Genomic DNA, 230,686 nt, shown 5'->3' with positions numbered 1-230,686 from the left:
ACAGTATAACTATTTAAAACAAAGTGTTATCAATCAATTGTCTTTTTCAAAAGAAAGGGGAACCCTTAATATATAAAGAGTTCCCCTTCATTTTATTCGATTATGAATTTCACATTCAACAGAGCCAATCAATAAGAAGAAGCAGCAGACGATTCAGCTGAGCTGTCTGTCCCGCCAGCGGTTGCGGAAGATTCAGACGATGTTCCGCTTGAATCAGCGGTTGAGTCCGGATACAAGTGATGGGTCAATTCATTTTGCACGTTTGCAAGGTTTTGCTGGTCAGGCTCAAAGTAGTAAACATCAGCGATCGTAAGATCTTTTCCTGTGATGTTTAATGTTTTTATATCATCACCAGCAAAGCCGCTGTAGATTTGCTGAAGCGCCAGAGCCTGTGTGATTTTGAAGTTTGTCTGAATGTTTTTGCTTGCTTTTTGGGCTATTTTATCAATTTTAGCGAGGTTTTGCGGTTTTGAGATTTGATCAAGAACGGCTTTTAAGATTTGCTTTTGTCTGTCGTTTCTCCCGAAGTCTCCCCGCTTATCCTGTTTTCTCATCCTTGCGTAGGCAAGAGCTTCCTCTCCATTTAGATGCATGTTCCCTTTTTTAAAATAGATTCTCTTGGATTTGGAGACATCGCTTTTTTCGCTGAAATCAAACGGGACGTCAATATCGATTCCGCCGATTTCATCGATGACATCTTTGAACCCGTCAAAATCGACTGTGGCATAGTAATCGATCGGGATTCCGAGGAAGTCCTCTACCGTCTCGATTGTTTCATCCTTGCCGCCTTTTGCATAGGCCGCATTTATTTTTGTTTTTGTGCCGGTTGTGTCACTGGCCAAATGCACCCTTGTGTCCCTCGGAATGCTCAGCATTTTCATCGACTTCTTTTTAGGATCGAGCGTCACGACAATCAGGGAATCCGTCCGTCCGTGCTCGCCGTTTGTCGAATAATCTTCAACACCCATAAAAAGAATCGAAAACGGCTTTTTTTGAATATTAACGACATCGTCCCTGAGCTTTGACTTCTCTCCGCGCTCAAGCTCATCATAAGTGCCGTCAGCAGCGGAAATCGTGTTAATAATTTTATATATGCCCACTCCGCCGACTACGAGAAGTGCGAGCAGCATAAGGACTATAAACCGTTTAATCAGCTTTCTCTTTTTATTCTTTTTTTTTCGCACTTTCACTTTAATACGCTCAGCCATATAATAATTCTCCTTTAATTGTTAAAAGCTTCTTCCAAATAAACTTGAATGCCTTCTCTATTCTCACTCTTGCCATTTGTTAATTCGGTTATCCATTCCGTAAATGCCTGTTTTTCACTTTCCTTCACATACGTTTCAAATTCGACATCGTCGGCATAATGAATGTCTTTTATTTGATAAGGGGACTCGCGAAGCTCGTTTTCAAGCTTGCCGAGCCATGTATAGTTCACTGTCGTGTGCATCACCCGCATCAGCTTTCGTTCGACAACGCCGACATGGTTCAGCCCCTCTGACACGGATTTTCCATAAGCCCGTATCAGCCCTCCAGCGCCGAGTTTAATACCGCCGAAATACCTCGTCACAACGGCGCACGTATCTTTAAGGTTGCGTTTCTTCAAAACTTCAAGCATCGGAACTCCAGCTGTCCCGCTCGGTTCTCCGTCATCATTCGCTTTTTGAATTTGATCATTTTCTCCTATGACGTAAGCCGAGCAATTATGCGTCGCATTCCAATGCTGCTTTTTTATGTGATTGATAAAGTTCTGTGCTTCTTCTTCAGTACTGACGCGGCTTAAGTGACATATAAACCGGGATTTTTCAATCACGATTTCATGGGTCCCTTCACCTGCAACAGTGAGATAACTTTGCAGCATGCCTGCTTACCTCCTGACAAGCCATGCGGCTGTTCTCCTAAAAATCGAACAGACTTAGAATTTTGGCGCGTATTTTGTTATGATTAAATAGAAATGGATCGGTAACCATAAAAAGACCAAAAAACCAGAATACGCATTCTTTCATTATAATTCGACACGAATTTCAGTTCAATGAAATTTATGATAAAAGTAAATGACAATGCTGTTACGGAGGGAAAATGGGTGAGTGTTTCCAAAATGGACTCCAAAGTTTTAGATTCAATCATTATGAAGATGTTAAAAACGGTTGATGGGAGCAAGGATGAGGTCTTTCAAATCGGAGAGCAGTCCCGTCAGCAATATGAAGGCTTGGTAGAAGAGCTGAAGCAGATTAAACAGCAGGTCAACGAAGTCATCGATCTTGGAGACAGGCTGGAAGTGCATGCCCGCCATGCGCGAAACCGCTTGTCTGAGGTCAGCAGAAACTTTCATAAATTCAGTGAAGAAGAGATTCGCGAAGCTTATGAAAAAGCCCACAAACTGCAGGTTGAACTGACGATGATCCAGCAGCGTGAAAAGCAGCTGAGAGAGAAGCGTGATGATCTGGAACGGCGCCTTTTGGGGCTTCAGGAAATCATCGAGCGTTCAGAAGGGCTTGTCAGCCAGATTACCGTCGTCTTAAACTATTTAAATCAGGATCTGCGCCAGGTTGGCGTTCTCCTAGAAGATGCGCAGGCCAAACAGGATTTCGGACTGCGGATCATCGAAGCCCAAGAGGAAGAAAGAAAAAGGGTCTCAAGGGAAATCCACGACGGCCCTGCGCAAATGCTGGCCAACGTCATGATGAGATCTGAGCTGATCGAACGCATCTTCAGAGACAAAGGAACAGAAGAAGGCTTTCAGGAAATTAGAAACCTCCGGCAAAACGTCAGAAATGCTCTTTATGAAGTCAGAAGAATCATTTATGATTTAAGACCGATGGCTTTAGATGATTTGGGATTGATACCGACGCTCAGAAAATACTTGAACACGATCGAAGATTATCATGGAAAAGCAAAGATCCATTTCCAATGTATCGGAGAATCCGAAGATAGAAGAATAGCACCGCGGTTTGAGGTTGCACTTTTCCGGCTTGCACAGGAAGCAGTGACAAACGCCTTAAAACACTCCGAATCAACTGAGATTCATGTTAAAGTAGAAGTGACAAAAGATTTTGTGACGTTGATTATCAAAGACAATGGAAACGGCTTTGACTTAAAAGAAGTTAAAGGCAAGAAGAACAAATCTTTCGGTCTGCTAGGTATGAAAGAAAGAGTCGATTTGCTCGAAGGTTCAATGACAATCGATTCGAAAATAGGTCTTGGGACATTTATTTTGATTAAAGTTCCGCTGTCTTTGTAAAGATAATTGTAAAATAGAGACAAAAGACATATTGACCATAAAAGCGGTGTGTTTAACAATGAGAATGGGGAGGCGTAGCTTGTGACTAAAGTAAATATTGTAATTATTGACGATCATCAGTTATTCCGTGAAGGTGTCAAACGGATTTTGGATTTCGAACCTACCTTTGAGGTAGTGGCCGAAGGAGACGACGGAGATGAAGCGGCTCGCATTGTCGAGCACTACCATCCTGATGTGGTAATCATGGATATTAATATGCCGAATGTAAACGGCGTAGAAGCGACAAAACAACTGGTCGACTTGTATCCGGAATCAAAGGTTATTATTTTATCTATCCATGACGATGAAAACTATGTTACACATGCATTAAAAACAGGAGCCCGCGGCTATCTGCTGAAAGAAATGGATGCCGACACGCTGATCGAAGCCGTGAAAGTTGTGGCTGAAGGCGGATCTTATCTGCATCCTAAGGTTACTCATAATCTTGTGAATGAATTCCGCCGTCTTGCAACAAGCGGTGTATCATCTCACGCTCAGCATGAAGTGTATCCGGAAATCCGGAGACCTCTTCACATTCTTACCAGAAGGGAATGCGAGGTTCTGCAGATGCTGGCGGACGGAAAAAGCAACCGCGGAATCGGCGAATCATTATTTATCAGTGAAAAAACGGTTAAAAACCATGTCAGCAACATCCTTCAAAAAATGAATGTAAACGACAGAACGCAGGCTGTCGTTGTAGCCATTAAAAATGGCTGGGTAGAAATGAGATAAAGGTGGACTTGCCATAAGGCAGGTCTTTTCTTTTAGCAGAAAATCAAACTTTATAATGAAAAAAGCTGCTTTTTCTTTTAGAATAGAAAAGAGTATCTTTCATAAGGAAGGTTTATTTCATGAAAACAGCAGTAGTAACAGACAGTACGGCATATATACCTAAAGACCTGCGTGAGCGCTACAATATTTATATGATACCTCTCAATGTGATCTTTGGAGAGACTTCATACAGGGAAGAAATCGATATGAGCTGGAAGGACTATTACAAAGAAGTAAAAGCTCACGAAAATCTCCCGACGACTTCCCAGCCCGCATACGGCGAGCTGATTTCTCTCTATGAAAAACTCGGGGAAACATATGATGCGGTCATCAGCATCCACCTTTCCAGCGGCATCAGCGGAACATTCAACAGCGCTGTATCAGCACGCGGTATGCTTGAAGGAATTAAAGTGTATCCGTTTGATTCAGAAATCAGCTGCATGGCTCAAGGTTTTTATGCGATCGAAGCGGCTGAGATGGCGGAAAAAGGAGCGGCTCCGGAAGAAATCATTCGCCACTTGGATCATATGAAAACCTCAATGAGGGCTTATTTTATGGTTGACGACCTTTCGCATTTGCAAAGGGGAGGACGCCTGAGCGGCGCCCAGGCTTTTGTCGGAAGCCTTTTAAAAGTAAAGCCGATTTTGCATTTTGAGAACAAGCTGATCGTTCCCTTCGAAAAAATCCGGACGAGAAAAAAAGCGATGAACCGTTTATTTGAGCTTTTTGGCGAAGATGCCGAAAAAGGAAAGCCGTTGAGAGCGGTTGTGATTCATGCCAACCGTGAAGAAGAAGCTGATCAAATAATCGAAGAATTGTCGCAGCAATACGCACATGTCGAATTTTATAAAAGCTATTTCGGGCCTGTGATCGGCACCCACCTTGGTGAAGGAGCAATGGGTATCGCCTGGTATACAGTATAAAAGCCAATCTCCGTTTTGCAAAACGGAGATTTTTTCTTTTTCTACGGTTTTTGAGGGAGATTTTTAGATTTTGACTGTTTTACAAGAAAACATGGATGATAGATACTGAATGGCAGATTGGAGGTGATTCACATCGAACATCCGGCATCCTATTCCTGTGAATTGCGGTCATGTTTGGAGCAGCGCCACCTTCTGAAAAGCGAACTTCCTTTTCCGGAACCTGTCATTGATTGGCATATCCAAGAAGGCCTGATAAAAACGGAGGAAGGCATTAAAAAAACGAAGAGAGGCTTTGTTTGCTTGAGGTGCGGCCAGCACGAGCGCTTCTGTTTCGCTCGATATCCTTGCTATAGGTGCAATAAATGCTGCGTGTACTGCCGAGCCTGTGTCATGATGGGCAGGGTGAGCGAGTGTACGTCTCTGTTGACTTGGCGTGGACATGGCAGACATGAATGGGCGCCTGTTTACACGGAGTGGAAAGGCGTACTTTCAGCCGGTCAGGAAAAAGCGGCAAAATCTATTATCGATGCTATACGCAGGAAAGAAGAGCTGTTGATCTGGGCGGTTTGCGGATCGGGAAAAACGGAACTTCTTTTTCAAGGGATCGAATTCGCGCTGAACAACGGTTTGAGAGTATGTATCGCCACTCCGAGAACAGACGTTGTGCTTGAGCTTGAACCGCGGTTTCGCCACGCCTTTCCCGGGATGGAAATCGCCGCTTTATACGGAGGAAGCCCAGACGTTGGAACTCTCTCGCCGCTTGTCATTTCAACTACCCACCAGCTGCTCCGCTATAAAGAAGCATTTGACGTGATCATCATAGATGAAGTGGATGCTTTTCCGTATTCTATTGATAATACGCTGCAATACGCTGTTAAAAAATCGGCAAAACGGCAAAGCGCACATATCTATTTAACCGCCACGCCTTCTAGAGATATGAAGAAAAGGGCTGAGAGCGGAAAGCTGCACACCGTCCGTATTCCCGCAAGATTCCACCGCAGCCCGCTGCCTGAACCTACATTGATTTGGTGCGGAAATTGGGAAAGGGGTTTGAAACGAAGAAAAGTTCCTTTACGCCTCAAAAAATGGCTTTTTAAGCACCAGGAACTGCAGCATCCGGTTTTTCTGTTTGTTCCCTCTATCCCTTTTCTTAAAACCGTGGTCAGTCTGCTGAAAAAGGAAACATTTCGCGCAGAAGGAGTCTATGCCGAAGACCCTGAGAGAAATGAAAAAGTGAACCGGTTTAGGAAAAGTAAGCTTGAGGTGCTCGTGACGACAACGATTTTGGAAAGAGGTGTAACCGTCAAAAAAGCACAGGTTGGAGTATTGGGGGCAGAGTCGGCTGTTTTTTCGGAAAGCGCTCTTGTCCAAATGGCCGGCAGAGCCGGCAGGCATCCTGAGCACACAGATGGAGACGTCTGTTTCTTTCATCACGGCAGGACAAAGTCGATGAATGCGGCACGACGTCATATTCAATATATGAATAAACTGTCTAAAAAGGAAATGTTGATTGACTAGTCTGATATTCATGGTAAAGTATACCTATGAATATAAAATGAGGAGCGGTGCCGGATGCTAGTCAATGCTAAAGAGGCTGTTTTGGAAGAGTTGTTTGATCAGTATATCGAACAGCTGCACATGAGCTGTAAGTGCAGCAGGTGCAGAGAGGATGTGCTCGCCTTGGCTTTAAATGCAGTAAAACCGCAATATGTAACAGATGAGTCGAAGCTGACTTACATAAAAGCAGAGCTCGTTGACAAACAAAAAAATACATCAATGCTCGTCACCTTGGCTGAAGCTGCCAGAAAGGTGAATGACAACCCGCTTTGCGAAAGCAATCGAAAAGGGAGGAAATGAACTGCATTGTTTAATTTGTGAAGCGCCTCTTTTACATTCTCTTTCATGGCGCGCTTTATTCTTTTTACGATCAGAAGAGAAAATATGCAGGGCATGTAAAGACAATTTTATCAGGATCGAAGGAAGAACGGTGTGCCCTAAGTGCGGGCGCCCCCAAGAGAGCGAAGAACTTTGCGGTGACTGCCTAAAATGGGAAGCTGATCCGTTAACCCGCTCTCTTTTGAGGCAAAACCGCTCTGTCTATATCTACAATACCTTCATGAAAGAAGTCCTTGCCCGTTTTAAGTTCAGAGGTGATGCTGAACTGGTCTTCGCTTTTGCTCCTTCATTTATCAATGCTTTCCACCAATATTACCGCCACACTCCAGCTGTTTTAGTTCCGATACCACTCAGTGAAGAACGTAAAGCGGAGCGGGGATTCAATCAGGCGGAGAGGCTTGCTTCCTTATTAAAAAAACCCGTTATGCATCCTTTGATCAGAATCGAAAATGAAAAACAATCCAAAAAAAGCAGAAAAGAACGGATCAAGCCCAAAACGGTTTTTAGAACCGAAAAGGGATCGGTAAAGAATCTGGATATCATATTGATCGACGACTTGTATACGACAGGGGCGACCCTTCATCATGGCGCTGATTGTCTGATGACATCCGGTGAGGCAAAATCTGTATCATCATTTACATTAATTCGAAGCTAAATCATTTTTTTTCCCTGCCGATATAAAAGATAGAATTTAAGGATAGGGGTCAAAATTTATGAGTCAATTGGCGAATTGTCCAAGATGTAATGCATTGTTTATGAAAAGCAGTTTTCAAACCGTTTGCGTTTCATGCTTGAAAGAAGAAGAACGTGCGTTTGAAACCGTTTATAAATTTCTGAAAAAACAGGAAAACCGACAGTCTACAATGTTTCAGATCGTAGAAAAAACAGGTGTCGAAGAAGAGTTAATATTGAAGTTCATCAGACAGAAACGCATTCAAATCTCCAATTTTCCGAATCTCGGCTATCCGTGCGAAAGGTGCGGCACACTTATTCGGGAGGGGCGTTATTGCCTGTCATGCGATCAAGATTTAGCATCGCAAATGAGTCAATTAGACCAGCTGGAGCAGCTTGAAAAAGAGAAGAGAAATAGTTCTAAAGGCACGTACTATACCTTTAATCCTAAAAATGACTGATTCCCTAAACTAACTTGAAGCTCAGACGATAAAATGAGTATGATCATAGATAACTATGGCGGAAAGTGAGAGGAATCCCATGAAGATCAACCAATATGGAACACAACCTGTTAATCCTTATCATAAATCATTTGAAAAACAAACAGCTTCTTCCCAGGCTGCAGCACAGCCGGAAGATAAAGTTGAGATTTCTGCGAAAGCAAAGGAGCTGCAAAAAGGCCCTGATTTAATGAAGGAGCGTCAGGAGAAAATTGCCCAGCTGAAAGCAGCCGTGGAGAATGGAACATACAAAGTGGACGGCAAAGGCATAGCTGAAAAAATGGTTAATTTTTATAAACAGCAATAAAAGGAGGAAGTCAGTTCAGTGAAACGGGTGATTGAAGAGCTGGAGCGCTTATGCGTGCTGCATGAACATCTGCTGTCTCTGTCGGAACAAAAAACGGAGGCGCTGAAGACGAACGAAATAAAGGCACTTTCAGAAATCGTGACGAAAGAACAAAAGTATGTGCAAGCCATTGAACAAACGGAGCAGTCCCGCATTGAAGCAACTAAAAGCTGTATCGGCAGCTCGGACGCGACCATCAGCGCATGTATCAGCAGAGCTGCGGGCGGCGAGAAAAAGGTGCTGGAACAGCTGTATGCCAAGCTCTCACAGCTCGTCATCCGTTTAAAGGATGTGAACGATTTGAATAAGCAGCTGACTTTTCAGTCGCTTCAATTTATCTCGCTTACATTTGATATGCTCCTTCCGAAAGAAAGCGGTTCGAATTATGGAAAAGAGCAGCAGTCAAATCAGACAGGCGGGACAAAACGGCTTTCTTTATTCGACTCAAAAGCTTAGAACGGAGTGAAAAAGATGACAAACCCAACTTTTTTAGGGCTGGAAATCGCCAAAAGAGGCTTGTCCGCGCAGCAATCAGCTCTGAGCGTGACAGCGAACAATATATCCAATGCCAATACCGAAGGGTATTCAAGACAGCGTGTCACATTTAAAGCGTCAACCCCTTATCCGTCCGTATCAAGAAACTCTGTCGGGCTTGCCGGCCAGATGGGTACAGGCGTTGAGGTCGGTTCGGTTGAACGGGTAAGAGACAGCTTTCTGGACTATCAATACCGGACGCAGAATACAAAGGCAGGCTATTACAATGCAAAAGTGGACGCTTTTAACCAAATGGAAGGGATTATGAATGAACTGAATGACACCGGATTAAACAAGGTTCTGAATTCATTCTGGAATTCCATTCAAGAATTGACGAACAACGCTCACGAGCCGAGCGCTGCTTCTGTCGTCGGACAAAAAGGGCAGGCGGTCGCCGAGACATTTAACACTCTGTATAAATCGCTGACAACCGTTCAATCAAATTTAGGCGACCAGATTGATCAAGATGTGATGACGATCAACTCGCTTTTGTCACAGCTGAACAGCTTGAACGAGCAAATTGCCAAAGTCGAGCCGAACGGCTATCTCCCGAATGATTTGTACGATAAACGTGATCAGCTCCTTGATGAACTGTCTTCAATGGTTAATATCAAAGTCAGCTATACGAAGACTGGCGGCAACCCACTTGCAACCGCTGAAGGCATTGCATCAATCGAAATCCTGGACGAAAACGGCCAGTCTCTGGGCAAGGTTCTTGACGGACCAAACTTCACGACTGAAACTGTCAAAGTAAATTACGACAACGATACAGGCCTTGTGACAGGTGTTTCCCTCGGCGGGACGGACATCGGCATCGATTCGTTTACTAGCAAAGGATCGCTGCTCGGTTTAATCGAGTCTTACGGATATATGTCAAATGGTAAAGAAAAAGGTTTGTATCCTGAAATGCTCGCAGATCTGGATACGCTGGCGCTTGCTTTTGCGAAAGAGTTTAATGCAGTCCATCAAAGCGGGTTTACTTCATCGGGAGAACCGGGAGGCATCTTTTTTGAATTTACCGGAGGAGAGGCTGAGCCTGCAAAGGGAGCCGCCGGCAAAATCAAAGTAACCGATGAGATCATGAATTCAAAAGGCGATAAAATCGCTGCATCGCTGAATGGTGAAGCGAGCGACAACTCCAACGCGACAAATCTCGCTAATGTCTTCACCAAGAAAATTCAAATCGGCGACAAAACGACGACCGTTTTAGACTATTATGCAGGTATTATCGGTGAAATGGGTGTAAAAGCTCAGGAAACAAACAGACTGGCCAAAAATACAGAAACGCTTGTAAACACTGCTGAGTTGAATAGGCAGTCTGTAAGCGCCGTATCATTAGACGAAGAAATGTCGAACATGATCCAATTCCAGCATGCTTATAACGCAGCTGCGAGAATGATAACGCTGCAGGACGAAGTCCTCGATAAAATTATTAACGGCATGGGTGTCGTGGGAAGGTAGGTAAAGATTCATGCGGGTAACCCAAGGGATGATCGCAAAAAACTCTTTGCGCTACATCAATTCAAGCTATGGAAAGCTGGATAAGCTTCAATCCCAGATTTCGTCAGGAAAAAAGATTTCAAAGGCGTCCGATGATCCCGTCGTCGCAATGAAAAGCCTGAAGTACAATACGCAATTGTCCCAGGTTAAACAATATCAAAGCAATGCCTCCCAAGCTTTTACATGGCTTGAAAACACGGAAACGAACATTACAGAAGGCATTGATATCATGGGGAAAATCAGGGAGCTGACCGTTAAGGCTCAAAACAGTACAAACGGCGAAGAAGAACTAAATGCGATCGGAGTCGAAATCGGCCAGCTGAAAGACCAGCTGATTCAGATCGCCAATACGCAGGTCAACGGCCGCTACCTCTTTAACGGTACGAACTCTGACGTCGCTCCGATCACAAAAAACGCCGACGGTACTTACACATACAATTTTGAAAACTATACAAGCAGCTCTGACGTCAACATCAATGTTTCGCCAAACGCAACCTTAAATGTAAACTCAAATCCGATTTCGGCTTTCGGCGGGCAGTCAGGCAGCGGACAAAATGTGTTTGAAATGATTGAGTCTCTCGAGAACGCCTTAAAAGCGGGAACAATGGAAGGGATGGAAAACGCCCTCTCAGACATTGACCAGTTTTCCAATCAGATGAGCAATGAGCGGTCTGATATTGGAGCGCGCTACAATCGGCTCGAATTGATCAATTCACGGCTGAGCGAACAGGAAGAGACGGCGACAAAAGTTTTGTCAGACAACGAAGATGTTGAGCTTGAAGAAATCATTACTGAATTTATTACACAGCAATCGGTTCACAGAGCTGCACTTGCCGTAAACGCGAAAATCGTTCAGCCGACACTGGTTGACTTTTTAAGATAAAAGCGACTCTATCCGAGTTGCTTTTTTTCAGCAAAAGGAGGATATCATAATGGAGATGCCGAGGCTGATCATGCAAAATATCCCGGGCCGCATCGGTTTAACAACAACGCCGCCGGATTTGAAAATGGAACAGCCGCGCGCCGACTTGAAAATCGAGCAGCCGCCGGCTGAACTGGAGATTACAACTACCCCTTCGAAGCTCACGATTGACCAGACTAAAGCATGGGAAGACTTAGAAAGAAAGCATATCTTTAAAAGGATTGAAGAAGGGGCGCAGCAAGGCTATCAGGATTGGCTTGCCGGAATGGCTCGGACCGCTGAAGAAGGGGACGAGATGATGCGGATTGAAATCGAAGGCAATCCGCTTGCAGACCAGGCGAGACGAATCAGCGAGCCTGAACCGATTCAAATCGGCGTTCATTTTACGCCGTCATTTGACAGGGTGAAGATCGCATATGAACCGGCTAAAGTGAACATTGAAGCGACGCCGCGCAAGCCTATCATCGAAGCAACGCCGAATAAACCGGTTGTTAACTATACGCCAGGCAGTGTGAAGGTTGACATGCTCCAATATCCGGAGGTAAAAATAGATGTGGAATACCCAAAACAAAAGTAATTTAGCAAAGGATCGTGAATGATGATCATCAAAACGAAGTATCACGGAGAAACACAAATTCAAGAAGATCAGACGATCATGTTTAAAAACGGCCTGCCCGGATTTACAGGCGAAAAGAAATTTGTCATTCTGCCGCTGTCCGAGGATTCGCCGTTTGTCGTCCTTCAGTCGGTGCAGTCGGAAGAGCTTGCATTCATTGTCGCCAGTCCGTTCGTCTTTTTCAAAGATTATGGCTTTGATCTTGATGAAACGACGGTTGAACTTCTTCAAATCGAATCTGCCGAAGACGTTGAAGTGATGTCGATTTTAACGATCGAAGAGCCGTTCGAGAAATCAACGGCCAATTTGATGGCGCCGATTGTCGTAAACCGCAGAAAAATGCTTGCCAAACAAGTGATTTTGCATGACTCTTCTTATCAGACTAAGCAGCCGATAGGAGGGGAAGCATGCTAGTTTTATCCCGCAAGCTCAATGAAGCGATTCAAATCGGAGACGATATCGAAGTGAAGATCATATCCGTTGACGGAGATCAGGTGAAAATCGGCATTGACGCGCCGAAGCATATCGAAATTCACCGCAAGGAAATCTATTTGGCGATCCAGGAAGAAAACAGCCGGGCCGCTTCCATCTCAAACGATTTGCTTGCGAAATTGTCCTCACAAAAAAAGTGAGGATTTTTTTATTTTTGCTATAAACAAATCAAAGGGAGTTCCGATATATAGTATGTAGCAGGAAGGACAGCCTGAATGCTCCAAAATATGCACATGGACGTGCAATCAAACACATTTCAAGGAGGAAATACACAATGAGAATCAACCACAACATTGCAGCGCTTAACACGCTGAACCGTCTGTCTTCAAACAACAGCGCAAGCCAAAAGAACATGGAGAAGCTTTCTTCAGGTCTTCGCATCAACCGTGCCGGAGATGACGCAGCAGGTCTTGCAATCTCTGAAAAAATGAGAGGACAAATCCGCGGATTAGAAATGGCTTCTAAAAACGCTCAAGACGGTATCTCTCTTATCCAAACAGCTGAAGGTGCATTGACTGAAACTCATGCGATCCTTCAACGTATGCGTGAACTTACTGTTCAAGCAGGAAACACAGGTACTCAAGATAAAGCAACAGATTTGCAGGCTATTCAAGATGAAATTTCTGCTTTGACAGAAGAAATTGACGGCATTTCTAATCGTACGGAGTTCAACGGCAAGAAATTGCTGGACGGCACTTTCAAAGATACTGGTGATCCAGCAACTACAAAAAGCCTAATCTTCCAAATTGGTGCAAACGCAACTCAACAAATTGGAGTAACTATTGAGGATATGGGTGCAGATGCTCTGGGAGTTAAAGATGCTACTGGAGCTATTGTAACTGGTCAATCAGTGAAGGATATTGATGTAACTAAATTTGCTGACACTGCCGCTAGCGCAGCTGGTGGTTTTGATGAACAATTAAAAATCGTTAACGATGCAATCAACCAAGTATCTACTCAACGTGCAAAACTTGGTGCAGTTCAAAACCGTTTAGAGCACACAATCAACAACCTTGGTGCTTCTTCAGAGAACTTGACAGCTGCTGAGTCTCGTATCCGTGACGTAGACATGGCGAAAGAAATGAGCGAGTTCACGAAGAACAACATTCTTTCTCAAGCTTCTCAAGCGATGCTTGCTCAAGCGAACCAACAGCCGCAAAACGTTCTTCAGTTGCTTCGTTAATTGCTTAAAAAAGATCTTGGCTTTTGCCAAGGTCTTTTTTTTATTGCAACATCAACTAAGATCCTTTTTTGTAAGGTTAGAAAAGAGACACTCAATCATCTTTAGAGTGTCTCAATATAGAATGTCTATTAATTAGAGAATTCGCTAATAATAAGTGTTCTTGTACCACTTAGTGCAGAATTCTTACCTTTTATGTAGTAGAGGTTAACTGGATCGGTATAAACTGTTTGAATTTCTTGTTGTAGCGAGTAATCTACACTGGAAGAGGCAACTAATTTATTTCTTCCATCTGGAGTAATTTCGTAAAGTGAACAAGTACCACCGCCTAAACGTGTTGCATTATAAAATCTGCACCGGAAATTACCCTCCCCAACGCCATGAAAAATATCAGCGCTTTGGCGAACTTCACCAGGGTATACAGCTACTCGAGCCAAAACTGCTGCCTTCGAAGACGAGTAAAAACTAAATGACAATACAAAGGCTAGTGCCAGCGACACAAATATTTTTTTCATGAACAAATCCCCTTTCTTGTAGATATTGTCAGTTCAATTATAACATTATAATAAATAACAAATTTGAATATTTATTGAAAGATATTTTCGTATCCAAAAGGATTTTATAATGGCTATAATAAGGAAGTTCTATCATGGTCTTACTCTTAAAATATACTGTGAGTGGCTAGTTTCTATCTACCTTGATTAATTTTTTTCCATAAAGATGTTTAATCTCATTCTCCCTTAGCCGATATAAGTTTTAGATCATAGCATAGGGGATGGTAAAAATTGTCGATCAATAGATTGTCATCTTTAGAACCCATTATTGATGCTTACAAAACGCAGATGATGAATAAACAGTCTGAAGCTGTAGAACGCCCGCAGCAGACGGACGCTGCAGAATTTACATTTGCTCAGCTTGAGAAAACCGTACAAGGCGCAAACAACCTTTTAGAGCCGTCGCAAGTCCACCTTCAGTTTGTGCTTCATGAAAAACTGGGAGAGTATTATGTGAAAGTCGTGGACAATCGGACAGAGGAAGTCGTCCGTGAGATCCCGCCAAAAGAGTGGCTCGATTTTTATGCGGCGATGGCGGAGTTCATGGGATTAATTGTCGATAAAACTACATAGAACAGGAGTGTTAGATGATATGGCGATCAGAATATCAGGTTTAGCTTCAGGGATGGATGTAGACGATATTGTCAGCAAATTAATGAAAACGGAGCGCGTCCCGCTCGATAAGCTCACACAAAAGAAACAGACTTTGGAATGGCAGCGTGACAGTTATCGTGAAATCAATACGAAAATCAAAGGCTTGCAGGAATCAATCAACCTTATGCTCCGTCCCAGCACGTACGGCGCGAAAAAGGTGATAAGCTCTAACGAGTCGGCTGTTACGGCAACAGGTACCACGAATGCGGCATCAGGCACGATTCAAATCAACAAGCTGGCAACCGCCGCCACCTATAAGACTTCTAGCCTTTCAGGGTATACAGGGAGCGATCAAACGTTAACTTTCCAAGTGACAGCTCCTGGAGAAACGACTGCAAAAAAAGTTGAAATCAGCGTCAGCAGCACGGATACGCTGGATGACATCGTTTCCAAAGTCAATAAATCAAATTTGGGCGTAACCGCTATGAAAGAAAAGATTTATAACGGTTCTGAATACGTAGAAACGATCGCTTTCACATCAAAAGCAACCGGCGCAGGGGGCAGCATCCAGGCAGCTGATGATGCGACGGCGAGCTTTATGTCCAATCAGCTCGGTTTTGCGCTTGACGCAGACAACAAGCTGACAGCTAGTCAGGCAGGTCAAAATGCCGAAGTTGTCATCAACGGATTGCAGATTGAGAAGACAACGAACAACTTTACCGTTAATAATGTGACATATCAGCTAAAGAATACGACAAACAGCCCCGTTTCGATAGATGTATCTACTGATGTGGACGGTATATACGAAAAGATTAAAGATTTTGTTACACAGTACAATGAACTGATCGATATGGCCAACGGCAAGCTCACGGAAAAGAAATACCGCGACTATACACCGCTGACAGAAGAACAGAAAAAAGATATGACGGAAAAGCAAATTGAGCTGTGGGAAGAAAAAGCGAAAAGCGGACTGTTAAGGGGTGACACGATTTTAAGCGGTGCCACCAACCAAATGCGTACTGATTTTTATTCAAATGTTTCTGTAAACGGTGAATCGCTGCAGCTTACTCAGTTTGGAATTACGACATCGAGCGTTTACAGTCAGCGCGGTCATTTAGAGATAAATGAAAAAAAACTGAAAGAAAAGATCGCAGAAGATCCCGACAGTGTGGCTAATCTCTTTATGGCGGGAACGAGCAGCACTGAAAACTATAATGAAAAAGGCATCATGAGACGCCTTCAGACAGTTTTGACCGATACGAAAAAGCAGATTGAGGATAAAGCCGGAAATTCAGCAATGACAAACAATCAATTTACAATCGGGAAAAACTTGAATACAGTTGAATCTGACATTTCGTCAATGAACGCCCGCCTGAAACAAGTCGAAAATCGCTATTACACAAAATTCACGGCGATGGAAAAAGCGATTCAAAAAGCGAACGAACAATCGACATACTTATTACAAATGCTTGGACAATAATATTGTGGAGGATCAAGAATGGCTTTAAACAACCCGTATGCAGCTTATCAGCAAAATTCAATCAACACGGCGACCCCTGGAGAATTGACGCTTATGCTATTTGATGGCTGCCTTAAATTTATGAAGCTGGCGAAACAGGCGATTGAACAAGAGGATATGGAAACGAAAAATACGAACCTTGTTAAAGCTCAAAAGATTATTCAGGAGCTCAATATCACTCTTGACCGGAAAGTCGAATTGGCCGCATCAATGGGGGCAATGTACGAGTATATCCACCGTCGCCTGGTTGAAGCCAACATTCGCAATGACAAAGATATCGTGACGGAAGTCGAAGGGTATGTTAAAGATTTACGCGATGCCTGGAAGCAAGCGCTTCAAATCGAACGGCAGGGCCGGTTCGGATCGGGCGGGCTGGCATAATGGAAAAGATTGAGCTGCTGTACAGCGAAACAAAACTTATGCTCGCTCAAATAAAAGACGCCCCGGAAAGTGATGAGCTGGTTCAGGCAATTGAAGCTTTTCTTGAAAAACGCGATGGCTTGATCAAGGAGATCAAGCCGCCTCTTTCTGAGACAGAAAAGCAGCAGCTGCGGCAAGTGACGGATATGGAGCCATTGCTCATGGCCGAACTAAAAAGGCTGCAGCAGGCTGTCAAACATGAGCTGCTTCAGGCGAAGCAGAAGCGAGCCATGCATCATTCCTATATCAATCCGTACGCCAACATGACGATTGACGGCACATATTATGACAAGCGCAAATAGGTGATCGCTTTGACAAGCACCGACGATTACATGCTCTTAACGACTTATTATCAGCTTTTGTTTACGATTGAAGAGGGGTTTTGCTATTTAATAGAGGCGAATCAAGATTTGGCGAAGACAGAAGGAGAGCGGATTTTTAACGATCTAATCTATGCTTTTTTTCAGTTGGATTCGTCGCACGCTGTATTGCTGTCGATTTTGGAGACAAGCTGTGCCAAATCTTCGATTCGTTTTTTTGACAGAGTCTTCCGTGAGTTTGACAGTCTGATTTATTACAATTATCCGTCTGCTGAATTTCAGCATGACTTAACCCATCATTTTTTACCGCTTTATCGGGAATGGATGAAAACGATCCACCAATGCATGAGACCTTACGTTATCCATTGACGGCATACACCTGACAGGTGTATGCCATATTTTTTTAAAAGCAAAAATGGCGTTCTGATTTTATTCGCATGTGAATATATTTAAGATTTAATAAAGGGGTTCAAATGACAGGAGACAATCTTCGTCAAAATTCACGGATTTTTCACATAATTTTTACGTTTATGCAGGAATTCAGCAGGGAAAAGACGAAATGTATTTACATATCCTTAATATAAAGGAGGCGTTCTTTTGATGGAGTACAACGTCAGAGGAGAAAACATTGAGGTAACACCAGCGTTAAGAGAACACGTCGAGAAGAAAATTGGAAAGCTTGAGCGTTATTTTGAAAATAACGTTGATGCGATTGTTCACGTCAACTTGAAATTCTACAACGATCAGGAATCTAAGGTGGAAGTGACAATTCCAATGACAGACCTCTCTCTCCGTGCGGAAGTTCACCACGAAGATATGTACAATGCAATCGATCTCGCAACGAACAAACTGGAACGTCAAATTCGCAAGCACAAAACAAAAGTGAACCGGAAATTCCGCGAAAAAGGTTCTCCGAAGTATGTTTTTGCCGAAGAAAACGGCATCGGAACGGCCGTGCAGGATGACACTGAGGATGAACAGCCGCAGGTTGTCCGTCAAAAGCGCTTTAATTTAAAACCGATGGATAATGAAGAAGCGATTTTACAAATGAATATGCTTGGACACAGCTTCTTTGTATTCACGAACGCCGAAACCAATCTGACCAATGTGGTCTACCGAAGAAACGACGGAAAATACGGTTTGATCGAACCGAACGAATAAATATATCAAGTCCCCTCCCGGATCTTCCGCAGAGGGGATTTTTTCCGTTTCCCCGCGGTAAATTGTTTGGAAATGACAAAAGGTATGATATGATATTGCATATATAAAAATTACTGTTTACTCATACTTAAACAAGGAAAATAAAGAGGAGCGTTATTCTATGCTTGGAATTTTAAATAAAGTGTTTGATCCGACAAAACGCACGCTCAGCCGTTATGAAAAGAAAGCGAACGAGATTGATGCGCTCAAGGCAGATATAGAGAGGCTTTCAGACGAAGCTTTGAAACAAAAGACAATCGAGTTCAAAGAGCGCCTTGAAAAAGGCGAAACAGTTGACGACCTTTTGACTGAAGCGTTTGCCGTTGTCAGGGAAGCTTCCCGGCGCGTGACAGGCATGTTCCCGTTTAAGGTTCAGCTGATGGGAGGCGTTGCCCTTCATGAAGGGAATATCGCCGAAATGAAAACGGGGGAAGGTAAAACGCTGACGTCCACAATGCCCGTTTATTTGAACGCTTTGTCAGGGAAAGGCGTTCACATCGTGACGGTCAACGAATACCTGGCGAGCCGCGATGCTGAAGAGATGGGAAAAATCTATGAATTTCTCGGGCTGACAGTCGGCTTAAACCTGAACAGCCTTTCAAAAGACGAGAAGCGTGAAGCCTATGCAGCCGATATTACGTACTCTACGAATAATGAGCTTGGCTTTGACTACTTGCGCGACAACATGGTGCTTTATAAAGAGCAGATGGTTCAGCGTCCGCTTCATTTTGCAGTCATCGATGAAGTCGACTCGATTTTGATCGATGAAGCAAGAACGCCGCTCATCATTTCTGGACAAGCGGCCAAATCCACAAAGCTGTACGTTCAGGCCAATGCGTTTGTCCGCACGTTAAAAGTGGATCAGGACTACACATACGATGTGAAAACAAAAGGCGTTCAGCTGACTGAAGAAGGGATGACAAAAGCCGAAAAGGCATTTGGCATCGAAAACTTGTTTGATGTCCGCCATGTTGCCTTAAACCATCATATTGCCCAGGCGCTTAAAGCCCATGCGGCGATGCATAAAGACGTCGATTACGTCGTCGAAGACGGCCAGGTCGTTATCGTCGACTCTTTCACAGGCCGTCTGATGAAAGGCCGCCGCTACAGCGACGGGCTCCACCAGGCCATTGAAGCGAAGGAAGGACTTGAGATCCAAAATGAGAGCATGACGCTCGCGACGATCACCTTCCAGAACTATTTCCGCATGTATGAAAAATTGGCAGGGATGACGGGTACGGCAAAAACGGAAGAAGAAGAATTCCGCAACATCTACAACATGCAGGTTGTAACGATTCCGACCAACAAGCCGATCGCCCGTGATGACCGCCCGGATTTAATTTACCGGACCATGGAAGGAAAATTTAAAGCTGTTGCAGAGGATGTCGCCCAGCGCTATATGGTCGGTCAGCCGGTTCTTGTCGGTACGGTTGCGGTTGAAACATCTGAATTGATTTCAAAGCTGCTTAAAAATAAAGGCATTCCGCATCAGGTGTTAAACGCGAAAAACCACGAGCGGGAAGCCCAGATTATCGAAGATGCCGGGCAAAAAGGCGCGGTCACCATCGCGACCAACATGGCGGGACGTGGTACGGACATCAAGCTTGGCGAAGGCGTAAAAGAGCTTGGCGGACTGGCCGTTATCGGTACAGAGCGCCATGAATCACGGCGGATTGACAACCAGCTGCGCGGACGTTCAGGCCGTCAGGGGGACCCTGGTATCACCCAATTTTATCTTTCCATGGAAGATGAATTAATGAAACGCTTCGGTGCAGAACGGACGATGGCGATGCTTGACCGCTTCGGAATGGACGATTCGACGCCGATTCAGAGCAAGATGGTTTCAAGAGCGGTCGAATCTTCACAGAAGCGTGTGGAAGGCAACAACTTTGATGCCCGTAAGCAGCTTCTGCAATACGATGACGTGCTCCGCCAGCAGCGTGAGGTCATCTATAAACAGCGCTTTGAGGTCATCGATTCCGACAACCTCCGCTCCATCGTCGAAAATATGATTAAAGCTTCACTTGAGAGGGCTGTTGCTTCATACACGCCAAAGGAAGATCTGCCTGAAGAGTGGAATCTTGAAGGCCTTGTCGAGCTTGTAAATGCGAATTTCCTTGATGAGGGCGGAGTGGAGAAAAGCGACATTTTCGGAAAAGAGCCTGAGGAGATTACAGAGCTCATTTATGACAGGATCAAGACGAAATACGATGAGAAAGAAGAGCGGTACGGCTCTGAACAAATGCGCGAATTTGAGAAAGTCATCGTTCTCCGCGAAGTGGATACGAAATGGATGGATCACATCGATGCGATGGATCAGCTGCGTCAAGGAATTCATCTGCGCGCTTACGCTCAGACAAACCCGCTTCGCGAGTATCAAATGGAAGGCTTTGCAATGTTTGAAAACATGATCGCGGCCATCGAAGATGATGTAGCCAAATTCGTCATGAAGGCTGAAATTGAAAACAACCTTGAGCGCGAAGAGGTCATTCAAGGACAGACGACAGCCCATCAGCCGAAAGAAGGCGATGAGGAAAAACAAGCGAAGAAAAAACCGGTCCGCAAAGCGGTGGATATCGGACGCAATGATCCTTGCTACTGCGGGAGCGGAAAAAAATATAAAAACTGCTGCGGAAGAACAGAATAAAAAGAGGTGCACGCCTCTTTTTATTTTGAACAGGCTGAAATCTATGATGAGGTGAAAGAATAATGGAATTGGCAGAAATCAGACAGGAACTTGAAAATATGGCTACTCGATTAGCGGACTTCAGGGGGTCTCTTTGACCTCGAAACAAAGGAAGCAAGAATCAGCGAATTAGACGAGCAGATGGCTGACCCTGACTTTTGGGGAGATCAGCAGAAAGCGCAGACGATCATTAATGAAGCGAATGCGTTAAAAGATTATGTCAACACGTATAACAAGTTGAGCGAATCTCATGAAGAACTGCAAATGACACACGATCTTTTAAAAGAAGATCCTGACCAAGACCTGCAAAATGAACTGGTCAGCGAGCTGAAAAGCTTAACAAAGCAATTTAACGAATTTGAGCTGCAGCTATTGTTAAGCGAGCCGTATGATAAAAACAATGCGATTCTTGAGCTTCACCCGGGAGCCGGCGGCACCGAATCACAGGATTGGGGTTCAATGCTTCTCAGAATGTACACCAGGTGGGCAGAGCGCCGAGGATTTAAGGTGGAAACCCTTGATTACCTCCCAGGGGATGAAGCAGGAATCAAGTCTGTCACTCTCCTGATCAAAGGACACAATGCCTACGGCTATTTAAAAGCCGAGAAAGGCGTACACAGGCTCGTCAGAATTTCTCCGTTCGACTCATCAGGGCGCAGGCACACGTCGTTTGTGTCTTGTGATGTCATGCCTGAATTCAACGAAGAAATCGACATTGAGATCCGTACGGAAGATATTAAAGTCGATACGTACAGGGCAAGCGGCGCCGGCGGGCAGCACGTCAATACGACAGACTCCGCCGTCAGGATCACCCACCTGCCGACAGGCGTCATCGTCACTTGCCAAACGGAGCGCTCACAAATTAAAAACCGCGAACGTGCCATGAAAATGCTGAAGTCGAAGCTGTATCAGCGCAGAATCGAAGAGCAGCAGGCACAGCTTGACGAAATTCGCGGCGAACAAAAAGAAATCGGCTGGGGAAGCCAGATCCGCTCATACGTTTTCCATCCGTATTCCCTAGTGAAGGATCATAGAACGAACACGGAAATGGGGAACGTGCAGGCGGTTATGGACGGAGACATTGACTCTTTCATCGACGCATATTTGCGTTCAAAGCTTTCCTAAATTGGAGAAAGACACATCCATATTGTGAGATGTGTCTTTTTTTTGCGGGTAAATCCGCCTGGATATGTTCAGCCTAAGCCGTAAGAAGCTTTGTCCCTCTGCCGCTTTATCCGATTAATACGTTATTTGGCTGTTATTTACTTACAATAAGCTAAATGCTATACTCTCGATTGGTAACGAATCGTGCGGAGGATGACAGATATGAATATGGATAAAACGAGACATCAATTGTTTGCGGTGTTGCGTGACTACGGCTATATCCTGTTTGGATCAGCTGTCGTCGCTATGACATTTAATATGTTTCTGCTTCCCAACCGGATTGCAGCCGGCGGAGTCAGCGGTATCAGCACCATTTTGCAATCATTCGGCTTTGAAGCTGCCTATGTGCAATGGGCATTTAATATTCCTTTATTTATTGCCGGGATTCTCATACTCGGAGGAAAATTCGGCATTAAAACGCTTGTTGGGTCTGTTTTTCTCCCCTTTATCGTATATATGACACGGGACATTGCTCCGGCGACAGAGAATCCGCTCTTAGCCGCCATTTTCGGCGGTGTCGGCATCGGAGTTGGTATCGGGATGGTCTTTCTCGGAAGGGGTTCTACAGGCGGGACTGCGCTGGCTGCGCAAATCATTCATAAGTACACCGGGCTTTCGCAAGGCAAATGTTTGGCGCTGATCGACGGAACGATCGTCCTGTCGGCGATGTTTGTTTTTAACATCGAACAGGGACTGTATGCTATGCTTGGTGTTTATATATCAAGCAAAACCATCGATGTTATTCAGGTCGGGCTGAACCGTTCCAAAATGGCGATGATCATTACCAACCGGGAAGAGGAAGTTCGACATGCGGTACTGAATAAAATTGACAGAGGGATTACGAAAATATCAGCGGTCGGAGGCTATACAGATGATGAGCGGCCCATTTTGATGTGCGTGGTCGGCCAGACCGAGTTCACAAAGCTGAAACAACTTGTGAAACACATTGATGAGTCTGCATTTGTCATTGCGATGGATGCTTCAGAGGTGCTTGGCGAGGGTTTTAAACGCGCGTAATCGAGGTTATAATAAAGGTTGACTTGTTAAAGGAGCTGACTTAAAAAAATGAAAATGAAGCTGTTTACTCTGTTTATGGCTGTTTCTTTTGTGCTGGCTGCCTGCGGGGGCAATAACAATGAAAGCAAAGAGAAAAACACAGGCGGGCAAGCAACTGCAACGGACGGGGAAGAGATTTACCAGCAAAACTGCACAGGCTGCCATGGTAAGGATTTGTCCGGCGGTTCCGCCCCGAGCTTGAAAGAAGTTGGCGGCAAGTATAAGGAAAGCGAAATTAAAGACATTGTAGTCAACGGCCGCGGCGGAATGCCTGGCAATCTTGTAGACGAAAAAGAAGCTGAAGCGGTCGCGAAGTGGCTTTCAGAGAAAAAATAAGAATGCCTTGCCGGTCAGGAGGCGAAGAGAACCTTCTTCACATTCGGGTGAAAAAGGTTCTTTTTTTGTTGAAAAGGCCTTTATGCCTATTAAAGAACGAAGAAAAACAAGTTCTTTTATCTCAGAAAAGACCCAAAGTACAAATTTTTTGTCTGATTTTGCGTTTTTCCTATAACTTATGTCGGCATTGAAACAAAACTGTAATATCATTTTGTCTAATCTTGACGTATAATGGGTGTTGTTGAAAAAGGGCTTGGATCAATACCATTTACCGTGAATTTAGCAGGACACAAAACGACATGTCCTTTCGAAGAGTATGACCGTATAAACATAGAAGATTAGGTGATTACATGATCGAAATAAAAGATGTATATAAGACTTATTCCAACGGGGTCTCGGCGCTGAACGGAATAAGCATCTCTATATATCCCGGGGAATTTGTTTATGTTGTAGGACCGAGCGGAGCAGGAAAATCAACCTTCATTAAAATGATTTACCGCGAAGAAAAGCCTTCCAAAGGGAAGATTGTCATAAACAATAAAAATTTGGCGCAGCTCAAAGAAAAAGAGATTCCTTTTATCAGAAGGAAAATCGGCGTTGTATTCCAGGACTTTAAACTGCTGCCAAAGCTGACGGTGTTTGAAAATGTTGCATTTGCTTTAGAGGTCATCGGGGAGCGTCCAGAGGTGATCAGAAAAAAAGTGCTTGAAGTGCTTGATCTTGTCCAGCTGAAGCACAAAGCAAGGCAATTCCCTGATCAGCTGTCCGGGGGAGAACAGCAACGGGTTTCAATTGCACGGTCAATCGTCAACGACCCTGATGTCGTGATCGCTGACGAGCCGACGGGAAACCTTGACCCTGAGACGTCTTGGGAAATCATGAAGACGCTCGAGGAGATCAACAACCGCGGAACAACAGTCGTTATGGCGACTCATAACAAAGAAATCGTAAACACCATGAAGAAACGGGTCATCGCAATCGAAGACGGGGTCATTGTGCGTGATGAAGCTAGAGGGGAGTATGGTTCTTATGATTAGAACTCTCGGACGGCATTTGCGCGAGAGCTTAAAATCTCTCGGGAGAAACGCGTGGATGACTTTCGCATCCATCAGTGCTGTAACAGTTACACTTATCTTGGTCGGCGTGTTCATGGTCATCATGCTGAACGTATACAATATGACATTAAAAGCCGAACAGGAAGTCGAAGTCAAAGTGCTTGTTGACTTGACGGCCAACCAGGACCAAAAAAATACATTGGAAAAAGAAATAAAAAAAATACCGGAAATCAGCAGTGTCAAATATTCATCTAAAGATGAAGAGCTGAAAAACCTGAAAGACAGCTTTGGGGAAGACGGGAAATTCTTTGCAATGTTCGAGCAGGAAAACCCGCTGAACGATGCATTTGTCGTAAAAACAAAAGACCCTCAAGACACACCGAAAGCTGCCAAGAAGCTTGAGAAGCTGACCAACGTCTATAAGGTGACATACGGGCAGGAGCAGGTAGACCGCCTGTTTAAAATCAGCGGTGTCACCAAAGTAATCGGGATTGCATTGGTTGTCGGCCTGCTGTTTACGGCGATGTTTTTAATCTCTAATACGATCAAAATCACGATTTTTGCAAGACGCAAAGAAATCGAGATTATGAAACTTGTAGGCGCGACAAACTGGTTCATTCGCTGGCCGTTCTTCATTGAAGGTCTGCTCTTAGGTGTATGCGGTTCTATCATTCCGATCGCTATTTTGCTCGGAACGTATCATCATGCCGTTCAGTGGATCGCTCCGAAAGTTCAGGGCACATTCATACAGCTCTTGCCGTACAATCCGTTCGTCTTCCAAATTTCAGCGATCCTTGTGCTGATCGGAGCCGTTATCGGTGTATGGGGAAGCTTGATGTCGATTCGCAAATTCTTAAAAGTTTAAACCGGCCCTCTCGCCGGTTGTATCATGTTTAAAGCTGGGATGCCTGCAAAGCGCCGGGCTCCCTTGATTCTGAAGGCAAGGAGGAACCAAGGTTGAAAAGAAAGCTTATGACGCTGGGGCTGACCGCTGTGCTCGGATCGTCGGCAGTGCTGATCCCCCTAAAAAGCAACCATGCTTTAGCTTATGAAGACTTGGAGAAAAAAAAGAGCGACGTTCAAAGCAAAAAATCTGAAAACGAGTCAAAACTCGAAAAAAAGAAACAGGAGCTTTCAAAGCTTGAATCAAAAGAAGCAGGCCTGAAAAGCGAGATCGAGAAAATCGACCGTCAGATGACGAACACGAATGAAAAGCTGGAAAAGAAAAACGAAGAAATCGACCAAACAAAGAAAAGCATTGAAGAGCTGAAAAAGCAAATCAAAAAGCTTAAAGAAAAGATTGAGAAACGCAATAAAATATTGAAAGACCGGGTTCGCTCCATGCAGGAAAACGGCGGTTCCGTTCAATACATAGATGTGCTTCTCGGCTCGAAAAGCTTTGGGGATTTCATCAGCCGTGCGGGTGCGGTTTCGACAATTGTCGAAGCTGATAAAGACCTGATGGAAGAGCAAAAGCGCGATCTTCAGCTTGTTGAGGAAAAGGAGACAAAGCTGAGCAAGGATCTTGAAAGCCTTGAAAAAGCGCTCAAAGACCTGGAAGATTTAAAAAAGACGCTCGACAAGCAGCAAAAAGAGAAAGCAAACGTCATGAAAAAAGTGAAGCAAGATAAAGATCATGCGCATGAAGAACTTGGTTCACTCGAAAATGAAGCAGAAATTTTAAAGCGTCAGGATGAAGCGATCAAAGCTGAAGAGGCGCATCGGAAAAAGCAGGAAGCTGAAGCGAGCCGCCGGGCTTCAAGCGGCCAATCGGAAGCCTCTTCTTCTAAACCGTCGGCACCAAGCAGCTCGGGCTTTATCCGTCCTGCTTCCGGCACATTTACTTCCGGGTTCGGAAATCGTTCGCTCGGGAATCACTTCGGCGTAGATATCGCCAAGCGCGGTTCAGGTGTTCCGATTCATGCGGCAGCCGCCGGAACGGTCTATAACGCCCATTACTCGTCCAGCTACGGCAATGTTGTGTTTATTACCCATAATATCAACGGGCAAACATATCAGACGGTCTACGCTCACATGTCTTCGATTAAAGTGCAGACAGGCCAGCGTGTTGAACAGGGACAAGTGATCGGAACGATGGGAAATACAGGCCAATCCTACGGGCAGCATCTTCACTTTGAAATTCATAAAGGCCTTTGGAACAACGCGAAATCCAATGCTGTTGACCCGGCCAATTATATACCGCTTTAAAAATGAAAGCCGATTCGTCCGGAAATGGACCGAATCGGCTTTTTGTTATTCAAATTGAGATGCTTCAAAATTTGTTCTTGTCAGAAAATAACACAAGGTATAGAATGAAAGTGACATCTGTCGACAGTCGACTATTTGAATAGGGGATGATCTAATGAAAGTATTCAACATTGCCAGCATACCCGGTGACGGAGTAGGAAAAGAAGTCGTACCTGCTGCACAGCGAGTTTTGAAAGCGGTTTCTGATGTTCACGGAGGACTCTCATTTCGGTTTACGGAGTTTCCATACAGCTGCGAGTATTATTTGGAACACGGGGAAATGATGCCCGATGACGGTATGGAGCAGCTGAAAGAGTTCGACAGCATCTTCCTTGGAGCGGTAGGAAACAGCAAGCTTGTCCCCGACCATATTTCCCTATGGGGGCTGCTCATTAAAATCCGCCGCGAATTTGAACAGGTCATCAATGTTAGACCTGCGAAATATTTGCAAGGAATCAAGTCTCCGCTGGCCAATCCAAAAGATTTCGATCTTCTTGTCGTCAGGGAAAACAGTGAAGGGGAATACAGCTCGATCGGAGGCAGAATCTTCAGAGATGAAGATGAAATCGCCATCCAAAATGCCGTTTTTTCAAGAAAAGGGGCGGAGAGGGCGATGCGCTTTGCATTTGAGTTGGCGGCTAAACGGAAAAAGCATGTCACAAGCGCAACAAAATCGAACGGAATCGTATATTCAATGCCTTTTTGGGATGAAGTCTTTGCGAACACGGCAAAAGACTACCCTGGCATTACCGCTGATTCGCAGCACATTGACGCGCTGTCGGCCTTTTTTGTAACGAAGCCGGAGAAGCTTGACGTCATTGTTGCCAGCAACTTATTCGGTGATATTTTGACCGATATCGGGGCGGCGATTATGGGGAGTATAGGCGTGGCGCCGGCCGCCAATATCAATGTAAACGGCAAATATCCGTCCATGTTTGAGCCTGTGCACGGCTCTGCCCCGGATATTATCGGCAAAGGAATTGCAAACCCGATCGGCCAAATTTGGACGGCTAAAATGATGCTTGATCATTTTGGAGAAGAAGAACTCGGTGCCAGATTGCTTGACGTGATCGAAGGCGTTCTAAAAAGCGGTTACTTGACGCCTGATATCGGCGGTTCAAGTACGACGGATGAAGTGACAGAAGAAATCATCAAGCGTGTGAAGACTATATAAGCAAAAGCTGCCGGCAATCCGGCAGTTTTTTTGCTGTGAATGGAAAATCGATTACATGATACGGGCGGTTTTTGCGCATAATACTTCAAGCAACAAAACATAGTGCAGGCAGAAGAGGAGGTATAGGATGAATCAGAAGATTGCACGGCTCATCATTGCGCTCAGCCTGTTATGCGGCTTGGTAACAGGCGCCGGTCCGATTCCGTTTCATGATGCCATTCCAAAAGCATCAGCGGCTGCCGCCAGAAACGAATTGGAGAAAATTGAGAAAGCATATGACCTGATTTCAAATGAATATGTAGAGCAGGTCGACAGGGAAAAGCTGTTGGAAGGAGCCATACAGGGCATGCTTTCAACATTGAATGACCCATACTCGGTTTATATGGATAAACAGACGGCAAAGCGGTTTTCAGATTCCCTTGATTCCTCTTTTGAAGGAATCGGCGCAGAAATCGGAATGGAAGACAGGAAAATCATTATCGTTTCTCCTTTTAAACAGTCTCCGGCAGAGAAAGCCGGGTTAAAGCCGAACGATGAAATCATCAGTATCGACGGCGATTCCATGGCCGGAATGGATTTGAATGACGCCGTATTAAAGATCAGGGGCAAAAAGGGATCGACGGTTACGCTGAAAGTTCATCGGCCCGGCATGAAAGATCAGCTGACATTTACAATTAAGCGCGATGAAATTCCGCTGGAAACGGTATTTGCTTCCATTAAAAAAATACAGGACAAACCTGTCGGCTATATCGCAATATCTTCCTTTTCCGAACATACGGCAAAAGATTTTACTGCTGAACTGAAAAAGCTTGAGAAAAAGGGAATAAAAGGGCTCGTTTTGGATGTAAGAGGCAATCCGGGCGGATACTTGCAAAGCGTTGAAGACATTTTAAAACATTTTGTGACAAAAGATCATCCATATATACAAATCGCCGAAAGAAACGGAAATAAAAAACAATACTTCTCAAAATTAAAAGAGAAAAAACCATATCCTGTGAGCGTGATTACGGACAAGGGCAGCGCTTCAGCGTCGGAAATTCTTGCAGGTGCATTAAAAGAAGCCGAGGGTTACGACGTGGTGGGCGATCCTTCCTTTGGAAAGGGAACCGTCCAGCAAGCGGTTCCGATGGGAGATGGAAGCAATATTAAGCTGACGCTGTATAAATGGCTGACGCCTAAAGGGAATTGGATCCATAAGCAGGGAATTCAGCCGACCGTTCCAGTCGCCCAGCCTGCATATTTCTCGGTGGGGCCTGTACAGCTGAAGGAGCCTCTCAAGCCGGATATGAACAACAATGAAATTAAGCGGGCACAGCACCTGCTGAAAGGACTCGGGTTTGTCCCCGGCCGGGAAGACGGCTATTACAGTGAAGGCACAAAAAAAGCCGTCATGGCGTTTCAGGCTGAAAACAAGCTGAAACAAACGGGCATCATTGACCAAAAAACGGCAAATACAATGAACCTGCGGATTGAAGAGAAAAAGATGAAAGAAAAGAACGATCTTCAGCTGCAAACCGCATTAAAAGTGCTGTTTAACAAAAAGTGAGGACACAGGATGTCCTCACTTTTTTTATTCTCAGAAAATAAATTCTCAATCTTTTTACCTAAAATTTTTGTTTTTTCATAAAAAAAACATTCATAATGAATAGAATTGACCCGATAACATAAGTGTATGGGAGACTTTATAAGGATGTAAAGATGCAGTAAAAATGTAACTTTTGCAAGTTGTATAACTAAGGAAAACTTTTTAAAATAGAACCAAAGCTTTTTCAAGAATTATAATGTGTGCATTTTTTTTGCGGAGAATGTTAGCGCGGTTTGCGTTCTTCGTCTCTGTTGGTGGAGTCGTCTGACGCTTGCGCTTTTCTTATATATAAATAATAAATGGGGGTACACGATTGAAAAGGGCAAGTATTGTGAGAGAGAAAAAATACTATGAATTAGTGGAGCAGTTAAAAGTTCGATCACAAGACGTTACGTTTTCCGCTACAAAGGCAGTAGGGTTGCTTATGCTGTTCAGCAGATACCTCGTAAACTACACTTCGGTCGAAAGTGTGGAGGATATCAATGAGGATTGCGCGGAACTTTATTTCAACTACTTGATGGACAACCACAAGCGGCTCGGCATCAATCTGACCGATATCAAGCGGTCAATGCAGCTGATAGGAGATATTCTAGATGTCGAAGTCAATCATTACCTGAAAGACTTTTCTTTGTCGAATGTGACGCTTTGGATGAGCCAGGAGAAATAAACCTCACGTTTACCATACCCAAGCATTTTATTATTTGTTAGAATAATAATAAAATGCACCAGCTTGTCTAAAGGTGCCAGCATTTGTCGTCACGAATGCGCTTAAAAAGCACCGGCGTTAAAGCATCATGACGAAAGTTTCTGCGGCTGACGGCTCAGGCATCCCGCCTGAACGGCCGCACGTCATTTCCTCGTGCCGACGCTTTAGACAAGCTGGGTTTCCCTAAAATATCCAACGTTAAAAAGCTGCCGTATTTAAGGCGGCCTGAAATGCTTGGCTGAGGCGGTGAACGTTCCCTTGTCAGTTGAAGAAAGCTTAATTGAACTTTTAAAAGGAGCAGGATTGTTTTTTCTGCACCCGCTCTTCTATTTTATGATGATCATGAGTCTTGCTTACGGCTATGCCCGGATCAAACGTGAAAGAAAGACGTTTCATACGCGTATTGAAGATATTTATGACGAGTTTAAGTTTACATATTCCAAAGGACTCTTGGCAGGACTCGTGCTGTCCATTGTTTCGTTCGGCTTAGGGCTGTATCTGCCGATGGGTATGCTGGTTTTAATAGCGGCGGTCAGCGTTGCCGCAGCTTTAACTTTCAGACAGAGTCTGCTGTCAGCGGCATATACGCTTGGCGTGAGCATCGTCGCCGGTTTATGTATCGAATACACCGGTTTCGGAGCGCTTGACGCATTACTTCCGCAGCTGTCCCTCGCGAATTGGCCGGCTGCTGCCGTCTTGCTCGGACTTCTGTTGGTAGCGGAAGGAGTGCTCGTCTACAAAACGGCACATATCAAAACTTCCCCTGCGATCGTTATGAGCAAAAGGGGGCTCCCGATCGGCCAGCAGGTTGCGGGCAGAACCTGGCTTTTGCCGTTGTTCATTCTCATTCCGGGACATGCGATCGAATCATCGGTTCCGTGGTGGCCCGTTCTGTCATTTAACGGAGGCTTTGAGCTCCTCTGGATTCCTTATTTCATCGGCTTCGGCCAAAGAGTTCAAGGATCGCTTCCGATTGAAAGCATTAAAATTACAGCGAAGCGCATCAGCGTGCTTGGTATTATCATTCTGCTGCTCGCGGCCGGAAGCGTATGGTGGACGCCGCTTGCCGCTCTTGCCGCCGGAGCGGCGATCGCAGGAAGGGCCTTTTTATCATGGAAACAGCGGATGAACGATAATTCCGCCCCTTTCCATTTTTCAAAGAGAGACCAGGGGCTCGTGGTGCTCGGCATTATTCCGAACACGCCGGCAGCCGATCTTGGTCTCAAGATCGGCGAAATCATCACGAAGGTTAACGGGATTTCAGTGAAAAATGCGGCGGACTTCTACGAAGCGCTTCAAAAGAACCGTGCTTTCTTCAAACTTGAAGTCGTCGGTTTAAACAATGAAATTCGTTTTGAACAAAGAGCTTCATATGAAGGAGAGCATCATGAGCTTGGCATCATCTTTGTAAAAGAAGAGGATGCGGCGATGAAGCACGCTGAGGCAGCCGCCTCACAAGAAACAGAATAATTGATGTTAATAAAGCGCCGCTTTTTCGGGCGCTTTTGCTTTTCCTTTTGGGGAATCTTTTTGGTTGTCTTTTACAAAACGTTCCGCTAGGATGATGGATAGAACCGATTGAAGGAGAATGATTGATGAAAAAGGCTTTTCTCGCCGGTGTTTTTGTTTGTTTGATAGCTGTATTGATTTCGGCTGCGGCCGGGGATTGGACGTTGATTTTCAAAGTTTCGGGATCCGCCGGACTAGGCGCAATTCTGCTGTCTGCTTTATGTTCCGGCGTATTTGTCAGCGGTGACCGGTTCAAGGGAAATCACGATTCGGAAACGAAGGAGCACAGGGAGTGGAACGGCAAACTGGCAAACGCACTCGCCGTTTTCGCCATGCCGAACCTCCTGGCAGCCGGAATCTCGTTCTTTTTCGCCTTTTAACGTCTGATTCGAATAACGCGGCATGATAATGGACAAAATGAATGAGTGTCCATGTTTGTCCGTTTCTTTGTTCTTTAATATAATCGAATAAGATCAAGAAACGTGAGGAGGGTTTTTGTGTTTACAAAAGCCGTTTTTGCACTGATATTTCCTTTCTTGCTTGTCTTGTTTTTTACAAGGGTGACCTATAACCATTACGTCGGGATTGCGCTGACCGCAGCGCTGTTGTTCGCTTCATATTTAAAAGGTTATACGGAAACCTTTTTTATTGTAGGACTTGATATCGTCTCGCTCGTGGCCGGTTCACTCTATGCGGCGAAAAAGGCGGGTGAAAAGAAGGAAGACTCATAGAAATCGTAAGAATGATTGCCGTAAAGCCCTGCTTTTGATGACAAAAAGGAGGGGTTTTTTGATAGATCAGGAAGGGTCGGCTTTTGTGGGAAAACACAGAAACCGAACTTTAGTTCGTATTTTTACTTCGGGTGTGTTAAAATAATAAGCAGGAAGATTTCGTAAAGAAACGGAGGCTTTTTTGTGAAAGACCGCTTTGAATTAGTCTCGAATTATCAGCCCCAGGGGGATCAGCCGAGAGCGATTGATCAGCTTGTCAAAGGAATCAATGAAGGCAGAAAGCATCAGACGCTTTTGGGGGCGACTGGTACAGGAAAGACGTTTACGATGTCAAACGTGATTAAAGAAGTCAACAAACCGACTCTCGTCATCGCCCACAACAAAACGCTCGCCGGACAGCTGTACAGCGAGTTTAAGGAATTTTTCCCAAACAACGCAGTTGAATATTTTGTCAGCTATTATGACTATTACCAGCCTGAAGCTTACGTGCCTCAGACTGATACATTTATCGAAAAAGATGCCAGCATTAACGATGAGATTGATAAATTAAGGCACTCTGCCACGTCTGCTCTTTTTGAACGCAAAGATGTCATCATTGTGGCGAGTGTTTCTTGTATTTACGGCTTGGGTTCCCCGGAGGAATACAGGGAACTGGTGCTCTCGCTCAGAGCGGAAATGGAAATCGAGCGAAATGAGCTGCTCAGAAAGCTCGTTGACATCCAATATGCGCGGAATGATATCGACTTTCAGCGCGGAACATTCAGGGTGCGCGGCGATGTCGTCGAGATTTTCCCGGCTTCAAGGGATGAGCACTGCATCCGGGTTGAATTTTTCGGGGACGAAATCGAACGAATCAGGGAAGTGGATGCCCTGACAGGCGAAATTTTAGGGGAGAGGGAACACGTCGCGATCTTCCCGGCTTCCCACTTCGTCACGCGGGAAGAAAAGATGAAGAAAGCGATCATAAACATTGAAGAGGAGCTGGAAGAGCGCCTTAAAGCGCTTCGTGAAGAAGGCAAGCTCCTTGAAGCCCAGCGTCTGGAACAGCGGACGAGATACGATTTGGAAATGATGCGCGAAATGGGCTTTTGCTCGGGCATCGAAAACTATTCAAGGCATTTGACGCTTCGTCCGGCAGGTTCGACTCCATATACGCTGCTCGATTACTTTCCGGACGATTTCCTGATGGTCATAGACGAGTCGCATGTCACCATGCCGCAGATCAGAGGAATGTACAACGGAGACCAGGCGAGGAAACAGGTTCTCGTCGATCACGGATTCAGGCTCCCTTCCGCTTTGGATAACCGTCCGCTCAGGTTTGAAGAGTTTGAAAAGCACATTCACAACATCGTGTATGTGTCGGCTACGCCGGGCCCTTATGAACTTGAGCATACGCCTGAAATGGTAGAGCAGATCATCCGGCCGACGGGGCTGCTTGATCCGATCATTGAGGTAAGGCCGATTGAAGGGCAGATCGATGATCTGATCGGCGAAATCCAGCAGAGAATCGAGCGGAATGAACGCGTCCTCGTCACTACGCTGACGAAAAAAATGTCCGAGGATTTGACGGATTATCTGAAAGAAATCGGAATCAAGGTCACGTACCTGCATTCCGAGATTAAAACGCTGGAGCGGATCGAGATCATCCGCGACCTTCGCCTCGGCAAGCATGACGTTCTCATCGGCATCAACCTGCTGAGGGAAGGACTCGATATTCCGGAGGTTTCACTTGTCGCCATCCTTGATGCAGACAAAGAAGGCTTTTTGCGGTCTGAGCGTTCGCTCATCCAAACAATCGGCCGCGCCGCCAGAAATGCCGAAGGCCGCGTGATCATGTATGCCGACAAAATCACCAACTCAATGGAAATCGCAATCAATGAAACGAAGCGCCGCCGCGAACAGCAGGAGGCCTATAATGATAAACACGGCATTACGCCGAAAACGATCAACAAAAAGATCAGGGACGTCATCCGGGCAACTCATGCTGCTGAAGAGCAGGAAGAATATCAAGCAAAAGAGGAGCCGAAGCTTTCGAAGATGACGAAGAAAGAGCGGGAAAAAGTGATCGCTCAAATGGAAAACGACATGAAGGAAGCCGCAAAAGCGCTTGACTTTGAACGTGCCGCTGAGCTTCGCGACTTGCTCCTAGAGTTAAAATCGGAAGGATGAATGGAGAATGGCAACGAAACGAATTGAGGTGAAAGGTGCAAGGGCCCACAACCTGAAAAATATCGATGTCTCTATTCCGAGGGACCAGCTTGTCGTGCTGACAGGTCTTTCGGGATCAGGGAAATCATCCCTTGCGTTCGATACGATATATGCAGAGGGGCAACGGCGCTATGTCGAGTCTCTCTCCGCGTATGCCCGCCAGTTTTTAGGACAGATGGACAAACCCGACGTCGATGCGATCGAAGGCCTGTCGCCGGCGATCAGCATCGATCAGAAAACGACGAGCCGGAACCCCCGGTCGACAGTCGGAACGGTGACGGAAATCTATGATTATCTCCGGCTGCTGTTTGCCAGAATCGGAAAGCCGGTCTGTCCGGTTCACGGGATTGAAATTACCTCGCAAACGATCGAACAGATGACGGACAGAATTTTGGAATATCCCGAGCGCACGAAGATCCAGGTGCTCGCGCCGATCGTCTCGGGAAGAAAAGGTTCGCACGTGAAGGTGCTCGACCAAATCAGAAAACAAGGCTATGTGAGAGTCCGGATCGACGGCGAAATGAACGACCTCTCAGAAGACATCGAGCTCGAAAAGAATAAAAAGCATTCGATTGAAGTTGTCGTCGACCGTATCGTTATAAAAGAAGGGGTAGCAGCCCGTCTCACAGACTCGCTCGAAACGGCGCTCCGCCTCGGTGAAGGCCGCGTGATCATCGATGTGATCGGACAGGAAGAGCTACTTTTCAGCGAACATCATGCCTGCCCGCACTGCGGTTTTTCAATCGGTGAACTGGAGCCGAGAATGTTCTCTTTCAACAGCCCGTTCGGCGCGTGTCCGAGCTGCGACGGCCTCGGGTCCAAGCTGGAAGTCGATGTAGAGCTCGTCATTCCAAACGATGAGCTGTCGCTAAAGGAGAATGCGATTGCACCTTGGGAACCGCAAAGCTCCCAGTATTATCCGAAGCTGCTTGAAGCGGTATGCAGCCATTATGGAATCGATATGGATGTTCCGGTCAGGGAGCTGCCGAAGCACCAGCTTGAAAAAATCCTTTACGGCAGCGGAGACGAGCAGATTTATTTCAGATATGAAAACGACTTCGGACAGGTCCGGGAAAACTACATTGAGTTCGAAGGCGTCATCCGCAATATCGAAAGGCGCTATAAAGAAACGAGCTCTGATTACGTTCGGGAACTGATGGAAAAATACATGGCCAATCAGCCGTGCCCTTCATGCAAAGGCTACCGTCTGAAAAAGGAATCCCTCGCCGTGCTGATAAACGGCCTTCATATCGGCAAAATAACCGAAATGTCGGTTTCTAACGCCCTTCAATTTTTCCGTGAACTTGAACTTTCGGAAAAAGACATGAAGATCGCTAACCTCATTTTGCGGGAGATTAAAGAGCGCCTTGGATTTTTGAACAATGTCGGGCTTGACTATTTGACGCTCAGCCGTGCCGCCGGCACTCTGTCGGGAGGAGAAGCGCAGCGGATCAGGCTTGCAACGCAAATCGGCTCAAGGCTGACCGGTGTCCTCTACATTCTTGATGAGCCGTCAATCGGTCTTCATCAGCGCGATAATGACCGCCTGATTGATACGCTCAAAAACATGAGGGATATCGGAAACACCTTGATCGTCGTCGAGCATGACGAGGACACGATGCTTGCCGCCGACTATTTAATTGATATCGGACCCGGCGCGGGCGTACACGGGGGAGAAGTGATCTCTGCCGGAACACCGGAAGAAGTGATGAACGATGATCAGTCGCTGACAGGGCAGTACCTCTCAGGGAAAAAATTCATTCCTCTTCCTGCCGAGAGAAGGAAGCCTGACAACCGTTTTATCGAGGTAAAAGGCGCAAAGGAAAACAACTTGAAAAATGTTTCCGTGAAGTTTCCGCTCGGCGTGTTCACAGCTGTCACCGGGGTATCGGGATCAGGGAAAAGCACGCTCGTCAATGAAATTCTCCACAAAACGCTGGCTCAGAAGCTGCATCGGGCGAAGGCAAAACCGGGAGAATACAAAGAAATAAAAGGAATCGAGCACCTCGATAAAGTGATCGACATCGACCAGTCTCCGATCGGCCGGACGCCGAGGTCAAACCCGGCCACATATACCGGCGTGTTCGATGACATCCGTGACGTGTTTGCCCAGACGAATGAAGCGAAAGTCAGAGGATACAAAAAAGGGCGCTTCAGCTTTAACGTCAAAGGCGGGCGCTGTGAAGCCTGCAAAGGCGACGGAATTATCAAAATCGAGATGCACTTCCTGCCCGATGTATACGTTCCTTGTGAGGTTTGCCACGGAAAGAGATACAACCGTGAAACGCTTCAGGTCACATACAAAGGTAAAAACATTTCTGACGTGCTTGAGATGACGGTCGAAAATGCCGTTCAATTTTTTGAGAACATCCCGAAAATCAAGCGCAAGCTGCAGACCCTCTATGATGTCGGGCTTGGCTATATTACGCTCGGACAGCCGGCTACAACGCTGTCCGGGGGAGAAGCGCAGCGGGTCAAATTGGCATCTGAACTTCATCGCCGTTCAACGGGAAGATCACTCTATATCTTGGACGAGCCGACGACAGGACTGCATGTCGATGATATCGCAAGGCTTTTGGCCGTTCTGCAGCGCCTGGTCGATAATGGAGATACCGTGCTTGTAATCGAACACAATCTCGATATTATAAAAGCAGCTGATTATTTGATCGATTTGGGCCCTGAAGGAGGAGACGGCGGGGGGACGATCGTGGCCTCCGGACCGCCCGAAGAAGTCATGAAAGTTGAAGGGTCATATACCGGCCATTATTTAAAACCGATCATTGAACGCGACAAAAACAGAATGAAAAAGCGGCTTCAGGAAAAAGAAGCTGTCAGACCGTAAATAACATGCTGCCGATCTCACGTCGGCGGCTTTTTCAATGGCCGAATGATCAGCGGCAAGCTTTGTTCAAAAGATTTTCATTGCTCTTTTATTCAATAGCTGTTATAACGTAAAAAACAAACCATAAAGGGGGATGGGGTGATGAAGATCGATCGGATTGATCATCTGGTCCTGACGGTCAAAGACCTTGAAGCGACATGCGAATTTTACAGCCGTGTGTTGGGGATGGATGCGGTCACTTTTAGAGAAGGAAGAAAAGCGCTGACATTCGGCAGGCAAAAAATAAACCTCCACGAGGCCGGAAAAGAATTTGAGCCGAAGGCACAGCACCCGGTGCCCGGCTCCCTGGACCTGTGTTTCATCACAAATACAGGCATTGATGATGTGATCCGTCATCTGGAAGGGCTGTCCATTCAGATTGAAGAAGGCCCCGCAGAGCGGACGGGCGCTGAAGGACCGATCGTTTCGGTGTATATCAGAGATCCCGACGGAAATCTGGTTGAAATATCAAACGAACTTCGTGAGAACGTTTAACGCTCAGTTCGGCTGATGTGTTTGGCCGCTTCAATCATACTGTTTAAAATGTGGGTGCTGCTGCTGTTCAGCAGAACCTTTAAATAGCGGATTTCGCTGGAAAGCGGAGGAGCGGAGTTGATCGCTTCCAATCGGTTCACGATCTCCTGATTCATCCTTTTTTGTTCCTGAATCAGACTAAGAAGCTGGGAGGCGGATGAGGTGTGTACTTCCGATTTCTGTTTCATAACGCTCGCTCCTTTTCTTTGGCTTTGCCACATATTTTAAAGGGTTATAAAAAAAGAATCTATTCATAAAATCTAAAAAAATCAATTCGCGAAGTTTGACGCACGCCGATCGAATGAAAATGAAACCTAAAGGCCAAGATACACGTAAACTGAGTATAAGGTCACTGTACATTAGACTCACAAGAACGCTTTACATCGATAAGGAGTGTTTTGCATGACGAGAAACAACGCACTGATTTCTGCAATTTGTTATTTTAGCGTTTTTTTTGCCCCGCTTATTTTGCCAATCGCTGCGTATTTTATAACAGATGATCAAGAAACGAAAAAGCATGCGATGCGTTCGCTTATTTCGCATATTATTCCGTTTATAAGCGTAGTCATATTGGCAGCAGGCGCGATCAGCGGTTCGCTTATCTTTAATGACGGCGGTTATTTGGCGGTCATTTTCATGGTCGGAGGTTTTGTTTTTTTCGGGATCATCAGCTTGATTATTGTGGTCTGGAACGTTGTTCAAGGGATTAAAATGCTGACTCAGGCCTAAAAGAAGGAGAACGGGGGAGCTTTTCATGAAGCATGAGAAAGAGCGAATTTTAAAATTGGTCGAGGAAGGAAAACTGTCTGCGAAAGAGGCGCTGATCCTGATCGAAAAACTTGAAGAAGACTACAGAGAAACGGAGAGCAAGGTGACAGCTCTGTCTGAAAATGTCATTGATGCGGAAGACTTCTACAGCGAAAAGAAAAAAGAACCGAAGCCTTCAATCGGTTCCAAACTGTTCGAATGGATTGATACCGCTGTAAAAAAAGTGAAAGAAGCAGACCTGGATTTGAATTTCGGGCACTCGTTCGAGGTTCAGCATATATTCCAGTTCAAAGACTCCGATTTTTCGACTCTGGATATTCAGCTTGCCAACGGCAGCGTCAACCTTGTACCATGGAACGATTCCGACATCAGAGTCGAATGCCAGGCAAAAGTGTACCGCGCCGAAAATCAGGATGAAGCAAGGCAGGCTTTTCTCCAGCATATCGACTGCGGTGTGGAAGGCGATAAGTTCACGATCCGCACGGAGAAAAAAACAATGAAGACCAACCTTACCGTCTATATACCGGACAAAGAGTACGGCAAAATCCGCTTTAAGCTGTTTAACGGCCCGGTCAGAGGGGAACATTTAAACGTAAAAGAGCTGTCCGCCAAAACGACGAACGGCGTGCTGTCGTTCTCTGCTCTCACGGCAGGAAAAGCTTCATTGGAAACTGCAAATGGGCAAATCAAACTCGCCGACCATACTTGTGGAGAGATTGAAGCGGAAACCATCAATGGATTGATCGATCTTAAAGGTTCATGCGATGCACTTGACCTGCAGAGCTTTAACGGTAATATTGCTGCAACAGTCAAAAATCCGCACTGCCGGACGGCATACGTGAAAACAACGACTGGAAGCGTAGAGCTGAATGTTCCCCGGGACTGCGCTGTGACAGCGGAGCTGAAAAGCAATCTCGGTTCTCTGTCTCATGATCTGTCAGATGCGGAAATTTTAAAAGAAAAAAACGAGACAATCCAGAAAGAAATGTATCTAAAAGCAAATCAAAATCATGATCATAGCATGACTGTTTTTTTGGAATCGAAGACAGGATCGATCCATTTAAACCATACACAGGAGTGATACAATGAAAAGGCTATTTCGATCCGAAACAGACAGAAAGATTGCCGGGGTCGTCGGGGGTCTTGCTGAGTATTTAAATATGGATGCGTCATTGCTGAGAATCATTACGGTTCTATTATTTATATTTTCGACCGGAGTTCCCGTTCTGCTGATTTATATTGTCTGGGTATTCCTAGTGCCGAATGAAGGGGACGTCGACAGATGATGAAATGGATCATAAACGTTCTTGTCAATGCCTTATTATTAATCGTTATTGCTGGTTACTTTGATTCGGTTCACGTCAGAAGCATCGGGGCAGCCATCACGGCAAGTTTGATTTTATCGATCTTAAATATGTTTGTGAAGCCGGTGCTGGTGATTTTGACGCTGCCTGTCACGGTGATTACGTTAGGTTTATTTTTGTTTATCATCAATGCGATTACTCTTTATATGACCGCATCCATTATGGGGGACAGTTTTGACCTGGACGGCTTTGGGACAGCCATTTTTGCGTCGATCGTCCTGTCGGTTTTCCACTTGCTCATTCAAAAAGCAATTATCGAACCGATGTCCAAAAAATAAGTTGAAGTCTGATGATTCATCAGGCTTCTTTTTTTTGCACGGATGTCTCTTTCATAAAAATGATCTGTAAAGGCAAAATACGAAAGGGAGGTAGACGATGAAAAAGTACAGAAATCGCCAAACCCTTTTGTTTCTGGCCGCAGTTTTACTTTTTGCCTTACAGATGCCGATATCGTCCGCGGCGGAAAAAGAGCACATTCAGCTTAGTTCACCGGCCATCAGGCATACTTCTGTTGAACAAGTAAAAAAAGGAGACGACTTGTATTTTTCCGCGGAGGCGGCCGCTGACACGGTCATTCTGTATTACAAGCAGCATGCCGAATTGCCGTATCGGGGGATTCCGATGGAAGTAGAGCCGGGCAAACAGAACGGCTATATTGCCAAGTTGGAAAGCGAATCCATAGCATCCGACAAAGTCCAGTATTACATTGAGGCTCAGGCCGGTCGTTCCTCTGTGAAGACGGATGTGTATACTGTCGCCCTGAAAGGCGTACGTACGGATACACAAAAGCTTCCGGAGCTGTTGATCACGGAAATGGCTGTCGACACGTCAAACACCGGTGCAAAGGACGGCTATGAATTTATTGAAGTTTATAACAATACCAATAAAGCTGTTCACCTGAACAATTACAAAATGAAATACAGGCATCCTGAAAAGGGCAAGGAATCAGACACCGTCTGGCCTTTTGAACGCGATGATGTGGCGATTCCTTCCGGTCAAACACACGTGTTTTGGGTGAAAAACCGCTCAAACGGACATTTGACGGAAGATGACTTCAATCAGCATTACGGTGTTCACCTTCGTGAAGGCAAAACGCTTTCTGTTCTCAAAGGGAGCGGCCTGGCGAATACGGCGCCGAGAGAGGTGATTATCTGCACAAACAGCGGGGAAGAGGTCGCATCTGCCCGTTATCAAAGCAAGCCGGATAAAACTGATGTCACTAAAAATAAAGCGCTTCTTTATCGATATCCGCTGGATGGAACGAAGCATATGAAAATGATATCGGCCGGGGAAGAAACACCGTCTCCTGGTTCGCTCCTGAAGGCGCAGGTTCCTTCACAGACGGTGACGGTCATGCCTGACAGAGAAAAGCCGGCGATCCATGATATGACGGATCATCAAGCGGTCAAACCGGGTGAAACGATTCAGCTCTTAGCTGACATGAAAGACAATCGGCAAGTGAAACAGGCGCAGTTTTTCTACCGTATGAATGATGATGAGCCGTTTACTGAAGTCCGTGTTGAAAAAAGCCGCAATGACGGTTTGTACCGCCACAATATCTATTTTGCCGAGCTCATTGGCAAAGAAAAAGTGGAATACTATATGCGGGCCGGCGATGGATCAAATGTTACGGCGACTGAAAAGAAAACGATACCGCTTGAACAGCGGATTTTAAAGGGGCTCAGGCTGAATGTAAGCGAAGGCGGAACCGTTTCCGGAAAAATGCTGTTGAAAGCCACAGCAGAAAAGCCGCCTTTTAAAACGACAATTCGGATTGACGGAATTGAACAAAAAAAAGGTGAATCAGCGCTTGAAAAAAAAGCCTACTTTGCATTCGATGTCAATCAAACAAATCTGTATTTTAAAAATGCTGTAACGATCGGCAGAAGGGTTCAAAAAGTTTTTGACGATTCGCGCCGCCGGTATACGACCATTACGGTTCCGGTTTCTCCGGAGGAATTTAAAAAAGGAAAGCCGTTTGCGATTAAAGTTCGTTCAGGCACGAAGTCAACCCCATTTGAACAATCTGCAGAAGAAAACAGGGATGATTTTGTCCTCAAGAATCCCCGTCTTATCTTAGCGGATGGGACCATCATTCGCGATGAGCAGTACGACGATCCGAAAGCTGAGCTTCCGGCCGGCGACGGTCCAGGGGCGCGCGAATGGTATGAATTCCGTTTTTCGATTCCGGAAGCCAAGTTTACATCGCTTGCCAGTCAATGGCATACACAGGCCTGGGATGAAGGGCCGCACATCGTTGAAGCGGAGAATGGCGAAGAAAGGCTCATCCGCAGGGTGACGGTTGATAATACAGGCCCTGAGATCAAAACGTCATTAAAAGACGGCAGGACGTATAAAGGATCGTTTGAGATCAATGCGGTCGCACACGATAAATGGAGCGGTGTGAAAAGCATAAAAGCCGTTCTTGACGGCAAAAAAATAGCGCTTCCCTATTTTATATCTTCTGCCGGCCTGGATGCGGGAAAGCACGAACTGAAAATAAAAGCGGAGGACAGCGCCGGCAACCTGTCAATCGTGAAAAAGGCATTTTATATTAAAGAGGAAAAGCCGGACAAGCCAGCCCAGGTCAAAAATGCCCCCGGCAGCACACAAGCTAAGCTGGCCGTTCGCGTCAAGGACCCGACCAAAGATAAGATGAAAGTGTCATTCCATCAAGGGTTTCAGTACACTGTAAAAGACGAAGAGCACGTTGACGTGTCAGCGAACGAAAGCGGGACGGAACCTCCGCAAAGCTTTGCGGTCAGAGGGGAAAAGGCGATGACAAAAGAAGAGCGCAGCGGCATGTCCGCACCTGACGGAAAAGGTTTTGAAACGTCATCAACAACAAAGTTTCCGTACCATCGCTTTGATGTCAAAGTGGATGAAAATACGGGGCCGAACGACAAGGTGGAAGTGCGGTGGCGAGGCAGTTCGCTTCCCGGCAGAAAAGTCTCCATGTTCGCTTGGAATTGGACGAGCAAGAGGTGGGAGACGCTGACATTCCATGTTGCAAAGGATGAAAAACCTTTCACCCTCAAAGGAAGCATAAAAGCTGCCGATTATATCCGTCAATCCAAGGCGAGCATCATCATTCAGGATCAAATTCAGCTTTCGCAAAATGACTATACATTTGTGTGGATGTCTGATACGCAATATTATTCGGAAAGCTATCCGCACATTTTTGAACGTCAGGTCAAGTGGATCGCCGAACAAAAGGATAAGCTGAACATTCAGTACGTCTTTCATACGGGGGATCTTGTGGATGAAGCGGATCAGCCGCTGCAATGGAAGCGCGCCGACCAGTTCATGAAAGTTCTCGACGACCATCAAGTTCCATACGGCGTGCTGGCGGGCAATCACGATGTCAGCCATAAAGACCGGTCTTATTTGAAATTCGGCAGGTATTTCGGGGAAAGACGTTTTAAACAAAAACCGCATTACGGCGGGTCTTATCAGAATAACAAAGGGCATTACGATCTCATCTCCAGCGGGGGAAACGACTATATCATGGTATCGATGGGGTGGGGAATCGGAAAAAAAGAACTGCAGTGGATAGATGATGTTCTGAAACGCCATCCCGATCGAAAAGCGATTTTGTCATTTCACGAGTTTTTGCTTGTCAGCGGAAGCAGAAGTCCAATCGGGGAGAAAATATTTGAACAGATCATCAAGCGGAATCCGAATGTGATCGCCGTGTTGAGCGGCCACTATCACAGCTCCAACTTAAAAGTCGACAGGCTTGATGATAACGGGGACGGCAAGACGGATCGCAAGGTGTATCAAATGCTTGCCGACTATCAGGGCGGTCCTGAAGGAGGCCAAGGTTATTTAAGAATTCTTCATGTAGATCCGAAGCATGACACGATCCATGTCAAAACGTATTCGCCATATCTTGAGGACTATAATTTTTATGATCCGCACCAATTCGGCCCGAAAGACGAGTTCAACATCAAAACGGATCTGAAACCACGGAAGAAAAAGGTTAAAACCGATTATTTTGAGCTGAATGTCTTTTCGAACAAGGAAATTGGGAAAGCAAAAACGGTGAAAAGCGGAAAGACGGCTTCAGTGACATGGAAGGATTTACAGCCGAACACAACCTATTTCTGGTACGCCGCAGCTTCTGACCATTACGGCGGCAAAAGCAGATCTCAGATGTGGAAATTGACGACAAAAGATGACGGCATGAGATCCTTTTTGATAGATCAAACCGCCGGGGTGGGCTCAGCTCTGTGGCAATTGTCGGGGAGCCCCCCGCCGGCCGGCATGAAGTTAAAGCAAGCGAAACTTGAGCCGTCAGGTATGAAAAATCCCCCAATTGCTGTAATCGGCTTTTGGCTGACTGCGGTATTCATTTGTGAACGTAAAAAGCATTTGTTTTCCTAAGGGGAGCAAATGCTTTTTAGTTTGTCACATCTTTTTTCAGACGGGTTGCCGTGTCGGCTTGTTTTTTTCTGTAAAGCGATAAAATGCTGACAGAAGCGATGACGGCAAGGGAGAGGACGGCGGCTGTGAAGTAGAGGTTAAAAAACCCCGTTCCCACACTTTCATGGATCGCTTCGCTTATAATGTCCTTGACTTTTGGATCGGGAATCTGGCTGAGTGATTCGTTCAGACGCGATACGTCCGACTCACCGCCTGTAAATTCTTTTATCGGCATTCCTGCATCATTCAGTTTTTGTTTGATATGTGTGCCGATATTTTCGTAGCCGGCCGTTATATATCCTGCATACAAAGCGGGCGCCAAGGTCATTCCCATCTGCCTGACGAGTGATAATGTGCCGAGCGCTGTCCCGTAATCCTGTTTTGCTGCCTCTGATACAAGCATATTTAACGGCGCGCCTAACAGAAAACCAAAACCGACCCCTGCGATAATGCTTGCCAAAACAAATTCCCACTTCTCTGTCACCCAGACGGATAAGAGTAAAAACCCGGCGAACGAAATGATTCCCGAGAGCCATGCCGCTTTTACCGGTCCTTTCCGATCGGCGAGCATTCCGCCGAGCCCTGCTCCTATTCCCGAAGCCAGCGCCAGAGGCGTCATCCAATACCCCGCTTTTTCAGGAGCGACATGCAAATATTGTTCCGCATATGCAGGAATGAAAATAACGGCTGCCAAGAGTCCGCCGGATAAAAATCCGATAAAAAGCGTCCATTGAAACACCTTGTTTTTTAATAAGCTGTAGGCAAGTATCGGGTCGCCGCCTTTCAGTTCTATGCGTTTTTCATAAAAGATGAGTCCTGCAAACAGCGCGCAGCCGATCAGAAGAAAACAGTAAACCTTTGGGTCGGACAGGACGGCAGACATGTGCTGTCCGTTTATATTCGTTATTCCGTACATCACAGCTAAAATCCCAAGAGACAACAGCACAGTTCCGGCCAGATCGAGCGGCTTCTGTGTTCCGCCTTTTGTTTCTTTCATCAATGGAACGCTGAGAATGATCAGCACTGCGGCAATCGGAAGGTTGATCAAAAACAGCCAGTGCCAGCTTCCGGTCATATCCAAAATAAAGCTGCCGATATTCGGACCGAGCACTGCCGCGATGCCGTTCATCGCACCTAAAAGCCCCAGTGCGGTTCCCTGTTTTTCTTTAGGCAGCGCAGTGAGAATATGCGAGCTTCCGATAATAAAGATTCCGCCGCCGCCAAGCGACTGAATCAGCCTTGCCAATAAAAACATCGGGAAGTTTTGGCTCAATGCAACCAGCAGCGAACCGGCGCCAAACAGCAAGACTTCGATGATAAACAGCTTTTTGCGTCCATACCGGTCAGACAGCTTTCCGACGATCGGGACGCTGACTGCCAAACCGAGCGTATAAAGTGTGATGCCCCAAGCTCCCCATGAGGGGGATACTTGAAAAGAATCGTTGATTGTCGTCAGTGCGGCTGAAATGATGCCATTGTCTAAAGCAGCCATAAACACGCCGATCGTAAATAATAATACGGCCCACTTTTGGTTCACACCATATATCCTCCTTTTTTATTAATTTAAAATGAATAATTCACTTTGAGTGAACTATTTTAATCATCCTTAAAAAAACACGTTTTGTCAAAAGGTATTTTTCAACAAAAAAAGCTGCGCCGTTTTCCGGGCAGCTTGTCTATTCATCGTCCTTTTAACGCTTTTTCAAGAATGGTAAGGCCTTCATTCACTTTGGTTTTTTCCTGTTCGTTCAGTTTCTGGAGCGCCTTTTTGAGCTTTTCGTGGCCCTTTTTGTAAAGGCTTCGAAAAATCCCCTTTGCATCTTCGGTTAGTTCAACAACAATCGTTCTCCGGTCTTGCTCGGAATGTGTTCTTTTGATGAAGTTCGCTTGTTCAAGGCGGCTCAGCAGTCCGGTCATATTTGAAAGGGAAGCGCCCATTTTTTCAGCGATTTCAGAGACTTTCAGTGTGCCGTGGTTGTTCAGAAGCATTAAAACCTTCATTTGCGGCATGCTGAGATCGAGCTTCATCCATTCGGAGACATCCCCCAGGCCGGCAGCGGTCAGTACTTTCATATAAAGAACCCATGTCTCTTTTTCTTCCGGGGTCAAAATGTCTTCGTTCAGCACGGTGGTATCATGGATATTGTATTTCAACGGTTCTTCACTTCCTTTTCGCGTTCCTCTTTACATACTACTGATTTTTCGCTTTGAAAGAAAGCCCGGGAAAAGAAGACTTCACCGAAGTGTCAAGGGGGGCCATTTTCAAAAAATGTTTTAGGTTCATTTTGAAAGTGATAGAATAAAGCTGAATGTCTAGTTCTTCATCTGAGAAGAGGAGGGTGCATCAATCGTGCCGAAAGTTCGAACAAAAGATGTGATGGATAAATTTAAGCTTGAGCTCATCAGCGGAGAAGAAGGGATCAACCGCCCGATTACGATGAGCGATTTATCAAGACCGGGCCTTGAAATGGCTGGTTATTTTACATACTATCCAAAAGAGAGGGTTCAGCTGCTTGGGAAGACCGAGATTACCTTTTTTGAAAAGCTTCCAGAGGAAGAAAAAAAGCAGCGGATGCTGTCGTTATGCACGGAAATTACACCGGCGATCATCCTTTCCCGTGATTTGCCGATTCCGCCTGAACTCATCGAGGCTTCCGAAGAAAACGGCGTGCCTGTGCTTCGATCCCCGTTAAAGACGACGCGCCTGACAAGCCGTCTGACGAATTTTCTTGAAAGCCAGCTGGCTCCGACAACTGCGATTCACGGCGTCCTCGTCGATGTTTACGGCGTCGGGGTGCTCATTATCGGAAAGAGCGGCGTTGGAAAAAGCGAAACGGCTTTGGAGCTTGTCAAAAGAGGCCATCGCCTTGTGGCGGATGACTGTGTTGAGATCAGACAGGAAGACCAGGATACATTGATCGGAAGCGCGCCTGAATTAATTGAGCATCTCCTGGAAATCAGAGGCCTTGGCATTATCAATGTCATGACGTTATTTGGCGCGGGGGCGGTCAGAAGCTTTAAGCGGATTACTCTTGTCATGAGTCTGGAGCTTTGGGAGCAAGGAAAGCAGTATGACCGCTTAGGGCTTGAAGAAGATACAATGAAAATTATTGATACAGACGTTCCGAAGCTGACAATTCCGGTTCGTCCGGGAAGAAATCTTGCCGTCATCATCGAAGTGGCCGCAATGAACTTCAGACTAAAGAGAATGGGTCTGAATGCCGCTGAGCAATTTACCCATAAGCTTGCGGATGTGATTGAAGATGGTGAGCTTGAAGAATAGGAGCTGACAATATGAATGAAACGATTGAACCTTTAAATCCGATTGCTTTTCACCTGGGGCCGATTGCTGTCCATTGGTACGGCATTATCATCGGCCTTGGCGCTTTGCTGGGCTTGTGGCTGGCGGTCAGGGAAGGCGAACGGAGGGGGCTGCATAAGGACACCTTTGTCGATTTGGTGCTTTTTGCGATCCCGATTGCGATTTTATGTGCAAGGGCATACTATGTCATTTTTCAATGGGGCTATTACAGTGAACACCCGGACCAGATTATTCAAATATGGAACGGCGGCCTTGCGATCCACGGCGGACTGATCGGCGCCGTACTGACGGGAATCATTTATGCGAAGGTCAAAGGGCTTTCGTTTTGGAAGCTGGCTGATATTGCTGCTCCAAGCATCCTGCTCGGTCAGGCGATCGGCCGCTGGGGAAACTTTATGAACCAGGAAGCGCACGGTGAGGCGGTGTCAAGAGCATTTTTAGAAAACCTCCACCTGCCTGATTTTATCATCAATCAAATGTACATCGACGGGCAGTACTACCAGCCTACCTTTTTGTATGAATCGCTGTGGAGCTTCACGGGAGTCGTCGTTCTGCTTCTTTTAAGAAAAGCGAATTTAAAGCGAGGCGAGCTGTTCTTAATCTATGTCATTTGGTATTCGATGGGACGCTACTATATCGAAGGCCTGAGAACGGACAGTCTGATGCTGACGGCGAACCTTCGCATCGCCCAGGTGATTTCAATCGTCCTGATCCTCAGTGCGGCTGCGCTGATAGCCTACAGACGTTTCAAAGGGCGAGAGATTAAACGGTATCAGGAGATGTAGCGATTTTACAAAGGGGAGACAGCAATGAAGGGAACTTTAAAAGCCGGTGCTGTGGCGGGACTGAAAACGACGTGGACACTCGGAAAAGTGATTTTTCCTGTCACGCTGATTGTCAGCCTGCTTCAGCACACACCGGTGATGGCCTGGTTGATCAAACTGATCACGCCGGCGATGGGAATTTTCGGGTTGTCAGGGGAAGCGGCGATACCGCTTGTGCTCGGCAACATGCTGAACTTGTATGCCGGAATTGCGGGGATTTTAACGCTTGATTTGACGGTTAAAGAAGTGTTTATTTTAGCGGTGATGCTGTCGTTTTGCCACAATTTGATTATCGAATCGACCGTTGCATCAAGGGTCGGAATTAAAATATGGCTTATTTTGCTTGTGCGCATCGGCCTCGCCGTTTTTTCGGCCTTTATCATTAACCTTGTCTGGCACGGCGGTCAGGATGCGGCCCAATACGGCTTGATCTCTGCGAAAAGCGCCGCTCCTTCCGGCTGGCTTGAAACTGCGCTTGAAGCCGTCACCAAGGCGGGTCTTGGCGTCCTTCAGCTTGCAGCCATCGTGATACCGCTGATGATCATCATTCAATATATGAGAGACCTTGGCTGGCTGCATACTTTTTCAAAGTGGTTTGCACCGCTGACGAGAATGCTCGGCATGAAAGAGAACACCTCAATGACGATGGTTGCCGGGCTGACGATCGGCCTTGCATATGGGGCCGGCGTTATGATCAAAGCGGTCGAAGAAGACGGCGTCAGCAAAAGAGATGTAACGCTCGCGTTTATTTTTCTCGTTGCCTGTCACGCGGTTGTGGAAGACACATTGGTATTTATCCCGCTCGGCATTCCGGTCTGGCCTCTTTTGTTGATCAGGCTTGTAACCGCGATTCTGCTGACGATCGCGATTTCGCGCATCTGGAGAAAGCCGGGTTATTCCGTTCGCAGAAAGGAAGCTTTGTATGAAAGTTAATACGGTTTTATTTGATTTGGATGGAACGCTAATCAATACAAATGAGCTGATCATCGCCTCATTTTTGCACACGCTCGACCATTATGCACCGGGACGCTATAAACGGGAGGATGTCCTTGCTTTCATCGGACCTTCCCTTTATGAAACGTTCTCAAGCATTCAAAAGGATAAGGCTGAAGAAATGATCACCATGTACCGGACATTTAATCATCAGATGCATAATGAACTGGTAACAGAGTATGAGACGGTTTACGAGACGCTGGAACGCCTCGCGGAAGAAGGGTATAAGCTCGGGATTGTCACGACAAAGCTGCGGGACACCGTTATCATGGGGCTTAAACTGACGGGGCTTGATGCCTTTTTCGAGACGGTTGTGACGCTGGATGACGTCAAGCGGCCGAAGCCAGATCCCGAGCCTGTTTTGCTCGCCCTTTCCAAGCTTGGCAGCCGTCCGGAAGAAGCCATCATGATCGGTGATAATTACCACGATATATTAGCAGGGAAGAACGCCGGAACGAAAACAGCAGGCGTTGCGTGGACGATTAAAGGAGAAGAAAGCCTGGCTAAACACGAGCCTGATTTTATGCTCCAGCAAATGAGCGATCTCCTTCGCATTCTTGAGGTGGAGAAAGCTTGAGAAAAACGAAGCGCTATCCGGTGTCCGGCTCCAATTCCTTATGGCACATCTATCAGACGGTTCCATTTTTTAAAGTGGTCAAAAACTTTATCGTCATTCAGGCAGCGCGCTATACGCCGTTTCTTGGGATGAAAAATTGGATGTACCGGACGTTTTTGCGGATGAAAATCGGAGAGAAATGCTCATTTGCTTTAATGGTCATGCCGGATATCATGTTTCCTGAAAAGATCTCCGTCGGGCGTAACACCGTGATCGGCTACAATACGACCATTTTGGCGCACGAGTATTTAATAAAAGAATATCGGCTCGGCGAGGTTGTCATCGGCGATGAAGTCATGATCGGAGCCAATACGACGATCCTTCCAGGCGTCGAAATCGGAGACGGCGCCGTCATTTCCGCCGGTACGCTCGTTCATAAAGATGTGCCTCCGGGCGCTTTTGTCGGCGGCAATCCGATGCGGCTGATCTATACAAAAGAAGAAATGGAAAAAAGGTTGGAGACCCCCGCTGAATAAAGAACGGGGGCCTTTATTTGCAATCAAAGTTAAAATTCATGATTGTTCCTTTCCGTAATATGCTTCACACCGATCCACTTCTTTCCGACTTTTGAGTACCTTGTATTTGTCATCGTAACGGAACTTGTACTGCTGTCGGTTCTGAAGATGGCCTCTTTCATGTTTGTAATCGTGCAGTTATCAATATTGACCACTGCCTTAAATGTCGAGCCTCCGAGCTGGCGAATGAATTTGCCTCCTTGATCCGCAGTGAAATTTTTCACGGTAAATGTACTCGCTTTATTAATCTGAAAGATTTTGTCCGCGGCAAGCCGGGCTGATCCTCCGTTAATCGTGACATTTCCTTCGCTTTTGACAGTCAGGGCATCTTCGCCGACATCTTCCCAAACAACATTGCTTATAGAAGCGTTACCATAAGTGTGAACACCGTCAGCAGCAGGAGCGCCAAGCACGACATTTTTGAGCGTTGCACCATTCTCCACTTTGAAAATCGGTTTTTGATCTTCGCGCTGGCTTCCGTCCCCCAGCTCCGGACCTGCAATCAACCGCTCGCCTTTCCCGTCATACGTTTGTCCTTTTTCGACTACGATCGTTTTGTGAACGACCTCGGCGGCCGAGGCTTTTTCGGGCAGAGCCTGTCCAAACCCGCAGACGAGCAAACCTGACAAAATAACCGTACCTGCTAATCTCTTCATCATTTTCATCCTCCTCATGAAATATTGTTCAAAACAGATTTGTCTCCCTTAGATGAAAGCAATTTCTAGACCTTTTGCAATAAGATGAGACACCTATTTCGGTACTATCATATATGCGAGCTTGCTGAAAAGTAAACAAATAATTTGAATATTATGAAAAAACAGTAAATTGAACACGTGCAATGAGGTTTTTTTCTGTATTTTGGATGTGATGAAAGGGTAAAGAGGCTTATTTTAATAGGGGTTGAAAGAACTAAAAAAGGCAGGGGTTAATCTGCCTTTTTAAGCGGCGATCACGATCGCCTGACTGCCCATTTGTGTCCATGATTTCTCAAAATTTTCTCTGTCTGTTTTTCTGTTTTTATATCCGTACGGATCATTCAAATAAACGTAATCCTCATCATAGCCTGTCACGGCAACACTGTGAACGCTGTACGTCACATCGATTTTACCTGACGGCGTATTCCATGTTTCCATATCGTTGACTGGACTGAAATGAACAGTGGTGATAACCCAAACCGGTCTTCCTTGATTCAGCTGTTCATATATTTTCTCCGGCTCACTTCCCGTCAAATCGACAGCTTTAGTACCTGCGTATGAATAGGCCAAATCGTAAATCGGGCCATGGTAGACACTCAGTCCGGGTCCGTTTTCCATATCTCCCACAAAGCCGTCGTTAGGATTTCCCTTTAAGCCGCTTTCATAGTGCAGAGGCACTCTTTTCACCTCATTGGCAAGCTCATTTTTTGTGACATGATATCCGCTGTAGTTTAAGATCATCGCCAGGCTGGCGACTTCGCAGCCGTTATAAAGCTTCGGCGAGTCCATTTGGTTGATCAGCGGGACGTCAAGCGGCTGATGCACTTCTTTATTGTCAGCAGCATTCTTATGGCTGCTGTGCAGCATTTCGGCTAACGGGCTTAACGCATCTTTAGAAAACAGTATAAGAACGGCGGTTATAAGAGCTGCTACGAAAAAAATTAAAAAAAGAGTTTTGAAAAATTTCATTCTGAGTCTCCTGTCTTCCCTTTGCTGGTTTGGTTAAGGCAAAGATTTGCAATTGTTTATATTATAACATCAAGATGTTCATTACATAAAAGTTATCATTTCCCATACGGTCCGGAGTCTATTTTAAGAGCGGCTGTTGATTTTGATTCTTTTATCTGTTAGCATATTATCATATTAGCGAACTAAAGGATTCGGAATTTTCCTTCAAACAGTTATGGGGGTGCAAGTGTAGATGTTTATGTTTGAAAAACCGCATGGCATGCGGGATACGCTGCCTGTGCTTTACGAAACAAAGAAAAAGGTGCGCTCTTCATTAACAGAGGTGATGGCTTTGTGGGGGTATCAGTTCATGGAGACACCGGCCCTTGAATTTTATGATACGGTCGGTGTGCAGTCGGCCATATTGGATCAGCAGTTGTTTAAACTCCTTGATCAGGAGGGGCAGACGCTCGTGTTAAGACCTGATATGACGGCCCCGATCGCAAGGGTGGCGGCCTCAAAGCTTCATAAAGATGATCACCCGCTTAGAGTGGGCTATGCTGCAAATGTGTTCAGGGCACAGGAACGTGAAGGCGGACGTGCCGCCGAATTTGAGCAAGTCGGCGTCGAACTGATCGGCGATGGATCTACAAGCGCTGACGCAGAAGTGATTGCACTCGTCATTTTTTCGCTTAAAAATGCCGGCCTGACTTCATTTAAAATCTCGATCGGCCATGTCGGAATTTCAGATGCTTTGTTTGTGGAAGTTTTAGGAAATGAAGAAAGGGCTCATGTCCTGCGGCGCTATTTATACGAAAAGAACTATGTCGGCTACCGGGAGCATGTAAAATCCCTCAATTTATCCTCAATTGATAAAAGCAGGCTGCTCGAGCTTTTGGAGCTGAGAGGCGGTATTGAAACGTGCGGCAAGGCGGCATCGATCATCGATTCTGAAAAAGGAAAACGCGCGGTTTCAGAACTGAAGACGCTTTGGGAGACACTCGGCGACTATGGTTGCACGGACGACATTAAACTTGATTTAGGCATGGTCAGCCATATGAGCTACTATACGGGTGTTTTGTTTGAAATCTATGCTGAAAACGTCGGCTTTCCGATCGGAAACGGCGGCAGATACGACCAGCTTCTCGGCCGCTTCGACTCACCCGCTCCGGCAACCGGTTTCGGCATCAGGACTGACAGGCTGCTAGAAGCATTGAAGCCGACTGAAGAGCAAGAAAAAATCGATGTCGTCATCTTCAGCACGGAACAGAGAAAAGAGGCGATCAAATTTGCCGAAGAAGAGCGAAGAAAGGGCAAAAAAGTCGTTATACAGGACTTAGCGGGAATCGGAGATATTGACCAAATGACAAAGTCTTTTCAAAACGTGACCTATTTTATCGGGGCCAGAAAGGAAGAGAAGCATGGGTAAGGAATTGACGATTGCGATGCCGAAAGGGCGGATATTTGAAGAAGCTGCCGATATGCTTCGAAAAGCAGGCTATCAGCTCCCTGAAGAATTCGATGATTCGAGAAAACTGATCATTCAGGTGCCTGAAGAGAACCTTCGCTTTATCCTCGCCAAGCCGATGGATGTCACAACATATGTCGAGCACGGGGTGGCCGATGTCGGAATCGCCGGCAAAGATGTGCTGCTGGAAGAAGAACGCGATGTCTACGAGGTTCTTGATTTAAACATCAGCAAATGCCGTCTTGCCGTAGCCGGCCTGCCAGAGACGGCGGCCGACAACGTTGCGCCCCGGGTTGCGACCAAGTATCCAAATGTCGCGTCAAGCTACTTCAGGGAGCAGGGAGAACAAGTGGAAATCATCAAGCTCAACGGTTCGATTGAACTCGCTCCCTTGATCGGGCTTGCCGGCCGAATCGTTGATATCGTATCAACAGGACAGACTTTAAGGGAGAACGGGCTGGTTGAAACCGAAAAAATTTGCGACATCACGTCACGTTTCATCGTAAATCCTGTCAGCTACCGAATGAAAGACGCAGTCATCGATGAAATGGCTTCAAAACTTTCTCTTATTGTGGAAGGGGAAAAAGTAAAATGAAGATCAAAACCATCAGCGGAAATACGTCGGTTTCCCTAAAGCGCACCATTGACGCCGGAACGGAAGAGCAAAGAAAAGCGGTCCGCGGCATTATCGATGAAGTGAAAAAGTACGGGAATTCAGCAGTTTCCGCATTCACAAAACAATTTGACGGAGCGGATGTGGCCGACTTTCGCGTTTCTGAAGAGGAAATCAAGGAAGCATACATCACGCTCAATGAACGTGATCTCGAGATTATTCGGGCGGCGATTTTTAACATTAAAGAATATCATGAGCGGCAGCTCGCATCATCATGGTTTTACCACCGCAAGGACGGAACGATGCTCGGCCAGAAAATCACGCCCCTGGATTCAGCGGGAGTGTACGTGCCCGGCGGAACGGCTGCTTACCCATCATCCGTTCTGATGAATGTTATTCCGGCGCTTGTTGCCGGTGTCGATCGCATCGCCCTTGCCTCACCTCCGGGAAAAGACGGCAAATTGTCGGCGGGAGTACTGGCGGCTGCGGCTGAGCTTGGCGTCACAGAGATTTACAAAATGGGCGGCGCTCAGGCGATTGCCGCATTGGCTTACGGAACAGAAACCATTTCCCCCGTCGATAAAATCACAGGACCTGGAAATATTTATGTCGCCTTGGCTAAACGGGAAGTATTCGGCCAGGTTGATATTGATATGATCGCGGGCCCAAGTGAAATCGCCATTCTCGCTGACAGTACGGCAAATCACCGGGAAATCGCTGCTGATCTACTTTCACAGGCTGAGCATGATGCGATGGCAGCGAGCATTCTTGTCACCGACTCAAAGCCGCTTGCCGAATCTGTTTTAAAAGAGGTTTACGAACAGCTCGAACATCTTCCAAGAAAAGAGATTACCCGGCAGTCGATTGACAACCACGGTTTGATCTATGTTACAAAGACGATGCATGAAGCTGTTTCCGTCATCAATGAGCTCGCTCCTGAACATTTGGAAATTTTAACAGCTCAGCCTGACGCCCTGCTCGGACAGATCAAACACGCGGGAGCCATTTTCCTGGGCCGCTACAGTTCAGAGCCGGTGGGAGATTATTTTGCGGGCCCTAATCATGTTCTGCCGACTAACGGCACAGCCAGATTTTCAAGCCCGCTAAATGTGAGCGACTTCCAAAAGCGCTCCAGCATCATTTCCTACAGCAGGGATGCATTCCGCGAGAATGCCGAGAGCATTGCGGCCTTTGCAAGATTGGAAGGACTTGAAGCCCATGCAAGAGCAATTGAATCCAGAAACCGGGAGGAAGACTGATGAGAAAAGCCGAACGGGCAAGAAAAACCAATGAAACTGATATTAAATTATCCTTTCATATTGACGGAGAAGGGAAAGCGGATATTCAAACGGATGTCCCGTTTATGACGCATATGCTCGATTTATTTACAAAACACGGGCAGTTTGACCTTTCAGTTGAAGCGAAAGGCGATGTTGAAATCGACGACCACCATACGACGGAAGATATCGGAATTTGTCTCGGACAGGCGCTTTTGGAAGCGCTCGGAGATAAACAAGGAATCAAACGCTACGGTTCGAGCATAGTGCCGATGGATGAAGCGCTCGCCCAGGTTGCGATTGATCTGAGCAACAGGCCGCACCTCGAGTTCAGAGCCGAATTCCCGAGCCAGAAAGTCGGAACCTTTGATACAGAGCTTGTCCATGAATTTTTGTGGAAGTTTGCGCTGGAAGCGCGAATGAATCTTCATGTCATCGTTCATTACGGTACGAATACTCACCACATGATCGAGGCGATTTTTAAAGCGCTGGGACGTGCGCTTGATGAAGCGACATTGATCGATCCGCGGGTTAAAGGAATTCCGTCAACGAAAGGAATGCTGTAAATGATCGGTGTCATAGATTACGGAATGGGAAACCTGTACAGCGTCTCTAAAGCGCTTGAACGGATCGATGCCCCTTATTTCGTCTCCGAGCATCCGGATGAACTTAAGAAAGCGGACAGCTATATCCTTCCGGGAGTCGGCGCTTTTCGGGATGCGATGGAGACTTTAAGCCAGACCGGCCTGAAAACATTTATTCAAGATGCCGTAAGTGAAGGAAAACCTCTTCTCGGCATATGCCTCGGTATGCAGCTGTTATTTGAAGAAAGCGAAGAACGCGGGGCGTCAAAAGGACTCGGCCTTTTGAAAGGAAAAATCGTTAAACTGAAAGACCGTGACCAAGCGGGAGATCGCTTAAAAGTGCCTCACATGGGCTGGAATCTTCTCACGGTCCACCGCGACTCTCCGCTTTTACCAAAGACGAAAGAAGGGTATGCGTATTTCGTTCATTCGTATTATGTCTGCGGAATCGAAGAGGAAGCTTTGCTTGCCAGCGCCGAATACGGTGTGCGTGTGCCTGCTGTCGTCGGTTTTGGCAATGTATACGGCGCCCAGTTTCATCCGGAAAAAAGCAGTGCGGTCGGCATGTCGATCTTAAAGCGTTTCAAGCAGCTTACACAAGAACAGAAGGTGAAAAAATGAGCGAGTTTACTGTATACCCTGCCATTGACATGAGAAAAGGCAAATGCGTCAGGCTCATCCAGGGAGATTATGAAAAAGAAACGATTTACGGTCATTCCCCTCTGGATATGGCCTCCCGGTTTGCTGAAGCGGGGGCAGACTGGATTCATCTTGTCGATTTGGACGGGGCAAGAGAAGGCAAAAAAGTGAACGACAGACACGTCATAAGCATTGCTGATGAACTCAACGTTAAAGTGCAGGTCGGCGGCGGCATCAGAACCGAAAAAGACGTATATGACTACTTGTCGCAAGGTGTTGAAAGGGTGATCTTAGGCAGCTCGGCCGTATCAAATCCCGAGTTTGTCAAAAACATGCTGAAAGCTTACGGCCGGCATATCGCAATCGGTCTTGACGCAAGAGACGGATTTGTTTCGACTGAAGGATGGCTTGAGACCTCCTCCGTTAGAGCGGAAGAGCTTGGCCTCGAGCTTGCGAATGAAGGTGCGGAAGTTTTTATCTTTACCGACATTGCGACTGACGGAATGCTGTCAGGACCGAATATCAGCAGTACAGTGGAGCTTGCCAGGGCAACCGGCAAACAAGTCATTGCCTCCGGCGGTGTCAGCTCTCTCGCCGATCTTGAGGCGCTCGCTTCCCGGACTGTGGAAGGCGTCTCTGGCGCCATTGTCGGAAAAGCGCTGTATACCAATCAATTTACCGTGGCTGAAGCGCTTGAAAGGGTGGCGGCAAAGTGATCACAAAACGAATTATCCCGTGTTTGGACGTAAAAGACGGCCGCGTTGTCAAAGGTGTGCAGTTTGTTGACTTGAAAGATGCCGGCGATCCCGTTGAGCTGGCTGAAGTATATGATCGTGAAGGCGCCGATGAGCTTGTTTTTCTCGATATCTCGGCATCCCACGAGGGGAGAAAAACGATGGTTGACGTCGTTGAAAGAGTGGCGGCCAAGCTGGCGATCCCATTTACCGTCGGCGGCGGCATCAATCGTTTGGATGATATGAAAACGATCCTGCGGGCCGGCGCCGACAAAGTTTCCGTTAATACGGCTGCCGTTCTCCGTCCGGAGCTGATAACGGAAGGCGCTGACTTTTTCGGTTCTCAATGCATTGTCGTCGCGATTGATGCAAAATTCGATCCGGAAGCTGATCAGTATTATGTTTATACACACGGCGGACGTAAAAAGACGGACCTTGAGGCCGTCTCATGGGCGAAGGAAGCCGTTCAGCGGGGAGCCGGTGAAATCCTGCTGACAAGCATGGATGCAGACGGAGAAAAGAACGGATTTGACTGCAGGCTCACAAAGCTTGTGTCAGAAGCTGTTTCAGTCCCCGTCATTGCATCCGGAGGCGCAGGTCATGCGGGCCACATGTATGATACATTTGCAGAAGGACGGGCGGACGCGGCTCTTGCCGCATCTATCTTTCATTACAAAGAAACATCTGTAAAAGAAGTAAAAGCTTATTTAAAAGAGCGCGGGGTGAATGTAAGATGATCAAGGCAGACGAGTTGACATTTAATGAAGCCGGCTTGATCCCGGCGATTGTCCAGGATGCAGCGAGCAAGGAAGTGCTGACACTTGCTTATATGAACAAAGAATCGTTTGAAAAAACGCTGGAAACGAAGGAGACATGGTTTTTCAGCAGATCGCGAGGAGAGCTCTGGCATAAGGGAGCGACGTCAGGAAACATTCAGCGTGTGATAGACATCAGGCTTGACTGTGATCAGGATGCGCTCATCGTGCTGGTCGAACCGGCGGGACCGGCCTGTCATACAGGAAGCTACAGCTGTTTTTCGCCCGGCGAACATATCAGACAGACTGATGGCGGCCGCTTTGACATCATCAATGAACTTGAAACGGTGATTGCTAAACGGCAGGCTGAAATGCCTGAAGGCGCATATACGACATATTTGTTCCGTGAAGGCGTTGACAAGATTTTGAAGAAGGTTGGCGAAGAAGCGGCGGAAGTCATTATCGCTGCAAAAAACCGGGATTCTGAAGAGCTGAGATGGGAAGCGGCTGACCTTCTTTACCATCTGCTCGTTTTGTTGAGGGAGCAGTCCCTGCCGCTTGATGATGTGCTTGGCGTCCTGAAAGAGCGCCATGAAGGCTCTGAATCATAAGCGCATTGCTTACACCCAAAAAGCTAACTGCCTTTTGGGTGTTTTCCCGTGTTTAATTTCATTACGATTTGCTCTCCGATCGGCCCCATTTTTCTTTCCCCTGTGTCTGCAAATCCGGCTTTCACATACAGGTGCTGGGCCGCGGTGTTTTTCACGTTCACAACCAGCACGATTTCATGACAATGGGTGAACTCCTTGGCGACAAATGCAGGAAGCTTGAGCATTCCTTCTTTTGCAAAACCTTTTCCCTGGTGCTTTCTGTCGATGGATAGCGCCGTTAACAGCATGGCGTCCGGGTTGTCCGAATAGTCTTTTACCCTCTCGGTCGCATGCAGGATAAAAAATCCGACGGGTTCGCCTTCGCTTAAAATTACGATTGGAAACTGACCGTCCGTCTGTTTTAAAACCTCTTTCGGCAACGCGGTAAATCGATGCTGTTCTTCAGGAAGCTCGAATTCGAGAAGCGCAGCTGAATGTTCTTCCGAGAAATGCTTCAATTGTATTGATCCGCTTTTTTTCACATGATGAACCCCCTTTCTATGATCATACAATGGGAACGTATATTCGTCACTATCTAGTGCTAAAAAAAGATTTTGCCCTGGTTAAAATAAAAAGCGTACTTCCGATATAAAACCTACCTTGAACCTTCTGAAAGCCCTATGCGCTCCAGTGCTCCAAACGTCAGGAATAAAATGGTGAAAAAACCATATGTGGAAAATGAAGAGAATTTTCTCGAAACTTGTTTTTGGCCTATTAAGCCTGCTGGAAACTATGTTATACTACTCACGGTATATAGTTTGAAATGGAGGGTATCTGTGGGAAAGTACACTTCTGAACACCATAAAGATTCGAGAATTGTCCAACTGTTCCAAGATGGGCAATATTTTTATCATAAAGGGCTCAAAGCATATAGAGAACGCAATTTATCCCGCGCAAGCAAGCTCATTCAGAGAGCGATTTTTCTTGAACCGGAAAACACGGGAATGCTGTCCCAACTTGCTGTTATTTACACTGAAATGGGATTTTACCAGCAATCAAATGAACTTTTGGACTTTATCCTGACGAACATCAACGAAAAAATGACTGAATGTTATTATTTTAAAGCCAACAACTATGCGCACCTCGGCCTTTTTCACGAAGCCTATAAAGCAGCGGAGACTTATTTAAAAGAAGACCCGGACGGCGAGTTCAGCGAGGAAAATGCGGAGCTACTTGATTTATTGGATATGGGAGAGGAAGATGAGGGCTATTCGCAGTTTGATCAGGACGACTTGATTCTGAAACAGGATCGGGCGAAATCACTGCTGGAAAATGGACAGCTTCAGGAATCGATCGTGATGCTTGAAGAAATCACTTCCGATTACCCCGAGTTTTGGTCAGCTTACAACAACCTTGCACTGGCATATTTTTATGCCGGAGACATTCAGAAAGCCAAAACGACGATTTTTTCGGTCTTGGAAAAAAGCCATGGAAACCTGCATGCGCTTTGCAATCTTCTTATTTTTTATCACTATGAACGACGGGACGATAAGGTCGAGGCGCTTTCCGAACAGCTTTCCAATGTTTATCCGATGCTGTTTGAGCAAAGGTATAAGCTCGGCGCCACGCTGTCCCTCGTCGGCAGATACGATCTCGGCTATAAATGGCTGAAATCACTCTACCGCATGGGATTTGAAGGGGATGAGACCTTTTATTACTGGCTCGCCTGCTCAGCTTACTACACCGGCCGCACTCAATTTGCCCGGTCTGTATGGAAAAAGATGCAGGAAGAGTATCCGGATGACGCCCGCATGGAGCCGTGGAAAGAACGGAAGGAAAAGAAACCTGTCCAGCGGCCGCTTGAGGAGCGCCTTGCCGCGTACTATATCAGCGGAAGAAAAGGGGAAAAAGCCCAGCTGAAAGCGGTGCTTGATTCACAGATGGCAAAAACGCCGTTTGAAGATCAGTTTGTCAGGCTTGTGCTTTACGGGGAAAGCAGTGCAGCCGTTGATTCAAAAGACGCACTTCTTGCTTACAGAACTGCGAAAGCGATTGAACAAGCGGATCAGTCAGCGATGGAACAGGAGGCCATGTGCTTTTGGATTTTTCATGTCATTCAGCAGATCAGGGCTTACGGCCTTCAGCTGAAAAATGCCGGCGGGCTTGCCGCGGCGATCTATTACATTTGGAAGACCGAGCATCAGGAGCGGCTGACAAAAGCTGAAACCGCAAAAATCTTCCATATCTCGCCCGGAACGCTTTCAAAGTATGAACGTACATTAAAAGAACATCTATAGAAACAGGTGTGAACTTCACTGTTCAGCCTGTTTTATTATGTGAGCAAAAAAATAGCGATTATTCATGATATTTTATAGGATATGGGTAAGGAAGATATAAGAAGGGAATCTTATTTAACAGAAATGGACTGCTTGACAGCATAAGATTCATGAAGGAGTGAACATTGTGTCAGAAGAAAAGATGTATGACGTCATTATTATCGGAGCAGGTCCTGCGGGAATGACGGCAGCCGTTTATACGTCAAGGGCGAACCTGTCGACTTTGATGGTTGAAAGAGGCGTTCCGGGCGGACAGATGGCCAATACGGAGGATGTCGAAAACTATCCGGGATTTGAAAGCATTCTGGGACCAGAGCTTTCAAATAAAATGTTTGAACATGCGAAAAAGTTCGGCGCTGAGTATGCGTATGGCGATATTAAAGAAGTCGTCGATGAAGGAGACTACAAGATCGTCAAAGCGGGATCAAAAGAATTTAAAGCGCGTGCGGTCATCATCACAGCAGGCGCCGAATATAAGAAGCTCGGCGTACCTGGCGAAAAAGAGCTTGGCGGCCGCGGTGTATCTTATTGTGCGGTTTGTGACGGCGCATTCTTTAAAAACAAAGAGCTCGTCGTTGTCGGAGGAGGGGACTCCGCTGTTGAAGAAGGCGTGTACTTAACCCGTTTCGCTTCGAAAGTCACGATCGTCCACCGCCGCGATAAGCTGAGAGCGCAAAGCATCCTACAGGCGCGCGCGTTTGACAACGAAAAAGTCGACTTTCTCTGGAACAAGACGGTCAAGGAAATTCATGAAAAAGACGGAAAGGTCGGTAAAGTAACGCTGGTCGATACGGTCACAGGCGAAGAAGAAGAGTTCCGGACTGACGGCGTCTTTATCTACATCGGCATGCTGCCGCTTTCAGAGCCGTTCAAAAACCTCGGCATTACAAATGAAGAGGGCTACATCGTGACAAATGAACAGATGGAAACAAAAGTTGAAGGTATTTTTGCAGCGGGCGATATCCGCGAGAAAACCCTTCGCCAAATCGTAACGGCAACAGGCGACGGAAGCATTGCCGCACAAAGCGTTCAGCACTATATCGAAGAGCTGAAAGAGAAAGAAAAGGCTGTAAAATAACGTATTTTTATCGTCATCATGATTTAACCGCCCTGTAACACCAGTGAAACAATTATTCGTTATGATGGGTATAGTAATTGACCCCCTTTTATAATGAATTTTATTGGCACGGATGATCTTATCCGTGTCCTTTTTTTGTTTTATTTTTCCACAAAGAGAAATTTTTACAAATTTCACAAGTTGTTCAAATTTCAATATTGAAACGTCTATTTTTGCTGTAAAATAGAATGAAAGAACGGTTTTCGCAAGCGCTTCCATTCGCTGAAAAAGCCGTTTCTTTAAGTTTTACCCGGGAAAAGCCTTAAAGCAGTCCGGAAAAAAGCGATTTTCGCGGCGGAACTGCATGTTCATTGTGAGCGGGGACAGGAAGCGGTATAATAGAAAAAAGAATTGAAGGAATAAAAGGATGGGTGACAGACTTTGCAAAGAGTGACGAATTGTGTGCTGACTTCAGGTGATAAAGTCCTGTTGCTGCAAAAGCCCAGACGAGGCTGGTGGGTAGCCCCCGGCGGCAAAATGGAAAGCGGGGAAACCGTCAGGGACGCCGTCATCAGGGAATACCGCGAAGAGACGGGCTTGTATGTGCTGAACCCGCAGCTGAAAGGGATATTCACCTTTATCATAAAAGAAAATGATCAGGTCGTATCTGAATGGATGATGTTCACATTCGTCGCCGATCATTATACAGGCAAACATGTAGAAGAATCGGAAGAAGGCATCATCGAGTGGCATCAGGCGGCAGACGTCTGGAGCCTGCCGATGGCGCCGGGAGACGTCCATATTCTGGATTTTATGCTGAAAGGCAAAGGACTGCTTCACGGCACCTTTACGTATACGCCTGACTTTGAATTGCTGTCCTATCGCCTCGACCCGCAAGGCGAATAAACATAAGAGGGGGAGAGAAGCATGAATGCGAATGGAGGCCATGATATACAGCTTGTGATCATAACCGGAATGTCAGGGGCAGGAAAAACAGTGGCGATTCAAAGCTTTGAGGATCTCGGTTTTTTCTGTGTCGATAATCTGCCGCCATCTTTGCTGCCGAAATTTTTGGAGCTGATGAAGGAATCAAGTTCAAAAATGAGCAAAGTTGCCCTTGTTATGGATTTGCGCGGCCGCGAGTTTTTTGACAGCCTGATTGAAGCGCTTGACGAGATTGGGGAAACATCCTGGATTACCCCGCGAATTTTATTTTTAGATGCCAAGGATTTGGTTCTCGTTTCAAGATATAAAGAGACAAGAAGGTCCCACCCCCTTGCGACAACTGGCCTGCCGCTTGAGGGTATCCGAACGGAACGGGAGCTTCTCGAAGAGTTGAAAGGCCGCTCTCAAATCATTTATGATACATCCGATATGAAACCGAGGGACTTGCGCGAAAAAATTGTCCAGCATTTTGCGGCAGATCATGGACATACCTTTACAGTGAATGTAATGTCATTCGGGTTTAAATACGGATTACCGATCGATGCGGATCTAGTGTTCGACGTAAGGTTTCTTCCGAATCCGTACTATATCGACAGCATGAGGCCGTTGACGGGAAAAGATCAGGAAGTATCTTCGTATGTGATGAAATGGAACGAAACACAAAAGTTTCTTGAAAAACTGACCGAGCTGCTGAGCTTTATGCTTCCGTCATATAAGCGCGAAGGTAAAAGCCAGCTAGTCATCGCGATTGGCTGCACAGGCGGACAGCATCGCTCGGTGACGCTTGCTGAATACCTTGCCGATTATTATAAAAAGGACTACTATACTCATGTTACTCACCGGGACATCGAGAAGAAAAGCAGAAAATAGCATGGCAGATCAGAAAAAAATCGCAATTTTTGGCGGAGGAACAGGCCTTTCGGTATTGCTCAGAGGATTGAAGCAACATCCGGTTGACATTACGGCGATTGTGACGGTCGCAGATGACGGCGGAAGCTCGGGGAGGCTGCGCGATGAGCTTAAAATTCCCCCTCCGGGGGACATCAGAAATGTGCTCGCTGCACTGTCTGATGTTGAACCGCTTGTTGAAGATCTGTTCCAGCACCGCTTCTCTAAAGGCGGCGATTTAATCGGCCATTCATTGGGAAATTTGATTTTGGCGGCGATGACGAATATAACCGGTGATTTCTTTCACGCCGTTACTGAAATGAGCAAAGTTTTAAATGTGAGGGGAAGGGTTCTGCCCGCGGCCAATACCAGTGTTGTCCTTCATGCGGAAATGGATGACGGACAGATCATATCAGGGGAATCGACGATACCGTCTTACGGTAAGCGGATTAAACGGGTGTTTTTAACACCTGAAAAAATCGAACCCGTTCCGGAAACGATTGATGTAATCCGCGGCGCCGACCTGATTCTTCTCGGCCCGGGAAGCCTGTATACGAGCATCTTGCCGAATCTTCTCGTTCCGAAGATAAGGGAAGAAATATTAAACGCCCCGGCAAAAAAAGTTTATATTTGCAATGTGATGACCCAGCCGGGAGAAACGCTGTACTACAGTGCAGCTGATCATGTAAAAGCGCTTAACCAGCATATGGGCGGTCCGTTTATCGATACGATCCTCGTCAACAATGAGGAAATCCCGGACGATATCCGGGAACGCTATGCGAAGGAGCAGGCACAGCCCGTCCAGTTTAACATTGATGATCTGTCTGCGATGGGGCTTGAGGTCATCAAAGATCAGATTGTGACATACGAGAATGGCGTGATCCGTCATGATACACATAAAGTCGCTTCGCTACTTGTTGATTTGTTAAAAGAATAGCAGGCCTGGGAATGGGGGTGTCCATAATATGTCATTTGCATCGGAAACGAAAAAAGAACTTACAAACCTTGAAGTAAAAGATTGCTGCGCGAAAGCAGAGCTCTCTGCCCTCATTCGGATGAACGGTTCATTGTCTTTCTCAAACCGAAAAGTGGTTCTCGACGTCCAGACCGAGAACGCGGCCATCGCCAGAAGAATTTACACATTGCTGAAGAAACAATACGATGTTTCCGTTGAACTGCTCGTTCGAAAGAAAATGAGACTGAAAAAAAACAATGTCTACATCGTACGCCTGATCGAAAATGCCAAGCTGATTCTTGAGGACCTGAAAATACTCGGAGACAACTTTGTCATTGCCAGAAACATCTCGGAAGACTTGGTCAAAAAACGTTGCTGCAAACGTTCTTATATGAGAGGGGCTTTTTTAGCCGGGGGTTCTGTCAATAATCCCGAGACATCTTCTTACCACCTCGAAATTTTTTCGCTGTATAAAGAGCATAATGATTCATTGTGCAGGCTCATGAATCAGTTTCATTTAAACAGCAAAACGCTTGAGCGGAAAAAAGGATACATCACGTATCTGAAGGAAGCTGAAAAAATTACCGAGTTTTTGAATGTGATCGGCGCGCATAATTCGCTGCTCCGCTTTGAAGACGTCCGGATCGTGCGCGATATGAGAAACTCGGTTAACCGGCTCGTCAATTGCGAGACAGCCAATCTAAACAAAACGATCGGCGCTTCTCTGCGGCAGGTGGAAAACATTAAGCTGATCGACGAAAGAATCGGGCTTGATGCGCTACCGGAAAAGCTGAGGGAAATCGCCCAGCTCCGCATCGATTATCAGGAAGTAACCTTAAAGGAACTCGGGGAAATGGTGTCGAGCGGAAAAATCAGCAAATCGGGCATCAATCACAGGCTTAGGAAACTGGATGAAATAGCTGAGCAGCTGCGTTCAGGACAATCTGTCTCTTTAAAATAGGGAATGGGGGAGATCGTATGGTTCAACAAAAAGTGGAAATTCTTTTGAAAACGGGGCTTCAAGCGCGCCCGGCGGCATTGTTTGTTCAAGAAGCCAACCGTTTTCAATCAGATATTTTTCTGGAAAAGGGAGATAAAAAAGTGAATGCCAAAAGCATCATGGGGCTGATGAGCCTAGCTGTCAGCTCCGGATCGGAAGTCACGCTGATCGCCGACGGTTCCGATGAGCAAGATGCTCTTGCTGCATTGACTGCATATGTTCAAGAGAAAAAAGCTAAACCTTTATGAGGTTTGGCTTTTTCTCATCGATTCAAAGCGGAAGGAGAATAACCGATGACGACGATGCTTGATTCGCTGTTTAAAAGGATTGGATACAAGCCCGGTCAGCAGGTGACATTTGCTGACTTGCCCGAATTTTTATCGCTGCTGGCTTTACAGTTTCCTTTTGAAAATAGCGCGGTTTTAAGAAACGAACGGATTTCGATGACGAAAACAGGGCTGACGGAAGCCTTGCTGAACAATAAAAGAGGCGGTTTATGCTATGATTTGAACGCTTTTCTTTACCATGTGCTGACAGAGCTCGGCTTTTCCGTACACATGGTTCGCGGGACGGTTTTTAATCCAAAAGAACAGGCGTGGGCGCTGACGGGAACGCATGTCGCCGTTATTCTGCGGGAAAGCGATGAAACCTATTTGCTTGATACTGGATTCGGCATCAACCTGCCGCTTGCCCCCGTTCCGTTCTCAGGTGAACCCATCACCTCAAAAACAGGAGCTTACCGTATCAGGAAAACAAAGACAGATAAAGGAGATTACCTTCTTGAAATGGATAAGGGAGAGGGGTGGCAGACCGGCTACGCATTTTCGCTGACGCCAATCGATGAAGCGACGCTTGCGTGCGTGCGGGATGCGATTTTCGATGAGGAAGCGTCTCCCTTTAATAAAAACCCGCTCGCTTCCAAGCTGACAAAGGACGGAAAGTTAATTTTGTCGAAGGATCACTTCACAAAGCAAACCGGAAGCGGTTTGACGAAAGAAGATGTGAACGCCGGAGATTTCCAGACCATTTTCGTTCAAGCATTTTTTGACTGAAGCACCACTGTGCATCAATTAAAATAAGCGGACGCCTGTCTGCAGCGCCCGCTCGTTTTCTGTTTTATCCTTCTGTTTTCAGCTGAAAGCCGTCCAGTGTTTCTTCGGCTTCGCGAAAAAGCTGCAAATATGCTTCGGCTTGATCGCCCAAGTAAATCCGGCTTTTTTCGATATTCTTCCACTCGATCAGCAAAGGCATGCCGACCCAGCCGGTCAGACAATCCCACAGCGCGTCAAGGTTTTCGCCATAGTAGTCCGGAAGCTCCAGCTGTTCTTTTAATGTTTGGTGAAGGTCTGATACGCTCGTGATCTTGTCTCCGTTTAAAGTGACTTGTTTCATATGATCATCTCATTCTCGTAAACGTTTTATAGTGGTCAGTTGTTTTATAAACCAGTCTGTCGTTGGAATAGACGATCCGGTCTGACCCCCGGAATCCCGATGTATAGTTGATGTCGGCTTCTCTCCATACGCGTCCGGCCGCATCTGGAAGCAATTTTTCTCTGTTTTGAAAGATATCGCCGCCGATGCTTTTTCCAGGCGCTACTTCTGCGAGATTGCCTTTTTGCGGGTCCCACCCTAATTTTGCCGCTTCGGCTTTTGTGATGAAGTTGTCAGGCAGCCTGCCGTATTTCACGATATAGTCGGCAACACCTTCAAACGTATTAATGACCTCATTTGACTGAACGGTGCTGCCTTTTTCTGCATGCGGCCCTTCAGCTGAGCTTGTAAAAAGGTTCCCCGCCAGAAAGCCGAGCGCGAGAACAATCCCAAGCGCAAGTGTGGATAATATTTTTTTCACGGATAAAGTCCTCCCCATCTTTAGACTTTATAGCATAAACATGAAGAATGTGCCTTCATGGGATTGAACAGCCGCATTTCCTCATTTCCATTCCGTCTGTAATCATATTGAATTGTACCTCAAAACATGCTCAGAAATCATTATAGTATTGTAAATTTTCCATGAAACCCGAGGACGGGAACGGATCGCCGCGGTTTCCTATTTGACTCCCGGAATGTTAGTCAAGATATGAAGAAAAAAACAACTGCTTTTCATCAGTTCTTTTCAATGGAAATGTGAAATAGGCGGTAAAGTTCCTTTGCACCCGCGGGCGTGACTGCAACGGCCCGTGTGCGCGGGCGCCGCTCGATCCAGCCCATGCGGATAAAAGCGTTGAGCAGTGCGGAGCCCAGGGCACCGGCAATGTGATGCCGCCTTTCACTCCAATCCAGGCATTTATGGCAAAAAGAGCGCCGTTTCTTTTTGACTTCCCCAACATCGATGCCAAGTTCCTTCAAAAATAATTCTCCTGCTTCAGTCACGGTAAAAGCCGTCTCTTCTTCTTTCAACACGCCCATCTCCACGAGCCGCTCCGCAAGTGTGACGCCGAGCGATCCAGCCAAGTGATCATAGCATGTCCGCGCTTTTCTGACCGCCCGATCTTCGGCTGACTGCCGGAAAGAGCGAATTTCAGCAGGGGGGGCTATGTTGAGCAGAGTTTCCAGCGATTGTGCAACCTTGCCATCTTTGAGCCGGTAATAGCGGTGCCGTCCTTGCTTCCGGCATGTCAGCATTTCGGCGTCAAGCAGTTTGGAAAGGTGAAAGCTTGCTGTCTGCTGTTTGATTCCCGCATATCCGGCCAGCTCGGTAGCTGTATAAAACCGGTCATCAAGCAATGCGGTTAAAATCGCGGCCCGCGACGGATCGGTGACAAGCTTGGCGACCTCGGCGATATTCGGATTCACGGTCATGACACTTCCTCCTAAAATGTAATCGATACTTCGATGTTAATTGAAATATTGGAGAATTACAATAAAAGCATAAAAGGAGGAGACCGATATGCATCTAAACAGCAAAATTATTCAGCCAAGCATTTTATACTACGGAACACCCGTCATTTTGCTCAGCACGCTGAACGAAGACGGTTCCACGAATCTCAGCCCGCTTTCCTCTTCTTGGGCGCTTGGGGATTCGATCGTACTCGGCGTCGGCACCGGCGGCAAAGCATTGGAGAATTTAGAGAGACAAGCCGGATGTGTCATCAATGTGCCGGATTCATCTTTATGGAGCAATGTAGAACGGCTCGCTTCCTATACCGGCAAACGATGCGTTCCGGAAGAAAAAAAGCGGCTCGGCTTTACATACCTTAAAGAAAAGTTTGCAGCCGGCGGATTTACGGCAGCAGATTCCCTGGCGGTGAAGCCTGACAGAGTCGCCGATTGTCCGCTTCAAATTGAAGCGGAAGCCGTCAATATCCGCATTCCGGAACATTCACCGTATTTTGCCGTCATTGAAACAAAAGTGCTTCATGTGCACGCACATGAAGCGATTATAAAAGGGGAACACCACATCGATCCTCAAAAATGGGGGCCTTTAATTTATCTTTTTAGACACTATTTTGGTTTAGGACGCGAGCTCGGCAAAACATTCCGGGCCTGAATGTAAGAATGTGCGTCATCTCAGTTCTTTGACTATATCTTTTGGCTGTCTGCCCTGAAGACCGTCAATCAGGTTTTGGACGGCGCTTTTCAGCATGTTGACGTGTGTGACAAGAGTGGATGATCCAATGTGGGGAACGAGGGTCACATTGGAAAGGCTTAGGAGCGGATTGTCTTTTTCAATCGGCTCCTTTTCAAATACATCAAGTCCGGCTCCTTTAATCCATCCTTCTTTCAGCGCTTGAATCAACGCGTGTTCGTCAACGGTTTTGCCGCGGGAGATGTTGATGAAAATGGATGACGGTTTCATTTTTTTGAATTCAGCTTCGCCGATAAGGCGGAATGTCTCGTCTGTGAGCGGTGTGATCAGAACAACAAAGTCCGAGCGTTCCAACAGCTCATGAAAGCCCGTATAAACCGCGCCGGTTTTTTTCTCTGTGTCGGGTTTGCGGCTGCGGCTGTAATAGAGCACTTCCATATCAAAACCCAAGGCCGCCCGTTTGGCGACTTGTTCTCCGATTCGTCCCATTCCGATGATGCCGAGCGTCCGGTGATGGACATCGCATCCGAACAAGCTTTCATCATCCTCTGATTTGGTCCATTTTCCATCGCGGACATAGCGGTCGAGCTCGGCGATTCGCCGCGCTGAGGAAAGGATCAGACCGAAAGCGAGGTCTGCGACTGTGCCGTCAAGAATGTATGGTGTGTGAGTGCCGATAACCGATTTTTCTTTCATTGCTTCAATGTCAAAGTTGTCATAGCCGACGGAGTTGTTGCTGACGATTTTTAACTTCGGCGCATTGCATAATAATTCACGGTTGATTTTTGTCCCTGAGGTCAAAAGACCGTCTGCTTCCTTGATTTTTTCGAGCAGGGTCGATCTGGGAATGCGCTCGCGCGAAGTCCAAATTTCATATGTGCAGTGTTCGGCGAGCATCTCTTCGATTTCTTTTGGGACCGGTTTTGTGACATATACAAACGGTTTCATCTGCATTCTCCTTCCGCGTATCATCTGCTTCTATTATAGAGGAAAAACGGCTTCTATAAAAATCAAAGTCTGTTCCGAATAAACGTAGGACTATCAGCTCAATTATTGTTGTTTAGAAAATCATAGAAACTTATTTCAGTTTTTTAATTTATTTTAATGCATTTTTATAACTATAAATCCAAATATTAGATGTTCTATTTTGCTTCCAGTTCTATTTTTATAGGTGAAGAACAGTGTAGATTTTATTATTTTAGAAAGATATAAAATTAGACTTTTTAAAATATTCAGTACATTTATAGTGAATTTTTTGATTCGAATCCAAATCGAAAAACCATGTGCTATAATTCGGCTGTAACAATATCAAGGTCATATGACTATGAAAAGGAGTGAGAGAGAAATGGCGATTTTAACTTCCATTTTGAAGCGAAATCAGTCTTTTGTAGAGGAAAAGGGGTACGAGTTTTATGAAACGACAAAATTTCCGGAGAAGAAACTTGTGATTTTGACATGTATGGACACGCGTTTATTAGAACTGCTCCATCATGCAATGGGGTTAAGAAATGGAGACGCAAAAATCATTAAGAATGCGGGGGCCGTTGTTTCTCACCCTTTTGGAAGCGTCATGCGCAGCATTCTTGTGGCTGTCTATGAGCTGCAGGCTGAAGAAGTCTGCGTGATCGGCCACCATGAGTGTGGTATGGCAAGCCTGAACGCTTCATCTATCCTTCAAAAGGCCAAACAGCGGGGGATTGATGATGGCTGTCTCGAACTCCTGCAGCATTCAGGCATCGACTTGGACACATGGATGACGGGCTTTGACAGGGTTGAAGACAGCGTCAGCCACAGCGTGAACATGGTTCGGAATCATCCGCTGATGCCTTCAGACGTTCCGGTGCACGGATTGGTGATTGATCCAAAGACCGGCCGTTTGGATGTTGTGGAAGATGGTTATTCACGTGAAGACGTTTTGCTTTCGGAAATGGGGAGGATAGATTGAATGTTACGTTTTTCAGGCAGATTTGAAGGATACAGCCTTAAACGGTTTCAAAAAGATATTGTAGCAGGAATGGTCGTTGGAGTCGTCGCAATTCCGCTTGGCATGGCTTTTGCCATAGCCTCGGGGGTGAAACCGGAACACGGTCTTTACACAGTGATTGTCGCCGGTATTTTGATTTCGCTTCTCGGCGGGTCGAAATACCAGATTGGCGGACCGACAGGCGCCTTTGTTCCGATCCTGTTCGCTATTGTGCTCCAATACGGATTTGAGAATCTGCTGATTGCCGGTTTTATGGCCGGAGTGATTCTCGTCATTTTAGGGCTGCTAAAACTCGGCAAGATTATCAAGTTTATTCCGCGGCCGGTGATCATCGGATTTACGGCCGGCATCGCAGTGATTATTTTCACCGGAGAAATCGCCAAGTTTTTAGGTTTGAGGAATGTTGAGAAGCATGAGAGTTTTTATATGAATATGCGAGAGGTTGTCATCAACCTGAACACGCTCAGCTTCTACAGCATTTTGACGGCTGTCGTATCGCTCTTCTTTGTGCTGTTTACGCCAAAGATTCTGCCGAAAGTGCCGGGAGCGCTTGCAGGCTTGCTTGTATCGACGGTCATGGCCACGATGCTGTTTCCTGAACAGGTGGTAACGATCGGCTCAGCTTACGGCGAAATTCCGCGCAGCTTGCCGAGCTTTCAATTTCCTGAATTGTCATTGGAAAAAATCATTTACCTGCTGCCTCCCGCTCTTGCGATTGCGATGCTCGGCGGAATCGAATCGCTGCTTTCCGCGATGGTGGCAGACAATATGAAGGGAACAAGGCATGACAGCAATAAAGAGCTTGTCGGCCAGGGGATTGCGAACATTGCCGCACCGCTGTTCGGCGGAATTCCGGCGACAGGCGCGATTGCCCGTACGGCAACCAATATTAAAACGGGTGCTGCTTCTCCGATTTCAGGGATCGTGCACGGCGTGTTTGTTTTATTGGTCCTGCTTTTGTTTGCGCCATACGCTTCCCTTATCCCGCTTGCAAGCATGTCGCCGATTTTAATGGTGGTCGCTTGGAATATGAGTGAGCGGAAAGAGTTTGTAAACATTTTGAAAATTAAGAATTCCGACTCTGCCGTGCTTGTCGTCACATTTCTTTTAACGGTTTGGCAGGACCTTGTATTTGGGGTGGCGGCCGGGATCCTGCTGGCGATTATCACCTTTATCGTCAGAATGAGCAAATCGTTCCGCATTAAAAAGGATGTGTCTGAATCGATCGTCCAGTCGGCTGCTGCAGCGGAAGAAAAGAAATTCCACCGCTCTGTCAGCATCTATTCTGTTGAAGGCCCGCTGTTTTTCGGCTCATCGAATTCATTGGAGGATTCAATTTTGGACAAAGGCCACCCGCCAAAACTCCTCATCCTGCTTATGAACAAAGTAGACTATATGGATTCTTCCGCAGAAGGCAGCTTGATGACGATCGTCAACCGTGTCCACCAGCAAAACGGCAAAGTGATGATTGTCGGGTTGCAGCAGCAGCCGCGTGAGCTTCTTCATAAAACAGGGCTGTTTCATAAAATCGGCAAAAAGCATTTTGTCGACAGGCCTGAACAAATATTTGACGTGACATAACTGAAGAAAACCGCCTGTTCCGGGCTGACCGAAGCAGGCGGTTGCTTTTATTCGGCGGCTTTTACATATGTGCCTTTTTTCATTGCGGCTATTGCCGTTTCTTTCATCAAAAGGACGTCTTTTGAAAGTGTGGAGGCGGGGACTTTTCTTCCGTTAACGGCGACTTTTGGATCGATCCATCTTACCTTTAAAGTTTGATGAAAAGTAAAATCGTCTTCGTCTCCTTGCTTAACGCTCTGGCTCGCTGTACTGAGCCTTTCAAGCGTTTCCCGGAAGCACGCTTTTTGCTTTAGCATCGCAAGCAGTTCCGTGTCGGTTTTGAAAAAATCGCGTCCCGTGATGATACGCATGTCAAGCGCCTTTTTCAGCATTTGGCTGAGTGTACAGAGCGCATATACATTGAGGGGATTCATAAAGGAGTCAATCACCTCTTGATAGTAAAGGCGGGTGAACCATTCGGCGTGCTCTGTCGAAGTGCAGCAGATTTCGCCTTCGACAACGGTCAGTCCGGTTTCTAAAAATCGTCCAATCTCTTCTTGGTCGCCAAACCCGTAGGCTAAAGAGTCGCGAAGCGTGTAATCGATGCGATCCGCACATAATGAAGGAGCCGGCTGCTCCAGCAGCGTCCATTTTTTTTCATCGTATAAGATATCTTCATCTTTGAATCCGTATGTATCCAGAATCCAGGGGATATCAGATTGCTTGACCCATTGCCGAAACATCTGTTCATGGTAATCTTCGTTTTCCATGTTAAATACATCATCAGCCACATGGGAAAATGCCGTATGGGAAACATCGTGAAGCAAACCTGCAATTTGTTCTTCAAGGCTTCCGCCAAGCCTGCGGATCAAAAGCATAACCCCGATGCTGTGTTCGCAGCGGCTGATGTTCCATGCGGGATTGACGAGAAAGCATGCTCCGCCTTGGTGAATCCCATTTAGACGCTGAACGGCTTTTGAATGAATGAGGTCTGTCAGCACAGGCTCCAAATCTGCCTCGCCGTAAAGGCGGTCATTGATCTTCATGATGCTCTCCTGCAAATCTTTTCGTCAGTTTGCGGCGGTGGGCATCCATCATGTCTTCCAATGAAACATCGTATATGCCGGCAAGCATAATCAAATTCCCCATCACATCGCCCATTTCTTCGATCAGTTCCTTTTTCAGTTCAGCAGCCGGCCGTTTGGCTTCATCAGGACGGTCTCTTCCGATTTCGTATGCCCTGACCGCTCTCGCCAGTTCACCGGCCTCTTCCATTAAAAATCCCATCCGGATGAAAGGTCCGTATTCGCTCCATCCTCTTTTCCGATAAAATGTCTTTGTCCATTGCTCCGCGTCTGTGATTGTCATAAGTCTACACTCCCATTTAGAAATTCAATTATATTATCGCACACGGAACAAACAATATATAGTACAATGTTAATTGCTTTTATCAATATATGGAGTTGGAGTGAGCGAAAGTGAAAACGGTATGCGTATATTCAGGATCAAATATGGGGACGGACCCGGCGTACAAGAAGAAAGCTGCAGAGCTTGGTGTTTATATTGCCGAGAAGGGGCTTCGCCTTGTTTATGGAGGATCGAGAATGGGATTGATGGGCGTGATTGCGGATACCGTATTGAAAAACGGCGGGGAAGTTGTCGGCGTTATGCCGAAAGGACTTTTTACAGGGGAAATCGTTCATCAGCAGCTGACAGAGCTGATCGAAGTGAGCGGCATGCATGAGCGCAAAGCGAAAATGAGTGAATTAGCTGACGGCTTTATCGCGATGCCCGGAGGCTTCGGTACGTTTGAAGAGCTGTTTGAAGTGCTTTGCTGGGCCCAGATCGGCATTCATCAAAAGCCGATCGGACTTTACAATGTGAACGGCTATTTTGACCCACTTCTTAAAATGCTCGAATACAGCGTTCAAGAGGGCTTTTCGAATGAATCGCACCTTCAGCTGATTCATGCTTCGGCGAGCCCCGCGGAATTGATCGGGAACATGAATGATTATCGCTACCCTGTCCTCGAGAAAAAGTGGAAGGATTTATAGAAACTCTTACATAATGAGCGGAGGTACGGTAACATAAAAAAGCTGCCGATGACTTCGGCAGCTTTTTTTGCTGTTTACTTCTGTGCGTCGATATTGCGTGTGAGCACTTTATCAATCAGGCCGTATTCTTTTGCTTCTTCAGCCGTTTTGAAGTTGTCACGGTCTGTATCGCGCTCGATCACTTCAAGCGGTTGTCCAGTGCGCTCTGCAAGAATTTTGTTCAGTTTGTCACGCAATGAAAGAATGCGCTTCGCGGCAATTTCGATTTCTGTTGCCTGACCTTGCGCTCCGCCAAGCGGCTGGTGGATCATGACTTCACTGTTTGGAAGAGCGTAGCGCTTCCCTTTCTCGCCGGCTGCGAGAAGGAACGCACCCATAGATGCCGCCATTCCCGTACAAATCGTAGAGACTTGCGGTTTAATGAACTGCATGGTGTCATAAATCGCCATGCCGGCTGTGATAGAGCCGCCAGGGCTGTTAATATAGATGCTGATATCTTTTTCTGGATCTTCGGCTTCAAGGAATAGAAGCTGAGATACGATGGAGTTCGCAACATTGTCATCGATTGCTGATCCCAGCATAATGATACGGTCTTTCAACAAGCGTGAGTAAATGTCATACGCTCTTTCCCCGCGGTTCGTCTGTTCAATGACTGTAGGTATTAAATTCATAATGCTCCTCCTTCACCTTAAAAGGTAAGTATGTAGTTTAATCATACATTTTTGGTCAATAAAGGTCAAACAAAAAGCCGCCTTCATTAAAAAGACATACTGGGGTTTATTTTTCCCATTTTAAAGGACATTCAAACAAAAGATCAACTTTACAGAGGAAAGTATAGAAAAATGGGGTCTAAGTCCATTGATCTTCAATTTAATTTATAGGAAAAAAGGAAGCCGGTTATATATGTGAACGCAGACAAGAGCGCCCAGAGCTCCAAATAAGAAGAAACCAAAGCTGATCGGGTTTCTCGGCGTTGTTGCCGCTCATAGATTTTATCTCGACGAGAGAACAGGCAACGCTGCAGCCATGCTGCTTCTCAACTGGATTAGATTTGGTCTTTTATTGACGGTATGATCTGCCTTGTGAAAACAACGGACGAATTAAATAAAGATCGAGTATAATCTAAACCTGCATTGTTTCGAGCAAGAGATTGTGATTGACTTTTTAAAGAACAGCCCTTATAATATAAATTGCTGACGTTAAAAAATTATATTGTGCGCTCGTAGCTCAGCTGGATAGAGCGGTGGTTTCCGGTACCACGTCTGCCGGGGGTTCGAATCCCTCCGAGCGCGTTTTCAAGACAAGGGTTTGGCATTAGCCGCCCTTGTTTTTTTGTGCACTTTTAGTCGTATTTGACTCCCCGGAAGCATATATCAATTGGGGTCACTCGCGATGACTAGACGAAGGGGCGGGGTTAAATGGACAAAAAACACAATTATTTTATACCGTCAGGACTGTTGATTGGATTAGGCATCGGGATAGTATTCGACCATCCGGCACCGGGGCTTTTGATCGGCCTCGGGGCGGGGATTTTGTTGTCTGCTGTTGTGCCGAAACGAAACGGAAAGTGAGCTGGAAGGCTCGCTTTTTTGCGCTTTTACAACAACGGGCGGCCGCTTGGCCGCCCGTTGTTGTTTAATCGTGGATTGAACGCATATGTTTGATCTTTAGATTTTCAAAGACGGCCGTTCCATTTTCGGTAAAGAGCGTGATACCCGTATCATTCAGGTCTGGAAATGCAAGGTTTGAGTGCGTCGTTTCGCCGTCATCAATAAACGCTTCGACAGTGTTTTGATCTACGATGATTGTGAAATGCACCCGCTTTTTTTCCGGATCAAACGGTGCTTTGCTTTCCAAATAGGTGCGGGTGCTGTCAGGCTGTCCTGTAAATCCTCTGTTCACAAAAGAATAACCGCCTTCAGCCGAAATTCCTACATCGATATGGCGTTTTCGATCCGCGGATTCTCTTAGCCTGAATCCCGCGTTTTTAAGATCGGCCCACGAGATATCCGCCTCAAGCTGATAGGTATTTGCCTTAATCTGAAGCGTTTTTGATCCGTTTACTTCGGTGCGCTCAAACTCATCTGTCGATTCGGTTAATTCATCCAATTGATCGATTGGATGAGAGGCAAGGCTGTATTGATTTCCGCCTTTATGTTTAAGCTGAATTTGCCGGACGATCGAATCGGTTCCGTTAAAGCCGTCTTTCCATGTCGGCGTCCGGTTTGCATAATCCCAGTTATTCATCCACGCCAAAGCATAGCGTTTCTCGTACGAATCGTCTGTTTCGCCGTCCTCAAATGTCACGCCCGCATACCAGTCAAAGCCGTGATCAAGCCACTGAGGTTCCGCTTCGTCCGCGGTAAATTCGTTGCCGTTGAAGCTGCCTGTCCAGTATGCATAAGTATTCGGCTTGCCGGCACCTTTTCCATTTGCGCTTGCTCCGAGAACCCATTTATATGTTCCGTCATCCGCCCGCATTTTGAATAGATCCGGACATTCGATGATGCCGATATTTTCTGTTTGAAAACTACTTGTATAACGCCATTCCTTCAGATTTTGTGATTCGTAAAAGCCGATTTTCGTTCCTTCAGCCAGCGCCATCACCCATTTATCATCCTCTTCATCCCAGATCACTTTCGGATCTCTGAAATCGACGGTGTCCGGATTAGGCAATACCGGCTCTTCACCGTAAGGTTTAAATGTTTTTCCACCATTTTGGCTGTACCATAAAAATTGTTCTTCCTTCCCGTCATTGGCCGAAGGCTGCGTCATTATCGCCACGATCGCCCCTTTGCCGAAGCCGGCTGTGTTTTGTGAGTCGACAACGACAGAACCGGACCAAGGATCGCCGTTTTTATTCGTATATTTCGGAATGGCAACCCCTTGATCCTGCCAGTGGACGAGATCATCTGACACCGCGTGGCGCCACTCTGTCCCATTGCCGTCCGGATAGTCCCGGTTATAGAGATAGTAGTAATGATATTTTCCATTGAAATAGACGGGCTTTTGAGGGTCGTTTTTCCACTTGTCAGGGGTTGTCAAATGGAAAGCCGCGCGATATTCCGGTGTTTCCGGGGATTCTCCCTTTTTTTCTGTTTCCCGGTCTGAAACCAATATCATGATGAAGATTCCAAGACAAACAGTTAAAATGCTAATCCGCTTATATACTGTCTTCTTCAAGAAAATTCCCCGCTTTATTCTAAGATGACACACGAAAGAAAATGCCGATGTTCACCGGCATTTTCTTTCGTTCGTTTTATTAGTTTACCGTTAATTGTCCCTGTTCAAGAATGCTGTTTTTGACAACGGATGTTTTTGATCCTTTGACTTTCAGCAAAAAGCTTGGTGCAAATGTGGCGTGATGCTCGTTTGAAATTCCTCTGTTTGTGATGTAGCTCGTGATGACGACTTTGTCGCCTTTTTTCTGCGGTACGGCAAAGTGTGAATAAGTAAATGTGATGTCATTGTAATCAAGGTCCATGTGCAAAACAAGTCCGGATTTGTTTAAAGGCTTGAATGGCCCGGTTAGTGAATCTGATACATAGCCGAGCATATAAATGTCTTTTGCACCAATGCCGTCAATTGTCATTTTTGATCCTCTTGAATCTGTGAACAGATACCATTTTCCGTTCATTTTGAAGAGGTTGGCCCGTTCGATTTCATCAGTCACCGTATTGGAGGCGATCAAAGGCTTCATGACTTTTTTCAGCGTATAATCTTTATTTAATTCGATGATTCCGAGTGCGCCGTTAGCCAATGAAGCGTTCTTTTTGTTCGCTCCTTGAAGCAGCTTGCTGCTTTCTCCTCTAAAGAACTGCTTGCTGCCTCCGTAGTAAGCTCTGTTGAATAGAGAGTCTTCTCCCTGATAGCCGGTTTTTGTTCCCGTATTGGCTTCAAATACGAGATATTTGCGGCCGTGATCTTCCACATAATGCGGGTCTCTCAGCGTATGGTTGTCGCCGGAGCTGTAGTTTCCTTCGTCAATAAATTGCTGAACGTTTTGGTACACTGAGCCGTCGGCGCCGTCAAAGACCGATTTATGATCTTCTACACCGTCAATTTTCAGTGTGTCCGAATCCGGCTGCGTGAAGTTGACCTGAGCCGTTGTCAGCGTCTGTTTGCCGTATTGCGTGCCGGAGAAAGCTGTGTAAAACAGTCGGACTTTTCCGTCTTTTGTCAGCGTGGCGGAACCTGACCACTCTTGTGTTTGATACTTAAGGTACGGATCGTCAGGAGTGAATTTGTCGCTGTCTTTAAACACTCTGCCGGCGTTTTTCCAGCTGTCGATGGAAGTTTCGCCTTTCTTTTGATAGAACAAGTAGATGGATGTGTCATCGACGTCTTTCGGGTCGCCCGCCAATGCGAAAACAAGATTGTAGCCGTGGTATGTAGCGACTGTTCCGTCGGCATTTTGCAGCGGCCAGCTGTCCCATACGTCTAAATCGATCAGTTCTCCATTTTTGTTATAACCTTTTGCTGAAGGGATGTTTTTGATGGTTTTCGGATCGAATTGAGGAACTTTAAATTGTTCGCTCTTTTGCTGTTCGGGAATTTTCAGCATGTCATGTCTTGTGATATGAGAAAATCCGTAACTCTTCTTGTAATCTTGCGTTTCTTTTGCAAAGGTTTGCGGCGCGCCTCCCGCAAGCAGAGCTGCTGCGACGGTTAAGGCTGACGCTTTTTTAGCGATGTTTTTGATGTTCATCAATATTTCCTCCCTTTTTCAATATGTAACAGATTGCTCCTGACAACATGAACGTTTCCAATCATCCCTCCTAACTGCGGCATTGTCCTGAAGAACAGAAAAAAGACCTAAAATGTGCAAGGTCATATAGGCAAAAGATAGACTTCGCCCTTCACACATTTTAGGTCTTGCCTGCTTAGACAGTAACAATCCCGACAATATTGAATTACCATCATTCTAATATACTCATCTCCGGGACTCAACTGGTCTAAGTTCCTCTTTTCTCATACATTTTTTTGCAAATGACATCAATTTTAAGCTAAAAGGCACCTTTTTTAATGAATCTATAGTCCGTATAAGGAGGAATCGTCAATCGTTGAAATCAATATACATCGGTATACTTTCCCAAAAGGCATCTGGAATTGCGAGCTTTCGTTGATCATGTCTTGACAGGGTTGTTTGAATATCGTCCTCTTTTCCGGCTTGAACTTTTTGAAGCCATTCCGGATCCATCAGAAGTCCCCGACCGATTCCGACGAGATCGGCACCTGTTTTCAGCGCTTGAACGGCATCTTCCGGTGTGTGTACTTTCCCGGCTCCGATCAGAGGAAGACGGTCCCTGACCGCTTCTTTGATCAGTTCCATCCGCGTGCGGGATTTGTCTGCACCACGGCGCGGCAAGGACCGGAAATCAATGAGAGAAACGTGCAGGTAATCCAATGCTTGTTCCCGCAGTGCATTGACGAAAGGCAACGTTTCAGCCATTGTGATTCCGGGCGTTTCCGGCTCTTCGGGCGAAAACTTGTAGCCGATGATAAAGGACGGCTTATGACAGCTTTCCGCTACGCGTCTGATTTCTTCTATAATCTGAAGCGGAAATCTCATCCGTTTCTCTAAAGTGCCGCCCCAGCTGTCATTGCGCCGGTTGTAATAAGGAGAGAAGAACTGATGGATGAGAAACCCGTTTGCGCCGTGAATTTCGACTCCGTCAAACCCGGCCTCTATCGCTCTTCGCGCCGCCTGGCCGAAAGAATGGATAAGGTCTTGAATGTCTTGCTCAGACAGTGCCCTTGGCACCGGTGCATTCGGTTGATTCGGAGCGACGGCGCTGGCACTGACCGTCTGCTCTATACCTTTGGCTCCAGGATGGAAGAGCTGCAGGATTGCTTTTGCTCCATGTTTCTTTAAAGTAGCTGCAAGCCGGGTTAGTCCCGGGATTTGATCATCGTTCTCAGCTCCGGGAATGCCGGGAAATCCGGTTCCGGGCTGTACGGTTGTCGCAGATGTGATGACCATCCCGACATCTGTCGCCCGCGCGGCATAATAGACGAGTTCGTCGTCAGAAATGAATCCTCCCGGCATAGAGGATGAATGCCCCATTGGCGGCATGATGATTCTATTTTTCAATTGGATGCCGTTTTTAAAAGTAAAAGGTGTGAATAAAGAATCGTATTGTTTTTTCATGTTTTTCCTCCTTTTGATATAACCATAGCAACCACCGTGAGGCTCCACAAGAACGCAATTTTTTTATATATGCTTTATAAAAATAAACCGTAAGATCGTTCTCTTGAATGCTCTGGTGTCCATATGGTAGGATCAAGTCAAAATTGGCGAATGAGGCAATGGAGGAATTGCTATGAATTCAGCTGTCGATCATAAAGAATGCTCTTCTTTAATACAGGGTGTATTGAAAATTTTCTCCGGTAAATGGTCATTTTTGGTTCTCGCCGAGCTCATTCAGGGCAAGCGGCGATTCAACGAGCTCAGAAGGAACTTGGGAAACGTCAACACTAAAGGATTAACTGACACATTAAGACATCTTGAAGAAAGCGGTATGATTTCCCGGAAGGTGTTCCCGACGGTTCCTGTTACTGTAGAATATGAATTAACAGAAAAAGGTAAAGAGTTCCACGGCATTTTTAAAGAGATGGCCGCGTGGGGGGAAAAATGGCTTCCGTAATGGAGCCTTTTTATTTTGCCTTCGTTTTGCGGTTCCAAATGTTTCTGCCTTTTGGTATAGTGATAATGTGTTTAAATTTGCAACAAAAGGTGATCGAATATGAAAGTGATGGCAATTGCTCCATATGAAGGATTAAAAGAGCTGATGATTCAAGTGGCAGGCGGCGAGGATTTTGAATTCGAGGCGGCTTCCGGAGATTTAGAGAAGGGTGTGGAGCTGGCGAAGCAAGCGGAAGCAAACGGGACTGATTTGATTATCAGCAGAGGTGGAACCGCTGAGCTGATCCAGCAAGAAGTTTCCATTCCGGTTGTGGATATCGAAGTGTCGGGATACGATATGCTGCGTGTGCTTACGCTTGCCAAGGGCTATCCCGGCAAAGCGGCAATTGTCGGATTTCCGATGATTGCCGACGGCGCGTCAGCAGTGTGCGAAATTTTGGATATCCGGATCGACGCCTGCACCGTATCAGACGAACGCGATGTTGAACCGGTGCTTCTTCAGCTCAAAGAACAGGGCTATCAGATCATTATCGGCGATGTGATCACAATTGAGAAAGCAGAGCAGCTCGGTTTAAACGGACTGCTTTTGACATCCGGAAAAGAAAGCATTGCCAAAGCTTTTGCATACGCTAAAAAACTGTATTCCTTTTTAGAGAGCATCAAGCAGAAGTACGCTGTGCCGTATCACATTTTACAAAAGGCCGAGACCGGTTATGCAGTATACAACAAGACATTGCGGCCGGTTTTTCAAAACGGCGTATTTGCCGAACAAATCGGCTTAATGGATCATCTGGAAGAGCTGATCGGGGAAGCGGAAAAGAAGGGAGTCATCCATTTTAGATTCCGAAAGCATGGGCGGACATGGAATATCACGGGACGCAGGTTTTTCGCATCAGACGAGGCATTGACCGTATTTACCGCGGAAAATGCAAAAGATGTTCACGTTTCTTCTTTGCCCGGAGCAGCGATTCTTTCTCCTTTGCGGATGAGTTATATGGAAACATCGAGGAACGAAACGATGCAGCAGGTGCTGAAAAAAGCGGAGTTGTTCGCGGCAAGGCGGGAACCCATATGGATCAACGGAGCGCCCGGCTCAGGGAAAGAGAGCTTGGCCGGGCTGATCCATATGAAGGGGGAGGACAAGCATGAGCCGTTTCGAAAAATCGATGCCGGTTTGCTGTCTGAAGCAGAATGGGAACAGGCGTGTGAAAGCGAAGAATTCTTTTCAGGGAGAGGAACGCTATACATCAAACAAGTCGATCGCATGCCGCCGTCCTCGCAACGGCTTTTACTCAGGCGGATCAGCGAACCGTATGACGGGCCGAGGCTGATCGTTTCTTCTTCCCGCAGGCGCGCCGGGGAATTTTTAAGCGATTTATATGATGCGCTTTGTCATTTGGAACTGGACGTTCCCCCTCTTTCCGAAAGAAAAGAGGATATTTTGCATCTGGCTTATCTGTTTATTGCGGAAAGCAATGAGGCATTCGGCAAACAAATCGTCGGCTTTCGAAGCGAAGCTGGTGTTCTGCTTGAAGAAGCGAAATGGCCGGGCAACCTCAGCCAATTGAGAAAAACGGTCCAAAACTGTGTCCTTGAAGCGCAGGGCGTTTATATCGAGAAGGCTGACGCCGAACGGGCCCTGAGCCGCTTGAACGAGGAAGAAAGAGAAGACATCGATTTATCCGGAACGCTCGAAGAGATCGAAAAAAGAATCATTCAAAAAATCTATGCCGAAGAAGGGAACAATCAAACAAGAACAGCGGAAAGGCTCGGCATCAACAGAACGACGCTTTGGAGAAAATTGAAATCGTCACATTGATAAGACACCGGCTAAACCGGTGTTTTATTTTTTTGTTTTAATATGCAACAATAAATAAAAAATAATTAGATAAATAACGTTGATTATTGAAACATTTATGTATATAATCATTTTTGAAAACGCTTTACAGGAAGGGGAGGCAATCATGGGATTCGTACCAAAGGGGATTTATCCCGCTATGCTGACACCGCTCACAGAAGATCAAAGCATTGATGAATCGGCGTTGAAACAGCTGACAAACCATTTGATCGATGCTCATGTACACGGGCTTTTTGCGTTGGGTACCAACGGGGAATTTCATATGTTCAACACCGGAGACAAGCTGAAAGTTGCAGAAATCATCATTCAAGAGACGGCAGGACGCGTTCCCGTCATGGTAGGGAGCGGAGGAAACAGCACAGAAGAAGCGATCTGGCTTTCTAAGAAAATGGAGAGGCTTGGCGCAGATGCGCTGTCGGTCATCACGCCATTCTTTATTCCACCGACACAGGAAGAAGCGGCGGTGCATTATAAAACAATTGCGGCATCCGTTTCACTTCCGATCCTTTTGTACAATATCCCTTCAAAAACAGGTTTCCATTTAGAACCAGAAACAGTGGCAGAGCTTGCGAAAGTGGATAATATCGTTGGAATTAAGGACAGCAGCGGAAACTTTGAAAACATACAGCAGTATATCGAGCTGACGAAAAATGAGGACTTTTCCGTTTTTGCAGGCACCGATTCGCTCATATTGAAAACGCTTCAAGCGGGAGGAGCGGGAGCAGTCGCAGCAACAGCAAATATGCTCCCTGATATCGTAACGTCGATTTACCACCATTGGTCAGAGGGTGAGACTGAAAAGGCGGAGGCTGCCCAGATGGAGCTTCAGCCGCTTCGCGATACATTTCGTTTAGGTACGATCCCGGCGGCACTGAAAAAAGCGGTTGGGCTTTATTCAATCCCTGTAGGCCCGCCGAAAGCGCCCATCCAAGAGCTGGCCGGTTCGGCGCTCTTGGAGGTCGAAAAAATGGTCGCTTACTATCAATCAAAATAGGGAGGTTTCAAGAATGCCAGCGAATTATCAATTTCGGACAGCCGATCATATCGTTGCGGGCGAACATTCCATCCGCAGGCTCAAAGATCATGTACGAACGATTGTACCGAATTCGGACAGGGCGCTGATTATTACCCAGCCGTCGATTGTCAAACTTGGCGCGATCGGAGAAGTACAGGCTCAGCTTACAGAGATTGGCATTCAGTCAGATGTTTGCACAGCCATATTGCCGGAACCGACCGCACAAAATATTGAAGACGTATTTAGAGGAATCCGTGATAAACGATACGACATTCTCATCGGAATCGGCGGAGGCAGCGTGCTGGACGGAACGAAAATATTGTCCGTGCTGCAAACGAATTCAAAAAAGGTCGAGGAGCTGCTCGGGACAGATTTGGTCGAAAAGCCGGGAATCCCGACCGTGCTGATTCCGAGTACCTCGGGGACAGGCGCAGAGGTGACGCCGAACGCGATCGTTACGCTTCCCGAAGAGGAATTGAAAGTCGGCATCGTCAGTCCGCTTCTTTTGCCGAAACTTGTCATTCTTGACCCGATCATCACCCTTGGATTGCCAAAATCAATTACGGCGGCTACCGGAATGGATGCATTCACCCATTCGCTTGAATCGTTCATTTCGACGAAAGCAAACCCGATCAGCGATATGTTCGCTTTAGAATCCATCAGATTGATTTCGGCAAGTATTGTGGAAGCGTATGAAAACGGTTCATCGATACAAGCGAGAGAAAACATGCTGCTCGGTTCGACGTATGGCGGAATGGCGCTGACGGCTGCCGGTACTGCTGCCGTTCATGCCCTCGCCTATCCGCTTGGGGGGAAATACCGAATTCCCCACGGTGTCGCCAATTCGATGCTCCTTCCGCATGTGATGGAGTTTAATATGGATGCTATTACAAAACGGCTGTCTCTTGCGGCAGAAACGATGGGAATCGCTGCATCTGATTTGACCGCCGAACAAGCGGCTGAGGCTGTTGTGCAGAAAATAAGAGAGTGGACGAAGCGGCTGAATATTCCTCAGGATTTAAAAGCGTTCGGCGTAACCGCAAGCGACGTGGACGATTTAGCCGACTCAGCTTCAAAAGTGACGCGCCTGCTTCATAACAATCCGAAACCGCTCAGTCTGGAAAATATAAAAGACATCTATCGAAAACTAATCAACTAAAGGATGAAGACATTTGAAAATTGCAATCATCGCGGATGATTTGACGGGAGCGAACGACTGCGGCGGTCAGCTTGTTCATTACGGGATGGATGTTTCCGTCAAACTCGACGCCGAATTCACCAGACGGGAAACGGAAGGCGTCGTTATTTTCAATACGGACAGCAGATCGCTGTCAGCCGCAGAGGCGAAGGCGACTGTGAAAAACATCAGTGAACACATCTCCCGGCAATCGTTTGATATCGTCTACAAAAAAATCGACAGCACGATGAGGGGAAATATCGGAGCCGAGCTTCAAGCGATGCACGAAGTGTTTCAGCCGGATTTTGTGCTGATCGCTCCCGGCTACCCTCAAAACGGACGTCAGGTTATCGGCGGCGTCCATTATGTGAACGGCGTAAAGCTTGAAGAAACCGAAGCGGCAAACGATCCGAAAACGCCTGTAGCCGAGTCGAATATTCAAAGATTAATAGAAAAGCAGACTCGAAATAAGAGCGGGCATTTATCATATGAAGACATCCGCCGTGGACACGGGCATGTTCGCAACAAGCTGGAACGCTTTCGGGCGGAAGGGATTTCATATGTGACGGCCGATTCGGTTCACGAATCCGATCTGCAGGATCTGGCGCTTATTTTGGAGAGTTTGCCGTATTCTATCATTTTATCCGGTTCGGCAGGCTTGATGAGCTGCCTGCCCAAAGCGTTCAATCTGAAAGAAAGGGAGCTCGGTCAAACCGTTCCGTTTTCCGACCAGCCGATCATGTTTGTCGTCGGAAGCATGAGTCGGAAGGGGAGGGAACAGCTTCACGAACTATTCGCCGGACGTGCGGCTGAAAAAATTGAAATGAGATCAGAGCGCGTGCTGTGCGGCGGAGCTGAGAAAAGAAACGAGTTCGAACGGCTGAAGGAGAGGGCGGCGGACGTCCGCCGCCGTTCGAAACACATCGTCCTCTGCACCTCGGACAATGCGGCAGAGACACAGAAGATTGGTGAAAGCCACGGACTCACCCCGGTTCAAACGAGCAATGCGGTGTCCGGTGCACTAGGCGAATTGGCGGGCGAGCTGATTCAAGCCTTTCATGTGAGACGTCTGTTTTTAACCGGAGGTGACACGGCATACCAAGTGCTGCATCAGCTTCGGATTCATGAGATACGATTGCTGGACGAAGTAGAGCCCGGCATTCCGCTGGGAGCAGCCGGTGAAGAATTGTACATTGTGACAAAGGCCGGAAATTTTGGCTCGCGTTCGGTGATGGCAAGTGCGGCAATCAAGCTACAAGGAGGATAAACAATGAAGAAACCGGTTATCGGCATTACAATGGGCGACGCGGCAGGCGTCGGTCCGGAAATTATCGTAAAAGCCCTCAAGTCCCGCGAAGTGTATGACATGTGCAGGCCGCTCGTCATCGGCGATATGAAAATGCTGAAAAAAGCCGCCTTCCAAATCGGATCAGAGGTTGTCATTAACAAGGTCGGGCATCCGGACGAGGGCGGTTTTGTACATGGAAAGATCGATTGCCTCGATATCGATCTGCTGCCTGAAAACCTGCCTGTCGGAAAGGTATTGGCTGAAGCTGGAAACGCCGCTTTCCATTTCGTGAAAAAAGCGGTTGAGCTCGCTAAAAAAGGCTGTATTCAAGCGATTTGCACAGCGCCTTTAAATAAGGAGGCGCTGCATAAAGGCGGACACCGATACCCGGGGCATACGGAAATTCTCGCTCATTTAACGAATACGACAGACTACAGCATGATGCTGGCTTCGCCAAAGCTGAAGGTGATTCACCTGACAACGCATCAAGGGCTGATCGAGGCGATTCAGTCGATTACGCCGGAGCGGACCTATAAAGTCATCCGTCTCGCACATGATACATTGACAAGAGCCGGATTCGAACAGCCGAAAATTGCTGTTTGCGGAATCAACCCCCATGCAGGGGAAAACGGCCTGTTTGGAAGCGGCGAGGAAGAACGGCAATTGCTTCCGGGGATTGAGCAGGCGGCAGCTGAGGGAATTGATGCCGGCGGCCCATACCCCGCAGACACGCTGTTTTACAAAGCTGTCAGAGGAGATGTTGACCTGGTCGTAGCCTGCTACCACGACCAGGGGCATATACCGGTCAAAGTCCTCGGGTTGGAAGAGGGCGTCAACATTACGGTCGGATTAAACGGCGGGATCATACGCACCTCTGTCGACCACGGAACCGCATTTGACATTGCGGGGCAGAACAAAGCCGATGAAAGAAGCATGCTCGCTGCTTTGCGGTCAGCCGCTGAGCTGGCGCCCAAATCGTAGAAAAATGAAAGAAGGTTGGTGCATCTTATGAAAGTCGTATGTACATCACCGTCATTTGCGAAATACTCAGACAATCCCGTCTTGTTTTTGAAGAAAAAAGGCATATCGCTGGAACGCCTTCCTGCAGATATAACCGAGGAGCAGTTCATAGAAGCAGCAGGCGGAGCGGATGCCGCGATCGTGGCGTTTAACCAGATTACGCCGTATGTCCTGGATCGTCTCCCTTCTTTAAAAATTGTCTGCAAACATGGCGTCGGTGTCGACAATATTGATCTGCACGCTGCGAAAGAGCGCAATGTCTGGGTGACGAATGCTCCCAACGCCAACAAGCATGCAGTCGCCGATTTTGTATTCGGCCTCATGCTATCGGCTGCAAGACAGATTCCTGCAGCCGACAGGGAGACAAAGCTGGGAAAATGGCCGAGGATTTTTGGATCTGACGTTTACGGCAAAACACTCGGCATCGTCGGACTTGGCATGATCGGAAAAGAAGTCGCCAAACGGGCGCAAGGCTTCAATATGACTGTTTTAGCCTATGATGTGTTTCCCGATCGTGCATTCGCAGCCGATCATCACATCCAATTTACGGAGCTTGATCACCTCTTGAAAGAAAGCGACTTTATCACCCTTCATATGCCGCTCACAGCCGAAACGGAAAACATGATCGGTGAAAAAGAATTAGCCGCTATGAAAGAAACATCTTATCTGATCAATGCTTCAAGGGGAGGCATCGTGTCTGAGTGTGCGTTATATGATGCCTTGGCGAACGGGAGCATCGCAGGGGCTGCGCTTGACGTGTATCAAACCGAACCGCTGAAGCAGCACCCTCTCTTTGAGCTGGACCGTTTTATCGCCATGCCGCATATCGCGGGGTACACCCGAGATGCCGTACAGAACCTTGGGATGATATGCGTCAAAAACATCGCTAGTGTACTGATCGACAAACAAAAACCGGAGTTTGTCGTCAACGGGTTGTGAATGTGTTTTCATTCATGCCCTGCATCATGATTTGAAAGCGTTTTCTACAAATAGGATGAGGTGGATAACATGTTGAATCACCCGATTCAAAAAAAGTCAAATGTACGCTGGGTTGTCGCGTTTATGATGTGGGCTGCGATTGCCATCAATTATATTGACCGGACAGTGCTCTCGGCTGCCGCTCCTTATATTACCGAGGAATTCAACTTGACAGCCGGCCAAATGGGAATCATCATGTCCGGTTTCTTCTGGTCGTACGCTTTGCTGCAGCTGCCTTCAGGCTGGGCGGCCGACAAGTATGGCCAGAAAAAAACGCTCGGTTTTGCGGTCGTCTGGTGGTCTGTTGCTACGGCGCTGACGGGTCTTGCGACAGGCTTCAAATCCCTGCTCGGGCTGCGGGTCGCACTGGGAGTCGGAGAGGCTGCTGCATATCCGAGCAATGCGGGGATCGCCGCCAAATGGTTTCCGAAAAAAGAAAGGGCGACAGTAGCCGGAATTTTTGACAGCGGGTCAAAGTTTGGCGGAGCTGTTGCCATGCCTTTGATCGCCTGGATGATAGCAGTTTTTGACTGGAAACTGACGTTTCTTTTGATCGGACTTGTCGGTATCGTGTGGGGAATTGTCTGGATGATTTTCTTTAAGGAGAATCCCGCAGATCATAAGCGCGTTAATGAGGCGGAACTGGCTCATATTCGGGAAGGGCAGGCTCACATGGAAGAAACGGGCGGCGGCCAGCCGCTGAAGTGGTATCAGCTATTCAAATATCGAAACATATGGGCGATGTGCATCGGATTTTTCATGATCAATTATAATTCTTACTTCTTTATCACATGGCTGCCGACATACCTTGTCAAAGAAAGGGGCATGGATTTAATCGAGATGGGGATTATGGCGTCTCTGCCGCTTTTGACTGCAATGGTCGTTGAAGTCGGAGCCGGGTGGATGTCCGACCGGATATATGCAAAGGGAAAACTGTCGCTGACAGCCGTCCGGAAACTGTTTTTAATTATCGGGCTTGCCATGGCTTCGTGCATCGGTTTTGCCGCTTTTGCAGATTCTGCTATCCTGGCTGTCATCCTTCTTTGTGTAGCGAAATCGGGAACGACTGTCGCCGCGTCCCAAGTCTGGGCGCTTCCGGGGGATGTGGCTCCGAAAAATATGACGTCGATGGTTGCCGGTATTCAAAATACAGTCTCTAATATGGGCGGAGTGGTCGGGCCCATCATTACCGGCTTCATCGTTGGCGCAACGGGTTCTTTCGTGCCGGCGCTCCTTTTTTCAGCTGCCTTGATCGTCATTGCCATTTTAAATTATTTATTCCTATTGGGAAAAGTGAAACAGATTCAAGTATAAGGAACAAGCCCGGCTCATAAGCCGGGCCTTTCAGCGTGTCGACAAACCCTCGCATTCGTTGTCAGGCCTGCGCGTCGGTGCTCACGAATTCCAACATTCGCTCCGCTCCGATGCTCGGTCTTCCTAGACTGCAAGGGTTTTCAATCACGCTGAAAGGATGACAAAATCCCAAAACAAAAAGTCGTTTTGGGATTTTGTCAACAATCTGCAAGCCCGGCTCATAAGCCGGGCTTTTCTCATTTAAAATGACTTCAGCACATGCTCCCTGTATTGTGTCGCACCTTCAGCAAGCTCGCTTTTTCCGGCCGTGCCCGCTTGATAGAAGACGTACGGCGGAAGGTATGTAGTACCGATGAAGTTGCTTGTCGCCTGAAAAGGGCGTAACAGTTCGCTGATCGTATAGTGATTTGACCCGCCGGCCTGATAGGCTTCTTCGGGAGCGCCCGCCGATACAGCGACCATGAATTCTTTGCCGTGAAGCGCTGTGCCGTTTGTTCCGTATGCCCAGCCGTAGAGAAAAACGTGGTCCAGCCATTTTTTTAAAAGTGGCGGCGAGCTGTACCAATAAAGCGGAAACTGGAAGACGATCCGATCGTGTTCTTCACAAAGTTTTTGTTCTTTTTCCACATCAATGGCCTCGTCAGGATATTCCTGATAAAGGTCGCGGAATGTAATGCCGGGTGCATCTTTCAATGTGTCTGCAAATGCTCTGTTCACAACTGACTGCTCCATATTCGGATGAAATGCGAGTACCAATACTTTCATGATTCCATCTCCTTCTTCCATTTTATTCATCTTAACGAACAGCCAGCTTGGATTCAACAAAAACGCTTCATCCCTATTCAAGGAATCGGGCCGTGACAAAGGTCTTGATATAAGCCGCAAGACACAGAATTTGCATGCCTTGGAGGAAGATGCGAAAGGTCAAAATCCGAGTTTCTTCATTTATATATAAACATAAGTAAAAAGTCTCTTAAAGACTGCCATGAAAAAATAAGGCAAACAGGTGAAAACGGAGCTATAGACATGGATCTTCATGATCGGGCGATATCTATTAATGCGATTATTCCGAATTTTAGGCAAGTTGAAATGGAAATGTGGATTTATATCCGGATGAATGTTTCAAGTCAAAAGCTCCCGTTATCTTCTGAAAAATTAAATATGAATGCAGGATGAATTAATGGTTTTTTGTTCTCATCAAAAACGCTTCTACTTCTTTGACGGTTAATCCCATTTCTTTGGCCTCCAACATAAGGGCTCTCCATTCGTCGATATTGGCTTGGGTCAGCTCCCTGTTTCGATAAAGCGTCCGTTCTTTCTTTTTCTGTTTGAGACGGTGTGTGAATTGAAACAGTTCTTCCTGGTTCATCCCCGCCTGCACGGCCTGTACAAGGTGGGTTCTCCACTCGTCTTCATGCTCGGTCCGGCGATAAAGGATCACTTCGGTATCAAACAATTCCTTTAATTCCACTTTCAGCGCACGGGAGATTTTTTTTAGGAATTCGACTGACGGATTTCTGTGAACGCCGCGTTCGATTTTGCTTAAATATGATTTTGATACGCCTGCTATATCAGCAAGCTGGTTAATGGAGTAGCCTTTTCTTTTTCTGTACATTCGGATGACTCTTCCGATCATACTGATTCCTCCTCTTCCCCTTGCCATTCATATAAAAACGCTTTCCTGTTCATTATAAGAAATAATTTGTTCTTTATAAAATTCAAAAATTTAAGATATCGACAGAAAATAAAAGAAAACGAACGGATTTGTTCTCTAAAAAGAACTATATAGCTAAATTCAGCATTTTTCAATTCAAATTTTTTCTTTTATAATCCAATCATTAACAAACGGCATTCCAGAGGAGGCAGTCAAGCATGAAAGAAAATATTGATTTTAGAGAACTGATTGCAATCTTGCGAAAAAGAACGGTTCTTATTCTCGTTTTGACAATAGGTGTAACATTGACGAACGGAATCATTCAGTTCTATGTGCTGACACCTGTCTATCAGGCATCGACGCAGATTTTGGTGCATCAAGTAGGAGAGAAAAAAGGGAGCGCCACGTACAGCGATATTCAAATCAACCTGCAATACACGCGGACATTCCAAGCGCTTCTGAAGAACCCGGTGATTTTGGAGCAAGTCAAGAGAGAGCTTGATTTACCTTACTCTGCCGGCCGGTTGGGTGAAAAAATCGCAACGAGCAGTGAAAGCGAATCAGAGATTATTAACATTACAGTTCAAGACGAAAATCAGAAACGGGCAGCCGATATAGCGAACACGCTAACAGCGGTGCTTAAAAAAGAGATTAAGCAAATCATGAACACCGATCGGATAACCGTCCTTTCAAAAGCCGACATCGTCGATTCGCCGACTCCTGTCAGACCGAATTACAAAATGAATATTTTGCTGGCATTCGGCGCCGCAATAATGACCGGAATCGCTTTGGCGTTCTTTTTGGATTTTATCGATGATACGGTTGCAAGGCCGTCTCAAGTTGAAAAGGAAGCGGGATTTATTTATTTGGGAAGTATTGAGCAAATGAAGCATACAAAAAGTCTGTTTCGCGGAGACCCCGATATGAATATCCGTGTGAAAGCAGGAAGGAGTGAGCCGCTTGGCTATTAGAAAAAAACGCTCTCGCAAATATCAATCGGCGCTTGTCGCATTGCATCAGCCTAATGCGCCGATCGTCGAACAATATCGGACGATCAGGACCAACATTGAGTTCTCATCCTTTGAGAAGCCGTTTAAATCATTGCTCATCACATCGGGCCTCCCGGGAGAGGGCAAATCATTCTCGGCTTCAAACTTGGCGGTCGTATTTTCGCAACAGGAAAAAAAGGTCCTTCTGATCGACGCGGATTTAAGAAAGCCGACGATTCACAAAATTTTTGAGCTCGATAATCATTCTGGCGTCACAAATGTATTGATGAAAAAAACGACGCTGGAAAATGTCGTGCAGCAAAGCCCGGCGGAAAATCTCCATGTGCTGACAAGCGGTCCGATTCCTCCGAATCCGTCCGAGTTGTTGTCGTCGCAGGCGATGGAGGATCTGCTTGCTGAAGCGTACAACCAGTACGATTTAGTCATCCTTGATTCACCGCCGCTATTGCCGGTCGCAGACGCGCAAATATTGGCGAACCAAGTGGATGGAAGCATCCTTGTCATCCTCAGCGGAAAAACAAAGCTTGATAACGCGATCAAGTCGCGGGACGCGCTGAATTCTTCAAAAAGCGAACTGCTCGGCGCCGTGTTGAACGGGCGGAAAGTGAAGAAGGCGCGTCAGTATAATTACGCAACCATGTAATCTTTTGAAGCGGCTGCGCCGCTTTAGGTGATGTCTCCTTGCCTTTACCGATGGAGGCACTCGGCTCTACCGTGGGCAGACTACCCGTCTGCCTTAGACGCAAGTCGTCGATGGCGGAGCGTGAGGACGGGTTAAATGCCCATTTTTATTTAATTGACGTGCTCGGTTTAAATTTGAAAATCGCCCGTATCTTTTTAGCTCATGGGATTTTGCCCTAAAAGATCCTATCAGCTAGAAAGATACATTAGGAGGTAGGAAATTGACATATCGGAGAAGGCTTTCCATTATTACCGCACTCGATTCGTACTTGGTTTTGCTGTCCATCTTTATCGGATATCAGCTGATTTCGCCATCATATGATTTATACCCTTCGGAAATGCTGCTGATGACTTCACTGATACTGCTTGGCGCTCAGCATTTATTCGCCCATTGCTTCCACCTTTACAAAAAAGTGTGGGAGTACGCAAGCATCGGTGAATTATATGTGCTGCTTAAATCGATTACCTTGTCCCATCTTGTGACGGCGATCCTCGAACTGTTTTTCTTTCAAAACGTTCCGGTTCGCCTTTTATGTTTAAGCTGGCTGTTCCAGCTGATCTTGATCGGCGGGTCGCGGATGATGTGGCGCATCATCAGGGAACAGGTGAACAAAGAAAGCAAAGGATCTTTAAAAGCGCTGATTATCGGAGCCGGCTCTGCCGGCAGTTTGATCGCAAAACAGCTTGTGCAAAAGCCGGAATTGAACATTAAGCCTGTCGCATTTATCGATGATGACAAAACGAAATACCGGCTTGAAATCATGGGTTTGCCCGTTTTAGGCGGAAAAGAGCAGATCATGCAGGCGGTTCGGCAGTGGAATATTGACCGGATCATCATCGCCATTCCATCTTTAAGCGTCACTCAGATGCAGGACATGTACAAGGCGTGTGCGCAAACGGGGATCAAAACGCAAATCATGCCGAAAATAGACGAAATTTTGCTCGGCAGACATCCTGTCGGCCAGCTTCGCGATGTCAAAGTGGAAGATTTGCTCGGAAGGGAGCCTGTCCAGCTTGATACAAGCGAAATCTCCAATACGGTCAAGGACCGCGTCGTTCTTGTGACGGGAGCCGGAGGTTCAATCGGCTCGGAAATCTGCCGGCAAATCAGCAAATTTAAACCGAAATCGATTGTTTTAGTCGGGCACGGAGAAAACAGCATTCATTCGATTCTGCTGGAACTGCAGGAGAAGTTCGGAAAGCATGTCGCCTATTATCCGGAAATCGCCGACATACAGGACAGAGAGAAAATGTTTTTGCTGATGGAACACTACAAACCGAATGTCATTTATCATGCAGCTGCACACAAGCATGTGCCGCTGATGGAAAAATGCCCGAAAGAAGCTGTCAAAAACAATATCCTCGGTACGAAAAACGTCGCTGAAGCCGCCGACGAAACCGGAGTGGAAACTTTTGTCCTGATCTCGTCAGACAAAGCGGTCAACCCTGCCAATATCATGGGGGCGACGAAGCGGTTCGCAGAAATGCTGATCATGAATCTCGGCAAAACGAGCAAAACCAAATTTGTCGCCGTCCGCTTCGGAAATGTTCTCGGCAGCAGGGGAAGCGTCATTCCAATTTTCAAAAAACAAATCGCTAGAGGCGGTCCGGTCACTGTCACACACCAGGACATGACGAGGTACTTTATGACGATTCCGGAAGCTTCAAGGCTGGTTATTCAGGCGGGGGCGCTTGCCAAAGGAAGACAGATTTTCGTGCTCGATATGGGCGAACCGGTCAAAATCGTCGATCTCGCCAAAAATCTCATCCAGCTCTCCGGCTATACGACAGACCAGATCAAAATTGAATTTACAGGCATCCGCCCGGGAGAAAAAATGTACGAAGAGCTGCTGAATCAAAATGAAGTGCTGGCAGAGCAGGTTTTTCCGAAGATTCATATCGGCAAGGCGGTCGACGTCGAGCTAACGGTGCTGAAGACATTCATGGAGGAATTTATGTATTTGTCAGACCGCGAGCTGAGAGAACGCTTGTTCCAAGCGATCGGCCAGCATGAGAAAAAGCTGGTGACAGCGCACTAGGGGGAAGAACATGACAAGAACGGTTTTGTTTTGCGCTACTGTGGATTACCATTTCAAGGCCTTCCACCTCCCATATTTAAAATGGTTTAAAGAGCAGGGGTGGAACGTTCATATCGCCGCAAAAGGAGATATGGCACTGCCTTATACAGACAAAAAATTTGATATCGACATCAGGCGTTCTCCTCTGAATGCAAGCAATATCGCAGCCTATCGGGAGCTGGCGCGCATCATTGACGAAAACCGGTACAGCATCATTCATTGCCATACGCCGATGGGAGGCGTGCTGGCAAGGCTTGCGGCCCGGAAACAGAGAAAAGAGGGAACGAAAGTGATCTATACCGCTCACGGTTTTCACTTTTGCCAAGGTGCACCTTTAAAGAATTGGCTGCTATACTATCCGATTGAAAAAGGGCTGTCCGCTTTGACCGATTGCCTAATCACGATCAATGAAGAAGATTTCGTCCTTGCAAAAGGCTTGCGCAAGGCGTTGCGAACAGAAAAAATTCATGGCATCGGCGTCGATACCGAGCGCTTTCATCCTGTCAGCGAAACAGAGAAAATGCTGCTCAGGAAAACATACGGTTTCAAAGAAGACGACTTTATTCTCATATATCCCGCGGAACTGAACGCGAATAAAAACCAGGCGCTGCTCATCGAAACGGCGGCTGCTTTAAAAGATAGAGCCCCAAACTTAAAGCTCGTGTTTGCAGGAAAAGGGCAGATGGAAGAAAAATACCGAAGTCTCGCTGAACAAAAAGGCGTTTCTTCGACCGTCACGTTTGCAGGTTTTCAAAAAAACATCCACGAATGGATTCAGCTTGCCGATGTGTCTGTCGCTTCAAGCATCAGGGAAGGGCTCGGCATGAACCTCCTGGAAGGAATGGCGGCAGGAAAGCCCGCCGTTGCAGCGGACAACCGCGGACACCGGGAAGTTATTCAAGAGGGCGTGAACGGATTTTTGATACCGCAGGGAGACGCCGGAACGTTCAGCGACCGAATTTTGCAGCTGTACCGTCTGCCTTCTTTGCGAAAAAAGATGGGGGACGCGGGGAGACGAACGGCCGCCGCTTTTTCCCAGCAGCGCACCGTCAAAGAAATGGCGGGCATTTACTCTTCCTTTATGGATCATGAAACAGTTGAAAGGAGGCTGAAAGGATGACAGGGGGTCAAAAGCCGAAAGTTTCTGTCATTATGGGAGTCTACAATTGTGAGGACACGATCGCAGAGAGCATCGAGTCGATTTTAAATCAAACCTATAAAAATTGGGAACTGATTATATGCGACGATGCATCAACAGATGGGACATATGCTGTTGCCAGGCGGTATGCCGATCATTACGCAGATAGGATCAAGCTGATTAAAAACGAGAAGAATCAGCGGCTGGCTGCTTCGCTAAACCACTGTCTCCGGTACGCCGGCGGGAAATATATCGCGCGCCAGGACGGAGATGACATCTCTTTGCCAAGGCGTTTTGAAAAACAGGTCGCGTTTCTTGAATCACAATCTCATTATCATGTCGTCGGCAGCGGAATGATGGCCTTCGACGAAAACGGGATCAGAGGCGTCAGAATGCTTCCTCCCTCTCCCGGGCCGAGAATCATGGCGAAAGGAACGCCGTTTTGCCATGCGACGATCATGATGAGAGCGGAAGTGTACGAGGCGCTGGACGGCTATCGGGTCGGCCGGAGAACAAGAAGGATGGAAGATATTGATTTGTGGCTCCGTTTTTTTGAAGCGGGCTACACGGGCTATAACCTTCAGGAAGCTTTATACAAAGTAAGGGAAGACGAATCGGCGTTTAAAAGGAGAAAGTTCAGCTACTCGATTGACAATGCGTTTATCGTCTTTGCCGCCTGCAGACGGCTGAAGCTGCCGCTCTCAGACTACATTTATATGATGAAACCCATCATCAGGGGGCTCATGCCTCCTTTTATCATGAACAAATACCATAAAAGAAGATTGATGAATGAAGGCGGAGGGGTCGTAAAACATGAGTGACGGAAGCGTGAGACCAGAACGGGTGCTTCACATCGTAAGCGGAATGAACCGCGGCGGAGCGGAGACGATGATTATGAATATATACCGCCATACAGACAGGCGGCATATTCAATTTGATTTTATTTCCCACCGGGAAGAAACGTGCGATTATGATCCGGAGATCATCACGCGCGGCGGCCGGGTGTTTTATGTACCAAGCATCGGGCGGTCGGGGCCTCTCGCCTACATCAAAAACATCAGAAGGATTTTGGTTGAGAAAGGGCCGTATGCCGCCGTGCACGCCCATACGGATTTTCAGACGGGGTTTGCCGCATTGGCGGCCAAGCTCGCCGGCGTTCCGGTGAGGGTCTGTCATTCCCACAACACGGCCTGGAAGCCTAACCCCCGGTTTTGGGATACATGGCAGCTCCTCGCATTCCGCCGTTTGATTTTCTCCAGTGCTACGGCTCTGTGCGCTTGCGGCAAAGATGCCGGGCGTTTTTTATTCGGCGGAAAAAAGATGGGCGAAAACGCGGTCCATCTTTTGCAAAACGGGATTGAACTTGACCGCTTCAAAGAAGCGAATGGCGTTTCAAAGACGGATGCAAAAAAGAGCTTCGGCATCAAGGAAGACGCATTGGTTATCGGACATGTCGGCCGTTTTTTTGAACAGAAAAACCACGCGTTTCTGCTCGGGCTTGCCGCTCATTTCAAGAAATCGGGCACGCCTTTTCAAGCGGTGTTCGCAGGTGATGGTCCGCTGCGCAGACAGATGGAAGAAAAAGCCGCCGCTCTCGGTGTAAAAGACGACATTCTGTTTCTCGGCGTCGTCGAAGATATCCCGGCTCTCATGCAGACGTTTGATGTATTTGCCATGCCGTCTTTGTTTGAAGGGCTCCCTCTCGTACTCGTCGAAGCGCAGGCGTCAGGGCTTCCTTGTATTGTATCAGACCATATTACAGAGGAAACCGATTTGGGACTCGGCCTGCTGACCCGTCTCAGCTTAAATGCCGGCTTTGAACGGTGGGCTGAGGATATCAGCCGTGCCGCTCAGGCGAAAAAGCCTGCATGGCCGGAGATTGAGAGAAGCCTGGCAGAGAGAGGCTATAATGCAAAAGCAAATTTGGCGAGACTGATGGACATCTATTCAATCTCCGCGGCAGAAGGACAGTGAGTGTATGTCTGTTTACATGTTGAATATGGGGATTGTTTTCATCTGGTCATGGTTTGCGAAAATGTACGGCAGGGAAGATCACAGGCTGCCGACGGGCTACCGTCCGAATGCGATCCTCACCGTCGTTCCGCTCGCGTCTTTGATTATCGTTGCCGGCTTAAGATACAAGGTCGGAACGGATTACCACACCTATATGCTGCTTTACGAATTAGCCGGAAAATACAACAACATTTGGGAGATCTTCGGTTTCGGAACAGATAAGTCGTCGACAGATCCCGGATTTACCGCACTCTTATGGATATTAAACCAGATTTCAGCCGATCCGGCGCTCATGTTTGCCGTCGTTGCCGCGATTACCTATATCTATATCGTCAAGACGCTATATGTGTATGGAAGGCCGTTTGAGTTGAGCATGTTTCTCTTTATCGGCATGTTTCACTATTACGCTTCGTTTAACGGTATTCGCCAATACATGGCGGCGGCCATTCTGTTTTGGGCGGTCCGGTATCTGATCGATGGGAAGCTGGTGCGCTATATGATCGTCGTGCTGATCTGTTCGCTTTTTCATTCTTCGGCTTTGATCATGATTCCTGTCTATTTCATCGTCAGAAGAAAAGCGTGGTCGCCTGTCCTCTGGTGCCTCATGCTCTTATTTTTGGCGGGAACTTTTCTGTATCAAAAATTTTTGTCCGTATTCCTTGTCGTGCTTGAAAACAGTCAATACGGACATTACGAAGAATGGCTGATGAAAAATACGAACGGCATGAACGCCATTAAAATCATCGTTCTTCTTCTCCCGCTCGTACTTGCATTCTGCTTCAGGGAGCAGCTCAGAAAACGCTGGCCCGAAGTCGATTATATCGTCAACCTTTGTCTGATCGGTTTCCTGTTCGGAATTTTGGCGACAAAGGATGTCATTTTTGCGAGGTTCAACATTTATTTCGGGCTCTATCAGCTGATTCTCGTTCCTTATTTTGTACGTATTTTCGAACCGAAATCGAACGCGCTTCTGTATGTTTTGATTTTGATCTGTTACTTCTTATACAGCTTTATGCTCATGCCGTTCGACTCGTCGGTATTGCCTTACAGAACGATTTTTGAACGTTGAATAGCGGAATAGGCCGTTTAGGTCTTGTGAAAATTTCGACAAAGGAGTCATCACATTGGAAAATCCAGCAGTTAGTCTACTGGTCGCTGTTTATAATACAGAAGCTTTTTTGCCGAATTGTTTGCAATCGCTGATCAGCCAGACCTTAAAAAATATCGAAATCATTATCGTTAATGACGGTTCAACAGACGGAAGCCAGAAGATCATTGATCATTACGCCCGAAAGGACGGACGCATCAAAACGATTCGGCAGGAGAATCAGGGCCTCGGCGCTGTCCGCAATAAAGGGATCGAAGCGGCGTCAGGCGAGTTCTTGGCATTCATCGACTCCGACGACTGGATTGAGCCGGACTATTGCCAATCTATGTATGAAAAAGCAAAGGATGAGGATGCCGACCTTGTCATCTGTGATTATGCCGTCGAAATTCAGGATACCGGAAAAACGGTCTGCCCGGACATCGGGAAAAACTATGAAGGAAAGCCGAAAGAGGCATTCATAAAAGCTTTATTAAAGGGTCAAGTAAGCGGCTTTTCCTGGAACAAGCTCTACAGGCGGAGCCTGATTGAGCAGCATAAGCTCGTTTTCCCGCTGCGCGACGAGCTGGAAAACATCGAAGATCAATACTTCAGCTTCAGATGCCTTCTATATGCGAATACGGCGGCGTTCGTGACTAAGCCGCTTTATCATTACAGGGTCCACCTGTCGTCCATCGTCCAAAAGTATCAGGCGGGGCTGTTTGAAGACGGGCTCGCTCTTTATGAAGCGAACCTTGACTGCCTGACAAAGCACGGAGAGCTTCCGGCTTTAAAGGAGGCGCTGCACGTCTTTATCGTCAACCACGGCTGCATCAGTATTTTAAATGAATGCAAGAGCCGAAACCAAAATCCTTCAATAGAAAAATATAAAAATATCCGCAGCATATGCGCCTGTCCGGAATTCAGGGGGAAAATTCCCGCGGTGGACATGTCGGCATTCGATTCGAAGAAGAAGCTTCTCCTTATGCTGATTCGCTTGCGGTTTATGCCGGCAGTGTATGGATTTGCGGCCATTTACCAGAAAATGATCGAGCACAGAATGAAGAAATAGGCGGTGAGGAAATGACCTTTCAGGAACTGAAGATCAATCTTGCAGAATGGCTTTTGCTCAAGGTGAAATATCCTTCTGAATATGTGATGGGAACGCCGGGTTTGAAGCGTTTTGATCAATACAAAGGCAAGAAAAAAATCATTCTGACTTTAATTCCGTCCCATGATAATTTGGGAGATCACGCGATTGCCCTGGCAAGCCGGACATTCATAGAAAACGAGTTTCCCGATTTTGAATTAATTGAAATCGGCATCAACGATATTTACAAACATGCAAAAGCCCTCATGCGCATCCGCCACCCCGAGGATATGGTGTTCATTATCGGCGGAGGAAACATGGGGGATTTGTACCGCAATGAGGAATGGACGAGGCGCTTTATTATCAAAACATTCAAGCATTATAAAATTGTCCAGCTCCCAGCCACCGCGCACTTTTCCGAGACGCCCCGCGGCAAAAAGGAGCTGAAAAGAGCGAAAAAAGTCTACAACTCCCATCGCCGGCTGTTTATGATGGCGCGCGATGATACAACCTATCAATTTATGAAACAGCATTTTTCAAAGCAAACGATTGTGAAGCAGCCTGATATGGTGCTTTATTTAAAGAAAGAACAGCAGTCTGAAAGAGACGGTGTGCTGGTTTGTTTAAGAGAGGATAAAGAAAGCTTTCTCAGACCGGAAGAGCGTGAAAAGCTGATGAAGGCTGTCGGCGACGAATACGGCGGCGTGCAAACTTTTACAACGACGATCGGCAGGAGGGTCAGCCGCATGTCCCGCGAGAAGGAGCTGAATCGGCTTTGGGATCAGCTGAGAGGTGCGGAGGTCGTTGTGACAGACAGGCTGCACGGCATGATTTTTTGTGCGATTACAGGGACGCCGTGCGTTGTGATCCGCTCTTTTGATCATAAGGTGCTTGAAGGCTTTCGCTGGCTGAAAAGCGTTCCTTCGATGAAGCTTGTGGAAAATCCCGATGCGGCAGAGGTTCTCGGCGCAATTGAAGAGCTGATTAAGACCGGTGATTCGTATCGTGCGACTCCATCAAGGGAGCATTATTTCACAGATTTAAGACAGAAAATTATGGGTGATGTCCAATGAAGCCATTCGTCAGTATCATTGTTCCGATGTACAATGTCGAAGATTATATAGAAGAATGCGTCGATTCGCTGCGCAGGCAGACGCTGAAAAATATTGAAATCATCCTTGTCGATGACGGCTCTCCCGACAGATCCGGGGAGATAGCGAGAAAGTACTGCAGCCTGGATGCCAGAGTGAAAGTGATTCATAAAAAAAACGGCGGGCTGAGCTCGGCGAGAAATGCCGGTCTTCAAGCCGCGACAGGAGATTATGTGGGATTTGTCGACGGTGATGATTTTGTATTGTCTGCCATGTTTGAAAACATGTACGCCGCTGCCAAAAAAGACGACCTTGATATCGTCATGTGCGGGTATCATAAACATTCCGATGCGGAAGACACCTATTTCCCGCCGCCGCTGCCGACCGATCGTCTCTTGTTGAGCTGGGATATTAAACGCGAGCTCAAAAAGGCGCACGAAACCCGCTTCATCTGGTATGTGTGGCGGAATTTGTACAGGCGCGACCTGCTAAAGAAAAACCAGTTGTACTTTTTTGAGGACATTCGTTTTGCAGAGGATTCGCCGTTCAATTTGTACGCCTTTTATGCAGCGAAACGGGTGAGAGCGATCGATGACGGCTACTACATGTACAGGTGCAATCCGGATAGCCTGACGGAGGTGCCGTTTAAACCGTACATGGACGAAAGCCTGAAAAGGCAGTACCGGGCGAAAAGGAGATTCTATGAGACGTTTCAGCTTTTGGATGAATGTGCGGACGATCTGGAAACGTACACATGCAAACATCAAATTCCGATGCTTTTAGCCAATGCCTGTGCGGAACCGAAGCCTTCAAAGCAGGTGAGGCGGCACATTAAAGACATTTTGTCTTACCGGATGGTGCAGTCGTGCGTCAAATCAACGTCTCTCCGCAACCGCAATCTTTTAATCGGCCAACGGCTCGTTTTATTGCTATGCAAGCTGAATATTCCGATCCTGCTCGAATTGTTTTTTAAACGAAATCTGCCCAGTAAGGGATGAGCCTTTTGAATAAGACATTTATTTTGAATCTCGGCGCCAATGTGGCGTCTTTTTTATTATCGGTGCTGTTTTCGATGTGGCTGACGCCTTATGTTATCAAGAACCTCGGTGTTGAGGCGTTTGGGTTTGTCCATCTCACGCAGAATATGATCAATTACTTTTCGATTATTACGGTTGCCTTGAGCGCGGTCGTTGTCCGGTTTTTTTCTGTTTCCGCCCACAGGGGGGCGCTTGATGAAGCGAGGGGCTATATGAATACCTACATCGTTTCATCACTGGTGCTTTCGGTCATCTTGTTTTTTCCGCTTGGCGGCACGGTGTTTTTTATCGATCAGATCATTCGCGTTCCCGCCGGTCTTTTGGGGGATGTGCAGATCGCGCTTTTGATCGGGAGCCTGCTGTTTTTATTGACCTTTGTGATGTCGGGATTTGCCGCCGGTCCGTTTTTTGCCAATAAAATCTATATTACAAGCACGATCCAGGCCGTCCAAATGCTGATTCGCGTCTTGAGCGTATTGTTGATTTTCGCGTGGTTTGCACCGAAGATCTGGCACATTCAGCTCGCCGCTCTTATCGCAACCGCTTCGGCGTGCATCCTGTCGATCTTTTTCTTTAAGAAATTGATCCCATGGTTTACGTTTCGTGTGAGGGATATGTCGTTTGCAAAGTGCAAAAAACTGCTTCAGGCGGGAGGATGGAGCTCCGTCAGCCAAGTCGGCGTCCTGCTGTTTCTGCAAATCGATTTAATGGTGGCGAATGTGATGCTGGGGGTTTCCGAATCCGGCATGTACGCCGCGATCATTCAGTTTCCGCTGTTATTGCGGACGCTTTCGGGAACGCTTGCGGCCGTATTTTCACCTACGATTACACTCTATTATTCAAAAGGCGACAAAGAAGGGCTCGTCCGCTATGCCAACCAGGCCGTCAGAATTAACGGCATTCTGCTCGCTTTGCCGGCTGCGCTTCTGGGCGGGCTTGCCGGCCCGTTTCTGTCGCTGTGGCTTGGCCCTTCATTCGAACATTTGAAATGGCTTTTACTGATACATGCGGGTTATTTGGTTGTTTCATTAAGCCCGGCGCCGCTTTTTTATATTTTTACCGCCTATAACAAGCTGAGAACACCGGCGCTGACCACGGTTGCCTTCGGCGTTGTCAATTTGCTGCTTGCCATCGTGCTGAGCGGACCGGCGGGACTCGGCCTTTACGGAATTGCGCTGGCCGGTGCGGCAGCTTTAATGCTGAAAAATGTCGTCTTCACTCCGATTTATGCGTCAAAGATTACGGGTGAAAGAAAAAGGGTTTTTTATAAAGGTATATACAGGCCGGTTGCCGGTGCTTCATTTACCTTGGCTGTCTGTTACGCTCTTCAATACTTATTTGCAATCGACAGCCTGCTGTCCCTGTTTGTCACGGCGCTTGCTGCGACGGGGACATACGGCCTGTTTGCCTATTTCGTCATGTTGACGAAAGCGGAACGGCATATTGTCACAACAAGGCTCCAAGCATTTCGATGCTCTTTATCCTTCCCGTTTCAAAAGGGATTTTTTAAATAAAAGAAAGGGGTGCGTTTTTCGTGCTAGCGAAACGGTTTTTCGATCTTTCATTGTCGGTTATTTTGCTGATCGCGCTCAGTCCGGCCATGATCCTGACAGCTTGCCTCATCAGATGGAAAATCGGCTCGCCTGTTTTATTTCGCCAAACCCGTCCGGGGCTGAATGGCGAGCCTTTTACATTATATAAATTCAGAACAATGACTGATGAAAGAGATGAAGCAGGCAATCTGCTAAGCGATGAAAAACGGCTGACAAAGACGGGGCGGCTGATCAGAAAAACGAGCCTCGACGAATTGCCGCAGCTGATCAACGTCATCAAAGGAGATCTCAGCCTCGTCGGGCCGCGGCCGCTTTTGATGGAGTATATTCCCCTCTATACGAAGCGGCAATGGAGACGGCATGAAGTCAAGCCGGGCATCACGGGCTGGGCGCAGATCAACGGGAGAAATAAAGTGACATGGGAGGAAAAGTTTGAACTTGATGTCTGGTATGTGGATCATCGTTCTTTTTTGCTTGATCTCAAAATCCTTTTGTTGACTGTCGTAAAAGTCTTGAAGTCGGAAGGCGTCAGCCAGGACCGCCATGTGACAGCAGAAAAATTTACGGGGAGAAGGAATGCCTGATGCAAAATGTGGTGATCATCGGAGCCGGCGGCCATGGGAAAGTCGTTCTGGATCTTGTAAAAGCACGGCCTGATACGGCGCTTGCCGGTATTCTCGATGACCGGTATGCGGAGCTTCATGTCGAGAACGGTCTGTATCGCGGGCCTTCAAGCGCAGCAGAAGAACTTGCGCGATTGCATCCGGACGTGAAGTTCGTCTTAGCTGTCGGTCAAAACGGCATCAGAAAGAAGCTGTATGAACGTCTCGGCCTTCCGCTTGACCGGTATGCGGTTTTGATTCATCCGTCCGCCGTGATCAGCGGTTCGGCCCGGATTCAAAACGGCGCCGTTGTCATGGCGTCGAGCGTTATCCAAGCGGATGCCCACATCGGCATCCACACGATTGTCAACACAGGTGTGATCGTCGAACATGACAACCGGATCGGCGATTACGTTCATCTTTCGCCGGGAACGGTGCTAACCGGCGGTGTGACAGTTATGGAAGGCGCTCATCTCGGAGCGGGAACGGCGGTCATTCCCGGAAAGACAATCGGCCGCTGGAGCGTGACGGGAGCGGGATCATCCGTCATTCACGACATTCCTGATGATTGTACCGCTGTCGGAGTCCCTGCAAGAAAAATTAAATATCACAGCAGGAAAAAGGGTGAAAAACATGAGTCAGAATAAGCGAATTTATTTATCCCCGCCGCACATGAGCGGAGACGAAGAGCGCTATGTAGCTGAAGCGTTTCGGACAAACTGGATCGCGCCGCTCGGTCCCCTTGTCGATACATTCGAAGAAAAGCTTGCCGCCTATGCGGGGACGTCCGGTGCCGCGGCAGTTAGCTCAGGAACAGCCGCAATCCACCTGGCGTTGAAATTGCTCGGCGTCGGCAAAGGCGATACGGTCTTCTGTTCTTCCTTTACGTTTGTAGCGAGCGCCAATCCGATTATATATGAGCAGGCTGAGCCGGTTTTCATCGATTCTGAACGGGATACATGGAACATGTCGCCCGAGGCGCTTGAACGGGCGCTCGACGAAGCGGAGCGGGCCAGAAATCTTCCGAAAGCCGTCATCGTCGTCAACTTGTATGGCCAAAGCGCGAAAATAGACGAGATTATCGCGATTTGCGATCGATTTGCCGTCCCTGTTATTGAAGATGCGGCCGAATCGCTAGGTTCTGTTTATAAGGGCAGAAAAAGCGGAACCTTCGGACGCTTCGGCATTTATTCGTTCAACGGCAACAAAATCATCACCACATCAGGTGGAGGAATGCTTGTCAGCGATGATGAAGACGCTTTGAAGAAGGCGCGCTTTTTAGCCACTCAGGCGCGCGAGCCCGCCATTCATTATCAGCACGAAAAAGCGGGCTACAATTACCGGATGAGCAATGTCCTGGCCGGAATCGGCATCGCTCAGCTCGCCGTCCTGGATGACAGGGTACACGCCAGACGGGCGATCTTCGAGCGCTATCAGGAGGCGCTCGCCGGTATCGAAGGTATAGAATTCATGCCTGAAGCCGGCATGTCAAACCGCTGGCTCACGACATTAACGTTTGATACAGCAAAGATTCAAACAACACCGGCGGACATCATTGAACAGCTCGCAAATGAAAACATTGAAGCCCGGCCGTTATGGAAGCCATTGCACAGACAGCCCCTTTTTAAAGGAGCGGCCTTTTATCAGCACGATGACCAAGGCTCTGTCTGCTGCGACTTATTTCAGCGCGGGCTCTGCCTGCCGTCAGGATCAAGTATGACGCGAAAAGAGCAGGACCGGGTGATTCAAATCGTGGCCGACCGGATTAAATATAAATGAGGTGCTAAACATGGCGATTACATATTCCATGGACAGCTTAAAGCATAAGCTGGCAGAAATTTTGGATGTCATCCCAAGACTTTCATCAGTCGTTTACTTGGACTACCCGCTCTACGGAAACGTCGGGGACTTATTGATCATGAAAGGAACGGAAGCTTTTTTTGAAGCATACGGCATCAAGGTGCGCGAAAGATGGAATGCAGAGAATTTTATTCCGGGCCGCCGCATTCCAAAGGACGCCATCATCGTTTGTCAGGGGGGCGGCAATTTCGGCGATTTGTACCCTCACTTTCAGCAGTTCAGGGAACGGGTTGTCGAACATTACCCGGACCACCGGATCGTCATTCTGCCGCAGTCGATTTATTATGAACATGAAGAAAATGCAAAAAAAACGCGCGGCATTTTGGCGGCTCACCCGGATCTGCACTTATTCACGCGGGAAAAGGCATCCTTCGAATTTGCTCTCAAGCATTTCGAAGGGGTGAAAAACATCAGAATGATGCCCGATATGGCTCACCAGCTCTGGCCGATCGCGGCACCTGCCGAAAAGCCTTCTGAGTCCGTTCTGCGGTTGATCAGAACCGACAAAGAAGCAAACAGCAGCCTGCAAAAAGCAGAGGAGCCGGATACGTACGATTGGAACGTTATCTTGTCAGAAGGCGACAAACGCGGAATCAAACGCTTGCAGACGATCAATGTCCTCAACAAAAAAGCCGGCAATCCGCTGCCGATCGCTTCTTATTGGAAACGCTATTCGGACAGCCTCGTCGACAAATCAATCCGTTTTTTCAACCGCTATGAATCCGTCGTTACTTCAAGGCTGCACGGCCACATCTTATCGTGTCTGCTCGGAAAAGAAAATGTCGTGATTGACAACTCCTACGGAAAAAACGCAAATTACTACAACACATGGATGAAGGATATCCCGAGTACAAAACTGATTCAAAACAATCCGGAAGAAGCAGAAAAACCGCCTGTTCACGTATGACAGGCGGTTTTTTTTGCTATGCTTCTTCGCGCTTTACTTTGTTGTAGGCTTCATCCAAATGCTGAATCCGTTTTAAGACGACCGCGTTTTTTGTCAGCTGGTCTTGGACAAGCGTTGACACGACTGAACGGTAGTAGCTGTTCATTGCGTGAATTTTATCCTCATTTGGATGCATTTCAATATGGGTTTTAAAATTTTCTATGAAATAGGGCACAGAGAAAAGTTCTGTCAATGGTAACACTCCTTTTTTAAGTCTATACGGTACGGAACCGATCGTGTAAACTAATAGTGGGAGGGGAGATATGATGAACTTGCATGTACAGCAGCAGCAAACGGCAAAACTTCACTTGACGCAAGGGCTTGCCCAAGCCATTCATATGCTTCAGTATTCGTCGGCCGAGCTGAACAGCCGGATTGACGAACTCTCATTGGAAAACCCCCTGATCGAACGAAAAGACCCCGATATTCCCCGATCATTTTACCATAAAACGAATCGTCATTTGCAAAATGAAGGAATGAGCCGCTCTGAGACGGCGCATTCCCGTGAAGATATCAAAAGCGTCTTGAAACAGCAGGCGCTCGATCTCCGGCTGTCAAACCGGGAAAAGCGGATTTTCAGCTACCTGGTCGAATCCCTTGATCGAAACGGATATGTGACAGAAGACATCGCCTTTATCGCTTCCGAGCTGGCTGTCACCAGAGAAGAAGTGGAAGAAGTCTTGGGCAAGCTGCAGACTCTTGATCCGGCAGGCATCGGAGCGCGGTCGCTTCAGGAATGCATCCTGATCCAATTAAATCGTCTGCCAAAGGAGACGGCAAAAGCGGAAAAAGTTATTTCCCTATACTTTGACCTGTTTGCCAAAAAAGGATGGAAAGAGCTGTCTGAGAGAGCGGGCCTTTCGCTCTCAGAGCTTCAGGACATACAAGATCTTGTTGCAGAGCTGTCGCCGCGTCCCGGATTGATGTATGGCACGGATGAAGGCAGAGTCTATATCGAGCCTGATGTCATCATTTCAGCCGAGGATGGAAAATTGGTGCTTGAGCTCAGCAGCCGTTCTTTTCCCGATATCCAGCTTAACGCGTTTTACGAGCCGTTTTTGCAGCGCCAGTCAAAAGACGAGGCGACCGTTTATATCTCTGATAAGTTCAAGCAGTGGAAATGGCTCGACAATGCCCTCAGGCAAAGACGGGAAACGATGCGGAGGGTGATGGCGGAAATTATGGTGCGTCAAAAAGATTATTTTTTAAAAGGGAAAGACGAACTGAAGCCGCTCACATTAAAAGAAGTCGCCGATGCCCTCGGGGTTCACGAATCAACAGTAAGCCGTGCAGTCAAAGGGAAAATCGTGCAGACGCCTTTTGAGCTGTGCGAGCTTAAACGGTTTTTTTCGGCGAAGGTAAAGGATGCCGCTGACGGACATACGTCAAGTCACACAGTCAAAGCGCATCTTCGTCGGCTGATCGATGAAGAAAATAAAATGAAACCGCTTTCAGACCAGAAGCTGGCCGACCTTTTAAACGAAAAGCACGGCATCGTCATATCGAGGCGGACCGTCGCCAAATACCGCGATCAGCTTAATATACTGCCTTCGTCTGTCAGAAAGAGATATCAATAAAGAAGCCGTCCGGCACGAACGCCGGCGGCTTTTTTACGGGATCATCCACGCAAACAGGTGATGCTGCAGGAACGTGATCATGCAAACCAGGAACAGAAGAAACAGGCTGTGTTTCAGTGTAAAGCGCAGCAAATCGGATTCCTTTCCTGCCAGTCCGACGGCTGCGCAGGCGACAGCAATCGACTGCGGAGAGATCATCTTTCCGGTGACGCCGCCCGAAGAGTTGGCCGCCACAGACAGCACCGGCTCCATTCCGACCGACTGTGCCGTCACTTTTTGCAGACTGCCGAACAGCAAATTGGCCGACGTATCTGAACCGGTTATAAAGACGCCGAGCCAGCCGAGAACGGGAGAAAAGAATGCGAACATTGAACCCGTCATCGCAAGGGACATGCCAAGTGTTGTGCTCATGCCCGAAGAGTTGGTGACATAGGCAAAACCGACAACGGAAGCGATCGTTAATATCGGCTTGCCGAGTTCTTTCAGCGATTCTGTAAACACGGCGCCCCATTCTTTCCAAGGCATGCCTGTGACAAACTTTGTCAGTACGGCGGCAATCAGGATCGCCGTTCCCGCCGATCCGGCGAGATCAAGTTTATAAAGAGCTTCAAGCGGTTTTCCGGAGCCATCGAGAATTTGATTGTGCAAAAAAGGCACACCGGGCGCGAACGTCAGCCTGCCGCCGATATCACTAATGAACAGCAGCAATGGATTTGACCCTTCGTAATGGCCTGTCAGCGCCTGTTTGACAGCTGGAATTCCCCAGATGGAGACCATTGCCGTGAGCAGCAAAAACGGTGTCCACGCCTTGAAAATCTGCCCAGCCGAGTATGAGGCCTTTTGATGTTCAAGCTGCTGCGCCTCCGCGGCAGCGGCCATTTCCTTTTCATGTGAAAATCTGAATATCGTTTTCGGTTTCCAAAATTTTAAGAATACAGCGAGCGCGATAAGCGATACGATGGCTGACAAAATATCCGGGAGCTCAGGCCCCAGAAAGTTTGAGCTTACATACTGTGTAACGGCAAAAGAGACACCCGACACGAGAATCGCCGGCAGCACTTCCCAAGCCCTTTTCAAGCCGCTCATGATGATAATCAAATAAAACGGAATAAATACAGATAAAAACGGGAGCTGGCGTCCGACCATTTTTGAAATGTCCATCGCAGGAATCCCCGTCGGCCCTTCAACCGCGATAATCGGAATGCCGATCGCTCCGAAAGCGACAGGCGCCGTGTTAGCGATCAGGCATATGCCCGCCGCGTACAACGGATTGAAGCCGAGGCCGACAAGCAATGCGGCCGAGATTGCGACAGGGGCGCCGAAGCCTGCCGCTCCTTCTAAAAACGCCCCGAATGAAAACGCTATCAAAAGTGCTTGCAAACGGCGGTCATCTGTGATCGATAATACCGAGCTCCTGATGATTTCAAATTGGCCGGTTTTGACTGTAAGCTTGTACAAAAAAACGGAAGTCACAATGATCCAGCCGATCGGAAGCAGCCCGTAAACCGCCCCTTGTGAAGCCGACATCACAGCCTGATGAGCGGGCATGCCGTATACGAAAACGGCCAGCGCGAGCGCAATCAGCAAAGTCGACACACCCGCTGTATGCCCTTTCATTCTTTTGATTGCCAGAGCCCAGAAAAAATACAAAATCGGTATAAGCGCTGCAAGCGAAGAGAGCAGCAAACTGTTCCCCAGCGGAGTATAATCTTGCGTCCATCCCATCTCCAATTCCCCCTTTGTTCAAAGTCTCACTCAGTCATCTGATGACATGATGATAAGACTGATCATTTAGCATTATATTTCTCAATGTCATAAATTACAATCTTTTTTTGCATGGAGCCGAAGTCTATATGTTCCGGACGGAAAGAACGGTATAATAAAAAATAGCGCATCATGCCCAGTCTGGTTACGAGGTGAAAAAAGTTGAAATACAAACAAATCAAGACGAAAAAAATATACGAAGAAGTCGCAGAAGCGCTTCTTGAATCGATTAAAAGCGGAGAGCTTGAGCCAGGTGATAAGCTTGACTCCGTTCAGGCGCTCGCCGAAAGCTTTCAGGTCAGCCGTTCGGCCGTCAGGGAAGCGCTGTCTGCGTTAAAAGCGATGGGGATGGTCGAAATGAAGCAGGGGGAAGGAACGTATGTGAAAAGGTTTGAGCCTGAGCAAATTTCCATCCCCCTTTCGGCTGCGCTTTTGATGAAAAAGAAAGACGTCGCTGAACTGCTCGAAGTCCGTAAGATTCTTGAAATCGGAGCTGTTTCAAGTGCGGCTCAAAAACGCACAGAAGAAGATCTCGGGCGCATGCAGGCCGCACTTGAGGATATGAAGCAGGCGGATGGGAACGGCGAACTTGGCGAAAAAGCCGACCTCGCGTTTCATCTTGCGCTTGCCGGCGCCTCGCAAAACGATCTGCTGAAAGGCTTGATGAATCATGTGTCATCACTCTTAATTGAGACGATGAGGGAGACGCGCAAAATTTGGCTGTTCTCGAAGAACACAACCGTTAAGCGCCTTTATGAGGAACACGATGCCATCTATCAGGCTGTGATGGAAAAAGACGGCCAAAAAGCAGAACAGGCGATGCACAATCATCTGACGAATGTGGAAAATGTGCTGGCCTCATATTTTGAAGAAACGAAACAGGCCGACGAGCCGGCCATATAAGCAGCGGCCCGAGTGAAAACGAAAAAGAAACCCCTTTCAAAAAATTTTACCAAGGTGTAAGATGGAGAAAGAGGGTTTTCTAACCAAGTCATCAGATGACCTGATTTATCGGGTTGGAGAGGGGATCAAGATGAAAGTATCACTGTTTATCACGTGTTTGGTTGACATGTTTCAGTCAAATGTCGGAAAAGCGACGGTTGAACTGCTTGAGCGGCTCGGATGTGAAGTGGATTTTCCCGAAGGGCAGATCTGCTGCGGCCAGCCTGCGTACAACAGCGGCTATGTCAAAGATTCCAAAAAAGCGATGAGACGGATGATTGAGACATTTGAATCAGCCGAATACGTCGTCAGCCCTTCAGGATCGTGCGCTTTTATGTTCAAGGAGTATCCGCACCTTTTCCGGGATGAGCCGGCCTGGGCGGAAAAAGCGCAGCGGCTGGCTGACAAAACGTATGAGCTGACCGATTTTATCGTCAACGTTTTGAAGGTTGAAGACGTTGGGGCGACACTTGAGAAAAAGGCGACTTATCATACGTCATGCCATATGACAAGGCTTTTGGGCGTCACAGACGCGCCGATGAAGCTGCTTCGGCATGTGAAGGGACTGGAGTTCACGCCGCTGCCGCGCAAACACGACTGCTGCGGATTCGGGGGGACTTTTTCGGTGAAGATGTCGCAAATATCCGAACAGATGGTCGATGAGAAAGTGGCGTGTGTCGAAGAAACCGCCGCAGATGTGTTAATCGGGGCGGACTGCGGCTGCTTGATGAATATCGGCGGACGGATCGGGAGAAAGAACAAGCCGATTGAAGTCATGCACATCGCAGAAGTGCTGAACAGCAGATAAACAGACATCCGGTCATTTCACAGATAGAGGGGGACATTCGTTATGGCAATGAAGATCGGAACGCAGAAATTTAAAGAGCGCGTATCAGACGGGCTCGAAAACGAGTTTATGAGGGGGGCTGTTTCAAGTGCGCAGGAGCGCTTGAGAGCGCGCCGTCTTGAGGCGGCGGAAGAGCTCGGGAACTGGGAAGAATGGCGGTCTCAGGCCGAGGAAATCAGGCAGCACGTGCTCGAAAACCTGGACTACTACCTAGAACAGCTCGCCGAAAATGTCGCCAAAAAAGGCGGGCACGTATTCTTTGCACAGACGGCTGAAGAAGCGACAGGCTATATCCGCGATGTCGTGAAAAAGAAAAACGGCAAAAAAATCGTGAAATCAAAATCAATGGTGACCGAAGAAATCAACATGAACGAGGCGCTTGAACGCGACGGCTGCGAAGTGGTCGAAACCGATTTGGGCGAATACATCCTCCAAATCGATGATCATGATCCGCCGTCACATATCGTCGCACCTGCTTTGCATAAAAACAAAGAGCAAATCCGCGACGTCTTCAAAGAGCGGATCGGCTACCGCAACACCGAAAAGCCGGAAGAGCTTGTCATGCATGCGCGCGCCGTGCTCAGAAAGAAATTTCTCGAGGCTGACATCGGCATTACGGGCTGCAATTTTGCGATTGCCGATACGGGGTCTGTCAGCCTTGTCACAAACGAGGGAAACGGACGTCTCGTCACGACCGTTCCGAAGACGCAGATTACCGTGATGGGGATGGAGCGGATCGTCCCTTCATTCGACGAGTTTGAGGTTCTCGTCGGCATGCTCACAAGAAGCGCGGTTGGACAGCGGCTGACAAGCTATATCACGGCGCTGACAGGGCCGCGGCTGCCCGGTGAAGCGGACGGACCCGAAGAGTTTCACCTCGTCATCATTGACAACGGGCGTTCGAACATTCTCGGAACGGAGTTTCAATCCGTCCTCCAATGCATCCGCTGTGCGGCCTGCATCAATGTTTGTCCCGTATACCGCCATGTCGGCGGGCATTCTTACGGTTCGATCTATTCAGGCCCGATCGGAGCCGTATTGTCGCCGCTGCTCGGCGGATATGACGATTATAAAGAACTGCCGTACGCCTCTTCGTTATGTGCGGCATGCTCTGAAGCATGTCCGGTAAAAATCCCGCTTCACGAACTGCTTCTGAAGCACCGGCAGCGCATCGTTGAAAAAGAAGGGCGCGCACCGATATCCGAGAAGCTCGCGATGAAAGCGTTCGGCTTGGGAACTTCTGCGCCATCTCTATATAAAATGGGCTCCAAATTGGCGCCGGCAGCCATGAAGCCGTTTAACGAAGACGGCAAAATAACGAAGGGACCGGGTCCGTTAAAACAGTGGACCCAGATTCGCGACTTCCCCGCGCCGAACAAGTCAAGGTTCCGCGACTGGTTTGAGGACAGACGGAAAGAGAAAGGGGAAGACAGATGACAAACGGAACAATCCAAAATAAAGACGGCTTTTTAAACCGGATTGCGGAAAGGCTCGGCCGCAACAGGCGTTCGGCAGGCGTCACCGTTCCCGATTATACGTATCAGCCGCAGCACCGGGTATATCAAGGCTATACACAGGATGAGCTTGTCGGCGTCTTAAAGGACCACTGCCGGAAGATTCATACGGAGCTGATTGAAACGGATGTCATCGGCTTGCATGATGCCTTGTATGAACAAGCATCACGATTTGGAGGCGGGCCTGTCATCATTCCGAAAGATGACCGTTTTAAAGAGTACGGACTGTCAGGCCTGTTAACAGACAAGTGGCCGAATGAGGGGACAAAAGTGTGGGAATGGAATGCAGCGGCCGGAGATGAAAATATCCAGCGGGCCGAACAGGCTAACATCGGCGTGACATTCAGCGAGATCACGCTTGCTGAATCCGGAACGGTCGTCCTCTTCAGTTCAAAAGACAAAGGACGATCTGTCAGCTTGCTGCCGACGACATATATTGCGATCGTCCCGAAAAGCACCATCGTCCCGCGGATGACACAGGCAAGCGCAATGATCAAACAAAAGGTTGCAGACGGCGACGTCATCCCGTCCTGCATCAACTATGTCACTGGACCGAGCAATTCAGCCGACATCGAAATGGACCTTGTAGTCGGTGTCCACGGCCCGGTAAAAGCGGCATATATTGTCGTGACTGACCGGTAATTAGACGATAACAAAAAGATTAGCCTCATGCAGAGCTAATCTTTTTTTATTTAGCGATATGACAATTCCGGCATATCCCGATTTTTCGCATCATTCCACTTTTTTGGCCGGTTATAAAATAGCGGAACTTGTTATATTAAAATGGTATTTTTATCAGTTTTCCGGCTCTGTATCCCCATTTCTGCCGCTGGTTCAAGCCACTTGCATCTCATTTATGATTCTCGGAAACACCCCTGTAAGAAATAGCCTATTAAAATTTAAGGTAATGTTAAGGATAAGATTATTTCCCGATAATGTTCACTCACTATAATGGAGAATAGTGAAGGAGTGACTCGTATGCGGGCGGTATGTCTGAATGAATTTATCAGTCTTTTTAAAAGCATCAAGTCGATTATTGTCATTATTATTATGTTTTGGGTGAGCTATAAGACTGCAGGATTGATCGAACAGGCGCCTGCGGACTTCGTGCGCGAATTGGATTTAGGAAGCGATGCAAACGCAATCGGAACGGCGGTTATTGTTTTTGCTCTCGGTTTCCTGTTTATCGCTGGACTTTCCCATGACATGATCAACCGCGAAGTCCATGCCCGGACGGTCAGATTTCTTGTGACGAAAACCTCGCGGATCAAGATCATTCTGGGAAAGTTTTTTGGCGTCTGGCTGTTTTGGTTTTTCTGCATGCTCGTTTCGTACACCTTGGTGATGATCGCCTCAAAAGAGTTTTTATGGATGAGTTATGCAGACAGCATGGCGTTTCTTACAGCTGCAATCTCTTTGAACCTTTTATTTTCCATCGTGATTTCAAGGCCCGCCATGTCCATGTTTTTCGGAATCGTGTTTGCGCTCGTCTTTCCCGCGGTCAGCTTATGGACTGTTTATTCAGAGAACGGCATGATCACCTGGTTTAAATATTTAACACCGTACTATTACTCCGTACTGGGCGGTTCTTTTGTTTTCATCAACTTTGTCTACGCGGCCATCGTTCTTTGCGGTGCGATCGTTTTGTTTAAAAGGAGAGATTTATAATGGATGTGGTGATCGAGGCAAAAGGGCTGATGAAAAGCTACGGGGCTAAAACCGTCGTCAATCATGTCGACCTCCAAGTCGAAAAAGGAGAGATTTACGGTTTCCTCGGCCGTAACGGTGCGGGGAAATCTACGTTCATGAATATGATCACAGGCATTATCGAGCCGACAGCCGGCAGTTTTCTGCTGTTAAATGATGCTTCGATTGAAAACGTCAAGCATCGCATCGGCGTTTTACCCGATTATTTGACCCTCTATGATTCAATGACAGCAGTCGGGCATTTGAAGTATTTTGCAAAGCTGAACGGACAAGCCGTATCGACTGAGCGGTGCGAAGAAGTCTTAGAGAGAGTTGGGTTCACTGAGCATGCTGAAAAAAAATCGGGCGCCTATTCATTCGGTATGAAAAAAAAGCTCGGCATCGCCCAGGCGATCATCCACGACCCCGAGCTCATCTTTTTGGATGAACCGACATCAGGTGTCGATGCCGAATCGACCCTGCACATTCAAAAGCTGATTATGGATTTGCAAAAAGAAGGTAAGACGGTATTTATGACATCACACAACCTGCATGAGATAGAGAAAATCTGTACGCGAATCGCCATCATGAAAAACGGCCGCATTTTAATAGAAGGCACGCTCGATGAATTAAGGAGGCATTTCATGTCGAACATAAGCGTTCACATTCGCCATTCGACTATTCCCGATCAGCATTTCGGCCTGATCGACCGTTTTCTTGAGTCAGCTGGTGAAAACGTTCAATTCAATCACCATGAGATTTCGATCACCGTCAATTCAGAAGAAAAAATTCCCGCCATTGTCAGAGTATTAACGAACTGCAAAGTGGGAATCTACAGAATTCACGTCGATGAACCGTCGCTTGAAGACATCTTTTTGGACAGCTCTGAGGAACGCGTTGTTTCTTGACAGAAAGAATTTGATAGGAATGAACCCGGATCTGTTCGGGCATCATGCCTTTAGTCTTGCAGATGCGAATGGCGTCAATGGATAGATCTATTAAATGCCCGAACAAAAAAACGCCTTTGAATAAAGGCGTTTCAGCGTGTCGACAAACCCTCGCATTCGTTGTCAGGCCTGCGCGTCGGTGCTCACGAATTCCAACATTCGCTGCGCTCCGATGCTCGGCCTTCCTAGACTGCAAGGGTTTTCAATCACGCTGAAAGGATGACAAAATCCCAAAACAAAAAGCCGCTTTGGGATTTTGTCAACAATCTGAAAACGCCTTTGAATAAAGGCGTTTTCCATAAGGGGTGCTCGGTTTCTAGTATTTCCCCAAAATCGACATGTCGCCGGTCGTTTCTTCATCAATGACATTTCCGTCTTGGTCCATCTTGACGAAATACCTGCCTCCGTTTGTTACGTTTTTGTACTCGGTTTCCGATGTACCGTCATCGTTTTGTGTGAATTCAAATTGAACATCAGCGATAAGAGTGTTGCTGTTGAGGTCGACATAGTAGGAATGGAAGCTGACATGGCTCCAGTCGTCTTTTTCGGCGGGGATGTCTGATATGACGCCGACTTTTTCAGCGGGATCATTGACAATCACGCCGTAATCCTTCTGCAAATTGCCGGTTTCAATATCAGCGTCGTTTAAAATCTCTTTCATCTGGCTAAATTCAGCATCTGTAGGTGTTGTATATCTGTCTTCAGGAATGTTTTTCGCAAAGCTTACGGACGATGAACCAAAGACGAGCGTCAATACGGACAAGATCACCATAAACGAAAGTTTTTTCACGTTCTCTTCCTCCTTTAGCTGATGTGATGATTCGGTTCACACTCTATCATCGTTAAAATATTTTGTAAAGTTTGAATAATATTTCAATTTAACTATTTTTTTCGGGGGAAATTCGCCGATTTTTATATTTCCCTCTTCTGGGGAATGCTCCATCATCATGAAAGTTGTGCATATCTTCCCTTGTATTTTCCAATGGGAAAGGCGATTTTCCTTGAAAAAAGAGAAAAATTTTAATTTTTATTTTTTGGCAGTGGATTTGATGTTGACAAAGTCAAGATCGGCACGTATATTATATGAATATATTTCAGGCAGAAGAAAACACAATGAACGGGAGCAGTAAAAGATCGGCATTGGCAAAGAGAGCTGCGGGTAGGTGCGACGCAGACCAATGAACCTTTGAACTCGCCCGGGAGTGGACTGGCTAAAGGACGGACATCAATTCCTGAGGACATTACGATTAACCTTCGTTAACAGGTTTGCACAGTATGGCTGTGCATCGCAAAGCTGGATTCTTGGCATAGAATCAAAAAGAGTGGTACCGCGGTAAGCTTCAAAGCTCATCGTCTCTTTATCTTCAAATCGAAGAGGGAGACGGTGAGCTTTTTTCATTTTACTAGAGGAAGTGAACATAGATGGAGAAAGACATGCAGAAGCTCGAGCGCACAATGACATCGCGGCATATTATGATGATGGCATTGGGCGGAGCCATTGGAGCAGGATTATTTAAAGGAAGCAGCAAAGCGATCGATTTGGCGGGGCCTTCGGTCATGATCGCCTACTTGATCGGCGGCGTGATTTTGCTGTTTATCATGCAGGGGCTTGCCGAGATGGCTGTCCGAAACAGTGAAGCCAGAACATTCAGGGATCTCGTTCAATCAATATTAGGGCCGTATGCCGCTTATTTTTTAGACTGGATATACTGGAAAATGTGGGTTCTCAATATTGCGGCAGAGGCTGTTGTCGCCGCGATATTTTTGCAGTACTGGCTGCCGGGGCTGCCGATCTGGGTGCTGGCGCTGTTCGTTTCACTCGTCATTACGAGCGTGAATTTGCTTTCTGTCAAAAGCTTTGCCGAGACGGAATACTGGCTTGCCCTTATTAAAATCACAGTGATTGTCGTCTTTATTATATCCGGATTTATCTTGTTATTTTTCTCTTTTGGACAACACTCAGCTGTTGGTTTTACTCATTTGACAGACCATGGCGGCTTCTTCCCGAATGGCGCCGGAGGGCTGATTACAGCCATGCTAGTTGTGATCTATTCCTACGGCGGAACCGAAATTATCGGGGTGACACTGGCGGAAACCAAAAACCCTGAGAAGGTCGTGCCTAAAGCTGTGCGTGGAACGTTGACGCGCATTATTGCTTTTTATCTTCTGCCGTTTTTCGTGATCGTCAGCTTGATTCCATGGAATCAAGTCAACGGTGTGTCGGAGAGTCCTTTTGTTATGGTCTTTAAGATGATCGGCATTCCCGGAGCCGATCATTTGATGAATGCGGTCATTTTACTGGCGGTCATTTCTTCGATGAACTCAGGGCTTTACGGCGCCTCCCGAATATTGTATACACAGGCGTCAGACGGAAGAATGCCGAAAATCTTTTCGAGACTTTCCGTGAGAAAAGTGCCGGTTTATTCGATTCTATTGTGTACTTCTTTCTTATACTTGGGCGTATTGTTTTCACTGTTTGCCGGCAGCCAAACGTTTGAATATTTGATGGGGTCTCTCGGCTATACCGTCCTTGTGATCTGGATGCTGATTGCCGCTGCCCATTTAAAATCGAGGAAACGGAATCAAACAGCGGGGAACGGCTACTATGTCAAATGGTTCCCTTATACGACTTGGCTGGCAGTCATTTCACTGACAGCGATACTGATCGGTGTCATCCTGACCACATCGATTGTCATTACATTGGTGACGGCGGGAATCTATCTGCTCATTAGCGCTGCTTATTTCTTTAAAGGAAGGAACCAGACAGCCGGCCAAACGTCCGCTTCTTAAAAAAAGGCTTGCCTCCGCAGGGAGGCAAGCTTTTAACACATTAGTTCGATTTTTTTCGAACTAATTTCTTTTATTCACCTGAACGATTATGTTATCGTCTAATTACATGACCACTACACTTCAGGAAGAAGGAAAGACAATGTCAAAACAGCATTTCAAAAATACGAAGTATTCCGTATTAAATCTGTCTCCTATCGTACAAGGCGGAGATGCGGGACAATCTTTTAAACAATCTATGGATTTGGCGCAGCATGCCGAAAGATGGGGATACCACAGGTTCTGGCTGGCTGAACACCATAGTATCGAAGGCGTTGCGAGCTCGGCTACCTCTGTTTTGATCGGTTATATCGCCGGGGGCACCAAGAAGATGCGCATCGGTTCGGGAGGGATTATGCTGCCGAACCATTCCCCGCTCGTTATCGCCGAACAGTTCGGAACGCTTGAATCCCTTTATCCAGGCAGAATCGATTTAGGACTGGGGCGCGCTCCGGGTACGGATCAATTAACCGCCCGCGCATTAAGAAGAAATATAAGCAGCGGGGAGGATTTTCCCGAGCAGCTTGAAGAACTCCGCCAGTATTTTAAGCCGTCCGGCAATGTAAGAAATCACGTGCGCGCCATACCGGGCGAAGGGCTTGATGTGCCGATTTGGCTTCTCGGTTCAAGCGGATTCAGCGCCCGGCTTGCCGGGGAACTCGGTTTGCCGTTTGCATTTGCGGCTCATTTTTCGCCGGCCAATACGCTGCCTGCTTTGGAACTGTACCGCAGTTCGTTTAAGCCGGGCGTCTTGGAGGAGCCTTATGCGATGGTCGGGGTGACCGTGATCGCAGCCGATACGGACGCGCAAGCGCAGCGCCTTGCAACTTCGCACTATCAGAAGTTTTTGGATCTTGTCCGCGGCGCCCCGACTCAGCTTAAGCCGCCTGTAGATGATATGGATCAGATTTGGACGCCGCGTGAAAAAGCGATGGTGAATGAGCAGCTCAGCTCAACGATCATCGGCGGGCCGGACACTGTGAAAGAAAAGCTTGAAGAATTCATCCGTACGACTCAGGCGGACGAGATCATGATCAATTCAGAAACGTTTGACCATGCTGATAGACTTCGCTCGTTTGAAATCATTGCAGATGTCTGGAAAAATGGATAAACGGCAAAAAAGCAACGGAACGGAAAAACCGCCCGTTGCTTTTTTTTGAGTACGTACTTTAGCAATATATTTATTTTTGAAAATAGACGAAGATGAGGGACGGTACCATACCGTACGCGAGCATCGACCACCATCCGGTATTACACCCCATTCAAACGTCCCAGAACGTTGGACAGCCAGATTCATTTTGAATATTTCAGGTCCGTAATACGCAATGGCATTCATAGTTTTTTTTCATTGAGGCACGTTTTCATGAAATATGTATAGTATAGAAATCAACAGGGACAATAATTAATACAGATGTGTGAACATTCGCGCGAATGTTGTCGAAGAATTGATTCTTAACAGTTGAATAAACATTTTAACCCTGTTACAATAAGGAATGTAAGCAGGAGCAATTTTTTTTGGCTGAGGTGGGACGTTTTCAGTCACTACGGGACATTATTTGTCCAGGACGAGATGAAAGGAACGTTTTGGCATGAATCAACTAATACAGGCTCAAAAAAAATTATTGCCGGATCTTCTCGATGTCATGCAGAAAAGGTACAAAATTTTGCAGTACATAAGGCTGACTGAACCGATCGGCAGAAGAAGCCTTGCCGCCAGTCTCGGCATCAGCGAGCGGATTTTAAGGGCGGAGGTTCAGTTTTTAAAAGAACAAAATCTACTAGAGATTAAAACAACCGGCATGATATTGACACTTGAAGGATCCAACCTGCTGAAAGTTCTCGAAGATACGATGAAGGATGTTTTAGGTTTAACCCATTTGGAAAATACATTAAAAGAGAGGTTGAACCTCGACGAAGTCATCATTGTATCGGGAGACAGCGACCAGTCCCCATGGGTCAAAAAAGAGATGGGGAGAGCGGCCGTCGCATGCATGAAAAACAGGTTTACGGGGGAAAATATCGTCGCCGTAACCGGAGGTACGACGCTTGAGGCCGTGGCAGAAATGATGACGCCTGACTCGAAAAACCGCAAGCTGCTTTTTGTTCCGGCAAGAGGCGGGCTCGGCGAAAACGTCAGGAATCAGGCCAATACGATTTGCGCCCATATGGCTGAAAAAGCTTCCGGTACATACAGACTGTTATTTGTGCCGGGTGAGCTGAGCAAAGAAGCATATTCTTCTATCATTGAAGAGCCTTCTATTAAAGAAGTGCTTCAGACAATTCAATCGTCCAGTATGGTGATCCATGGAATCGGGGATGCTAAAACAATGGCAGAACGAAGAAATACACCGAAGGAAGATTTGAAGAAAATAGAAGAAAATGAGGCGGTTGCAGAAGCGTTCGGCTACTATTTCGACCGCCACGGAGAAGTCATTCACAAAGTGCACAGCGTTGGCATCCAGCTCGAAGATCTTGATTCAATCCCGAACATCATTGCGGTGGCGGGAGGCTCGTCAAAAGCGGACGCGATAGAGGCGTACTTCAAAAAGCCGCGCAACACGGTTTTGATCACTGATGAAGGAGCCGCGAAACAGTTATTAAGGGAAGCTTCTTCCCTCAATATAAATTAAATATCTCTTATTTACTTAAAGGAGGAAATCATCATGGCAGTAAAAGTCGGTATTAATGGTTTTGGTCGTATTGGACGCAATGTATTCCGCGCAGCATTAAATAATCCTGAAGTTGAGGTTGTAGCAGTTAACGATTTGACAGACGCTAACATGCTTGCTCACCTATTACAATATGATTCAGTACACGGAAAATTGGACGCAGAGGTTTCTGTTGACGGAAACAACCTAGTTGTTAACGGTCAAACAATCCAAGTTACAGCAGAGCGCGATCCTTCTAAACTTAGCTGGGGCAAACAAGGCGTTGAAATCGTAGTTGAATCTACTGGTTTCTTCACAAAACGCGCAGACGCGGCGAAACATTTGGAAGCCGGCGCGAAAAAAGTTATCATCTCAGCTCCTGCGAGTGAAGAAGATATTACAATCGTTATGGGTGTTAACGAAGATAAATACGATGCGGCTAACCACGATGTAATCTCTAACGCATCTTGCACAACAAACTGCCTTGCGCCGTTTGCAAAAGTTCTGAACGACAAATTCGGCATCAAACGCGGTATGATGACAACTGTTCACTCTTACACAAACGATCAGCAAATCCTGGATCTTCCGCACAAAGACTACCGTCGTGCGCGTGCGGCAGCTGAAAGCATCATTCCTACAACAACTGGTGCAGCGAAAGCCGTTTCTCTTGTACTTCCTGAATTGAAAGGAAAACTGAACGGCGGAGCAATGCGTGTTCCAACACCAAACGTATCACTTGTTGACCTGGTTGCTGAACTTGACAAAGAAGTAACAGCAGAAGAAGTAAACGCAGCGTTTAAAGAAGCAGCAGAAGGCGAACTTCAAGGCGTTCTTGGCTACAGCGAAGAGCCGCTTGTTTCTAAAGACTACAACGGCAATGCAAACTCTTCTACAATCGATGCTCTTTCTACAATGGTTATGGAAGGCAGCATGGTTAAAGTTATTTCTTGGTATGACAACGAAAGCGGATATTCTCACCGTGTAGTTGACCTTGCCGCTTACATCGCAAAACAAGGTCTTTAATCCGGAAACCAGAATCAGACTTGGTTCTTGATGAGAGAAGCGCTATAATGAAAGCGGACAAGGGAAGGGGACACACACTCCCTTTCCCTTTTTCCATATCGGCGCCAATTAAGCCGCCCGGGGATTTCCGTTTTCAGGCTTGTAAAACATTAAAAGGAGGATCTCCTAAAAGCCATGAACAAAAAATCAGTAAAAGACATTGATGTAAAAGGCCGTGTTGTTTTCTGCCGTGTTGACTTTAACGTTCCGATGAAGGACGGAAAAGTGACGGATGATACGAGAATCCGCGCCGCACTTCCGACGATTCAATACTTAACAGAGCAGGGAGCGAAAGTTCTTCTTGCAAGCCACTTGGGCCGTCCGAAAGGCCAGGTTTCAGAAGAGCTTCGCTTAACGCCGGTAGCCGCACGCCTCGGCGAACTGATCGGCAAAGAAGTGAAAAAAGCGGATGAAGCTTACGGCGACGCCGTAAAAGCGCAAATTTCCGAAATGAAAGACGGAGATATTCTCGTATTGGAAAATGTCCGCTTCTATCCGGGAGAAGAAAAGAATGATCCTGAGCTGTCTAAAGCGTTTGCCGACCTGGCTGACGTTTATGTCAATGACGCATTCGGAGCGGCTCACCGTGCCCATGCTTCAACAGCAGGTATCGCTGAACACCTTCCGGCTGTTGCAGGCTTCCTCATGGAAAAAGAGCTTGAAGTGCTGGGCAAAGCACTGTCTAACCCTGAACGTCCGTTTACAGCGATCATCGGCGGCGCAAAAGTAAAAGACAAAATCGGCGTGATCGAAAGTCTTCTTGAGAAAGTAGACAACCTGATCATCGGCGGCGGTCTTGCTTACACGTTCGTTAAAGCGCTGGGCCATGAAGTAGGAAAATCCCTGCTTGAAGAAGATAAAATTGAATTGGCTAAATCTTTCATGGACCGCGCCAAAGAAAAAGGCGTGAACTTCTACATGCCTACAGACGTGCTTGTTGCTGACGATTTCTCAAACGACGCCAACACGAAAGTCGTGCCGGTCAGCGAAATCCCTAGCGACTGGGAAGCCCTTGACATCGGGGAGGAAACAAGAAAAACATATGCTGACGTCATTAAAAACAGCAAGCTTGTTGTTTGGAACGGACCGATGGGTGTATTCGAACTCGATGCGTTCGCTAAAGGAACAAAAGCTGTCGCTGAAGCTTTAGCAGAGGCAAAAGATACATACTCTGTCATCGGCGGCGGAGACTCTGCAGCTGCTGTAGAAAAGTTCGGCCTTGCTGACAAAATGAGCCACATTTCAACAGGCGGCGGAGCTTCCCTTGAGTTTATGGAAGGAAAAGAACTTCCTGGCGTCAAAGCATTGAACGACAAGTAAGCAAAATATACAGCATAAGGAGTGGAGCACATGAGAAAACCAATAATAGCCGGTAACTGGAAGATGAATAAAGTGCTTTCAGAAGCTGTCAGCTTCGTTGAAGAAGTGAAATCTTCCATTCCCGCAGCAGATAAAGCAGAAGCTGTTGTCTGTGCGCCTGCACTGTTCCTTGAAAAGCTTGCATCAGCTGTTAAAGGTACAGATCTGAAAGTCGGCGCGCAAAACATGCACTTTGAAGAAAGCGGTGCTTTCACGGGTGAAATCAGCCCTGCGGCTTTGAAAGACCTCGGAGTTGAATACTGCGTCATCGGCCACTCCGAGCGCCGCGAAATGTTTGCTGAAACGGATGAAACGGTCAACAAAAAAGCGCATGCTGCATTCAAATATGGCATCGTGCCGATCATCTGCGTAGGTGAAACGCTTGAAGAGCGCGAAGCAAACAAAACAAACGAGCTTGTTGCAGACCAAGTGAAAAAAGCACTTGCAGGTTTAACAACTGAACAGGTAGCTGCTTCCGTGATCGCTTATGAGCCGATCTGGGCGATTGGAACCGGCAAATCTTCAACTGCACAAGATGCAAACGAAGTATGCGCGCACATCCGCAAAACCGTTGCATCAGAATTCGGACAAGCTGCAGCAGACAGCGTCCGCATTCAGTACGGCGGAAGCGTAAAACCTGCGAACATTAAAGAATATATGGCCGAATCCGATATCGACGGCGCTCTTGTCGGCGGAGCAAGCCTTGAGCCGCAGTCTTTCGTGCAATTACTGGAGGCAGGTCAATATGAGTAATAAATTGGCCGCACTCATCATTTTGGATGGGTTTGGACTAAGGGACGAAACAGTCGGAAACGCCGTAGCCCAAGCGAAGAAACCGAACTTTGACCGCTATTGGAACAAGTATCCGCATCAGACGCTGACAGCTTCAGGCGAAGCGGTCGGACTTCCCGAAGGACAAATGGGAAACTCTGAAGTCGGCCACTTGAACATTGGCGCCGGACGGATCGTCTATCAAAGCCTGACGCGCGTCAACGTCGCAATCCGTGAAGGCGAATTTGAGCGGAACGAAACGTTTTTAGACGCGATGAAACACGTCAAAGAAAAAGGCACAAACCTCCACTTGTTCGGACTGCTGTCTGACGGCGGAGTACACAGCCACATTCAACATTTGTACGCACTCTTGAAGCTTGCGAAAAAAGAAGGCGTTGAAAACGTCTATATTCACGGCTTCCTTGACGGCCGCGATGTAGGCCCGCAAACAGCTGAGAAGTACATCAAAGAGCTTCAGGAGCAAATCGAAGAAATCGGCGTTGGCGAGATCGCAACATTGTCAGGCCGCTATTATTCAATGGACCGAGACAAGCGCTGGGACCGCGTCGAAAAAGCGTACCGCGCCATGGCATACGGAGAAGGACCGAAATATGAAAATCCGCTCGATGTCGTGAAAGATTCTTATGAAAACGGAATTTACGATGAATTCGTCATTCCTTCCGTCATCACGAAAGAAAACGGCGAGCCTGTTGCGACAATCAAGGACAACGATGCGGTCATTTTCTACAACTTCAGACCTGACCGGGCGATCCAGATTTCCAACACGTTCACCAATGATGACTTCCGCGATTTCGACCGCGGAGACAAGCATCCGAAAAACCTTCATTTCGTCTGCTTGACACATTTCAGTGAAACGGTTGACGGATACGTGGCATTCAAACCGGTCAATCTCGACAACACAGTCGGCGAAGTTTTATCCCAAAACGGGTTGAAGCAGCTGCGCATCGCTGAAACTGAAAAATATCCGCACGTTACGTTCTTTATGAGCGGCGGACGCGAAGAGAAATTCCCGGGCGAAGAGCGAATCTTAATCGACTCGCCTAAAGTTGCAACATACGACTTGAAACCTGAAATGAGCGCATATGAAGTAAAGGATGCGCTTGTCAAAGAAATTGAGGCTGAAAACCATAACGCGATCATCCTCAACTTTGCCAACCCTGACATGGTCGGACATTCAGGAAAAGTCGAGCCGACGGTCAAAGCAATCGAAGCGGTTGACGAGTGCCTCGGCGAAGTCGTTGATGCGATTCTTGCAAAAGGCGGCCACGCGATTATTACGGCCGACCACGGTAACGCAGACGTGCTGATTACTGAAGAAGGCAAGCCGCACACCGCACATACGACAAATCCGGTTCCTGTCATCGTCACAAAAGAAGGCGTGACATTAAGAGAAGGCGGAATCCTCGGGGATCTGGCGCCAACTCTTTTAGACTTGCTGGGTGTTGAAAAACCGAAAGAAATGACAGGATCGTCATTAATTCAAAAATAAGCTTTAAAGGAGAGAAACAAACATGCCATACATTGTTGATGTTTATGCACGTGAAGTATTAGACTCCCGCGGTAACCCGACGGTTGAAGTTGAAGTATACACTGAATCAGGAGCTTTTGGACGCGCGCTTGTTCCAAGCGGAGCTTCCACTGGTGAATACGAAGCTGTTGAGCTTCGCGACGGCGACAAAGACCGCTACCTTGGAAAAGGCGTTTTAACAGCCGTTAACAACGTAAACGAAATCATCGCACCTGAGCTTATCGGCTTTGATGTGACAGAGCAAGTATCAATCGACAAATTGCTGATCGAACTTGACGGAACTGAAAATAAAGGCAAGCTCGGCGCCAACGCCATCCTTGGCGTATCAATGGCCGTTGCCCGCGCAGCTGCGGATTTCTTACAGATTCCTCTATACCAATACCTTGGAGGATTCAACTCTAAAACGCTCCCAGTACCGATGATGAACATCGTAAACGGCGGAGAGCATGCGGACAACAACGTTGACATTCAAGAATTCATGATCATGCCTGTCGGTGCGGAAAACTTCCGCGAAGCACTTCGCATGGGAGCACAAATTTTCCACAGCTTGAAATCAGTTCTTTCTGCTAAAGGAATGAACACTGCTGTAGGTGATGAAGGCGGATTCGCTCCAAACCTTGGTTCTAACGAAGAAGCGCTTCAAACAATCGTTGAAGCGATTGAAAAAGCCGGCTTCAAACCTGGCGAAGAAGTGAAATTGGCTATGGATGCTGCATCTTCTGAGTTCTACAACAAAGAAGACGGCAAATACCATCTGTCCGGCGAAGGCGTTGTGAAAACATCTGCTGAAATGGTTGACTGGTACGAAGAAATGGTTTCTAAATACCCAATCATCTCTATCGAAGACGGACTTGACGAAAACGACTGGGAAGGCCACAAACTTCTGACTGAGCGTCTTGGCTCAAAAGTTCAGCTTGTCGGTGATGACCTTTTCGTTACAAACACGAAAAAACTTGCTGAAGGCATCAAAAACGGCGTCGGCAACTCTATCCTGATCAAAGTAAACCAAATCGGTACATTGACTGAAACATTCGATGCGATCGAAATGGCGAAACGCGCAGGCTACACTGCTGTTATCTCTCACCGTTCTGGTGAAACTGAAGACAGCACAATCGCTGACATCGCTGTGGCAACAAACGCAGGACAAATCAAAACAGGTGCTCCGTCCCGTACGGACCGTGTTGCGAAATACAACCAGCTTCTTCGCATCGAAGATCAGTTGGCTGAAACTGCTCAATACCACGGTATTCAATCTTTCTACAACTTGAATAAGTAAGCATAAAAAAAAAGCTTGGCTGCTGATGCGGCCAAGCTCTTTTTTGTGTGAAAGCTAAATTTTTTCTTTACCCTGACAAGAGCTGTCAGGGTTTTTGACTATAATAGGCTGTATCAATTGAGATTGGAGTGTTATGGATGCAGTCGAAAACAGTTTATCTTTATGCATTTCCTACAATGTCGGATTGGGAATATGGATATTTAATGGCCGAACTGAACTCGGGAAGATATTTCAAAAAAGATGCAGCACCTTTAAAAGTCATGACAATAGGAGTGACTAAAGAAATGGTGACGACGATGGGAGGGCTGCGCATCAAACCGGATATCTCCCTTGATGAGTGGACGCTTGAGAATACGGATCTCATCATTTTACCCGGAGGGAATACTTGGGGAGAAAAGATTCATCAGCCGATCCTGAAAAAGGCCGGCGAAGCTTTAAAGCTTGGCGCGATGGTTGCCGCAATTTGCGGTGCAACTGCGGGACTGGCGAATAGCGGATATCTGAATTCAAGAAAGCATACAAGCAATGACTTGGCATATATGAAAATGGTCTGTCCTCATTATAAAGGAGAACCATTTTATGAGATGGGACCAGCGGTATCTGATGAGAATCTGGTTACTGCATCAGGAATGGCTCCTCTTGAATTCGCGAGGGAAGTGCTGAAAAAATTAGACGTGTTTGCACCGGATACATTGGATTCATGGTATCAGCTCAATAAGACCGGCCAACCTGAATATTTCTTCACGTTAATGAACTCGATCAATAAGTAGCTCAAAGACCATGAGGAGAACGATGCTTTAGACGCTGGAGGAGCATTTTTTTCGGTGGAAAAGCAAATTTCATGAGGGAAAAGGGTTTTTTATTTTATTTAACACTCTGTTTGGTATGGTATAATCTACCTCGTATAAAAAGCTTTGCTCACTCAAGGGAAGTCTTGCTCATCCCCTTCTGAAAGGGGGTGATAAAAGTGACAGCTTATGAAACAATCTCTTTAATGATTGCTTTTGGCATGCTGATTGCCATGTTGTCAAAGAACACAGAAAAATAGACCGCCCCTTGAGCCTGGAAAGTGATAGGGACTGGTCTATTTTAGATCAATCTGAGCAAGCCCCTTCGAAGGGCCGGCTTTTTGTACAAGCCGAAGTGTTGGAGCACTTCGCTTCTTAGTATATACAACATGCTTTTTGAGATTACATCTATATCATAAGGAATTTTCATTAATTTGTAAATGGTGATAGCAAATTGTTGTTTTTATGAATCGGAAAGGTATTTTCTGCCCCATTTTGTCTAGCACTGTTTACAACCTTGGGCTCCAACAACCCTTCAGCCTAAGAAAAAGCCCACCCGTTATCACAGACTTTTCACAGGTTTCAGAAGCCAGGCGGGAAGAAAACCGCTAATGCCAATGATCAAAAAACCAATGATCGACAGCAGTGCAATCGCAATGGAAGAGAGCGTTTGCTGAAGGCTGTAAGCCGCGCAGGAAAGCAGCACACCCAATCCTAAGGTGATGAGGAAGACCTTTTGATTCGTGAAAAACAACGTTTCAGATCTTTTGAATTTGATATAAATTAAAGGAAGACCCGTATAGCCTCCTATGATAAGTGTGAACAGCATCGCTAAAATAAACTGAGGTATAGCTGAAACATTGACTCCGAACATTTCTCCAAATGAAACCGACCAGCTGCTTAACATCACAAATCCTAAAAGATAGAGAATGGATAAAGCCAAATTTTTCATTTAAATCCCTCCACTTGAAAATATACACTATAAGTATTCAGAAGTAAAAGCGGAATAATTATCTTAGTGTTTGAACTAAAAAACTATTGTTTTATTAAGAAAAAATAGTTGAATGGAGTTTCATGGTATTAAAAGAATTTTTGGGAGAATATGCTATAATTAACTTATACATTTAAGGAGCTGTTTAATTTGAAACATTATAAAGGGGATGGCGCGGTATTTCTTGTAATCGGTTTTTGTTTAGGGCTTTTCCTTGGAGTCGTTTTTAATATTTTATCGTATGGTCTTTCTATAGGAATAATGCTTGGATCGTTAATAGATCTTTCTTTTTATATTCGATACAAAAAGATAAACAATAAATAGAGTGATCTTTTAATTAAACATCTATGCCACGTACAGGATTCTAACTATTTGGCTGTCAAGATGAGAGTACTGTTAAATGTTCTATTTGGTTATTTTTTTGACAAAGCATAAAAAATAAATCATACATACTACATTCAATGGACTTAAATGTGTTGGACATTATGTATCACTTTATGATTTTTTTACTTATCTTCAAAATAAAAATAACACCCTTGCGTCTTTTAAGCGAGGGTGTTATTTAATTGCTCTACATTTTAAACTGAGAAATCTTTTCTTGAAGGTCCTACGCTATAACCGCCAGGTCTTCTGATGCTTTGGCGATTTCTGCCGTAATCGATGACTGCTCCTCTGTTAAAGCGGATGAATTGTTTACGTTTTCGCTTGTGTTCACTGAATAATCGTGCACTTGTTTGACGATATCGCGCATTTGTTTTGTATGTTCTTCAACAGCTTGGATATCATCTTTGATAAGCTGAATATTTGCTGTCACATCATGGATAGATTGATGGATGCTTGTAAAGGACTGCCCCGTTTGTTTGACTTTTTCGATGCCTGTATGTGCAGCTTGCTGGCTGTCTTTCATCGATTCGACTGAATGGGTTATCCCGTCTTGTATTGAGTGGATGGTAGCTGAAATATCAGTCGAAGCATTTTTTGTTTCCTCGGCAAGCTTGCGGACTTCCTCAGCCACGACGGCGAACCCTTTTCCTGATTCACCAGCTCTCGCCGCTTCCACTGGATAATCCCACCTGTATAACAGCTTAAAAACGGTCTTCAGCATCATCCAAAGCAGATTTATAGGAATTTCATATTGACTTTGGGTTGTTTCATTATATAATCTAATTGATAATGAAAATCATTTGAGAAAAGGGGATACAGCATATCATGAAACGTTTTAAATGGTTTGCGCTGTTCGCTGCGCTTTTCCTTATATTAGCCGCCTGTGGAAATCAAGATAAAGAACAAGCTGCGGAGAAGAACGACAGCAAAGATTCCTATACTGTAAAGCACGCAATGGGAACAGCGACAATTGACGGCACTCCGAAAAAAGTCGTTGTGCTGACGAATGAAGCGACAGAAGCAGTGCTCGCCCTGGGTGTTAAACCTGTCGGCGCCGTTCAATCCTGGCTGGGAGATCCATGGTATGATCATATTAAAGATAAAATGAAAGGCGTAGAGAACGTCGGAACGGAAGCTGCGCCGAATATTGAAAAAATCGCGAGCCTGAACCCTGACCTCATCATCGGCAACAAAATCCGCCAAGAAGAAGTATACGACAAGCTGAAAGCCATCGCGCCGACCGTATTTGCCGAGACATTGTCAGGGGAATGGAAAGACAACTTTAAGCTGACAGCCGAGGCGCTCAATAAAAAAGCAGAAGGCGAAAAAGTCATCGCTGACTTTGACAAGCGTGTTGAAGACATTCATGAAAAGCTCGGCGATAAAGTGAAGCAAAAAGTCTCTCTCGTCCGCTTTACAGATGCCGATACCCGCATCTATCACAAGGGATCGTTTGCCGGAACGGTTTTGGATCAGCTCGGTTTTGCAAGGCCTAAAGGCCAGGAAGCCAACGATCTCGGACAAATGGAAGTGACAAAGGAGCAAATTCCTGATATGGATGGAGACGTGCTTTTTTATTACACGTATGAGACAGGCAATGACAAAGCAAGCGCCATTGAGAAAGACTATGTCAACGATCCGCTCTTTAAAAATTTAAGCGTCTCCAAAAAAGGAAACGTCCATAAAGTGAGCGATGCCGTCTGGAATACAGCCGGGGGCGTCCTTGCAGCGAATCTGATGCTTGATGATATCGAAAAATACTTTTTAAAATAATGAAAAAAAAGTCAAACGGATCAGCGCATTCGTTTGGCTTTTTTTGATGCTGCCTTAAGATTAACTCCCTTCTTACGATAAATATAGTATAAAATGACTAAAGAGGTTTAAGTTTGATAGGAGGAAAGTCATGAATTTTTGCAAGGAATGTGGAAGGGAACGAACAAAAAATGCGCTGTATTGCAAGCATTGCGGCGCGCGGGTGGACGAGGAACGAGCTTCCGATCCGGCGGCAGGGTATCAGCGTGCGATGACACGAAAAAGAATCATCATCATGGCAGCAATCGCGGCCTGCTTGATTTTATTGTTTGCCGGCTATAAAACCGGTGAAGCACTCACTTCAAAGGAAAAACTGATTTCCGATTTTGAAGCTGCCCTCGATCAGAAAGATGCCAAGAAAGCAGCAAAACTGCTTCAATCATCAGACGTGGATCTGGCTGTCACGGAGAAAAACGTCAAGCCGCTCCTCGATTATTTGAAAGAACATCCGGATGAAGAAAAAGAGCTGATCTCATCCTTAAAGAGCGGTGCCGGCCATCCATTGATGACGATCGAAAAAAAGGGCAGACGTTTTTGGATCTATGACCACTATGTCTTGAACACGGTGCCTGTCTATTTAACGGTTAAGACAAACTATAAAGATACCGGCCTGTTTGTTAACGGTGAGAAGGTCATCACAACAGAAAAAGAAAACTTCGAGAAAAAAATCGGCCCGTTTGTTCCCGGTATTTACGAGGTGAAGGCAAAGCTGAAAAGCGGAATCGCCGACCTTGAAAAAGCGGAAAAGGTCACTGCCCTCCAAGGTGATGTGAAGGTTAATGCGGACCTTGACGGGCACATGGCAAAGCTCGTCTTTGGAGAAGGCTATGAAAACTTGAAAGGAACGCTCTGGATCAATGATCAGGAGATGAAGATCAACCCGTTCAAAGGAACTGAATTCGGACCCGTGCTGACTGACGGTTCAATGACTGCTGCGGTTGAGGCGCAATTTCCGTGGGGGAAGCTGAAAAGCGAAAAAGCGCCGATTGAAAGCGGGGAAATCGAAGTCAATCTTGCTTCAGACAAGGAATTTATGGATGAGATGATGACCACGGTCGTCAGTCATACAAAAGAAGCAGCAAAGGCCTTTGCAAGCGGCGATGTCAGCGGCATGACACTGGCCGCGACGTCTTATCAAACTAGCCTGAAAGAGGTCACGGACGGGCTGAAAAGCAGCAGCACCTACTATAAAGGCACCTACTTATCTACCGTATTTGATCTTGATTCGTTTCGGCTGTACAAAGAAGACGGGCAATGGAAAACAGAGGTTAAAGGGATTGAAAAGCATAAATCGGCTTATTATGACGACTACAGTGCCCCTGAACTGGAAGAAAACGATAACGGCTATACGTACACACTGGTCTATTCAGAAAGCAAGAAAAAGTGGTTCGTCGAAAAAAGCGATCCTGAAGCCGTTATCAATATCGAACATCAAAAAGAAATCAAAAATGACAATCCGAAGGAATACACATCGGCATGGGCTTCGGCAAAAGGAGCTGTGAACAATGCATCAGCAGATGAAGAGCTCACTGATCAAAAGGTTGCTTCCGCCATTGAAACGTATTTATACGGTCTTCAAGGCGCCATCAACACAAACAATTTCGGCCTTGTCCGCGACAGCTTGAAAGAAGGAAGTCCGCTGTACAACGATCAAAAGAAACTTGTCACTAAACTGTACAACAGCGGGACGCAGGAAGAAGTTGCAGATTTCAGCGTAAACAGCTGGAAGCAAAACGGGCGGGAGGCAACGATTAAGACAACGGAGAAAATCAATATCATTAAAGGCGGAAAAAAACAGTTAAAAACGTACCATTGGACATATCATGCTTCCATCGAGAACGGACAATTGCTCTTGACGTCAATAGAATAAAAAAAAGCCTTTTTCCTTTGAGGAAAAAGGCTTTTTACTTCACTAAAACAGCCGCCCTAATATAGAGCCTCCGATCCTTCCGAAATATTCAAGAAACAAATCTCCCATGATCCGCACAGACATAAATGTCAGCAAATAGACGATCAGCGTCGCGTAAATCGTATCAACAGCGCCTGCCGCTTTTTCGTGGTAGCTCAAGATGACAGCCGGCGGAATTAAAAAGGCGATACCGCAAAGGGCAAAGAAAAGAATGTATACAAACAAACCCGTTTGCATGAATGATAAGAGCAATGCGGCGAGCAGAAGTGCGACGAAAGGAACAAGCACCGTTCCAAACCGTCCGAGCACTTCCTTAAATGTCGCTTGCACACCTCGAATGCGCACACCTGCGTATGTAAAAACAAATAATAAGAAAATATAAATAGCAAAGGTAAAAGCGGGCTTGACGACGATATCAAAAAATGTCGGCATTGCGTAGGATCGGCCGAATAATCCGGAATAGTCCCCCAGAGAGTCAAAAAAGCCTTTGAGGCCGAAGTAAAACATCAGCGGCACTGTAAGCGCAAAGATCACCATTGTGATGATGCTGTTGAGGACGTGCTGTTCCCCCGCGTTTTTCATTTCGGTATACGGTCGTTTCAATACCTTTAAACAAAAGGAAAAATACATGGAAGACGCTTGTTTCGCCGCCTCCGTGTACCTCGCTGCCTGCGGCGTTTCAGCGGGAGCCTTGCTGTCAGCACTGCCGCCTGCCAAGCTTGCCCCGCACTGCTCACAAAATTTTCCGCCATCTGTTTGATGGCCGCACTTTGAACATGTCATAAAAATAAAATCTCCTTTGAAATAGTTATTTTATCCTATAAAAAATTATTATAAAGGAAAGTGCCGCAAGATGACATTGTTTTTTGAAAGTTTAAGCGGCCAACGTCGGAGGTAAAAATCGATTACCCATATTTTTTTACGAAGAAAGGAGTGGTAAACCGTGTTTGCTTTTATCATCCATGTTTTTGTATCATTGTTCGCCGTCACAAATCCGATAGGCAATGTGCCGATCTTTTTGGCGCTCACAGAAGGCTATGAAGCAAAAGAACGCACCGCATTGGCGAGAAAGGCAGCAATTTTATCGTTTCTGATTCTGATCGCGTTTCTCATATTCGGAGAGTTCATCTTCAGGCTTTTTGACATCAACATCCATGCGTTGCGAGTTGCCGGCGGTATTTTTATTTTCGGAATTGCCTACAATCTGCTGAATGCGAAGCAGTCTCATGTTCAGTCGCTCCATCATGATGAGCACCGCGAGAGCAAGGAAAAAGAGGATATCTCGGTGACGCCGCTCAGCATTCCGATCATTTCGGGGCCCGGAACGATTGCAACGGTGATGAGCCTTTCGGCCGGCAGCCGCAGCCTGGTTCATTTTGGCGGTATGATCATCGGCATCGCCGCCGTCCTCCTGCTGACGTTTGCGGCTTTTCATTATTCGACGCTGATCAGCAACAAATTGGGGCAGACGGAAATGAATGTGATCACCCGGCTGATGGGTTTGATTTTGGCGGTCGTGGCGGTCGGCATGATCGGCACGGGCTTAAAAGGGATGTTTCCGGTTTTGTCGGGATGATTGGAGAAAAAGCAAAAAAAGCTGCTTTATTCTTTGCAGCTTTTTTTCAATTTATGAAGGTTTCGGCACATGCTTGAAGATTTCTTCGCTTTCTAAAAACGCGATCAGATTGTCAAGCCACTCGCAGTAATCGATCCATTGTTTTGTTTCTGCCAGCAGCTCGTTGATTTTAGCTTCGGTTTCGGGTGAAAGGCCTTCTTCCTCAAGGGCTTCCAACAGCTCTTTTCTGATTTTCTTCCCGATCATCCTGTTCTTTTTGACGACTTTGCTCCAGTTGGCCGTAAACAATGAAATAAACGTTTGGTAATAATCTTGTTCGACATCGTACAAATCTTTGCGGACGCCTTTTTCAAAAACTTTTTCGGCTATATTTAAATCGAGCATTTCGCGGACGACCTGGCTCATTCTCGTTTTGCTCATGCCCGTTTCTTCTGACAGTTCATTTAAAGTCATCGGCTTTCTGTTCATATAGATAATCCCGAGCACGCGGCCGACAGTTGATGATATACCGTACGTATTCATGTTTTCCGCGATTTTTTCTATGAAATGTTCTTCCGCTTGTTTAATCGCCTTTAAAGCGTTTTCCTCCAAAGCACATCATCCCTTCGGGCAGCCAATTTTATTGTCAATATATCATAATTTTGCTAGCGGTTGAAAACACTAAAACGGCAGGAAAATAAAGAAATCGGCCGTAATTTTAAGAATAACCAGCAGATTGATGCCGTTAACATATATTTTTATGTCTTATATATATAATTTAAACACTTTGTAAACTTTTTATTTTACAAAGTGTATTTTATAATAAATGAGATGTTGAAATTTTTAAAAAACAGATGGAGGTGTGCGTTTTGCTGAAGCTAGAAAATGTATCGAAGGTTTATAAAGGCGGAAAAAAAGCGGTCAAGAACATTGATCTTGATATAGCAAAAGGTGAATTTATCGTCTTTATCGGACCGAGCGGCTGCGGGAAGACAACGACGATGAAAATGATCAACCGTTTAATTGAACCGACTTCAGGAAGCATTTACATCGACGGAGAAAACATAATGGATCAGGACCCGGTGGAGCTGCGCCGGAAAATCGGCTATGTCATTCAGCAAATCGGACTCTTTCCCCATATGACGATTCAGCAGAATATCACGCTTGTTCCAAGGCTTTTGAAATGGCCGGAAGAAAAACGGAAGAAGCGGGCGGAGGAACTGCTTCAGCTCGTTGATATGGGGCCGGAATATTTGAACCGCTATCCTCATGAACTAAGCGGCGGACAGCAGCAGAGAATCGGCGTGCTGCGGGCGCTTGCGGCAGAGCCGCCCCTCATTTTAATGGATGAACCGTTCGGAGCGCTGGACCCGATCACCCGTGATTCGCTTCAGGAAGAGTTCAAAAAGCTGCAGAAATCGCTGGACAAAACGATTGTCTTTGTGACCCACGATATGGATGAAGCGATCAAGCTTGCCGACAGAATTGTGATTCTTCGTGCCGGCGAGATTGTTCAAGTCGGAACGCCTGACGACATTTTGCGGAATCCGGCGGATGAATTCGTTGAGGAGTTCATCGGAAAAGAACGGCTTCTTCAGTCCCGTCCTGACATCGAGCATGTCGAACAAGTGATGAATCCGAATCCGGTCACGATTACGAGTGAAAAAAACCTGACTGAAGCGATTCAAGTGATGAGGGAGCGCCGCGTCGATTCACTGCTTGTTGTGGACGAACGCAATGTCTTAAAAGGATATATCGATGTTGAAATCATCGATCAATACCGGAAAAAAGCCGTCACGGTCGGAGAGGTTGTCAATGAGAATGTCTACTCCGTTCAAAAAGGCACGCTCATCAGAGATACCGTCCGAAAAATTTTGAAAAGAGGATTCAAATATGTTCCCGTTCTTGATGAAGAAGGGCGCCTTGTCGGAATTGTCACAAGGGCAAACCTTGTCGACATCGTGTACGACTCGATTTGGGGAGATGAAGAAACCCTTGTCCAACGTTAAATGTAGGGAGGTGTATCAATCATGAATCAGATCGTCCAATTTCTCCAGAACAACGGCGGGGAAATGCTTTATAAAACATGGGAGCACTTATATATATCCATTTTTGCGGTGCTGCTCGGCATCATTATCGCGGTTCCGCTCGGTGTCGTTTTAACGAGAATGAAAAAAGGGGCCGGCATCGTGATTGGAATTGTTAATATCATTCAAACGCTGCCGAGTTTGGCGATTCTGGCGTTTTTTATTCCGCTCCTCGGAGTGGGAAAGATTCCGGCGATTGTCGCGCTGTTTTTCTATTCAGTCCTACCGATTCTGAGAAACACTTACACGGGCGTAAAAGGCGTCAATCAAAATTTGCTTGAATCAGGAAAGGGAATCGGTATGACTGCATGGGAACAAATCCGCCTGATCGAACTGCCGCTGTCGGTGCCGGTGATCATGGCAGGCATCCGGACTTCCACCGTTTACTTAATCGGCTGGGCGACGCTCGCGGCTTTTATCGGCGGCGGCGGACTCGGCGACTATATTTTTATCGGGCTCAACCTGTACCAGCCTGAGTACATTATCGCCGGAGCGGTGCCGGTTACGATACTGGCCATTGTGATCGACTATATGCTGTCGAAAACCGAAGACAAAGTCACGCCCCAAGGATTAAAAGGGATGAAGGAAGTATCATAAGGAGTTGGCTCTTATGCAAACAAAAAAATTGAGACGGCTCGGCGCCGTCATGCTGGTCTTCTCGCTTTTGATCAGCGGCTGTGCGCTGCCGGGTCTTGGCGGGGCTTCCGATAAAACGATCAAAATCGGGGCGCAAAACCTGACCGAATCCGAAATTCTTGCCAATATGATCTCGCTTTTGATCGAGCATGATACAGATCTCAATACGGTGCTTGTCAAAAACCTCGGCTCAAACTATGTGCAGCACCAGGCCATGCTCGGCGGAGACATCGACATTTCAGCGACGCGCTATTCGGGAACCGATCTGACAAGCACGCTTGGAAGGGAAGCGGAGAAAGACCCGGAAAAAGCGCTTCACATCGTACAGCAGGACTTTAAAAAGAAATTCAACTACAAATGGTTTGATTCTTACGGATTTGACAATACGTACGCTTTTACAGTCACGAAAGAACTCGCTGAAAAAGGGAACTATGAAACCATATCCGATCTGAAAAAAGACGCGGATAAACTGAAGCTTGGCGTTGACAATGCCTGGCTGAAACGAAAAGGCGACGGATATCCGGGATTTAAACAGGAATACGGATTTTCATTCGGCTCGACCTTTCCAATGCAGATCGGACTCGTTTATGACGCCGTCAAAAACGGCAAAATGGATATCGTTCTTGCCTATTCAACGGACGGCAGGATCAAAGCCTATGATTTAAAGCTGTTAAAAGACGATAAACGCTTTTTCCCGCCGTATGACTGTTCGCCGGTCGTGCCGGAAAAAGTGCTGAAGGAACATCCAGAGCTTAAAGAGACCATCAATAAACTGATCGGAAAAATCGATACCGAAACGATGCAGGAGCTCAATTACGAAGTTGATGGAAAACTGAAAGAGCCTTCTGTCGTCGCGGCCGAATTTTTAAAGAAGCACAATTATTTTGAGTAAAAGGAGGGGCTGACAAATGGAAGTGCTGCAGCAGCTTTGGACGTATTATGCGCAAAACGGGAGCTATGTGCTGGGGGAATTTTACCGACACTTTTTAATGTCGGCATACGGCGTATTATTCGCCGCCGTCGTCGGCATCCCTGTTGGTATTTTCATCGCCAGATACCGGAAGATCAGCAAATGGGTCTTTTCCATCACCAATGTCATTCAAACGATTCCGGCGCTTGCGATGCTCGCCGTCTTGATGCTAGTCATGGGACTCGGCGCCAACACGGTGATTCTATCATTGTTTTTGTATTCGCTTTTGCCGATTATTCGAAACACATATACGGGAATCGTCAGCATTGAGCACGCCTACCTTGAATCAGGGAAGGCGATGGGCATGACGAAATTTCAAGTGCTCCGGATGGTGGAGCTTCCGCTCGCTTTGTCGGTCATTATGGCAGGGCTCAGAACCGCGCTCGTCATCGCGATCGGCATCACGGCCATCGGCACGTTTGTCGGCGCTGGCGGCCTCGGGGACATCATTGTCAGGGGGTCAAACGCGACCAACGGAACAGCGATCATTCTGGCAGGCGCGATCCCGACGGCACTGATGGCGATCATCGCCGATCTGTTCATGGGATGGCTTGAACGTGCGCTGAGCCCCGTTAAGCATCATAAAGGCAAGACGCCGAATCCGGATGCCGCTTAAATGGCAGCCGAAAAAAGCCGAATTTCTGCTAAAGAGAAATTCGGCTTTTTATGATTGGCGTTTTTTTCGCTTCATTGACCAAAAAATGAAAGTACTGTTCGAGGTTAAGCAGGTCTTCGCGGGACAAGCAGTCCCATTTTCCGGGCTCAAACAGCCACAGATCTTCGACGCCATGCTTGGCCGCGATGTCCTGCATCGTGACATAGCCGCGCGGCTGTTCGCGAATCTCGTCAGCCCTCATATAACCGGCAATATCCATGAGCTGCTCGTACGGCATTTTCAGAGCATCGGCCAATTTTCTGATCGTCGCGGGCTTTGGAACGCCGCGGTGGCCGTTTTCGATTCTGGAAATGGCAGCGGCGCTCACACCGGCATACATAGCAAGCTGATTAACAGACAGGCTTCTTTGTTCCCTCAGCTCTTTGAGTCGTTCGCCGAACATTGTCATCGCCATCTCCCCCGCAAATTCATGATATAAACAGTTTAATACAAATGTTGACTAAAGGAAATACTTAAACAGGAAAAATATTGACAAAAGTTAACATAAGGGATAAAATAACAGCAGGGTCGAAAACAGACGAAAATGATAAAAAGGGGGGCGTGCGCTGCGGAGAAGGTATTCAGTTTTTGTTTCGGCTGCTTGCTTCCTGCACGAGAAAGTCGAAATATTTGTCCAGGTTTTCGATGTCTTTCTTTGAGAGCACCTTCCACTTTTCGCTGTCAAACAGAGAAAGATCCTCTAAATCGTACTGTGAAACGATGTCGTAAATGGAATCGTAGCTGCTTCTCGCTTCCTGGACTGTAGATGCGCTGATATAGCCTGCGGATGCCATCAGTTCCTCATACGGGACTTTCAAAGCGTCCGCCAGTTTTCTGATCGTCGCCGGCTTCGGCACGCCGCGCTTTCCGTTTTCAATTCGCGAAATGCCGGCCGAACTGACGCCGGAATACATTGCCAGCTGATTGACGGTCAGTTTTTTCCGTTCCCTTAATTGTCGTAAATGGTATCCAAAGTTCGTCATGGCCAAAACCTCGCAATCTCTTATTATAAAATATTTTAGTACGAATATTGCCTATAGGAAACATATGGATGATAAAAGTATTGACAAAAGTTAACAAATCGTTTATGTTCAATATAGACAAAAAGAAACATAAGAGATTAGAAAGGGGAGTAATCATGGTAAAAAAGATTCATATCAAAAGAGATTTTGTTCTCCAGTATATGATTGAACACAATCTCTCCTTAAATCAGCTTGCCATTGAAATCGGCGTATCCCCGGCGACTCTGAGCAGAGTTTTAAATGGCGAAAGGAGGCCCGGACAGCTTGTGATCGGAAAGATGATTCAGTATTTCAACAAAAAATTTGAAGATCTCTTTTATTATAAAGATGTTGACAAAAGTCAATAAACAAAGGAAAAAAGGAGGCTTTTCAAACGTGAAAAATACAGGAATTGTCCGGAGAATCGATGAGCTCGGCAGAGTCGTTCTCCCGGTCGAAATGCGCAGGGTGCTGAATATCAATGAAAAGGACCCGCTCGAAATATACACCGACGGAGAAAACATCATTTTGACAAAATACGCCGCCAACATGGCATGCTTGATGACCGGCGACATCACCACCAAAAATAAAACGTATGCGGGCGGCAAAATCGTACTCAGCCCAAGGGGAGCAGAAATGCTGCTGGAAGATATGATGGCGGCCTTGTCAGAAAAATGATTACATATTCCGCCTGATAGGGAGCATAGCCGCTCCTTTTTTGTATACCTTATTCAGGCGCTGGGAAAAAATAAAAAAAGCTGTTCGAAACGCTCGTGACATGCGCTTGCTTTTCATGTAAAATAAAACTATTGTCAGCCAGTTTGTCTGGAGGTGTAGGTTATGGCCGCATTTTTAACGGTCTTATTAGTGATTGTAAGTATCGTACTGATCGTTGTCGTTTTACTGCAATCCGGCAAAAGCGCCGGATTATCAGGCGCAATTTCCGGCGGAGCCGAGCAGCTTTTCGGAAAGCAGAAAGCAAGAGGACTTGATTTGATTCTCCACCGGATGACGGTCGTTTTAACCGTGCTTTTCTTTTTCTTAACGATTGCGCTTGCTTACTTTGTATAAGACAATGAAGCATGAGGTCTGATGTTCAAGTCAGGCCTTTTTCCTATTTGCAGGTCTTTGTATGAAGAGACCGGCCGATTGATAAAGTTTGTTTCAAGACTAAACGTGGAAGAATACATATGAAAAGGAGACAGTGAATCATGAAAATCGTCAAACCACAACCTTTCACATTTAAAGGCGGAAAAAAAGCAGTCCTGCTGCTGCACGGATTTACCGGCAACACGGCGGACGTGAGAATGCTCGGAAGATATTTGAATGAAAAAGGCTACACATGCCATGCGCCCCAATATAAAGGCCACGGCGTGCCTCCGGAAGAACTTCTTTCTACAGGGCCGGAAGACTGGTGGAAAGACGTCATGAACGGGTATGAATATTTGAAATCGGAAGGGTATGAACAAATCGCCGCTTGCGGTCTGTCTCTCGGAGGGGTTTTTTCATTGAAATTGGGTTACACTGTACCCATAAAGGGAATTGTTCCAATGTGCGCGCCGATGTATATCAAAAGCGAAGAGACGATGTACGAGGGTGTGCTTGAGTATGCGCGCAATTATAAGAAATTTGAAGGCAAGACAGCGGAACAGATTGACGCTGAGATGGAAGAATTCAAAAAAACGCCGATGAACACGTTGAAAGCACTGCAGGATTTGATTGCCGATGTCAGAGAGCATGTGGACATGATCTATTCGCCTACATTTGTCGTGCAGGCGCGCCACGATCATATGATTAATACGGACAGCGCGAACATCATCTACAATGAAGTTGAAACGGATGATAAGCAGCTGAAATGGTATGAAGAATCCGGTCATGCCATCACATTGGATAAAGAACGCGAAGCACTGCACAAGGATGTGTATCAATTTTTAGAAACGCTGGATTGGCAGACATAAGGAGGTCTGGTTAGTGGAAAAAGAAGAATTTATGGATAAGCTTCTCTCCTTTATGAAAGAAGAAGCGTATAAACCTCTTACAGTTCAGGAACTGGAAGAGATGCTGGAAATCACCGATTCGGACGAATACAAAGAGCTTGTCAAAGCTCTTGTAACCCTTGAAGAAAAAGGGCTGGTCGTCAGAACGAGAAGCAACCGCTACGGTTTGCCCGAAAAAATGAATTTGATCAAAGGGAAGGTGTCGGCGCACGCGAAAGGCTTCGCGTTTGTTCTCCCCGAAGATTCCTCGCTTGACGATGTCTTCATTCCGCCGTCTGAGCTGAATACGGCAATGAACGGAGATACCGTGCTTGTCCGCCTGAGTACGGAGTCCGGAGGTACAAAAAAAGAAGGAGCCATCATCCGCATCATTGAGCGCAACGTTCAGAAGATTGTCGGCACGTATACAGAGACGAAAAACTTCGGCTTCGTCATTCCCGACGATAAAAAAATCACGAATGACATCTTTATTCCGAAGCACGCCAAAAACGGCGCCGTCGAGGGGCACAAAGTCGTCGTCCGCCTGACAAGCTATCCTGAAGGCCGGATGAGTGCGGAAGGGGAAGTTATCGAGATTCTCGGCCACAAAAACGACCCCGGCATCGACATCCTTTCCATCATTCATAAACATGGCCTCCCGGGAGACTTTCCGGCTGAGGCGATGGAACAAGCCGGCAATACGCCTGATACAATCGATGAAAAAGATCTTGAAGGCAGACGGGATCTGCGCGATCAAACGATCGTCACGATCGACGGCGCAGATGCCAAAGACTTGGATGATGCCGTTACCGTCACAAAACTCAAAAACGGCCATTATAAACTCGGCGTCCACATTGCCGATGTCAGCCATTATGTCACAGAAGGGTCTCCGATTGACCAGGAAGCATATGAACGCGGCACGAGCGTCTATCTTGTCGACCGGGTGATTCCGATGATCCCGCACAGGCTGTCGAATGGAATCTGCTCTTTAAATCCGAAGGTTGACCGGCTGACTTTGTCGTGCGAAATGCTCATTAATCCTCAAGGGCAAGTCGTCGAACACGAAATTTTTCAAAGTGTCATTAAAACGACCGAGCGGATGACTTATTCTGACGTGAACAAGATTTTAGTCGATGACGATGAAGAGCTGAAGCAGAAATATGAGGCGCTTGTCCCGATGTTTAAAGACATGGAAGACTTGGCTGCGATTCTGCGCGGCAAGCGGATGGAACGCGGTGCCGTCGACTTTGACTTTAAGGAAGCGAAGGTACTCGTCGACGAAGAAGGAAAAGCGAAGGACGTCGTCTTGAGAGAACGGTCGACAGCAGAAAAGCTGATCGAAGAATTTATGCTTGTCGCCAATGAAACGGTCGCCGAGCACTTTCATTGGATGAATGTTCCGTTTATTTACCGGATTCACGAAGATCCGGATCAGGAAAAGCTCCAGAGATTTCTGGAGTTCGTTACGACATTCGGCTATGTCGTCAAAGGGACGGCCGGAAGCATCCATCCGAAAGCGCTGCAAAGCGTGCTTGAAGAAGTCAGGGATCGTCCTGAAGAAGCCGTAATTTCAACGGTTATGCTCAGATCGATGAAACAGGCAAAATACGATCCGCAAAGCCTCGGACACTTCGGCTTGTCGACTGAATTCTACACCCATTTCACGTCACCGATTCGCCGCTACCCTGACTTGATCGTCCACAGGCTGATCAGGACGTATTTGATTCAGGGCAAGACAGACGAAGCGACAAGGGAGAAATGGGCCGAAAAACTGCCTGAGATCGCCGAGCATACGTCAAATATGGAACGCAATGCCGTAGATGCCGAGCGGGAAACGGATGATCTGAAAAAAACCGAATTTATGCTGGATAAGATCGGTGAAGAATTTGACGGTGTGATCAGTTCCGTTACGAACTTCGGCATGTTTGTCGAGCTGCCGAACACGATCGAAGGACTTGTCCACGTCAGCTTTATGACGGACGATTTTTACCGTTATGATGAACAGCACTATGCCATGATCGGCGAGCGTACGGGCAACGTCTACCGGATCGGCGATGAGATTACGGTCCGCGTCGTTGACGTCAATAAAGACGAGCGGAACATCGATTTTGAAATCGTCGGCATGAAAGGCTCCCGCCGCCGGCAGAAACCGGAGCCAAAACAGAAAAAGGGTCCTAAAAAGGATGCTCCATCGGCTGACAAAGGGGAATGGTTCACCAAGCCGAAAAAGAAAAAAGTAAAGAAAAAACGCGGTTTTCAAAACGCGCCGAAACAAAAACGAAAGAAAAAGAAAAAATAGACAGCACACGTCAAAAAAAGGGCGGCGAAATTGTAAGGCGAACGTTCATTTGATAGAATAATACGTATTCGCCGCCCTTTTGAATGTGAGATTGAAGGCGGGAGGAGGTTGCCGTATGCCAAAGGGAGAAGGGAAGGTTGTTTCCCAAAATAAAAAAGCAAATCATGATTATTTTATAGAAGAAACATACGAAACAGGCATCGTGCTTCAAGGTACGGAAATCAAGTCCATTCGCGCCGGACGGGTGAATTTAAAGGACGCGTTCGCTAAAATTGAGCGCGGGGAAGTGTTCCTTCACAATATGCACATCAGCCCGTATGAGCAGGGGAACCGCTACAACCATGATCCGTTGCGGACGAGAAAGCTTTTGATGCACCGCAAGCAGATCAACAAATTGATCGGTTTGACGAAAGAGCAGGGGTACTCGCTCGTACCGCTCAAGATTTATTTGAAGAACGGTTTTGCGAAAGTGCTGCTCGGACTCGGAAAAGGGAAGAAGAAATTCGACAAACGCGAAGACTTAAAGCGCAAAGACGCCAAACGCGAAATCGAAAGAGCATTCCGCGACAGGCAAAAAGGCTTGATCTAAAGCCGGAACCCATGTTATCCTATATGAACGTGATCACAGACATTACCATTTGGAATTGACGCGTGATCTTGTTATAATAGTGATGCAGCCAGTTATCCGACTTCCTTTTCATCCAAGGGGACGTTACGGATTCGACAGGGACGGATCGAGCTTGAGTTGCGAGCCGAGAGGCGATCTCGTAAAAACGCACCTAAATATAACTGGCAAATCTAACCAGAACTTAGCACTAGCTGCCTAATTAGCGCAGCGAGCTCTTGCCCGCATCGCCTATGTGCCGGTTAAGAGCCCATAACGAAGTAGGCTACGCTTGCGCTCCCGTCTGAGAGCGCAGGAAGAGACTTATCAGACTAGCTCTCCGAGGGCCTGCCCGCAGGCACGAAGATGAGCGAAACTAAATATGCAGGGCTACGCTCGTAGACGCTGAAGCAATCGACGTTTCTGGACGTGGGTTCGACTCCCACCGTCTCCACCATACATATGATGGTGGTTTTTTTGTTTTTTTGGGATTTTTTGATGTTTGTATAAGAGCGGTGAACGGCTTAATGAATACGTCGGGCTCATGCCATGAGAAAATTCAAGGACGGCATTGATGGCTTTTACGTGCCGAAAACAACGAATGCGGTCAAACGGTTCCAACTGATGCACAGGTTTTCTTCTGACGGCATTTACGAGCCGCAGAAAAAGGTAAAACTTGAATCACTATTGCAAAAAGGCCCTCTTTCACGAGGGCTCAGTTTTTATAATTTGTCTATAGTTATTTATTACTGTCCAATTCCCATACTGTCTGACCACCCACTAAAATTTTATTCGGTGGATTATCATAAAGAGAGATCTCAACCAAGGAGCTTTCCTCCCCTTGACTTAACCAATCATATACACTGCCTTCGTTTTTAGTAAGGTGGGATATAATGTGATTCACTCTAAAGGCAACTGCATAATATTCTGTGTAATTGATATCTTTATCCTCTAATCCATTATCTGTTTCGTAAAGTGTGTCTGGATTACCGATTATTTTTAATCCATTTTCCCATTCTAATCGCAGTTCTCTACCACCATATTCATCTAATGTTTTTATTAAAGAGTTATATTCCATAAGTATCAATCCTTTTCTTATGGTTCTAATGGTTTTTATAGGAACTATATGAGCACCGTCTTTTGAATAATGTATTGTTCCTCTGGTAGTTACAATATATTTTCCGGTTTTCATGTCATATGCTTTACCTATTTTTTGGCCAAAGTCAACAACTTTCCTTTCTTGGGAAATCTCCCGTGTCAGCGTATTTATCAAGCAACTCTTGAGCTTTTTTTAACTTTAGCGAATTCGTCTGATTGTTGTTTTAATTGTTGCAGCGTTTGATCAATTGCATTGTGCAACGCCTGAACATCCAGAGTCTTCATGGCATTCTCCTTTAATACATTTTGTTACAATCACTGCTCATTTTTATGTAATGAACATGGAAATACAAAAAAGGAGAAATCCTTCTTCTTATGATTGCAATTTTAATTTTTTGGCCTGCCCATATGTAGTCACAAGCTCTCTGAAAGAATGAAGTTCATTTTCAAATGTGAAAAAGCGTTTCGGTATCAAAATCATCTGGCTGCTTGACGTTTTCATGAGGATGAGGCGTTTATATTCTGTTACTGCTGTCACTTCATACCATTGAAACAACGTATCGGAATTCTTAAATTGAATCTGGATTCCTTGTGGATTGATAGTGTAAGTTCTTTTACGTTTTAGCCGTTCATTTTTTCGATAGACAATTTGCATCCGGATATAAAAAAACCCAATTAAAAGTGAGGTTAATATTATTGAAAGTACAATAATGAGAAGGCCATTCAACAGCAATTCGAGTGTTTCACTATGATAAACGGTAATCGGCATCTTCCCATCGACGGAAAACACCCAGACAAACAATAGAAAAATAAGAATAAAATAAAGGAATGCGTATTTTTTAAGCCAATAAAAAAAGAAAGATTTCATATCCTGTAATGTATATTCTCCCTCAAGAAAGACACTGTGTTGGATCATAAGTTTACTGCACCTCAACGTTTTCCTTTAATTTTAGCATAAAGCCCCATTTATTCGCAGAAATTGGCTTTTCTTTCATTGGAGTCGGCATGGCAGAGGCACCGTGTAATCGCTAAAAAGGGATCAGAGGGCATGATGTCGAACTTTGGTTATATATACATTCGAAAGAACTGACCAAAAGGAGGTCTACTATGCTCATCATTGAATCACTAATAGGATACGTTTGCTTTTTTATTGTTAATTTCATTTATGATACATACATTAAAAAAGCCAAGACTCCGTTTGGACACTTGGCTTTGATTTCGCTTGTTCAGACTGCGATTGCTTTAAGTCTTTTCTTTATTTTCTCCTGATTATAAGAGGTTGCCGCTTTCCTCAGCGGCACTCAGCTTTTCGGTCATTCCTCCGGATTCAGCTCGCTTGTCAAGTCGCCGCCCGTTCCTTTAATAATTGCAATATCTGTGCTTAGTCGCCTGCAGATGTTCTTCTGCTCCTTTTTCTTTCCGCATTATGAATCACCTCTACGCCAACAGTTTACAAAACAAACCTTTGTCCTTTTTTCTTTTAATTGAAATGAAATTAGTTCATAAGAATTAATTTTTAGATGTGCAAAAAAGAAATGATAAAAGACACTTAATATGCTTAAAAAATTATGGTAAGTTTTTGAAGGTGCTAAATGTAAAAGTTTGTATGATCAACGCTTATGCAAAACGGTTATTAAATATGAACTACAGGAGGGGATGCGGAGAAAGAAGAGCAAAGCGCCGGCAGATAAATCACCGGTCAGGTTATTGCGGTTGGCCAAGATTCTGAACGCGTTCTTCCGGAAGAGGGCTAGGCCCGGCTTCGCGAAGGAATAGAGCTATGAAAGAAGCTGCTTCAAGATTAGAAATCGCCCCAAAGCCGGATCGCACTTTCCAAAGACAGGGGCTTCTGCCGGAAAAATCGGCAACTCGCCTGATTTTATAGATAAAAGGAGGATGTTGGTCATGAAAATGAAGTGCGGTGCATGTTTATTGGTTCTTGTGCTATTCATGAGCTGTATACCTGGGAAATCTGTACTTGCTGCCAGCACAACCATTGCAAAACATGTAGGGAATTCTAACCCGCTTATAGACCATCATTTAGGGGCGGATCCCTTTGCGCTGACCTATAACGGAAGAGTCTACATCTATATGTCCAGTGACGATTATGAATATAACAGCAACGGAACGATTAAGGATAATTCATTTGCCAATTTGAACAAAGTGTTCGTCATCTCTTCAGCGGATATGGTGAACTGGACAGATCACGGAGCCATTCCGGTGGCAGGTGCCAACGGGGCTAATGGCGGCCGGGGGATTGCGAAATGGGCAGGCGCGTCCTGGGCCCCGTCAGTCGCAGTTAAAAAGATAAATGGTAAGGATAAATTCTTCCTTTACTTTGCAAACGGCGGCGGAGGTATCGGGGTCCTCACCGCAGACAGCCCGACCGGGCCGTGGACAGATCCGATCGGAAAAGCGTTGGTTACAACAAGTACACCGGGAATGTCAGGCGTTGTTTGGCTATTTGATCCGGCAGTGTTCGTAGATGACGACGGCACCGGTTATCTGTATGCCGGCGGAGGCATCCCTGGCGGTTCAAATCCAACGCAGGAGCAATGGGCAAATCCTAAAACAGCACGAGTCATAAAATTGGGGACCGATATGACGAGCGTTGTTGGAAGCGCGTCTGTGATTGATGCGCCTTTCATGTTTGAAGACTCGGGAATTCATAAACATAACGGAAAATATTACTATTCCTATTGCATCAATTTCAGCGGTGCGCACCCGGCCAATATACCACCGGGTGAAATCGGCTACATGACCAGCTCAAGTCCCATGGGGCCCTTTACGTATAGAGGGCATTTCCTGAAAAATCCGGGTGCATTCTTCGGGGCTGGCGGAAACAACCATCATGCTGTTTTCAATTTTAAAAACGAGTGGTATGTGGTGTACCATGCTCAAACTGTCAGTTTCGCTTTGTTCGGAGCCGGCAAAGGATACCGTTCTCCCCATATCAATAAGCTGGTCCATCTTGCAGACGGGTCCATTCAAGAGGTGGCGGCAAATTATAGGGGAGTGTCTCAGCTTGCCAATTTGAATCCGTATAACCGGGTAGAAGCTGAAACGTTTGCCTGGAATGGACGCATTTTGACGGAGAAATCCTCAGCACGCGGCGGACCGGAAAATAATCAAAACGTCACAAGCATTCATAACGGAGACTGGATTGCTGTAGGAAATGCTGACTTCGGCACGCGCGGAGCGAGGACATTTAAAGCCAATGTCGCTTCCACTGCAGGCGGTAAAATTGAAGTCCGTCTCGACAGTGTAACAGGTAAGCTTGTGGGAACTCTGAATGTACCTTCCACAGGCGGAGCGCAGACTTGGAGAGAAATAGAAACCACTGTGAGCGGCGCAACCGGTGTTCACAACGTCTATTTTGTATTTACCGGAAACAGTTCAGGCAACTTGTTTAATTTTGATTACTGGCAGTTTACACAAAATGAGCACCGGTAACAGCAAAAAGGTGGTCTCAGAGGGGTTTTCATATACCACAACAATGAGAGGATGAAAGCATGTGAAAAAAATAATTTGTGTATTGTTGGCATATATAACGATGCTGTCGCTCATGTTAACCGGGCCTGCCGCTTCTGAAGTTTCAGCAGCCAGTGACGCAACAGTTCGTCTATCTGCAGAAAAACAAGTGATTCGCGGTTTTGGAGGGATGAATCACCCGGCTTGGATCGGGGATCTTACAGCAGCTCAAAGAGAAACCGCCTTTGGCAATGGACAGAATCAGTTAGGCTTTTCAATTTTAAGAATTCATGTTGATGAAAATAGAAACAATTGGTACAGAGAAGTGGAGACGGCAAAGAGTGCGATCAAACACGGAGCAATCGTTTTTGCTTCTCCCTGGAATCCGCCAAGCGATATGGTTGAGACTTTCAATCGGAATGGAGACACATCAGCTAAACGGCTGAGATACGATAAGTACGCCGCATACGCGAAGCATCTTAACGACTTTGTTACCTTCATGAAAAATAATGGCGTGAATCTGTATGCGATTTCCGTCCAAAACGAGCCTGATTACGCACACGACTGGACGTGGTGGACACCGCAAGAAATACTTCGCTTTATGAAAGAGAACGCCGGCTCGATTAATGCCCGTGTCATCGCGCCTGAGTCGTTTCAATACTTAAAAAATATATCGGATCCGATTTTGAATGATCCGAAGGCGCTTGCCAATATGGATATTCTTGGCGCTCATCTTTATGGTACACAGCTTAACAATTTCGCTTATCCACTGTTCAAACAAAAAGGAGCAGGAAAAGATCTTTGGATGACGGAAGTATATTATCCGAACAGTGACAATAATTCTGCGGACCGCTGGCCTGAGGCATTGGATGTTTCGCACCATATTCACAATTCGATGGTAGAGGGAGATTTTCAGGCTTATGTATGGTGGTACATCCGCAGATCATACGGTCCTATGAAAGAAGACGGTACGATCAGCAAGCGCGGTTACAATATGGCTCATTTCTCGAAGTTTGTCCGTCCCGGTTATGTCAGGGTTGATGCGACAAAGAGCCCCGCTTCAAACGTTTACGTATCTGCCTATAAAGGTGACAACAAAGTCGTTATTGTTGCCATTAATAAAAACAACTCAGGGGTTAACCAAAACTTCGTTCTGCAGAATGGATCTGTTTCTCAAGTATCCAGATGGATCACGAGCAGCAGCAGCAACCTTCAACCTGGAACGAATCTCAATGTAACAGACAATCATTTTTGGGCGCATCTTCCGGCTCAGAGTGTGACAACATTTGTCGCTAACCTCCGCTAATATTAACGACGCCGCGCATGAAGCGGAGTTACAAGCCGCACACTTCCGATATGCCGGGCTTAGCGGCCATTTAGTGAAAAGGCATACGAAAAATATTTAGTTCTCGCAATCCAGGGTGTATCTGTTAATGAGACAAAGAGGGTGCCGCCGCCGGCACCCTTTCTGTCGTTTTCGGTTTATTCCTTCGGAAACTTCACCTCCGGATATGACGGATTCGGCTTGCTGATCAAGCCGCCGCCGGTTTCTTTTAAATGCTTGTTGAAAAAATCCAAAACGTACCGGTTCACGATATCCGCGCTTCGTTCGCCGTCGATGTCGCCCGTCATGCCGAGCTGCTTCAAAAGTTTTGAATAAAGCTGCAAGTCGGTGAAGTTGTAATGCTCCGTTCCTTCAATATACACCATTGACGCTTGATCAATGATTTTGTATTCCTTTTTTCGTTCCTCAATCATCTTGTTGAATTCTTCTTTCGTTAAACCCGAATTTTTGATTTCTTTATCAGAAATTTTTCCGCTGAGCGCCTTGTCTTTAATGTTCATAAAGCTGCTCGATTCCATGAATAGAAACGGCTTTGAAATCGCCTGTTTGCCGTTGACATTGTACAGTGAACCGTCCATGTTGATTCCGGCTTTAATTTTTGGATTTGAATATGCGGCGTTAAACGCAGTGGCGCCGCCGAATGAGTGACCCATCATCCCGATGTTGTCCATATCGAGTTTTCCCTTAAAGGCATCGCGATTCAGCTGATCCAACTGGTTGATGACAAAGTCGGCGTCCTGCGTCCAAATGTCCCCGAGCTTGCTGCTGTTTTCGGAAACTCCATTCATATATCGCTCGGTTGTTAAGCCTGTCATCCGTCCGTCTGGAAAAGCCGTTGCCATCGTACTGTACGTATGATCGATCGCCACTGCGACAAATCCATGGCTTGCCAGATGTTCGGCTTGGGAAGCGTGCAGCAGCCGGCTTGTTCCGAAGCCGTGGCTGATTACGACGACTGGATATCGGGCTTCAGCTGATGAGATCGCAACGTTTTCGTATGAGTTTGTTTTGATGTAGCGCCAATAGTCCAAAGCAAACGGGGGAAGACCGAATCCATCTGCGAACTTCTCGATATATTCGTGAAATGTGCTTGCGTCTTCGGGAAAGAGAGGTGCCCGTTTCTGTCCATGCAAACCTTGGGCAGGGTACCATACTTGGATCATCAGTTCTCTTTTATCGTGCGGATTTTTTGTCAGCGTTTCTTCTCTGTCGCGGTCGGTCAAATGAAACGTCTTCGTCCCGACAGAATAAGCGCCGTCAGGCTTAGGCAAATCGAAGACGGGCAGGTATACAGACAGGAAGACGGAGATTGCCAGCATGGCGAATGTTAGAACATACAAGCCATATTTCAGCGGCTTCCACATCTTGATTTGAAGCCTTTTACCGAAGATCGCGATAAAGGCGAGGGCGGCGGAGATCAGATAGATCAAAACCATTTGCCATCTGTATCCCTCAAAAAAAAGCTGTCCCGCCAACACGCCAATACTCGCAAATCCGGCTGCCGCCGCAAGCTTTCTCGGCATTTTTTGCTGAAACAGCATGACAAAAGACAGGAGTGTTAATAATATTTCGAAAGTTCTCATGATTTTCTCCCTTATGTAAGATGTTGGTGGTCTTATACATAACGAATGTGTGGTTTGATTGGTTGCAAAAATATTCCTTGTGCTACATTAAAAAAACCGCCGGGTTACCCAGCGGTTGCAGCTTATGATGTTGTGGGTCGCTATCAGCTAGTTTTCCTTTATCTGTTTCACGTGAGCGACAATTCTGTCTCTCTCTGTTTCCTCCAATGTGTAAATCTTCGGAGAAAGAGGCACGTCAAACCCGGCGTGAGAGTGAAAAAAGTCAAAGAGCAGCGTCCCGGCAGGCTTTTCTTGCTGATCGGAGATGACAGCCCAAAACACCCGTGAGCGGCAGTCGTCAGCTCCCCATTTTTCCATGGACTGTCTAAAGTTTAAGCCTTTTCCGATGAAAAAATCGCCTTTTCCCGCATCTTGAATCGTTGTAAAGCCGGACTGTTCGAGACTTTCAAATACAGGAGGCAGCAGGTGGTCCAAGTAGACGCCGTAAGTCGCGTCTTCCAATTCGGGAAACACCTTTAAAAGCGCTTCGCGATGATCGTCAAGCGTTTGTTTCCAATTGGCGGCGACATAGCTTTGCACCTGTTCGCCGATTTCTTTGATCGACATGTCGGGTCTAAAACGTACCTTATACAAGAACGAAAACCTCCTTTTGATTACTTGAAATCCATTATATAACATTCTCCTGCACAGTGGATTCTCAATATAAGAGCGAACCGGACCTCTGCCGTGGATAAAGGATTTTATCAATAGTAAAAAACGAAACGGCAATCATGATTTCCGCCGAAGAGGTCAGCAGAACGTCGTCCAGCAATTCGTCCGCTGTAAAAATCGCGGCCCATAAACATCCGATCGTGAGCATTTCGGCTGCAAAAAACGTGATCCGCCGATTGATGCCCAGCAGCTTCATACTGTGGATGAGCAGCTTTTCAGCCGGTTCCAGGACAAAGGTCAGTGCGGTATAACAAAGCGTAAACAAAAGCAGGGACCCGACTGTTTGATAAAATGCGCCCGGCAGATGAAACAGGATCGAAATGCCGAGAAAGTGGGCGAAAAAAACGAACATTACCGATAAGCAGCAAATAACGAAATGTTTCATGATACAACTCCTTTGAAATATGTACACAGCAGCCGAAGGCCTGCAGGATATGTCTCCTGCAAGCCTGGCTGGTTATTTCTTATCAAATTTCACGACCGGATGCTTTTCTTTAGAGAGCATGTTTGTAAACTCGCTGCCGACGTCGAGGTGCTGGCGGACAAGCTCTTCCGGAACGAGCGCGAGCCATTGGTTTAACGAAACGTCAGCATAGTGGTCGTCTTTGAAGATTTCGAGGAAGCGAAGCGGTTCGTCTCCTGTATTTTGGACGTAGTGTCCCATTGCAAACGGCACATAGCCGACATCTCCGGCCTGGTAGTTAAATGTTCTGGCATGCCCGTCGGACGCGAAAACGGTCATTTTCGCTTGTCCGGAAATATAATACTGCCATTCGTCTGTATTCGGATGCCAGTGCAGCTCCCGGATGCCTCCAGGTTCGACTTCCACCAGCGCAGAAGCGATTGTTTTCGACGCTTTGAAATTCGTGGAATCGGCAATCCATACTTTACCGCCGCTAGATACGATCGGTTCCTGTTCAAGCAAATTGTAGCTGAAAGATTGAGGCACCGTTCCGTTCGGGCTTTCGACTTTGTCTTTCTCAAGACATCCAGGGATCACTTCTTGGAAAATATACTTTTCTTTATCTGGAAGAGATGCGACGACGTCTTTTGAAATGCCGAAGTTTGCGGCAATTACCTCATCAGGCGTATGGGCCAGCCAATCTGTCACCTGGAAGGTGCTGTTTTCAGAGAAAGAGCCGTCATCGAAGACGAGCAGGAATTCGCAGCCGTCTTCAAGCGCTTGGATTGAATGCGGCAGACCTGACGGGAAGTACCAGAGATCTCCTTCTTTCACATCTTCAATAAAGTTTCTGCCGTCTTGGTCAACAGACGTAATCCGTGCTTTTCCGTACAGCATATATGCCCATTCGGCTTCCTTATGCCAGTGAAGTTCCCTGATGGCTCCAGGTTTCAGCCTCATGTTGACAGAGGCAAGCTTGTCTGAAATCGGCAGCTCGCGAACGGTGACTTCCCGTGCATATCCGCCTTTTTCGAGTCGGTTATGGACATCGGAAAATGAAAATTTCATGTTTGACACCGTTCCGTGGTCGGTTTCCGGCGGCGCAAGCATGTCCGGATTTTGGCGATCGCGCTCAACGTTATGCGGAATTTTCGTTTCCGCTCCTTTTTCTCCTCTGATCGGCTGTGGAATTGATTTGTTTTTTTCCATGTGATATCCCCTCTTTCTCAAAATGTAAAGGAGAGCTGAAAGGCCTTTCGTTTTCCCCTTCTGTCATGTTAAGTGAAAAAAGTGAGGCCGATGTCAATCATCGGTGTCACTTTTTTCTTTGATCAATTCGATCAGTTCATCGATTTTCTTTTCAAAACGCGTCAGCAGGTAAATTGCCAATACAGCTGGAAAGCCGACATTGCCGATTTGTTTCGCTGCTTCCTCAATGAATGCACTGTCCATTCTTACCACCTCCTATGTTAAGAAGTGAAGAAAGTCTGAAAAATGTAAGCAAAGAACTATTTTCTCTGAATGGGAACTTATGTTTGCATGTTAATAAGAAGAGATGAGTTTACTTTTTTTACATTTCTTTCATCTAAATAAATAGGAGGCGGTTTTTATGATTGATCAAACGTTACTGCGTGCGAAAATCAAGGAAATCACAGGGCATCCGCTTGTGAAGCATTTTTTGAGCAACCCCCGGTATGAGCGGCTTTTCAACCACGTTTTGGAACATCCGGATTCTGAAGAGGCAGAGTGTCTCGATCGCGAATTTAAGCGGTTTTACAAAAACATCCGCATGATCAAATACATCAACTCGATGATCCGGATTTTCTCCGTCGACTTTGATAAAAGAGTCCGGAAAAATCGAGAGCGTTTTCCATTGATGATCGACGACAGTCCGACTTTGCCCGAGCCGCCCCGAGGGGACCTGTTAGACGATGTCTTGGAACAGGAAGAGGATTTTAGTGAACATCTGCAAGACCCGATGCTTTATGAAGCGTTTTTGCAATTGACGGACAAGCAGAAAAAAGTGCTTGCGCAAATTTACATTCACGGGGTATCCATGCAGGAAATGGCTGACTCTTTGGGAGAATCAAGGCAAAATATTTCAAGAATTCATAAAAGGGCACTCGAAAAGATAAGAGAGCTGCTGAATTCTAAAGCAAAGGGGAATGATAACAGTGAGTCTGCACGACGAAAAAGAGATTGAGAAATTGCTGGAAAATTTCACGCCGATGATCAAAAGCAAATTAAACAACACATCCTATCAAGAGAGGGAGGATCTTGAACAGGAGCTGAAGATGAAAATTTGCGAAAAAGCGGAGATGCTTTTATGTCAAGAAGTTCCTGGGTTTTGGGAGTTTATAACAGAATTGCTGAAAGTCCTTTAACCTGAGTTGTTTTGCTTGCGTAAAACGGCCGGAAGTGTTAAAATTTCTAGCATTTGATTAAGGGAATGTTCAAGCAGCTTCATTGAAATCATGGTGATGATTTGTTTTAATATGAACAAAGGTTTGATAAAATAAATGGATGGATATTCCATTTTTTCTCCTATAAAAACATGCATCAGATAGGTGGTAAGATATCATGAAAAATCAATACCGAGTATTGTTGTATTATAAATATGTTCATATCGACAACCCCGAGCAATTTGCCGAAGATCACCTCAAGTTCTGCAAAGATTTGGGCCTGAAAGGGCGCATCCTTGTGGCGGGTGAAGGAATAAACGGAACCGTGTCAGGAACCGTAGAGCAGACAGACCGCTATATGAGTGAAATGAAAAACGATCCCCGCTTTGAAGATATGGTGTTTAAAATCGATGAATCAGAAGGGCACGCTTTCAAAAAAATGCATGTCCGCCATCGCGATGAGCTTGTGACGCTCCGTCTGGAAGATGATATCGATCCGAATGAATTAACGGGAAAATACCTTGAGCCAAAAGAATTTTATGAGGCGATGCAGCGGGAAGATACGATTGTCGTCGACGCACGGAACGACTATGAGTACGATTTGGGACATTTCCGCGGCGCAGTCAGACCGGACATTAAGGCGTTCCGCGAATTGCCTGAATGGATCCGTGATAACAAAGAAAAGCTCGAAGGCAAGAAAATATTGACTTACTGCACGGGCGGTATCCGCTGCGAAAAATTTTCGGGATGGCTGAAAAAAGAAGGATTTGAAGACGTGTCCCAGCTTCACGGCGGGATTGTGACGTATGGAAAAGACCCTGAAGTTCAAGGTGAACTGTGGGACGGGCAGTGCTATGTTTTCGATGAAAGAATCAGCGTTCCGGTCAACCAGAAAGAGCATGTCATCGTCGGCAAGGATTATTTCACCGGCGAGCCTTGCGAGCGCTATGTCAACTGCGCCAACCCTGAATGCAACAAGCAGATCATCTGCTCTGAAGAAAATGAACACCGCTATTTGCGGGGCTGCACGCACGAGTGCCGGGTTCATCCGCGCAACCTGTATGTCAAAGAGCACGGCCTTTCAGAAGAAGAGGTGCAAGAGAGACTCGAAAAGCTGGAAGAAGAGGGGCATACAGCGCAGTCATAAAAGCTGTATATAAAAGTATCATCTAAAAAACGAAGATGCCGCAAGCATCCAAGAAATGGCATTGCTCCTGCAAGGGAGTCTGCTTTCGTTTTGAATGGAGGAACGCCTTGACCTGAAAAATCGAGGCGTTCCTTTTTTTATTCGTGAATTACAAGCAGAATGAAAGTATTTGCAGGCGATCAGACTGCTGAACGAAAGTATCAATTAACGCTTTTGATCCAGCCGTTAGTGCAAAAATGCGAAACAGGCGATCAGCAATATGTGCAAACTGCGTCGTAAAACTTCCGTATGGGAAGTTTGCATCCTGTCTGCGAGCTATTCCCGGCTATACGTTTTTGGACCGGCGGATGATTCCAGCATAAGCCGAGTTTTTCTGAATATTTGCCTGAAAACGTCCCATACTATCCAATAACAATACAAAAAGGCAGGTAGCAAAAGAGATGACAAAAACCCTTTACATTACCGCTCACCCGCATGACGAAAGGGCATCATACAGCATGGCGGCGGGAAAAGCTTTTATCGAATCTTACAAAGAAGCTCATCCGGATGATGAAGTCATACATCTTGATCTTTACAAGGAGAACATTCCGCAGATTGATGCGGATGTTTTCAGCGGCTGGGGAAAATTGCAGTCGGGATCGGGATTTGAACAGCTTTCTGAACACGAAAAGGCAAAAGTCGGCCGTTTGAATGAGCTGAGCGAGCAATTTATCGCGGGAGACAAATACGTGTTTGTCACGCCGCTTTGGAATTTCTCTTTTCCGCCGGTGATGAAAGCGTACTTTGATGCGGTCGCTGTAGCGGGAAAGACGTTTAAATATACCGAACAGGGACCGATCGGGCTGTTAACCGATAAAAAAGCCCTGCACATCCAGGCGAGAGGCGGCTACTATTCAGAAGGGCCGGCTGCGGAACTTGAGATGGGGCACCGCTATATCAGCATCATGATGCAGTTTTTCGGAGTGCCGGAATTTGAAGGTTTATTTATAGAAGGGCATAATGCAGAGCCGGATAAAGCCGAAGAAATTAAACGAAATGCAATTGCCCGCGCCAAAGAATTGGGCCGGACCTTTTGAAAAAACCGCGGACGTGATCCGCGGTTTTATTTTATTTGTGTAAGAACACCGTTTGATTCGTTTCGCTGCTTTTTTGCGCGGCTTCGATGATGCGGATGACGTCGCGTCCTTCTTCCGCCGTGACAGGCAGGCTGCCGCCTTCAAGAATACTTGAAGCAAGCTGCTTGTAATAGGTTAAGTATGAACCCGGGATGCTTTCCACTGTTTCCTTAATGACCTCGTCACCTTCGACTGTGGCCAGTTCCCCGTAATATTTGGGTTGATCGGCTCCCCACTCATCGCCTGCAGGTTTTTGACCCGCTCTGAGTGCATCCTCCTGGCCGTCGATACCATACTTAATAAAGCTTCCTTTTGAACCGTGGATTTGGTAGCGGGGACCGTTGGCCGGAACAATCGAACCCGAGTGGAGAATCACTTGGCGCTGATCATAGTGAAGGACGACATGGAAGTAATCGTCTGTTTCCGCATTGGCTCTTTGAGCGGTCACTTGAGCGGTGACGCTGTTTGGCATGCCGAATAAATGAAGCACCTGATCGATCAGGTGTGAACCCAAATCGTACAGTGCGCCTGAGCCCGGTCCTTTCTGCTCTCTCCAGCGCTGTCTGACATTCGGCCGGAACCGGTCGTAGGAGGCGTGGAATGTGTTAACCTCTCCGAGGCGCCCTTCTTTGATGAGCTGTTTGATCGTCAAAAAGTCGTTATCCCATCTTCGGTTGTGGTAGACGCTGAGAAGCACCCCTTTTTCTTTCGCGGCATTGATGAGCTTTTCAGCTTCTTCCGCTGTTGCCGTCATCGGTTTTTCCAGGACGACATGCTTTCCGGCGCGGATGCACTCTTTCGCCATTTCGTAATGAAGGCCGCTCGGCGTGGTCACGATGACGAGATCAATGTCAGGGTCATTTGTGATGTCTTCGATCGAGCTGACGGCTTCTGTTTCGGGGAGGTCTTGTTTGACTTGTTCTTTTCTTGAAGTCATCACCTTTCGAATCTCAAAATCTTCTAACACAGATAATAAAGGCGCATGAAACACCGAACCTGACAAACCGTATCCTAATATTCCTGTGCGAACCTTGTTCACCATTCATTCTCCTCTCCCATGTTCGTTTTTAATATGTAATTAACACCCTTTATTTTACCCTGTTTGCCTATAGGAACAAACCTAAAGACCTTTTTCAACCGGAGAACGGAAGATTTTGTCACAATTTTGTTCAATTTGAAGAGGTGTCCGGTTATCGTTAAAAACAAAAAGAGGGGATTTTGAAAATGGAGTATGATTGGGGCGCTTTTATGAACAAGGATTTGGCTGTCGAGCCGGCATCAGCTGAAGGAAGCTTGAAAAACCTTTCGTTTGCGGTAAAGGATGTGTTTGCGGTAGAAGGCCATACAAATGCGGCGGGAAATCCTGATTGGCTGAGGACGCACGAACCTGCCGAAAAAAACGCGGAAGCCGTTGACTTGCTGTTGCGTGAAGGGGCAAGGCTTAAAGGTGCTGCTCACACGGATGAGCTGATGTACAGCCTTGACGGAGAAAATGTCCATTATGGTACGCCAGTCAATCCTTGTGCCAAGGACAACATTCCTGGAGGATCTTCAAGTGGTTCGGCCGTGGCGGCAGCTTCCGGCATGGCCGATTTTGCCCTTGGAACAGACACCGGAGGGTCTGTCAGAATCCCTTCTTCCTACTGCGGAATTTTCGGATTTCGGCCGACGCACGGCGAGGTGCCGGTTAATGGAGTCATACCGCTGGCGAAAAGCTTTGACACTGTCGGATGGATGTCAAAAGATATCGGAATTCTTCATGCGGCAGGCCGCGTCCTGCTTAGCGGACAGGAGGAGGCAGGGGCCTGTTTCAAGCGGATTTATTTTGAAAAAGAGGCGTGGAGCCTGCTTGAAGAAAGCGACCGGACACAAGTATACGCTCATGCATTAGGCCTGATAGACGGCGAATTCGACTGGTGCATTGCCGCTGACGGAGGCCTCGCGGAATGGGCGGAGATGTTCAAGTTGCTGCAGGGTCTGGATATTTGGGAGGAGCATGGAGCTTGGATCGAGCGCACAAATCCAGTGTTCGGCTCTGGAATCGCAGAAAGATTTGAATGGACGTCAAGTCTTAGGAAAAGCGATCATGAGCATGTGTTGATGAAAAGAGAAGCGGTGAAAAGGAGACTGTCGGAATGGCTCGCGGAAGACGGCTTACTCGTCATTCCAACTGCTCCCGGCACGCCGCCGCTCCGCGGGCTGCCGGAAAACGAATTACATGAGAGAAGGGCGCGCACGATGAAACTGACGTGTATTGCCGGGCTTGGCGGGCTTCCGCAGATCACCGTTCCGTTACCGGCAAAAAACGGCGAGCCTTTGGGGCTTTCATTCATCGCCGGCCGCAAACAGGACCTGAAGCTTCTGGATTGGACTGAAAAGCACGTGTTATCTCTTCAAGTATGAGGGAAGCATATGCTGCGGATCTTTTCTGCATCATATGCTTTTTGCTTGCTTTAATTATTGTTAACTGGTAAACTATTAAATAGTTAACCGGTTAACGATGATGGAAAGGATATGATGATCGTGGAAAACAAGACGTATGAGCAAGCATTTCAAGCCGTTCAGGATTTTATTCTCAAAAGAGAAAAGCGGGCTCAGCATGAACAGCAGGCGCTCGCAAAGGAAGCTTTTCAAGAAGTCGACAGCATCCGGAAGCATTGGACACTGACCCAGCTTCACATTATCTCGCTTATCAGCGAAAACGAGGCAGACGTCAACAACGCTTTCCTGGCAGCAAAACTTCAAATATCAAAAGCGGCAGTGACAAAAGCGGTCAATGTGCTTACAAAGCACGGGATGATCGAATCGCACAAAAAACCGAACAACAACAAAGAATTGTATTACAGATTAACAGACGAGGGGAAGAAACTGGCCGACATTCATGACAGGATGCACGAAATTGCAAAGCAGCACTATATCGAGCTGTTTGAGCGGTTTTCCGAATCCGAGCTGGAAACCATCATCCGCTTTTTAAACGAATGGTCAAAACACATTTAATCAAGAGGAGAAGCGAATGAATAAAAGTGAAGCCCAACAGTTTTTAAGCAGCATGTATCAGGACATCTTGAGTGAAATGAATACTGAAAAAATTCCCGATTATTTCAGCGAGAATTATGTTCAAGTAACCGATGGCAGTCAAATTGACCTTGTGCAGTTTAAAGATCACATGAGGACGCTGAAAAAGGTTGCCCGCACCATAACGGTGTCGCCCTTTCATGAGTTTTTGTTTGACGAGCGATTGCAAAGCGCAGCGGTCAGGTATACGGTCAATGTTGTCAAAACAAACGGAGACCGGGGGAGAATTGAAATCATCGCGATGTTTAAAATGAATGGTTTTAAAATCGTTCAATGCCACGAACTTTCACATGCGATCGAAGGGAGGGAGGATTTTGAAGAGCTGGCGAAGATCAGTGAGGCGGCAATTGAAAAAGCCTCCTCTCGGGAGGAGAAGGCTTTTTCACAAGATTAATGTTTCGTATCAAATCTGATGTTGAGCGAGACGGGGCCGCGTGTGTAAAGGCCTGTCTCACGGTAAACGAAGTCTTTCTCCAGCTGGATATTCTTCAGCTGATCTAGGACGATATTTGCGACAAGCTCGATTTCCGTCTTCGCAAACCCCGCTCCTACACAGTTGTGGACGCCTGAACCGAATGCGAGATGCCTGGCTGCGCCGCTGAATGCGCTTTTGACTTCCAGGTCGGTGCGATGGATGTTGAACTCGTCGGGATTCTCAAACGCTTCAGGATCGCGATTTGCCGCGCCTATCATGCAAAATACAGTCGTCCCTTCTTTGAGCTCGACTCCGGCGATCACCGCGTCCTGTGAAAGCTGGCGCGGGATAAGCTGCACCGGCGGCTTGTAGCGCAACGTCTCTGCGATGGCCTGAGGCAGGAGCGTACGGTCTTCCAGCACGTCATTCATTTGATCGGGATGATGAAGCAAATGATAAATCATTAATGCGAGCGTCTTGTCCGCCGGTTCCGTGGCGGCAAGCAATATATTGAGAATCAGCGCGCGGATGTCGCGGTCAGACATCGCTACTCCCTCGTATTCGGAAGTGCAAAGGATGGATATTAAATCATGTCCGGGATTTTTGCGCCTTTCCTCGATAATCGGATTCAAATATTCAGCGAGCTGTTCACTGCATTTGAGGGAATGTTCCAGGTCTTCAGGTGCCTGATTCAAACTGGTAATGAAATCGGCGACGCCGCTGTGCCAGTTTCTCACCGTTTGGTGGTCGTTCTTGTCCAAACCTAAAATGTCCATCGTCACACAAACGGCGAACGTTTTGCCGAAATCATTGACAAGGTCGATCCGCCCTTTCTCCAGATGAGGGGCCAAAAGCCTTTGTGCATTTTCTTTGATGAGCGGTGTGAGGTGATCAAGGGATTCCCCGATAAAACGGCGCAGAACGATTCTCCTTTTCGCCGTGTGCTCTTTGCCTTTCATTTGGGCGAGCACAGGTCCGCGCATGACGGGCTCGGCTCGTTTGGCAAGCGATTTCGTTGTAAAGACATCCTGATTCTGGAGCACGCGGCGCACATCCTGGTAGCGGCTGATAAAATAGCTGTCTAGCGATTCTTCATAATGGACGGGATCAGATTCCCGAAGGTATGAGAAATATTGATAAGGATTCTCGTGATATTGTTCTGACAACACGCTGAATGTTTTTAGCGATTGATTCATACTCGTTCCTCCTGCATGCTTTTATATTCCACACTTTCGTCCGATTCGGAAACCATAAGATATCCTTGATTTGGGCGCATTTTGACGGCAAATTCATGACGGGAGATCTGTTCGCCGAGCTTCCATGGACGGTGATAAGCAAGAAGCGTCTCTTCGACGCCTAAAATATCAGGGGCGGCGATGAAAAACGGAAGTTCAGCGATGACGTATTCAACAGCCAGCTCCAGCATGGCGGCGCTGACCTCCTGGACATCCATCCGAATGCCCCGGGCCCGTCCGAGGATCGCCGCATGCGACATCTCCAGGCAGGCTTTGCGGAAATGCGGCTGGTCAAAAAAGGCGTCTTCGACTTCCATCCGCAAACGCTGGTATGCGGTCTGGTTCGCGAAATCGGAAAATGTATGAATGGCCTCGGGGTTGCCGCCATGCGCTTCCAACGCCTTTTCAGCGAATCTCCGGTTCCGTGAGACTTCTTTCCTGACTTTCCGTTCGGCCTTCCCATTCGGGGTGCCGAGCGCTTCGAGAAGGTTGGCTGCTTCCTTTCCGGCTAAAAGCACGGATACATGTTGAAATTCACGGACGGCCCAGCCGATAAGCCGATGAATGTAATCTTCGGAAAATCGGCTGTTAAACGGGCTGATGCCAATGAGAACATGGCGTCTGCGTTTTAGTATTTCATTGCAGTTTCGGGTAAGAGTTTCAGTTTTGAATGGCCGGTGTTTGCTCTCCATTGTAAGCTCTGTCATTGATTTCCTCCTTAACGGACATAGAATGACTTCTTTTGCAATCAATGATGGGATACGTGCGGTTTATCGAGCTGGGAATAGGCTGGTCTCACTTAGGTATGAATCGAGAAGAATAAGCGATGGTGCGGGTCATGATGAAGGGGTATCACATTTGTTCAATAGTTAAAGCAGGGCAAGAGTTTGAGCTCAAAATCAGGCAAGGTACAGCATAAAAGTTTACTAGTAAACAATAGTCATTTTATCCCTATCTTTTCCAGTTGTCAACACAAATCAAATTCAAAATATGAAAATATTCGTAACGTTTTTTTGAATCTGAGGAATTTTGATCAGAAGGAACCTTTTTTTAAGGCGTTTTTCGAGTGAAGAAACCCGATAAGTAAAAAGTTTGTAAAAACTTTAAAGCTGCAGTAAGAAATGTTCGTTGACATTGATAAAGGAGTCATCTACAATTAATATTGTTAACCGGTGAACGATATTGAAGGAATTGTTAACGAATAAACAAAAACAAGGCAGGCGGTTTGACATGAGACCAATGAAATTAAATGCTTCTTTCATTATGTATTTTGTGTGTATCAGCGCCTTTTTCGCATCGTTGAATCAAAATATCTATTCACCCATCATTCCGTTAATCAGAGATTCGTTTCACGTTTCCGTATCGATGGTCAACCTGTCCGTCTCGCTGTTCATCTTCATTACAGCTGTGATGCAGATCATTGTCGGCTCAATTGTCGACTTTAAAGGATCGAGGTTTGTGATGATGGCGAGCATGATCGTAACGGTCATTGCTACAATCGGCTGCGCCGTCGCAAGGGATTTTGGACTGTTTCTTTTTTTTAGGGTGCTGCAGGCTTTAGGGACGGCAGCGCTTCCATTAATTGCGGCAACCACAATCGGATCTCTGTTCCAGGGAACGAAGCGGGGCAGTGCGATGGGGACTTATCAAATGCTGCTTTCCCTTGCACCGGCAGCGGCGCCTATTCTCGGCGGTTTTATCGGGGAGCGCTATAATTATCCAGGAATTTTTTGGTTTTTGACAGTCTTGTCTGTTCTTTTGCTTTTCGGAAATGCGTTTTGCTTTCCGCAGAGCCATGCGGAGAAAAAGACCAATCTCAGCGCGGGCAGCCTGTTGTCGCATTATAAGGATATTTTCAAAAACAGGACGGGAAATGCCGTTTTGATATTAAGCTATCTTCTTTTCTTTATTTATTTTTCAGTGATCGTATATTTGCCGATTTTGCTGACTGATCATTATCACCTTGATCTGCAGATCGTCGGCTTGCTGTATTTGCCGATAGCGGTCAGTACGGTTGCCGGCAGCGTGCTGTTTAAGTGGATACAAAAGAGATTGTCGCTCGGACGCCTGTTTCTGATCGGCAATCTGACCGCCGCGGCCAGCGTCGTCTGTTTTGGCTTTACCCACTCGTTTTCACTTTTCGCGTTGTCGGCGGCCCTCGTTCTTTTCGGCGTCACGATGGGGCTGATCCCGCCGCTGTTCTCTACGATGATGGCAAATGAATTTGATGAGAACCGCGGCAGTGCGATGGGCATGTTTAATTTTATCAGGTATACGGGAATGGCCTGCGGTCCTGTTCTATCAGGCGTGTTATTAGGAATGTCATCTTCTGTTTTCGTTTTCGGCTGTTTCGGCATCGTCTATGCCGCGGCCGCCCTTTTGATGATCGCGATCATGCGGAAAGCAGCTCAGACAAAGACGCTGCAAGAACCAAACAAAAAAGCTGCCAGGTCTTAAAACCGGGCAGCTTTTTTAATTACAGATCCGTTCTCCACATTTCTTCTTTCACTTGTCTTTTCTCAGACACAAAGGCGAACATCGTCAGCGTCAGTCCGCACATGGTCATAAGCGCACCGCCTGTGGCAAGGTATGTGTAGGACTCTGATGCATGAAGAATGAGTCCGCCGATCCATGCGCCGAGCGCGTTGGCCAAGTTAAATGCAGCGATGCTGACAGAGGTGGCGATCGTTGTTCCGTGTTCAGACGCAGCCACGACCTTTGTTTGCAAAAGGGGCACCGTTCCGAAAGCGCCGGCTCCGAATAAAAACGTCACGATGATGGCGCCGGCAGGGTGTCCGCTGACAAAAGGGAAGGCCGCAAGGATCGCCATGAGCGCGATCATCACGCCGATCATGGAGCGGGTTAACAGGTGAAACGGCACCTTTCCGGCGTAGAAATTGCCGACGACTCCGCCAAATCCGTAGGCGAAAAGGGCGGCTGTAATGCCGAGGCTGCCAAAACCGGCAGAATGCCGCAGCATCGGTTCAATAAACGTGTAGGCGATGAATACACCTGAATAGCCGAAAATTGTGATAGCAAAAGAGAAAAGAACTTGTTTATTTTTAAACACATCCCATTCATGGATCAATTTAGGGACGACTTTCGGTTTTCTGTGCGGCACCGTCAGCCAAATGCCGGCGAGGCCGATCAATCCGAGGAATGCGATCATCAGAAAAACGATCCGCCAGCTGAAAAGGTCGCCTAAATAAGAACCGAACGGAACGCCGAGCATCAGGGCGATGGTCAAGCCGCCGTTCATTGAAGCGGCAGCGGCGGCCCGCTTTTCGGGCGGTACCATTTCGCTGACGAACACCATCGTCGTTGCAAAAAATGCGCCATGAATGGAAGCGGATAGGATTCTTGAGATCAACAAAACGGTGAAGTTCGGCGCCAGGAAACTGAGCGCATTCGACAGTACAAACACACTCATCAAGCCGATCAATACCGGTTTCCGCGGCATTTTGACCGACAATATGGTGACGATCGGCCCCGTCAGACAAACGCTTCCCGCATATGCCGTTACCAATAAGCCGGTAGATGAAATCGGAACAGAGAGATCCTTTGAAATGGAAGTCAATATACCCATAACGACGTACTCTGTAAAGCCGATAGAAAATGTGCAAATCATAAAAATTGCGATGATCAGTTTGACTGGTGCGTGCAGTGTTTTATTCATCCTGACCCCTCCTTTTAAAAACATGAGTTTATATATTAAAAGATTAAAAGCCGATTTTCAATCGTTTGTTGTGGATCAATATGTTCCCAAAACGGTTAGCCGGCGGGACAAAAAGCGTCATCATCATGATGCCAACGCTTTCTTAAAATCTGACATTTTATTTTCAAAGGTTAAAACATTCCACATTCCTGCCCCCTACGGCTGCCTGCTGTTGGGGGTTTTTTATTTATAGACCGATTGAAACAGCTCTATCATAAAATGGCTTCTGAAAAAAGCGCTTACAAAATAAAACAAAATATGTTACTCTTTAAACAAACATATTCAAAAATAAACAAACAAAAACGGAGTGATACGTATGGTGGAATATTTATGGTCAGAAACTGAGGCTGCATCGCTGCGTCCGGGTCTTGACGAACTCGTCTACCGTTCCAACCTGATCGGCTCTGACCGATCGGTCTGCAACTGGGGCGGGGGAAACACATCGATGAAAACGACGGAAAAGGATTTCAGGGGCAGGGACATCGAGGTGATGTGGGTGAAAGGCAGCGGCTCGGACTTGGCGACGATGTCAGCGGGCCAATTTACCGGGCTGAGGCTCGATGATATTCGTCCGCTGATGGAACGGAGCAGCATGACCGATGAAGAAATGACGGCATATTTGTCCCATTGCATGATGGACGGAAAGCACCCGCGGCCGTCGATCGAAACGCTTCTTCATGCTTTTTTGCCGTTTCCGCATGTCGATCACACCCATCCCGATGCGATCATCAGCATCTGCTGCGCTGATAATGGAAAAGAGATCGCAGAGGAGATATTCGGCAGCCGCTTTGTATGGGTGCCTTATGTCAGACCGGGCTTCGCTTTATCGAAGCTGATAGCAGAAGGTGTGAAAAACAACCCGAATGCAGAGCTTGTTTTAATGGAGAAGCATGGGCTCGTCACCTGGGGGGAAACGGCGAAAGAAAGCTATGATCAGACGATTGCTGTGATTCGCGAAGCGGAAGCATACATTAAAAGCCGTTCAGAAGATCATCAGCCGTTTGGCGGACAGATGGTCGAGCCGCTTGCACGGGAGGACCGGAAACGGATTTTAGCCGATATCTTGCCAATTATCCGCGGCGCTGTCAGCGGAGAGAAACGCATGCTGCTCACATGGTGCGATGCTGATGATGTACTCGAATTCACGAACAGCAGGCGCGCTCCATCGCTTTCACAGGTTGGCGCCGCATGTCCGGATCACCTTGTGCATACAAAGCGGACGCCTGCCTATATTCCGTGGAATCCCGCTGAACAGGACACAGAGAAGCTGGTCGAACGGATCAAAACCGAGATTGCTAGGTTTAAAGAATCGTATGCCGCCTATTTTCAAAGAAACCGGCATGAAGGAGACGAGATGTTTGAACCGGCGCCGCGCGTGATGCTAATCCCGGGAATCGGCATGGTGGCAGCAGGTAAAAGCCTGGCGATGGCAAAGGTCAGCCGAGATTTATATCGGCGGGCGATTGCTGTCATGAAGGGAACAGAAGTCCTTGGAAACTTTGTATCTCTAAATGAGGAAGAATCCTACAATGTCGAATATTGGCCGCTTGAGCTTTATAAATTAACGCTTGCTCCGCCGGAAGCCGAATTTTCCCGCAAGATCGCATTTGTGACGGGAGGAGCGGGCGGAATCGGCAGCGAGACCTGCCGCCGCCTTGCTTCAGAAGGTGCGCATGTTGCTGTTGCTGACATTAATATAGAAGGCGCAGAAAAAACAGCCGCAGAGATTAATGAACAATACGGTGCGGAACGAGCATCCGCCGTCCGCATGGATGTGACGAAAGAAGAGGACGTTCAGGCGGCATTCGAGGAAATCGTCCTTAATTACGGCGGGATCGACATTCTCGTCAACAACGCGGGGCTTGCGACATCCAGCCCGCTTGATGAAACGACTCTCGAAGAATGGAATTTGAATATGAATGTACTTGGAACAGGATATTTTCTCGTCGCCAGAGAAGCTTTTAAGCAAATGAAAAGACAGGGTTCAGGCGGCAGCATGGTGTTTATCGGCTCGAAAAATTCCGTTTATGCAGGCAAAAACGCTTCGGCATACAGCTCTGCAAAAGCGCTTGAGGTTCATTTGGCGAGATGCATCGCCGCTGAAGGCGGACCGTATGGAATCCGCGTGAATTCAGTGCTTCCGGATGCGGTGCTTCAAGGGTCGGCCATCTGGGACTCCAAGTGGCGCGAAGAAAGAGCCGCCGCCTACGGGATTGAACCCGATCGGCTTGAAGAGCATTACCGCAAACGTACGACTCTTTCCGTCAACATTTATCCCGCCGACATCGCCGAAGCGATCGCTTATTTCGCTTCAGAAAAAACGGCAAAAACGACGGGATGCATGCTGACGGTTGACGGGGGAGTGCCGGCCGCATTTTCAAGGTAATTGGAAAGGAACGGCTTCGGCCGTCCTTTCAGAAAACAAAGGGGGAAAAGGGAGATGAAGGGCGAGACCCACTGGATCATACCGGACGGTTTTATTCCTCCGGAAAGTTCCGGAAGCTTGACGAGCCATGAAGCCATTTGTGTTTTAAATTGCCATGAAGAAGACGCAAACCTTGCGATCACAGTATACTTTGAAGACCGTCCGCCGCTCGAAGGCATTCCCGAGACGGTTCAGGGCAAGAGAACGAAGCATATTCGCACAAGTTCTTTGCACCGAGCAGGAGAACGCATTCCTGAAAATGTTCCTTATGCGATCGAGATCGCAAGCGATGTACCTGTGATCGTCCAGTACAGCCGGCTGGACACAACCCAGCCGGAACTTGCGTTAATGTCAACCATGGCATATCCGTTAAAAACAGAGGGGAAGGGTGTACATGATGAATGACCGGGCTTACGCTTTATTTGAAGAACAGCAGAAAGACAGAGGCATCAGACTTTCTGAAGTAAAGGAAAAATTGAAAGCGCTTAAAATCGAGACGCCTTCATGGGGATACGGGGACTCGGGCACGCGCTTCAAAGTGTTTCAGCAAGAGGGCGTACCGAGGGATCCATTTGAAAAAATGGAAGATGCATCAGTCGTTCACAAATTAACCGGAACTTGTCCTTCCGTCGCCATCCATATTCCGTGGGATCAAGTTGATGATTACGGAAAGCTGAAAGCGCACGCCGAGCAGCTTGGCCTTGCCGTCGGCGCCGTGAATCCGAACTTGTTCCAGGACGATGACTACAAATTCGGAAGCGTCACAAACGTTAAAGCGGACCTTCGCCAAAAAGCGACTGAGCAATTGCTCGAATGCGTCGATATTGCAAAACAAACAGGATCCAAGGAAATCAGCCTCTGGCTTGCCGACGGAACCAACTATCCCGGTCAGGGCGACATCAGAAAACGGAAAAATTGGATGTATGAGTGTCTGGCTGAAGTATACGAAGCGCTTGACGATGATATGCGGCTCTTGATTGAATACAAGTTTTTTGAGCCGGCATTTTATCATACAGACCTGGCGGATTGGGGGATGGCTTACAATTTGGCGCAAAAGCTCGGGCCGAAGGCTGAGGTGCTCGTCGACACCGGCCACCATCCCCAAGGGACGAACATCGAGCACATTGTCGCTTATTTGCTTGACGAAAAACGTCTCGGAGGCTTTCATTTCAACAGCCGCAAATACGCTGATGACGATTTGATCGCAGGCGCGCACAACCCGTACGAACTGTTTCTCATTTTTTATCAAATTTTGGACGCCTGCCGCGATTCCGACCCGAGTGTCCGGAAGACGGCCGAACATATTTCGTATATGCTTGATCAATGCCATAATCTCGAACCTAAAATCCCGGCTGTACTGCGCTCGGTCATGAATGTGCAGACTCAATTTGCAAAAGCGCTTTTGATCAACTTCGATGAAGTGAAGAAAGCGCAGGAAAATCATGACGTTCTTGCCGCAGAGGCTGCGATCCGCGAAGCATTTGAAATTGACGTCAAACCGCTCCTTTACGCCGTGCGGGAGGAAATGAACGTCCCGCCTGATCCGCTCAAAGCTTATGCGGAAAGCGGGTATGCGGAGAAAATACTGGCACGCGGCAAAGGCGGTGCAAGCTGGTGACGATTCTCGCTTTTGATCTTGGTGCGTCGAGCGGCAGAGCTTATGCAGGTCATGTGGACGGCGGTCTGATCAAAGCGGAGGAAATTCACCGTTTTCCAAATCAGCCCGTTCAGGCGGGAAAACACCTTTATTGGGACATTCTCAGGCTTTATCATGAAATCAAAAAAGGCATTTTAAAGGCGAAAAACGGCTGCGGACGAATCAGCTGTATCGGAATCGATTCTTGGGCGGTTGATGTCGGCTTTCTCGATCGTAACGGAGAGCTGTTGGGGAACCCTTATCATTACCGAGACCCTTACACGGACGGAATGATGATGGAGGTGCTGAATGAAATCGGAAAAGAAGAGCTGTTTTCAAGAACCGGTATTCAACTTTTGCCGTTCAACACCATCTTTCAGCTCCGGGCGCTGAAAAAAGCGAATTCTCCGCTGTTGGAACACGCGGAAACGCTTTTAATGATTCCTGATTTGCTGCGCTATTTTTTAACGGGCGAGAAAAAAAGCGAGTTTACAAATGCGACGACAACTCAGCTGTTCAACCCGAAAACGTCAGATTGGGATTGGGAGCTCATCAGCCTTATGGGACTCCCGGCCAATATTTTTCCGAAGGATATAGCAAAACCAGGAAGCGAAGCGGGGAGGCTGTCACAATCAGTGTGCAGCGAATTGTCGGTGCCTGCCGTACCGGTCATTGCCGTCGGCGAACATGACACGGCTTCTGCAGTTGTCGGCGTTCCCGCTGAAACGGAAGACTTTGCATATTTGATTTGCGGCACCTGGTCGCTGATTGGAACTGAACTTGACACTCCGCTGATGTCAAAACAGGCGCTCGATTGGAATTTTACAAATGAGGGCGGTGCCGGCGGTACATTCCGCTTTTTAAAAAACATTATGGGATTGTGGCTGTTCCAGCGCTGTCAGGCGGATTGGGAAAAAGACGGGATCAGCTATTCGAGCGCCGAGCTTGTCAAACTTGCCGGACAGTCGGAAGCATTCAGGTCGGCGGTTGACCCGGATGACCCGATGTTTCTTAATCCCGTGCATATGCCTGAGGCGATCAGGGAGTATTGCCGTGCAACTGGGCAGCACGTGCCGGAAACGCCCGGACAGATGATCCGCTGCGTGCTGGAAAGCCTTGCGTTTAAATACCGGTTTACGCTTGAACGGATTGAAACATTGACAGGAAAAGAATATGACGGACTTCACATGGCGGGCGGAGGGATTCGAAATGAACTGCTGTGCCAATACACGGCGAATGTACTGGCCAGAAATGTATGGGCCGGACCGTCAGAGGCGAGCGCCATCGGCAACATTGCCGTACAGGCCATCGCACTCGACATGTTTTGGGATATTCAAAGCGCCCGAAAAGCGATCAGGACTTCCTTCCCTCAAAAAACGTATGTACCGGAAGATACAGAAGCGTGGGAGGCGGCATACCGCCGCTATACAAGTCAGATTCTAGGCGCCGCTTCCCGCTGAAAACATTTCCTGTATCGGCGCTGATGCGCTATCATGAAAGTAACAGTGACTTTTACCAAAAAAGGAAGGAAGTAAACGGATGCTTGTAGCTGAAAGACACCAAAAAATCGTCGAGCTTGTCAATCTGCGCTCGAGCGTACGCGTCACAGAACTGAGCGAGCTTTTTTCCGTCACGGAAGAAACGATTAGGCGCGATTTGGAAAAGCTTGAGAAGGAAAATAAGCTGAAAAGAAGTCATGGCGGCGCTGTCAGCGTACAGACCGAAGAAGCGGAGGTGCATTTTCGCGAGCGCGAAATTACAAACGTAAACGAAAAAAAGATGATTGCATTTGAAGCCGTTAAGCACGTGAAAAGCGGGGAACGAATAATTCTTGACGCCAGCACGACGGCATGGTACATGGCAAAAGCGCTTGAAAACATCCCGCTGACCGTCATCTCCAATTCAGTCAGAGTCGCGATTGAACTCAGCAAAAAAGAAAAGGTGACGGTCATTTCAACCGGCGGGATGCTGCTGCCGCAATCGATGTCATATGTCGGTCCTTTGGCTGAGCGCTCCCTTGATATGTATCACGTCAACAAAACATTTCTATCTTGCAAAGGCGTCGACCCTGCGAGCGGTTTGAGCGATTCAAACGAAATGCAGGCGCTGTTGAAAAAACGGATGATCGAGATTGCGGACGAAACGATCTTGATGGCGGACAGCAGCAAATTCGGGACCCGTGCTTTCTCGCAAATCGACCGCCTTCATAACGGATACAGGATCATCACAGATTCAGGAATTGACAAAGCAAACCTTGCCCTCTTGAAAGACATTACAGAGACCATCACGATCGTCGGTTGAAACCAAGCTTTTCAAGCACTTGATTTTAAAATCAGGCGCAAATGGGATAAAATAGAAGAGTAAAAAAGGAAAGGAGATGTTTTTGATGGCGAAAAAGATTTTGATCGTAACGGGCGACGCAGTTGAAGCGCTGGAAGTGTATTATCCTTATTACCGCTGTCTTGAAGAGGGCTATGAAACGACGATCGCCGCACCGAAAAAGAAAAAGATTCATACGGTTGTTCATGACTTTCTGGATTGGGATACATACACCGAAAAGCCGGGCTATTTAATTGACGCGCATGCTTCATTTGATGAGATTGATCCGTCCGAATACGACGGTATCATCATTCCGGGCGGACGCGCGCCGGAATTTATCCGGATGTACGATTCCCTGCTGAAAATTGTTGCTCATTTCTTTGAGGAAAATAAACCGGTCGGCGCGATTTGTCACGCGAGCCTGATTTTCACAAGCCTGAGAGAACATCTGAAAGGTCGGGAGCTGACGGCTTACATCGCCTGCAAACCGGAAGTCGAAGCAGCGGGCGCGACTTATGTAGAGGAGAAGCTTCATGTCGACGCCAATCTGGTCTCAGGCCATGACTGGTCCAATCTGCCGGAGTTTATGAGAGAATTTTTTAAAGTGTTAAACAAATAATATGCAGGGACGACCCCGCAGAAAATTGGGGTTGTCTCTTTTTTTTAGACATGTTTCGCTTCGCATTTTATAATGGTACAAACGGGTAACTTGGACAAAATATAATGGAAAGAGAGGTGCTCCGATGTCAGCAGATCATCATGAACACACATTAAATCCCAAAAGTTCTAAAGGAAAAGAACAAATCACAAACCGTTTAAAGCGGATTGAAGGGCAGGTCAGAGGCATTCAAAACATGATCGAAAATGACCGCTACTGCGTCGATATTCTTGTTCAAATCTCAGCTGTGCAAGCCGCGATGCAAAAGGTGGCTTTCAGCCTGCTTGAAGATCATACCCACCATTGTGTCGCAAACGCGATTAAAAGCGGTGAAGGCGAAGAGGCCATCGAGGAGCTGCTTGATGTGTTTAAGCGTTTTTCAAAGTCGTGAACGAAAAAAGGGAAAATCGTTTTCTTGAAATACCCTACAGGGGTATGGTAATATAAAACCGATCAATATCATCAAACCATAGGAGGTTTTCAATATGGAACAAAAAACACTGAAAGTCGAAGGCATGTCTTGCAACCACTGTGTTCAGGCAGTAGAAGGAAACGTCGGAAAGCTTGGCGGAGTAGAGTCCGTTAAAGTGAATTTAAGCGAGGGCAAGGTCGAAGTTTCGTTTGATTCAGGCAAAGTATCGCTGAAAGAAATCATCGATACGATCGAAGATCAGGGGTATGATGTCGCAGGCTAATGTATACCTATAAGGGGTATATAAGGAGTGAAGGATATGGACGGACAAAAAGAAGCCACCCTCCAAATCTCTGGCATGACCTGCGCCGCCTGTGCGGCGCGGATCGAGAAAGGGTTGAAAAGGCTTGACGGCGTTCAGGACGCAAATGTGAACTTGGCGCTGGAAAAATCAAAAATCGTTTATGATCCGGGGCAAATCGAAGTCGGACAGCTGGCTGAAAAAGTCGAATCGCTCGGCTATCAAGTTCCAGCGGAAAAAGCCGAATTCGCAATTTCCGACATGACGTGTGCGGCTTGCGCCAACCGGGTTGAAAAGCGCCTCAACAAGCTGCCGGGCGTCAAAAACGCCGCCGTCAACTTTGCCATAGAGACTGCGGCAGTCGACTATCATACCGGTGCGGTTTCGCCGGAGGAAATGATTGAAGCCGTTGAAAAGCTCGGCTACAAACTCGAGCTGAAAAAAGACCAAACTGCGGATGGAGCGGCGGAACAAAGAGAAAAAGGCATTCAGCGTCAAACCGGCAAGTTTATTTTTTCGGCCATTTTATCTTTTCCGCTGCTCTGGGCAATGGTCAGCCATTTCAAATTCACGTCATTTATATGGCTGCCGGGAATGTTCATGGATCCCTGGGTTCAGTTCGCGTTGGCGACACCGGTTCAGTTTATCGTCGGGAAACAGTTTTACACAGGGGCTTATAAAGCGCTTCGGAACAAAAGCGCGAACATGGATGTGCTCGTCGCTCTCGGCACGTCTGCCGCGTATTTCTACAGCTTGTATTTAAGCATTGAAAGCCTCGGCACGAACCGGCATCCGGACGGACTTTATTATGAAACAAGCGCCATCCTCTTAACCTTGATCATTTTAGGAAAGCTGTTTGAAGCGAAAGCGAAAGGGCGCTCATCCGAAGCGATCAAAAAGCTGATGGGGCTGCAGGCAAAGACGGCGACCGTCGTCAGAAACGGCGAAGAGATGACCGTGCCGATTGAAAACGTATTGGCAGGCGACATCATGTACGTGAAGCCCGGTGAAAAAGTACCGGCAGACGGAGAGATTGTCGAAGGACGTTCTGCGCTGGATGAATCAATGATCACCGGTGAAAGCATCCCTGTTGACAAGACGGTTGGAGATCCGGTTATCGGTGCTACAATCAATAAAAATGGATTTTTAAAAGTAAGAGCAGAAAAAGTAGGCAAAGATACTGCGCTGGCGCAGATTATAAAAGTCGTGGAAGAGGCGCAAGGTTCAAAAGCTCCGATTCAACGGCTCGCAGACCGGATTTCCGGGGTTTTTGTGCCGATTGTCGTGGCGATCGCAGTCATCACATTTTTCGTCTGGTATTTGGCGGTTAGCCCCGGTGAATTCGGCACGGCGCTGGAAAAGCTGATTGCGGTGCTTGTGATCGCATGTCCGTGTGCGCTCGGTTTGGCAACACCGACTTCGATCATGGCCGGATCGGGCCGTGCGGCTGAATTCGGAATTTTATTCAAAGGCGGCGAACATTTGGAGACGGCTCACCGCTTGGAGACGATCGTGCTTGACAAGACGGGGACGGTCACAAATGGAAAGCCTCAGCTCACAGATGTGCGCACTGAACCATGGATCGATGAAACATCGTTTCTCAAGCTTATCGGTGCTGCGGAAAAAAACTCTGAACATCCGCTTGCTGAAGCCATTGTCGAAGGCGTTAAAAAGAGAGAGATAGAACCGGCCTCCGCAGACAGCTTTGAAGCGATACCCGGTTATGGTATCGAAGCCGCAGTCAATGAAAAACGGATTTTGATCGGCACAAGACGGCTGATGGAAAGCCGTGATATTGACATTCAAGAGGCGCACAGCGAAATGGAGAAGTTTGAAACACAAGGAAAGACGGCGATGCTTGCCGCCATCGACGGTCGGTTTGCCGGGCTGATCGCCGTCGCCGATACGATAAAAGACACGTCGAAGAGAGCGGTGAAAAGGCTGCATGATATGGGGCTTGAAGTCGTCATGATCACCGGAGACAACCGGCGGACGGCAGAAGCGATTGCTGCTGAAGCCGGCATTCAGCATGTCATTGCAGAAGTCCTGCCTGAAGGAAAAGCAGATGAAGTGAAGAAAATCCAGGCAAAAGGCAAAAAAGTCGCGATGGTCGGCGACGGCATCAATGATGCGCCGGCACTGGCGGCAGCCGATACCGGAATGGCGATCGGAACGGGGACTGACGTCGCCATGGAAGCCGCCGATATCACCTTGATCCGCGGCGATTTAAACAGCATCGCCGATGCGATCCTCATGAGCAGGCTGACGATCAAAAACATTAAACAAAACCTTTTCTGGGCGTTTGCCTACAACAGCATCGGCATTCCGTTCGCGGCCGTCGGGCTTTTGGCCCCGTGGATCGCAGGTGCCGCGATGGCGTTCAGTTCGGTCTCGGTCGTTCTGAATGCACTCAGGCTGCAAAAGGTGAAGCTTGATTGGAGGAATCCGTCTTGAAGGATAAAACAGTGCTCGTTTGGACGGTTTCGGCGGTTGTTTATGTAGGAATTGTCATGCTCGTATACAGCATATTAGCCGCTCAGGAACCGATACCCGATGAAAAGCCTCATGACGGTCATGCTTTAGAAGAGCATGCCAAATGATTTGAAAAAGCCGGATGTTAAAGAACATCCGGCTTTTTGCATTAGTATCTGTTATTGCTCATACACATCAAAATCTTTTCCTGAACGATTTCTTTCATGGCTTCTTTGGCGGGGGTCATATATTTTCTTGGATCGCTTGCATCAGTGTGTTCATGCAGATAACGGCGCAGTTTATCTGAAAAAGGAATTTTTAATTCAGTCGCGATATTTACTTTTGCACAGCCGAGCTTGATGCACTTTCTTACATCTTCTTGCGGAATTCCTGAGGCGCCGTGCAGGACAAGCGGAACTGAAACCCGTTTTTGAATCGCGGCCAGCCGGTCAAAATCGATATTGGGTTCTTTTGAGTAAAGCCCGTGGGCTGTACCGATTGCCACCGCAAGCGAATCGATTCCGGTTTTCTCGACGAACTCTTTTGCTGCATCCGGATCGGTGTAATAAGCGTCGGCTTCATCCACGATTAAATCATCTTCCTGTCCGCCGAGCCTTCCGAGCTCGGCTTCTACAGTGGCATCTTTTTGCCGGGCATATTGTACGACGCTCGCTACAATTGCGGTATTTTCGGCAAATGGATGGTGCGAAGCATCAATCATCACCGATTTTGTCCCTAATGATAAAGACTCGCGAATATCATCAATCTCTTCATGATGATCGAGATGGAGGGCGACCGGGATTGAACAGCGCGCTGCGGCCGTTTCTGCAATCGCTTGAATATAGTCGCGGCCTGCATAGCTGAAGGTTCCGGGAGTAGCCGCAAGAATCACGGGGGACCTTAGGGCTTCAGCCGCTTCTGTCACGGCTTGCACGGTTTCCAGGTTGTGAATGTTAAAGGCCGGTACCGCATAGCCGTTTGTCTGTGCGTCCAACAGCATTTTCTTCGTATTTGTCAGCATATCGATTCCTTCTTTCTGATCAAAATTAGGATATATAGCTCGAAAAGGTGTTCAGAATGTCGTCAGGACTCGAGGCTTTAAGCAGCTGCTGCCTCGCATCTTCGTGAACAAGCATGCGAGACACCGATGATAATAGATTGAGATGTGTGCTGCCTGCCTCGGCATCTGGTATCAATAAAGCAATGATAAATGTGACAGGGTTTTGATCAAGCGCGTTCCATTCGATGCCCATCTGGTTTTGAATGATGATGACAGATGCTTCTGTGATGTCCTTCAGTTTTGCATGGGGAATGGCAAAGCCTTCAATGAAGCCGGTCGTACTTTCAGCCTCTCTTTGTGCCAATCCGTGTATGACCGCTTGTTTTGTTTGGGCGGCTCCCGATTCATATGCGACCTGAGCCACCCGGTCAAATGCTTCCGCTTGGGAAGATAACGTTTCTTGAAGATAGATGTGCTCTTTTTTGATTAAAGCTGTTGTGCCCATGTTTGATCAGCCTTTCTGTTTTTCATATGTCCGTTTTTGATAAAAACCGTATAAGAAGGCGCCGATAAGCGATCCGATGATAATCGACAACACCCATTGAAAGGCTCCTGTGACAACGGGAAGTACAAGGAATCCGCCGTGCGGGGCAGGTACTTGAACTGCGAATGAGTATGTTAATATCGCCGATATCGAAGAGCCGATCATCAAAATCGGAATGACAGGGATCGGTTTTTTTGCGGCGAACGGGATAGCACCTTCGGTAATATGAGTGGCGCCGAGAATAAAATTGACAAGCCCTGCATTTCGGTCCTGCTGGCTGAAATATTTGCGGAAAAGCAAAGTGGCAAACGCAATGACGAGCGGCGGTGTGATGCACGCGGCGGAAACGCCTGCCATGAAATATTGGTTCCCTTCAGCGAGAAGAGCAGTGCCGGTGACATAAGCGGCTTTATTGACCGGACCGCCCATGTCAAATGCGCTCATACAGCCGATAATCAAGCCGAGAATGACGGGATTCGCTCCTTGAAAATCGGCTAAAAAGTCCTTCATCCCTTCATTGATGGCCGTCATCGGCTCCACGAGGAAAAACATGACCGCACCGATCAGAAAAATGCCGATAACCGGATAAAGAAAAATTGCTTTTAGCCCTTCAAGGGATTGAGGCATTTTTTTAAGTGCATACGAGAGACCGTAAATGATCAGTCCCGCCAAAAAACCGGATACGATGCCGCCCAGAAAACCCGCTCCCCCCGTGCTGGCGATCATGCCGCCGATAAACCCGACAATCAGGCCGGGACGTTTGGCCATTGAAGCGGCGATATAAGCGGATAAAATCGGAACCATCAGCTGGAAGCCGAATGCGCCCGTTTTATTCAGCAATTCGGCAAAAGCGTTGTAGCTAGGATGTTCAGGATCTGCTGAATGGATGCCGAATAAAAAGGAAAGTGCAATTAAAACCCCTCCGCCGACGACAAATGGGAGCATGTGGGAAACCCCGTTCATCAAATGTTTATATATTTTACGGCCGATGGAAGCGGCTTCGCCTGTTTGGAGTTCATCCTCTGTTTTTGCCGCTGTTTGTTCGCGGTAAATCGGCGCTTCGCCGTTCAGCAGCGCCCGAATTAAAGATTCCGCATCTCGGATGCCCCGCGCAACCGGGACGTCAAGGACGCGTTTGCCTGCAAAACGCTCGGCGCCTACATCTTTGTCAGCCGCGACAATGACTCCGTCGGCTTGTTTAATGTCCTCTGGCGATAGTTCGTTTTGAACTCCGATTTGTCCGTGTGTTTCGACTTTGATTTCTACACCCAGTTTGGCGGCGGCCTGTTTTAAGGCCTCTTCAGCCATAAATGTATGGGCAATGCCTGTTGGACAGCCGGTTGCCGCGATGATTTTGAACTTTTTCATAAGAAAACCCCCTTTATAAATGAGTGATTTGAATTTGTGAAGCTGTTTGATCGAGTTTGGACACATCTCCGAGGCCTTTCGAGAAAGCCGTCAAGGATCCGGCGGCAGAGGCGTGTCTGAGTGCTTCAGGAACAGAACAGCCCAGCTCCTGTTTTCCGACGAACACGGCAAGCATGGCATCGCCGGCACACGCGGTATTGACAACTTTGCCTTTGGCGGCTGTCGCTTTTAAGGTTCTTTGGCGGTCCAAATAAAGGGCGCCGTCTTTGCCGCGTGAGATGAGAACCCTTTGAGCGCCGCGATTGAGGAGCTCCTTTCCGTAGTGGATGATTTCTTCTTCAGACAGCGCTTTCTTCCGGCTGAAAAAAGCGGCAAGCTCCTGTTCATTCGGTTTAATCAGGTAAGGATGGTATGAAAGACAATCTAACAGGACGGGAGAACTGATATCCAAGATCAATTTCAGTTTGTTTTCGGCGGCAATCTCGGAAAGCGAAAGGTACATGTCATCTGGGACTCCTCTCGGAAGACTGCCTGAAACAAATAAAAAGCGGCCGGACGGAATTTGACGGATTTTGTTGATCAGCTCCTGTTTTCGGCCTTCAGATATGAGCGGACCTTTGTTTACGATTTTGAATTCCCGGGTGGCATTAATAAAAATATTAATCCGTGAGATGCCTTCGACTTCGACAAAGTCTGTGACGATTTTTTCATTCAGCAGTTCATTTTCAATAAAACGCCCGGTAAATCCGCCTGTAAATCCAAGCGCGGTATTGTTAAGGCCGAGGCGCTTGAGCATAAAAGAAATATTGACACCTTTTCCGTTTGGCTGATAATCTTCATCTTTAGTGCGGTTGACGACATCGGGAAGCAGCTCGTCGGTTTCAACGAATAAGTCGACCGCGGTATTCATCGTGCATGTATAGATCATGCTGTATCCCCCCTTTATCTGTGGCTTCACAGACATTATGTCACAGATAAAAGGGGGGATGTTTACAGGTTGTGTAAAGGTTTTCAGCTATGAGCGGTGCGGATGACGTATGAGTCCAGCATGATGCGGGAGAGGACTTGCAGAGGGAGGCGCGAGCGGACTTCATAATCGGGAAAAAATGATTGTTCACCTTTAAACCCGACTAGTACGATCTCTGATAATTTCGCAAGACGCGAATCGATCCTTGTTGTTAATGTAATGGTGGAAATGGCTTGCAATTTGAAATTTTGCGCGGCTTCAACAAGCTCCTCTGTCTCGCCGTTCAGGGAAACAAAAAGGCCGAGGTCTTTTTTTGCCAGTGTTTTTGACTTGCCTCTGATAATATTCGGGTCGCTGTGCATCTCGCAGTTTTTGCCGAGTAGCTGAAGCTTGATCGTCATCTCAGTCCCAATCATTTCAGACAATCCCCTTGCGAAAATGTAAACTTTTTCGGCATTGCTGATTTTTTGAATGGCATCTTCGATCAACCCGATATCAAGCATTTTAATCGTATCCAGAACTTCTCTTTCATTCTTGAGCACGGCCTGTTTAATTTGGCTGTCGATATCATCCATCAGCGGAGCGTGGCCGAGGTGGTGTTTTTCTTTTAATGCGTACTTAAAAGAAGTGTAGCCGTCATAACCGAGCTTTTTCATTAACCTGACAATCGTGGCTGTTGAAACATTTGCATCCTCGCTTAATTTTACAATCGATAAAGTGGCGATGACATCTAAGTGCTGATAAATGTACTCGAGCAAATGCCGTTCTGAATCGCTGAGCGACTGATATGTGTCAGAAGTCATTTGAAACACGCTGTCTTTCATATTAAAACCCCCTTTTATAGTCATATTGTATCAGTTTAGCAAGGGGGGAGGAGAAAAAATAAACGTTTCCGACATAAAAATATCCGGCCCGAGAGCCGGATATTTCAAGTTAAGAAGCGATTTTTCTGCATGCTTCCGCACATGCAAAGCAGCTTTCAGCGCAAAGCTGGCAGTGGTCATGCTTGTGCAGGCTGCATTCATTGCCGCAAGCTTCGCAAACCTTTGCGCAAAGCTGGCAAATGTCTTCGGCATACGGGCTGTTGCGCGTCATGGCTTGAAGTGCGAATCCGCACATCTCCGCGCATTCCCGGTCAAGTCGGATGCATTCGGCCATCATCCCCGCGTCTTCTTCCATCAGACATTTGTCAAAGCAGTGATTGCATGCTTCAAGGCATTCCCGGCAGGCTTTGATGCATTCCTCGTATACAGATTTCACGAAATACACTCCTTTTTTCTGCGTTTTCCCTTCGTTGTACCCTGCTTTAAAATCGGGAAAACATGCGAAAAAAACTGCTGTACATCCTGTACAGCAGTTTTTGGTTATTCGGCGAGACCTTGATGGATCCGGTCAAGGTTTTCTTTCATCATCTTATAATAGGAATCTCCCGCTTCACCAGGCTTTCCGATCGAATCGGTGAAGACTTTTGCTTTAATCGGCACGCCTGTTTCCGCTGACAGGCTTTCCATGCTCCGCGGGTCAACGCTTGTCTCCACGAATAAGGCCGGAACTTCCTTTTTCTTCACCGTGTCGACGATTTTTTTCATCTGACCGGGAGTTCCTTCATTTTCGGTATTGATTTCCCAAATATACTGCGCGTCGACGCCGTAGGCCGAAGCGAAATATTTAAAAGCTCCTTCGCTCGTCACAAGGACGCGGCGCTCTTTCGGTATATCTTTAAAGCGGTTCACCGCTTCATTATGAAGCTTTTGCAGCTTGCCGATATAGGCTTCAGCGTTTTTCTCGTAATCTTCTTTATGGTCGGGATCGTTTTTGATCAGCGCATCTCTCGCGTTTTTGGCATATTGAATCCCGTTTTCTATATCGAGCCATGCATGGGGATCTTCTTCCGTTTCTTTACCTTTGGCAGTGAGATGCTTTGGCTTGACCCCTTTGCTCAGCTTGTAGACAGGGGCGTCATCGCCGTCTTTTTCAGCTGTTTCCAGCAGCTTGTTAAACCAGCCGTTTCCTGTCTCCAAATTCAGGCCGTTGTAAAAGATGACATCGGCGTCCGTCGTTTTTTGCACGTCTTTTGGCAGCGGGTCGTATTCGTGCGGGTCTGTTCCAACAGGTACAATGCTGTATAAATCGATGTGATCTCCTCCGACTTGTTTGACGATGTCATAGAGAATGGAGTAGGTGGTGACGACCTTCAGCTTTCCGTTTTCTTCACTGCTGCTTTTCGATGAGCAGCCGGCGGCGAGAACAAGAATCAATGCCGCCGCAATGGCTAATGTTTGCTTCCATTTCATGTTTTGTGTTCCCCCTTTATATTGTGGATTATTGAAGTGCTGCCCGCTTTCTTCTTGATTTCAAAGCTCTCCAAAGCACGCCTTGTTTCGGTGAAAATGTAAAGGAAAGTCCGAACAAAATCGTAGCCACGAGCACGATCGCCGCTCCTGAGGAGAGGTTGTACGTATAGCTTAATCCAAGACCGACGACCGCTGACAAAGCGCCGAGGAAAGCGGACAAATAGATCATCACCCACAGCCGGTCCGTTAATAAATAAGCGGTTGCGGCAGGCGTGATCAGCATCGCGACGACGAGGATAATGCCGACGGTCTGAAGCGATGCGACCGTGACCATCGTTAAAAGCGTCATTAAAAAGTAGTGAATCAGCCGGTTCGGCAAGCCGTAGACGGCCGCCATCGTCGGGTCGAAAGAGGTGATGAGCAGCTCTTTGTAAAACAAAAAGACGGCGGTAAGAATCATGACTCCGATGACGAGCGTGATCCACATGTCGGATGAACGAACGGCCAGCACATTTCCGAATAAGATGTGGTACAGATCGCTTGAGCTTTTGACAAGCGTGATCAAAATGATCCCGACGGCGAAAAAGGCTGTGAAGACGATACCGATGGCCGAATCGTTTTTAATTCGGCTGTTTTGGCTGACATAGCCGATTCCGAGAGCCGTCAGGATACCCGTAAAGACGGCGCCGAAGAAAAAATTGACGCCGAGCATATAAGAGATGGCGACGCCGGGAAGGACCGCGTGTGAAATCGCATCTCCCATCAGCGCCATTCCCCTGAGAATGATAAAGCAGCCGATGACGCCGCAAATGATGCCCACCATAATCGATGTGAACAGCGATTTTTGCAGAAACGAATATTCCATCAAACCATGGATAAATTCCATCACATCGCACCCCTTTTCGATTGCAGGAACGGAAGCTGAGATTCGTAGGCTTTCATCATCACGTCGGGATTGAGGATGTCGGAGACCGGGCCTTTTTGAATCAGCTCTTTGTTCAGCAAAATTAATTCATTGAAATAGCTGTCCGCTTTGCTCAAGTCGTGATGGACGACAAGAACGGTTTTTCCTTCATCACGAAGTTCCTTTAAGATGCTGACGATCATTTCTTCACTCGTCACATCAATTCCGACGAACGGTTCGTCAAGACAGAACAGCTCTGCTTTTTGGGCGAGCGCCCGGGCGAGAAAAACGCGCTGCTGCTGCCCGCCTGACAGTTCACCGATCTGGCGCTTGGCGTATGCTTCCATCCCGACTTTTTCAAGACAGTGATATGCCCATTCTTTATCGCGTTTTTTCGGACGTCTGAAAAGGCCGAGTTCAGGATACGTGCCGAGGATGACGGTGTCGAGCACATTGATCGGGAACGTCCAATCCATATCATTCCGCTGCGGAACATAGGCGATTTGCTTGCGTACATGTTTGAGCGGTTTTCCGAGCAGACGGACGTCGCCTTTATCTTTTGGAATCAATTGGAGCATGGCTTTTAACAGTGTTGATTTTCCTGCGCCGTTCGGTCCGATAACGCCCGCCATCATTCCTTGATCAAGCGAGAAATTGATATTGCGAAGCGCTTCTGCGCCGTGATAAGAAACATATAAATCTTTTACAGTAATCGCGGGTTTCATAGGTTCATTAACCCCTTTCTATGTCTATATGAAAGTTAACCTGAATACAATATTTTTGTTTCGGTAATATTTTATTGCCTTATGACATTTTTTTTACCTAATGCAACTTTTGATTGAATTCTAATATATCATTCCTAAGTTGTAAAGCACTAAAATTGCTGAAAAACGGTAAAAGCCATGCAGATCAAGCTGCATGGCTTTAAAAAAATTTCTTCTGTGCCGGTTTATCGTTCAAATTGAAACGTATCGATTGCGACTTTCCCTTTGAAGACAAAGTAGATGCGATGGGTGCCTGCCGATTTTCGGACGGAAGCTTTTATCGTTTTCCAGTTATGCAATCCGGATGTGTCAGGCACTTTTAACGAGCCGATTTGCTTTCCTTTTTGAGGATGATCGAGGAAGATGCCGATTTCGCCGCCGCCTCTGCTTGCAACCTTTGCTTTTATCCTTTTTTCGCCTTTGAAGCGGACATCATGGAAGGCGATCCACGCGTTTGCTGTACTGCTTTTTACCGCATCGCCGTCGTATTTGGATTCTTCGGTGATGAGCACGCCTTTGTAGTCGTCGTAGTTTTCAGCGTTTGTCTGCCGCCGCAAGTTCCGTTCTCGAATCGTTTCACCTTGGACGAAAATCCGCTTTGTATTGCGGATGTCCGCCGCCGAGCTCCCGACCGATATTTTGTATGCGCCTCTTTCAACGGCAAACGTTTCGCTCGTTACATCCCAGAAGGCAAGGTCTGCCTGTTTCAGCTTGAATGTCACGGTTTTCGTTTCTTTCGGTGCCAGCTCAACGCGCTGAAAGTTTTTCAAGTCCAGATTGGGCTGTTTAACCCGCGTGTTAAACAGAGGAGAAGTATAGAGCTGAACGACCTCATCTCCTTTTCTTCCGCCTGTGTTGGTGACGTTGACGCGGATCGTGACGGAGCCGTCTTTTTTGATGCTGTCAGAGGAAACGCTTAAACCGCTGTAGTGGAACGCTGTATAGGATAACCCGTGGCCGAACGGATACAGCGGCTTGCCTTCGAAATATTTATAGGTTCTTTTCCCTTTGATGATATCGTAATTCATCATATCCGGCAGTTCTTTGACTGACGTGTGCCAAGTTTGCGTCAGCCGTCCGCCCGGATTTTCATCTCCAAAGAGAATGTCCGCCAATGCGCTTCCCGCCTCCTGGCCTCCGTGTGCGGAGTATATGATCGCAGGAATGTGCGCTTTAGCCCAGTTGAGAGCGAACGGATAGCTGCTCGTTACGACAAGCACCGTATTGGGATTGGCTTTAGAAACAGCTTTCAGCAGATTTTCCTGGACCGGAGGTAGTGTAATGTCTTTCCGGTCTTCGGTTTCCCGGCCGTTGATGTAAGGATTATTGCCGACAAACACGACGGCTTTGTCCGCGGTTTTTGCCAGTCGAACCGCTTCCTCCGTACTGCTCTTGATGATCGCCTTTGAAAACTTTTCCGCTGCTGTCGCCGGCTTTTCGGCAGCGGCTGTTAATGTCCCGTCTTTTCCGGCGGTGAGATATTTGCCGTTTGCCGTATTTTTGATGGCGAATGTCCCGTCAGGCTGCTGTTCAAACTGGAAAGTTTCTTTGACGGTCCAGCCGTTCGGCTGTTTCTGATCAGCGATCAGTTTGCCGTCATCCTGAAGCGAGACATAGAGACCGTTCGCTTGGGCGCGGAGGGTGAAAATGCTTTCTCCCCAATCCGCCGCATCGAATGCCGCGCTTTTCTCAAGCTTGTCAGCCGATGCTGTGAGCGGTTGTTTGCCGTCCCGGCCTGCGGTTACAAACTTTCCTGTCAGGGCGGATTTGAACCCGCTTTGTTCCAGCCCTTCGGCAAAGGAGACGCGGTCTTTGCCGATTTTGTCCGCGATTCCGTCAAGTGGGGTTTTCCGATACGGCATCGTTCCGCTGTACCAATCTTCGTAAAGCGCATTTCCGAACGGTCCGATAACTGCGATGTTTTCATTTTTCCGGGTATTGAAGGGCAGCAGATTCCGGTCATTTCTCAGTAAAACAATGGCTTTTTCAGCCGCTTTTTTCGCAAGCTGCCGGTGCTTTGGACTGTTGATGACGCCATCTGTCAGGCGGCTGTACGGATTGAGTTCGTCCGGATCGAACTCGCCTGTTCGAAAACGGATGCTGAATGTGTTGGCCAAGGCTTGATCGAGGTCTTTCTCAGACATAAGGCCATTCTTTAAGGCGCCGGTTAAGGCGGTTTTCGTCAGCCCGGGATTTTCTCCCTGATCTGTAAAGTTGTCAATGCCGGCTTTTACGGCGTGGGCATGCGCTTTTTCGTGGCTGTCATAATACTTGTGGTCAGTGACGATTCCTGAAGGATCAAAGGCGTCGCTGACGATGAAGAAATCGTCTCCGGCCCATTTTCCTTTGACTGTGCTGTTGAGCAGCGGGCTCAAAATGGCCGGTTTATCGTTGACAGAATTGTAGGCTGGCATCAGGCTGTACGCGGCTTTTGCGGAAATTGCCGTTTTGAAGGGCTTCAAATAATACTCGTTCATGTTCCTGGGATCAATGCTTGAGGAGCTGAATCCCCGGTCTGTTTCGTTGTTATAGGCAAGAAAATGTTTTAAGGTAGGAACTGTTTTCAAATAGAAGGGGTGCTCGCCCCTTAAACCGGAGGCATAGGCGGTTGCTATTTCCCCTGTTAAAAAAGGGTCTTCGGAATAGCCTTCTTCATTTCTACCCCACCTTGGATCCCGCAGCAGATCAACGACCGGCGCCCAGACATTGACTCCGTTTGCCGCGGGATCAAGGTGGTGGAAGCCGCGGACTTCATCGCCGACCGCTGAGCCGATTTGTTTGATTAAAGAGCGGTCCCATGTGTGTGCGAGCCCGACAGCCTGCGGGAAAACGGTCGCTTCCCCGAGCCAGGCAACGCCGTGAAGCGCTTCTGTGCCTGTTTTAAAAGCGGGAATGCCCAGCCGGGGAATGGCAGGCTGATATTGATGCATCAGCGACACTTTTTCCTCAAGGGTCAGTCGAGAAAGCAAGTCGCTGACCCTTTTTTGAACAGGGAGACTTGGATCTTGAAAGGGATATTCATATTCATCAGCCTGGGTTTTAGCGGCCGCGGGCGGCGGATTGACAGCGGCGGCGGAAAGGATCGTGCACATTGCCGCCAACATGATGGTGCGGACCGTTTTCAGCATCCTGATCACTCCTTTTAGAAAAAAATGAAGACATCCCGGTCCTTTTCTTTTGGCTGAATTGCTGTTCCCTCCTGAAGCGCTTCCGCTGCGCCGTTTATGACAGAAGTGACAGACAGATCGCGGATGAGCAGCTTCCATTTCTTTTGGACGCCTGTTGTTTTCACGGTAATCGTATTTTCATGCCGTGAAGCTCTGACTGTCATTGCTTCGCACTTTTCATTGTAAATCGTCTGTTCGGCTGTGCAGCCGTCTTTTAATTGGTAAAGGCAGAACGTCACACCGTCGAGATAATCATAATCAGGTCGCCCGGATTCCTGCCCGAGCGGCAGCAGCGTATTTTCCCTGACGAACAGGGGAAGCCCCATATACCCGTACTGTTCTTCTTTCCATTCTCCGCCTTCCGTCTCTTTTCCCGTCAAAAGGTGTGTCCAGGTGCCTTTTGGCAAATAATAACGGACAACACCGTCTTCCTGAAAAACGGGAGCGACGAGGAGTCTTCCGCCGAGCATGTACTGTCTGTCAAGCCAGTGGCAAGTGTTGTCCCCGGGAAATTCGAGGAGCATCGCCCGCATCATCGGAATGCCTTCAGCGTGCGCTTCATGCGCGGCGGCGTACAAATAAGGCATCAGCCTGTGCTTCAGTTTGACAAAATACCGCATCACATCGGCCGCTTCTTCGTCAAACAGCCACGGAACGCGATATGATTCGCTCCCGTGCAGGCGGCTGTGCGTCGACAAGAGGCCGAATGCGGTCCAGCGCTTATACAAATCGGCTGTTGCCGTGCTTTCAAATCCGCCGATATCGTGGCTCCAGAAGCCGAAGCCTGAAAGGGAAAGCGACAGGCCGCCGCGAAGGCTTTCAGCCATTGAATCATAGCTGGCAAAACAATCCCCGCCCCAGTGTACGGGAAATTGCTGGCCTCCGGCCGTCGCCGACCTTGCAAACACGACCGCTTCCCGTTCGCCGCGCTTTTGCTTCAACAGGTCAAATACGGTTTTGTTGTATAAAAAAGAATAATAATTGTGCATTCTGTCGGGGTCTGATCCGTCAAAGTAAACCGCGTCTCTCGGAATCCGTTCTCCGAAATCGGTCTTGAAACAGTCGACGCCCATGTCGAGCAGGCTTTCAAGTTTTGAACAATACCAGTCACGCGCTTTTCGATTGGTGAAGTCGACGATTGCCATGCCGGCCTGCCACCGGTCCCACTGCCACACATCCCCCCGGCTGTTTTTTAAAAAGTAGCCGTTTTCTTTTCCTTCCTGAAAAAGCTTCGATTTTTGGGCGATGTAAGGGTTGATCCAGACGCATATTTTCAACCCCTTATCTTTCAGGCGGCTGAGCATAGCTTCAGGCTGCTTAAAATATCGTTCATCCCATTCGAAATTGCACCATTCAAATTCTTTCATCCAGAAGCAGTCAAAATGAAACACGCTGAGCGGGATGCCGCGTTCGGTCATCCCGTCGATGAAACGGGTCACGGTTTCCTCAGAATAGTCGGTTGTAAACGATGTGGACAGCCAGAGGCCGAAAGACCAGGCCGGGGGAAGCGCCGGTTTTCCCGTTAACGACGCATAGCGTTTCAAAACATCCTTCGGTTCAGCACCGCTGATGATAAAATAGTCAAGCGTTTCCCCTTCGACCGAAAACTGCGCTTTGGATACGACTTCAGAACCGATTTCATACGAAACGAGCTCGGGATGATTGACAAAAACACCGTACCCTTTGTTTGACAAATAGAACGGCACATTTTTATACGCCTGCTCCGTGCTTGTGCCGCCGTCCTGATTCCAGATGTCTACGGTTTGGCCGTTTTTCACGAATGCCGTAAAACGCTCGCCGAGACCGTAGATCAATTCGCCGACGCCGATGTTGAGCTGTTCCCTCATAAAGGTGCGCCCGTCATTGCTCGTGATATAGGCGAGGCTATTCGATTCGCTTGCGGTCAGGCTCTGTCCATCACGTGAAAATTGGTAGCGCCAACCGCTTTTGCTCACCTCAACGCACAGGCTGCCGCTTTGGAAGGTCAGCGCATCATCTTGTTCGGAGATAACCGGCTCAACGTCTGTCATATCCAGCTGAAACTCGGGCTTGCGAGGCGTTTCCCCTTGAAAATGGGACACTTGCACACGGATCACGTCTTCAAGAGGACTCGAAAATCTGACGGTGAGCATGCGGGTGTTCAGCGTGTCCCCGCGCTTTTGAACCGCTTTGACAGGCCCGTATACAGTCAATGATTGCTGATCAATCATTCGGTCGTAGGCTTCTTTTGGCGTGTTGATGTGATATCCTTCGCGCGTCAGCCAGTAGCCGTCTGAAAATTTCATGATCGAAAACACCCTTTCTTTTTACTTGATGGAACCGCTGATCAGACCTTTAACAAGCTGCTTTTGAAGCAGTATAAAAATGATGATGACAGGCAAAACCGATAAAACGGCAAATGCCATCAGATCATTCCACTGGATTCCGTATTGGCTGATCACATTGTAAATGCCGGCCGTCAGCGGCCACAGCTCCTGATTTCGGTTGAATGTCATGCTGTAAATCAAATCTCCCCATGCGAAAAAGAAGGAAACCGCTCCGCTGACGGCAATCCCGGGTACGCTGATAGGCAAAATAATGCGGATGAATGCGGTAAAACGGCTGCAGCCGTCGATTTTGGCCGCATCCTCAAGGTCCTTGGGAATCCCGAGAAAAAAAGTTCTGAGCATTAATACCGAAAAAGGAACGCCGAGCGTTGCTCCCGTCAAAATCGGTCCGATATACGTGTTTAATATGTTCAGCTGATTAAAGGCGATAAACAGCGGAGTCAAAACAACGGTGGCAGGCAGCATTTGCGTGATGAGAAACAGTAAAATGAACATTTTTTTGCCCTTGATCCGAAAGCGCGCCAAGCCGTAGGCGGAAGGAACGGCCAATATGAGAACGATGGCGGCAGCCGCCCCGGAAATCAGCAGGCTGTTCAAAAAGTATCCGGCGATGCCTGAAGTGAACACAGCTTCGAAGCCGGCCGTCCGGAATGTCTCGGGCCACAATAAAGGTGGTGTTTTAAACAATTCTGCCTCGCTTTTGAAAGCTGTGGCGATCATCCAATAAACGGGGAATAAAAAGCCGGCCGTAACGAGGACGCCAATAATGTTAAAGAGCCATTCCTTTTGCTTCGTTTTCATGACATCACCTCATCTTTTTTGATCAGCCGCAAATAGACAAGACTGACCAAAAGAAGAATGAAAAACAGGACATTGGCGCTTGCTGCGCCCATGCTGAATTGAAATTCGTCAAAGGAGTAGCGGTAGCTGACGGTTGACAGGACTTCAGTGGCGTGCACGGGGCCGCCTCCAGTCATCACAAACACAAGGTCGAACACTTTGAACGTATAAATGAAGCCGAGCATCATGACGACGGTGATCACCGGCCGCAATAAGGGTAGGGTCAGATGAATGAATTTCTGAAAAGCATTGGCGCCGTCAAGGCTTGCGCTTTCATAGACGTCTTCCGGAAGGGAGCTGAGACCGGCGGATATGAGCAGCATATTAAAGGGAATGCCGACCCAGATGTTGGCGATAATAACGGACCAGATGGCAATCTTCGGATCTGACAGCCAGGGGATTGGATTGTCGATCATTCCCCATGATAGGAGCAGCTGATTGAACACGCCTTCATTTGAAGCCATCATAAACTTGAATAAAAGCGCCGTAACCGTCAGCGGAATGAGCCAGCTCACCATCATCAATCCCCTGAGAAACGGGGCAAGCCGAAATTTCATGCTGAAAAACAAAGCGAGCAAAAAGCCGATTGCAAACTGAAAAACGACGCTTCCAGCCGTGTAGAGCAGCGTGTTTTTTAAAGATGCCCAAAATACTTTATCCTGCGCAAGCCGCTGATAATTGTCGATTCCTATAAAGCTGATATCCTTTGATGCTATATTTGCAAGCGACACGTTTTGAAAGCTGAGAATTATGTTGTAGATGAGAGGATAACCGATAAGGGTAAGCATAAAAAGAACGGCCGGGAACAAATAGAAGCACCCTTCCCATTTACGAATGATGGCTTTGATCATGTCAAAACTCCTTCGTGCGCTTAAAGCTAGTTTAAGGCGTTGATTTTTTGTGCGGCCTCATCCAGCGCTTCTTTCGGCGTTTTGCTTTCGCTCAATGCTTCCTGCAGGGCCGTCTGTAAAGCTTCCGAAATTTTCGGCCAGTTTTTCGAAGGGCCGCGGGCTGATGCAATCTCCATGATTGGAATGAAGGCTTTTAAATTGTCATCTGTTTTCCAATGACTTGATGATTCGAGCAAATCCTTACGCGGCGGGAATACACCTGTTTCCGCTGTCAGCGTTTCGAGCCGCTCCGGATCGATCAGCCAAGTGATGAAATCCCAGGCGCCGTCGGTGTTTTTTCCTTTAACGACTGCCATATTTTCCCCGCCAAGGGCGGAAGCGAATGTTTGATCCTTCGGGATGAAGGTAATCCCGTAATGTAAGTGACCGGCTTCTCTCAGCCGTTCAATATTCCAGGAGCCGTTGATCATCATAGCGAGCTGACCTGCTGCAAACTGTCTGGCCAGATCATCCTGGGTGGCGTTTAACACTTCCTTGCTCATTGCGCCTTCTTTGACCAGATCCGTTAAAAACTGCAGGGAAGAGGCTGCTTCTTTTGAATGCAGCTGTTTTAAATCTGCTCCGGAAGACAAAAGGAACGGATAAAATTGAAAAGCACTTTCCTCTGATTTGACGGCTGACAGGGCAAATCCTTTCGTTTGGCCTTTGCTCGTTTTTTTTGCTGCTTTTTTCAGCTCGCTCCACGTTTCAGGCGGCTTGGAAATCCCTGCATCCTTCAAGAGGTCTTTGTTGTAAAACAAAGCAAGCGCATTGCTTGCGAAAGGGATGCCGTAGTACTTCTCTTCATATACGGCTGATGAGAGCGGCCCCTCATAATACCGGTCAGCCTGCCCCCATTGCTCGACTTTCTCTGTCAAATCTTCGAGCACGCCCATGGCGGCGAATGAGGCATTGTCGACATTGTCAAGGAAAACGGCGTCAGGCATGGCATTGCCGGCTGCTCCGACAGACAGCTGCTTTTTCACTTCATTAAAAGGAATGTACTCTGTTACGACTTTGTACCGATCCTGAGACCGATTGTACTGGTCGACAAGTTCATGATAAAGTTCCTGCTGTCTGCCGGTGAAATAATCCCAGACTTTGATTTCTTCCGCATGCTTTGCGCCGGCGTTGGTGCCACTTTTGCAGCCTGCGGAAAAAACGAGAAGAAGGGCGAGGCAGATGATCATCAGACACGATTTTTTCAAAAACGCTCACTCCTTATGAAAAAAAGCTTGTTAGTTTAATAGCTAAACTAAGTATATTTGGGCATCGCTTCTAATATGCCAGCAGAGTTTCGCAGGCGCGAAAGCAGGGTAAAACGCGGAAACAGTCCGGTGCGTATGATAACAAAGATCGATTGACACATTTTTCGGATGAAGCATATAATAAGGGTAAATAATATATGCGTATATGCTCATATATAAAATAAAGCCCGGCGCTGAAAAAGAAAGGTGAGAGAGATGGAAAAGGTGAAGCAGGAATACATGTTAAACGGTCTCGACTGCGGCAATTGCGCACAAAAAATTGAGCATGAGATAGCCGGTATGAAAGGGATTGAAGCGTGTTCAGTCAATTTTGCAACAAGCACGCTGACTGTCAAAGTCGACCAAAACAGCGGCGAAGACATTTCTTCAAAAATAAAGAAAAAAGTAACCGAGATCGAACCGCACGTCAACGTGATGTTGAAGGAAGGGACAAAACAGGCTCCATCCGAAGGTGATGGCCGGTTTAAAAAAACGATCGCAAGACTGGCTGCAGGCACCGTTCTCGGCGCGGCAGGCTTTCTGCTTCCCGGCGGTACCGCAGCTGAGTGGATTCTCTTTTTCCTTGCTTACCTCATCATCGGCGGTGATGTCGTATTAAGAGCCGTCAAAAACATCTTTCGCGGCCGGGTTTTTGATGAGCACTTTTTAATGACGATCGCCACTCTGGGTGCATTTATCATTCAGCAGTATCCCGAGGGCGTGGCGGTAATGCTGTTCTATCAAGTAGGCGAGCTGTTCCAGGGAGCCGCGGTCAGCCGCTCCAGGAAATCGATCAGCGATTTGATGGACATCCGTCCCGATTATGCCAATCTTCAAACGGAAGGCGGTACGGTCAAAGTATCTCCCGATGAGGTTAAAGCGGGTGATATCATCATCGTCAAGCCAGGAGAGAAAGTCCCGCTTGACGGCAAAGTGCGAGCGGGCAAATCGCTTGTCGATACGTCCGCATTAACCGGGGAATCCGTTCCACGAGAAGCCGCACCCGGCGAAGAGGTGCTGAGCGGATTTGTCAACAAAAACGGAGTGCTTGAAGTGAAAGTGGACAAAGAATACAGTGAATCAACCGTTTCAAAGATTCTTGACCTCGTCCAGAATGCCAGCAGCAGAAAAGCGAAAACAGAAAACTTTATCACCAAATTCGCCAAGTACTACACGCCTTTTGTTGTCATAGTCGCGCTTCTTCTCGCTTTTGTCCCGCCGCTGATCATTTCCGGAGCCGCGCTGTCGGATTGGGTGTACCGGGCCCTCGTCTTTTTGGTCATTTCTTGTCCGTGCGCACTTGTCGTTTCCATTCCGCTCGGCTTTTTCGGCGGTATTGGGGCGGCGTCAAAAGCAGGTATACTCGTAAAAGGCGGCAATTATTTAGAAGCGCTCAATGATGTCAAATACGCCGTTTTTGACAAAACAGGCACATTAACAAAAGGCGAATTTGCCGTTGTTAAGCTGTCGCCGGCAGGCCGTGTCAAAGAAGAGGAACTGCTTGAATATGCGGCGCTTGCCGAACATTTCTCAGGCCACCCGATCGCCGAGTCGATCCGTGAAGCATACGGGAAGGAAGTCCAAGCGGATCGCATCAAAGATTACAGCGAGACGGCCGGCTTCGGCGTCAGAGCGGTTGTAGACGGAGCCGTCATTTTGGCTGGCAATGCCAAGCTCATGAAGAAATTCGGCATACAGTATCAAGAGGAAAGCGAAATCGGTACCGTTGTTTATGTAGCCGCCGGCGATATGTTTATCGGCTCGATTGTTATCGCAGACGAAATCAAAGAGGATGCCAAGCGTGCGATCTCTGCTTTGAAAAAAGCGGGGATTAAAAAAACGGTGATGCTGACGGGTGACGCGAAAGAAACCGGTGAGGCGGTCGGCGCGGAACTGTCCATTGATGAAGTGCATGCGGAGCTTCTTCCACAGCACAAGGTGGACCGCATTGAAGCATTTGACAAGCAAAAGCTTCCAAAAGAAAAGCTGCTTTTCGCAGGAGACGGCATCAACGATACGCCGGTCTTGGCGAGAGCGGATATCGGGGTTGCCATGGGAGGCCTTGGCTCTGATGCGGCAGTCGAAGCGGCTGATATTGTGATCATGACGGACCAGCCTTCAAAAATTGCGGAAGCCATCAGCATTGCCAAGCGGACGAGGGCGATTGTCTGGCAGAATATTATCTTTGCGCTCGGCGTTAAAAGTGTTTTTCTCATCTTGGGTGCTTTCGGCATCGCAACGATGTGGGAAGCCGTCTTTTCAGACGTCGGTGTTACCCTTTTAGCCGTTTTAAATGCGATGAGGGTTTTAAAAGTGAAAGAAATGTAACTTTTTTACCACCTAATGAACTGGAAATTCCTTTTTTAGCATCTTCACGAATGCGGCTTGTCTTGTTAAAATGAAAGAGGTTATCAAACTGGCATACTAAAAAATAAGAATAATGAGGTGTCTAAGTGAAGAAGAAACAGCAGTCACCGATGAAATTTGCAGTGATTATGACAGTCGTGGTCGTTTTTCTGATCGGCGGACTTGTCGTACTCAACAATCAAACCCAAAATGCTTCGCAAACCTTTGATGACAAGCCTTCAACTGAAGGACAGCCGCTTCTTGGCAACAAAGATGCGACTGTAACGATCACAGAATTCGGAGATTACAAATGCCCAAGCTGCAAACAGTGGACTGAGACCGTCTTTCCGGATTTGAAAAAGGATTACATCGATAAAGATCAAGTTAATTTTTCATATATTAACTTCGTCAATGAACAGCACGGCAGAGGCTCTGAATTGAGCGCCCTCGCTTCCGAGCAAGTATGGAAGGAAGATCCGGCTTCATTCTGGAAATTCCATGAAGCACTGTACAAAGCGCAGCCTGACAATGACACGATGGAAAACGAGTGGGCGACGCCGGCAAAATTGGCGGACATCACGAAAGCGAATACGAAAATCAAACGTGATAAGCTCATCAGCAGCTTAAATGACAAAACGTTCTCTGAGCAATTAAAAACGGACAATTCGCTCATCAGCAAATACAGTGTAGACTCGACGCCGACGATCTTTGTCAACGACGTAAAAATCGACAAACCGTTTGATTATGACAAAATCAAAGAAACGATCGCCAAAGAGCTGAAAGGCCAGTCTGATGAAAAATAAACTGCTTTTTCTGTACGGCGCCTGGATCGTCTCATTAACGGCGACACTAGGCAGCCTGTACTTCAGCGAAATCCGTAAATTCATTCCTTGCGAACTGTGCTGGTATCAGCGGATTATGATGTATCCGCTCGTGCTGATCCTTGGAATTGCGACATTTCAGGGCGATGCCCGCGTGAAAAAATACGTGCTGCCGATGGCGGTGATCGGCGCAGGCATTTCCCTGATGCATTACATGGAACAAAAAATTCCCGGATTCAACGGTATTAAACCGTGTGTCACAGGAGTGCCTTGCTCAGGGCAGTATATCAATTGGTTCGGTTTCATCACGATTCCGTTTCTCGCCCTTATCGCATTTATTTTGATTATCATTTTTATGTGCTTTCTCAAGGGGAAAGACGAGTAAAAAGAGCATTGTCTGACAATGCTCTTTTTTTTTACATGTTCAACAAAATGAATGCTATAATATTTGGAAATTATTAAATGGATAAGGATGATGAGGATGGAATTTAAGATTCGTAAAATGAAAAAGAAAGACATCCGACAAGTGCAGCAGATTGCCAAAACAAGCTGGAATCACACTTATGAAGGGATAATCCCTTTCGATATTCAAGAGAAATTCTTAGAGAAAGCGTACAATGATGAGATAATGCAGCAGCGTTTGGAACACTCGTTAATGCTCGTTTCAGAAGCGGACGGAAAAATCGTCGGCTTTGTTAACTACTCATTTGTAAGAGAAGGAGGAGAGGCCTATCTCGCTGCCATTTATTTAGCCCCGGAATACCAAGGAAAAGGCATCGGAACCGCATTATTGGAAGAGGGGCTAAAACATTTGGAGGGAGTAAAAAAGATCTTTGTAGAGGTTGAAACAGAAAACCGCACCGGAAAATACTTTTACAAGGCGAAGGGTTTTGAGGATGTCTCCGAATATGATGAAGACTTTGAAGGGCATATCCTTAAAACGGTTAAATTGGTGTTACATGTATAAGGCGGTTTTTTGAACAGATGAGAGGTTAAGATTTGTTGGCGGAAGGTTCCTTGCCAACAAAACTCACCTGCTCTTTCTTCGCCTTTTCACATTAAAATGAATACTCTCTATACATGTGCAGCATTGTGCATAACTTATCGGGTATATAAATGTTCAAGCTCTTCAAATTTTTGAATCAGGGCATACTCTATATTGTCATCTAAAGGCAGCGATTCAGAAGCATATGTACCAAGCCGGGAATGCTGCCCGACCATAATCGAATACAGCGCATGTTTGAACATGGGTATATCGTTTGCATCATTTCCGAATGCTATAAATTCGTCTTTTTTTATGCCTAACTTCTGAAGTCCGTGCCATTTATCGACTCCTTTTGGACTGATATCTAAGATTTCCTCATTTCCGTGGACGTGAACCACAACATCGATTTTGGCAAGCCGTTCTTCCGCTTCTTTCATATTCGTAGAAGTAAGCAGCAGGATTTTCACTATATTGCGAAGCTCAGCTATCTCAATGTTTTTGGCAAGTTTGTGCGGATCTAAATTGTTTAAAATCGGATGTGTGGCCGGTCCGGTATATGCATAATCCCAATCACTATCTATTAAATATGTCATCCGGTAATCCTCCAGCAATCGAACAATATCGGAGAAGGTTTGTTCATCAAAGCTCGCTGTGGAAATGATTTTACCATCTGCTGCAACCATAGAGCCATTGCCGCCAATCATTGAATAGTGGTGGAATCTCTCGTGTAAAACAGGGAGTAAGTCGCGGATTGGCCTTGCGGAGGCAAAGATGACTTTATGCCCTTGAGAAGCCAGCTGTTCTAACGGCTTAAGCAGCTTTTCAGAAACTGGACGCCCTTTAAAACAAATTGTTCCATCCAGATCAAATACAAAATTCATTTTATTTCCTCCTATATCCCTTAACGTTTTGTTACTCTTATCCTATCAGTTGATCTTATAATGGAAAGGACATATGTCCAAAAAGGGAGCTTTCATAATGAAAATTGTTCAAGATTCGAAGCTGCTTGAAGCAAAATTACACCACTATCATCTTGAAAAAATGTTTGGTCAACCAAATAAGATTCCATTTATATTGCAGCAATATGAGCCAGGCGAGATTATTCTATACGAAGGAATGGAAATCGATTCCCTCTTGTTTTTAGTTGAAGGAAAAGTGAAGGTATCATCAAGCGTTGAAACCGGAAAATCCCTCTTGTTAAGGTTCAGCTATCCTTTTTCAATTATCGGGGATATTGAGTTGATTCGCAGGGTTCCCGTTCAGTCGCAAATTGAAGCAGTCGGCCAATGTTTGCTGATTGGGCTGTCATTTGACTATTTAAGACGGTATGAAATGAATAATCCAAAGCTGTTGCATATGCTTTTAGATCATGTAAGCTATAAACTTCAAACTTGCACAACTGCTTCCCGGGTCAATCTATTAGCATCAGTAGAAAACCGGTTTGCAAGTTATCTCATGTCCACACTGTCACCTGAACATGAAAATAACTTCGGAATGGAGCTGAAAACGGCAAATTTTGAAGAAATCGCAAACCTGCTTGGCACGACACACCGCCATTTAAATCGCGTTATTCATTCCCTTTCTCAAAAAAAGGTGATCGAAAAAAAGGGGAATTCCATCCGGATACTAAACCGGAGTGTATTGCAAAAGATATCAAATGGCATTCGTTTTGAGTAAAAAGCCCCGTTATCTCAGGCAATCCGAGGAGGGATAACAAAGCGGAAGATTACATGGACAATGCGAACCGATCCTGGGAGATCTTTTAGTTGACTTGTTCATTTCGTGAATTGGACATAATAATACAATAAAACAGCCATAATGAATGCGATAGCGATGGTGATCAGTTTATGCCTTGTTTTTCGTAACATCTCATGTGCTCCTTTCGTCTATTCTTGTTCTTTTGCTTTCTCAATCACGGCTGTGATGAACGATTCTTTTCCTTTTGTGTACGAGGTGCGGTCATATGGAAAGCGCCGCGCCAAGGTTTTTTTCAATGTTTCATATTCTTGCCGCTCGGCGGAGTGCTTTCTTAAATAATTTCGGAATCTCAGCTGGTTTTTCCATTCTTCGCTTTGAAAAACATATACGTGCAGATGGTGTGTGCCCGCCCTCCACATTCCCTTTCGAAAAAAGCGCCTGGCAGGGAAGGCTTCGTGAAATACGTGCTCATAACCGAGCTGCTCAAGCGGTTCGATCCAGGCTGAAGCTTCGCTGAGACTGTTGACGCCGGTCATCAGATCGAGCACCGGTTTTGCCGCAAGACCGGGAACAGAGGTGCTGCCGATATGTTCGATAGCGAGAACTTTTTTTCCGAGGACATCCGTGAGCCGCTGTTTTTCAGCTGCAAATTCCTGAGCCCACCCGGCTTTCGCTTTTTCGATGATGATCTCCTGTTCCATGTTTCCACCCCTTTAAAAACGTCTTTTTATATTATAAGATATTTTGATTCAGAGAGGGTTGATTTAAAGGTTGGAGAAGTTATAAAATCAAAAAGATTGAAGTTTAGTATGGAGGACACCTTAGATGGCTTGGGAAGTGTTGAGCATCATCGGTACCGTCGCTTTTGCGATCAGCGGAGCGATCGTTGCAATGGAAGAAGAGTATGATATTTTAGGAGTTTATATATTGGGGATTGTGACGGCGTTCGGCGGAGGGGCGATCAGAAACCTGCTCATCGGAGTTCCGGTGTCCGCCTTGTGGGAGCAGGGGAGCCTGTTTCTAATCGCTCTTGTTTCGATCACGATCGTTTTTTTGTTTCCGAAGCTCCTGTTAAAGCACTGGAGCATCTGGGGGAGCTTTTCAGACGCGATCGGTCTTGCCGCATTTGCGATACAAGGAGCGCTTTATGCCGTTCACATGAACCATCCGGTCAGCGCGGTGATCGTTGCGGCGGTCTTAACAGGAAGCGGCGGCGGAATGATCCGGGATCTTTTGGCCGGAAGAAAGCCGCTCGTGCTGAAAACCGAGATCTACGCCGTTTGGGCCGCTTTGGGCGGATTCATTATCGGCATGGGCTGGGCGGAGAAGCCGCTCACGCTGTATATCCTGTTTGCTTTGCTGGTCGCATGCCGCGTATGTTCGTACATGTTTAACTGGAAGCTGCCGAATCGTTCGCTGCGGTCCCACAGCTGAATAGAAAAAAGCCGATTTTTCGTTGATTGAAAAATCGGCTTTTTATATTGATTTGACCAAAGGTTATATGATAAGATGAAGTGTATTTTAACATAAAATTTCAAATATTATAGTATTACCCATTTTTATTTTATCATGAATCTTTTTTGATGTCAAATCTTTTTAGGGAGTGGTCAGCGTGCAGGAAAACGGTCAGGAATGGCTGGAAGAGGAAAAACGAATCCGGCTTGTTTTAAAGGAATTGGATCAGAAGCTTCATTCTCTAAAGGGAAAGACCGGCGGATTGAAGGAGGATATCATCGATTTACGGAAACATTTCTGGAGCGATGTCACCGTAAACTTGGCCGATGAAAACGAAGCGGTTGAAACATTTTTTAGCATTAAACAGCAGGCTGAGTTTTTGGCTGAAAGGGAAAGGAGTCATAAGCAGTTTTACAACGAGTTGAAAAACTTGTTAAAAGTGAAAGAATCGCCTTATTTCGGCCGTGTAGATTTTTTGGAGGACGGCGAAGAAAACGCTGAATCCGTCTACATCGGACTCGCCTCTTTAATGGACGAAAAAGAAGAGCGGTTTTTGATTTATGATTGGAGAGCGCCGATTTCCAGTCTGTTTTACAACTATGGTCCCGGTACGGCTCAATACGAAGTTCCGGACGAGACGGTCAGGGGAACGATTGAGCTGAAAAGGCAATTTCTCTTCAAAAACGGCCGGCTGAAAGCGATGTTTAATACGGATATGGCGATTGGAGATGAAGTTCTTCAGGAAGTCCTGGGGCAGCAGGCAGATATTCAGATGAAAAGCATCGTCGCCACAATTCAAAAAGAGCAGAATCAGATTATTCGGAACGAAAGAAGCCGTTTTTTAATTGTTCGGGGAGCGGCTGGCAGCGGAAAAACGTCGGCGGCATTGCAGCGGGCTGCGTATTTGCTGTACCGCGGCCGCGGGCAGATCGAGTCGAGCCAGATGGTGCTATTCTCTCCAAACCTGCTTTTTAACAGCTATGTCGGCAATGTTCTGCCTGAGCTCGGAGAGGAAAACATCCAGCAGACGACATTCCAGGAATTTGTGGCGCGCCGCCTTGGAAAGCAGGTTTCGTGCGAGACTCCGTTCGATCAGCTCGAATATTGTTTAACGGCTTCAGACGATGAGGAGCAGCGCATCCGGATGAAATCAATCGAATTGAAATCAGGTCTGGCCTTCAAAGGCATTATCGATGATTATGTCAAATGTTTGGCAAAAGGGCGTCTGGATCTGGTGTTTAAACATATCGCCTTTCGCGGAAAAAGGATCATTACAAGCGATCAGGTGCGGGAATTTTTCGCGGCCCTTGATCATGCAGATACGCTGTCCAACCGGATTGAAAAAACGGGGAAATGGCTGTTACATCTGCTGAACAAATACGAACGCCAAGAAAGAAAAAAAGACTGGGTCATCGAGGAAAGCGAGCTGCTGGATAAAGAGGAATATTTAAAGGCCTATAAACGTCTTCAGGAAGAACAGCGATTTACGGAGAATACGTTTGACGATTATGAAAGGGAACAAAACCTCCTTGCCGCTATCATTGCCGAAAGGGAGTTCAAACCGCTCAAGCAAGCGGTAAAAGCGTTCGGCTTTATTGATTTTAAAGGAACGTACCTTCAGCTTTTTTCCGGGCGCTATACCCCGCAAACCCGTCCTGATGACTGGCAAAGCACTTGCACATTCACCCGGAAAAGCTTTCGTTTTGAGAAGCTGCCTTATGAAGATGCCGTCCCTTTTTTATATATGAAAAACCAGCTAACAGGCGGGAGAAAAAACACGGCAATCCGCCATTTATTCATTGATGAAGCCCAGGATTACACGCCTTTTCAGCTTGCTTTTTTGAAGAGCCTGTTTCCCGCGTGCAGCATCACAATGCTGGGAGACTTAAACCAGGCGATTCTTGCCCATGCCTATCACGATAAGACGCTCCTGTCGGGAGGCGTGTTTGAAGGCGAAAAAACGGAGATCATCACCTTGAAGCGCAGCTACAGGTCGACGAAAGAAATTGTTGAATTGACAAAGCGCATTATCGAGGGAGGCGAAGAGATCGAAGCCTTTAACAGGAACGGCAAAAAACCGACCTTGACAATATCGGCCGACCTTCATGCACACCATAAACAGATGGCTTCCCTTATAACCGCCCTTCAAAAAGAAGGACTTGAGACGATTGCAGTCATCTGTAAAACAGTCCGGGAATGCAGGGATGCGTTCCGGCATCTTCAGCAGCATACAGAGCTTAAACTGATCGATAAAGAAACGAGAACGTTTCAAAAAGGGGTGATCGTCATTCCCGTCTATTTGGCGAAAGGGATCGAATTTGATGCCGTCGTCATTTATGACGCTTCTGAAAAACAATACAAAAAAGAGAGAGAGCGGACTCTGTTTTATACGGCGTGCACGAGGGCGATGCATGAGCTCCATCTCTTTTCCCTTGGAGAGGAAACGCATTTTTTAAACGGTGTTTCAAATGATATGTACACGAAAAGAGAGTGACGGTGTCACTCTCTTTTTTGGAGAAACCATTGTTTCTATAAGTTTTTTTATTTACAAACTTTTCTACACTAGGCTGAGTCTGTGGCAATCTTCTTCATATTCTGGCAGGTTAAAGAGTTTGTCATCTTAAACAAAAATGAAATGATTTCCAGCATATATAGAGGAAAGTGGTCTGGCTAAATAATATAAAAGCTTTTATTCATCAAATCGCTTCTCTTTTTCTTGAGGATATATAACATATTTTCTATTTTCATTTTACATGCAGGAGATTACGAAATCGAAATCGTTAATTAAAATCTGTTATATTAAATTTTATAGTTCTGTATCATAATATAAATCTTTTTAAAATTGGGATTTGATGATTAATTTATTCTGTAATATATTATATATAGAGTCTGTTATATATAATGACAAACTCCCCTGCACGAAACGGCATATTCATTTGAAGAGGATTTATTGGGAGGGAAATATTTCATGTCAAACCATTCACCGATTACCCCTGATTTAAGTGACAGCGGCATTCGCTATTTTCGGGCTTATAAGGAAAGCCTTGGTCTTTGGCCAGTTCATTACAAAACTTTCTACGTATCTACCCGTTTCGGCCAAACGCATATTATTGCAAGCGGACCTGAAGATGCCCCGCCGCTTGTATTGCTTCACGGCGCATTATTCAGTTCCACTATGTGGTACCCCAATATCGAGGATTGGAGCAGCAAATACCGAACATACGCAATTGATATCATAGGTGATAAGAACAAAAGCATCCCTGCAGATTTATGCGGTACGAGGGCGGGTTACGCTGATTGGCTTCTCGAAGTGTTCGACGCTTTGGGGATAGAGAAGTCGCACATGGTTGGTCTTTCGCTTGGCGGGCTTCATACGATGAATTTCGCTTTACGTGCGCCAGAGAGAGTAGAGAGCGCAGCGATCCTTAGTCCCGCGGAAACATTTTTGCCGTTTCATCACGATTTTTATCAATACGCTCTTAGCCTCACAGAGCCTGATGGAGTAGAGAATTTCTTAAATTGGATGATGACAGATCGTAATGTGTTACACCCGGTTTTTGCAGAGCAGTTTCATGCAGGCGTAATGTGGCAGGATGGATTAAGACAGCCAAGGCCTAACGCCGACGGATTTCCGTATGTTTTCACTGACGACGAATTAAAATCAGTAAAAGTCCCTATTCTATTATTGCTGGGTGAGCATGAAGTCATCTATGACCCGCAATCAGCCTTACATCGCGCCTCAACATTAGTTCCAGGTATTGAAGCGGAAATCATAAAACAGGCAGGTCACGTTTTATCAATGGAACAGCCTCAATACGTAAATGAACGTATATTACGTTTTTTCAGTAAATAAACCACAGTTTTGTTGTCCATTTCATGGAGATGCAGCGGCTTATACGAGCGGTCATACAAACTTTTTTCAAAGGCTGAGAGTGACGCTGTCACTCTCTTCTTCCATCATATATATCAGTTCTGACATCCAGCACGTTGTTGTTGATGGACACATGGTATTTGTCCTGCCATTCGATTTTGACATGTTCTTCTTCGTATCCCCAATAGATGTTTTTTCGTTCACCGGTGGCAACCGTTGTCAATTCCCCTCTGACGGAAGGGGAGTTCGTTCCCCCGCCTTTATTCACGCTATACAAATTCAGGTTGTATGCTTGATTCGGCGAAGCGGAAGACTGAATCCAATTTCCTTTCGGCAGATGATTCATCGAGTAAAAATGCGTATACACGATATATCCGATGGTAATGCCTGACGCAAGCAAAACAGCCAAAATGGCAAACAAGACGCTTCGGCACGGTAACTTCCTCTGCTTTTCTATTTCTCCGTCAATATAAAGCTCCAATTTGTCTCATTCCTTGATGAAAATTGTTTTTTATAGTTTAAGGAAAAAATCGTATTCTGTCTATTTTGAAGCAGGGTTAACCAAAGAGCGCCGCCATCTCATCCATCACAAACCCGATTTCCTCCTTTGTATTGTAAAAATGCGGGGCTATTCTGATGACGTTGTTTCGCGCTGAGACGATGATATGCTTTTCACGCAAGAGAGCTTCCATACGGCCAGCCTCTTCGGCATACACCGAGATCAGGCTTGTTCTGTTATGTACGGTCTCGGGGCCTATGATCTTCAGGCCTTTTTCCGCCCCGCATTGCAAAGAGAATGCCGCGAGCTCCCGCAGGTAGGGCTCGATCCTGTCGGGCTCTGCTTCAAGCAGCAGCTTCAGTGCCGCGTCTGCCGCGTAAATGCTGATAAATGACGGTGTCCCCGACTCGAAGCGTTTCGCACCTTCCGCAAAGCATGAATCTAAGGCAAATGGTTTGTTCCTGCCGAACCAGCCGGCCGTCTTCGGCTCAAATTGTCCGCAAAGTTCGCGTTTCATATACAAAAAAGCCGTTCCGGGAATGCCGAGCATGTACTTGCGCGTCCCCGCCGCAAGGATGTCGATATCCATGTCTTTGACATGAATCGGAATGTGTCCGGCGGTTTGATAGGCGTCGACAAATAAAAGCGATCCTTTTTGATGAACAATCTCGGCAATCTGTTTTACATCTTGTTTAAACCCGTTCCGATAGCCGGCATGGGGTACACAAGTCAAGAGCGTCTGATCGGTAACGTCTTTTTCGTATTGTTCCAAGTCAATCATCCCGTCTTCGCTCTGAATGATGATGAGGTGATCTTTGAAGCGGTCTTGCGCAAGCCAAATTTGGCCGACGGCAGGAAAATCGATATCCGTGAAGGCGATCTGCCTTCGGTGTGGTGGCTGCGGCAATGAAGAAGCGACAGCCGCCACTGCGTCAGATACTGACGGCAAAACGGCTATCTCTTCTTTTTCGGCACCGATCAGCCGGGCAAATTTTTCCTTGGCTTCATCCATCTTGTCGAGATGCGCTTTCCAGTCTGCACCGGCTGTTAAAAGGCCGTTCTGATACTCATCAACCGCTTTGGCAACAGGCAGAGCCAACGCGCTGCCGGAGCATGCGGCAAGGTGAACATGACCAGACAATATCGGAAATAAAGAACGGTAAGTGTGGAATGGATGCTTCATGATATCCCTCCTCATTAAAGCTTCGAGCGGGCCTGAAAAAATCCTCTTTTTCACAGTTGAAATTAAGCGGGCAGAAGCCTCTTTAAGCGAAAGAACAACCGCTGCAGCTGTTTGAAAACTGTCACATTTTCGGGAAGCTTTCTTCCGTCAGCATCAAAAGCTCCCATGCTCTGGTGAATCATTGTTCAGTGCGATTGCTTTCTTTCATCGTCTGATTTATGATTCAATTAAAGCAATTCAAACAGATGAAAAGGAGCCGAGAGGATGAAACATTACGGTGCAATAGAAGCAGGAGGCACAAAGTTTGTTTGTGCAGTTGGAACAGAAAAAGGAGAAATCATTGACAGGCTGACGATCCCGACGGAGACTCCTGAAGAGACTATTGGAAAACTGACTGATTTCTTCAGCAGGTATCAGCTCACATCAATAGGAGTGGGCTCTTTTGGACCTATATCCGTTGCAAAAGATAAAGAGGATTACGGATACATAACCAATACGCCGAAATTAGCCTGGAAGGGGTACCCGTTTATTCCCGAGTTGAAAAAAAGGCTCGGCATACCGGTTTCGTTTACGACTGATGTAAACGCTGCCGCGCTTGGCGAACTGACAAAAGGAGCGGCGCAAGGCTTGGAAAGCTGCTTGTATATTACAGTCGGTACAGGAATCGGAGCAGGAGCGATTGTCGGCGGCCGGCTCGTGCAGAGCACGCTCCATCCTGAAATGGGTCACCTTCTCATTAGACGGCATCCGCACGATACGTTTGAAGGAATCTGTCCGTATCACAAGGACTGCCTTGAAGGAATGGCATCGGGTCCGGCGCTTGAAAAGCGCTGGGGGAAAAAGGGCAATGATTTGGCTGAAAACGAGGAAGTTTGGGAGATTGAAGCCGACTACTTAGCGCAGGCTCTCATGCAATATATCTTGATCCTGTGCCCTGAAAAAATCATCATGGGCGGCGGTGTCATGAAGCAGCAGCAGCTGTTCCCGCTGATTCGCAAAAAGCTTGCCGAATATATGAACGGATATGTTGACCTGCCTGATCTTGAAGGATACATCGTGCCGCCGGGTCTCGGCGACGATCAGGGAATCACCGGTGCGCTCGCTTTGGCTTATGAAGCCGGTTGAGCAAGTTGTTTTGTAAAATCCACCCAGTGTGAGATAATAACAGCGGTGCGTTTAAAAGCATGAAAAAAAGAAAGGTGGTCGTTCAAAATGGTAAGCAGTTTAAAGGATACTGTGACATTACATAACGGTGTGAAAATGCCATGGTTCGGACTTGGAGTTTTCAAAGTGGAAGAAGGCAGCCAAGTTGTAGAATCTGTGAAAGCAGCCATTAAAAACGGATACCGGAGCATTGACACAGCCGCTATCTATCAAAACGAAGAAGGCGTCGGCAAAGGGATTAAAGAAGCAGGCGTTCCCCGCGAAGAGCTTTTCATCACGTCAAAGGTTTGGAACAGCGATCAGGGATATGAAAAAACATTGGCGGCTTTTGATGAAACCCTTCGAAAACTCGGCCTTGACTACCTTGATTTATATTTGATTCATTGGCCTGGAAAAGACAAATATAAAGATACGTGGCGCGCGCTTGAAAAGCTGTACAAAGACGGCAGAGTAAAAGCGATCGGCGTCAGCAACTTCAATGTGCACCATTTGGAAAGCTTATTGGAAGATGCGGAAATTAAACCGATGGTCAATCAGGTTGAGTTCCATCCGCGGCTGACTCAGGCTGAGCTCAGGGACTACTGCAAAAAGCAGGGCATTCAGGTGGAAGCATGGTCTCCGCTCATGCAGGGAAAACTCCTCGATGATCAAGTGCTGACTGACATCGCTAAAAAATACAACAAATCCGTCGCTCAAGTCATCCTGCGCTGGGATTTGCAAAATGAAGTCATTACCATTCCGAAGTCAATCAAAGAACACCGCATTATTGAAAATGCCGACATATTTGACTTTGAATTAACAGCGGAAGATATCGAAAAAATCAACGCTCTTAACAAAGATGAGCGCGTCGGTCCCGATCCTGACACAATGGTTCACGGATTCGAATAAGCATAAGAAAATCCCGGGTTCATAAAAACCCGGGATTTATTATTTTTCATGAATGGCCAAGCGGCCTTTCGCTTGTTTCCTTCTGCTGCCGTCGAGCCGTCCGCGGCGGTGCTGCTTAATAAAGAATGAGAGAACCAATCCGATTCCCGACAATGCGGCCGCGGTCATAAACGCCAGATTGACGCCGTGAATCATCGCTGTATCCGAAGACGGACCGGCAGGATCGGCCAGCGCACGCTGTGTCATGATGGTGATGAGAACAGCCGTCCCGATCGATCCGGACATCTGTCTCATCGTATTGTTCATGGCCGTTCCGTGAGGAATCAAATGGCGCGGGAGCTGGTTCAAGCCGGCTGTTGTAACAGGCATGAGCACCATCCCCATGCCGACCATCCGAATCGCATAGACGACAGACAAATACGCAAAAGGCGTCGTCTTTGTCAGATGGGTCAAGAGCAATGTGGTCACGAAGATCGCCGTCAAACCGGTGATGCTCAAGATCCGCGCACCGATTTTGTCAAAAATTCTTCCGGTAATCGGAGACATCAGCCCCATCACGACAGCTCCCGGAAACAGCATCATTCCCGATTCCATCGCCGTGAAATGGCGCATATCCTGCATATACATCGGCACGATCGTCGCCGCTCCGATCATCGACATAAAGACTACCATCCCGATAATCGTCGCAAGTGTAAACATCGGATATTTAAATACCCTGAATTCCAAAATCGGTTCTTCCAAATGGAGCTGCCTCCAAATGAACCAAAACAGCGTAACGCTGCCGACCGCGAAGCCAGCCAGCACGTCCGCACCCGTCCAGCCCGCAACACCGGCGCTGCTGAAGGCGTACAAAATGCCGCCGAAGCCAAGTGAAGACAAGATGATGGAAGTAACATCCATCTTAGGTGACGTCTGTTCGGTGACATTTTTTAAAATAAAGTGTGCGGCAATCATGTCGATAACGGCAAACGGAAGCAACAGATAAAACAATACTTCCCAAGGGTAGCGGTCGACGATCCAGCCTGACAGGGTCGGTCCGACAGCGGGAGCGAAGGCAATCACAAGCCCGACCATTCCCATCGCTGATCCACGCTTTTCTTTTGGGAAAATCAATAAAAGCACCGTCTGCATCAATGGCATCATAATGCCCGCGCCGGCCGCCTGGACGACGCGTCCTGCAATCAGCGCCGGAAAGCTGAATGACAAGGCGCAGATCAGAGTCCCAGCCGTAAATAAAGACATTGCCGCCATGAACAGCTTTCTCGTCGTGAATTTTTCAATTAAAAAAGCCGTAACTGGAATCATGATCCCATTCACGAGCATAAAAACGGTCGTCAGCCATTGGGCAAGCCCCGGCGTAATGTTTAAGTCCCTCATGATCGGAGGCAAAGCGGTCGTCAATAGCGTCTGATTCAAAATGGCGATAAAAGTCCCCATAATCAAGACGGCAACAATCGGCAATTGATTTGTCTTATGCTGTGTTTCACTCATATTAAAACCTTCTTATTTATCATTTTTTATAACACTTTATGAAATAATCGGTACTCGAAATAACTTCTCTTTTTATTTAGGGTAACGAAGGAACTGCAAAACCGCAAGTTCATTTTTAACATTCGGTATATAATACCCAGCTGTCCCTCAATTTAAACAGCCCCTTTAAGCCGGGGGAATCCGGCTTAAAGGGGACGGATTATTTTTTATAAAATCTCAGCAAATCACCGTTAATAATCTTATCGGAAAGGGAAAGCTCTTGATTCGCCTTCTCTATGAGCGGACCGCATTTGTCCTCACTGTCGTTGATCATGTCCCCGGTTTTTTTGCTGTAGCACGTATTTTTCGTGTAGATATAATCATCTGTTATAAAGCTGCCGTTTCTTAACACAGCGAAAGGCATTCTTTCGTTCGAAAACAGGTCATTACCGAATTGAATCATGCCTTTTGTATCAATTCCGAGCAAATGGAGCAGTGTCGGTTTGACATCAATTTGGCCGCCTGTTTCAGATATCGTTTTCGGGTCTTGATCCGTTACCCCCGGAATGTGGATAATCAGCGGCACACGCTGCAGCTGAACGGTATCGTAAGGGGTGATTTCGTCTTTGCCCAAAAATTGAGCCAGCGCATCGTTGTGCGCTTCTGATATGCCGTAGTGATCTCCCATGAAGACGATCACGGAATTGTCGTAAAGGCCGTTTTTCTTCAATTTTGCAATGAAATGCTTCAATGATTCGTCTTCATAGCGTACCGTCGTGACATACCGGTTTAAAATCTCACTGTCCGAGTCGTATTCATCGATCAGCTTATCCTTATCATCAATTTGGAACGGAAAGTGGTTCGTCAATGTGATCAGGTTGCTGTAAAAGGGCTGCGTCAAGTCTTTCATCAAGTCGGCCGATTGCGTTAAAAACTCCTTATCCTTCAGCCCCCAGCCCGTTGAATTTTCAGGTGTCACATGAAAATGGGAGACGTCATAAAAGCTGTCGATGCCAAGGGCTTTGTACATGACGTCCCTGTTCCAGAATTTTTTATGGTTGGCGTGGAAAACCGATGTTCTGTAATCGTGGTTCGCCAGTGTTTTATACATCGAATTGTACGCATTTTCGCTCTTCGTAAAAAACACCGAACCGCTCAGAGACGGATAGAGCGAATTGGCGACAATGAATTCCGAATCGGACGTTTTTCCCTGTTCGGTCTGCTGATAAAAATGGTCGAAATAATAGCTTTTTTGAATGAATTTGTTTAAGAACGGCGTGATTTCCTGGCCGTTCACCTTTTCATTAATGACAAATGTCTGAGTGGATTCAAGCGTTACAAAGATGACGTTTCGTCCTTCGGCAATCCCGAACATATCTTGGTTCGGTTTGCTGTAGTCAGCGTTTGTGTAGTTCTCGATCGTTGCCAGGCTGTTTTCATCAGCGACCGCTTTTTGTGTCAAATTAAAAGTCTGTGAAATGCCGTCCAACAGATGAAACTGATATAAGCCGATGTTTTTTACAAGCACTTCCCTGTCGTAGGAGTAGCTTAAAAACTTCGGCTGATCCAGCTCCGACAGGGCGAGATTAAACAGTACCGTGCCGGCAGCTGCCGCGTAGTAGATCTTAACGGATTTAGCGGAAAGCTTTTTGCCGGTTCTTGTGCGCGTTTTTGCCAGCCAGACCAAAAGAGCCAAATCCAGAAAAAGCGCGATGAAAACCGGATTGAACAGCTCCTGAAAACTGCTCCCAAGCCCCCCGAGGTTTTTTGCCTGGAACAGGACGGGAACAGTGATGAAATCGATGTAGAAACCATAGAAAATACTGTTTGCAATCAAGATGCCCGTCAGGACGACATTAGCCCCGATTAAATAGAGGCGCTGCGTTTTTTCGCGAAAAAAGAGGCTGATGCCGAGTACAGGGATGAGAAAGCTAAGCGGGTTGATAAACAGGATCAATTCCTGAAGTGCGTTGTCAATTTGTAAATTAAAGCCCAGCTTGTAGATGAAGTACGTTTTCATCCACATAAAAAATATGGATAGGCATAAAAACCACTGCTTTTTAAAAAATTGTTCTTTCATATAAATAGCTCCTCACATATAATCCCCGCAGGTAAAGAACACCAAGATAAAACGACTGAACAAAGCATAATACAGCAATCGGTCAAACCGTCCCTTTCGTCAGGCGATCAAGTTCGCAATAAAATAGCACGAAACAACGGTGAGCACAGCCAGAACGCCTTGTTCCGCCTTCCCGCCGGTTTTAATATAAAGGGGCAGCCGAACCTTAATGGCGGACGGAAAGAAAAGTTTGATGCCATTTACAGTCCCGGCATCAAGGAGCAGATGGCTCGCCATTCCGGCCATCAATCCGACAAAAATGCTCTGATCTATAAAATATAAATGTGCCGCAAATGCCGTGATGAGCAAAAAGAGCAGGCTGTGTGTAAACGTCCTGTGCCCGAAGACAGAACTGACCACTGCTGATAAAATCGGTAGCCTTCTGCCGATCTTGCTCTTTGTATGGCAAATATCCGGAATCAATGCTCCGATAACGCCCGAAGCTGTCATGAACACTGGATCATATCCGTAAAAATAAGCAGCAGCCGTGCAAGAAGCGACCCCTCCCATGATGTGTGTTTTTCCTGTCATATCGCTTCTCCTTTAAGACCTATAACAATTTCCTAATGAAAACTATATCAAGAGTTCTGGCGGCCTTCAAGACAGATGGTGGCAACTTGTCAGGCAAAAAACGCATTTTCCTGAGGCAATCAGCATGTTTACATCTAGAATATGGTGTTTTCAGTTAAAAAACACATTCAAGGTTCTGCATAATTTTAAAGTGATAAGCCAAATTAAAATTGTACCACATTTTTAAAGAGGTGATTCATTTGGGTATTTTCTTCAATAAAGATAGAGGAAATAAGGAAAAGGACCAAAACGCCGTTCGGGGGGCGCTTGAAGATGCAGGACAAGCGCTGAAAGGAGACCCTTTGCAAGAGGCGGTCAACAAAAAGAAAAACAACCGATAAATGACAGATGGAAGCGCCGTCTTCCATTCTGCAGAAGGCTGCCGAAACAGGCGGCCTTTTGGCGCGGCTGTCCGTTTTTCCATCACTTCCCTTTGACAGATTAAAATTTCTCTGGTAACCTCTTTTCAGAATATGTGATAAATCCTCACTCTTAACTCTTAGTGAGGTAGAGGTTGCGCGGATGATGAGTCGCATGTGTGAGGCTGATGGGGCCGATGATCATATGCAAAAGGCATCAGCGCCGAAGCATAAGGAAGCCATTCATTCTTTATGCTGGGTCTGCATTGAATAAGTGCAGGACTGCCGCGGGTTTTCCCGCGGAGGGCTATCCGGAGATCAAGAGTGTATGTTTAACCAAAGCATGGACTTTTGTTCATGCTTTTTTTATTTTGAATGATCTCACGGTCTGGTCCGGCATATTTTTTATAAAATGCTCGGAGGTTATATCTTATGGAACAGACAAAAAAATGGGGCTTCTGGCTTCTTACCGCTTTTGTTGTCGGCAATATGGTCGGCTCAGGGATTTTTATGCTCCCCAGCACACTCGCCCAGACGGCAAGCCCGTTCGGCGTAACGGCGGCATGGCTGGTGACGGGTGCGGGGGTGCTGATGATCGCCCTTGTATTCGGTCATTTATCCATTCGCCGCCCGGATCTTAAAGCAGGTCCGCAAAGCTATGCAAGAGCTTTATTCTCAGACCCTAAAAAAGGGAATGCGGCAGGTTTCACAATGGTATGGGGGTATTGGGTGGCAAGCTGGATCAGCAACGTGGCCATCATTACAAGCCTTGCAGGCTATTTGACGACTTTCCTGCCGATCTTAACTGACGGACGCGAGCTGATTGAACTCGGCGGCCACCCTGTTACACTCGGCCAGCTCTTGACATTTATCGTATGTACAATCTTGTTATGGGGGACGCATTTCATCTTAGTCTCCAGCATAAATGGAGCGGGCAAACTGAACTTTATAGCAACTTTTTCAAAAGTGCTTGGGTTTGTCCTGTTTATTGTTGCAGGTTTGTTCGTTTTTCAGACGGCTTTATTCGAATCATTTTATTTTCCAATCGAATCAGAAGGCAAAAGTATTGGGCTGGGCGGACAGGTTCACAATGCGGCGATTTCAACGCTGTGGGCGTTTGTCGGCATCGAGTCTGCGGTAATCTTATCAGGGCGCGCATCATCCCAGCGCGATGTCAAACGCGCGACGATTACCGGACTGTTAATTGCGCTCGGCATTTATATGGTCATCACTTTAATAACGATGGGCGTCATCCCGCACGATCAGCTCCAGGCATCGGATAAACCGTTCGTTGATGTGCTGCACGTGATCATCGGCAGCTTTGGCAGTGTAATTATGGCGGTCTTGGCAATCGTTTCTTTGTTTGGATCGATGCTCGGCTGGATTTTAATCGGCGCAGAGGTTCCGTATCAGGCGGCAAAGGCCGGTGATTTTCCTGCTTTCTTTGCGAAAACGAACAAAAAGGGAAGCCCGGTTAATTCATTGATCGTCACAAACGTGATGTCGCAGATCTTTATTTTCTCAACGGTTTCGGGAACGATCAGCGAGGCCTTTACGTTTTTAACAACGTCGGCGACGCTCGCTTACCTTGTGCCTTATCTTGTAGCGGCTGTTTTCAGCTTGAAGCTCATCCTCAAAGGGGAGACATACGGCGAACTGAAAGGTTCAAGAACAGGGGACGGCATCATCGCTTTGGCTGCTCTGGTGTATTCTTTATGGGTCATCGTTTCAGGTACGTCTGACTTAACCACCTTTATCTTGGGAATCGGGCTGTTTTTCGTCGGTCTTGCGATCTACCCGTTCGTCTACAAAAAGTTCAAAAATAATCAAGTGTGATAAAGTTCTTTGCCAGCCGGGTCTTTTAGCAGAAGATCGGCTGGCTTTTTGATTCCCGCCGAAATTTTTGATTAAAATTTCCGCTTAGGCCTGTTATACTATAAAATGAAAATGATAATCGTTATCGGTTAAAAAGATGAAAGGAATGGCATCGAGTGAGCTCTTACAAAAACATACATCGTATCAACAGCGCGGATGGCCCTGATGAAGAACAGAAACCGATCATCCGTCCGCTCGGAGCTGTTTTTGTCCTGGCCGGCGGAATCATGCTGCTGCTGTTTGGCGCCGCATTATCGATTGCGCTCGGTGCGGCTGATATAAAGCTTGGAACGGTTTGGGACGCCATTTTTCATTTTGATGCGAAAAATACGGCCCATCAAATTATTCAGGAACTCAGACTGCCAAGGACGGTAAGTGCGGCTCTTGTGGGCGCCTGTTTGGCGGTTTCCGGAGCCGTGATGCAGGGGATGACGAGAAACCCTCTCGCATCGCCGGAAATTATGAGCGTCACGCACGGGTCAGCTTTCGCAATTGCTGTCGCGTTTGCTTTTTTTCCGGGAACCTCATCGGTCGGGCTGATGATCTGGTCGTTTGCCGGCGCGGGTCTCGGAGCGGGACTCGTTTTTGCGATCGGAATGTTTTCAAAAGGCGGTCTTACGCCTGTAAAGCTGGCTTTGGCCGGTACGGCTGTCGGCACGTTTCTGAGCGCTCTTTCTACGAGCATTGCGATCCATTTTGATGTGGCGCGCGACGTCAGTTTTTGGTATGCCGGAGGTGTCGCTGGCACGAAATGGCTCAGCATTCAGTTGTTGGTTCCGGCGGCAGCGCTCGGTTTGGCCGTCGTTTTTGTCATCGCCCGTTCCATTACGGTTCTAAGCTTGGGAGAGGAGCTGGCGAAAGGGCTCGGGCAATATACGAAGACGGTGAAAGCGATCGGAATCGTGTCGGTTGTTCTGCTGACGGGTGCCGCTGTGTCCGTTGCCGGGGCAATCGGTTTTATCGGATTGATCATTCCGCATATTACCCGCTTTCTGGTCGGGGTTGATTACCGCTGGATCATTCCATGCTCAGCGGTGCTTGGCGCCGTCCTGCTGATCTATGCGGATATTGCGGCAAGGCTGGTCAATCCGCCGTTCGAAACACCTGTCGGAGCAGTCACGGCGCTTGTCGGCGTACCATTCTTTCTCTATCTGGCCCGCAGGGAAAGGAGTGGACTGTAATGCTCAAGAAAAACAGCAGACGGGCGGCTGCGGTGATGCTCGTCATGGCCGTGCTGACGGTCGCCGTGTTTTTACTAAGCATGAACATGGGAGAAATCCGCATCGCCCCGCTTGATACATTGAAAACACTGTTCGGTTTCGGAACGCCGCAGGATGAACTTGTATTATTTGAATTCCGTTTGCCGCGCATGGTCCTCGCCATGCTGATCGGTGCGGGAGTTGCTGTCGCCGGAGCCGTCTGGCAGGGGATATCGCGGAATGACCTAGCCGATCCGGGGATATTGGGCATCAATACGGGAGCAGGTTTTGCCGTTGTGCTGTTCATCTTTTATTTTCAGGGGGATGTTGGAAATCTGCAAAAAGGATTCGTTTTTTCCCTGCCGATTTTTGCATTTTTGGGAGCCTGCTTTGCAGTCGTTTCCATCTATTTGCTGGCGTGGAAAAAAGGCTTGAATCCCATTCGCCTCGTTCTGGTCGGCATCGGAGTGAATGCGGCGTTTTCGGCGGCCATCTTAATGCTGCAGCTGAAAATGGACCCGAATGACTTTATGCAGGCGGCTGTTTGGCTGTCAGGAAATATATGGAGTTCAAACTGGAGCTTTGTCTCGGCCGTGCTGCCCTGGATTGTCGTGCTGCTTCCTTTTATTCTCTACAAAGCGCGCTATTTAAACGTGCTGAATCTCGGTGATCAGCTCGCAACAGGGCTTGGAACGGCAGTTGAAAAGGAGCGGCGCATACTGCTTCTGTCGGCAGCCGCGCTGAGCGGCGCGTGTGTAGCGGCTGGAGGGAATATTACGTTTCTCGGTCTTGTGGCTCCGCATATTGCCAGAAGGCTTGTCGGGCCGAAGCATCAGCTTTTAATACCGGCTTCCGCGTTGACCGGAGCATTGCTCTTTTTGCTGGCGGATTTAATCGGAAGGATGATACTGGCGCCTTCGGAAATTCCCGTAGGGTTAGTCATTGCCGCTTTAGGCGCGCCGTACTTTATCTATTTGCTCATGAAAACAAATTAAAGAAGGGAAGGGTGCAAGGTGTCTCTTTCAACAAACAACCTGGGGATCGGCTACGGAGAACAGATGATAGTCGAAAGCTTAAACCTCCACATACCAAAAGGAAAAGTAACGACCATGATCGGTCCGAACGGGTGCGGCAAGTCAACCATATTAAAAACGATGGCACGCATACAGCGTTCTAGAACGGGCGCCGTTTATTTAAACGGCAAAGCGATCCACCAAATGTCGACGAAAGATATAGCCAAACAGATGGCGATTCTTCCGCAGACCCCTGAGGCGCCAGGCGGTCTGACCGTATATGAGCTCGTTTCTTACGGCCGTTTTCCTCATCAAAAGGGAATGGGCAGGCTATCGGCCGATGACCGCCGCATGGTTGAATGGTCTCTCGAAGTGACAGGAATGCTGCCTTTTTATGACCGGCCGATCGAAGCCCTTTCCGGGGGACAGCGCCAGCGCGTCTGGATTGCGATGGCTCTTGCCCAGGAAACGGAGCTCTTGCTGCTCGACGAACCGACAACCTATTTGGACTTGGCGCACCAGCTTGAAATTCTGCAACTGCTGGAAAAGCTCAACAAAGAAGAAGGCCGAACGATTTTGATGGTCATTCACGACCTCAACCATGCCGCCCGCTTTGCCCATCACATGGTGGCGCTGAACTCCGGTGCAATTGTCAAAGAGGGCGCTCCACATGAAGTCATGACATCAGAGGTATTGAAAAAAGTGTTTCAGATTGATGCGGAAATTATTTTAGACCCGCGCACAGGAAAACCGGTGTGCCTGACTTATGATCTATTGAAAAAAGAAGAGGATCAGAGGCTGGCAACCGGCTGACAGACATCAGACGATGTCTGTTTTTTTATTCCATGATTTCGTAAAGTAAAAAATCATTTCTAAAAAAGTTTATTTTTACTTTAAAATCAGAAAACGGGTGCCGATAAAGATATAATAGATGGTAAGATGAGGATATCAAAACATGATATAGACAGAAAGGAAAGAAGGATTTTGGAAAATGCGACAATTTTGATTGTGGATGACGAAGACGCCATTGTTCAAATGGTCAAGCGCGTCCTCACGAAGGAAGGATTTTCAGAAGTGCTGACCGCGAGCAGCGCAGAAGAAGCGCTCGACATCGTGAAAAAGGATACCGTGCACTTAATACTTCTCGATGTCATGATGCCGGGACAGACAGGATTTGATGTATCCCCTGAAATCAGACGGCACACCAACGCCCCGATCTTCTTTTTAACGGCGAAGACATCGGACCTCGATAAACTGTCAGGTTTTGCCTACGGAGCCGATGATTATATTACAAAACCTTTTAATCCTCTGGAGTTAATTGCCAGGATTAAAGCGCATTTAAAAAGAACGTATATACATAAAGAAGTCGCAGCTGCTTCGGTATCTTCAGCCTACGAATATGAACGGTTTACATTTCATCCCGATTTTGCGGAGCTGATCGTGGACGGAGAAACGGTCAGCTGCTCCGCACAGCTTCTCCAGCTTCTGCAATATTTTTGCGATCATCCGAACAGAGTGCTTTCCAAGGACCAAATTTATGAAAAAGTGTGGGGCGTTCCATCTTACGGAGACAGCAACACCGTTATGGTACATATCAGAAAACTGAGGGAGAAAATCGAAAAAGACCCGAGCAGCCCCGAATATATCGTCACGATTCGCGGTCTTGGCTATAAGTTCGTTCCCAATCCTGCAAGAAAAGAGAGCGAAGGATGAAGCTGAGAGGAAAGCTCGTTCTCCATTTTGTCAGCCAGATTTTCCTGATTCTCGGTCTTGTCCTCGCCACTCTGCTGTTATCCTTCATCTTTTTCGCTCTCCGGTTAAGCGAGAGCGAAGCGGATACAGGCTTGGCAAAAGCCACATCAGACACGTTTGAAAGCTGGGTCAGTGTGGATGACAATAATAATTGGCAGATTGAAGATATCTTGAAATCGGCTATCGACAAACAGGGAGGCTGGCTTCAAATATTAGACGGTAAGGAGAAAACCGTTTATTCCTACCGCCTTCCTTCGGAAATTCAGAGGGAGTACCACAGGGAAGACCTCGTATCAGTCTTTGACAAAAAAAGAATCAAAAAATATCAAGTCAACTTCTGGTCTGCCAATTTCAATGGTGAAGACTACGTGATTCTATTCGGATGGGAGTCGAAAAGCGATACGATCCTGTCCTATTTGGAAAAGGAAGAGAAGGATATGGCGGACCTTTCTTCCTATAAAAAAAGCACGCTTGATTTCATTAAGAAAAACAAAGGATCGGTTTATCTGTTCAGCGAAAAAGGGAAAATGTTGAACTCGCTCTATCAGGACATAGATTACAGCCAGGGCATCACTGAGCTGGAACTTTTAAAATACGGATCAAAGCCATGGAACTACGAGCACGAGTTTTCATACAGGCGTTTAAGCGCGACAGAATGGCTGATCGCCGCTACCCCGAACCCGATTTATAATCCGGATCATGAGTTCAACAGGACGATGATCGGGCTCGCTTTAAAAATCGTTCTGCTCGTGATCGGCGTTCTGATCGTATTGATGTCTTCCATGACGATTTGGTATTCTTTTAGATTCGGCATGCCGATCATCCATACGATTAAATGGATCGTCAACCTTTCAAAAGGGCGATTTGAAGAGCCGAGAAATCGGAAAGGCCGCCCGCAAAGCCGGAACAAAAAAGGGAAGCGAAAACAGCCGTACCGGTTGTTCACAGAAGTGTTTGAATCGATGGAGCAGCTGACGGAAACGCTGAAAAAAGACGAACAAAGCCGCAAGAAAATCCAAACGACTCGGGAGGAATGGATCGCGGGGCTCTCCCATGATTTAAAAACGCCGCTCAGCACGATTTACGGCTACAGCATGATGCTGGAGTCTCCAAACTATGAGTGGTCAAAAGAAGAAATCCGTGAAATCGGCCAGGCAATGAAAGAAAAATCGGACTACATGTCACAGCTCATCGAAGACCTGAACTTGACGTACAGGCTGAAAAACGACGCCTTGCCGATTAAACGCCAGACAGTGAGGCTTGTGCCGTTTTTGAAAAGCTTCGTTGAAGAGTTTAAGCGCCATTCGTTTTCGGAGGGGTACAACGTTTCTTTTGAATATACGCAAGAAGATACCGAGTTTGCGATAGACAGAGGCTGGTTCAGAAGAGTCTTGGAAAACCTTCTCGCCAACGCTGTCAAGCATAACAAAAAAGGCACTGACATCAAGGTGACCCTTGAAGAAACCAAGCAATATATTATTCTTAAAATTCAAGACAACGGAAGAGGCATGGACTCGGAAACCGTCTCAAATTTATTTAACCGCTACTATAGAGGAACGCATACAAAAGATGCGACAGAAGGAAGCGGTCTCGGCCTTGCGATTTCTTTGGAACTTGTCCACCTTCACGACGGCTGCATCGCCGTTGACAGCCGGACAGGCCGCGGGACGGAAATTACGATGGAATTTAAGAAAAACCCTAAAGCCGCCAAATAAGCGGTATGAAAAAGAAGAAGCCAAAGGTTATTGCCTTTAGGCTTCTTTTATGTTGAGAAAATAATGGAAAAGAAGGCGAGGTTCGTATAAAATAAGATTAAATGTTAACGTTCACATTGTATTGCGAAAAGAAATGTTCACGTTAACATTTAAATAAAGAAAGGTGGGGATTTTATGAAGCCGTTTTTGAATGACGATTTTCTTTTAACGAATGAAACGTCGAAAGTGTTGTACCACCAGTATGCTAAAGGGATGCCGATCATCGACTACCACTGCCACTTGAACCCAAAGGAAATTTACGAAAACAAAACGTTTAAAAACCTGACCGAAGTATGGCTGTACGGGGATCATTACAAGTGGAGAGCAATGCGGGCCAATGGAATATCCGAGGAGTTTATTACAGGAGATGCGTCAGACGAAGAGAAATTCAGCGCCTGGGCAAGAACGGTTCCGATGACGATCGGAAACCCGCTTTATCATTGGACCCATTTGGAACTGAGAAGGTTTTTCGGCATCGATGAACGGCTTGATGAAAAGAGCGCGCCGCATATTTGGGAGCGGGTGAACAAACAGCTGACCGGAGAAGGGTTCGGCGCCAGAGACTTGATTGAAAAATCAAACGTTGAAACGGTTGTCACGACAGATGATCCGGCAGACAGTCTTGAATATCATATGAAGCTGAAAGATGAAGACTTTAATGTAAGCGTTTTACCCGGATTTAGGCCAGACAAGGCGCTGGAAATCAATCAAGAAGGCTTTGCCGCCTGGGTGAGCAAGCTTGAAGCAGCAAGCGCTATGAAGATAGGAAATTATGACGATTTTTTGAAAGCGCTTAAAAACAGAATTGACTTTTTCCATGAACTAGGCGGACGGATATCGGATCATGCCATCAATCAAATGATGTACACGGAAACAGATGAAAGCGAAGTGCGTCCGATTTTTGCAAAGGTGATGAACGGAGAAGCCGCCTCGCCTGAGGAAGAGTGCAAATTTAAATCCTTTACCCTGCACTATTTGGGAACATGCTATGCGGAGAAGGGCTGGGCGATGCAGCTTCATATTAACGCCCTCCGAAACAACAGCAGCAAAATGTACCGGAAGCTCGGGCCTGATACGGGATATGATGCGATTAATGATCAGGACATCGCAAAGCCTTTGTGCAGCTTTCTCGATTCTCTTGACCGAAAAGACGCGCTGCCAAAAACGATCTTGTATTCTTTAAATCCGCGAGACAACGTCGTGATTTCAAGCCTTTGCGGAAGCTTCCAGGACGGCCGGATACCGGGGAAAATCCAGCATGGCACCGCCTGGTGGTTCAACGATACGAAAGACGGCATGCTCGAACAAATGAAATCGCTCGCCAACATCGGACTATTGAGCCGTTTTATCGGTATGCTGACTGATTCGCGCAGCTTTCTTTCCTACACAAGACATGAATATTTCAGGCGCCTGCTCTGCGATGTCATCGGCACATGGGTTGAAAAAGGAGAAGCGCCGGATGATATCGAGCTTCTGGGACGGATCGTCAAAGGGATCTGCTACGAAAATGCAAAACACTATTTCCAGTTTGAAGTGAAAGATCGTTTGAAAGCTTAGAATCACAAAATGGCTAGCAGAGGAGCTGCTTTTTCATGGAAATATCGACGAACAAACAAACCGAAACAGTCGCCGCTACTCAAGAGAAATTAAGTTTAAAAGAAAAGGTTTCTTACGGTTTTGGAGATTTTGGGAACGGATTTATGTTTGACCTTGGACAGCTCTATCTTTTGAAGTTTTTTACGGATGTTGCCGGTATTCCGGCGGCAGCGGCCGGAGGCATTTTTCTTGTGAGCAAACTTTTTGCCGCTTTTGTCGATCCGATTGTGGGAACATCGATCGACTACAGGAAGAATATCGGGCCGAAAGGCAAATTCAGGCCGTATTTGCTATACGGAAGCTTTGTGCTCGCGATTTTGACGATATTGACCTTCATCTCGCCGAATCTGTCACCGACGGGCAAACTCATATACGCTTATGCGTCATACATGCTTTGGGGCCTCGGCTATTCCTTTGTCAACATCCCTTACGGCTCGCTCGGGGCGGCCATGACGCAAAATTCGGTGGAGCGGACTTCGCTTGCTTCCTTTCGACAGGCCGGCTCGCTGGGCGCCCTGTTTGTGACGAGCATTGTTGTCATTCCGATGATCGTCAGGTTTGACAACCCTGCGGTTGCCTATCCGGTCGTCATGGGGCTGATGTCTTTTCTCGGTGTGTTGTTTTTCTACATTTGCTATAGAAACTGCCAGGAACGGATTGTCGTAAAAGATGAGAAGTACAAACAGGAAAAAGTGACATTCAAAGCAATATCAAAGACGTTTTTTACGAATAAACCGCTCCTTACGCTTATATTCATGACCATTTTTACGATTTCAGCCTATAACCTTAAATCTGCGATGCTGATTTATTTCGCACAGTATAACCTCGGCAACGCCGAACTGATGGCCTACATGAACTTTATCATCATCGGCTCATCCTTTATCGGCGTCATCATGCTGCCGAAGCTCGTGAAGCTGTTCGGGAAAAAGCATACCGCTATTTTGGGGCTCGCGGTTTCCGTCTGTGCGGATCTGATCAATTTTTTCGTACCGGGCAATGTCTTTGTTTTTACGATTCTCGCCAGCATCGCCTTTATCGGCATCAGCATTCCGAACGGTATCACCTGGGCATTTGTATCAGACGCGATCGATTATGGCGAGTGGAGAACAGGGGAACGGAAAGAAGGAACGGTATACTCGCTGTTTAACTTTTCGAGAAAGCTGGCTCAGTCGCTCTCCGGCTTCCTGTCGGGGATCGGTCTCAGCATTATCGGCTATGTGCCGAATGCGACCCAAAAAGCGGGGACGCTGCTCGGCATTAAAGCGATACTCCTTTTGTATCCTGCAGCGGCGCTGACGGCGGCCATTCTCGTTCTCGGCTACCTGTACCGTCTGACAGATCAGAAGCATGCCGAAATGATCGCGGAAATCGAAGCGAGACCATAGCGGAATTTCATTTTCTAAAAAGCGCTTTTGATATGGTAAACTGATGGTAACAACAGCAAGAAAAGGCGGGTAAAAAAACAATGTCAGTAACGATTAAAGATATCGCCAGGCTGGCGAATGTATCGCACACCACAGTATCCAGAGCGCTGAACAATAGTCCGCTGATAAAAGAGAACACGAAAAAGAAAATACTCGACATCGCAGCCGAAATGAATTATAAACCGAATTTTAATGCGAAAAGCCTTGTTACGCAAAAGTCTTTTACGATCGGTCTGTTTTTAACAAGCCTGACAGACGGGACGTCTTCAAGTTTCTTTGCAGACATCCTGCGCGGCGTCAACAAGGTGATCGATGAAAACTATAATATGGTTGTCAGGGGGATTGACGATTATCATGATTTGTCATCCATTCACCGCAACCGCTATGACGGCATGATTTTAATCAGCCAAAGCGAACAGGATCAGGCTTTTATTGAGCATGTCCTCAAACAGAATATTCCGGTCGTCGTGCTGAACAGAAAAATCGAAGGGCACTCCGTCGTCAATATTTTGGCGAATGAACACGAGGGCGCTTTCCTCGCTGCTTCATACTTGATCAAAAACGGCCACAGACGGATCGCCATGGTGCAGGGGAAAGAAAGTTTTAAATCGTCTCAAGAAAGAAAAGGAGGCTTTCTTCGAGCGCTTCGCGACTCAAATCTTGACATGCCCGGCGAATACCTCGTTCAAGGTGATTATACGATGCAAAGCGGCTTTCGTGCGGCTGAAACGCTGCTGAAGCTGAAGAACCCTCCGACTGCCCTGTTTTGCGCCAATGATGATATGGCGATCGGCGCGATGAACGCCCTTTATGCAAACGGGAAACGCTGTCCTGACGATATGTCGATCATCGGCTTTGACGATAGCGGATTTTCGGCGTATACGACACCGTCATTGACGACGGTAAAAAAACCGACGGAAAAAATCAGCATGCTTGGTGCGGAAAGCCTGTTGTCACTGATCGAAAATCCGCAGGCAGAAGGCAGGCAGACGCTCATCGGCACGGAGCTGATCATTCGCAATTCAGTTAAGCATCTATAGCATCATTTTTGATGCGCTGTAAAATGTGAACGTGTGCAAAAATGAGGAGGGAATTGAAATGGAGAGGCTGTCCAAACGGATAAGGTCTAAGCCGAGCCGTCCCGAACGGATTTTGCAAATCGGGGAAGGTAACTTTATGAGGGGGTTTATTGACTGGCAGATTCATAGATTGAATGAAGAAACCGATTTTAACGGCAGCGCCGTCGTTGTGCCTCCGCGCCGCGGCTCAGTAACGGCCTTTCAAGAACAGGATGGGCTTTACACGCTTTATCTTGAAGGCTTCCGGGAAGGACGGGAGGTTCGCGATTCTGCTGTCATTACAACAATCAGCAGAGTCGTCAGCAGCTATGAACACTATGATGAATTTATGAAGCTGGCCGATCTGCCGGATTTGCGCTTTGTCTTTTCAAATACGACAGAGGCCGGCATCATTTATATCGAGGAAGACCGGCTGTCCGACCGTCCGCAGAAGAGCTATCCGGGGAAGCTGACTGCGCTGTTATACAGACGCTACCTGACTTTTCAGGGAAGCAGGGAAAAAGGCCTGGTGATCCTCCCGTGTGAGCTGCTTGAAGATAACGGGAAAAAACTGAAAGACATTGTGCTGCGCTATACGAACGAATGGGCGCTTGAACAGGGGTTCATCGATTGGCTTGAGGAGTCAAATGTGTTTTGCAATACGCTTGTAGACAGGATCGTACCTGGATTCCCGCAAGAAAATGCACACCGGCTTGAAGACGCGGCCGGCTATCGCGATTCTCTGATGGTGACGGCGGAGCCGTATCATTTGTTCGTGATTGAAGGGCCGAAATGGCTTCCAGACGAGCTTCCGCTTCATGAGGCCGGTCTGAATGTCGAGTTTGTCAAAGATGTGACGCCGTACCGGGTGAGAAAAGTGAGAATCTTAAACGGCGCCCATACCGTGATGACGCCGATCGCTTATTTGGCAGGCCTTGAGACGGTTCGTGAAGCGGCTGAAGACGAACTTATCGGATCATTTGTGAAAGAGCTGATTCAGCGTGAAGTGCTCGAGACGATCGATATGCCCGGCAGTGAGCTTGACGCCTATGTGGAAGAGATTCTCGACCGCTTTAAAAACCCGTTTATCCGTCACAAGCTAATCGATATTTCCTTAAATTCCTTTGCAAAATTCAAAGTCAGAAATTTGCCCGTCTTAATGGAATATGCGGAACGAACTGGCAAACTTCCGGCTCGAACCGTATTTGCTTTAAGCGCTTTAATTTATTTTTACCAAGGAAAACGGGAAGATGAGGCCATTCCGCTGTCTGACGACGATGAGGTGCTGGCTTTTCTCAAACGGCTCTGGACAGAAGAGACAGACGTTTCAAACATCGCGTTCCATGTTCTCGGGTTTGAAAAAGTATGGGGGCAAAACCTGAACGACGTTTCCGGGTTGACGGACAAGACGGCTGAATATTTAAGGGACATGAAACAAACGGGAATGAGGAAGGCGCTGAAAAAAATGATGAACAGCCAAATGGCTGAGCTGGGGGACATGTGATGAAAGACTGCTTGATGATCAATCCTCAAGATAATGTCGGCATTGCGTTAAGAGAATTGCAAACCGGTGAAACGGTCACTGCAGGAGAACGGACCATCGTGATCAAGGAAACGATTTTGAAAGGCCATAAGTTTGCTTTAAAAGACATCGCTGAAAATGAAGACGTCATCAAATACGGCTTTCCGATCGGGCACGCCACTGACATGATTCAGACGGGGGAGTGGGTGCATACAAAAAATGTGAAAACGAATTTGGGCGGTGTCGAAGAATACAGCTACAAGCCGAAATTTACGGAAAACCGCTATCAAAAAGAACCGCTCACATTTAAAGGCTTTAAACGAAAAGACGGAAAAACGGGAATCAGAAACGAGCTATGGATCGTACCGACTGTCGGCTGTGTAAATGGCATTGCAGAGCTGATCATCAAAGAATTTAAAGCTGAGGTCGGCTCTATCGTCCCTTTTGAAAGCGTTCACGTATTAAAGCATCAGTACGGCTGTTCACAGCTTGGCGATGATCATATCAACACGAGAACGATTTTGGCGAATGCCGTCAAACACCCGAATGCAGGCGGTGTCCTTGTACTGGGACTTGGCTGTGAAAACAACAGCATCCATGAATTCCGCGAAGCGCTCGGCGATTATGATCACAGCCGGGTCAAGTTCCTGCTTTCTCAAGAAGTATCAGACGAAGTCACGGAAGGCGTCAAACTGTTAAAAGAAATTTATGAGCATGCAAAAGGTGACCGGCGTGAAGATGTCCCGCTTTCTGAACTGAAGATCGGTTTGAAGTGCGGCGGATCTGATGGATTTTCCGGCATTACCGCAAATCCGCTGCTCGGCCGGCTCTCCGATTTTCTGATCGCCCAAGGGGGAACGGCGGTTTTGACAGAAGTGCCTGAAATGTTTGGAGCGGAAACGCTTTTGATGGAGCGGGCTGAAAATGAGGAAGTGTTTCATAAAATCGTCCGCTTAATCAACGATTTTAAACAGTACTTTATCGATCACAGGCAGCCCGTCTATGAAAACCCGTCTCCGGGCAACAAAGCAGGCGGCATTACGACATTGGAGGATAAATCGCTCGGCTGTACGCAAAAAGCCGGCACTTCAAAGGTGACGGATGTTCTGGAATACGGGGACGTTTTGAAAAAGAACGGGTTGAACCTGCTGAGCGCTCCGGGAAATGACCTTGTTGCTTCATCCGCACTGGCCGCTGCAGGGTGTCAAATCGTTTTATTTACGACAGGGCGGGGCACGCCTTTTGGCACCTTTGTGCCGACGATGAAAATTTCGACAAATACAGCGATTTATGAGGCGAAGCGCCACTGGATCGATTTTAATGCGGGAAGGGTGCTCGAAAACCGGTCAGAAGATGACGTTTTGAAAGAGTTGACAGCATATTTGATCGAAGTCGCGGGCGGCAGGCAGCTGAACAATGAGATAAACGATTTCAGGGAGCTTGCGATATTTAAAACAGGCGTTACATTGTAAAGGGGGCGGTAACGTGAGTCTGCAGAAAATAAAAGACGAGATTCTAAAGACGCTGAAGGTTCCGGTATTTCCTGATCGATCATTTGATGTTACAGCGTTTGGGGCTGACGGAAGCGGAAAAAAGGATGCGACGGGAGCGATACAGAAGGCGATTGATCAAGCCCACAAAGCAGGCGGTGGAAGAGTAGCAGTTCCTGAAGGCGTGTTTCTTTCCGGTGCACTCAGACTGAAAAGCAATGTGGAGCTTCATCTTGCACAAGGAGCGGTGATCAAATTCAGTCAGAACCCGGAAGATTATCTCCCCGTTGTGCTGACGAGGTTCGAAGGCGTCGAGCTCTATAATTATTCACCGCTCATCTATGCTTACGAAGCCGAAAATATTGCAATAACCGGAAAGGGCACGCTTGACGGCCAAGGTGATGACGAACATTGGTGGCCGTGGAAAAGGGGAACGAACGGCCAGTCTTCACAGGAAAAAGACCGAAATGCTTTGTTTGAAATGGCTGAGCGCGGTGTCCCGGTCACTGAGCGGCAGTTTGGAAAAGGGCATTATTTGCGGCCGAACTTCATTCAGCCGTATCGCTGCAAAGATATTTTGATTCAAGGTGTCACCGTTTTGAATTCGCCGATGTGGCAAGTTCATCCCGTGCTTTGCGAGAATGTGACAGTGGACGGAATCAAGGTCATCGGACACGGTCCGAATACCGACGGAGTCAACCCGGAATCGTGCAAAAACGTGGTGATCAAGGGCTGCCATTTTGATAATGGAGATGATTGCATCGCCGTCAAATCGGGAAGAAACGCCGACGGCCGAAGGATCAACATGCCATCGGAGAACATTGTCATTGAACATAACGAAATGAAAGACGGGCATGGAGGGGTCACGATCGGAAGCGAAATTTCCGGCGGCGTGAAGAATGTCATCGCCGAGGGAAACCTCATGGACAGCCCGAACTTGGACAGAGCCCTCCGCATTAAAACGAATTCGGTGCGCGGCGGTGTTCTTGAAAACATCTACTTTCACAAAAATACGGTCAAAAGCTTGAAGCGCGAAGTGATCGCCATCGATATGGAATATGAAGAAGGGGACGCCGGAGATTTCAAGCCCGTCGTCCGCAACATTGATGTTGAGCAGCTGAAAAGCATGGGCGGACAATACGGGATCAGGGTGCTGGCGTACGATCATTCTCCAGTCACCGGTCTGAAAGTGACTGATTCCGAGATCG

At 46.9% G+C, this 230,686-nt stretch carries 227 protein-coding genes, 1 tRNA gene, 1 other RNA gene, 5 pseudogenes, 1 riboswitch and 1 other annotated feature (2 of these 236 running past the window's edge); of the genes and pseudogenes, 169 read left to right on the top strand and 65 right to left on the bottom strand.

Features of this window, described 5'->3' with window-relative positions:
- A protein-coding gene (locus tag M1D59_RS19265) for a YunG family protein (RefSeq protein WP_020453122.1) crosses the window boundary here: on the top strand, window positions 1–76 show its 3' end. The gene continues 308 nt to the left of window position 1, outside the view; only the last 76 of its 384 coding nucleotides appear in the window; its start codon lies beyond the left edge, outside the window; it ends in the stop codon at window positions 74–76.
- Window positions 77–128: 52 nt separating this feature from the next.
- On the opposite strand, the gene M1D59_RS19260 is transcribed toward M1D59_RS19265, so the two are convergent.
- Together M1D59_RS19260 and M1D59_RS19255 are read right to left on the bottom strand one after the other, a co-directional pair.
- On the bottom strand, window positions 129–1,208 hold the full coding sequence (locus M1D59_RS19260) for an LCP family protein (protein WP_458117607.1): 1,080 nt from the start codon (window positions 1,206–1,208) through the stop codon (window positions 129–131).
- Window positions 1,209–1,222: 14 nt separating this feature from the next.
- A complete protein-coding gene (locus M1D59_RS19255) occupies window positions 1,223–1,861 on the bottom strand; it encodes a YigZ family protein (RefSeq protein WP_023856394.1) in 639 nt (212 codons plus the stop codon).
- Window positions 1,862–2,083: 222 nt separating this feature from the next.
- On the opposite strand from M1D59_RS19255, the gene M1D59_RS19250 reads away from it, so the two are divergent.
- From M1D59_RS19250 to hag, 15 genes are all read left to right on the top strand, one after another.
- The gene (locus M1D59_RS19250) at window positions 2,084–3,241 is read left to right on the top strand and encodes a sensor histidine kinase (RefSeq protein WP_020453119.1); all 1,158 of its coding nucleotides are present in this window, start codon (window positions 2,084–2,086) and stop codon (window positions 3,239–3,241) included.
- 81 nt (window positions 3,242–3,322) lie between these two features.
- Window positions 3,323–4,012, top strand: a complete 690-nt coding sequence (degU, locus tag M1D59_RS19245) for a two-component system response regulator DegU (protein WP_003185730.1) — start codon at window positions 3,323–3,325, stop codon at window positions 4,010–4,012.
- 119 nt (window positions 4,013–4,131) lie between these two features.
- A complete protein-coding gene (locus tag M1D59_RS19240; protein WP_020453118.1) occupies window positions 4,132–4,974 on the top strand; it encodes a DegV family protein in 843 nt (280 codons plus the stop codon).
- Between the two features lie 123 nt (window positions 4,975–5,097).
- The gene (locus M1D59_RS19235) at window positions 5,098–6,492 is read left to right on the top strand and encodes a DEAD/DEAH box helicase (RefSeq protein ID WP_224146359.1); all 1,395 of its coding nucleotides are present in this window, start codon (window positions 5,098–5,100) and stop codon (window positions 6,490–6,492) included.
- 54 nt (window positions 6,493–6,546) lie between these two features.
- Window positions 6,547–6,831 carry a late competence development ComFB family protein gene (locus M1D59_RS19230; RefSeq protein ID WP_020453116.1) on the top strand — a complete coding sequence of 95 codons (285 nt, stop codon included), beginning with the start codon at window positions 6,547–6,549 and terminating at the stop codon, window positions 6,829–6,831.
- Window positions 6,788–7,525, top strand: coding sequence for a double zinc ribbon domain-containing protein (locus tag M1D59_RS19225; RefSeq protein WP_101561407.1), 738 nt, complete (start codon window positions 6,788–6,790; stop codon window positions 7,523–7,525). Before M1D59_RS19230 ends, M1D59_RS19225 begins: the two co-directional genes overlap by 44 nt.
- Before the next feature lie 58 nt (window positions 7,526–7,583).
- Complete coding sequence (locus M1D59_RS19220) at window positions 7,584–8,003, top strand: TIGR03826 family flagellar region protein (protein ID WP_020453114.1); 420 nt, start codon at window positions 7,584–7,586, stop codon at window positions 8,001–8,003.
- Between the two features lie 79 nt (window positions 8,004–8,082).
- Entirely contained in the window at window positions 8,083–8,349 is a 267-nt protein-coding gene (flgM, locus tag M1D59_RS19215) for a flagellar biosynthesis anti-sigma factor FlgM (RefSeq protein WP_020453113.1), read from the top strand.
- Window positions 8,350–8,367: 18 nt separating this feature from the next.
- On the top strand, window positions 8,368–8,844 hold the full coding sequence (locus M1D59_RS19210) for a flagellar protein FlgN (RefSeq protein WP_023856391.1): 477 nt from the start codon (window positions 8,368–8,370) through the stop codon (window positions 8,842–8,844).
- 15 nt (window positions 8,845–8,859) lie between these two features.
- Window positions 8,860–10,383, top strand: coding sequence for a flagellar hook-associated protein FlgK (flgK, locus tag M1D59_RS19205; protein ID WP_224146360.1), 1,524 nt, complete (start codon window positions 8,860–8,862; stop codon window positions 10,381–10,383).
- 10 nt (window positions 10,384–10,393) lie between these two features.
- Window positions 10,394–11,305: a flagellar hook-associated protein FlgL gene (gene flgL / locus M1D59_RS19200; protein ID WP_020453110.1), complete on the top strand. Its 912-nt coding sequence runs from the start codon at window positions 10,394–10,396 to the stop codon at window positions 11,303–11,305.
- A 49-nt stretch (window positions 11,306–11,354) separates the two neighbouring features.
- Window positions 11,355–11,921, top strand: coding sequence for a DUF6470 family protein (locus M1D59_RS19195; RefSeq protein ID WP_224146361.1), 567 nt, complete (start codon window positions 11,355–11,357; stop codon window positions 11,919–11,921).
- A gap of 21 nt (window positions 11,922–11,942) precedes the next feature.
- Window positions 11,943–12,374 (top strand): flagellar assembly protein FliW, encoded by a 432-nt coding sequence (fliW, locus tag M1D59_RS19190; RefSeq protein ID WP_458117606.1) that lies wholly within the window; start codon window positions 11,943–11,945, stop codon window positions 12,372–12,374.
- Window positions 12,368–12,592, top strand: a complete 225-nt coding sequence (gene csrA, locus M1D59_RS19185) for a carbon storage regulator CsrA (RefSeq protein WP_003185697.1) — start codon at window positions 12,368–12,370, stop codon at window positions 12,590–12,592. Before fliW ends, csrA begins: the two co-directional genes overlap by 7 nt.
- Window positions 12,593–12,726: 134 nt before the next feature.
- A complete protein-coding gene (gene hag, locus M1D59_RS19180) occupies window positions 12,727–13,635 on the top strand; it encodes a flagellin Hag (RefSeq protein WP_458117605.1) in 909 nt (302 codons plus the stop codon).
- Window positions 13,636–13,763: 128 nt separating this feature from the next.
- On the opposite strand, the gene M1D59_RS19175 is transcribed toward hag, so the two are convergent.
- Window positions 13,764–14,147 carry a hypothetical protein gene (locus M1D59_RS19175; RefSeq protein ID WP_144497826.1) on the bottom strand — a complete coding sequence of 128 codons (384 nt, stop codon included), beginning with the start codon at window positions 14,145–14,147 and terminating at the stop codon, window positions 13,764–13,766.
- 270 nt (window positions 14,148–14,417) lie between these two features.
- Here M1D59_RS19175 and flaG point away from each other — a divergent pair, with 270 nt between their 5' ends.
- The 22 genes from flaG (at window position 14,418) to M1D59_RS19065 (ending at window position 38,072) form a co-directional block, all read left to right on the top strand.
- The gene (gene flaG / locus M1D59_RS19170) at window positions 14,418–14,759 is read left to right on the top strand and encodes a flagellar protein FlaG (RefSeq protein WP_023856383.1); all 342 of its coding nucleotides are present in this window, start codon (window positions 14,418–14,420) and stop codon (window positions 14,757–14,759) included.
- Window positions 14,760–14,778: 19 nt separating this feature from the next.
- Complete coding sequence (locus tag M1D59_RS19165) at window positions 14,779–16,260, top strand: flagellar hook-associated protein 2 (protein WP_023856382.1); 1,482 nt, start codon at window positions 14,779–14,781, stop codon at window positions 16,258–16,260.
- 18 nt (window positions 16,261–16,278) lie between these two features.
- Window positions 16,279–16,680 (top strand): flagellar export chaperone FliS, encoded by a 402-nt coding sequence (gene fliS / locus M1D59_RS19160; RefSeq protein WP_020453103.1) that lies wholly within the window; start codon window positions 16,279–16,281, stop codon window positions 16,678–16,680.
- Window positions 16,680–17,021 (top strand): flagellar protein FliT, encoded by a 342-nt coding sequence (locus M1D59_RS19155; protein ID WP_095292083.1) that lies wholly within the window; start codon window positions 16,680–16,682, stop codon window positions 17,019–17,021. Before fliS ends, M1D59_RS19155 begins: the two co-directional genes overlap by 1 nt.
- A gap of 9 nt (window positions 17,022–17,030) precedes the next feature.
- Window positions 17,031–17,408 carry a hypothetical protein gene (locus tag M1D59_RS19150; RefSeq protein WP_020453101.1) on the top strand — a complete coding sequence of 126 codons (378 nt, stop codon included), beginning with the start codon at window positions 17,031–17,033 and terminating at the stop codon, window positions 17,406–17,408.
- Between the two features lie 231 nt (window positions 17,409–17,639).
- Window positions 17,640–18,200 (top strand): ribosome hibernation-promoting factor, HPF/YfiA family, encoded by a 561-nt coding sequence (gene hpf, locus M1D59_RS19145; protein WP_025810706.1) that lies wholly within the window; start codon window positions 17,640–17,642, stop codon window positions 18,198–18,200.
- A gap of 160 nt (window positions 18,201–18,360) precedes the next feature.
- Window positions 18,361–20,886: a preprotein translocase subunit SecA gene (gene secA, locus M1D59_RS19140; RefSeq protein WP_020453099.1), complete on the top strand. Its 2,526-nt coding sequence runs from the start codon at window positions 18,361–18,363 to the stop codon at window positions 20,884–20,886.
- A 62-nt stretch (window positions 20,887–20,948) separates the two neighbouring features.
- A protein-coding gene (prfB, locus tag M1D59_RS19135; RefSeq protein ID WP_096748347.1) for a peptide chain release factor 2 occupies window positions 20,949–22,050 on the top strand; the annotation gives its coding sequence in 2 pieces (ribosomal slippage) (window positions 20,949–21,020 and window positions 21,022–22,050; 1,101 coding nt in all).
- A gap of 201 nt (window positions 22,051–22,251) precedes the next feature.
- The gene (locus tag M1D59_RS19130) at window positions 22,252–23,106 is read left to right on the top strand and encodes a YitT family protein (RefSeq protein WP_020453097.1); all 855 of its coding nucleotides are present in this window, start codon (window positions 22,252–22,254) and stop codon (window positions 23,104–23,106) included.
- 48 nt (window positions 23,107–23,154) lie between these two features.
- Window positions 23,155–23,481: a cytochrome c551 gene (cccB, locus tag M1D59_RS19125; RefSeq protein ID WP_020453096.1), complete on the top strand. Its 327-nt coding sequence runs from the start codon at window positions 23,155–23,157 to the stop codon at window positions 23,479–23,481.
- A 350-nt stretch (window positions 23,482–23,831) separates the two neighbouring features.
- Complete coding sequence (gene ftsE / locus M1D59_RS19120) at window positions 23,832–24,518, top strand: cell division ATP-binding protein FtsE (protein ID WP_003185670.1); 687 nt, start codon at window positions 23,832–23,834, stop codon at window positions 24,516–24,518.
- A complete protein-coding gene (gene ftsX / locus M1D59_RS19115; RefSeq protein WP_026580168.1) occupies window positions 24,511–25,401 on the top strand; it encodes a permease-like cell division protein FtsX in 891 nt (296 codons plus the stop codon). Before ftsE ends, ftsX begins: the two co-directional genes overlap by 8 nt.
- A gap of 92 nt (window positions 25,402–25,493) precedes the next feature.
- On the top strand, window positions 25,494–26,744 hold the full coding sequence (locus tag M1D59_RS19110) for a murein hydrolase activator EnvC family protein (RefSeq protein ID WP_035337775.1): 1,251 nt from the start codon (window positions 25,494–25,496) through the stop codon (window positions 26,742–26,744).
- 154 nt (window positions 26,745–26,898) lie between these two features.
- Window positions 26,899–27,957 (top strand): tartrate dehydrogenase, encoded by a 1,059-nt coding sequence (locus M1D59_RS19105; protein ID WP_458117604.1) that lies wholly within the window; start codon window positions 26,899–26,901, stop codon window positions 27,955–27,957.
- A 127-nt stretch (window positions 27,958–28,084) separates the two neighbouring features.
- Window positions 28,085–29,503, top strand: coding sequence for a carboxy-terminal processing protease CtpB (gene ctpB, locus M1D59_RS19100; RefSeq protein WP_224146363.1), 1,419 nt, complete (start codon window positions 28,085–28,087; stop codon window positions 29,501–29,503).
- 352 nt (window positions 29,504–29,855) lie between these two features.
- Window positions 29,856–30,209: a swarming motility protein SwrAA gene (gene swrA / locus M1D59_RS19095; RefSeq protein ID WP_003185659.1), complete on the top strand. Its 354-nt coding sequence runs from the start codon at window positions 29,856–29,858 to the stop codon at window positions 30,207–30,209.
- 273 nt (window positions 30,210–30,482) lie between these two features.
- Entirely contained in the window at window positions 30,483–31,718 is a 1,236-nt protein-coding gene (locus M1D59_RS19090; RefSeq protein ID WP_458117603.1) for a PDZ domain-containing protein, read from the top strand.
- A 125-nt stretch (window positions 31,719–31,843) separates the two neighbouring features.
- Window positions 31,844–32,137, top strand: a complete 294-nt coding sequence (locus M1D59_RS19085; RefSeq protein WP_020453090.1) for a DUF5316 domain-containing protein — start codon at window positions 31,844–31,846, stop codon at window positions 32,135–32,137.
- A gap of 117 nt (window positions 32,138–32,254) precedes the next feature.
- A complete protein-coding gene (locus M1D59_RS19080) occupies window positions 32,255–32,488 on the top strand; it encodes a CsbA family protein (protein ID WP_020453089.1) in 234 nt (77 codons plus the stop codon).
- Window positions 32,489–32,671: 183 nt separating this feature from the next.
- Complete coding sequence (gene uvrB / locus M1D59_RS19075) at window positions 32,672–34,657, top strand: excinuclease ABC subunit UvrB (RefSeq protein ID WP_025810713.1); 1,986 nt, start codon at window positions 32,672–32,674, stop codon at window positions 34,655–34,657.
- Between the two features lie 7 nt (window positions 34,658–34,664).
- A complete protein-coding gene (gene uvrA, locus M1D59_RS19070) occupies window positions 34,665–37,538 on the top strand; it encodes an excinuclease ABC subunit UvrA (RefSeq protein WP_268460831.1) in 2,874 nt (957 codons plus the stop codon).
- A 141-nt stretch (window positions 37,539–37,679) separates the two neighbouring features.
- Window positions 37,680–38,072 carry a VOC family protein gene (locus M1D59_RS19065; protein ID WP_199792208.1) on the top strand — a complete coding sequence of 131 codons (393 nt, stop codon included), beginning with the start codon at window positions 37,680–37,682 and terminating at the stop codon, window positions 38,070–38,072.
- On the opposite strand, the gene M1D59_RS19060 is transcribed toward M1D59_RS19065, so the two are convergent.
- Window positions 38,069–38,299 carry a hypothetical protein gene (locus M1D59_RS19060; RefSeq protein WP_023856371.1) on the bottom strand — a complete coding sequence of 77 codons (231 nt, stop codon included), beginning with the start codon at window positions 38,297–38,299 and terminating at the stop codon, window positions 38,069–38,071. The genes M1D59_RS19065 and M1D59_RS19060 overlap by 4 nt on opposite strands.
- 214 nt (window positions 38,300–38,513) lie before the next feature.
- On the opposite strand from M1D59_RS19060, the gene M1D59_RS19055 reads away from it, so the two are divergent.
- The 5 genes from M1D59_RS19055 (at window position 38,514) to M1D59_RS19035 (ending at window position 44,629) form a co-directional block, all read left to right on the top strand.
- On the top strand, window positions 38,514–38,840 hold the full coding sequence (locus tag M1D59_RS19055; protein WP_020453085.1) for a DUF4870 domain-containing protein: 327 nt from the start codon (window positions 38,514–38,516) through the stop codon (window positions 38,838–38,840).
- A 25-nt stretch (window positions 38,841–38,865) separates the two neighbouring features.
- Entirely contained in the window at window positions 38,866–39,960 is a 1,095-nt protein-coding gene (locus tag M1D59_RS19050; protein ID WP_020453084.1) for a DUF4097 family beta strand repeat-containing protein, read from the top strand.
- 4 nt (window positions 39,961–39,964) lie between these two features.
- Window positions 39,965–40,165 carry a PspC domain-containing protein gene (locus M1D59_RS19045; RefSeq protein WP_020453083.1) on the top strand — a complete coding sequence of 67 codons (201 nt, stop codon included), beginning with the start codon at window positions 39,965–39,967 and terminating at the stop codon, window positions 40,163–40,165.
- Entirely contained in the window at window positions 40,162–40,521 is a 360-nt protein-coding gene (locus M1D59_RS19040) for a phage holin family protein (RefSeq protein WP_023856370.1), read from the top strand. The genes M1D59_RS19045 and M1D59_RS19040 overlap by 4 nt, the downstream gene beginning before the upstream one ends.
- Before the next feature lie 97 nt (window positions 40,522–40,618).
- On the top strand, window positions 40,619–44,629 hold the full coding sequence (locus M1D59_RS19035) for a metallophosphoesterase (protein WP_458117602.1): 4,011 nt from the start codon (window positions 40,619–40,621) through the stop codon (window positions 44,627–44,629).
- Window positions 44,630–44,645: 16 nt separating this feature from the next.
- Here M1D59_RS19035 and M1D59_RS19030 read toward each other — a convergent pair whose 3' ends face one another.
- Together M1D59_RS19030 and M1D59_RS19025 are read right to left on the bottom strand one after the other, a co-directional pair.
- Window positions 44,646–46,205 (bottom strand): MFS transporter, encoded by a 1,560-nt coding sequence (locus tag M1D59_RS19030; RefSeq protein WP_026580160.1) that lies wholly within the window; start codon window positions 46,203–46,205, stop codon window positions 44,646–44,648.
- A gap of 143 nt (window positions 46,206–46,348) precedes the next feature.
- Window positions 46,349–46,822: a MarR family transcriptional regulator gene (locus M1D59_RS19025; protein WP_101561423.1), complete on the bottom strand. Its 474-nt coding sequence runs from the start codon at window positions 46,820–46,822 to the stop codon at window positions 46,349–46,351.
- Window positions 46,823–47,018: 196 nt separating this feature from the next.
- Between M1D59_RS19025 and hprK the strand changes: the two genes are divergently transcribed.
- The 5 genes from hprK to M1D59_RS19000 are packed head-to-tail and all read left to right on the top strand — an operon-like array spanning window position 47,019 to window position 50,899.
- Complete coding sequence (hprK, locus tag M1D59_RS19020; RefSeq protein WP_020453078.1) at window positions 47,019–47,951, top strand: HPr(Ser) kinase/phosphatase; 933 nt, start codon at window positions 47,019–47,021, stop codon at window positions 47,949–47,951.
- A gap of 11 nt (window positions 47,952–47,962) precedes the next feature.
- Window positions 47,963–48,775, top strand: a complete 813-nt coding sequence (lgt, locus tag M1D59_RS19015) for a prolipoprotein diacylglyceryl transferase (RefSeq protein ID WP_020453077.1) — start codon at window positions 47,963–47,965, stop codon at window positions 48,773–48,775.
- A 24-nt stretch (window positions 48,776–48,799) separates the two neighbouring features.
- Complete coding sequence (locus M1D59_RS19010; RefSeq protein ID WP_458117601.1) at window positions 48,800–49,747, top strand: nucleoside recognition domain-containing protein; 948 nt, start codon at window positions 48,800–48,802, stop codon at window positions 49,745–49,747.
- Window positions 49,737–50,384: a pyrophosphatase PpaX gene (ppaX, locus tag M1D59_RS19005; protein WP_458117600.1), complete on the top strand. Its 648-nt coding sequence runs from the start codon at window positions 49,737–49,739 to the stop codon at window positions 50,382–50,384. Before M1D59_RS19010 ends, ppaX begins: the two co-directional genes overlap by 11 nt.
- Window positions 50,381–50,899, top strand: coding sequence for an acyltransferase (locus tag M1D59_RS19000; protein WP_023856365.1), 519 nt, complete (start codon window positions 50,381–50,383; stop codon window positions 50,897–50,899). Before ppaX ends, M1D59_RS19000 begins: the two co-directional genes overlap by 4 nt.
- 29 nt (window positions 50,900–50,928) lie before the next feature.
- Here M1D59_RS19000 and M1D59_RS18995 read toward each other — a convergent pair whose 3' ends face one another.
- A complete protein-coding gene (locus tag M1D59_RS18995) occupies window positions 50,929–51,597 on the bottom strand; it encodes a pectate lyase (protein ID WP_458117599.1) in 669 nt (222 codons plus the stop codon).
- Between the two features lie 279 nt (window positions 51,598–51,876).
- On the bottom strand, window positions 51,877–52,602 hold the full coding sequence (locus M1D59_RS18990) for a C39 family peptidase (RefSeq protein WP_026580157.1): 726 nt from the start codon (window positions 52,600–52,602) through the stop codon (window positions 51,877–51,879).
- Window positions 52,603–52,834: 232 nt separating this feature from the next.
- Here M1D59_RS18990 and M1D59_RS18985 point away from each other — a divergent pair, with 232 nt between their 5' ends.
- From M1D59_RS18985 to hisIE, 8 genes are read left to right on the top strand one after another with little or no spacing between them, the layout of a single operon-like run.
- Window positions 52,835–54,010, top strand: a complete 1,176-nt coding sequence (locus tag M1D59_RS18985) for an ATP phosphoribosyltransferase regulatory subunit (RefSeq protein WP_197407088.1) — start codon at window positions 52,835–52,837, stop codon at window positions 54,008–54,010.
- Window positions 54,003–54,644 carry an ATP phosphoribosyltransferase gene (hisG, locus tag M1D59_RS18980; RefSeq protein ID WP_023856361.1) on the top strand — a complete coding sequence of 214 codons (642 nt, stop codon included), beginning with the start codon at window positions 54,003–54,005 and terminating at the stop codon, window positions 54,642–54,644. Before M1D59_RS18985 ends, hisG begins: the two co-directional genes overlap by 8 nt.
- Window positions 54,641–55,921: a histidinol dehydrogenase gene (gene hisD / locus M1D59_RS18975; RefSeq protein ID WP_458117598.1), complete on the top strand. Its 1,281-nt coding sequence runs from the start codon at window positions 54,641–54,643 to the stop codon at window positions 55,919–55,921. Before hisG ends, hisD begins: the two co-directional genes overlap by 4 nt.
- A complete protein-coding gene (gene hisB, locus M1D59_RS18970) occupies window positions 55,921–56,505 on the top strand; it encodes an imidazoleglycerol-phosphate dehydratase HisB (protein ID WP_231005559.1) in 585 nt (194 codons plus the stop codon). The genes hisD and hisB overlap by 1 nt, the downstream gene beginning before the upstream one ends.
- A complete protein-coding gene (gene hisH / locus M1D59_RS18965) occupies window positions 56,506–57,144 on the top strand; it encodes an imidazole glycerol phosphate synthase subunit HisH (RefSeq protein ID WP_039073040.1) in 639 nt (212 codons plus the stop codon). It abuts the gene before it with no gap.
- The gene (gene hisA / locus M1D59_RS18960; RefSeq protein WP_105979687.1) at window positions 57,141–57,878 is read left to right on the top strand and encodes a 1-(5-phosphoribosyl)-5-[(5-phosphoribosylamino)methylideneamino]imidazole-4-carboxamide isomerase; all 738 of its coding nucleotides are present in this window, start codon (window positions 57,141–57,143) and stop codon (window positions 57,876–57,878) included. The genes hisH and hisA overlap by 4 nt, the downstream gene beginning before the upstream one ends.
- Entirely contained in the window at window positions 57,875–58,633 is a 759-nt protein-coding gene (hisF, locus tag M1D59_RS18955; protein WP_144497821.1) for an imidazole glycerol phosphate synthase subunit HisF, read from the top strand. The genes hisA and hisF overlap by 4 nt, the downstream gene beginning before the upstream one ends.
- Window positions 58,630–59,262 (top strand): bifunctional phosphoribosyl-AMP cyclohydrolase/phosphoribosyl-ATP diphosphatase HisIE, encoded by a 633-nt coding sequence (gene hisIE / locus M1D59_RS18950; protein ID WP_096748337.1) that lies wholly within the window; start codon window positions 58,630–58,632, stop codon window positions 59,260–59,262. Before hisF ends, hisIE begins: the two co-directional genes overlap by 4 nt.
- Window positions 59,263–59,285: 23 nt before the next feature.
- Here hisIE and M1D59_RS18945 read toward each other — a convergent pair whose 3' ends face one another.
- A complete protein-coding gene (locus M1D59_RS18945; protein WP_145624947.1) occupies window positions 59,286–59,783 on the bottom strand; it encodes a GNAT family N-acetyltransferase in 498 nt (165 codons plus the stop codon).
- 294 nt (window positions 59,784–60,077) lie between these two features.
- Here M1D59_RS18945 and M1D59_RS18940 point away from each other — a divergent pair, with 294 nt between their 5' ends.
- From M1D59_RS18940 to M1D59_RS18905, 8 genes are all read left to right on the top strand, one after another.
- Window positions 60,078–61,538: a tetratricopeptide repeat protein gene (locus M1D59_RS18940; RefSeq protein WP_105979695.1), complete on the top strand. Its 1,461-nt coding sequence runs from the start codon at window positions 60,078–60,080 to the stop codon at window positions 61,536–61,538.
- 166 nt (window positions 61,539–61,704) lie between these two features.
- The gene (gene trxB, locus M1D59_RS18935) at window positions 61,705–62,655 is read left to right on the top strand and encodes a thioredoxin-disulfide reductase (RefSeq protein WP_020453061.1); all 951 of its coding nucleotides are present in this window, start codon (window positions 61,705–61,707) and stop codon (window positions 62,653–62,655) included.
- Window positions 62,656–63,075: 420 nt separating this feature from the next.
- Window positions 63,076–63,540: an 8-oxo-dGTP diphosphatase gene (locus tag M1D59_RS18930; RefSeq protein ID WP_023856352.1), complete on the top strand. Its 465-nt coding sequence runs from the start codon at window positions 63,076–63,078 to the stop codon at window positions 63,538–63,540.
- Between the two features lie 21 nt (window positions 63,541–63,561).
- Complete coding sequence (gene rapZ / locus M1D59_RS18925; RefSeq protein WP_020453060.1) at window positions 63,562–64,449, top strand: RNase adapter RapZ; 888 nt, start codon at window positions 63,562–63,564, stop codon at window positions 64,447–64,449.
- Window position 64,450: 1 nt separating this feature from the next.
- Window positions 64,451–65,404: a gluconeogenesis factor YvcK family protein gene (locus M1D59_RS18920; RefSeq protein WP_023856351.1), complete on the top strand. Its 954-nt coding sequence runs from the start codon at window positions 64,451–64,453 to the stop codon at window positions 65,402–65,404.
- 28 nt (window positions 65,405–65,432) lie between these two features.
- Window positions 65,433–66,383 carry a DNA-binding protein WhiA gene (gene whiA / locus M1D59_RS18915; protein WP_020453058.1) on the top strand — a complete coding sequence of 317 codons (951 nt, stop codon included), beginning with the start codon at window positions 65,433–65,435 and terminating at the stop codon, window positions 66,381–66,383.
- Between the two features lie 17 nt (window positions 66,384–66,400).
- Entirely contained in the window at window positions 66,401–66,670 is a 270-nt protein-coding gene (locus tag M1D59_RS18910; protein ID WP_020453057.1) for an HPr family phosphocarrier protein, read from the top strand.
- A 45-nt stretch (window positions 66,671–66,715) separates the two neighbouring features.
- Complete coding sequence (locus M1D59_RS18905) at window positions 66,716–67,474, top strand: arylamine N-acetyltransferase (RefSeq protein ID WP_458117597.1); 759 nt, start codon at window positions 66,716–66,718, stop codon at window positions 67,472–67,474.
- 64 nt (window positions 67,475–67,538) lie between these two features.
- On the opposite strand, the gene M1D59_RS18900 is transcribed toward M1D59_RS18905, so the two are convergent.
- The 3 genes from M1D59_RS18900 to M1D59_RS18890 form a co-directional block, all read right to left on the bottom strand.
- On the bottom strand, window positions 67,539–67,814 hold the full coding sequence (locus M1D59_RS18900; RefSeq protein ID WP_020453055.1) for a barstar family protein: 276 nt from the start codon (window positions 67,812–67,814) through the stop codon (window positions 67,539–67,541).
- Between the two features lie 4 nt (window positions 67,815–67,818).
- Window positions 67,819–68,274, bottom strand: a complete 456-nt coding sequence (locus M1D59_RS18895; RefSeq protein ID WP_026580150.1) for a ribonuclease — start codon at window positions 68,272–68,274, stop codon at window positions 67,819–67,821.
- 254 nt (window positions 68,275–68,528) lie between these two features.
- Window positions 68,529–69,224 (bottom strand): ArsR/SmtB family transcription factor, encoded by a 696-nt coding sequence (locus tag M1D59_RS18890; protein WP_256163506.1) that lies wholly within the window; start codon window positions 69,222–69,224, stop codon window positions 68,529–68,531.
- Window positions 69,225–69,312: 88 nt separating this feature from the next.
- Between M1D59_RS18890 and M1D59_RS18885 the strand changes: the two genes are divergently transcribed.
- Window positions 69,313–69,912, top strand: a complete 600-nt coding sequence (locus M1D59_RS18885; protein ID WP_231005562.1) for a flavin reductase family protein — start codon at window positions 69,313–69,315, stop codon at window positions 69,910–69,912.
- Between the two features lie 15 nt (window positions 69,913–69,927).
- On the opposite strand, the gene M1D59_RS18880 is transcribed toward M1D59_RS18885, so the two are convergent.
- Entirely contained in the window at window positions 69,928–70,899 is a 972-nt protein-coding gene (locus M1D59_RS18880) for a 2-hydroxyacid dehydrogenase (RefSeq protein WP_458117596.1), read from the bottom strand.
- Between the two features lie 397 nt (window positions 70,900–71,296).
- Between M1D59_RS18880 and M1D59_RS18875 the strand changes: the two genes are divergently transcribed.
- Window positions 71,297–71,896 (top strand): beta-class carbonic anhydrase, encoded by a 600-nt coding sequence (locus tag M1D59_RS18875; protein WP_458117595.1) that lies wholly within the window; start codon window positions 71,297–71,299, stop codon window positions 71,894–71,896.
- Window positions 71,897–73,516: a SulP family inorganic anion transporter gene (locus M1D59_RS18870; RefSeq protein WP_020453049.1), complete on the top strand. Its 1,620-nt coding sequence runs from the start codon at window positions 71,897–71,899 to the stop codon at window positions 73,514–73,516.
- 47 nt (window positions 73,517–73,563) lie between these two features.
- Here the strand turns inward: M1D59_RS18870 and M1D59_RS18865 are convergent, their stop codons facing one another.
- The gene (locus M1D59_RS18865) at window positions 73,564–74,541 is read right to left on the bottom strand and encodes an HD domain-containing protein (protein ID WP_458117594.1); all 978 of its coding nucleotides are present in this window, start codon (window positions 74,539–74,541) and stop codon (window positions 73,564–73,566) included.
- Window positions 74,528–74,863 carry a MazG nucleotide pyrophosphohydrolase domain-containing protein gene (locus tag M1D59_RS18860; protein ID WP_020453047.1) on the bottom strand — a complete coding sequence of 112 codons (336 nt, stop codon included), beginning with the start codon at window positions 74,861–74,863 and terminating at the stop codon, window positions 74,528–74,530. Before M1D59_RS18860 ends, M1D59_RS18865 begins: the two co-directional genes overlap by 14 nt.
- 110 nt (window positions 74,864–74,973) lie before the next feature.
- Between M1D59_RS18860 and M1D59_RS18855 the strand changes: the two genes are divergently transcribed.
- Window positions 74,974–75,549 (top strand): LOG family protein, encoded by a 576-nt coding sequence (locus M1D59_RS18855; protein ID WP_023856348.1) that lies wholly within the window; start codon window positions 74,974–74,976, stop codon window positions 75,547–75,549.
- A 74-nt stretch (window positions 75,550–75,623) separates the two neighbouring features.
- On the opposite strand, the gene clpP is transcribed toward M1D59_RS18855, so the two are convergent.
- Window positions 75,624–76,220, bottom strand: a complete 597-nt coding sequence (gene clpP / locus M1D59_RS18850; RefSeq protein ID WP_003185550.1) for an ATP-dependent Clp endopeptidase proteolytic subunit ClpP — start codon at window positions 76,218–76,220, stop codon at window positions 75,624–75,626.
- 283 nt (window positions 76,221–76,503) lie between these two features.
- On the opposite strand from clpP, the gene M1D59_RS18845 reads away from it, so the two are divergent.
- The 3 genes from M1D59_RS18845 to M1D59_RS18835 all read left to right on the top strand — a co-directional run bounded on the left by M1D59_RS18845 (window position 76,504) and on the right by M1D59_RS18835 (window position 77,120).
- Window positions 76,504–76,623, top strand: coding sequence for an NINE protein (locus M1D59_RS18845; protein ID WP_229029901.1), 120 nt, complete (start codon window positions 76,504–76,506; stop codon window positions 76,621–76,623).
- A gap of 142 nt (window positions 76,624–76,765) precedes the next feature.
- Window positions 76,766–76,841: transfer RNA gene (locus tag M1D59_RS18840), tRNA-Arg, on the top strand.
- A 126-nt stretch (window positions 76,842–76,967) separates the two neighbouring features.
- On the top strand, window positions 76,968–77,120 hold the full coding sequence (locus M1D59_RS18835; protein WP_164468296.1) for a hypothetical protein: 153 nt from the start codon (window positions 76,968–76,970) through the stop codon (window positions 77,118–77,120).
- A 64-nt stretch (window positions 77,121–77,184) separates the two neighbouring features.
- Here the strand turns inward: M1D59_RS18835 and M1D59_RS18830 are convergent, their stop codons facing one another.
- The 3 genes from M1D59_RS18830 to M1D59_RS18820 all read right to left on the bottom strand — a co-directional run bounded on the left by M1D59_RS18830 (window position 77,185) and on the right by M1D59_RS18820 (window position 81,700).
- The gene (locus tag M1D59_RS18830) at window positions 77,185–78,732 is read right to left on the bottom strand and encodes a glycoside hydrolase family 32 protein (RefSeq protein WP_458117593.1); all 1,548 of its coding nucleotides are present in this window, start codon (window positions 78,730–78,732) and stop codon (window positions 77,185–77,187) included.
- 79 nt (window positions 78,733–78,811) lie between these two features.
- Entirely contained in the window at window positions 78,812–80,257 is a 1,446-nt protein-coding gene (locus tag M1D59_RS18825; protein ID WP_023856345.1) for a glycoside hydrolase family 68 protein, read from the bottom strand.
- Window positions 80,258–80,605: 348 nt separating this feature from the next.
- The gene (locus M1D59_RS18820) at window positions 80,606–81,700 is read right to left on the bottom strand and encodes an NADH-dependent flavin oxidoreductase (protein ID WP_458117592.1); all 1,095 of its coding nucleotides are present in this window, start codon (window positions 81,698–81,700) and stop codon (window positions 80,606–80,608) included.
- A 172-nt stretch (window positions 81,701–81,872) separates the two neighbouring features.
- On the opposite strand from M1D59_RS18820, the gene M1D59_RS18815 reads away from it, so the two are divergent.
- From M1D59_RS18815 to M1D59_RS18780, 8 genes are all read left to right on the top strand, one after another.
- Window positions 81,873–82,196, top strand: coding sequence for a winged helix-turn-helix transcriptional regulator (locus M1D59_RS18815; RefSeq protein ID WP_020453042.1), 324 nt, complete (start codon window positions 81,873–81,875; stop codon window positions 82,194–82,196).
- A gap of 99 nt (window positions 82,197–82,295) precedes the next feature.
- Window positions 82,296–84,014 carry a PrpR N-terminal domain-containing protein gene (locus M1D59_RS18810; RefSeq protein WP_458117591.1) on the top strand — a complete coding sequence of 573 codons (1,719 nt, stop codon included), beginning with the start codon at window positions 82,296–82,298 and terminating at the stop codon, window positions 84,012–84,014.
- A gap of 145 nt (window positions 84,015–84,159) precedes the next feature.
- A complete protein-coding gene (gene dapA, locus M1D59_RS18805) occupies window positions 84,160–85,047 on the top strand; it encodes a 4-hydroxy-tetrahydrodipicolinate synthase (protein ID WP_020453040.1) in 888 nt (295 codons plus the stop codon).
- Between the two features lie 13 nt (window positions 85,048–85,060).
- A complete protein-coding gene (locus M1D59_RS18800; protein ID WP_025810727.1) occupies window positions 85,061–86,227 on the top strand; it encodes an iron-containing alcohol dehydrogenase in 1,167 nt (388 codons plus the stop codon).
- A 13-nt stretch (window positions 86,228–86,240) separates the two neighbouring features.
- Entirely contained in the window at window positions 86,241–87,512 is a 1,272-nt protein-coding gene (locus M1D59_RS18795; RefSeq protein WP_458117590.1) for a four-carbon acid sugar kinase family protein, read from the top strand.
- Between the two features lie 3 nt (window positions 87,513–87,515).
- Complete coding sequence (gene pdxA, locus M1D59_RS18790; protein WP_229129256.1) at window positions 87,516–88,514, top strand: 4-hydroxythreonine-4-phosphate dehydrogenase PdxA; 999 nt, start codon at window positions 87,516–87,518, stop codon at window positions 88,512–88,514.
- Between the two features lie 27 nt (window positions 88,515–88,541).
- Window positions 88,542–89,492, top strand: coding sequence for a phosphoglycerate dehydrogenase (locus M1D59_RS18785; RefSeq protein ID WP_216919464.1), 951 nt, complete (start codon window positions 88,542–88,544; stop codon window positions 89,490–89,492).
- Window positions 89,493–89,561: 69 nt separating this feature from the next.
- Entirely contained in the window at window positions 89,562–90,845 is a 1,284-nt protein-coding gene (locus M1D59_RS18780; protein WP_456283132.1) for an MFS transporter, read from the top strand.
- A 240-nt stretch (window positions 90,846–91,085) separates the two neighbouring features.
- Here the strand turns inward: M1D59_RS18780 and M1D59_RS18775 are convergent, their stop codons facing one another.
- Window positions 91,086–91,610: an NAD(P)H-dependent oxidoreductase gene (locus M1D59_RS18775; RefSeq protein WP_023856337.1), complete on the bottom strand. Its 525-nt coding sequence runs from the start codon at window positions 91,608–91,610 to the stop codon at window positions 91,086–91,088.
- A gap of 412 nt (window positions 91,611–92,022) precedes the next feature.
- Complete coding sequence (gene slrR / locus M1D59_RS18770) at window positions 92,023–92,481, bottom strand: HTH-type transcriptional regulator SlrR (RefSeq protein ID WP_023856335.1); 459 nt, start codon at window positions 92,479–92,481, stop codon at window positions 92,023–92,025.
- 236 nt (window positions 92,482–92,717) lie between these two features.
- Here slrR and M1D59_RS18765 point away from each other — a divergent pair, with 236 nt between their 5' ends.
- The 15 genes from M1D59_RS18765 to M1D59_RS18695 all read left to right on the top strand — a co-directional run bounded on the left by M1D59_RS18765 (window position 92,718) and on the right by M1D59_RS18695 (window position 108,643).
- Window positions 92,718–93,470: a YveK family protein gene (locus M1D59_RS18765; RefSeq protein ID WP_458117589.1), complete on the top strand. Its 753-nt coding sequence runs from the start codon at window positions 92,718–92,720 to the stop codon at window positions 93,468–93,470.
- Window positions 93,460–94,152 carry a CpsD/CapB family tyrosine-protein kinase gene (locus tag M1D59_RS18760; protein ID WP_020453031.1) on the top strand — a complete coding sequence of 231 codons (693 nt, stop codon included), beginning with the start codon at window positions 93,460–93,462 and terminating at the stop codon, window positions 94,150–94,152. Before M1D59_RS18765 ends, M1D59_RS18760 begins: the two co-directional genes overlap by 11 nt.
- A 259-nt stretch (window positions 94,153–94,411) precedes the next feature.
- Window positions 94,412–96,229, top strand: coding sequence for a polysaccharide biosynthesis protein (locus tag M1D59_RS18755; RefSeq protein WP_445604566.1), 1,818 nt, complete (start codon window positions 94,412–94,414; stop codon window positions 96,227–96,229).
- A gap of 10 nt (window positions 96,230–96,239) precedes the next feature.
- On the top strand, window positions 96,240–97,388 hold the full coding sequence (locus M1D59_RS18750) for a glycosyltransferase family 4 protein (RefSeq protein ID WP_025810732.1): 1,149 nt from the start codon (window positions 96,240–96,242) through the stop codon (window positions 97,386–97,388).
- Window positions 97,385–98,227 (top strand): glycosyltransferase family 2 protein, encoded by an 843-nt coding sequence (locus M1D59_RS18745; protein WP_023856332.1) that lies wholly within the window; start codon window positions 97,385–97,387, stop codon window positions 98,225–98,227. Before M1D59_RS18750 ends, M1D59_RS18745 begins: the two co-directional genes overlap by 4 nt.
- Window positions 98,220–99,380, top strand: coding sequence for a glycosyltransferase family 1 protein (locus tag M1D59_RS18740; RefSeq protein ID WP_020453027.1), 1,161 nt, complete (start codon window positions 98,220–98,222; stop codon window positions 99,378–99,380). Before M1D59_RS18745 ends, M1D59_RS18740 begins: the two co-directional genes overlap by 8 nt.
- Before the next feature lie 4 nt (window positions 99,381–99,384).
- The gene (locus M1D59_RS18735) at window positions 99,385–100,488 is read left to right on the top strand and encodes an EpsG family protein (RefSeq protein WP_020453026.1); all 1,104 of its coding nucleotides are present in this window, start codon (window positions 99,385–99,387) and stop codon (window positions 100,486–100,488) included.
- 55 nt (window positions 100,489–100,543) lie between these two features.
- Window positions 100,544–101,575 carry a glycosyltransferase family 2 protein gene (locus tag M1D59_RS18730; protein WP_020453025.1) on the top strand — a complete coding sequence of 344 codons (1,032 nt, stop codon included), beginning with the start codon at window positions 100,544–100,546 and terminating at the stop codon, window positions 101,573–101,575.
- An 11-nt stretch (window positions 101,576–101,586) separates the two neighbouring features.
- Window positions 101,587–102,666: a polysaccharide pyruvyl transferase family protein gene (locus M1D59_RS18725; RefSeq protein WP_458117588.1), complete on the top strand. Its 1,080-nt coding sequence runs from the start codon at window positions 101,587–101,589 to the stop codon at window positions 102,664–102,666.
- Entirely contained in the window at window positions 102,663–103,682 is a 1,020-nt protein-coding gene (locus M1D59_RS18720; protein WP_020453023.1) for a glycosyltransferase, read from the top strand. Before M1D59_RS18725 ends, M1D59_RS18720 begins: the two co-directional genes overlap by 4 nt.
- Entirely contained in the window at window positions 103,679–105,235 is a 1,557-nt protein-coding gene (locus M1D59_RS18715; protein ID WP_031305047.1) for an MATE family efflux transporter, read from the top strand. Before M1D59_RS18720 ends, M1D59_RS18715 begins: the two co-directional genes overlap by 4 nt.
- Window positions 105,236–105,255: 20 nt before the next feature.
- Entirely contained in the window at window positions 105,256–105,858 is a 603-nt protein-coding gene (locus M1D59_RS18710) for a sugar transferase (RefSeq protein WP_039073029.1), read from the top strand.
- Window positions 105,858–106,523 (top strand): acetyltransferase, encoded by a 666-nt coding sequence (locus tag M1D59_RS18705; RefSeq protein WP_458117587.1) that lies wholly within the window; start codon window positions 105,858–105,860, stop codon window positions 106,521–106,523. Before M1D59_RS18710 ends, M1D59_RS18705 begins: the two co-directional genes overlap by 1 nt.
- Complete coding sequence (locus M1D59_RS18700) at window positions 106,510–107,655, top strand: DegT/DnrJ/EryC1/StrS family aminotransferase (RefSeq protein WP_268015935.1); 1,146 nt, start codon at window positions 106,510–106,512, stop codon at window positions 107,653–107,655. The genes M1D59_RS18705 and M1D59_RS18700 overlap by 14 nt, the downstream gene beginning before the upstream one ends.
- A gap of 10 nt (window positions 107,656–107,665) precedes the next feature.
- Window positions 107,666–108,643 (top strand): polysaccharide pyruvyl transferase family protein, encoded by a 978-nt coding sequence (locus M1D59_RS18695; RefSeq protein WP_043054481.1) that lies wholly within the window; start codon window positions 107,666–107,668, stop codon window positions 108,641–108,643.
- Between the two features lie 16 nt (window positions 108,644–108,659).
- Here M1D59_RS18695 and yvfG read toward each other — a convergent pair whose 3' ends face one another.
- Window positions 108,660–108,875 (bottom strand): protein YvfG, encoded by a 216-nt coding sequence (yvfG, locus tag M1D59_RS18690; protein WP_003185491.1) that lies wholly within the window; start codon window positions 108,873–108,875, stop codon window positions 108,660–108,662.
- 73 nt (window positions 108,876–108,948) lie between these two features.
- On the opposite strand from yvfG, the gene rpoN reads away from it, so the two are divergent.
- The gene (rpoN, locus tag M1D59_RS18685) at window positions 108,949–110,259 is read left to right on the top strand and encodes an RNA polymerase factor sigma-54 (RefSeq protein WP_458117586.1); all 1,311 of its coding nucleotides are present in this window, start codon (window positions 108,949–108,951) and stop codon (window positions 110,257–110,259) included.
- A gap of 33 nt (window positions 110,260–110,292) precedes the next feature.
- Here the strand turns inward: rpoN and lutP are convergent, their stop codons facing one another.
- Window positions 110,293–111,984, bottom strand: coding sequence for an L-lactate permease LutP (lutP, locus tag M1D59_RS18680; protein ID WP_020453016.1), 1,692 nt, complete (start codon window positions 111,982–111,984; stop codon window positions 110,293–110,295).
- Window positions 111,985–112,185: 201 nt separating this feature from the next.
- Between lutP and M1D59_RS18675 the strand changes: the two genes are divergently transcribed.
- From M1D59_RS18675 to M1D59_RS18650, 6 genes are all read left to right on the top strand, one after another.
- Window positions 112,186–112,926, top strand: a complete 741-nt coding sequence (locus M1D59_RS18675; protein ID WP_020453015.1) for a FadR/GntR family transcriptional regulator — start codon at window positions 112,186–112,188, stop codon at window positions 112,924–112,926.
- A gap of 130 nt (window positions 112,927–113,056) precedes the next feature.
- Window positions 113,057–113,773, top strand: coding sequence for a (Fe-S)-binding protein (locus tag M1D59_RS18670; RefSeq protein ID WP_020453014.1), 717 nt, complete (start codon window positions 113,057–113,059; stop codon window positions 113,771–113,773).
- A gap of 42 nt (window positions 113,774–113,815) precedes the next feature.
- Window positions 113,816–115,249 carry a LutB/LldF family L-lactate oxidation iron-sulfur protein gene (locus tag M1D59_RS18665; protein ID WP_095292181.1) on the top strand — a complete coding sequence of 478 codons (1,434 nt, stop codon included), beginning with the start codon at window positions 113,816–113,818 and terminating at the stop codon, window positions 115,247–115,249.
- Window positions 115,246–115,968: a LutC/YkgG family protein gene (locus M1D59_RS18660; protein ID WP_020453012.1), complete on the top strand. Its 723-nt coding sequence runs from the start codon at window positions 115,246–115,248 to the stop codon at window positions 115,966–115,968. Before M1D59_RS18665 ends, M1D59_RS18660 begins: the two co-directional genes overlap by 4 nt.
- 336 nt (window positions 115,969–116,304) lie before the next feature.
- Complete coding sequence (locus M1D59_RS18655) at window positions 116,305–116,994, top strand: ABC transporter permease subunit (protein WP_020453011.1); 690 nt, start codon at window positions 116,305–116,307, stop codon at window positions 116,992–116,994.
- Complete coding sequence (locus tag M1D59_RS18650; RefSeq protein WP_458117585.1) at window positions 116,994–117,920, top strand: ABC transporter ATP-binding protein; 927 nt, start codon at window positions 116,994–116,996, stop codon at window positions 117,918–117,920. Before M1D59_RS18655 ends, M1D59_RS18650 begins: the two co-directional genes overlap by 1 nt.
- Before the next feature lie 355 nt (window positions 117,921–118,275).
- Here the strand turns inward: M1D59_RS18650 and M1D59_RS18645 are convergent, their stop codons facing one another.
- Entirely contained in the window at window positions 118,276–118,749 is a 474-nt protein-coding gene (locus tag M1D59_RS18645; RefSeq protein ID WP_025810743.1) for a hypothetical protein, read from the bottom strand.
- Between the two features lie 314 nt (window positions 118,750–119,063).
- Window positions 119,064–119,320, top strand: a binding site (T-box leader).
- A gap of 61 nt (window positions 119,321–119,381) precedes the next feature.
- On the opposite strand from M1D59_RS18645, the gene M1D59_RS18640 reads away from it, so the two are divergent.
- Both M1D59_RS18640 and M1D59_RS18635 read left to right on the top strand, forming a co-directional pair.
- A complete protein-coding gene (locus M1D59_RS18640; RefSeq protein ID WP_458117584.1) occupies window positions 119,382–120,749 on the top strand; it encodes an amino acid permease in 1,368 nt (455 codons plus the stop codon).
- Between the two features lie 139 nt (window positions 120,750–120,888).
- Window positions 120,889–121,896 (top strand): LLM class flavin-dependent oxidoreductase, encoded by a 1,008-nt coding sequence (locus M1D59_RS18635; protein WP_458117583.1) that lies wholly within the window; start codon window positions 120,889–120,891, stop codon window positions 121,894–121,896.
- A gap of 88 nt (window positions 121,897–121,984) precedes the next feature.
- On the opposite strand, the pseudogene M1D59_RS18630 reads toward M1D59_RS18635, so the two are convergent.
- A pseudogene (locus M1D59_RS18630) lies at window positions 121,985–122,082 on the bottom strand (hypothetical protein); the annotation flags it as partial.
- A 292-nt stretch (window positions 122,083–122,374) separates the two neighbouring features.
- On the opposite strand from M1D59_RS18630, the gene M1D59_RS18625 reads away from it, so the two are divergent.
- The 8 genes from M1D59_RS18625 (at window position 122,375) to M1D59_RS18590 (ending at window position 130,498) form a co-directional block, all read left to right on the top strand.
- Window positions 122,375–123,415: a sugar-binding transcriptional regulator gene (locus M1D59_RS18625; RefSeq protein WP_020453006.1), complete on the top strand. Its 1,041-nt coding sequence runs from the start codon at window positions 122,375–122,377 to the stop codon at window positions 123,413–123,415.
- Between the two features lie 33 nt (window positions 123,416–123,448).
- On the top strand, window positions 123,449–124,456 hold the full coding sequence (gap, locus tag M1D59_RS18620) for a type I glyceraldehyde-3-phosphate dehydrogenase (protein ID WP_020453005.1): 1,008 nt from the start codon (window positions 123,449–123,451) through the stop codon (window positions 124,454–124,456).
- Between the two features lie 174 nt (window positions 124,457–124,630).
- Entirely contained in the window at window positions 124,631–125,815 is a 1,185-nt protein-coding gene (locus M1D59_RS18615; RefSeq protein ID WP_020453004.1) for a phosphoglycerate kinase, read from the top strand.
- Between the two features lie 30 nt (window positions 125,816–125,845).
- Window positions 125,846–126,607, top strand: coding sequence for a triose-phosphate isomerase (gene tpiA / locus M1D59_RS18610; RefSeq protein WP_020453003.1), 762 nt, complete (start codon window positions 125,846–125,848; stop codon window positions 126,605–126,607).
- Window positions 126,600–128,135, top strand: a complete 1,536-nt coding sequence (gpmI, locus tag M1D59_RS18605) for a 2,3-bisphosphoglycerate-independent phosphoglycerate mutase (RefSeq protein ID WP_020453002.1) — start codon at window positions 126,600–126,602, stop codon at window positions 128,133–128,135. Before tpiA ends, gpmI begins: the two co-directional genes overlap by 8 nt.
- Before the next feature lie 22 nt (window positions 128,136–128,157).
- On the top strand, window positions 128,158–129,450 hold the full coding sequence (gene eno, locus M1D59_RS18600) for a phosphopyruvate hydratase (protein WP_020453001.1): 1,293 nt from the start codon (window positions 128,158–128,160) through the stop codon (window positions 129,448–129,450).
- A 137-nt stretch (window positions 129,451–129,587) separates the two neighbouring features.
- Window positions 129,588–130,220, top strand: coding sequence for a type 1 glutamine amidotransferase family protein (locus M1D59_RS18595; protein ID WP_411239290.1), 633 nt, complete (start codon window positions 129,588–129,590; stop codon window positions 130,218–130,220).
- Between the two features lie 188 nt (window positions 130,221–130,408).
- Window positions 130,409–130,498 (top strand): putative holin-like toxin, encoded by a 90-nt coding sequence (locus M1D59_RS18590; RefSeq protein WP_219191931.1) that lies wholly within the window; start codon window positions 130,409–130,411, stop codon window positions 130,496–130,498.
- A gap of 302 nt (window positions 130,499–130,800) precedes the next feature.
- Here M1D59_RS18590 and M1D59_RS18585 read toward each other — a convergent pair whose 3' ends face one another.
- Together M1D59_RS18585 and M1D59_RS18580 are read right to left on the bottom strand one after the other, a co-directional pair.
- Window positions 130,801–131,190, bottom strand: a complete 390-nt coding sequence (locus M1D59_RS18585) for a hypothetical protein (RefSeq protein WP_101561450.1) — start codon at window positions 131,188–131,190, stop codon at window positions 130,801–130,803.
- Window positions 131,191–131,836: 646 nt separating this feature from the next.
- Window positions 131,837–132,289: pseudogene (locus M1D59_RS18580) on the bottom strand (methyl-accepting chemotaxis protein); the annotation flags it as partial.
- Window positions 132,290–132,438: 149 nt separating this feature from the next.
- On the opposite strand from M1D59_RS18580, the gene M1D59_RS18575 reads away from it, so the two are divergent.
- Complete coding sequence (locus tag M1D59_RS18575; protein ID WP_458117582.1) at window positions 132,439–133,386, top strand: ABC transporter substrate-binding protein; 948 nt, start codon at window positions 132,439–132,441, stop codon at window positions 133,384–133,386.
- A gap of 130 nt (window positions 133,387–133,516) precedes the next feature.
- Window positions 133,517–135,295: a zinc ribbon domain-containing protein gene (locus M1D59_RS18570; RefSeq protein ID WP_216919480.1), complete on the top strand. Its 1,779-nt coding sequence runs from the start codon at window positions 133,517–133,519 to the stop codon at window positions 135,293–135,295.
- Between the two features lie 42 nt (window positions 135,296–135,337).
- On the opposite strand, the gene M1D59_RS18565 is transcribed toward M1D59_RS18570, so the two are convergent.
- Window positions 135,338–136,117 (bottom strand): zinc ribbon domain-containing protein, encoded by a 780-nt coding sequence (locus M1D59_RS18565; RefSeq protein WP_026580124.1) that lies wholly within the window; start codon window positions 136,115–136,117, stop codon window positions 135,338–135,340.
- Window positions 136,118–136,277: 160 nt separating this feature from the next.
- Between M1D59_RS18565 and M1D59_RS18560 the strand changes: the two genes are divergently transcribed.
- Window positions 136,278–136,910, top strand: a complete 633-nt coding sequence (locus tag M1D59_RS18560; protein ID WP_020452994.1) for an NAAT family transporter — start codon at window positions 136,278–136,280, stop codon at window positions 136,908–136,910.
- Window positions 136,911–136,961: 51 nt separating this feature from the next.
- Here the strand turns inward: M1D59_RS18560 and M1D59_RS18555 are convergent, their stop codons facing one another.
- The gene (locus M1D59_RS18555) at window positions 136,962–137,501 is read right to left on the bottom strand and encodes a GbsR/MarR family transcriptional regulator (RefSeq protein ID WP_020452993.1); all 540 of its coding nucleotides are present in this window, start codon (window positions 137,499–137,501) and stop codon (window positions 136,962–136,964) included.
- A gap of 257 nt (window positions 137,502–137,758) precedes the next feature.
- On the opposite strand from M1D59_RS18555, the gene M1D59_RS18550 reads away from it, so the two are divergent.
- From M1D59_RS18550 to M1D59_RS18535, 4 genes are read left to right on the top strand one after another with little or no spacing between them, the layout of a single operon-like run.
- Entirely contained in the window at window positions 137,759–138,898 is a 1,140-nt protein-coding gene (locus tag M1D59_RS18550; protein WP_020452992.1) for a betaine/proline/choline family ABC transporter ATP-binding protein, read from the top strand.
- A 21-nt stretch (window positions 138,899–138,919) separates the two neighbouring features.
- Window positions 138,920–139,573, top strand: coding sequence for an ABC transporter permease (locus tag M1D59_RS18545; RefSeq protein ID WP_145654554.1), 654 nt, complete (start codon window positions 138,920–138,922; stop codon window positions 139,571–139,573).
- A gap of 13 nt (window positions 139,574–139,586) precedes the next feature.
- On the top strand, window positions 139,587–140,504 hold the full coding sequence (opuCC, locus tag M1D59_RS18540) for an osmoprotectant ABC transporter substrate-binding lipoprotein OpuCC (protein ID WP_020452990.1): 918 nt from the start codon (window positions 139,587–139,589) through the stop codon (window positions 140,502–140,504).
- Between the two features lie 16 nt (window positions 140,505–140,520).
- Window positions 140,521–141,198 (top strand): ABC transporter permease, encoded by a 678-nt coding sequence (locus M1D59_RS18535; protein ID WP_020452989.1) that lies wholly within the window; start codon window positions 140,521–140,523, stop codon window positions 141,196–141,198.
- A gap of 28 nt (window positions 141,199–141,226) precedes the next feature.
- Here M1D59_RS18535 and M1D59_RS18530 read toward each other — a convergent pair whose 3' ends face one another.
- A complete protein-coding gene (locus M1D59_RS18530; protein ID WP_048350316.1) occupies window positions 141,227–141,646 on the bottom strand; it encodes a helix-turn-helix domain-containing protein in 420 nt (139 codons plus the stop codon).
- Between the two features lie 172 nt (window positions 141,647–141,818).
- Window positions 141,819–142,220 carry a transcriptional regulator gene (locus M1D59_RS18525; protein WP_020452987.1) on the bottom strand — a complete coding sequence of 134 codons (402 nt, stop codon included), beginning with the start codon at window positions 142,218–142,220 and terminating at the stop codon, window positions 141,819–141,821.
- 152 nt (window positions 142,221–142,372) lie between these two features.
- On the opposite strand from M1D59_RS18525, the gene M1D59_RS18520 reads away from it, so the two are divergent.
- The 8 genes and pseudogenes from M1D59_RS18520 to M1D59_RS18485 form a co-directional block, all read left to right on the top strand.
- Window positions 142,373–142,606: a helix-turn-helix domain-containing protein gene (locus M1D59_RS18520; RefSeq protein WP_085959538.1), complete on the top strand. Its 234-nt coding sequence runs from the start codon at window positions 142,373–142,375 to the stop codon at window positions 142,604–142,606.
- Between the two features lie 28 nt (window positions 142,607–142,634).
- Complete coding sequence (locus tag M1D59_RS18515) at window positions 142,635–142,916, top strand: AbrB/MazE/SpoVT family DNA-binding domain-containing protein (RefSeq protein WP_020452985.1); 282 nt, start codon at window positions 142,635–142,637, stop codon at window positions 142,914–142,916.
- 162 nt (window positions 142,917–143,078) lie between these two features.
- On the top strand, window positions 143,079–143,309 hold the full coding sequence (secG, locus tag M1D59_RS18510; RefSeq protein WP_003185418.1) for a preprotein translocase subunit SecG: 231 nt from the start codon (window positions 143,079–143,081) through the stop codon (window positions 143,307–143,309).
- Window positions 143,310–143,449: 140 nt separating this feature from the next.
- Window positions 143,450–144,196 carry an alpha/beta hydrolase gene (locus M1D59_RS18505; RefSeq protein ID WP_035337713.1) on the top strand — a complete coding sequence of 249 codons (747 nt, stop codon included), beginning with the start codon at window positions 143,450–143,452 and terminating at the stop codon, window positions 144,194–144,196.
- A 13-nt stretch (window positions 144,197–144,209) separates the two neighbouring features.
- Window positions 144,210–146,513, top strand: coding sequence for a ribonuclease R (gene rnr, locus M1D59_RS18500; protein ID WP_144497806.1), 2,304 nt, complete (start codon window positions 144,210–144,212; stop codon window positions 146,511–146,513).
- A 115-nt stretch (window positions 146,514–146,628) separates the two neighbouring features.
- On the top strand, window positions 146,629–147,102 hold the full coding sequence (gene smpB, locus M1D59_RS18495; RefSeq protein WP_009329604.1) for an SsrA-binding protein SmpB: 474 nt from the start codon (window positions 146,629–146,631) through the stop codon (window positions 147,100–147,102).
- 116 nt (window positions 147,103–147,218) lie between these two features.
- Window positions 147,219–147,574, top strand: a transfer-messenger RNA (tmRNA) gene (ssrA, locus tag M1D59_RS18490).
- A gap of 107 nt (window positions 147,575–147,681) precedes the next feature.
- Window positions 147,682–147,810 (top strand): annotated as a pseudogene (locus M1D59_RS18485) (peptidoglycan-binding domain-containing protein); the annotation flags it as partial.
- Between the two features lie 46 nt (window positions 147,811–147,856).
- Here M1D59_RS18485 and M1D59_RS18480 read toward each other — a convergent pair.
- The 4 genes and pseudogenes from M1D59_RS18480 to M1D59_RS18465 form a co-directional block, all read right to left on the bottom strand.
- A complete protein-coding gene (locus M1D59_RS18480) occupies window positions 147,857–148,195 on the bottom strand; it encodes a hypothetical protein (RefSeq protein WP_105980591.1) in 339 nt (112 codons plus the stop codon).
- A gap of 99 nt (window positions 148,196–148,294) precedes the next feature.
- A pseudogene (locus M1D59_RS18475) lies at window positions 148,295–148,390 on the bottom strand (hypothetical protein); the annotation flags it as partial.
- An 11-nt stretch (window positions 148,391–148,401) separates the two neighbouring features.
- A pseudogene (locus M1D59_RS18470) lies at window positions 148,402–148,500 on the bottom strand (T7SS effector LXG polymorphic toxin); the annotation flags it as partial.
- An 88-nt stretch (window positions 148,501–148,588) separates the two neighbouring features.
- Window positions 148,589–149,131: a YcxB family protein gene (locus tag M1D59_RS18465; RefSeq protein ID WP_216919487.1), complete on the bottom strand. Its 543-nt coding sequence runs from the start codon at window positions 149,129–149,131 to the stop codon at window positions 148,589–148,591.
- A gap of 989 nt (window positions 149,132–150,120) precedes the next feature.
- Between M1D59_RS18465 and M1D59_RS18460 the strand changes: the two genes are divergently transcribed.
- A complete protein-coding gene (locus tag M1D59_RS18460; protein ID WP_231005580.1) occupies window positions 150,121–151,668 on the top strand; it encodes a glycoside hydrolase family 43 protein in 1,548 nt (515 codons plus the stop codon).
- Window positions 151,669–151,768: 100 nt separating this feature from the next.
- Window positions 151,769–152,992, top strand: coding sequence for a glycoside hydrolase (locus tag M1D59_RS18455; RefSeq protein ID WP_105981375.1), 1,224 nt, complete (start codon window positions 151,769–151,771; stop codon window positions 152,990–152,992).
- 176 nt (window positions 152,993–153,168) lie between these two features.
- Here M1D59_RS18455 and M1D59_RS18450 read toward each other — a convergent pair whose 3' ends face one another.
- The 5 genes from M1D59_RS18450 to M1D59_RS18430 form a co-directional block, all read right to left on the bottom strand.
- A complete protein-coding gene (locus M1D59_RS18450; protein WP_458117581.1) occupies window positions 153,169–154,614 on the bottom strand; it encodes an alpha/beta fold hydrolase in 1,446 nt (481 codons plus the stop codon).
- Window positions 154,615–154,761: 147 nt separating this feature from the next.
- Complete coding sequence (locus M1D59_RS18445; RefSeq protein WP_023856306.1) at window positions 154,762–155,247, bottom strand: DUF6022 family protein; 486 nt, start codon at window positions 155,245–155,247, stop codon at window positions 154,762–154,764.
- Window positions 155,248–155,311: 64 nt separating this feature from the next.
- The gene (locus M1D59_RS18440; RefSeq protein ID WP_025810753.1) at window positions 155,312–155,710 is read right to left on the bottom strand and encodes a YrvL family regulatory protein; all 399 of its coding nucleotides are present in this window, start codon (window positions 155,708–155,710) and stop codon (window positions 155,312–155,314) included.
- A 72-nt stretch (window positions 155,711–155,782) separates the two neighbouring features.
- Entirely contained in the window at window positions 155,783–156,937 is a 1,155-nt protein-coding gene (locus tag M1D59_RS18435; protein ID WP_020452974.1) for an oxalate decarboxylase family bicupin, read from the bottom strand.
- Window positions 156,938–157,030: 93 nt separating this feature from the next.
- Window positions 157,031–157,180, bottom strand: a complete 150-nt coding sequence (locus tag M1D59_RS18430; RefSeq protein WP_020452973.1) for a YvrJ family protein — start codon at window positions 157,178–157,180, stop codon at window positions 157,031–157,033.
- A gap of 157 nt (window positions 157,181–157,337) precedes the next feature.
- Here M1D59_RS18430 and M1D59_RS18425 point away from each other — a divergent pair, with 157 nt between their 5' ends.
- The 4 genes from M1D59_RS18425 to M1D59_RS18410 all read left to right on the top strand — a co-directional run bounded on the left by M1D59_RS18425 (window position 157,338) and on the right by M1D59_RS18410 (window position 160,353).
- On the top strand, window positions 157,338–157,931 hold the full coding sequence (locus M1D59_RS18425) for a sigma-70 family RNA polymerase sigma factor (protein ID WP_224146390.1): 594 nt from the start codon (window positions 157,338–157,340) through the stop codon (window positions 157,929–157,931).
- A gap of 25 nt (window positions 157,932–157,956) precedes the next feature.
- Window positions 157,957–158,112, top strand: coding sequence for a hypothetical protein (locus M1D59_RS18420; RefSeq protein ID WP_228767692.1), 156 nt, complete (start codon window positions 157,957–157,959; stop codon window positions 158,110–158,112).
- 196 nt (window positions 158,113–158,308) lie between these two features.
- Complete coding sequence (gene trhO / locus M1D59_RS18415; RefSeq protein WP_105979775.1) at window positions 158,309–159,277, top strand: oxygen-dependent tRNA uridine(34) hydroxylase TrhO; 969 nt, start codon at window positions 158,309–158,311, stop codon at window positions 159,275–159,277.
- Between the two features lie 440 nt (window positions 159,278–159,717).
- The gene (locus M1D59_RS18410; RefSeq protein WP_020452970.1) at window positions 159,718–160,353 is read left to right on the top strand and encodes an FMN-dependent NADH-azoreductase; all 636 of its coding nucleotides are present in this window, start codon (window positions 159,718–159,720) and stop codon (window positions 160,351–160,353) included.
- Window positions 160,354–160,384: 31 nt separating this feature from the next.
- Here M1D59_RS18410 and M1D59_RS18405 read toward each other — a convergent pair whose 3' ends face one another.
- Entirely contained in the window at window positions 160,385–161,434 is a 1,050-nt protein-coding gene (locus M1D59_RS18405; RefSeq protein ID WP_048350124.1) for an oxidoreductase, read from the bottom strand.
- A 182-nt stretch (window positions 161,435–161,616) separates the two neighbouring features.
- Between M1D59_RS18405 and M1D59_RS18400 the strand changes: the two genes are divergently transcribed.
- The 3 genes from M1D59_RS18400 (at window position 161,617) to M1D59_RS18390 (ending at window position 163,861) form a co-directional block, all read left to right on the top strand.
- Window positions 161,617–162,795: an amidase gene (locus M1D59_RS18400; protein WP_458117580.1), complete on the top strand. Its 1,179-nt coding sequence runs from the start codon at window positions 161,617–161,619 to the stop codon at window positions 162,793–162,795.
- Window positions 162,796–162,909: 114 nt separating this feature from the next.
- Window positions 162,910–163,389, top strand: coding sequence for a MarR family transcriptional regulator (locus M1D59_RS18395; RefSeq protein WP_254121973.1), 480 nt, complete (start codon window positions 162,910–162,912; stop codon window positions 163,387–163,389).
- 16 nt (window positions 163,390–163,405) lie between these two features.
- Window positions 163,406–163,861: a nuclear transport factor 2 family protein gene (locus M1D59_RS18390; protein WP_256163513.1), complete on the top strand. Its 456-nt coding sequence runs from the start codon at window positions 163,406–163,408 to the stop codon at window positions 163,859–163,861.
- Here the strand turns inward: M1D59_RS18390 and M1D59_RS18385 are convergent.
- A complete protein-coding gene (locus tag M1D59_RS18385; RefSeq protein ID WP_458117579.1) occupies window positions 163,858–165,078 on the bottom strand; it encodes a cytochrome P450, cyclodipeptide synthase-associated in 1,221 nt (406 codons plus the stop codon). The genes M1D59_RS18390 and M1D59_RS18385 overlap by 4 nt on opposite strands.
- On the bottom strand, window positions 165,075–165,824 hold the full coding sequence (locus M1D59_RS18380) for a tRNA-dependent cyclodipeptide synthase (RefSeq protein WP_025810757.1): 750 nt from the start codon (window positions 165,822–165,824) through the stop codon (window positions 165,075–165,077). Before M1D59_RS18380 ends, M1D59_RS18385 begins: the two co-directional genes overlap by 4 nt.
- Window positions 165,825–166,347: 523 nt before the next feature.
- Here M1D59_RS18380 and M1D59_RS18375 point away from each other — a divergent pair.
- A complete protein-coding gene (locus M1D59_RS18375; RefSeq protein WP_023856294.1) occupies window positions 166,348–167,574 on the top strand; it encodes an MFS transporter in 1,227 nt (408 codons plus the stop codon).
- A gap of 19 nt (window positions 167,575–167,593) precedes the next feature.
- On the opposite strand, the gene M1D59_RS18370 is transcribed toward M1D59_RS18375, so the two are convergent.
- On the bottom strand, window positions 167,594–168,793 hold the full coding sequence (locus M1D59_RS18370) for an MFS transporter (protein WP_195536899.1): 1,200 nt from the start codon (window positions 168,791–168,793) through the stop codon (window positions 167,594–167,596).
- Window positions 168,794–169,148: 355 nt separating this feature from the next.
- Here M1D59_RS18370 and M1D59_RS18365 point away from each other — a divergent pair, with 355 nt between their 5' ends.
- From M1D59_RS18365 to M1D59_RS18320, 10 genes are all read left to right on the top strand, one after another.
- Window positions 169,149–171,218, top strand: a complete 2,070-nt coding sequence (locus M1D59_RS18365; protein ID WP_458117578.1) for a bifunctional aldolase/short-chain dehydrogenase — start codon at window positions 169,149–169,151, stop codon at window positions 171,216–171,218.
- A gap of 54 nt (window positions 171,219–171,272) precedes the next feature.
- Entirely contained in the window at window positions 171,273–171,662 is a 390-nt protein-coding gene (locus tag M1D59_RS18360) for a sensory rhodopsin transducer (protein ID WP_458117577.1), read from the top strand.
- Window positions 171,655–172,875 carry an L-rhamnose isomerase gene (rhaI, locus tag M1D59_RS18355; protein ID WP_458118057.1) on the top strand — a complete coding sequence of 407 codons (1,221 nt, stop codon included), beginning with the start codon at window positions 171,655–171,657 and terminating at the stop codon, window positions 172,873–172,875. Before M1D59_RS18360 ends, rhaI begins: the two co-directional genes overlap by 8 nt.
- Window positions 172,872–174,353 carry a rhamnulokinase gene (locus tag M1D59_RS18350; protein ID WP_023856288.1) on the top strand — a complete coding sequence of 494 codons (1,482 nt, stop codon included), beginning with the start codon at window positions 172,872–172,874 and terminating at the stop codon, window positions 174,351–174,353. Before rhaI ends, M1D59_RS18350 begins: the two co-directional genes overlap by 4 nt.
- A gap of 79 nt (window positions 174,354–174,432) precedes the next feature.
- Window positions 174,433–175,194 (top strand): DeoR/GlpR family DNA-binding transcription regulator, encoded by a 762-nt coding sequence (locus M1D59_RS18345; RefSeq protein ID WP_080131506.1) that lies wholly within the window; start codon window positions 174,433–174,435, stop codon window positions 175,192–175,194.
- 85 nt (window positions 175,195–175,279) lie between these two features.
- Window positions 175,280–175,831 (top strand): DJ-1/PfpI family protein, encoded by a 552-nt coding sequence (locus tag M1D59_RS18340; RefSeq protein ID WP_023856287.1) that lies wholly within the window; start codon window positions 175,280–175,282, stop codon window positions 175,829–175,831.
- A 124-nt stretch (window positions 175,832–175,955) separates the two neighbouring features.
- A complete protein-coding gene (gene csoR / locus M1D59_RS18335; RefSeq protein WP_020452956.1) occupies window positions 175,956–176,261 on the top strand; it encodes a copper-sensing transcriptional repressor CsoR in 306 nt (101 codons plus the stop codon).
- A gap of 94 nt (window positions 176,262–176,355) precedes the next feature.
- Entirely contained in the window at window positions 176,356–176,565 is a 210-nt protein-coding gene (gene copZ, locus M1D59_RS18330; RefSeq protein ID WP_020452955.1) for a copper chaperone CopZ, read from the top strand.
- 36 nt (window positions 176,566–176,601) lie between these two features.
- Entirely contained in the window at window positions 176,602–179,037 is a 2,436-nt protein-coding gene (locus M1D59_RS18325; protein ID WP_458117576.1) for a heavy metal translocating P-type ATPase, read from the top strand.
- Complete coding sequence (locus tag M1D59_RS18320; RefSeq protein ID WP_023856286.1) at window positions 179,034–179,183, top strand: hypothetical protein; 150 nt, start codon at window positions 179,034–179,036, stop codon at window positions 179,181–179,183. The genes M1D59_RS18325 and M1D59_RS18320 overlap by 4 nt, the downstream gene beginning before the upstream one ends.
- A gap of 41 nt (window positions 179,184–179,224) precedes the next feature.
- On the opposite strand, the gene M1D59_RS18315 is transcribed toward M1D59_RS18320, so the two are convergent.
- The 14 genes from M1D59_RS18315 to M1D59_RS18250 form a co-directional block, all read right to left on the bottom strand.
- Window positions 179,225–180,076: a tagatose bisphosphate family class II aldolase gene (locus tag M1D59_RS18315; RefSeq protein WP_023856284.1), complete on the bottom strand. Its 852-nt coding sequence runs from the start codon at window positions 180,074–180,076 to the stop codon at window positions 179,225–179,227.
- 25 nt (window positions 180,077–180,101) lie between these two features.
- A complete protein-coding gene (locus M1D59_RS18310; RefSeq protein ID WP_026580110.1) occupies window positions 180,102–180,560 on the bottom strand; it encodes a PTS sugar transporter subunit IIA in 459 nt (152 codons plus the stop codon).
- Window positions 180,561–180,566: 6 nt separating this feature from the next.
- Window positions 180,567–181,967: a PTS fructose transporter subunit IIC gene (locus M1D59_RS18305; RefSeq protein ID WP_026580109.1), complete on the bottom strand. Its 1,401-nt coding sequence runs from the start codon at window positions 181,965–181,967 to the stop codon at window positions 180,567–180,569.
- 13 nt (window positions 181,968–181,980) lie between these two features.
- On the bottom strand, window positions 181,981–182,895 hold the full coding sequence (pfkB, locus tag M1D59_RS18300; protein WP_023856281.1) for a 1-phosphofructokinase: 915 nt from the start codon (window positions 182,893–182,895) through the stop codon (window positions 181,981–181,983).
- An 83-nt stretch (window positions 182,896–182,978) separates the two neighbouring features.
- A complete protein-coding gene (locus M1D59_RS18295) occupies window positions 182,979–183,758 on the bottom strand; it encodes a MurR/RpiR family transcriptional regulator (RefSeq protein ID WP_003185233.1) in 780 nt (259 codons plus the stop codon).
- 109 nt (window positions 183,759–183,867) lie between these two features.
- Window positions 183,868–184,194 carry a four-helix bundle copper-binding protein gene (locus tag M1D59_RS18290; protein ID WP_020452949.1) on the bottom strand — a complete coding sequence of 109 codons (327 nt, stop codon included), beginning with the start codon at window positions 184,192–184,194 and terminating at the stop codon, window positions 183,868–183,870.
- A 104-nt stretch (window positions 184,195–184,298) separates the two neighbouring features.
- Window positions 184,299–185,228, bottom strand: a complete 930-nt coding sequence (locus M1D59_RS18285; RefSeq protein WP_020452948.1) for a metal ABC transporter substrate-binding protein — start codon at window positions 185,226–185,228, stop codon at window positions 184,299–184,301.
- Window positions 185,229–185,256: 28 nt separating this feature from the next.
- The gene (locus tag M1D59_RS18280) at window positions 185,257–186,114 is read right to left on the bottom strand and encodes a metal ABC transporter permease (RefSeq protein WP_020452947.1); all 858 of its coding nucleotides are present in this window, start codon (window positions 186,112–186,114) and stop codon (window positions 185,257–185,259) included.
- Window positions 186,114–186,857 (bottom strand): metal ABC transporter ATP-binding protein, encoded by a 744-nt coding sequence (locus M1D59_RS18275; RefSeq protein WP_075212680.1) that lies wholly within the window; start codon window positions 186,855–186,857, stop codon window positions 186,114–186,116. The genes M1D59_RS18280 and M1D59_RS18275 overlap by 1 nt, the downstream gene beginning before the upstream one ends.
- Before the next feature lie 224 nt (window positions 186,858–187,081).
- Window positions 187,082–190,024: a glycoside hydrolase family 3 C-terminal domain-containing protein gene (locus tag M1D59_RS18270; RefSeq protein WP_458117575.1), complete on the bottom strand. Its 2,943-nt coding sequence runs from the start codon at window positions 190,022–190,024 to the stop codon at window positions 187,082–187,084.
- Between the two features lie 14 nt (window positions 190,025–190,038).
- On the bottom strand, window positions 190,039–192,348 hold the full coding sequence (gene yicI, locus M1D59_RS18265) for an alpha-xylosidase (protein WP_458117574.1): 2,310 nt from the start codon (window positions 192,346–192,348) through the stop codon (window positions 190,039–190,041).
- 21 nt (window positions 192,349–192,369) lie between these two features.
- Window positions 192,370–193,191, bottom strand: a complete 822-nt coding sequence (locus M1D59_RS18260) for a carbohydrate ABC transporter permease (protein ID WP_023856275.1) — start codon at window positions 193,189–193,191, stop codon at window positions 192,370–192,372.
- A complete protein-coding gene (locus tag M1D59_RS18255) occupies window positions 193,188–194,081 on the bottom strand; it encodes a carbohydrate ABC transporter permease (RefSeq protein ID WP_020452942.1) in 894 nt (297 codons plus the stop codon). The genes M1D59_RS18260 and M1D59_RS18255 overlap by 4 nt, the downstream gene beginning before the upstream one ends.
- Window positions 194,082–194,107: 26 nt before the next feature.
- Window positions 194,108–195,328, bottom strand: coding sequence for an ABC transporter substrate-binding protein (locus tag M1D59_RS18250; RefSeq protein WP_020452941.1), 1,221 nt, complete (start codon window positions 195,326–195,328; stop codon window positions 194,108–194,110).
- A gap of 255 nt (window positions 195,329–195,583) precedes the next feature.
- Between M1D59_RS18250 and M1D59_RS18245 the strand changes: the two genes are divergently transcribed.
- The 4 genes from M1D59_RS18245 to M1D59_RS18230 all read left to right on the top strand — a co-directional run bounded on the left by M1D59_RS18245 (window position 195,584) and on the right by M1D59_RS18230 (window position 199,501).
- On the top strand, window positions 195,584–197,695 hold the full coding sequence (locus M1D59_RS18245) for a heavy metal translocating P-type ATPase (RefSeq protein ID WP_105981224.1): 2,112 nt from the start codon (window positions 195,584–195,586) through the stop codon (window positions 197,693–197,695).
- A gap of 125 nt (window positions 197,696–197,820) precedes the next feature.
- Window positions 197,821–198,516: a thioredoxin domain-containing protein gene (locus M1D59_RS18240; protein ID WP_458117573.1), complete on the top strand. Its 696-nt coding sequence runs from the start codon at window positions 197,821–197,823 to the stop codon at window positions 198,514–198,516.
- On the top strand, window positions 198,506–198,919 hold the full coding sequence (locus M1D59_RS18235) for a disulfide oxidoreductase (protein WP_003185211.1): 414 nt from the start codon (window positions 198,506–198,508) through the stop codon (window positions 198,917–198,919). Before M1D59_RS18240 ends, M1D59_RS18235 begins: the two co-directional genes overlap by 11 nt.
- Window positions 198,920–199,015: 96 nt before the next feature.
- Window positions 199,016–199,501: an N-acetyltransferase family protein gene (locus M1D59_RS18230; RefSeq protein ID WP_458118056.1), complete on the top strand. Its 486-nt coding sequence runs from the start codon at window positions 199,016–199,018 to the stop codon at window positions 199,499–199,501.
- Window positions 199,502–199,635: 134 nt separating this feature from the next.
- Here M1D59_RS18230 and M1D59_RS18225 read toward each other — a convergent pair whose 3' ends face one another.
- Window positions 199,636–200,400, bottom strand: a complete 765-nt coding sequence (locus tag M1D59_RS18225) for an HAD-IIB family hydrolase (RefSeq protein ID WP_458117572.1) — start codon at window positions 200,398–200,400, stop codon at window positions 199,636–199,638.
- Between the two features lie 97 nt (window positions 200,401–200,497).
- On the opposite strand from M1D59_RS18225, the gene M1D59_RS18220 reads away from it, so the two are divergent.
- Entirely contained in the window at window positions 200,498–201,196 is a 699-nt protein-coding gene (locus M1D59_RS18220) for a Crp/Fnr family transcriptional regulator (RefSeq protein WP_458117571.1), read from the top strand.
- Window positions 201,197–201,405: 209 nt separating this feature from the next.
- Here M1D59_RS18220 and M1D59_RS18215 read toward each other — a convergent pair whose 3' ends face one another.
- The gene (locus M1D59_RS18215) at window positions 201,406–201,918 is read right to left on the bottom strand and encodes a GrpB family protein (RefSeq protein ID WP_458117570.1); all 513 of its coding nucleotides are present in this window, start codon (window positions 201,916–201,918) and stop codon (window positions 201,406–201,408) included.
- A gap of 124 nt (window positions 201,919–202,042) precedes the next feature.
- On the opposite strand from M1D59_RS18215, the gene M1D59_RS18210 reads away from it, so the two are divergent.
- The 3 genes from M1D59_RS18210 (at window position 202,043) to M1D59_RS18200 (ending at window position 206,525) form a co-directional block, all read left to right on the top strand.
- Window positions 202,043–202,651, top strand: a complete 609-nt coding sequence (locus tag M1D59_RS18210; RefSeq protein WP_003185205.1) for a trimeric intracellular cation channel family protein — start codon at window positions 202,043–202,045, stop codon at window positions 202,649–202,651.
- Between the two features lie 178 nt (window positions 202,652–202,829).
- The gene (helD, locus tag M1D59_RS18205) at window positions 202,830–205,166 is read left to right on the top strand and encodes an RNA polymerase recycling motor HelD (protein ID WP_458117569.1); all 2,337 of its coding nucleotides are present in this window, start codon (window positions 202,830–202,832) and stop codon (window positions 205,164–205,166) included.
- Window positions 205,167–205,640: 474 nt separating this feature from the next.
- A complete protein-coding gene (locus M1D59_RS18200; protein WP_023856268.1) occupies window positions 205,641–206,525 on the top strand; it encodes an alpha/beta fold hydrolase in 885 nt (294 codons plus the stop codon).
- Between the two features lie 88 nt (window positions 206,526–206,613).
- On the opposite strand, the gene M1D59_RS18195 is transcribed toward M1D59_RS18200, so the two are convergent.
- Entirely contained in the window at window positions 206,614–207,024 is a 411-nt protein-coding gene (locus M1D59_RS18195; RefSeq protein WP_101561474.1) for a DUF5412 domain-containing protein, read from the bottom strand.
- A gap of 76 nt (window positions 207,025–207,100) precedes the next feature.
- The gene (locus tag M1D59_RS18190; RefSeq protein ID WP_458117568.1) at window positions 207,101–208,225 is read right to left on the bottom strand and encodes an aminotransferase class V-fold PLP-dependent enzyme; all 1,125 of its coding nucleotides are present in this window, start codon (window positions 208,223–208,225) and stop codon (window positions 207,101–207,103) included.
- Window positions 208,226–208,489: 264 nt separating this feature from the next.
- On the opposite strand from M1D59_RS18190, the gene M1D59_RS18185 reads away from it, so the two are divergent.
- The gene (locus tag M1D59_RS18185) at window positions 208,490–209,350 is read left to right on the top strand and encodes an ROK family protein (protein WP_458117567.1); all 861 of its coding nucleotides are present in this window, start codon (window positions 208,490–208,492) and stop codon (window positions 209,348–209,350) included.
- Window positions 209,351–209,437: 87 nt separating this feature from the next.
- Window positions 209,438–210,277, top strand: coding sequence for an aldo/keto reductase (locus M1D59_RS18180; protein ID WP_020452931.1), 840 nt, complete (start codon window positions 209,438–209,440; stop codon window positions 210,275–210,277).
- A gap of 39 nt (window positions 210,278–210,316) precedes the next feature.
- On the opposite strand, the gene M1D59_RS18175 is transcribed toward M1D59_RS18180, so the two are convergent.
- From M1D59_RS18175 to M1D59_RS18165, 3 genes are all read right to left on the bottom strand, one after another.
- Window positions 210,317–211,768, bottom strand: coding sequence for an MDR family MFS transporter (locus tag M1D59_RS18175; RefSeq protein WP_023856264.1), 1,452 nt, complete (start codon window positions 211,766–211,768; stop codon window positions 210,317–210,319).
- A 199-nt stretch (window positions 211,769–211,967) separates the two neighbouring features.
- Complete coding sequence (locus M1D59_RS18170; protein WP_101561478.1) at window positions 211,968–213,827, bottom strand: LTA synthase family protein; 1,860 nt, start codon at window positions 213,825–213,827, stop codon at window positions 211,968–211,970.
- Between the two features lie 99 nt (window positions 213,828–213,926).
- The gene (locus tag M1D59_RS18165) at window positions 213,927–214,397 is read right to left on the bottom strand and encodes a metal-dependent hydrolase (RefSeq protein ID WP_458117566.1); all 471 of its coding nucleotides are present in this window, start codon (window positions 214,395–214,397) and stop codon (window positions 213,927–213,929) included.
- Window positions 214,398–214,636: 239 nt separating this feature from the next.
- On the opposite strand from M1D59_RS18165, the gene sspJ reads away from it, so the two are divergent.
- The 13 genes from sspJ to M1D59_RS18100 all read left to right on the top strand — a co-directional run.
- Window positions 214,637–214,777: a small acid-soluble spore protein SspJ gene (sspJ, locus tag M1D59_RS18160; protein WP_003185183.1), complete on the top strand. Its 141-nt coding sequence runs from the start codon at window positions 214,637–214,639 to the stop codon at window positions 214,775–214,777.
- Between the two features lie 159 nt (window positions 214,778–214,936).
- Window positions 214,937–215,113: riboswitch (Lysine riboswitch) on the top strand.
- A 114-nt stretch (window positions 215,114–215,227) separates the two neighbouring features.
- Window positions 215,228–216,631: an amino acid permease gene (locus M1D59_RS18155; protein WP_458117565.1), complete on the top strand. Its 1,404-nt coding sequence runs from the start codon at window positions 215,228–215,230 to the stop codon at window positions 216,629–216,631.
- 155 nt (window positions 216,632–216,786) lie between these two features.
- Window positions 216,787–217,851 (top strand): FecCD family ABC transporter permease, encoded by a 1,065-nt coding sequence (locus M1D59_RS18150; protein ID WP_145625324.1) that lies wholly within the window; start codon window positions 216,787–216,789, stop codon window positions 217,849–217,851.
- Window positions 217,851–218,864 carry a FecCD family ABC transporter permease gene (locus M1D59_RS18145; RefSeq protein WP_020452925.1) on the top strand — a complete coding sequence of 338 codons (1,014 nt, stop codon included), beginning with the start codon at window positions 217,851–217,853 and terminating at the stop codon, window positions 218,862–218,864. The genes M1D59_RS18150 and M1D59_RS18145 overlap by 1 nt, the downstream gene beginning before the upstream one ends.
- Before the next feature lie 63 nt (window positions 218,865–218,927).
- Window positions 218,928–219,695: an ABC transporter ATP-binding protein gene (locus M1D59_RS18140; protein WP_043054605.1), complete on the top strand. Its 768-nt coding sequence runs from the start codon at window positions 218,928–218,930 to the stop codon at window positions 219,693–219,695.
- 171 nt (window positions 219,696–219,866) lie between these two features.
- On the top strand, window positions 219,867–220,595 hold the full coding sequence (locus tag M1D59_RS18135; RefSeq protein WP_020452923.1) for a response regulator transcription factor: 729 nt from the start codon (window positions 219,867–219,869) through the stop codon (window positions 220,593–220,595).
- Window positions 220,592–222,349 carry a sensor histidine kinase gene (locus M1D59_RS18130; RefSeq protein WP_026580100.1) on the top strand — a complete coding sequence of 586 codons (1,758 nt, stop codon included), beginning with the start codon at window positions 220,592–220,594 and terminating at the stop codon, window positions 222,347–222,349. The genes M1D59_RS18135 and M1D59_RS18130 overlap by 4 nt, the downstream gene beginning before the upstream one ends.
- A gap of 174 nt (window positions 222,350–222,523) precedes the next feature.
- Window positions 222,524–223,945, top strand: a complete 1,422-nt coding sequence (uxaC, locus tag M1D59_RS18125; RefSeq protein ID WP_020452921.1) for a glucuronate isomerase — start codon at window positions 222,524–222,526, stop codon at window positions 223,943–223,945.
- A gap of 35 nt (window positions 223,946–223,980) precedes the next feature.
- Window positions 223,981–225,369, top strand: a complete 1,389-nt coding sequence (locus tag M1D59_RS18120) for a glycoside-pentoside-hexuronide (GPH):cation symporter (protein WP_079289215.1) — start codon at window positions 223,981–223,983, stop codon at window positions 225,367–225,369.
- Window positions 225,370–225,449: 80 nt separating this feature from the next.
- Complete coding sequence (locus tag M1D59_RS18115; protein WP_020452919.1) at window positions 225,450–226,448, top strand: LacI family DNA-binding transcriptional regulator; 999 nt, start codon at window positions 225,450–225,452, stop codon at window positions 226,446–226,448.
- Between the two features lie 58 nt (window positions 226,449–226,506).
- The gene (locus tag M1D59_RS18110) at window positions 226,507–227,970 is read left to right on the top strand and encodes a tagaturonate reductase (protein ID WP_411202689.1); all 1,464 of its coding nucleotides are present in this window, start codon (window positions 226,507–226,509) and stop codon (window positions 227,968–227,970) included.
- Window positions 227,970–229,460 carry a UxaA family hydrolase gene (locus tag M1D59_RS18105; RefSeq protein ID WP_095292250.1) on the top strand — a complete coding sequence of 497 codons (1,491 nt, stop codon included), beginning with the start codon at window positions 227,970–227,972 and terminating at the stop codon, window positions 229,458–229,460. Before M1D59_RS18110 ends, M1D59_RS18105 begins: the two co-directional genes overlap by 1 nt.
- Window positions 229,461–229,473: 13 nt before the next feature.
- Window positions 229,474–230,686, top strand: partial view of a glycoside hydrolase family 28 protein gene (locus tag M1D59_RS18100; RefSeq protein WP_050820786.1) — the 5' portion only. It continues 98 nt past the right edge of the window; the window shows 1,213 of its 1,311 coding nt (coding positions 1–1,213); it begins with the start codon at window positions 229,474–229,476; the stop codon falls past the right edge of the window.

Source organism: Bacillus sp. PK6-026, from assembly GCF_054161455.1.
Note: the sequence above shows the minus strand (reverse complement) of the source record. Positions and strands in the feature narration are given on the sequence as shown.

What these genes read in the sequence shown, in the direction of transcription:
- M1D59_RS19260 (WP_458117607.1), bottom strand. Translation starts at nt 1,208, where the DNA reads ATGGCTGAGCGTATTAAAGTGAAAGTGCGAAAAAAAAAGAATAAAAAG.
- M1D59_RS19255 (WP_023856394.1), bottom strand. Translation starts at nt 1,861, where the DNA reads ATGCTGCAAAGTTATCTCACTGTTGCAGGTGAAGGGACCCATGAAATC.
- M1D59_RS19240 (WP_020453118.1), top strand. Translation starts at nt 4,132, where the DNA reads ATGAAAACAGCAGTAGTAACAGACAGTACGGCATATATACCTAAAGAC.
- M1D59_RS19230 (WP_020453116.1), top strand. Translation starts at nt 6,547, where the DNA reads ATGCTAGTCAATGCTAAAGAGGCTGTTTTGGAAGAGTTGTTTGATCAG.
- M1D59_RS19225 (WP_101561407.1), top strand. Translation starts at nt 6,788, where the DNA reads ATGACAACCCGCTTTGCGAAAGCAATCGAAAAGGGAGGAAATGAACTG.
- M1D59_RS19220 (WP_020453114.1), top strand. Translation starts at nt 7,584, where the DNA reads ATGAGTCAATTGGCGAATTGTCCAAGATGTAATGCATTGTTTATGAAA.
- flgM (WP_020453113.1), top strand. Translation starts at nt 8,083, where the DNA reads ATGAAGATCAACCAATATGGAACACAACCTGTTAATCCTTATCATAAA.
- flgK (WP_224146360.1), top strand. Translation starts at nt 8,860, where the DNA reads ATGACAAACCCAACTTTTTTAGGGCTGGAAATCGCCAAAAGAGGCTTG.
- flgL (WP_020453110.1), top strand. Translation starts at nt 10,394, where the DNA reads ATGCGGGTAACCCAAGGGATGATCGCAAAAAACTCTTTGCGCTACATC.
- M1D59_RS19195 (WP_224146361.1), top strand. Translation starts at nt 11,355, where the DNA reads ATGGAGATGCCGAGGCTGATCATGCAAAATATCCCGGGCCGCATCGGT.
- fliW (WP_458117606.1), top strand. Translation starts at nt 11,943, where the DNA reads ATGATCATCAAAACGAAGTATCACGGAGAAACACAAATTCAAGAAGAT.
- csrA (WP_003185697.1), top strand. Translation starts at nt 12,368, where the DNA reads ATGCTAGTTTTATCCCGCAAGCTCAATGAAGCGATTCAAATCGGAGAC.
- hag (WP_458117605.1), top strand. Translation starts at nt 12,727, where the DNA reads ATGAGAATCAACCACAACATTGCAGCGCTTAACACGCTGAACCGTCTG.
- M1D59_RS19175 (WP_144497826.1), bottom strand. Translation starts at nt 14,147, where the DNA reads ATGAAAAAAATATTTGTGTCGCTGGCACTAGCCTTTGTATTGTCATTT.
- M1D59_RS19165 (WP_023856382.1), top strand. Translation starts at nt 14,779, where the DNA reads ATGGCGATCAGAATATCAGGTTTAGCTTCAGGGATGGATGTAGACGAT.
- fliS (WP_020453103.1), top strand. Translation starts at nt 16,279, where the DNA reads ATGGCTTTAAACAACCCGTATGCAGCTTATCAGCAAAATTCAATCAAC.
- M1D59_RS19155 (WP_095292083.1), top strand. Translation starts at nt 16,680, where the DNA reads ATGGAAAAGATTGAGCTGCTGTACAGCGAAACAAAACTTATGCTCGCT.
- hpf (WP_025810706.1), top strand. Translation starts at nt 17,640, where the DNA reads ATGGAGTACAACGTCAGAGGAGAAAACATTGAGGTAACACCAGCGTTA.
- secA (WP_020453099.1), top strand. Translation starts at nt 18,361, where the DNA reads ATGCTTGGAATTTTAAATAAAGTGTTTGATCCGACAAAACGCACGCTC.
- M1D59_RS19130 (WP_020453097.1), top strand. Translation starts at nt 22,252, where the DNA reads ATGAATATGGATAAAACGAGACATCAATTGTTTGCGGTGTTGCGTGAC.
- cccB (WP_020453096.1), top strand. Translation starts at nt 23,155, where the DNA reads ATGAAAATGAAGCTGTTTACTCTGTTTATGGCTGTTTCTTTTGTGCTG.
- ftsE (WP_003185670.1), top strand. Translation starts at nt 23,832, where the DNA reads ATGATCGAAATAAAAGATGTATATAAGACTTATTCCAACGGGGTCTCG.
- ftsX (WP_026580168.1), top strand. Translation starts at nt 24,511, where the DNA reads ATGATTAGAACTCTCGGACGGCATTTGCGCGAGAGCTTAAAATCTCTC.
- M1D59_RS19105 (WP_458117604.1), top strand. Translation starts at nt 26,899, where the DNA reads ATGAAAGTATTCAACATTGCCAGCATACCCGGTGACGGAGTAGGAAAA.
- ctpB (WP_224146363.1), top strand. Translation starts at nt 28,085, where the DNA reads ATGAATCAGAAGATTGCACGGCTCATCATTGCGCTCAGCCTGTTATGC.
- M1D59_RS19085 (WP_020453090.1), top strand. Translation starts at nt 31,844, where the DNA reads ATGAAAAAGGCTTTTCTCGCCGGTGTTTTTGTTTGTTTGATAGCTGTA.
- uvrA (WP_268460831.1), top strand. Translation starts at nt 34,665, where the DNA reads ATGGCAACGAAACGAATTGAGGTGAAAGGTGCAAGGGCCCACAACCTG.
- M1D59_RS19065 (WP_199792208.1), top strand. Translation starts at nt 37,680, where the DNA reads ATGAAGATCGATCGGATTGATCATCTGGTCCTGACGGTCAAAGACCTT.
- M1D59_RS19060 (WP_023856371.1), bottom strand. Translation starts at nt 38,299, where the DNA reads ATGAAACAGAAATCGGAAGTACACACCTCATCCGCCTCCCAGCTTCTT.
- M1D59_RS19055 (WP_020453085.1), top strand. Translation starts at nt 38,514, where the DNA reads ATGACGAGAAACAACGCACTGATTTCTGCAATTTGTTATTTTAGCGTT.
- M1D59_RS19050 (WP_020453084.1), top strand. Translation starts at nt 38,866, where the DNA reads ATGAAGCATGAGAAAGAGCGAATTTTAAAATTGGTCGAGGAAGGAAAA.
- M1D59_RS19045 (WP_020453083.1), top strand. Translation starts at nt 39,965, where the DNA reads ATGAAAAGGCTATTTCGATCCGAAACAGACAGAAAGATTGCCGGGGTC.
- M1D59_RS19040 (WP_023856370.1), top strand. Translation starts at nt 40,162, where the DNA reads ATGATGAAATGGATCATAAACGTTCTTGTCAATGCCTTATTATTAATC.
- M1D59_RS19035 (WP_458117602.1), top strand. Translation starts at nt 40,619, where the DNA reads ATGAAAAAGTACAGAAATCGCCAAACCCTTTTGTTTCTGGCCGCAGTT.
- lgt (WP_020453077.1), top strand. Translation starts at nt 47,963, where the DNA reads ATGAATGAAACGATTGAACCTTTAAATCCGATTGCTTTTCACCTGGGG.
- M1D59_RS19010 (WP_458117601.1), top strand. Translation starts at nt 48,800, where the DNA reads ATGAAGGGAACTTTAAAAGCCGGTGCTGTGGCGGGACTGAAAACGACG.
- ppaX (WP_458117600.1), top strand. Translation starts at nt 49,737, where the DNA reads ATGAAAGTTAATACGGTTTTATTTGATTTGGATGGAACGCTAATCAAT.
- M1D59_RS18995 (WP_458117599.1), bottom strand. Translation starts at nt 51,597, where the DNA reads ATGATGAAGAGATTAGCAGGTACGGTTATTTTGTCAGGTTTGCTCGTC.
- M1D59_RS18990 (WP_026580157.1), bottom strand. Translation starts at nt 52,602, where the DNA reads ATGAAATTTTTCAAAACTCTTTTTTTAATTTTTTTCGTAGCAGCTCTT.
- M1D59_RS18985 (WP_197407088.1), top strand. Translation starts at nt 52,835, where the DNA reads ATGTTTATGTTTGAAAAACCGCATGGCATGCGGGATACGCTGCCTGTG.
- hisG (WP_023856361.1), top strand. Translation starts at nt 54,003, where the DNA reads ATGGGTAAGGAATTGACGATTGCGATGCCGAAAGGGCGGATATTTGAA.
- hisD (WP_458117598.1), top strand. Translation starts at nt 54,641, where the DNA reads ATGAAGATCAAAACCATCAGCGGAAATACGTCGGTTTCCCTAAAGCGC.
- hisB (WP_231005559.1), top strand. Translation starts at nt 55,921, where the DNA reads ATGAGAAAAGCCGAACGGGCAAGAAAAACCAATGAAACTGATATTAAA.
- hisH (WP_039073040.1), top strand. Translation starts at nt 56,506, where the DNA reads ATGATCGGTGTCATAGATTACGGAATGGGAAACCTGTACAGCGTCTCT.
- hisA (WP_105979687.1), top strand. Translation starts at nt 57,141, where the DNA reads ATGAGCGAGTTTACTGTATACCCTGCCATTGACATGAGAAAAGGCAAA.
- hisIE (WP_096748337.1), top strand. Translation starts at nt 58,630, where the DNA reads ATGATCAAGGCAGACGAGTTGACATTTAATGAAGCCGGCTTGATCCCG.
- rapZ (WP_020453060.1), top strand. Translation starts at nt 63,562, where the DNA reads ATGAATGCGAATGGAGGCCATGATATACAGCTTGTGATCATAACCGGA.
- M1D59_RS18920 (WP_023856351.1), top strand. Translation starts at nt 64,451, where the DNA reads ATGGCAGATCAGAAAAAAATCGCAATTTTTGGCGGAGGAACAGGCCTT.
- whiA (WP_020453058.1), top strand. Translation starts at nt 65,433, where the DNA reads ATGTCATTTGCATCGGAAACGAAAAAAGAACTTACAAACCTTGAAGTA.
- M1D59_RS18910 (WP_020453057.1), top strand. Translation starts at nt 66,401, where the DNA reads ATGGTTCAACAAAAAGTGGAAATTCTTTTGAAAACGGGGCTTCAAGCG.
- M1D59_RS18905 (WP_458117597.1), top strand. Translation starts at nt 66,716, where the DNA reads ATGACGACGATGCTTGATTCGCTGTTTAAAAGGATTGGATACAAGCCC.
- M1D59_RS18900 (WP_020453055.1), bottom strand. Translation starts at nt 67,814, where the DNA reads ATGAAACAAGTCACTTTAAACGGAGACAAGATCACGAGCGTATCAGAC.
- M1D59_RS18890 (WP_256163506.1), bottom strand. Translation starts at nt 69,224, where the DNA reads ATGACCGTGAATCCGAATATCGCCGAGGTCGCCAAGCTTGTCACCGAT.
- M1D59_RS18885 (WP_231005562.1), top strand. Translation starts at nt 69,313, where the DNA reads ATGCATCTAAACAGCAAAATTATTCAGCCAAGCATTTTATACTACGGA.
- M1D59_RS18880 (WP_458117596.1), bottom strand. Translation starts at nt 70,899, where the DNA reads ATGAAACCGTTTGTATATGTCACAAAACCGGTCCCAAAAGAAATCGAA.
- M1D59_RS18875 (WP_458117595.1), top strand. Translation starts at nt 71,297, where the DNA reads ATGGCGATTTTAACTTCCATTTTGAAGCGAAATCAGTCTTTTGTAGAG.
- M1D59_RS18870 (WP_020453049.1), top strand. Translation starts at nt 71,897, where the DNA reads ATGTTACGTTTTTCAGGCAGATTTGAAGGATACAGCCTTAAACGGTTT.
- M1D59_RS18865 (WP_458117594.1), bottom strand. Translation starts at nt 74,541, where the DNA reads ATGAAGATCAATGACCGCCTTTACGGCGAGGCAGATTTGGAGCCTGTG.
- M1D59_RS18860 (WP_020453047.1), bottom strand. Translation starts at nt 74,863, where the DNA reads ATGACAATCACAGACGCGGAGCAATGGACAAAGACATTTTATCGGAAA.
- clpP (WP_003185550.1), bottom strand. Translation starts at nt 76,220, where the DNA reads ATGAATTTAATACCTACAGTCATTGAACAGACGAACCGCGGGGAAAGA.
- M1D59_RS18835 (WP_164468296.1), top strand. Translation starts at nt 76,968, where the DNA reads ATGGACAAAAAACACAATTATTTTATACCGTCAGGACTGTTGATTGGA.
- M1D59_RS18825 (WP_023856345.1), bottom strand. Translation starts at nt 80,257, where the DNA reads ATGAACATCAAAAACATCGCTAAAAAAGCGTCAGCCTTAACCGTCGCA.
- M1D59_RS18820 (WP_458117592.1), bottom strand. Translation starts at nt 81,700, where the DNA reads ATGAAAAAACAATACGATTCTTTATTCACACCTTTTACTTTTAAAAAC.
- M1D59_RS18815 (WP_020453042.1), top strand. Translation starts at nt 81,873, where the DNA reads ATGAATTCAGCTGTCGATCATAAAGAATGCTCTTCTTTAATACAGGGT.
- M1D59_RS18810 (WP_458117591.1), top strand. Translation starts at nt 82,296, where the DNA reads ATGAAAGTGATGGCAATTGCTCCATATGAAGGATTAAAAGAGCTGATG.
- dapA (WP_020453040.1), top strand. Translation starts at nt 84,160, where the DNA reads ATGGGATTCGTACCAAAGGGGATTTATCCCGCTATGCTGACACCGCTC.
- M1D59_RS18800 (WP_025810727.1), top strand. Translation starts at nt 85,061, where the DNA reads ATGCCAGCGAATTATCAATTTCGGACAGCCGATCATATCGTTGCGGGC.
- pdxA (WP_229129256.1), top strand. Translation starts at nt 87,516, where the DNA reads ATGAAGAAACCGGTTATCGGCATTACAATGGGCGACGCGGCAGGCGTC.
- M1D59_RS18785 (WP_216919464.1), top strand. Translation starts at nt 88,542, where the DNA reads ATGAAAGTCGTATGTACATCACCGTCATTTGCGAAATACTCAGACAAT.
- M1D59_RS18780 (WP_456283132.1), top strand. Translation starts at nt 89,562, where the DNA reads ATGTTGAATCACCCGATTCAAAAAAAGTCAAATGTACGCTGGGTTGTC.
- M1D59_RS18775 (WP_023856337.1), bottom strand. Translation starts at nt 91,610, where the DNA reads ATGAAAGTATTGGTACTCGCATTTCATCCGAATATGGAGCAGTCAGTT.
- slrR (WP_023856335.1), bottom strand. Translation starts at nt 92,481, where the DNA reads ATGATCGGAAGAGTCATCCGAATGTACAGAAAAAGAAAAGGCTACTCC.
- M1D59_RS18765 (WP_458117589.1), top strand. Translation starts at nt 92,718, where the DNA reads ATGAAAGAAAATATTGATTTTAGAGAACTGATTGCAATCTTGCGAAAA.
- M1D59_RS18750 (WP_025810732.1), top strand. Translation starts at nt 96,240, where the DNA reads ATGACAAGAACGGTTTTGTTTTGCGCTACTGTGGATTACCATTTCAAG.
- M1D59_RS18745 (WP_023856332.1), top strand. Translation starts at nt 97,385, where the DNA reads ATGACAGGGGGTCAAAAGCCGAAAGTTTCTGTCATTATGGGAGTCTAC.
- M1D59_RS18740 (WP_020453027.1), top strand. Translation starts at nt 98,220, where the DNA reads ATGAGTGACGGAAGCGTGAGACCAGAACGGGTGCTTCACATCGTAAGC.
- M1D59_RS18735 (WP_020453026.1), top strand. Translation starts at nt 99,385, where the DNA reads ATGTCTGTTTACATGTTGAATATGGGGATTGTTTTCATCTGGTCATGG.
- M1D59_RS18725 (WP_458117588.1), top strand. Translation starts at nt 101,587, where the DNA reads ATGACCTTTCAGGAACTGAAGATCAATCTTGCAGAATGGCTTTTGCTC.
- M1D59_RS18720 (WP_020453023.1), top strand. Translation starts at nt 102,663, where the DNA reads ATGAAGCCATTCGTCAGTATCATTGTTCCGATGTACAATGTCGAAGAT.
- M1D59_RS18715 (WP_031305047.1), top strand. Translation starts at nt 103,679, where the DNA reads ATGAGCCTTTTGAATAAGACATTTATTTTGAATCTCGGCGCCAATGTG.
- M1D59_RS18705 (WP_458117587.1), top strand. Translation starts at nt 105,858, where the DNA reads ATGCAAAATGTGGTGATCATCGGAGCCGGCGGCCATGGGAAAGTCGTT.
- M1D59_RS18700 (WP_268015935.1), top strand. Translation starts at nt 106,510, where the DNA reads ATGAGTCAGAATAAGCGAATTTATTTATCCCCGCCGCACATGAGCGGA.
- M1D59_RS18695 (WP_043054481.1), top strand. Translation starts at nt 107,666, where the DNA reads ATGGCGATTACATATTCCATGGACAGCTTAAAGCATAAGCTGGCAGAA.
- rpoN (WP_458117586.1), top strand. Translation starts at nt 108,949, where the DNA reads ATGAACTTGCATGTACAGCAGCAGCAAACGGCAAAACTTCACTTGACG.
- lutP (WP_020453016.1), bottom strand. Translation starts at nt 111,984, where the DNA reads ATGGGATGGACGCAAGATTATACTCCGCTGGGGAACAGTTTGCTGCTC.
- M1D59_RS18670 (WP_020453014.1), top strand. Translation starts at nt 113,057, where the DNA reads ATGAAAGTATCACTGTTTATCACGTGTTTGGTTGACATGTTTCAGTCA.
- M1D59_RS18665 (WP_095292181.1), top strand. Translation starts at nt 113,816, where the DNA reads ATGGCAATGAAGATCGGAACGCAGAAATTTAAAGAGCGCGTATCAGAC.
- M1D59_RS18660 (WP_020453012.1), top strand. Translation starts at nt 115,246, where the DNA reads ATGACAAACGGAACAATCCAAAATAAAGACGGCTTTTTAAACCGGATT.
- M1D59_RS18655 (WP_020453011.1), top strand. Translation starts at nt 116,305, where the DNA reads ATGCGGGCGGTATGTCTGAATGAATTTATCAGTCTTTTTAAAAGCATC.
- M1D59_RS18650 (WP_458117585.1), top strand. Translation starts at nt 116,994, where the DNA reads ATGGATGTGGTGATCGAGGCAAAAGGGCTGATGAAAAGCTACGGGGCT.
- M1D59_RS18640 (WP_458117584.1), top strand. Translation starts at nt 119,382, where the DNA reads ATGGAGAAAGACATGCAGAAGCTCGAGCGCACAATGACATCGCGGCAT.
- M1D59_RS18635 (WP_458117583.1), top strand. Translation starts at nt 120,889, where the DNA reads ATGTCAAAACAGCATTTCAAAAATACGAAGTATTCCGTATTAAATCTG.
- M1D59_RS18625 (WP_020453006.1), top strand. Translation starts at nt 122,375, where the DNA reads ATGAATCAACTAATACAGGCTCAAAAAAAATTATTGCCGGATCTTCTC.
- gap (WP_020453005.1), top strand. Translation starts at nt 123,449, where the DNA reads ATGGCAGTAAAAGTCGGTATTAATGGTTTTGGTCGTATTGGACGCAAT.
- M1D59_RS18615 (WP_020453004.1), top strand. Translation starts at nt 124,631, where the DNA reads ATGAACAAAAAATCAGTAAAAGACATTGATGTAAAAGGCCGTGTTGTT.
- tpiA (WP_020453003.1), top strand. Translation starts at nt 125,846, where the DNA reads ATGAGAAAACCAATAATAGCCGGTAACTGGAAGATGAATAAAGTGCTT.
- gpmI (WP_020453002.1), top strand. Translation starts at nt 126,600, where the DNA reads ATGAGTAATAAATTGGCCGCACTCATCATTTTGGATGGGTTTGGACTA.
- eno (WP_020453001.1), top strand. Translation starts at nt 128,158, where the DNA reads ATGCCATACATTGTTGATGTTTATGCACGTGAAGTATTAGACTCCCGC.
- M1D59_RS18595 (WP_411239290.1), top strand. Translation starts at nt 129,588, where the DNA reads ATGCAGTCGAAAACAGTTTATCTTTATGCATTTCCTACAATGTCGGAT.
- M1D59_RS18585 (WP_101561450.1), bottom strand. Translation starts at nt 131,190, where the DNA reads ATGAAAAATTTGGCTTTATCCATTCTCTATCTTTTAGGATTTGTGATG.
- M1D59_RS18575 (WP_458117582.1), top strand. Translation starts at nt 132,439, where the DNA reads ATGAAACGTTTTAAATGGTTTGCGCTGTTCGCTGCGCTTTTCCTTATA.
- M1D59_RS18570 (WP_216919480.1), top strand. Translation starts at nt 133,517, where the DNA reads ATGAATTTTTGCAAGGAATGTGGAAGGGAACGAACAAAAAATGCGCTG.
- M1D59_RS18565 (WP_026580124.1), bottom strand. Translation starts at nt 136,117, where the DNA reads ATGACATGTTCAAAGTGCGGCCATCAAACAGATGGCGGAAAATTTTGT.
- M1D59_RS18545 (WP_145654554.1), top strand. Translation starts at nt 138,920, where the DNA reads ATGAATCAGATCGTCCAATTTCTCCAGAACAACGGCGGGGAAATGCTT.
- opuCC (WP_020452990.1), top strand. Translation starts at nt 139,587, where the DNA reads ATGCAAACAAAAAAATTGAGACGGCTCGGCGCCGTCATGCTGGTCTTC.
- M1D59_RS18535 (WP_020452989.1), top strand. Translation starts at nt 140,521, where the DNA reads ATGGAAGTGCTGCAGCAGCTTTGGACGTATTATGCGCAAAACGGGAGC.
- M1D59_RS18530 (WP_048350316.1), bottom strand. Translation starts at nt 141,646, where the DNA reads ATGACAATGTTCGGCGAACGACTCAAAGAGCTGAGGGAACAAAGAAGC.
- M1D59_RS18525 (WP_020452987.1), bottom strand. Translation starts at nt 142,220, where the DNA reads ATGACGAACTTTGGATACCATTTACGACAATTAAGGGAACGGAAAAAA.
- secG (WP_003185418.1), top strand. Translation starts at nt 143,079, where the DNA reads ATGGCCGCATTTTTAACGGTCTTATTAGTGATTGTAAGTATCGTACTG.
- M1D59_RS18505 (WP_035337713.1), top strand. Translation starts at nt 143,450, where the DNA reads ATGAAAATCGTCAAACCACAACCTTTCACATTTAAAGGCGGAAAAAAA.
- smpB (WP_009329604.1), top strand. Translation starts at nt 146,629, where the DNA reads ATGCCAAAGGGAGAAGGGAAGGTTGTTTCCCAAAATAAAAAAGCAAAT.
- M1D59_RS18480 (WP_105980591.1), bottom strand. Translation starts at nt 148,195, where the DNA reads ATGGAATATAACTCTTTAATAAAAACATTAGATGAATATGGTGGTAGA.
- M1D59_RS18465 (WP_216919487.1), bottom strand. Translation starts at nt 149,131, where the DNA reads ATGATCCAACACAGTGTCTTTCTTGAGGGAGAATATACATTACAGGAT.
- M1D59_RS18460 (WP_231005580.1), top strand. Translation starts at nt 150,121, where the DNA reads ATGAAAATGAAGTGCGGTGCATGTTTATTGGTTCTTGTGCTATTCATG.
- M1D59_RS18455 (WP_105981375.1), top strand. Translation starts at nt 151,769, where the DNA reads ATGCTGTCGCTCATGTTAACCGGGCCTGCCGCTTCTGAAGTTTCAGCA.
- M1D59_RS18450 (WP_458117581.1), bottom strand. Translation starts at nt 154,614, where the DNA reads ATGAGAACTTTCGAAATATTATTAACACTCCTGTCTTTTGTCATGCTG.
- M1D59_RS18440 (WP_025810753.1), bottom strand. Translation starts at nt 155,710, where the DNA reads ATGAAACATTTCGTTATTTGCTGCTTATCGGTAATGTTCGTTTTTTTC.
- M1D59_RS18435 (WP_020452974.1), bottom strand. Translation starts at nt 156,937, where the DNA reads ATGGAAAAAAACAAATCAATTCCACAGCCGATCAGAGGAGAAAAAGGA.
- M1D59_RS18430 (WP_020452973.1), bottom strand. Translation starts at nt 157,180, where the DNA reads ATGGACAGTGCATTCATTGAGGAAGCAGCGAAACAAATCGGCAATGTC.
- M1D59_RS18425 (WP_224146390.1), top strand. Translation starts at nt 157,338, where the DNA reads ATGATTGATCAAACGTTACTGCGTGCGAAAATCAAGGAAATCACAGGG.
- M1D59_RS18420 (WP_228767692.1), top strand. Translation starts at nt 157,957, where the DNA reads ATGATCAAAAGCAAATTAAACAACACATCCTATCAAGAGAGGGAGGAT.
- trhO (WP_105979775.1), top strand. Translation starts at nt 158,309, where the DNA reads ATGAAAAATCAATACCGAGTATTGTTGTATTATAAATATGTTCATATC.
- M1D59_RS18410 (WP_020452970.1), top strand. Translation starts at nt 159,718, where the DNA reads ATGACAAAAACCCTTTACATTACCGCTCACCCGCATGACGAAAGGGCA.
- M1D59_RS18405 (WP_048350124.1), bottom strand. Translation starts at nt 161,434, where the DNA reads ATGGTGAACAAGGTTCGCACAGGAATATTAGGATACGGTTTGTCAGGT.
- M1D59_RS18400 (WP_458117580.1), top strand. Translation starts at nt 161,617, where the DNA reads ATGGAGTATGATTGGGGCGCTTTTATGAACAAGGATTTGGCTGTCGAG.
- M1D59_RS18395 (WP_254121973.1), top strand. Translation starts at nt 162,910, where the DNA reads ATGATCGTGGAAAACAAGACGTATGAGCAAGCATTTCAAGCCGTTCAG.
- M1D59_RS18390 (WP_256163513.1), top strand. Translation starts at nt 163,406, where the DNA reads ATGAATAAAAGTGAAGCCCAACAGTTTTTAAGCAGCATGTATCAGGAC.
- M1D59_RS18385 (WP_458117579.1), bottom strand. Translation starts at nt 165,078, where the DNA reads ATGAATCAATCGCTAAAAACATTCAGCGTGTTGTCAGAACAATATCAC.
- M1D59_RS18380 (WP_025810757.1), bottom strand. Translation starts at nt 165,824, where the DNA reads ATGACAGAGCTTACAATGGAGAGCAAACACCGGCCATTCAAAACTGAA.
- M1D59_RS18375 (WP_023856294.1), top strand. Translation starts at nt 166,348, where the DNA reads ATGAGACCAATGAAATTAAATGCTTCTTTCATTATGTATTTTGTGTGT.
- M1D59_RS18370 (WP_195536899.1), bottom strand. Translation starts at nt 168,793, where the DNA reads ATGAATAAAACACTGCACGCACCAGTCAAACTGATCATCGCAATTTTT.
- M1D59_RS18365 (WP_458117578.1), top strand. Translation starts at nt 169,149, where the DNA reads ATGGTGGAATATTTATGGTCAGAAACTGAGGCTGCATCGCTGCGTCCG.
- M1D59_RS18360 (WP_458117577.1), top strand. Translation starts at nt 171,273, where the DNA reads ATGAAGGGCGAGACCCACTGGATCATACCGGACGGTTTTATTCCTCCG.
- rhaI (WP_458118057.1), top strand. Translation starts at nt 171,655, where the DNA reads ATGAATGACCGGGCTTACGCTTTATTTGAAGAACAGCAGAAAGACAGA.
- M1D59_RS18345 (WP_080131506.1), top strand. Translation starts at nt 174,433, where the DNA reads ATGCTTGTAGCTGAAAGACACCAAAAAATCGTCGAGCTTGTCAATCTG.
- M1D59_RS18340 (WP_023856287.1), top strand. Translation starts at nt 175,280, where the DNA reads ATGGCGAAAAAGATTTTGATCGTAACGGGCGACGCAGTTGAAGCGCTG.
- csoR (WP_020452956.1), top strand. Translation starts at nt 175,956, where the DNA reads ATGTCAGCAGATCATCATGAACACACATTAAATCCCAAAAGTTCTAAA.
- copZ (WP_020452955.1), top strand. Translation starts at nt 176,356, where the DNA reads ATGGAACAAAAAACACTGAAAGTCGAAGGCATGTCTTGCAACCACTGT.
- M1D59_RS18325 (WP_458117576.1), top strand. Translation starts at nt 176,602, where the DNA reads ATGGACGGACAAAAAGAAGCCACCCTCCAAATCTCTGGCATGACCTGC.
- M1D59_RS18315 (WP_023856284.1), bottom strand. Translation starts at nt 180,076, where the DNA reads ATGCTGACAAATACGAAGAAAATGCTGTTGGACGCACAGACAAACGGC.
- M1D59_RS18310 (WP_026580110.1), bottom strand. Translation starts at nt 180,560, where the DNA reads ATGGGCACAACAGCTTTAATCAAAAAAGAGCACATCTATCTTCAAGAA.
- M1D59_RS18305 (WP_026580109.1), bottom strand. Translation starts at nt 181,967, where the DNA reads ATGAAAAAGTTCAAAATCATCGCGGCAACCGGCTGTCCAACAGGCATT.
- pfkB (WP_023856281.1), bottom strand. Translation starts at nt 182,895, where the DNA reads ATGATCTATACATGCACGATGAATACCGCGGTCGACTTATTCGTTGAA.
- M1D59_RS18295 (WP_003185233.1), bottom strand. Translation starts at nt 183,758, where the DNA reads ATGAAAGACAGCGTGTTTCAAATGACTTCTGACACATATCAGTCGCTC.
- M1D59_RS18285 (WP_020452948.1), bottom strand. Translation starts at nt 185,228, where the DNA reads ATGAAATGGAAGCAAACATTAGCCATTGCGGCGGCATTGATTCTTGTT.
- M1D59_RS18280 (WP_020452947.1), bottom strand. Translation starts at nt 186,114, where the DNA reads ATGGAATTTATCCATGGTTTGATGGAATATTCGTTTCTGCAAAAATCG.
- M1D59_RS18275 (WP_075212680.1), bottom strand. Translation starts at nt 186,857, where the DNA reads ATGAAACCCGCGATTACTGTAAAAGATTTATATGTTTCTTATCACGGC.
- M1D59_RS18270 (WP_458117575.1), bottom strand. Translation starts at nt 190,024, where the DNA reads ATGCTGAAAACGGTCCGCACCATCATGTTGGCGGCAATGTGCACGATC.
- yicI (WP_458117574.1), bottom strand. Translation starts at nt 192,348, where the DNA reads ATGAAATTTTCAGACGGCTACTGGCTGACGCGCGAAGGATATCACATC.
- M1D59_RS18260 (WP_023856275.1), bottom strand. Translation starts at nt 193,191, where the DNA reads ATGAAAACGAAGCAAAAGGAATGGCTCTTTAACATTATTGGCGTCCTC.
- M1D59_RS18255 (WP_020452942.1), bottom strand. Translation starts at nt 194,081, where the DNA reads ATGATCAAAGCCATCATTCGTAAATGGGAAGGGTGCTTCTATTTGTTC.
- M1D59_RS18245 (WP_105981224.1), top strand. Translation starts at nt 195,584, where the DNA reads ATGGAAAAGGTGAAGCAGGAATACATGTTAAACGGTCTCGACTGCGGC.
- M1D59_RS18235 (WP_003185211.1), top strand. Translation starts at nt 198,506, where the DNA reads ATGAAAAATAAACTGCTTTTTCTGTACGGCGCCTGGATCGTCTCATTA.
- M1D59_RS18230 (WP_458118056.1), top strand. Translation starts at nt 199,016, where the DNA reads ATGGAATTTAAGATTCGTAAAATGAAAAAGAAAGACATCCGACAAGTG.
- M1D59_RS18225 (WP_458117572.1), bottom strand. Translation starts at nt 200,400, where the DNA reads ATGAATTTTGTATTTGATCTGGATGGAACAATTTGTTTTAAAGGGCGT.
- M1D59_RS18220 (WP_458117571.1), top strand. Translation starts at nt 200,498, where the DNA reads ATGAAAATTGTTCAAGATTCGAAGCTGCTTGAAGCAAAATTACACCAC.
- M1D59_RS18215 (WP_458117570.1), bottom strand. Translation starts at nt 201,918, where the DNA reads ATGGAACAGGAGATCATCATCGAAAAAGCGAAAGCCGGGTGGGCTCAG.
- M1D59_RS18210 (WP_003185205.1), top strand. Translation starts at nt 202,043, where the DNA reads ATGGCTTGGGAAGTGTTGAGCATCATCGGTACCGTCGCTTTTGCGATC.
- M1D59_RS18200 (WP_023856268.1), top strand. Translation starts at nt 205,641, where the DNA reads ATGTCAAACCATTCACCGATTACCCCTGATTTAAGTGACAGCGGCATT.
- M1D59_RS18190 (WP_458117568.1), bottom strand. Translation starts at nt 208,225, where the DNA reads ATGAAGCATCCATTCCACACTTACCGTTCTTTATTTCCGATATTGTCT.
- M1D59_RS18185 (WP_458117567.1), top strand. Translation starts at nt 208,490, where the DNA reads ATGAAACATTACGGTGCAATAGAAGCAGGAGGCACAAAGTTTGTTTGT.
- M1D59_RS18180 (WP_020452931.1), top strand. Translation starts at nt 209,438, where the DNA reads ATGGTAAGCAGTTTAAAGGATACTGTGACATTACATAACGGTGTGAAA.
- M1D59_RS18175 (WP_023856264.1), bottom strand. Translation starts at nt 211,768, where the DNA reads ATGAGTGAAACACAGCATAAGACAAATCAATTGCCGATTGTTGCCGTC.
- M1D59_RS18170 (WP_101561478.1), bottom strand. Translation starts at nt 213,827, where the DNA reads ATGAAAGAACAATTTTTTAAAAAGCAGTGGTTTTTATGCCTATCCATA.
- M1D59_RS18165 (WP_458117566.1), bottom strand. Translation starts at nt 214,397, where the DNA reads ATGACAGGAAAAACACACATCATGGGAGGGGTCGCTTCTTGCACGGCT.
- M1D59_RS18155 (WP_458117565.1), top strand. Translation starts at nt 215,228, where the DNA reads ATGGAACAGACAAAAAAATGGGGCTTCTGGCTTCTTACCGCTTTTGTT.
- M1D59_RS18145 (WP_020452925.1), top strand. Translation starts at nt 217,851, where the DNA reads ATGCTCAAGAAAAACAGCAGACGGGCGGCTGCGGTGATGCTCGTCATG.
- M1D59_RS18140 (WP_043054605.1), top strand. Translation starts at nt 218,928, where the DNA reads ATGATAGTCGAAAGCTTAAACCTCCACATACCAAAAGGAAAAGTAACG.
- M1D59_RS18130 (WP_026580100.1), top strand. Translation starts at nt 220,592, where the DNA reads ATGAAGCTGAGAGGAAAGCTCGTTCTCCATTTTGTCAGCCAGATTTTC.
- uxaC (WP_020452921.1), top strand. Translation starts at nt 222,524, where the DNA reads ATGAAGCCGTTTTTGAATGACGATTTTCTTTTAACGAATGAAACGTCG.
- M1D59_RS18120 (WP_079289215.1), top strand. Translation starts at nt 223,981, where the DNA reads ATGGAAATATCGACGAACAAACAAACCGAAACAGTCGCCGCTACTCAA.
- M1D59_RS18115 (WP_020452919.1), top strand. Translation starts at nt 225,450, where the DNA reads ATGTCAGTAACGATTAAAGATATCGCCAGGCTGGCGAATGTATCGCAC.
- M1D59_RS18110 (WP_411202689.1), top strand. Translation starts at nt 226,507, where the DNA reads ATGGAGAGGCTGTCCAAACGGATAAGGTCTAAGCCGAGCCGTCCCGAA.
- M1D59_RS18105 (WP_095292250.1), top strand. Translation starts at nt 227,970, where the DNA reads ATGAAAGACTGCTTGATGATCAATCCTCAAGATAATGTCGGCATTGCG.